This window comes from Companilactobacillus bobalius, assembly GCF_002179915.1.
Taxonomy (GTDB): Bacteria; Bacillota; Bacilli; order Lactobacillales; family Lactobacillaceae; genus Companilactobacillus; species Companilactobacillus bobalius.
This window is the reverse complement of record NZ_MYFM01000004.1, coordinates 115,343-319,203: the sequence shown is the minus strand read 5'-3', so window position 1 is coordinate 319,203 and position 203,861 is coordinate 115,343. Positions and strand designations below refer to the sequence as shown.

The following is a 203,861-nucleotide window of genomic DNA, read 5'->3' as shown; positions in this document are numbered from 1 at the left end:
ATATTAAAAGTTTGTGACTCATAAATAAAAATACTAGCGAATTGACTTCGTTGTAAATCCAACAAATAAATGTTGGCCTACACAATTTTAGTGTTAAAACTTTGTTCAGTTTTCAAAGGTCTACCAGTCAATTAAGCGCTTACGCTCATCGACAACTTAATTAGTTTATCAAGTTAATAACAATTTGTCAATAACTTTTTAAAATAATTATTTCAATTGAATTGATGAAATCATCAATCAATCTGTTGATACGTTTGTTCTCTTGCGACAACAAATAATATCTTACCGTTAATGGTAAACCAATGCAAGTATTTTTCATACTTTTTTGAAAATAACTAATTTTCTTTTATCTTTTCAATATCTAGAACCTTATTTATCCAATCACTACTATAGAAGTCTTCTTCATGGGTTACTAAGATCAATGATCCTTCATAGTTCTTCAAACCCTTACGTAGTGCAGCTTTACTCTCATCATCCAAATGGTTTGTAGGCTCATCCATGAATAGGAAGTTAGAAGTATTGAACATCAAATCACCTATCTTAACCTTAGTCTGCTCCCCACCAGAAAGAGAACGTAGCGGTGACATGATCTGTTGATTAGTCAATCCAGTTCTAGCCAGAACACGTCTAACCTCTTTACCACCTTGGTCTGGATGCTTGTCACTAATGTACTTAAATGGACTTTCGAGATTGTTCTCCCAGACAAGATCTTGTTTAAAGTAACCTATCTTAGCAACTTCAGAGAAATCATAGTTACCTTCAATAGGCTTAAGTATACCCAAAAGAGTCTTAATCAATGTAGACTTACCAATACCATTGAATCCTTTGATAACCATCTTTTCTCCACTGACGATTGAGAAATTGAGGGCCTTATCAAATAGAGGTTTACCATCATAACCTACTTTTAGATCATTAACTTCCAATAGCATTCTCGAACTTGGTACTTCTACATATGGGAATCCAAAGCTGGCAGCTGTCTTATTCCCTGGAGGTGTCAACACATCCATATGAGCTAATTGTTTCTCCCTACTCTTAGCACTCTTTGATCTAGAACCGGCTTTAAACTTTCTAATATAAGCCTTAGTCTTAGAGATTTTCTCTTGTTGCTTAACGTAAGCCTTCATATATGTTTCTTTGTTAGCAGCCTTTTGCTTTAGAGCTTGCTTGAGACTACCTGTATACTTAGTGATCTTACCGAATTCAAAATCAGCTACACAGTTTATAATGCGGTCTAAGAAGCCATAATCATGGGAAATTACGATAAATGCTCCTTGGAAATCATTCAAATAATCAGCTAACCAGTCAATATGATTAGTATCTAAGTAGTTAGTAGGCTCATCTAGCAAAATCATATCGGGTTTCTCCAATAGAATTTTAGCCAAGATAATCTTTGAACGTTGACCACCACTTAGTTTGGAAACGTCATGCTCATATCCAATAGCATCCAATCCTAAACCAGTTGCTACTTGTTCAATCTTAGTATCCAATTCGTAGAAATCGTTGGCATCTAAGATTTCTTGAAGTTTTCCAGCTCTTTCCAAATCTTCATCACTAGGATCATTCATGTAAATTTCGTTTAACTGGTCACTAGTTTCATATAATTTTGAAAATGCTGTTTGAAGATATTCATATATGGTCATCCCTGAGGCTAATTTGGCTTGTTGATCCAAATAACCAACGGTCATATGTTTCTTCCATGTAATCTTGCCCTCATCAGGTTCAATTTGACCAGTCAAAATCTTAATAAAGGTACTCTTACCAACACCATTTTGACCAATGATACCTAAATGATCCTCTTTATTTACTTGTAGATCTGCGGAATCGTACAATCTTTTATCCAAAAATTGTTGTGTTAATCCGTGTACTTCTAAAACACTCATATTTTTCTCCTTTATACAATAAGAAAAGACTGAAAACATTTGTCTCAGCCTTTATTCAAATGGGGTTACCCCCGCTTATTATTTAACTAATTAATTTAATAGCCGCCACCGAAGCCTCTGGAACCAGTTGACCCAGTAGAACTGTTAGAACTACTACCATAACCACCAGTAGAATGACTTGATTCTCCATAACTTGAACCATACGAACTCTCAGAACTAGTAGAACTACTTGTAGAAGTAATCTTAGTTGTGTAGTTCTGTTGTTGATTACCGGTGTAATTAAATGAAAAGCCTAACTTCTCATTATACGCGTTTAATCTGGTTTCTTTATTATTCAATTGTTCTTCAGCTAAGCCTAATTGCTTACGTAACTTATTAGATACTCGTCTTAATTCCTTAGTTGGTGCTATTTCATAAGATGAACCATCGATCATTGAACCATATCCTTGCAAATGGTCAGAGTCAATATTCTTGGCTGCTCCACTGTAATTCAAGAACATGGATTGCATATCACTGAAACTTAAGTTAGTTGTCATTGAACTAGAGATACTATCTAGAACCTTTTGATAACGTGTAAAGGTCTTTGCACTAGCTGCACTCTTGATAATAGCTGTTATAACTTGGCGTTGACGCAATTGACGTCCATAATCACCCTGTGGATCTTCATAACGCATTCTTGAGTAATCCAAGGCCTGTTTACCGTTTAAATGCATCTTACCTTTTTTGAAGTGTGACTTCTTTTCGCCTGTATCACCATACGAGAAACTGAACGGTACGTCAACATCTACACCTCCAACAGCATTAACAATTTCCTTTAAAGAATTGAAATCTACCTTAATGTAGTAGTCAATTGGAACGTTCAAAAACTTTTCAGTTGTAACCATGGCACTTTCTTCATTACCAATATTATATGCTGAGTTTATCTTTTGAATCTTCTTCGTGTTGTGATTAGCACTCTTCCAAATTTCTGTCATTGAATCACGTGGAACTGACATCATTGTTGTCTTATTAGTCTTAGGATTAACCGTTACGATAATCATCGTATCAGAATTACCACGATAATTTGTTTCTGTGTCACGAACACCGTTATCCGTTGTATCTACACCTAACAACAATATTGAAACGGGCTTCTTACTAACTATCTTAGCGGAAGCATTCTTTCCATCTATTGCTTTATATGTCTTGCCCAAAGAATTCTGAGCTTGAGCATAGATTCTAAAACCATATGCCCCCATTACAAAGAAAGTTACTAAAGCTACCAACCCGATTATCTTAAGGAGCGGATGTTTAATCTTTCCATTATTGCTGGACGCCAAGGCGCTATTACGCGTTCTTTTCCGACGTCCTCGTAAACCATTATTATTGTTGTTATTCATAATTAACTCCGTTTAATTTGCTATCTACAAATTCACTCTCATTATATAGTAGATAGAATACAATTATACAGTCTTAATTCCATGTATCAAAAAGAAATATGTAACGGCCGTATTCCTAAATTATAATTTTTTGACACCGTCTGTCAATTTTATTAAAAAAAAGTTACACAAATATAATACTAGGATATTTCGAAAAAAACATCTTATTATTCCTAGCCTTTTTACTTTAAGTTTCCTGTATAATCACTCTTGTAGGAGGATTTGATTATGTCAGATGCAAAGAATGCTAAGGCTTTCAGATGGTGGAATATCGCTCTACTTGGTTTCACTACCGTCTGGGGTCTTAATAACGTTATTAATAACTTTGCCAATCAAGGTTTAGCTGTTATAACGTCATGGATTTTAATTATGATTCTTTATTTTGTCCCATACACTTTAATGGTGGGTCAATTAGGATCAGCGTTTCAAGAAGCTGGTGGAGGAGTTAGTTCTTGGATCAGAACTCTATCTAACAACAAACTAGCTTACTTTGCCGCTTGGACTTATTGGGTTGTTCATGTTCCTTATTTAGCTCAAAAACCACAAATTATTATGGTCAGTCTAAGTTGGCTTTTCAAAGGTAATGGATCTTTTATCAAGGATTCTTCACCAATTGTTGTGCAAGGACTAAGTTTGATTATTTTCCTTGTTTTCGTCTGGATCGCCAGTAAGGGTGCTTCAACATTGAATAGTATCGGTAGCATCGCCGGGATTGCTATGTTTACTATGTCAATGTTGTTTATCATCCTTGGTGTCAGTGCACCTTTTATCACTCATGTTCAAATTGCTACACCTAACATGACTGATATTCACACTTATATACCGAAATTCGATTTACAGTACTTCACAACTATTTCGATGTTAGTCTTCGCCGTTGGTGGTGCTGAGAAGATTTCGCCTTATGTTAATAAGACTAAAAATGCTTCCAGGGAATTCCCACTAGGTATGATCATTTTAGCTGTTATGGTTGCCGTTTCAGCCGTTCTAGGTTCATTTGCAATCGGTATGATTGTTAATTCTAACCACATTCCTGCCGATCTTATGGCCAACGGTGCTTACCAAGCCTTCCAATTCTTAGGCAATAGTTTCCACGTTGGTAATTTGTTCGTTTGGGCATTTGCGATTACCAACACATTAGCCAGTGCAGCAGCTTTAGCCATTTCAATTGATGCTCCATTACGTATGCTTCTAGGAGATGCCGATAAGAAGTACATTCCAAAGGCTCTTTTGAAGAAAAATAAACGTGGTATTGCTATCAATGGTTACAAAATGACTGCTATTCTAGTTTCTATTCTTATCATCGTGCCTGCACTAGGTATCAATGGTATGAATGATCTATATAACTGGTTGTTGAACCTTAACTCAATTGTTATGCCTATGCGTTATCTATGGGTATTCTTAGCTTATATGATGCTAACTAAACAATTGGACAAATATAAATCTGATTATATGTTCGTTAAAAATAGATACGTCGGCTTCGGAGTTGGACTTTGGGCCTTCTTCCTAACAGCCTTCGCATGTATCATGGGTATGGTTCCTAAAATGAACATGGCCCAAGATCCATCATCATGGTGGTTCCAATTAGCATTGAACATCATCACTCCATTAGCATTAATTCTATTAGGATTGATCTTGCCAGCCATCGCTAAAAGAACAAATGTTGATTAGAGAGTGGAGCAGGCCCGCATAGATTCTGAGCATTTGCAGGACTTTGCGAATTGACTGCGACGCAGGCAGTTCGTGAAGTCCTGCAAAGCACAGGAATCTGGCCCGCGAAACTCGTTTCCACTATTCAGCATAGAACCATGGTTATAAAAAATAGAATTATAGCTATAAAAAAAGGGCGACTCCCAATTTAATATGGGGTCGCCCTTTTGATTTGAGTCCAATCATATTCTAATCAGAAGAACTAGAACTACTATTCGAAGAAGAATCACTATTAACATTAATTTTGACATCAGGAACATTACCACCGTAACTTCTGATTTCATTCATAATATCAATCAATTTTTGTTTTTGATCTTCCTTATCAGAATCATTGTTCTTATAAGCATCCTTAACTTTTTGCAACTGAGAATTGTATTGTGGCATCAACTTATCTACCATCGACTGACGCTTTTGTTCACGTTGTGTTTCGATGGCTTCCTTTTCAGATTGATACTTAGCAATCTTCCTATTATCCTTAGCAGCCTGGAACATTGCTTGACTCAAATTCAATTCCTTTTGCATCTGTAGAATCTGCTGATTAAAGTCATTCTTTGCTGATTGACGTTTAACATTAGCGTTCAGATAACGAATCTTTTGCAATTCACTCAACTTACTATCGTATTGAGATTCTTTAGTAATTGGATTGTCAGTATATTTATCGATAGCTGATTGAACCTTGTCTTCTCGCTTATACTCCTCTTTCTTAGATAGATGATAAATGATTCGATAATCGAGATTATAGAGTCGATCAGTATTCTTTTGTTCTTGAGCTGAAGTATATTTAGAAAAATCAGTATCAATAACATCTTGAATGGTTGGTTTCTCATTACTCTGATTGACTGACAAATTACTACCACTGACGGTAATTGTATTTGGTTTCTTAAAATTCTCTTCTTTTTCCTTCATTTGATCAACCAAATATTCACCTTCAGCTTTGAAAGCTTGCATCGACAATGTCTGTTCGTTGCTAGTCAATGAAGTAGATGGCACATCATTTCCGGTCCAATTAGCAATCGTAAAATCAGGTGTCATACCAACAAAATATGAATCCTTATTATTATCACTTGTACCAGTTTTACCTGCCGTGTACTTGTAATTATCTAGTGCAGCCGATTTACCTAGACCATCACTAATTACTGACTGCATGGTATTGATCATCATGTAACTGGCATTTTTAGTATAAATATCCTTCTTCATATGAGTATTTTGATAAATATAACGATTATTGTCATTATCATAAATACTTGTTAGATTACTTGGATGAATAAATTGACCGCCACGAGAAAATGAACTGTATGCTGAAGCCATTTCGGTTGTCGTCGTACTAAAAGTACCTAGTGCATCAATAGCATTCTTATCTTCTACTGGGCGCAAACGGGCAAATTCCATCTTCGTTAAGTCATCATAGAAAGAATAACTTGTATCCTGAAGTGCCAATTTATAAGCAACCGTATTAATAGAGTTCTCTAGCGCGTGCCGAACGGTGGTTTTACCAGTATAGCCACTGTACCAGTTATGTACATTAGCAACAGCTGAATCGACGACTGTACTTTGTGGCAAATATCCTCGTTCAAAAGCAGGTGCATAAGCTACTAATGGTTTAGCAGTTGATCCAGGTTGACTATAGCCATTTATCGCTCGATTCATCTGATCATCTTGAGTCGTTCTTCCACCAACTACCGCTATAACGTCACCCGTTTTATTATCTATAACGGTGCTTGAAACTTGTGGTGTTAGTTTACCGTTAGCGGATCTACCTGTATAGGATTGATACGTCTTATTAACTAAACTTTCAATCTTATTCTGGACATCCATATCAATAGTAGTATTGATTGTATAACCACCATCAAGTAACTTACCACGTGCACGTTCAAACTCTTGTCTATAACGAGCAAAGTAATCATTTCTAACCTGATTGTCTTTAAAAGCATATTCCATCGTGAAGCCAGAGGATTTCATCAATTCTTCAGTTGCGTTATAAACGGCATAATTCAAAGCATAATTATTTGAAACATCATTATCATACTTACGTTTATTGACCTTCAAACCGAGTGGTCGTTTACTTGCTGTCTCGTAGGTGTGTTTTGAAATCAACCCACGTTGATAGAAGACGTAAAGAATCGTATTACGGCGATTCAATGAACGTTTTGGTGCACTGACGGGATCATAATAAAGTGGACTATTCGGTATTCCTACTAGCAAGGCTAATTTATCAATTGATAAATCTTTTTGATTCTCAGAAAAATAATAATCTGCCGCAGCACTAAATCCGTATGAGCCATGTCCCATATAAACATTATTGATATAGAACTCTAGTATCTGTTGCTTACTAAATTTCTTTTCAAGTTGTTGGGCAATAACCATTTCTTTGAGCTTACGGTTTAAATTCTGCGATTGATCTTGCAGAATAACGTTCTTGACCAACTGTTGTGTTAGAGTCGATCCACCTTCTGTCCGTCGATGTAACAAAGTCGAGACAACAGATCTCATAATGGCATACATATCGACACCGTGATGAATGTAGAATCTTTGGTCTTCAACTGCGACTAGCCCCTTTTTGATATCAGGATTAATATCCTTGATTGGCGTGTAATTTGAGCTAGAACGAGATAGTTTCTTAATTTCTTTACCGTTACGATCATATATAACGGTAGAATTACTAGGATGAAAATCTGATACTTTCAATCCTTGACTATAAGAGTATCCATCCGCAATTGTATTTCTTATTTCATAACCATATTTCAGCCAAAAAGCCCCAACACTTAAAACTAGTAACAATAAAATTGTTAGTAAGACCCATGGCCATTTTCGTCTTTTTCTAGTTACTCTTTCTCGTAACCCAGTTTCTCTTTTACGCATAATTAGCCCCTAATTAACATAGAATGTTATTCCAGTTGAGATTTGTGACATCAAATTAGACAAGTCTGACGAACTAATTTGCATACCTTCGTTATAACTTGAACTGCCTGCATAAATAAAGCCTAATGTAGAACTATTGGTGAAGTAAATCGACTTATTCAAATCAGAATTATTCTTCAACCAGAAAACTGGTGTCGCTGAATTGAAATCAGCCGTCGTATTATCAGGATTAGTTATTCCCAAATCTTCCAAGTCACTGTCACTAGCATTGGTTACATACTGTCCATAATTACTATTTGTATTATCTGTAATTATTGCATCCGAGTTACCACTACTAATAAGCTTCTTGATCGTATACTTACCAGAACCAACTTGTGAACTTGTAACATTAATATAGCCATTTTCAGCCACATACTTACCATTAACTTTAGTCATCAAAGCTAACTTATTGGTACTAGTGTTATAGTACAAAGCCGTCTTTCCAGTTATTCCTGCTTGCGTTAAACTATCTGAGGCTCCGCTTGAGAAGTTCAAACTAGAAACGATATCAACATTAGCTGGTGTATACTTCTCTGTCAGAGGAGCACTTCTCAAAGCTTCTAGCTCTTGTTTAACTGCTTCAACACGGGAACTCTCACCTTGATGGTTAGAGAAATACTGATCCATCTTGTTGACAGCCTCATTCCAACGATTTTCAATTGTCTTATTCTTGATCAACTTGAAATACGTATTGACCATTGAGATTTTTTTAAAACTCAAACTAGAGTTATCATTGTTAAATTCCTGCCAAGTCTTATCCAGATACTTATCAGCATCTTCAGTTTGCTCAAACCAGATCTGAATCGTATCTAGTTTATTACGCTGTTTTTGATAAACATCCTGATTCTTTTCTTTTAAAAGTGCAGCGTCTAAATCATTAATTTTTTGACTAGTCACATCATCACGATAATCATTTTTACCATCATAAAGTGCAGCCACATCTTTAGTACGATTCTTTCTAGCTTGAATATAATCTTCAAGTTGTTGATACTTTTTAATATTGCTAGGTGTAATCACATGCCCATCACTAACCTTAATCACCCTGCCAATAAAGTTTAATGTAGAATAATCCAAGTTAGTTTTTAATACTTCCAATTCCTTATCCTGATATTGGCTAGATATCTTGGAAGTTACTACCGCATTGACTACTCCACGTGAAAGCATAATGAAAAAGATGGCAGCCGTAATCGCACCGACAATCCCAGCACTCACTAATAAATAATGTTCTGATTTCGTCTTACTTTTTAAATCTTTCTTATCTTTCATCATTTTCCCCAAATATCTAGTTCATCTTGTTATTATTATAGTAAATTATCATGCAAATAAAGGGTGTATATTTTGAAAAAATTAAACAAAAAATATATTAAATGGATAATTATTCTAGTGTTGATAGTAATGATTGTCGTAAGTTATGCCCTCAACCTTGGAAAAATCAAAGACAAGACAGTCGATGGCATCGCACAGATCACCATCCCATTTTCATTGATCGTTAATCCTAAAAATATTGATGAGGATATCGCTCCTAAGGCTATATCTTTAAATGACGGCGATATGACTAAGAATAAACAACAAGCTCTAAATATTCTCAGTACTATCAATGATGACTATCATAGTACAGATGAGTTATCGTTTTTGTCCAATGATCAAGAAAAAGCTTTGCTAAAAAGAATCAATAAGAAACCTCATCGCTATATAACTAATATGACTATTCTGAATTTTGGTAAAGATACCCATGGAAAATATGTAACCATCAGTTGTAATCGTTACGATGATACTAAAACCATTGTTAGTTATCGTTATCGAATTTATCACAAAGGCGATTCAATTACCTCTGCCAAATATCTAAATACCCAATCTAATAAATATCCACCACAATATCTTCTTGAAGACATTGATATGGGCAAAGCTGGTGTTGATCAGGCCAAAAGTTTCACACAACGTCTCAAAACAGCCATTATCAATTCCAATCTTACGGCCACTAACGCTAATGATCCTGGTAACTTCAATCAGATTTCTATCAACTTAGGCTTGAATCCTGATAAGAGCAATGCTGGACTATTCAAGCTAGCTCGTAATGCCAATTCTCGAGTTAGCAATTTTGCTATCGTCGGTTATCAAATTTCTGATATACCTCGATACACCCGTGTTTACTTAAAACAGTTAAGCAAAGATAACACCTATTATTATACGTTAACTTACAGTCGTAACAGCAGTCGCTTCATCAATTTTCAGAAAGGCATCATCTCAACTGATACACAGAACAAATAGTTTTCATGAAAAATATTTCAGACTAATCAAAAACGGCAACCATTTAGAAACGTAATTACATACGTTCATTCTAAATGGTTGCCGTTATTTATTATCTATATTTTATAATGATTATTTAGTTTGAATTAGACAGTTTCTTTTTTTCATTATTTTCTAAAATCCCGTCGATAATCTGTTGCAAACTTATTTGTGACATACTCTCTTCAGCATCAGCTTGTATACGATCATAGATTCCAGTTAAGGTCTCTTGAATATTCCCGCCAACAATACACTGAGGATTAGTTTTTTCATCAATGTGTAATAGTTTTTGATTATCTTCAATAGCTCGATAAACGTCTAGTAGACTAATTTCCGTAGCTGGACGGCCCAGCTTTGGTGCTACCTTCCCTGGCTGACTCATCAACAAGCCAGCTTTCTTTAAACGTGACATCATTCTTCTAACCAGGCTGGGATTAGATTCAATACTACTGGCAATAGCATTACTAGATAAATCACCATCTTGTAAAATGTCCACATAGGCTAGGATATGAACACCATCACTTAACTTACTTGAAAATTTCATAATATTCTCCTCCTAGTAAATACTCATTAGTATAGTATGACATTTCAAGAAGAGATGACAATTATTTTTGACTAACTATTTCCAATGCTTTTGCCAAAGGTGTCAATTCTCGACCTAGAACTTCTGGTAAATCATCACTATTTTCATCCAAATTACCCTGACGAATCAAATCTTGAATTGAAGTTACAACTTCAGCTGTTCCTTCATCCATCCCTGAATCTTGTAATGCCTTTTGGAAATCAGAAATACTTAAGGACTTTACATCGAAATCACCCTTGATAGCATCTGCTAAATCTTGATATGTCCGACTAGTTCCAGCAAATTCATAAACATCCTTTGTAGTACTTGAAGCTAAAACTTTAGCGGCAGCTTCAGAATATTCAGATTCTAAAGCCCAACCAGTTTTACCATCCCCAGCTGCGTAAACAAATGGTTGACCACTAACAGCTGCCTTAATAGTTGCTGCTTCATTCTCCAAATACCAATTGTTACGTAAGAATGAATGATCAATTCCGGCTTCCAAAATCAATTTCTCTGTAGCTTTATGATCACTAGCAAGTGGTGCTTCTGAAACGTCAGCGTGTGGGAAACTAGTATAAGCAACGTAACCCACACCAGCATTCTTAGCTGCTTTTACGATATTTTCATGTTGAGTCAATCTTGCCACTGGTCCACCTGGTTGTGATGAAATAAATAGTAGACGATCGATTTCCTTCAATGATTCTTCCAATTGTTTTTCATCTGTATAGTCGCCTGAGCGAACTTCTACACCTTCAGGAACAATTTGTTCTGCCTTTTGAGTATTTCTAGCTAAGGCGATGATATTGCCTGCTGGCACTAATTTTGCCAACTCCTTGATTGCGTTTTGTCCAAAATGTCCTGTTGATCCAGTTACTCCGTATGTTGTCATAAATATATCCTTCTTTCATATTTGTTACTTTATCATTAACTTGTTATATTTATAATAACACCTTTTAAGATGATTGCAAAAAATAAGCTCAAAAAAAACACTAAGGCTTTCACCTCAGTGTTTTTACGTTGAATTTAGTTAGTTTATATATTTTTAGTCTTTCCAAACATCATTTACTTCAATTGTTTGTTCTCTATCAGGACCAACTGAAACGGTGGCATATTCAACACCTAATTGGTCTTTGATAAAGTCAAGATAATCCAATGCTGCTTGAGGTAATTCCTTCAAGCTCTTAGCTTGAGTCATGTCCTCTGTCCAGCCTGGGAATGTCTTGTAAACTGGTTTGCACTTAGCTAGGACGTTCAAGTTAGCAGGATATTCATCAATGATCTTGCCATTCAAATCATAACCTGTACAAATCTTAATTTCTTTAAGTCCTGTTAAAACATCCAAACAGTTCAATGACAAATGAGTTACACCTGATACATTACATGAATGTTTTAGAACAACTAAGTCTAACCAACCGATACGTCTTGGACGATGTGTAACTGTTCCATATTCATGACCAGCTTCACGTAGGAAGTCGCCTTCTTCATTCAATTGTTCTGTTGGGAATGGACCAGCACCAACACGGGATGTGTAAGCTTTAACTACACCGATAACATTATCGATCAAAGGAGCACCGATACCGGCACCAGTAGTTACACCACCAGCTGGGTTTGATGAAGTTACATAAGGGTAAGTACCATGATCAATATCAAGCATGATTCCTTGTGCACCTTCGAATAGAACATTTTGACCGTTCTTTAATTCTTTATTTAAATAGGCAGATGTATCAATAACACGATTTTTAAGTTGTTGACCAATTTGATAATATTTTTCAAAAATATCGTCAAAATTCATTGGTTCAACACCATAAATTTTTGTGAATAGTTCATTCTTTTGCTTAAGATTTTCTGTCAATAATTCCTTAAACAAGTCTTTATCAAGAATATCAGCCATTCTAATACCAACACGTGAAGCTTTATCAGTATAAGCAGGTCCGATTCCACGGTTAGTTGTACCAACTTTAGAATCACCTTTAGCTTTTTCTTGTAACTTATCTAATTCAATATGATAAGGAAGAATCAACTGTGCACGGTTAGAAATCTTTAAATTAGTTGTATCTACACCTTGATCATGAAGACGACCTAACTCTTCTTGTAGTGATTCAAGATTCAAAACAACACCGTTTCCAATAACACTAGTCTTATCTGGATACAAAATTCCTGATGGGACAGATCTTAACTTGTAAACGTGATTATCGATATTCAAGGTATGTCCAGCATTATCTCCACCTTGGTAACGTGCAATAATGTTAGCTTCGCCACTAAAATAATCAGTAATCTTACCTTTACCTTCGTCGCCCCATTGGGTACCTACTACAACAACTGTCGTCATTTCTTCTACACCTACACTATTTAATTTTCTGGAATATTCGCTATTGATGAAAACTTATTATAAGACTTTACAAACAACAGCTTAGCGGTTCCTCGAGGACCTGAACGGTTCTTGCTGACAATTACTTCAACTTCACCTACATCTTGATCCTCAGGATCCTCTTGATTATCATTGTCATCCCCATCTTCATCACGATAATAATCATCACGATAAAGAAAGGCAACGATATCAGCATCCTGTTCAATTGAACCAGATTCACGGATATCTGACAACATTGGTCTTTTATCTTGACGCGCTTCCACACCACGGGAAAGCTGTGATAACGCGATTATTGGTACATGAAGTTCTTTTGCTAATTTTTTCATACCACGAGAAATAACAGAAACTTCTTGTTGTCTATTTTCTTGACCAGTACCTTCGATCAATTGCAAATAATCGACGATCACAAGATCCAATTTGCCGCTTTCTTTTAACAAACGACGACATTTAGATCTAATTTCGGCCATCTTAACACCAGGAGTGTCATCAATATAGACATTAGTCCGAGAAAGACTTCCCATGGCCACAACCAAACTGTTCCATTGATTCTCATCCAATTTACCAGTTCTTAGTGAATTAGCATCAATACTACCTTCAGAACAGAGCATACGGTTAACTAACTGTTCAGCACCCATTTCCAAAGAAAAGATGGCTACAGTAGCATTCGATTTAGTCGCTGCGTTTTGAGCTAGGTTCAAAGCAAAAGCTGTTTTACCAACACCCGGACGAGCAGCTAAGATGATCAATTCATCTTTATGTAGACCAGTCGTCATCGCATCAAGATCTTTATAGCCTGTTGAAAGTCCTGTAACATCACTATCTTGATCATATAACTTGTCAATTTCTTCGAAAGAAGACTTTACAACATCTGAAATTCTTCTGAATCCCTTATGATTTCTATTCTCAGAAACATCCATGATGTCTTTTTCAGACTGATCGATGATACTGTCAACATCTTCATCCCCCTCAAAACTACGGGAAACGATATTAGTCGCTGCATTGATCAAACGTCTCAAGACGGACTTGTTCTTAACGATCTTGGCGTAATAAGCCGTATTGGCAGCAGTAGGAACTGCATTAGCTAATTCAGCTAAGTAGCTCACCCCACCAATGTCCTCAATTTGATTTTGACGATCTAGTTCATTTTGAACCGTCACAACATCGACTGGTTCTTCTTCATCATTTAAATTCATCATGGCTTGAAATACTAATTGATTGGCATGTTGATAGAAATCATCTGCCTCAACGTATTCCATAGCTTCAATCAAAGCATCTTGGCTCAGAAAAACCGCTCCTAATACGGCTTGCTCAGCATCCTTATCATTGGGCGGTATTCTTGAAGTTATATCATTATTCATTTATATCCTACTTCTTTTCAGCAACATGAACTCTAATTGTGGCTTCGACACCTTCGAATAATTTAACAGGTACATTAATATATCCGAGTGACTTGATACCATCAGTTAGTTCCATCTTGTGTTTATCAACTTTAATATCATATTGTTTGTTAAGTTCGTCAGCAATCTTCTTAGTTGTTACTGAACCAAATAGTCGACCATCGGCACCTGATTTAGCAAGAACTTCAACAACAGTTTTGTCGTTTTCGATTTCACCTTTAAGAACTTTAGCTTCAGCTTTTTCAGCTTCGTAATCTTTGGCTTCACGATTTTGTTCAGCCTTCAATTTAGCTACGTTAGCCTTAGTAGCTTCGATAGCTTCATTATTTTTAATCAAAAAGTTTTGGGCGTAGCCTGTAGCAACGTTCTTTACTTCACCCTTCTTACCTTTACCTCTAACATCCTTTAGGAAAATAACTTTCATAATGACCCTCCTTATTTCTTGTCGGAACCTGTCAAAACATCAATCAATTGACGTTTAACATCATCTACTGTTGAATCCGGAATCTGAGTTGCGGCATCAGACAAGTGTCCACCACCGCCGAGTTTTTCCATAATGACTTGTACATTGACATTACCCAAACTACGAGCTGAGATACCAACCCGACCATCTGGACGTTTGCTAATTACAAATGAAGCCTCAACATTATCTAATGATAACAATGTATCAGCTGCCTGGGCAACAATAACTGGATCGTAAGGCTTATCCTCTTCGCCAAAACAAACCGCCATGTTCCCATTAACCATTGTTACCGTTTCGATTAGATGATTTCTCTGAATAAATGAATCAATATTTTCTTTTAGAACATTTTGAATAACTGTCTCGTCAGCACCAACTGAACGTAAGTAACTGGCCGCATCAAATGTTCTAGTACCAGTTCTAAGTGAGAATGACTTCGTATCAACGGTAATTCCAGCTAACAAGGCCGTTGCTTCGATTTTTTCGATTGCCTTCTTATTCTTTGGTTGATACTCAAGCATCTCAGTAATTAATTCACTGGTTGAAGAAGCGTAAGGTTCAATGTAAATCAACATTGGATTCTCAGGGAACTCTTCACTTCTTCTGTGGTGATCAATGACAACGATCTTTTCATTCTCACCTTTATACAAATCAGGATTGATAGAAATACTTTGTTTAGAATGATCCACCATTACGATCAAAGTCTTCGACGTTCTAATAGCAATTGATTCATCTGGTGTAATAATATCCTTCTTGATTTCAGGATCTTTATCGATCATTCCTAAAAGACGACTAACATCAGAATGCAAAGTATTTGGATTAATAACAACTTTACATGGTGTATTGTTCATCATAGCAATTCTTCTAATACCCAATGAAGACCCCAAAACATCCATATCAGGGTGTGAATGCCCCATAACAATAACTTGGTCGCTGTCTTTCAATAACTCCTGTAAGGCTTCGCTGATCATTCTGGCACGGACACGAGTTCTCTTCTCCATTGGATCGGTATTTCCACCATAGAAACGAGCTTTCTCACCGATTTCCTTAACTACGACCTGATCTCCACCTCGGCCAAGCGCCAAGTTAAGATTCTTTTGTGCTTCATCGTTAAGTTTGTGCAAATCATCTACACCGTAAGAGAAGCCCATACTTAAAGTAAGTGGAACGTTCTGTTGAGATGTAAACTCACGAATAGTATCGAGAATCTTAAAGCCATTTTTCTCCATATCAAAGATACGTCCTGTATAGGCCATGATGAAGAAATGATCGTCATCAATTCGCTTCAAAAACATTTGTTCCTTAGATGCCCAATTAGATAATTCATTAGTAATGTAATTATCCAAATTAGATACATCTCGATCACTCATCGATTGCGTTATTTCTGCATAATTATCCAAGTAAACTTGACCGATTACTGAACGATTATCCTCATAACGTTTTTCAATTTTAGAATAATGTGTGATTTCAAACAAATATATTACTTTCAATTCACTTTGGACTTGTACTAAGAAGTACTTATCGTCAATTTGAATTGTCTTACTATCGGCATGATTATCTTCATCGATCAATTTCGACAATTCCGCTGATATATCTTTAACACTCATACTATTTGACGGATTAAAGCCCGTCTTCTCTACAAAGTAGGGATTAACCCATTGAATCTGTTTATCAGTATCATACAAAAGTATTCCTAGTGGATACTCAACGAAACTGTTATCCGTTCCCCGATCAATTCGATACTGCAAGTTATTTGTGTACTTACCAGCTTTCTCGCCTAGTAATAAGAACAAGTAAACAAACAATACTAATGAGATGATGACCAAGATAGCTTGAATGTAGCCACTAATAGAACCGTGGAACAATCCAACCACCAAAATCGATAGCAACATCACGATCAAAGAGACTGCCGTAAGTTGAGTTGAATGGTCAACTCGCGAAAGGAAGAATTTCAGATTAGATTTTAGCTTTTTCATATTAGTCCCCTCTTAGATATACCCCTTAATTTTATCACAGCCGACCTTTTCTTTCTTCATATATAACACCCATCTTGTGGACAAAAACACCCACACTCCTTAGATAAATAAGGAAATGCCGGTGTTTTTCAATTATTTGTCATCTTTAACGACATGAATACTTCTTCGTTCTTTGAGATACATAAATATACTAAAAATCACAGTGAATATCAATGCGTCTGTAATTCGACGTGGATCAAACAAATTATTAAAAAAACTATTCCTATTTGTATTTAACGCTACACTTACTAACCAATAAATCAAAAACTCCATTGGTGCCATTTTGATCCAATAATTCTTGATGGTCTTCATTGTTTTCTTTTTCTTACCAGGACTGATTTCTTTATTACCCAATTTTTTCTTTGCTAGTGGGATAGAAATGAATCCAATGAGAATAGCGAAGGTCATAATTATTTGGATAAGCATAGTTACATATAACGTATTTTCATAATTTTTCACATCTGCATTTATTAAATAAATAGTCGACCCTAAAGCAAACAACATTTCAAATACAAAGAAAGCAAACGCTGCACGTATTGCGGCCATTCCTAATTCATTTTTAGTTCTTTCATCAATCACTGTTGTTGAACCTAAAAACCATTTAATTACGAATCTATCGAACTTATTCATATCTTCCCCCTCTGAGCTTGTAGAAACTTAGGTATAGTTTAACTTTCATCTTTTAGCAATCTAATCTTAGATATATCAATAATTATAAAGATAATCGTTAAGACTATTGATGGTTGCAAAGCCTGACGGATAGATGACCAACTCAATAAAGTATCCATAAAGTTTTGACCATTAAAATCAAGGGATGTTACTAACAACCAGATAAGAAGAAACATCATTGGCAGCTTTGTCAGGTATTTATTAAGAATCGATTTGATTGCATTTCTTTTCCCTGCCTTAGTTGTGACCTCTTGATTAAGAACTCCTCTGCGCTGCAATCTAAAACTGGTAAAGAATGTGATAATACCTATTACTAAAAATAAATGTAATGTCATTATGAATAAGAAGAATGATTCAAGATCTTTTATTGTACCGAAATATATGTAAGTACCAATCCCAATATTGAAAAGTACTTCAAAAATGAACACTGCTATCAATGCTTCTACGGAAAGCTTGCCAATTTCTGATTTCACTTGTTCATCTATTACACCTGATATTCCAAAGAACCATCTTAATACTCGGTCATTAACTTTTTTCATCTTCATCCCTCCAAAACAATGTATTCAAATCAGTATCCAAAACCCAAGCCAATTTTAAGCACAAATCTAAAGATGGATTATATTTACCATTCTCAATTAAATTAATCGTTTGACGCGCAACTCCAATTTCTTCCGCTAAGGCCATTTGCGATAATTTTTTAGCACGTCGATATTCACGAACCCGATTCATTGATTCACCCATTTTCCTAAAAGTCATATATATTTGACACTTTTAATATAAAGCACATTAATCTTTATGTCAACTATATATGACGTTTTTAGTAACCGCTATCATTTTATTCATAAAAAATAAAGAGAATTAGGCCCCTCTTTAGGCCTAATTCTCTTTATCATCTTTACCCCATATATCCATTTAATAACTTCTTTTAATAGAGGTACTGTATGAACGTATGTATTCTTTCGAATATATGCATAATATTCTCTTAGCGACATAGTCGCTAAGAGAGCATAAAAAAAAGACCACCTGAATGTGATCTTTAATTAATTGTGAAGAATTAGTCTTCAGCAACGAATGGTAATAGAGCCATGATTCTTGCTCTCTTGATAGCTACAGTAAGTTTACGTTGGTTCTTAGCACTTGTACCTGTAACACGTCTTGGCAAAATCTTACCACGTTCTGAGATAAATCTCTTAAGTAAGTCTGTATCTTTGTAATCGATGTATTCGATATGGTTAGCAGCGATGAAGTCAACTTTACGTCTTCTACGTCCGCCTCTTCTTTGTTGGGCCATTATAATTGCTCCCTTCTATATTAAAATGGTAAATCGTCATCTGATATGTCGATTGGTTTACTATTGTCAGCAAACGGATCGCTCATATTATTGTTTGAATTGTTAGATTGATTATTGTTGTTATTACTATTGTTGTTACTTTGGTTATTATTGTTTCCATATGGAGACTGATTTGATTGACTTGGTTGATTATAGCTAGGTGCTTGATTTGGATTAGCATTGTTAGAAGAACCATTGCCAGAGTTTCTCTTTTCAGATTCTGAACGAGATTCAAGTAATGAGAAATTATCAACGACAACTTCTGTTACATAAACTCTTTGACCTTGTTGGTTTTCATAGTTACGTGTTTGAAGACGTCCATCAATTCCAACAAGAGAACCTTTGTTAGTGAAATTAGCAAAATTCTCGGCAGCTTTTCTCCAAATAACACAATTAATAAAATCGGCTTCACGTTCACCTTGAGAATTAGTAAATTGTCTGTTTACAGCAACTGTAAAACTGGCAACCGCTGCCCCATTGGCAGTGTATCTTAATTCAGGATCACGTGTCAGGCGTCCAACTAGAACTACTCGATTAATCATTTATCTGCCTCCTTAAAATGTTTCACGTGAAACAAAACTAGTCTTCACGTCTAACGATCATGTGACGAAGAATGTTATCGTCGATCTTTGAAAGACGGTCGAATTCGTTAATTGCTTCATCATTTTCAGCATCTACATTAATAATATGATAGATACCTTCTTTGTAGTTAGCAATTTCATATGCTAAACGTTTCTTTTCCCAGTCTTTTGAGTCGATTACTTTTGAGCCGTTGTCAGCAATAATCTTATCGTAACGATCGATTAATGTTTTCTTTGCGTCTTCTTCAATATCAGGTTTAATGATATATGTAATTTCGTAATGTGCTTCAGCCATGGACTGTACACCTCCTTATGGTCTAATGGTTCTAATTAAAGAACAAGGAGCATAAATTAACTGCAATTTTATACTCACAAGTTATGAGTTTATCATAAATCCCTACCAATTACTAGAAAAATTTCTAATAAAAAAATCGTTTCTGCCTGACACGCATCCCGATTAGGATACATATCTAAATTACGCAGAAACGATTGAGTTTTAATTATTATCTGTTTCAGATGTTTCATCATTAGTTGGTGTCTCATTATCAGAAGATGAATCATCGTCTTCTTCATCTGAGTCATCAGCAATCTTAGCCATAGTTGAAACGATTGAATCGTCATCAACCTTGATTAATCTAACACCTAAAGTTGCACGTCCAGTTTGTGAGACACTATGAACGCCAAAGCGAATCATAACACCTTTGTCAGTAATCAACATGATATCTTCATCACCGTCAACTACTGTCAATCCAGCGATTGGACCATTCTTTTCAGTAACGTTGGCGGTCTTGATACCTTTACCGCCACGTCCCTTAATAGGATATTCACTGACGGAAGTTCTCTTACCATAACCTTTTTCGGAAATAGTTAGAATTTCTTGTCCTTCTTCAGCAATTGAAGAGCCGACAACATAATCTTCCTCACGAAGTTTAATACCACGAACACCAGCAGCAGTTCTTCCCATTGGACGAACATCGCTTTCTTTAAATGTTACGGCATAACCTTTATGAGTTCCGATGATAATGACCTTATCACCATCTGTTAAGAAGACATTAGTCAATTCATCTTCATCCCTAAGAGTGATTGCACGTAAACCAGAATGTCTGATATTAGCGAAATCAGTTACTGGAGTACGCTTAACTGTCCCATATTTAGTTACGAAGAACAAATATGAATTATCGACATCAACATCACGGTCAACATTGATAACAGTTTGAATCTTTTCACCCTTTTCGATATTCAATAGGTTAATTACTGGAATTCCCTTAGCCGTACGGCCATATTCGGGAACTTCATAACCCTTGATTCGATAAACTTTACCGGCATTAGTAAAGAACAAGAGACGGTCATGTGTTGATGTATAAATCATTTGTTCAATGAAATCATCATCATGAATTCCCATACCTTGAACTCCACGGCCACCACGATTTTGAACACGGAATTCATCCGCAGACAAACGTTTGATATAGCCATTGTGTGTCAATACAACTAGAATATTTTCTTCTTCGATTAGATCTTCATCTTCGATATTAGCAACTTCGCTAGCACGAATTTCAGTTCTTCTATCGTCACCGAATTTTTCTTGAATTTCCAACAATTCGTCATAAATAATTTTATCAACACGTTCTGGTTTAGCCAAAATATCTTCAAAGTCAGCAATCTTAACTAACAAATCTTGATACTCTGATTCAACTTTGTCACGTTCCAAACCTGTCAAACGAACCAAACGCATATCCAAGATAGCTTGTGATTGTTTGTCAGATAACTTGTACTTATCCATTAACGTTTGCTTAGCAATCGCTGAAGTTTGTGAACCACGGATGATACTGATGATTTCATCAATATGATCCAAAGCAATTCTCAATCCTTCAAGAATGTGAGCACGAGCTTTAGCACGTTTCAATTCAAATTCAGTTCTACGTCTGATAACAATTTCTTGATGCTTCAAGTATTCAACTAAGATGCCCTTCAATGAGAAGACTCTAGGAGTTTTACCCACGATAGCAACCATGTTGATACCATATGAAATTTGAAGTTGTGTTAATTTGTAAAGATTATTAAGTACTACGGAAGCACTCATATCACGACGAATATCAATAACAATACGCATACCTTCACGGTCTGACTCATCGTTTAAATCAGTAATTCCTTCTAGCTTCTTTTCACGAGCTAATTCAGCAATTCTTTCAACAAGACGAGCTTTATTAACCATATAAGGAAGTTCAGTAACAATAATCTGTTCTGCGCCACTCTTTTTAGTAACTACATCAACTTTAGCACGTAGAATAATTGTTCCTTTACCATTTTCATAGGCTTTTCTGATACCAGAACGACCCATGATAATTCCACCTGTTGGGAAATCAGGTCCAGGAATAACTTTCATCAAATCAGCGACAGTAGCATCCTTATTTCTCATCAAAATATGGAGTGCGTCAATAACTTCTTTTAAGTTATGTGATGGAATATTAGTTGTCATACCAACAGCGATACCAGTTGCACCATTAACCAAAAGGTTAGGGAATCGGGCTGGCAATACCATTGGTTCTTTTTCTTCACCATCGTAGTTAGGAACAAGGTCAACAGTATCTTTGTTGATATCACGCAACATTTCAACTGCCATCTTACTCATTCTTGCCTCGGTATAACGCATAGCAGCAGGTGGATCACCATCAATAGATCCAAAGTTTCCGTGTCCATCAACTAATGGATAACGATAACTAAAATCCTGCGCCATTCTAACCATTGATTCATAAATAGCCGAATCCCCATGAGGATGATATTTACCCATAATATCACCAACGAAACGGGCACTCTTCTTATATGGTTTGTCAGGTGTAACACCTAACTCATTCATACCATAAAGAATACGGCGATGAACTGGTTTTAGACCATCACGCACGTCAGGTAAAGCACGTGACACGATAACACTGGCAGCGTAGTCAACGAAGGAATTCTTCATGACTTCTGTCAAGTTAACATTTTCTATTCTATGATCTGCCATTAAATTGCCATCCTCCCTAATAATCTACTTCAGCATATCGTGCATTTTCTTCAATGAATTCTCTTCTAGGTTCAACTTTATCACCCATCAACATTGAGAAAATTTCATTAGCTTCGATAGCGTCATCGAGGTTAACACGGTCCAATCTTCTCTTCTCAGGGTCCATAGTTGTTTCCCAAAGTTGATCAGCATCCATTTCACCAAGACCCTTGTAACGTTGAATCTTTGGTTCTGGCTTTGGTGGTAATTGTTCAACGAAATCATCTTTTTCTTTATCAGTATCAAAGTACTGCATCATCTTACCTTGGCGTACTTGATACAAAGGTGGCTTGGCAATATAAACATATCCTGCATCAACAACCGGACGCATATATCTGTAAAGTAATGTCAAAAGCAAAGTTCTGATATGAGCACCATCGACATCGGCATCGGTCATGATAATGATCTTATGATATCTTGCTTTAGAAATATCGAAATCTTCTCCAAAACCTGTACCCATAGCTGTGAACAATGTTCTAATTTCTTCATTAGCCAAAATCTTGTCCATTGAAGCTTTTTCAACGTTCAAGATCTTACCTCTAATAGGTAGAATGGCTTGTGTTAAACGTGAACGACCAGTTTTTGCGGAACCACCAGCAGAATCACCCTCGACAATGAATAATTCAGAAATTGCAGGATCTTTACTAGCATTATCAGCTAACTTACCAGGTAAATTACTGATTTCCAATCCATTTTGCTTTCTAGTTACTTCACGAGCACGTTTAGCAGCTAGACGTGCCTTTGTTGCTAGAGAACCCTTTTCAACAATCTTTTTAGCGACGTCAGGGTTTTCCATCAAGAACTTGGAGAAGTGTTCACTAAATAAACGATCAGTGATTGTTCTGGCATCACTATTTCCAAGCTTAGTCTTAGTTTGACCTTCAAATTGTGGATCCGGATGCTTGATTGAAACAACCGCAGTCATTCCTTCACGAACATCTTCACCAGATAATTTTTCAGTATCTTTTAACATTTTATTTTTGTGAGCGTAATCGTTAATAACACGTGTCAAAGCTGTCTTGAATCCAACTTCGTGAGTTCCACCTTCATAGGTATGAATGTTATTAGCGAAAGTCATCAAATTAGTGTGATATTCATCAGTATATTGCAATGAAACTTCAACTGTAATACCGTCTTGAACACCTTCAAGATAAATTGGTTCATCAAAGAGAACTTCTTTATCCTTATCCATAAATTCAACGTAACTTCTAATTCCGCCTTCATAATGGAATACTAATTTTTCAGCTGTATCAGCTCTTTTATCTGTAAATGTAAGTTTGAGTCCTTTATTTAAGAAAGCTAGTTCACGAATTCTAGTCGTTAAAACTTTATCATCGTAAATTGTTGTTTCTGTAAAGATATCAGGATCTGGCACAAAGTGAACTCTCGTACCATGTTCAAATTCTTTAGCATCACCAATAATGTGCATGGCATTATTGACCTTGCCACGTTTAAAGTCGATACCGTAGCGTTTTCCACCACGAACAACTTCAACATCTAGCTCACTACTCAAGGCGTTAACAACTGAGGCACCAACACCGTGAAGTCCACCAGATACCTTGTATCCGCCACCGCCGAATTTTCCTCCGGCATGCAAAATTGTATAAACCGTTTCAAGAGCTGGTTTACCAGTTTTCTTTTGAATATCAACTGGAATACCACGTCCATCATCAGTAACAGTAATGGAGTTATCAGGTTCAACAGTAACTTCAATCTTTGTTGCGAAGCCAGCTAAAGCTTCATCAATACCATTATCAATAATTTCCCAAACAAGGTGGTGTAAACCTTGCTTACTAGTAGAGCCAATATACATACCGGGACGTTTACGAACAGCCTCTAGTCCTTCAAGAACTTGAATTTGACTAGCATCATATTCTTCGACTTGTTCTTCTCTTTTTTCTAGCTCAGCTTTTCTGTCTTCAGCCATTAAATCTCCTCCTGTTGAACTTTGCCATTATTAATATTTAAGATATTCGGATTCTTCACCAAATCAGGATCCACATCATCTATTGATGTTGTCGTGATAAACGTTTGAATTCCTTGTTTGATCGACGACAGTAAATGGGTTTGGCGTTTGTGATCAAGTTCCGATAACACGTCATCTAATAAAAGAATCGGATAATCACCAACTTGATCTTTCATCAATTCAACTTCAGCTAATTTCAAACTTAGTGCAACCGAACGCTGTTGACCTTGCGAACCAAAATCTTGAGCATTTTTTCCATTAACTAAAAACTTGATATCATCACGATGCGGTCCAGCTAAGGTCACACCACGTTGAATTTCACGTTGATAATTCTTTTTGAAAGTATCTTTGAAAATATCATAAATATTTTCAAGAGTTTTACCATCAGTATTGAAAAATGTGCTGTAAGTAATTTCTAATTTTTCATGATCTTCAGTTATGTTTGCATGAATCTTTTCAATATAGCCTTGAAGCTTTTGCAAAAATTGTAAGCGTGAAAAAACTACTTCAGCACAATAAGCCGCAAATTGATCGGATAAAACATCCAAATAGATCAAATCCTTTGCTTGATGATGCTGAAGTTTCTTCAAATACGCATTACGTTGTTTTAAAACCGAACGGAATTGACTCATTGTCTTCAAATACTGCGTCGACATTTGACCAAATTCCATATCAATGAATTTCCGCCTGATTCCTGGATTACCTTTAACGATTGAAAGATCTTCCGGTGAAAAAAGAACTACATTCAAATTACCAATGTACGTTGACAACTTACGTTGCTCTAAATTATTCAATTTAGCCTTTTTACCAGATTTACTAATCACCAAATCTAACTTCAAGCGACTAGAATTATCTTTTATCACGGTTCCAGAAATTCGAGCAAAATCACTGCCCCACTTAATTAAATCCTTGTCATTTGATGTTCGATGGCTTCTTGTTAAAGCTAAAAAGTACATAGCCTCTAATAAATTGGTCTTGCCTTGGGCATTCTCACCTAAAAACACATTAATGTTTGGTGAAAATTCGACCTGCAAGGATTCATAGTTACGGTAATTTTGAAGTTTTAGTTCTTTAACAAACATTTATTCAATTTCAAAAGTTTGATCACCGACAACTATTACATCGCCAGAACGTAACTTCTTACCGCGACGATCCTCAGGACTGCCATTAAGTAAGACTGAATTTTCTTTCAAAAACCATTTGGCTTGGCCACCAGTCCCGATGACACCTTCATCTTTTAAAAGTTGACCTAAAGTAATAAATTCAGTTTCAAGCTTAATTTTTTCAGACATAGTTAACACCCTATTTATTAGATTTATCCATTAATGACATACTAATATTATAGTTGTTTTCACAATAAAAAACAACTCAGAACGAAATATCAGCCGTTTTGAGCAATTTTTCCGATAATGAGTATCCACCCACTAAAATTGTTCAAAAAAAGTTCTTACGCAAAACTACGGCGTTTAAATATATAATGCAAAAAAAAATAGGCCGAACCGAAAAGTTCAGCCTATTTGGCTAATTTCACATTAAAATGTACGAACTGGAGTGATAAGTTGTACGAAATTATCACGATCTTCAACAGGTCTTAGTGTAAATGGATGCAATGGAGATGTGAAACTCATTTCGATTGTAGTATTGCTACCAAATGATCTCAAAGCATCTTTCAAATAATCAGGGTTGAATGAAATCTCTAAATCTTCCCCTTCAAGGTTGTCAAAATCCAAGACTTCCTCCACAGTACCAACTTCTGGAGAATTACCATAAAGAGTAGCTTTTTTATCCACAGCCTTGATTTCCAATTTAATAACGTTATTTCTACTTTCGTGTGAAAGCAAAGATGCACGTTCAACTGAGGCTAATAGTTTTGAAGAGTCGAATGTCAACTTAGTACTTGATTCTTCAGGAATCAAACGATCAGTTTCAGGATATCTACCATCCAATAGTCTTGAGTAGAACATGATGTTGTCAAAACTGAACAAAACTTGATTTTCTGAGATTGACATTGAAATTTCTTTAACACTGTCACTGATAGTTCTAACTAATTCAGTCAAACTCTTACCAGGAATGATCAAATTGTAGTCTTCATCACTAGTAATGTTGATTCTTCTTTGAGAAAGACGATGACTATCTGTAGCAACTGCTGTTAATCCTTCATTACTGATTAGGAAATTAACACCAGTTAGAACTGGACGGCTTTCTTGAGTCGAAACAGCAATAACAGTTTGATTAACAACTTCTTTAAAGACATCTGTTGGTAGAACTAACTGATTGTCAGTTTCTACTTCTGGAAGGTGTGGATAATTAACGGCATCTAATCCGTTGATAGTAAATTCAGAAACACCTGATTTAATTAAAGTTTGATTATTTTCCAAAACTTCAAGTTCAAAGTTGTCACCAGGAAGTTTCTTAATGATTTCATTGAAAAATCTAGCTGGTAAAACAATTGAGCCAGTATTTTCAATTTTTAAATCATTTTCAGAATTTTCTTTAGAAATGAATGAAGTAATTGAAATATCTGAATTACTTCCGGTAATAGTCAAACCACTTTCAGAAAGATCTAATTTCATTCCAGTCAAAATTGGAATAGTTGTCTTTGTTGAAATTGCTCTTTGAACGTTACTTGTTTGGTTGATGAATTTTGATCGGTCAATAGAAAATTTCATAGGTAACTCCCTTTTTTAATTAATTAATATAAATATAGAAGTAGTAGTAGGGCCTGTTAAAACTGTGGATAAGTCACTAAAACTTAATATTCATAAGATTTTCGAATGTTATTAACAGGTGTGGATAACTCTGGGAAAACTCAAAAGTTATGAACATGTTAATTTCTAAGGTCATCTTTTAATTCGTTGATGGAACGTTTTAAATCGTCATCTTTTAGAGCCAATTCGGATATTTTATCACAAGAATGCATAACAGTTGTATGATCTTTTCCGCCAAATTCCATACCAATTTGTGGAAGTGATCGATCTGTCAGCTCTCGAGCCAAGTACATCGCGATTTGTCGAGGCACAACAATTGATTTCACACGTTTCTTACCTTTTAAATCTTGTACGGAGACATGATAAAATTTCGCAACTTTGCTTTGAATTTTTGCGATGGATAAACCTTTTTTATCATTAGATAGTTTAAAGGCCTTCAAAGCATCAGCAGCAACAGATTTGGTTATATCAGTGTTTTTGGTCGTTGAATAAGCTTGAACACGTATCAAAGCACCTTCAAGTTCACGGACATTTGTGTCAATCTGCGCAGCAATGTAAGACAAAGTATCATTAGGAATCTCTAGATGTTCCGCTTTGGCTTTGTTTCTTAGAATAGCAATTCGAGTTTCGAGATCAGGAGCAGTGATATCAGCTGATAAACCACTAGTGAAACGGGAAACCAATCTGGCTTGTAATTTAGGGATTTCATTTGGCAAGCGGTCAGAAGTCATGACAATTTGCTTACCATTTTCGTACAATTCGTTAAAAGTATGGAAAAATTCCTCCTGAGTACCCTCTTTTTCGGCAAAAAATTGAATGTCATCTATTAATAGTAGATCGACGTTGCGATATTCTTGACGAAAATCATCCTGTGTCCTCATTTGGATGGAATTAATAAAGTCATTTGCGAAAGTTTCACTGGTAACGTATTTCACTTTGGCGGTTGGATCGAGTTTGATCATTTGATGTCCAATAGCTTGCATTAAATGAGTTTTTCCTAAACCAACGCCTCCATAAATAAATAATGGATTGTAGACACCACCTGGATCTTCAGCTGCAGCAAGAGCTGCGGCGTGAGCCATTTGGTTTCCACTACCGACAATAAATGATGAAAAAGTATATTTCGGATTCAAATGTGAATTATGAAATATATGTTTTGGTTGAGCAGTTTCAGTGGCTGGCTCAACTTGGGGAGCAATTTCTTGTTCCTCTTTTTTTGTGACTTCATCATCATTTTCAATAATTGGGTTAAGTTCAATTCCGTTTAATTCATATGAGTAAATAGCAATTTTTTCGGTGTAATTTCGTTCCCAATAGTCCTTATGCAGTTTTGTTGGGACTGAAATATAAATGTTATTTCCATCTATGTATAAGGGATTTGCACTTTCAACCCAAGTTGAATAACTGACAGATGTTAATTGAGATCTAAGTTTGTTTGTAAAATAATCCCAAAATTCTGTTAGTTTTGGATCAGTTGAGTTATTTATATTTTGCAATTATTTCCCCCCAATCTTAAGTTGTGGATAATTTTTTCCCTAAAATGACAGTCTATAGTTTATCATTCTATTAAGAAGTTTTCCACAGAACACTTGTTTAAATTATGAAGAAATAACAACAGGTAATTTATTAATCCACAGCTTTGTGGAAAATGGAAACTGATTTCAGTTGTTAACATAGTTATCCACAATTATAAGACTGGGAAAGTCTTGATTTGCAGGTGTTACAAACAAAAAACAAGAATTCCACAAATTCTGTGGAAAACTAAAACACAACAAAGTTAACAGTTGGAAAACCCTGTTTAAGGAGCTGTGGAAAAAATAAGTTATCAAATCTTTAAATAAATTATCCACAGTCAAAAATGCGAAAAACTTTTTGATAAAGAATTACATTAATAGGAAATTAGCTGTTTAAATTCAAGCTAGAACATGATATTATAGTTAAGCAATTGTCTGAAGAAGTGTTATTTAAAAAATTTTTAATATAAGAGTCAGGAGGTTTACTGATGACTACAAAGAGAACATATCAACCAAAGAAGCGTCACCGTGAACGCGTCCATGGTTTCATGAAGAGAATGAGTACAAGTAATGGTCGCAAAGTTCTAGCAAGACGCCGTAAAAAGGGTCGCAAAGTATTATCAGCTTAGTTTTGAAGGATCACTAAACAATTTGGTGGTCTTTTTTTATTACAAAACGAGAGTAGTCTGGTGACATATGAGAAAAAGCTATCGAATAAAAAAAGAAAATGAGTTTCAATATGTCTATTCAAATGGATATTCAGTCGCTAATCGCAACTTTGTACTATATAAGATTGCGAAAAAGGACCAAAAACATTTTCGTGTTGGATTATCTGTAGGAAAAAAGGTTTCACATACTGCGGTTGGTCGTAATCGTATTAAAAGATACGTTCGTCAATCACTTTTGGAATTGAAACCAGAACTTCCTGCAGAATTAGATTTCTTGATTATTGCAAGAAAACCAGCTATAGATTTGGACATGTTTGAAACAAAAAAGAATATTGTGCATTTATTAAAATTGGGTAAAATATTACAGTAGGATATTAAATTTTAATAAATAAAAAATAATGGGTGTAAAAGTGAATAAAAAAAGCTTAAAGAAGTACATAGGTATTGCACTATTACTTAGTGTTGTATTGGTTTTGGCTGGTTGTTCTAACCTAAATGAACCAATCACAAGCCATAGTACTGGATTCTGGGATCACTATATCTTGTATAGTTTCTCGCAATTCATTCTTTGGTTAGCATCAATCGTTGGTAATAGTTATGGTTGGGCTATCGTTCTTTTCACAGTTATTGTGCGTGTTATTCTATTGCCACTTAACTGGCTTCAAATCAGAAGTATGAATAAGCAAATGAAGATTCAGCCTCAAATGAAGGCTCTTCAGGATAAATATTCATCAAAAGACGTTGAGACTCAACAAAAATTGAGGGAAGAAACACAAAAGCTATATAGTGAAGCAGGAGTTAATCCTGTGGCTGGTTGTTTGCCATTGGTAATTCAATTGCCAGTTATGTTCGCCTTGTATCAAGCTATTTACAAGACAACACAATTACGTGATGGTACTTTCTTATGGATGCAACTTGGAAAAGCTGATCCATATTACATCATGGCTATCTTAGCTGGTGTATTTACTTTCTTAAGTACATACATTTCCAGCTATTCACAACCACAACAAAATGCGACAACGAAGATTATGACTTACGTCATGCCAATCTTTATCTTCGTTCCCGCATTAACATTCCCATCAGCTATTACAATTTATTGGGTTGTAACTAATGCGTTCCAAGTTCTTCAGACATTGGCTTTCCAAAATCCGTTCAAGTATCGTCGTGAACAAAAACAGGCTGAGGAAGCAGAACGTGATAAACAACGTCGTCTTAGAAAAGCTAAGAAACGTGTATATAAGAATCGTAAATAATTGACAATCTCTGAAAATGTCGTTAAGATGTTTTAGAAATTTCAATATCGAATATAGAAAAGTAGTCAAGGTGCTTTTCCGTCAGAACAGGCGGATTATGCACTTTTTTTATGCTCAAAAATAGAGAAGGGAGCTATTTTATGCCAAGTGCAGTAACTGAATACGACACAATCGCAGCCATTTCAACACCTCCTGGGGAAGGTGCCATCTCCATCGTTCGTTTGTCAGGAGATCAGGCTATTTCAGTCGCTAAGAAATTATTTAAGGGACGTGATCTTGCTAAAGTTGCAAGTCATACCATTAATTATGGTCATATTATTGATCCAGCCGATGGTTCATTGGTTGACGAAGTAATGGTCTCTGTTATGCGTGCCCCTAAGACTTTTACATGTGAAGATGTAGTAGAAATAAATACCCATGGGGGTATAGTTGCTACAAATAAAGTACTTCAACTTTTAATTGGTTCCGGTGCCAGAATGGCCGAACCTGGTGAATTTACAAAACGAGCCTTTTTAAATGGCCGAATTGATTTGACACAAGCCGAATCCGTGATGGATTTAATTCGTGCGAAAACTGACAAAGCTATGCAAGTAGCTGTCAATCAGTTGGATGGAAATTTACATCACTTGATCGCTAACTTACGTCAAGAAATTTTGGATTCTTTAGCTCAAGTTGAAGTTAATATCGATTATCCAGAGTACGATACGGATCAAATGACAACTAAATTGTTGTTGGAAAAAGCTCGTACTGTAAGTTCAAGTATTGATCAACTGTTAAAGACAGCTGATAGTGGTGAAATTTTACAACATGGTTTAGCTACCGCTATTGTCGGAAAACCTAATGTTGGTAAATCTAGTCTTTTGAATCGTCTTTTGGACGAAGATAAGGCTATCGTAACTGATGTTGCTGGAACGACACGTGATGTGGTTGAACAATATGTCAATATTGACGGCGTACCGCTTAAATTGATCGATACAGCCGGAATTCGTGATACTGAAGACAAAGTTGAGAAGATCGGTGTTGAACGTTCTAAGAGTGCTTTAAAGAGTGCTGACTTGGTAATCTTAGTTTTGGATTCTAGTCGAGAACTAGAAGAAGACGATATTGAACTGTTAAATGCTACAACGGACAAGAAACGAATCGTTATTTTTAACAAGAATGATTTGATGCCCGTTATAACGCCTAATTCAGTAGTTCAGTTGAAGGATGATGATATTATTCTACAAACTTCAGCTATTAAAAATGATGGTATTGAAACAATTAAACAAACCATCGGTAAAATCTTTAATTCAGGAATTGAAGATAATAGTAGTAATGTCATTATTACTAGTGCTAGACAAGCAGGATTGCTTCGTAAGGCTAAAAACAGTCTTAATGACGTTATTTCAGGGATTGAGGCTGGAATGCCTATTGACCTTGTACAAATCGATATGACGGCTTGCTGGAACACTCTCGGCGAAATTACCGGTGAAAGTTATCCAGATGAGTTAATTACACAATTGTTCTCACAATTCTGTTTAGGAAAATAGTTAATTTAAGTTAATAGGTGGAAAAATGGAAGTTAAAGAATTTGATTCAGAAACTTATGACGTTATCGTTGTAGGTGCCGGCCATGCGGGTTCAGAAGCTGCTTTGGCTGCCGCTCGAATGGGCGAAAAGACATTATTAATTACAATCAATTTGGATATGGTAGCCTTCATGCCATGTAACCCCTCAGTTGGTGGACCAGCTAAGGGAATCGTTGTCCGTGAAATTGATGCTTTAGGTGGCGAAATGGGCCGCAACATCGATAAGACTTATATCCAAATGAGAATGCTTAACACTGGTAAGGGACCCGCTGTTAGAGCACTCCGTGCCCAAGCCGATAAGAATATGTATCATCGTGAAATGAAGAATACTTTGGAAAAGGAACCTAATTTAACACTCCGCCAAGGTATTGCTGAAAAATTGATCGTTGAAGATGGTGTCTGCAAAGGTATCGTTACAGCTACTGGAGCTAAATATCACGCTAAATCTGTTGTCTTAACAGCAGGTACATCATCCAGAGGTAAGATCATCATTGGTGAATTGACATATTCATCTGGTCCTAATAACAGTATTCCTTCAATCAAGTTATCTGAAGATCTTGAGAAGCATGGCTTCAAGCTAACAAGATTTAAGACAGGTACACCTCCTCGTGTTAATAAGGACACAATTGATTTTGACCAAACCATCGAACAACCAGGTGATAAAGAACCTAATCACTTCTCATTTGAAACACCTGATTCAAGTTATCTTCAACACCAAATTTCATGTTGGATGACTTATACTAACGCTGATACACATAAGATTATTCGTGAGAACCTTAACCGTGCACCAATGTTCTCTGGTGTTATCAAGGGTGTTGGTCCTAGATATTGCCCATCAATCGAAGATAAGATTGTTCGTTTCGCTGATAAGCCAAGACACCAGATCTTCCTAGAGCCAGAAGGTAAGGATACTCAAGAGTATTATGTTGGAGATTTCTCAACTTCTATGCCTGAGGAAATTCAATTGAAGATGCTTCATTCAGTCGCTGGACTTCAAAATGCTAAGTTGATGCGTCCTGGATATGCCATTGAATACGATGTTATCGAACCATGGCAATTGAAGTTAAATCTTGAAACAAAAGTTGTAAAGAACCTCTTTACTGCCGGACAGATGAATGGAACATCAGGTTATGAAGAGGCTGCTGGACAAGGAATTATGGCTGGTATCAATGCTGCTCTACGTGCCCAAGGTAAAGATCCATTTATCTTACATCGTAACGAAGCTTATATCGGTGTTTTGATTGATGACCTTGTAACTAAGGGAACTAATGAACCATATCGTCTATTAACTAGCCGTGCAGAATATCGTTTGATTTTACGTCACGATAATGCTGATCTTCGTTTAACTGACAAAGGCTATGCCCTTGGATTGATTAACGATGACCGTTATAACGCCTTCAAAGAGAAACGTCAGACCATTAAGATGGAGTTAGATCGTCTTTCACGTAAGATGATTACCCCTAAGCAAGCTTTACCATTCTTAAAAGCACATGACTTAAAGCCTTTGAAAGATGGTGTGTTAGCTGATCATTTCTTGAGAAGACCAGAAGTTCACTATCAAGATATTATTGATATGGTCGGTGCAGCTGATTTTCCAGTTGATAATCGGGTTGCTGAACAAGTTGAAATTGCTACGAAGTATGCTGGTTATATTAAGAAGGAACAACTTCAAATTGATCGTTTGAAAAAGATGGAATCAAAGAAAATTCCTGCTCGTATTGATTATACAAAGGTTGATAGTTTAGCTACTGAAGCCGTTCAAAAATTAAGTAAGATCAATCCTGAAACAATTGCTCAAGCAAGTCGTATCAGTGGTGTAAATCCGGCTGATATTGGTATTTTGAGTGTCTATATTGAACAGGGTAAAATTGCTAAGTTGCCCGAGGTAAACTAGCCAATCGTTATAACGCTACTTTTTTAAAATATAATGTATGAAAAATCGGAAGGACCATGTCGCAAGCGACATGGTCCTTCTTTGTTTAGAATAGAAAGAAAATACGACATTCCGCCGCCGTTTATCATTTGATAAACAGGTGTCAGAATTTAACTTCATCGTTATGTTAAGAAATAACAAACGGCAATGTTATAATCTACCTGTTAATTAGAGGGAGAAAGTTATGACAATTAGACATAAAAATTATATTCCAGATAATATTGAGGTCATTGGTGCCAACGCCAATAATCTTAAGAATATCGATGTAGATATTCCCTTGAATTCTTTTGTGGCGATTACCGGAGTCTCGGGTTCAGGAAAATCTTCTTTAGCTATGGATACGATTTATGCAGAAGGAGCTAGAAAGTATCTAAATGCTTTGTCGACTTACACAAGAAGAAGAATCACACAAATGGGCCGTTCTGACGTTAAGAACATCAAGAATTTACCTTCAACGATTGCTTTAAGACAACGTCCTGTTGTACCTAGTGTTCGTTCAACCGTTGGAACAATGACTGAGAGTTTGAATATTTTAAGATTGATGTTCTCAAGACTAGCTTCAGTAGTTTGCCCTAATGGTCATCGGTTAGATCCAACTTTGAAAATTTCAGAAGCTATGGATCTACCAACTAGTGATGAAGCTATGGGGATGATGACTTGCCCTGTTTGTCAGGCTAAATTTATGGCTTTTAGTGCTGAGGACTTTGCCTTCAATTCTGATGGTGCTTGTCCTACTTGCCAGGGTACAGGTTTCTTAAAGGAAATTGAATTAGACAAGATTATTCCGGATCAATCCCTAAGTATTGATGAAGGTGCTGTAAGGTCTTGGAATTTGCCTGGAAGAACTTTACAAAAAGATATTATTAAAGAATTAGGCGTTAGAACCGATGTCCCATTCAAAGACTTATCAGCAAAGGAAAAGGATATCGTTATTAATGGTAAGGAACAAAAGAAAGAGATTTTGGTTCCTACTAAGACAGGACGTTCATTTAGACTGAATGCCCTCTATGAGAATGCGATAACTGCCGTTAAGAATAGTTTGAAGAGTACTAAGAACGAGAATACTTTGACACGTTTGGAAAGATTTTATACTGAAAAAACTTGCCCAGATTGTCATGGTAGTCGTTTTAATCCTAAGTTATTCACCAATGAATTAGTCGACAAGAATATCGCTGAAGTTTCCCAATTTACGATTTCCCAACTTCAAGATTTTTGTCAAAAAATTATGGACTGGTTGCCTGATGATATGAAATCCTTAGGCAAAAATTTGACTAATGAATTATTAGATTTGCTATCACCCATCGTCGATTTGGGCCTTAACTATTTATCCATTTCTCGTGCTGGTAATACTTTGTCAACTGGTGAACTTCAGAGAATTCAATTAGCTCGGACAATCAGAAATCAGATGACTGGAGTTTTGTATGTTTTAGATGAACCTAGTGTCGGATTACATGCTGCTAACGTGGATGGTTTGATTAAAATCTTACGTGAATTAGTCAGATTAGGGAATTCTTTGATTGTCGTAGATCATGACACGAGTATTATTGCGGCTGCCGATTATGTAATTGAAATTGGTCCTGATTCTGGTGCAGATGGTGGTCGTGTCATTACACAAGGGACAGTCGAGGAAATTGAGCATCATCCTGATTCTGTGATCCAACCTTATTTAACAGGTAAAGCCGATATTATCAAACATCAACCAACAGAGGCCTTTAAAAAGGGAACTATCAGTATTCAAATTGGAGACCGTTATAACATTCACGATATGACAGCTAAATTTAGCAAAGAATCACTTAATATCGTTTCAGGGATGTCAGGTTCTGGTAAAACGACCTTAATTTTTGAAAGTCTATTACCAGCATTACAAGCCAAGATTGATAGTGAAAAACTACCTAAATTTGTCAAATCAGTTGATAACGCTGATATTAAAAATATTGTTAAAGTCGATTCAGTTCCAATTGGTAAAAATGTTCGTTCGACGGTTGGAACTTACACTAAAATTTTGGATCATTTAAGAAAAATCTTTGCACAAACACCAGAGGCTAAAGCCAAGAAATTTACGCCAACTTATTTCTCATACAACAATAAGCAAGGTGCTTGTCCAAATTGTGGTGGTACTGGTGTAATTACTTTGGATATTCAGTACTTACCTGATATGGTCCAAACTTGTCCTGTCTGCCACGGAAATCGTTATAAAAAAGAGATTCTTGATATTATGTGGCACGGTAAGAATATTGCTGAGATCTTAGATATGTCAGTTAAACAGGCTGATGAATTTTTTCAAGATGTTCCTCAAATCAAAAATACACTAGATGTTTTGATCAATATTGGATTAAGCTATCTTAAATTAGGTGAGAGTACACCAACTTTGTCCGGTGGGGAAGCTCAAAGAATGAAGTTAGTTACTTATATGAAGCGTAGTCAAAAGAATCAACTCTTTATCTTCGATGAACCTAGTGTTGGCTTGCATCCTAAGGATGTTGGAGTATTGTTAGATGTCTTTAATAAACTGTTGAAACGTCACGCCACAATCATCGTAATTGAACACGATTTGGATATTATATCCAATGCTGATTACATCAATGATTTAGGTCCCGAAGGTGGAGTCAATGGTGGTAAGATTGTAGCAACAGGTACACCGAAAACGGTTGCAAATAATTCGGCTAGTTTAACTGGAAAGTACCTCAAAGAACATTTGAAATTGTTCAATCAAAATTAAGAGGTTAGATATATGGAAAAAATTGGTGTTATTGGACTGGGTAATATTGCGCAAAAAGCTTATTTACCAGTTATGGCGACTTTGCAAAATAAATACGAATGGCATTTAACAACTAGAAATGAAGCTAAAGGAGAGATGTTGGAACAGAAGTATGGTTTCAAACACTTTCATCAAACTTTGGATCAATTGATAGCTGAGAAACCATTAGCAGTCTTTGTTCATACGCCCACACAAACTCATTATCAGATCATTAAACAACTATTGACGGCTGGTATTAACGTTTATGTCGATAAACCAGTTTCAGAGAATTTAGCAGAAGTAGAAGAACTTTATCAACTAGCCGTAGAGAAGAAACTATTGTTAACTTGTGGTTTTAATCGTCGATTTGCACCATTTGATCAGCAGTTAAAACAAATCGCTGATAAACGAACAATCGTCTCAGAAAAGATTCGTGAGAATGCGTTACAACCAACAGCATTTGCTATTTTTGATCTGATGATTCATTCAGTCGATACAGCAGTTTATTTAATGGATGAGCCTATTCAAAAAGTAGATAACTTTTTAGTTACGGATGATGATAATTTGGAGCAAGGTTATATCACTTTGACTGGGGCAAAGAGTCACGTTCAAGTTATTACGAATATGGTTGGCGGCAGTAATTTAGAAATGACCACCGTTCAAGGTTCAAAAACACGTCAGGTGGTTACTAACTTAAATCTCTTACAAACATATCAAACTGGAGCAGTGACACAAACCTCACGCCCTGATTGGGAGAATACTTTGGTGACAAGAGGATTTGATCCAATTACTAGAGCATTTCTCAATGCAGTTACTAATGATGGAGAAAATCCAGTTAGTCCAGAGTCAGCTATTCTTAGTCATAAACTCTGTTATGATTTGGTCAAGACTATTGAAAAATAATGAATTAAATTGACCACAATATATAGTGGCGAACATATGTCTTTATACAATATGTTCCATGTGAAACAATAAATGAAAAACGGCTGAAATCATTGTGATTTCAGCCGTTTTTTTGAGAACAAAATATATTTGTAGATAATATTCTTATCATTTGGAAGACCAATTTATGGGAGAATAAATATTACCGGAATTCTTAAGTATTTGGTTTATATCAAATCCCAAACAAGCAAAAATTATTATACAAAGTACTATTCCTAAAAATGTAATAGCTAAACCCAATAACATAAGTTTTTTATTGAAGTTAAATATATTCATGATCAAGTCTCTCTTTCGTAAAACTATGAAACATTATCTTAACTAGGCTATAAGTTTTTTGAAAACTGAATAAAAATAATTGCCAGAATACTATACCTAATCCCCCAAAAATAAAAGCGGTTCCTAATTGAAATAGAAAATTTAAAATACCAGTTTTGAATAGAACCACTAGACTTCCTAATAACAGCCAGATTCCAGAAAGAGAAAGGGCTATACCACAAATCATTACTGCGAATGCTAGTGCTAATAGAATAATATATCCTGCAACTATAATAGGTCCCCATACGGGAATTCCCAATAATAATAGTGCACTTTTAACTTTACTTTTGGCTTGGGGAATTTGAACGTTTTCGTCTGAAAGAATTGATAGAATAACCTTATTTGGGGAGCCGATTTTGTTGATTGCTTCTTTTTCACTGTAACCATCTTCCATTAGATCATCTAAAAATTCAGAGTAGTAACTAATATACTGGTCACTATTAGCGATTCCATACTTCTTCAATCGGATTTTTAGTTCAATTAAAAACTCTTCTTTAGTCATTGATATTTCCTCCCCGAATGTAATCGACAATTATTTCTACATTCTGCCAGTCATTAAGAAATTTAGTTATTTCATCTTCACCGATGGCTGTTATTTTATAATATTTTCTAATTCGATTATTATGTATTCGTTTTGTTACGGTAATAGCGTCTTTTGCTAATAAACGTTTAAGTATTGGGTACAAGGTAGATTCGGATATTTCAATCATTGGCTCTAGATCACGGATAATAGCATAACCATAAGATTCGGAATTACGGAGTTTAGCAAGAACGCAGACATCTAATAATCCCTTTTTTAGTTGTGGGTTCATGTAATACCTCCTTTAACATCATATTATGTATAGCGAGGTATTAATTGTCAAGTATACTTTAAAATAACTTTCGTTACGATTTAGATTGACGGGGATGTTTGAACGTGCGATACTACATCTTGGTGCCAAACCGAGGTAAGGGTACGTGGTTGGCGCGCAAGCGTTTGGAAAATCACCGCACCTTACCACATAAAGGGTCCTGCAGACATGCAGGACTCTTTTTTTTTATCCAAATTTCAATGCTATAATTTTCTTAATTTACGAGAGTAGGTGGTGGCTATCAAAAAAGTTTTATTCGTCAGTTATGGATTATTATTGAGTGCTATTATTGGCCTTATTGCAGCAGCCTTTTTAGTTATTGAAGGCTTTTTAACTAAAGTTGTTTGGCTTAGTAATAGTCATATTTTTCAAACAGTTTTAATCGTTGCCGGCAGTTTTATACTGTACTTTTTGTTAAAACGTTGGCCAAATCTTCCCAAGACTTCGAAGGATTCGTTGAAGGAGTTGAAACAAAATCAGACGATTGATTATCAAGATGTTTTTTTGAATTTGTTGGTAACTCTAGTCATTTTAAGTTTTGGAAGTGGCGTCGGCCCTGAAGCAGCATTGTTGAGTGCTATTATTTCACTGTCAATTTGGCAAGCCGATAATTTACGTTATTTTTATTTTCAATATGATGAGCTAAAACGATTATCTTTGGGAACATCAATAAAACGTCTCTTAAATCCTTTCAAATATCGTCAGAAATATGATGAGAAGATTGCTCCCAAGACGCCAAAACTTCTGAAATGGAAAAAATTACTCTATATAGTTTTCTCCATTAACGGTTTGTTGGCATTCGTTCTATTGATTAAACAAACTGATCAGCCTTCTTTTATTATGAAATTAGGTCGTTCACATTGGCAGTTAAGCGAATTGTGGATTGTGCCGCTTCTGATGATAGTAGGAATCATTGTCGGAATGATTTTGAAGAAATTAAATCATTTATTTGAAAAGACTATTCAACAGTTAAACTTGAATTTAGCCGTGAGGATTGCTTTAGGAGCGTTAGGAATCATCGCTATTTCATATTTAGAGCCCAACCTATTATTCTCTGGTCAACATAGTTTGCATTTGTTGATTGGAGCTTGGAGTAATCAATCGGCGACCTATCTATTTTTGATGGCACTATTAAAATTAATTTTCTTAGTTTGGTGTTTAACATTTAATTGGCGTGGAGGAGATATTTTTCCAATCACCTTTGCCACGATGACAGCTGGTTTTGCAGCTGCAACACTCTTGTCAAACTTTGATACTTTACTAGTAGTAGCTGTTTTAGCAACGACTCTTATGAGTGAATTGTTGTCACCAATTGTTGCGGGAATTTTTATCATGCTATTTTTCCCAATTACACTTACCCCTATTATTATTTTGGTAGCAGGAGTATTATTCTTGAAAAATAAGTATTTGTTAAAAGTCAGGGGGAACGTTTAATGATTAAACCACAAGCATTGAAAAAGGGAGATCACGTCGCAGTCGTTAGTCTTTCTGCAGGCGTATTAGGTGAGAAATTTGCCAAACATGAATTGAATCAGGGCAAGAAACGGATTGAAGAATTAGGCTTGATTCCAGAATTCATGCCTAACAGTTTGAAGGGAATAGAATTTATAAAAAATCATCCCGAAAAGCGTGCCGAAGACTTGAAACAGGCCTTTGCTGCTGATCAAATTAAGGGTATTTTCTGTGCTATTGGTGGAGAAGATACCTATCGTTTAGCACCTTATTTACTGGATGATCCAGAGTTCGTTAAAAACGTACAACAACATCCTAAATTATTTACCGGTTTTTCAGATACGACGGTGGATCATTTGATGTTGTATCAATTAGGATTAACAACTTTTTACGGTCCCAATGTTATCAATGATTTAGCTGAGTTAGATACTGAATTACTTCCATATACGAAAAAGACTTTGGAGCATTATTTTCAAAATCCAACTACTACAGAAATTTCAAGTAGTCCTGTCTGGTATGAAGAACGAACTGACTTTTCAGAAGCAGCCTTAAATACACCTCGTGTTAGTCATTCTGAAACTAAAGGATATCAAGTTCAACGTGGATCAGGAATTGTCGAAGGAAAGTTACTAGGTGGCTGTATAGATAGTCTCAATAGCCTACTTACTGATAAACGTTATAACGATGAACCGAAAATTAATGAAAAATATCATTTGATTCCTGATGCCAAAGAGTTTGAGGGTAAAATTTTATTCTTGGAAACTAGTGAAGAAAAACCGACACCAGAAGAATATCGTAAGATGTTGAAGAATTTGAAGGCCAAGGGAATCTTGCAAGTAGTTGCCGCTATTATCACTGGTAAACCTCAGAATGAAGTTCACTATGAAGAATACTGCCAAGTTCTAAAAGAGGAGACAGCGGATACTAAGACACCGTTGATGACGAATTTTAACTTTGGACATGCTTATCCCAGAACAGCTTTGCCATATGGGTTAAAAGCTAAATTAGATTTGGATAATAAGAAACTAGAAATTATTGAACCTTACTTTGCTGAATAAAAAATGCTATAAAACACATCAACGTGTTTTATAGCATTTTTTAGTCGTTCTTTTTATAACCGTAAGCGAAGTAAATTCCTACACCGATTAAGATCCAGAAGATGAAAGTGATCCAAGAATTGATACTAACTTGAGTCATTAAGATAACACATGAGATAGCAGAAATTATTGGTAACCAAGGATATAGAGGAACTTTGAATTCACTCTTTGGTACATCACTGCGGTGTCTCAATTTAATAATTCCTAAGGCTACGAAGACAAAGGAAATCAGTGTTCCAATATTTACCAAGCTAGTTAGCTCTTTTAAGGAAACGAAACCACCGAGAAGAATGGCTAGGAGTGAAATGGCATTGAGTGAAAGCATTGGCATCTTAGCTTTGGGATGAATTTTTCCAAATGCTTCAGGGATCATACCATCACGTCCGAGGGCGTAAATTAGACGCGAACCACCGTAAACGGTGTTGAGCATCATAGTAAACATTCCGGCTAAGGCACCGATACTGATCAAAAAGGTTACTTTGTTCAAGCCTACTTTTTGTAGAGCAAAGACAACGGGATCAGAAACATTTAAATCTTTATAACTGACCATTCCAGTTAAAACGGCGGATAAAATAACGTAAAGAATTGCACAGACAGCTAACGAACTCATGATACTTATAGGAATATTTTTTTGAGGATTTTTAACTTCTGGTGCCGAGGACGGAATAACGTCAAAACCTAGATAAGCAAAGAAGACTAAAGCCGCCCCTTTGACGACACCCATACCACCCATTGGGAAGTAGGGATGATAATTAGCTGGTTTGATATAGAATAGGCCGATAATAATGAAAGCTAGGACAACTGAAATTTTTACAAAAACCATTACGGTATTCATTCTAGCTGAGGCCAAAACGCCACGACGAAGTAATAAGTAAATTAAGACCAAAACGATAACAGCAGGTAGATTAATGAAAGTTCCGTTAGAAGGTTCAAATGGACCTGTAACTGCTTTTGGTAGAGCCATGCCTAATCCTTTGAAGAGACTGACGAAGTAAGCTGAAAAGCCTGAAGATACGGCTGACACACCTAAAACGTATTCCAAGCATAGAGCCCAGCCAATTAACCAACCGGGAAACTGTCCAAAAATGATACTTCCGTATGAATATGTACTACCAGCAACCGGAAAAGTTGAAGATAATTCCGCAAAACACATTGCCGTCATAACACAGACAATAGCTGACAGAATAAAGGAAATTGTGATACCAGGGCCAGCTGTTTCAGAAGCGACGATTCCTGGTAGGATGAAAATACCTGTACCGATGATAGCGCCAATTCCCATTGAGATAAGATTGCCACGAGTTAGAACCTTTTCAAAATGGGCATCACCAGCCACAAATTTTTTATAATCTGCTTTTTTAAATAATTTTTCTTTCATATTAACCACCTATTAAAAATACAACCTCATTAGGTTACTGGTTTTTTTAATCCTTTGTCAACAAAAATTCGTGATGGGGATTAATCATTTTAAAAATAAATAAATTTTTTTGACAAATGTTCTTGACCTAAAGGTTACTTTAAGTCGTAGTATGAAAACATCGATAAAAAAATTGAGGAAAGTAGGAAACAAATATATGGAAACATCAATTTTAAATACAATTGATCAACCAGCTGATTTGAAGAAATTGGATTTGGCTCAATTAACACAATTAGCAACTGAAATCCGCCAAGTATTGCTTAATAAAGTTAGTCAAACTGGAGGTCACGTTGGTCCAAACTTGGGTGCCGTTGAATTGACGATTGCTTTTCACACAATATTTAACTCACCAACTGATAAAGTTGTTTGGGATGTTTCGCACCAATCTTACACCCATAAGATTTTAACAGGGCGTAAACAAGCTTGGCTTGATCCAAAACATTTTGAAGATGTTAGTGGTTATACTGCTCCAGAAGAAAGTCCTCATGACTACTTCAATATTGGACACACTTCAACTTCAATTGCTTTGGCAACTGGTATGGCTTCGGCTCGTGATTTGCAAGGTAAGTCTGGTAATGTGATGGCTGTTATTGGGGATGGTTCACTTTCAGGTGGTCTAGCTTTAGAAGGTTTGAACATTGCCGCTACTTTGAAGTCTAACTTGATTATTCTAGTTAATGACAATGGTATGGCCATCGCTGAAGATCACGGTGGTATGTACGAAGGTCTTAAAGAACTACGTGAAACTAACGGTCAAAGTTCTCATAACTTATTTAAGGCTATGGGCTTAGATTACCGTTACGTAGCTGATGGAAATGATATGCAATCAATGTTGGATGCTTTCAAAGCTGTTAAAGATATTGATCATCCAATCGTGTTACATGTCCAAACAGAAAAGGGTCATGGTTATCAACCAGCAATTGACCACAAAGAGGCTTTCCACTGGCATGTACCTTTTGATTTAAAGACTGGTAAGACTTTGCACCCTGTTACAGGTGAAACTTATAACGACGTTATACATGCTGAATTAGAAAAAGAAATCACTGAAGATAAGACACCAATCACAGCAATTACGGCTGCTATTCCAGGTTCTTATGATTTGAAGAGATTTGGACGTAAACATCCTGACCGTTACTTTGATGTCGGTATTGCTGAACAAGAGTCAATTACTTTTGCGGCTGGACAAGCTCAACAAGGCATGAAACCAATCGTTTTCCATTCAGGAACATTTTTGCAAAGAGCATATGATCAATTATCTCATGATTTGGGTATTAACAAACTACCTGTAACAATCATGGTTTCTGGTGGTAGTATCAGTGCGGGAGATCCAACTCATCAAGGAATCTTTGATATTGCAATGTTGAGTAATATTCCTGGATTAACTTACTTAGCTCCAACTACTAAGGAAGAATTAACCGCTATGATGCACTGGGCTCTTCATCAAAATGTAGGTCCAGTTGCTATCAGAGTACCAAGCAATGGTGTTCATTCTGCTGCTTTGAATAATTTCGATGCACACAAGATGAATGTTTTGAATTCTGGTAAGAAGGTTGCGGTTCTAGGACTTGGTAGTTTGTTACCATTAGCTGAAGAAGTGCAACAACAATTGAGTAAAGAAGATCTTGATGTAACTGTCATTGATCCTCGTGATATTTCTGAACTTGATGGTGAAACTTTGAGTAATTTGGAAAAGGATCATCAATTGGTTGTTACGTTGGAAGAAGCTAGTTTAAGTGGTGGCTTTGGTGAAAAGGTCAGTCGTTTCTATGGTGATACGGACATGCATGTTCTTAGCTTTGGAGCTGCTAAACGTTTCAATGACCGTGAAACTACTGCCGAATTATGGCATGAGTTTAAATTAACTCCAGAACAAATTGTAGCTGAAATTAAGGCTGCTTTATAAACTTAAAAATTCCGTCTTCCACAAAAATCAAAAATGCTGGTGGAACGCTGTGGGCGCGGCTTGAAGCTAATTATTCCGCACTTCGTGCAAAATAATGGATCTTCAAGACCGGCCTCATTGTAACCGGCGGAGCCGCTAACAATGATTTCACAGCTGACCGCATTTTTAATTTTTGCTCCAGACTGGTAAACGATTCTACTTATTAATCTCTTTTAAAATAAAAATAAACGGCATCTATTTAGAACAAGCGTATTACATTACTTTTCTAAATGGATGTCGTTTTAAGTTACTGGATTAATGAGGAACCAATATTTTTCATAAAAAAATAGTCCTAAAATTAATTAGGACTATCGGTTAAATTAATCAATTATTTTAACTTTGATGCAGCAGCTTCATCAATGATAAGTGTTACATCTGGGTGGTTTTGTAGAGCACTTGCTGGGCAGTCTTCTGTAACAGGACCGTCAACGGTAGCGGCAATAGCATCAGCCTTAGCTTCGCCATAAGCTAGAAGAATGATCTTCTTAGCTTTCATGATTGAGCCAATACCCATTGAGTAGGCAAAGCGTGGAACGTCTTTTTCATCTTCGAAGAAACGTGTGTTAGCTTCGATTGTTGATTCTGTCAAACCAACTTTTCTAGTTGTACCGTCTAATGGTGAACCTGGTTCGTTAAAACCAATGTGACCATTTCTACCAATACCTAAGATTTGAAGATCGATAGGATTTTCTTCGATGATCTTGTCGTAAGCTTTTGTAGCAGCTTCGGCATCAGGATTTGAACCATCAGGAACGTATGAGTTCTTGAAAGGTTTCTTGTTAAATAGATGTTCTTTCATGAAATAGTGGTAACTTTGTTCATTATCGGGTTTCAAACCAACGTATTCATCCAAGTTAACTGAAGTCATGTTAGAAAAATCAAGGTCGCTGCTTGTCATTTCATTGTAAAGTGTAATTGGGCTACTACCAGTTGCCAAACCAAGAACCTTAGCACCGTTTTCGATATCGGCCTTCATAAGTTTAAAAGCTTCTTTGCCACCCATTTCTGTATCTTTAACTTTAATTATATTCATCTTCAAAAATCTCCCATCTCTATTTATCTGGTCTAGTCCAATCTAATGCATTTTCTGTAAATTGTCAATAAAATAAGTTAATTAAATAAAAATAAGTTAAAATCCCGATAATCAATGCAAAATCTTCACATTTTAGGTATATTTTTTACTATAGAGATAAAACTAAAGAGGCAGAATAATTTGGAAAAAATATTATCTACATCCGAAGGCAGTGTAAATACAAATTTGATTGGATCAATCCACAGTGACAAGATTATTATCTTGGTTCCTGGAATTGATGGTTCAATCGATTATTTCAATGAAATGATTCCTTACTTGAAAGACAAATATACCGTTGTTGCGTTGGATTTGCTTGGCCAAGGCAAGTCTAGCAAGGTTAAAAGTGATAACTATACAATTGATTCTGAAGCTTGGAACATGTTGGAAGCAATTGCCCGTTTAAAGATCGTTAAACAGTTGATTATATTCGGTTACGGTGTTGGTGGATTGATTGCTGTTAATATGGCAGAACTTCGTGGTTTTACTATATCAAAATTAATCCTGTTGAATACCCCTGCAACCGATAAATATTCCGATATGGACGCATCGTCTTCTGTAGCGGCTATTCCATTGCTCGGAAAATTGGCTAAGTCACCAGTTAAAGCTGGCCTTTACTTTGATAAAAATTTTGACCGTAAGAGTTTGTCCAATCCAAAGATTGTTGACGAAGCTGCCAATATGGTTGATCACAAAGTAGCTAAGAAGCTACAAAAGATGTCAGTTGATTACTTGAGTGAGAAATTCTTAAACAAGCGTCTACGTACGATCAAGATTCCAACTTTAGCTATGTATGCCGATGGCGACCAGATTTTGGGTGAAAAGGGTATTAAAGATGCCAAAGCCACAATTGGTCGAGTACCTGGTTTACAATTAGTCGATATTAAAGGTGCCGGACATTTGGCAATGTTGGAAAAGCCTAAGGAAATCGTTGATAAGATTATCGCTTTTGACGAAGAAAAAGTTGAAAGACAACAAGTTGATATTGAAGAATAAAGTACTCCTTTAAGGGGTGCTTTTTTAGTCTTTACTAGTTGACAAAAAGTGCTAAATTCTGGTTATAGGGGGCTGGAGTATGAAGTACTTACGTGCTTTTCTGTGTGCTTTAGGGATGATATTAGCAATTAGTATAACTTCTTCAAATGCCCACGCAGACGTTGAAGATGGGCCTAATACGGGTGATTACGTTTATCAGTACAAAGCAATCATTACTAAAGACCAGTATGCAAAATTAAATCAGATCAATCGACAGATCAATATTGGTGTTCATCCACAACGACTAAATCTAATAATTGTTAAAAATACAGATGAACTTGGTGACAATATAAATATAGAAGGTCCAGATGAGTTTAATTTCATGTCGAAGAATCGAGCGCTGGATTTGAATGATACTAGTGAAGTTGATAATCCAGATATTTCGAAGAATTGGGCTAAAAATAGTAGCTATCTAATTTTGAATCTTCAAACAAATTTACTTTATTTCTATCCGACTTATCGAAGTGGCGGCTACATTTCTGATATTAAATATTGGCAATATCGGATGGGGCTGAATGGGAGAATTAAATATGTGAGTCCACAAGGGAAAATTGATGCCGCCTTGGTAGTAGCGCAAAGAATGGTGCCACGAATGCAAAAAATTGCTACTAGTACCAGTAAAAAACGACTTTATTCGACAAGTTTTAATGATTTAGTCGGATTGGGTAATACATTATCGATGGTAGCTTTCGTCTTACAATTTGTAGTTTTTTTCATTTATATCAAATTCCGTAAAAAAGGCGACTATCATGGACCAAGTGAATCAATCGATAGTCCTTACGATCAAGGTTTTGATGAAGGATATTTTATGGGTCGTAGTGAAAATCAAGATGATCACTATGATGAAGATTAGGGGGAAAAATGTCAGTCATTTACTATTATTCTTTCTTTGCAATATTAATTTTTTGCATGGCAGTTTGGCACTATATAGCTGGAATCCTTTTTCCAATTAGACGAAAGCCTACCGCTGAAGATATTCGTTTTGTTAAAATTTGCATTACGTTGGAACGTTGGTTAGGATATTTTATTTTGATATATTGGTTTTATTACATTGCAGACTAAAAAAGAGATATAAGCTGTTCATTCGAACAGGTTGTATCTCTTTTTATTTGGAAACTTTAACAGGTTTGATCAAATTACGATGTTTTTGCGAACTAGCGACGGGAACATAGCTTTTGTTATCTTTGTAGACGAATTGAATAACGTCATCGTTGTTGTGTAGCTTTTTAGCCTCATCGGAAATAATTTTTTGGATTGAAGCGATATAGAGTTGTTGGTTACGAGAAGATTTATCATTCTGAACAGCCTCATAAGTTGTCTTGAGGTACTTTTGAGTTTGCTTATCCGTCAAAATTACTAGAATGACTGTATGAGGATTCTTACTGTTTTTATCGTTGATATTGTCTTCTTGCTTGATAGAAGCGATTTTACCATTACCGTTGAATTTTTGATCCAAATCTTTTTTGACCTTAGTGTATTCAACTTTAGGTTTATTGGCAGTAGTCGTGTTAGAAGTTCTGAGTGTGAAAAAGGAAAGTGCAGCAGCAAAAATCACGACACCAATAAGAGCGATAATGAGGTATTTGATCTTGATGGGTTCACGATAATTTTTATGCATATTAAGACCCCTAATTCTTAGATTAGGGAAATTATAACATATGCATCGGTTTCTGATTTTATACGTTTAAGCGAATAAATTGACTTCACAAGGAAGATTTTGAATAATCGCAATGTAAGTAAATAACAAGAAGAAAGTAGGAGAATACTATGTCTTCACACCAAGCTTTATTAGTTATTGATTATACGAACGATTTTGTCGCTGACAAAGGTGCTTTAACTTGCGGCAAGCCGGGGCAAGAAATTGAACCTAGAATCTTTGATTTGGCTGAAAAAATGTATCAAGAGGGTGATTGGATTTGGTTTCCAACTGATGTTCATAAGCCTAATGATACGTACCATCCAGAAACCAAATTATTTCCAATTCATAATGTGCGCGGAACTTGGGGTCGTGAATTGTATGGTGGAATTAAGGATTGGTACGATGAACATAACGATGGTGAGAGGGTAAAACTTTTCGATAAGACTCGTTATAGTGCCTTTGCGGGAACCGATTTGGATCTTCGTTTACGAGAGAGAAAGATTGATACTTTGCATTTAGTTGGTGTCTGTACAGATATTTGTGTCTTGCATACTGCGGTTGATGCTTATAATTTAAACTATAAAATTGTGGTACACGAACAAGGTGTAGCATCATTCAACCAAGCAGGTCACGATTGGGCTTTAAATCATTTCAAGAATTGCCTAGGTGCGGAAGTTATTAAATAAAAATAAAGACAAGTAATCATACTTTGATTACCTGTCTTTATTTGTTTTGAGGTTTAACATCATTTTTAAGTTCCTTTTCAGTTAGATATTCATCAGTTTGGCTGCCAAGGAATAGTGGAACCTTCTCTTCAACTACGTCACTGAATTCCAAACCGAACCAGAGTGATGGCGAAATGGTAATGTTTTGTAGCAATAGTCTTCCACCAATCAAAAGACGATCGAGACTGTTCATTTGCTCCTGGGCGCCTAAATCTTGGAACTGTTGATTTTGGATAATGAATTTGAAAGAACCCACATGACGGTTAGTAACCATTGAATAGTTTGGCGTTTGATCATCAATAATATGCTTTCTGATTAAAGCGTTGATGATCTGACGGATGTAAATATTAACGTGTTGAGATTTTTTGAAACCGAGATTTAATTGAACATTAACCACATTACGAGTATGCATCATGTCAACGGTATAGTTGCATTCATATGGGGCATTAGTTTGGTTAACGGTGATGAACCAGTAAACTCGAGCCCGTTTAGGCGTTTGATCCAAAATTGAGTAAATAACGGACCGTTTGATGGTGTAATCTTCACCCATTTTGATCATGTAAACCAAGTTGGTAGCGTAAGTTGGAATCGAGGAATCTTGACTTAATTTTTCTAGTTGAGGGAGATAGTCGAGTAAACTGACGTTTTCACTTTCAGCTAGATAGGCGTCACGGCGTTTATTACCAAAGTACCAGATAACCATAATTGCTAAAATGGCACAGGTAATAATGACCGTTACATAACCGCCATGAACGAATTTAATCAAGCTGGAAAGTAGGAATAGTCCCTCTAGAGCGATAAAGAAAATCATGAAGATATTGGCAAAATGACGATGCTTTTTCATGATTAAAAATTGGTGCAATAGAACAGTGGTCATTAGCATTGTCAAAGTAATTGCCAATCCATAGGCTGATTCCATGTGTTCTGAAGAACCGAATCCCCAAACAATACCTATCGTTATAGCGCATAACATCCAGTTGATAGTACCAATATAAAGCTGACTTTCGAACTTTCCAGGAAACTTTACCTTTAAACGAGGAAGAATCTTTAAACCAATGGCTTCCTGAACTAGTGTGAATGAGCCTGTGATCAGAGCTTGGGAGGCAATGATGGCAGCCATTGTAGCAATTACAATTGCGAAAACTTTAAAGTCTTCTGGTAACATTTCGTAAAATGGATTAATACCAGAAATGTGGTTATAAGCTTTGTTTTGATAGTTAGTTATAACCCAAGCGGCTTGTCCAAAGTAATTTAGCATTAACATTAAATATACGTAGGGCCAAGTAGCGTAGACGTTGTGTTTACCGACTTGTCCCATATCAGCATATAACGCTTCTGCACCGGTAGTTGCCAAGAAAACACTACCGAGAATGAAGATGCCAACCTTATTGACAGGACTGAAGAGGACTTCAATTGCATAAACTGGTAAGAGTGCTTTTAAAACCGAAGGGTCATTAGTTAAATTTAAAAAGCCGGCAACACCGATAAAACTAAACCAAATAAACATAATGGGACCGAATGAACGACCGATTCGATCCGTTCCGGATTTCTGAATAATGAAAATGGTTAATAAAATTACTGTAACAATAATCAAAACGGATGATTGCTTACTGGAGAATACGATATTACCAAACTGTTGACCTTTGATACCTTCAATCGCTGAAGTTACGGTAACAGCTGGTGTTAAGGTTCCATCTGCTAAAAGAGCGGAGCCACCAATTAGAGCTGGTATGATCAGCCATTTGCCTTTAGTACGAACTAAAGCGTAAAGAGCGAAGATGCCACCTTCTTCGTTGTTATCAGCTTTCATAGCAATTAAAACGTACTTGATAGTGGTAATGAGCATAAGTGTCCAAAAAATTAGTGAGACACTGCCTAAAATATATTCAGGTTTAGCGTCTGCCATAGTACCAGCATCGTTTATGATTGAGTTCATAACATAAAGAGGTGAGGTTCCAATATCGCCGTAGACGATACCAAGGGTAATCAACATACCTAATAAGGAAAATGATGACTTTCTCTTTTCCATGGCTATCGCTCCTTTGTTTTAAATGAATATTATTATATTTGAAAATTATTCATTCACTAATACGCCCCTATTATAATTGTTCAAATAATAATTAAAAATTTTAACGCTTATTAATAAATGTAAATTGGTATACATGAAATAAAAATCGTAATATAATACTTGAAAAATAGAGAAGAAATTACTAAATACAAAGAATGTGATAATTATGACACTTGATTTCATGGTTTTAGCCATCATGTTAGTTTGGATAATGGTTCCCGGAATCGCAGTCTTTTACAGCGGTTTTGTACCAGAAAAGGACGTCAATCGGATCCTTTTCAATAGCTTTTTGATGTTTGGTATAGCTGGATTGTTGTGGGTGGCAATTGGTTTCTCAGCCTCCTTTGAGGGCAACTTCCTAGGCATAATTGGTAACTTTAAACATCTCTTTTTGTCAGGACTAGACTTATCGTCTACTTTCGGAACTACAGGCCTACCAACTTCAGTTTATTTACTCTTTCAAATGATGTTTGCAATTCTCACACCAGCCCTTTTTCTTGGTGCTGTAGCAAGTAGGGCACGAATTAAATTCATTGCCTTATTCGTTATCTGTTGGTCGCTATTGATTTACTATCCACTAGCTCATATTGTTTGGTCACCTAATGGTTTTCTAGCTCAATTAGGGGTTTTGGATTTTGCCGGGGGAACAGTCATTCATATTGATGCCGGAATTACAGCGATGATTCTAGCCATTATGTTGCGTGAACCCTATAAATACGATAATGAGCATGCAAAAGGAAATACAATGTGGATCCTGATGGGGACAGTTCTACTATGGATCGGTTGGTACGGATTCAATGCAGGCAGTGCCTTACAATTGAATAATCAAGCTCTAAATGCCTTCTTTACAACAACAGTAGCTGCCTGTTCAGCCTTAGTAATGTGGGTTATTTTGGAAGATAAGTACAAATCTCATGTGACTGTTAATGGTATTTGTACCGGAAGTATTTGTGGACTAGTTGGTGTTACTCCAGGAACTGGCTATGTAACTATTTGGGGAGCATTTATCATTGGAATTATTTCTGCCGTTGGTAGTTTTTACTTTATGAATTATCTCAAATATAAATTACATTTAAACGATTATTTGGATATATTTGGATGTCACGGTGTTAGTGGAATTATTGGTTCTATTGCAGTAGGCTTGTTTGCTACTAAATCAGTCAACCATAACGTTATAACTAATGGACTATTTTATGGTGGTGGTATCAAGTTATTGAGTATTCAAATTCTGGGTGCTATCTTTACTATTATTTTCGTATCGGTTATGGCCACAATTATCATAGTAGTTTTGAAGAAATTGTTTAAAAATAATATTGGAATTAAAAGGACTATTAATAACTAAAAAATACGTGTTGAAGAGAACTCAAAGATTCGATTCAACACGTATTTTCACTTGTGAGAATGTCTAGTAGAGCGGTTTTCCTGTGCTTGTTTTTCGGCTTTTAGAGATTGAATTTCATTTTCAATTTCGCTTAAGACTTCAATTTGCATTTTTTGAATATCCAAGATATGAGGCCATTGGACTTCGTTAAGTTGATCCATCTTTTCGTGAAGGACTCGAATTTCCATTTCTGACTTGGTATTAGTACGATAATCATTCTCGGAATCAAAGCGATCACGATCAGCTTGTCTGTTTTGGCTCATCATGATGATAGGGGCTTGTAAGGCGGCCACACAGCTCAAAAATAAGTTCAGGAGTATAAATGGATAGGGATCAAAACTAATACCAAAGAGGTGCAATACGTTGATTGTCATCCAAAGGATAATAATGATTGAGAAGGTAATAATGAATTGCCAACTACCACCGAATTTAGCGACTGCATCAGCCATTTTTTGACCACGAGTCCTTTTTCCATAAACAGTATCGTTGATATTTTTGATAACGTAGGTATCTTTTTCGAGTTCTTTTTGTAGTTGGTCAGACATTTGATGATCAATTTTTAAATCTTGGTCGATAGTTTTTTGCATTCTATCAATGCGTAATTTTTGCAGATCTTTGAGGCAAATGAAGGAGGATTCCTTCGCATATTTATTAGTTTGTATTACTTGTTCTTTTAAAAGATCACTTAAATCTCTTAAAAATAATCCTTCTGTGATTGTGAAACGATTGCCGCAGATGACGCATATTTGATTCTTTTTAATTGTCATAATCTACACATCCCTTGGAGTTATTCAAGGCCAGTATATTATTCGCTTGTGGGTAAAGCAAAAAATAAGCTGAATTCCTCAAAAAAGGAATTCAGCTTATTTTGATAACTGTTGTTTTTATTGAGAATAGCCAAAGCTTTTGGCGATATAGTGGAAACGAGTTCTACAAGCCAGATTCCTGTGCTTTGCCTGACTTCGCAAACTGCCTACTACGCAGTCAATTTACAAAGTCCTGCAAATGCTCGGAATCTAACCAGGCTTGTTCCACTCTCTAATGAAACGAGTTACACAGGGGCACCTCATTGCGGTTTGCTATAGAACTGAAATCATCCGCAAATTCCCAGGCCTACTGCACTCTCTTTCTAAATAGTTCCTTTTCTAATTGCGGTCTTTAATCCGGCGATTTCCATGATTCCTCTATCTGCTGATAAATGTTTCAATAATGATGCGATTGAACCTTTGAATTTGAAGTTCTTGCCTGTAATTTCGGCAATACCATGGTTTTGGCCTAATGAGGCTACAGTACCCATTGACTTGTAAACGAATGGTTTCAAATCTTTGCCATTCAAAGCTGCAGCAATGTTGAAGGCTGCTCCGGCTCCTTCGGCTGTGGCTAATTGTCCTGTTGTTGGATATGGACGTTTTTCACCCTTAGGAATAATAGCTGAATCATCACCAATAAAGTATGCTTCTGGATGTGCTTCTAGGTTGAGAAATTCGGTTGTCATAACACGATTTCTTCTAGCTTCAATGCCTGAATTTGTGATAACGTCACTACCACTAACTCCGACTGTCCAAAGGATTGTACTTCCTTCAACACTCTTTTCTGTATCACCATCCATATAAACAACGGCTTGTTTTTCAATCTTCTTGATCTTTGCGCCAGTCAAGAGTTTGATGCCATTCTTGTCTAGATATTCAACGGCATAGCTAGCAAGGTTCTCATCGAACATTGGTAGAATTCTTGTTGCCATTTCTAGACAGGTTACTTTGATTTCTGGTACATCATATTTTGCTTTAAGAATCTTAACTGTATCAACTAATTCACCAAGAATTTCTACTCCAGTAAATCCGGCACCACAAACAATAATGCTGAGGTCTTTAGGATCTTGTGATTCTTTATAATTAGCGATGTTCTTATTAATTGTCTTATAGATATTTTGTGCTGATTCCAAATCTTGAAGGATCAAGGCATTTTCACTAGCACCTTCAAGTCCGAAGTCTTCTGAACGGAAGCCTAGGGAAACTACAATATAGTCATAAGTAATGTCCTCGTGGTCTGAGAACTCAACTGTCTTGTTGTCTAAATCAAGCTTAGAAACAGTTGCCTTGATGAAGTTAACATTTGAAGGTAGAACCGAACGGATATCAAAACTAATTGCATCAGCGCGATTGGTGCCGGCTGCAATAGTATGCAAAGCAGTTTTTTCTACATGCTTGTCATTTTTATCGATTAAATCAATTTGTGTTCCTGCTGGAGTGCTTTTGGCTAGATCACGTGCAGCTCTTAAGCCACCGTAGCCAGCTCCTAGTACTAAAATGTGTGCCATAATTAACCTTCTCCTTCTATTTCGAAATTAAATGTTTACGGTATCATTATATCTCGTACATTGATTTAGTGGTAACTATAAGGCTAGAGAGGATTCTTGCTGATAGAGTGCTTCAGGAAAAATGGTGAGATGATCGTAATCAAGATAACACTAATGATTACAGCGGAGTAGTATTCTTCAGATAACAAGTGGGCGCTAAATCCTATTTGACCAATGATCAAAGCCATTTCACCACGAGAAATCATTCCCGAACCAATGACATAAGAATCTTTCAAATCGAATCCTGATAATTTGGCTCCAAAACCGGCACCAAATAATTTTCCAACGACTCCTGTAATAGTGAAGAATACGATTAACCAGAAATCCTTAAGGAAACTACTAAATTCAAGGTTGAGACCAATACTAATAAAGAAAACGGGAATAAAAATACTATAACCGATAGCTTCAATATTGCTTCCAATTTTTTCCTTGTAGTACTTTGAATTAGAAACTGCAATTCCAGCAACAAAAGCACCTAAAACAGCATCCAATTCAACTTTGTCAGCAATATAAGCCATCACGAAGCAAATTACTAGAGCAAAAATAGTTGGTGCCTGGGTAGCCTCAATGTAATCCGCTAAGTGAATTATTTGAGGTATGACCCATTTGTGTAAAACAACGATCAAAACGCCAAAGAGAATCCAAAGTCCCAGCAGCATTAAGATTTTTTTCATTGAAAAAGCGCCAGTTAAAGTTCCTGACATAACACTTAAAATAGAAATAGCTAAGATATCATCGACCACCGCGGCACCTAAAATAACGGTTCCTGAAGCGCTGGATAGGTAGTTGAGACTCTTGAGTACTTCAACTGAGATTGAAACTGAAGTTGCCGCAAAGACAACGGAAATAAAGATGCTTTCTTTAAAATTAATACCGAAAATTAGTGAAGTCATTAACGTTAAAGCTACTGGCAAGATAACACCAAAAATGGCTACGGTAACACTTGGTACGAGATGCTTTCGTAGTAATTTTAGGTTGCTCTCTAAACCAGCTAAAAACATTAATAAAATGACACCAATTTCGGCAAATAAATTAACATTGTTATCAGCTTTAACAATGTTCAAAACACCCTTACCCAAAATAACGCCCAAAATTAATTGCCCAATAACAGCAGGTAAATTCAGACGATTGAAAATGTGGCTAACAACTAATGTGAGAAATAACATCAATGCGAGCAGAGTTATGAATTCCATATCGACCTCTATTCTTTTTTGATGCCATTGATAAAAATATTGATAACGGTATTCAAGTTAGCAATATTACGCTTCCTTTTGGCATCGTTATATTCAATGTAAGGCAGTAACATTGTTAGAAAAGTTCCGACTTGAACGGGAATGGCTAAATCAGAACGTAGCTCACTTTTATGTGATTGGAAAATGTTGAATAACACCTTATAATAGCCACCATCCCAGTTATTATTGATGTTTGTTCGTTCCTCAACGGTAAAGAAATTTTCAATATCATTTCGCATAACGAAATAATTAATTCTAAAATTCTCTATCATATATTTTGACATATGAAGCAGTAGTTCTTCAAATGGCAAGTCTTTTTGTTGACTATATTCCTCAAGTAAATTCTTACTAAAACTGTTGACCGAGTACTCAATAGCCTTGATATAAAGCACCTTTTTATTCTTATAGTAGTGATACATATTTGGTTGAGTAATATTTAACTCCTGAGCAATCTTACGCGTAGATGTAGCTTGATATCCTTGTGAAAGAAACATTTTGGCAGCGACTTGTAAAATAGCGTTCTTAGTATTCTCAGCTTGTTGATCCCGTACATTCATTTTTATTAACCCATCCCTTGATCTATTCGTCTAACATTATATCTTAATATTTGTCGCTTATCATGTGATAACGGTTGAACTATTTTTAGTAATAAAAAATGCCAGAACCACACAAGATTCTGACATTGAGTTATTATTTTTTATCTTTAACAATATAGATAGGGCGCTTTTTAACTTCGAGAAAAATTTTACCGATGTATTCACCAAGAATACCGATACTTAGCAGTTGTATACCACCGATAAGAAGAACGATGGAAACAATTGAGGCCCAGCCATTTACGCTGCTAAGAGGATTAACGATTTTTCGAATAATAATAGCAATGATAGCTAAAATTGAAGTAATTGAGAAGATAGTTCCCATCCAAGTAGCAAACATCAAAGGACCCTCTGAGAAGTCGACAATTCCAGTAATAGCGTACTTGAAGAGTTTCCAGAAATTCCAAGAAGTATTACCAGCCACACGTTCGCGGTTCTTGTAAGGTAAGTACTTAGTCTTGAAACCAACCCAACTAAAAATACCCTTGGAGAAACGATTATACTCGGTCATTGACTTGATGGCTTCAACCATTTGACGTGTCATCAACCGATAATCTCTAGCACCAGGAATGATTTTAGTTTGAGACATTTTATTGATGAGTTTGTAAAAGCCGTTGGAGAAGAAGGAGATAATCTTGTTTTCACCTTCACGATCCATTCTAGCAGTACCGACACAATCATATTCTTTCTCTTCAAGGAGATCGAACATCTCTGGTAACATTTCAGGTGGATCCTGTAAGTCAACATCCATAACGGCGACATAGTCACCGGTTACTTCGTTAAGACCGGCATAAAGCGCAGCTTCTTTACCAAAATTTCTAGAGAAGGAAATGAAGTGAACCTCATCGCTATGATCTTGTTGTAAGTCTTTTAAAATGGAGTAGGTCTTATCTTTGGATCCATCATCAACAAACCAATATTCGAATTTGAATTTATTGGTTTGATTTTTAATCTTTGTCATTGCGTCATAGTAAATATTGATAGATTCCTGTTCATTAAAACACGGAACAATAATAGATATAGTTTTCATAATTGTTTTTTCCACTTTCGCCAAATTGTAAAAGGTATGTGATCATAACAAAAAGATCAAATCCATTTAGTATGAATTTGGTCTTTTCACAATTAAATGGAGAGATTGTGTCTATATCACACATTCATACTGTAGTTACAGTCCCCCAAAAATATTAAACTTTTAATGATTCTGGTAGTGATAAAGTACCGTTACTTGCGGTGTTGATCACACTAACACTGATATCACGGTTTGTCTTACTTTCGATAGCATGTAAGTCATCCTCAGTCTGAACGAATAATTCGGTGATATCTTTTTGTTCATCTAGCAACTTGATTACATCGTCGATCCTCTTGGCGACATTTTGAAGAAGTAGAATAGTATTCTTACTATCAATTTCGTTAACACTAATGACTAATTGATATAAGAGATCAGAATGATTGCCGACAAAGACAGCATTTTCTGTATTTGGTTCAACACTCTTCAACCACCAAGTGATTAATTCTGACTTTTCGTTGAAGTCATGTTCTAGTAAACCATTTTTATCAAATAGTTGGTAACTAACGGGTTTGTTCTTTTCAAAGATAACGGTAAGAACGATTGAACCATCAGTGCGGTAGAAGTTTTGTTCTGATAATTCTTTGTTCTTATTGAAATTCTGCATTGAAGATAATTGACCTTGGCTATTGTAAATATTAGTTTTTACAACTTGGTCATTCTTGTAGTAGTTAATACGATCAATGATTGTCTTGTCGAAGTATTCAGCAGTCATCAATAGGTTTTGTTTTTTATCATAGATGAAAGTATCTTGTGTTTCGACGTCAGTTCTAGTTACCCAATCACTACTATCAGGAATTGCTACTCGTTTGCCATCAGGCTTATCACTCTTTTGCAATTGATCAAATAAGTTTATAACGTTTGGAATGGCAATATGTTGATCCTTAGCCTTCTTATCAATAATTTCATGAACATGATTATCATAGAAAGTTGATACGACAGTAACGGGCTTTTGCAATTTAGATTCGAGGTAATTTACCATACCGAATAAATCATTTTTTGCGGTATCGGAATCAAAATCGTTAGCTGTTACGTAATATTCTTTGTCTTTATCTAAATAGACATCACGCACTAAGTAAGCTGAATGGAAAACATCTTTGATATATTTACTCAAGTAGTCGATATTTCCATTAACATCAGCTAATTCATCATCGATCTTCTTGTGTTCTTCATCAAGGCTTTGAATGTGACGCTCTAAGCCGGCAATAGTTTCGATACGGTAATTGTGATCGTTCTTCATTTGATCATCAATGTTACGAGCCTTTTGTTGTAAGTTAACGATTTGCTTATTAACGTCACCAATTTGATTGTTCAAGTCAGCGGCCTTGCTGTTTAAATTGGCAACATCTTCTTGAGCGGAATTGATCTGTTCCTTGAGTTCCTTACGTTCAGCGTAAAGAGTATCGATTGATTCTTTTTGTTTCTCCATTAAGGCCATCATCTTTTGAAGATCTTTTTCTTCTTTGATGGAAGTAGACATGTCAGTTTCAGATTGTTCATTTTTTGCAAGATTTGTTTGAAGCGTTTCCAAACTTGCTGTCTTTGTGTTAATCTCGGTGTTAAGGTCATTTAACTGTTCTTGTAATTCACTGAGTTTTTGTTCTTGTTCTTTACGATCAGCGTTCACAACGGCTAAATGTTCTTTAGCGGCATCATCATTTTGAGCTTTAGTATCAGCCAATTTTTCGGTTGATTCTTTTTCATCACGCTTTAAAGTTTTAAGATAATTGTCTAGGGTTTCCTTCTTAGCTTCAAAATCATCTTTTTCAGAGAAAAGGTTCGTCTTTAAATCGTTTCTTAATTGAGCATATTGATGTGACAAATCATTCATTTGCTCTTCGATGTTTACGCGCTTGTCATGAACTGACATAGGAAGTTGTTCCTCTTTTTGTTCATTTTCCTTAGCAACCTCAGTTGACTGATTGTCAGTAGATGTTTGAGATTGAGCAGAATTTTGGTCGCTTTTAGGAGAATCTGGAAGCGATTTATCTGCCTCTGGTTTCTCATCAATCTTGCGTAGCATGTCTAAAAATTTCACGAATCAATTCCCCCATAAAAAGACTTATAATAGTTACTAAAGAGTAGCATTTTTTTATATCGGTGTAAAGTTTGATATAAAGCTATTTGTAGAGAATACCTAGACCAAAAAAAGGAGAGTTTTTGTATGAAGATTATGGCTATAAACGCAGGTAGTTCAACTTTGAAATGGAAACTTTTTGAAATGCCTGAGAAAAAAACAATTGCTTCAGGAATGATTGATCGTTTGGGAACACCTAAGTCAATTTTTAAATTAAAATATAATGGTCAAAAAATTCAACGTGAAGAAGCTATTAAATCCAATGATATTGCGGTTCTATCGATTCTGGACGCCTTAAAAGATATGAAAATTATTGAAAAATTTGGTGATATTGTAGCTTTTGGTCATCGTGTTGTTGCCGGTGGAGAGTACTTCAAGAAATCAGAAATTATTACCGATGCCAATTTGAAAAAGATTCAAGAGTTGGCTGAATATGCTCCATTACATAATAAAGTTGAAGCCTATTATATCGATGTCTTCAAAAAGTTGGTTCCTAAAGCTATTCAAGTGGCTGTTTTTGATACATCATTCTTCGTCGATATTCCCGAAACAAATTATTTGTACAGTGTAGATTTAGAAGATTATAAAAAATACCATGTACGCCGTTATGGCGCACATGGTACAAGTCACCGTTATATCGCTCAACGTTTGAATGAAATCGTTGATGGTGGTATCGATGATAAGAATGTTATTGTTCTACATTTAGGTAGTGGTGCTTCAATTAGTGCCATCAAACATGGTAAAGCTTTTGATATTTCAATGGGATTCACTCCATTAGCTGGTATCATGATGAGTTCTAGAAGTGGGGATATTGATTTCTCAATTATTCCGTTCTTGATGAAGAAATTAGGAATTAAAGATATTTCCGAAATGATCGATATTTTAAACCACAAGTCTGGTCTACTAGGAATTTCAGGTGTTTCACCAGATATGCGTGATATTGAAGCCGTAGAGGACACTAATACACGTGCCAAGTTAGCCTTAGAAATGTATCGTAATCGTATTCTTAAATTCATTGGTTCTTACACAGCTGAAATGGGTGGCGTTGACGTTATTGCCTTTACAGCCGGAGTTGGTGAAAACTCAACTGAAGTCCGTGAAGATATTATGAATGGGCTTGGGTATATGGGACTTAAGATCGATGAAGAAAAGAACAAGCAAAATGGTTCCGAAAATAAAATCACAACTGATGATTCTAAAGTTACAGCCTACACAATTCCAACTAACGAGGAATTGATGATTGCTCAAGATACTTATAAATTTGCTAAATTACTTGATTAGAAATTAAAGATCACACCAAAAATAAATGTAACGGTCTCTGCCAAAGTAATCAGTAACAGATTCTTAATGATTAAGGGGAAGGTTTTCTTCTTAATAGGATTCTGACTGAATGCTTTGGCATTTTTGTAAACTATGGGTGTTATTAGGAAAGTTAGTAACATTAATTTGGGCAATAATCCCAAGATAACGGAACAAACTAGAGCTAAATAACCAAGTACGTAAAGTGATTTGAGAATGAAAATCGAATTAGCTTTGCCTAGGTAATAAACTAATGTTTTACGTCCTAAATTGATATCTTCTTGTTCGTCAGCAATATTATTGGCTAACAGTAAGTTAGAGATAGCGAAAACAGTTAGTAATGATGAAAGTAAGGCATCACCGTAAAATTTGAAATTCAAAATGACGTCAGGATTGTGCACCACATTTATGTAAATGGCGATTAAATAAATAACATATCCCATGGTAAAACCAGAGAAGAATTCACCTAATGGTCCACGATTAATAGGCCAAGGACCACCGGCATAACAGAAACCAACGGCAAAGGAGAACAGACCTAGATATAATAATGGCAAACCTGTTCGATAGACGATGAAAAGTCCAATGATGGCAGCAATTGCACTGAATGAAAAGTCCAACCAACCAATTAGATGGATATTGAGATGGTTAACACCGATAACATTAGTTTTACGACGAAAACTTTCATCACCAGTGGCATTTTTATAGTCCCAATAATTATCATTGATATCGACGGCCATATTGAAAAGAAACATAGCGATAAAAAATAGAATCAAATCAAGAGCGTTAATAGAATGCCAGTGATAATATGAATACAAAGTTCCCATCAAAAAGGGGAAGACACTAGCGGTTTTGGCTTTTATTTCGACAAGCTCGAAAAATACTGAAGGTTTCATAGAAATCATTCCTTTGGATTTGATAGGTTCTATTATAGAATTATTTTGGAATACAACAAAGCGATACAGGGGTAATAAATATTTTATGGCGAACTCAATTTGGAAAAGCTATCCTCAACTAGGGGAGAAATTGGACTTAACGACAGATTACATTCATCAAATGGTGAAGATAAATAATCTCGATATCAGTTCAATGATTATAGATTTAACTTCAGGTGGCAAAATGTTGCGTCCGGCCTTTTTCTTATTATTCAGCGAGTTTGGTAATGAGAAAAAATCAACAAAGGATTTGATTCCATTAGCGGCATCGTTAGAAATTTTACATGTTGCTACTTTGATTCATGATGATGTAATTGACGATTCGCCAATGCGCAGATCACAGCCCACGATCCACACTAAATATGGTCGTAGAAATGCTATTTATGCTGGCGACTATTTATTTACGATATACTTCGAATTAGTATCTCAGAACTTAGTTAAAAATACTGATATACTGCGCAATGCATTGAGTATGAAACGCATTTTGATTGGTGAATTAGATCAAATGTGTATTAATTTCAATGTCAAGGCAACTACCGATATGTACTTAAAAGAAATTTCCGGTAAAACCGCGGAGTTATTCAGTTTAAGCGCTACTATGGGGGCTATTGTTAGTGGTGGAAGTCAGGAATTAGTTGAACGTTGTAAAGAAATCGGTCATGATATCGGAATGGCCTTTCAAATAATTGACGATATCCTTGATTTCAGTAGCTCTGCAGAGACTGGGAAGCCAGTTCACGAGGACTTACGTAATGGTGTCTATTCATTGCCATATATTTTAGGATTAGAGTCCGGTAACAAAGATTTGATTGCAATCCTATCAAAAGAAGAGTTAACTGATTCCGATGACGAGAAGGCTACTAACATAGTAATTGATGATGGTTATTTGAATCGTGCTAAAGAAATTGCTCAACAATTTACACAGCACGCATTGGAAGAAATCGAAAAATTACCTAAAAACACTAGTCGTCATGTTTTGATGGAAGTAGTTAAAAGATTAGTTAATCGAATCAAATAGTATCGGGGTAAAATATAATGAATCAAGATAAGAAGTTAGCTTTAATTGAACAAGTAAACCGATTTTTAGGGGATTTGAATAAAACAGTTGAAACCAATAATGAGGTAAAAACTCTTATTCAAACGGCTTATAACAGTATTAATAAGTCGGAAAAGACAACACAAAAGTATAATGAAATTTCTGATGCTATTAGAGAAATGAATGGTACTTTTCAAGAATTGGCTTTACAAAAGAAATATCAATTTAGTACAGAACAGAATGATATTATCAACAAATTAAGGGCTCTATCACGTGAGCCAATGTCTCAAAAAGGTATTGGAACTATTAATGGTGCTGTGTGGTAAGACCCGTCCTCCGCAACAAGAAAATTTGGCTGGAACGCCATGGGCCGACTTAGAGCTAATTATTTCACACTTCGTGCAAAATAATGGATCTCTAAGCTCGACCTTTCCCTAAGCAATAAATTGCTAAGGGAATCTCATGGCTGAGCCAATTTTCTTGTTGCTCCGGACTAAATCCTACTTTGTTAAGTTCATTGTGAAATCTAAATAATAAATAAGAACGGCCTCTATTAAGAGATTCAAGTATGCATAGCTTGAATACTTAATAGAGGCCGTTCTTTTAATTAAAAATTGTTATCAATGGATGTAACGTTATAACGACTATAATCCTTGATCCATCTGATAAAGATCACGGAAGTGTTGATTATTTTGATAGAGTTCTTTTGGTGAACCTTGCATTTCAATTTCTTTACTATTGATGAAGACAATTTGATCAACATGATTAACACCTTGTAAATGATGTGTGACCCAAATGATGGTCTTGCCATCTAGTACTTTAAAAATGGTCTTTAATAAATCATTTTCGGTAATTGGATCTAATCCAACAGTCGGCTCATCCAGTAAAACGATCGGTGCGTCTTGCAATAGAATACGTGCTAAGGCGATTCTTTCTTGTTCACCACCAGAGAAGTGAGAACCATTTTCGCCGACAATGGTGTTATATTTATCGGGTAATGATTCAACTAAATCCTTTAGTCCAACACGTTCCAAAGCTTTTTTAACTTCAGTGTCAGAACGATTTTCATTACCTAAACGAACATTATTCATCAAGGTAGTATTGAATAGGAATGGTTTCTGATTTAGTACGGAATAGATTTTTTCTCGGTTCTTTTGAATCTTATTAACGTTCATACCATTGATGGTAATTTGTCCCTTTTGAGGTGATAAATCACCGAGAATCAATTGTAAGATGGTTGTTTTACCAATACCACTAGGACCTAAGAGAGCTAATTTTTCGCCACGAGTAATCGTTTGTGAGAAGTTCTTAATTAGGATTGGTGAGTCGGCATCATATTCGAAGTTAACGTTATCCAATTTTAATTCTTGAAAGTCTTCGGGCTTCAAATCGACTTGTTCAGGTAAATGATTTTGAATTGGTTTCAAAGTGTTCAAACGAAGAATGGAATCCTTATAGAGTGGCCATTCCTCAAATCCTTGGCTGACAGGAATAATGGCGTCTGACAGTGGGAAAATGGCTAAAACAACAGCTGAAACAAAGTTAGCTTGTTCTTGATTGTGAGTCATGGTTAAGTTGGTAAAGATTAGGAAACAAACTGCTAAGGCAACGAAAAATAGTTGTAAAGCAAAGTCACGATTGCGTCGGAAAGCTTTGGATTTGTTTTTTGACTTATCCAAGTCACCGATATTTTTAGTAGTTAAATTTTGAAAATCTTTTTTACGACCAGAAATAATCCAGTCATCAACTCCCATAATGTTATCGGTCAACTGAACGTAGAGATCACTTTTAACTTGTTTTTGGTAGGCTCTTCTGGCGCTTTCAATCGTTACAGAAAATAATGGAACTAGAAAAACTTCGATAAATAGTAATAAGAAAACGAAGAAGCCAAAGGACGGATTAAAGATTCCTAAAGCAATTGAAGCGATGATTGTTACCAAGTAAGCTATTACGGCTGGAAAAATAGTTCTTAAATATAAATTTTGTAAGTGGCTGATATCTTCAGACAAAAGTCCCATGATATCACCAGTCTTGTGGTGTTCATTAAAGAAAGAAGCGTCACTTTCAAGGGTTCTATAAAGTCTAGTTCTTAAATCCGAAGTAACTCGTAAAACCCAATTGTGGCTTTTTAGTCTTTCAACGTATTTGAAGACAGGCCGTCCGATACCAAAAGCTCTTGTTAAAAGAATTGGTACGTAAATCAAGAGAATATTGACCGGGTGAGTAGCCGCTTTATCAATTGTGTAACCAGAAGTGAACATTAAAGCTGCAGCGCAGAAAGATGTCAGTAGTCCTAAAAGTAAGGCGGTAATCAAAAGTCCCTTGTACTGCTTGATGTAAGGTTTGACCCAAGTATCATGTTTGAATGTTTTAAAGAAATTCATAGTTGATCACCCCGCATGTTCTTGATTAATTGTGAATAAGCACCGTTATGGTTACTTAACTCGCTAGGAGTACCTTGTTCAGCAATCGTTCCATTATCCATAACGACGACATAATCCATTTCTTTGATCCAGTGCAGACGGTGAGTGGCAAAGATTACCAAATGATTTTGGAATAGTTTTTCCATTGGTTTTTTGAGGGCATATTCAGTTTCGATATCCAGATGGGCCGTTGGTTCATCGAAAATCAAAACGTGACGATCATTAGCCAGAAAGGCACGAGCTAACATAATACGTTGTTGTTGACCACCTGAGATACCACGTCCACCTTCACCAATGAGAGTTTGATAACCATCATTAAGGGTAGCGATGAATTCATCTAAACCGGCATCTGAAGCAGCCTGTTCGATTTCTTCTTGTAAAGCGTCAGGACGGTAAAAAGCAATGTTCTTAGCAATAGAACCGGCGAATAGATAAGGATCTTGTGGCAAAAAGGTTAACTTATTTTGCCAGTTGGCTTGCTTGAAATTAGCGACTTTTTCTTGATTGATTTTAATATCAGCTTTTTCAGGTACGATAAAACCACCAATAGTACGGATTAAAGTCGTTTTACCAGAACCAGATTTACCGATAACACCGATTTTTTGATAACCGTGAAGATTCAATTCATCAATATCTAGACTGACTTCATTTTGACCAGTTCCGTTGTATGAGAATTGTAGGTTTTGAATGTCAACTTGTGAGTCTTGATTCCAATCAAAAGCTTTAAGTTCAGTACTTTCGGATTTACTTGGACGTTCTAGAATTTCAAAAATAGAATTTAAAGCGTTCTTACCATTTAATGTGGCGTGATAGTCTCCAGAGAAATCTCGTAATGGTAAAAAGTATTCAGGAGCCAAGATCAAAGTAACTAAAGCAGGGAAGAGTGGAAAACTGTTGTTAATTAGGCCTAAACCGAGGAAGACGGCTAAAATAGCGATGCCTAATGTAGTTAACCAATCGAGCGCAAAAGTTGATAAGATGGCAATTCTGAGGGTATTCATGGTCCGACGACGATATTCATCACTAACTGTGTAAATATTCTTAGCATAGCGCTTACTTAGACCCAACATTTTTAGAGTTGGTAGACCCCTTAAAGCATCTAAGAAGTGGTTGGAAAGGATTGTATATTGTTTGTATTGAGAATCGGCTTTAGCTTGGGCGGCCAATCCTAAAATAATCATGAAGAGTATTACTAGAGGAACAATAATTGTTAAAGTAATTCCTGAAGCAATATTTTGCATGTAAATATAAATCAATAAAACAGGCGGAATGATGCACATATTCATCATTTTGGTAAAAATCAATTTGAAATAATTTTCAACTAGATCAATTCCATCAAGGGAAGAGGTAACTAAATTACCAGTACCTTCATCAGAAATCATTTCTGGCCCAGCTTCGTAAACCTTGTTTAGCAACTGAGAGCGGATATTCTCAGAAGTTTTACTAGCATAACTTTCAACGATTTTGGTATTAATTAGTGTAAAGAAGTGTCTCAAAATAAAAGCAATTGCAAACAAGATCATCGGATTAATGATGGTCTGTAACGATTTTTGTTCCCACGAATTAACTAGTGCTTCTGCTAAGTACTTACCTTGGAATAAAATAACAAATGCTTGCAAGAGAGTTAATCCTGCAAGCATCAATAGAAGTTTTTTTGTTCCTGGTAAGCGAAATAAACGCTTATCAATCATTAATATTTCACCGCATTTTCCCTTGGATTTATTCTCTTTGTAAATAGAGAGTATGACCAGATGAAGTATATAGCCACAATTGGAACTAAGATACATGCAACAATTGTCATAATTGTTAACGTGTATTGTGAGTTAGCAGCGTTTTTGATTAATATACTGTGTGCTGGATTTGTAGCAATCATGACACGTGGGAATAGTCCATTGAACAATAAGACGATGACCATGCTGAGTGATAAACCACTACCAACAAAGCTCCAGCCTTCTCTATCCTTTAGGACTCCATAGTAACCTAATAGTGAGAACAAAACAATTAGAGCTGTGATGAAAAGAGATGTTCCAAATCTCTTAGTAAAAAAGTCTGTTTGTAAGAATACAAGAACAGCAAAGACAACTTCACCTAAGAAGAGAATTGGATATAGAATTTGATTTAATTTACGAGCACGTTCGCGTAATGGTCCTTCGATTCTTAATCTGATGAAGTTGAGACCGTGAACGAGTGATAGAAGTACACCTGCGACACCACCAACAACAGATAATAGATTGACAACATCGAAGAATTTAGGAAAGGCATCGCCATTGGCATTGATAGGAACACCTTGCACCATACTCAAAAGAATCATACATAGGAAGAATGGTGGGATAATACTACCAGCAAAGAATGCCCACATCCATAGATTTTTACCAGTTCTAGTTTCGGCATGCTTGTGGAATTCAAATGAAACACCACGAAGGATTAAACCAACTAAGACTAATAAGAAGAGAATGTAATAACCTGAGAATAAGGTTGCGTACCAAAGTGGTAGTGAGGCAAACATTGCACCACCAGCAGTTACTAACCAAGTCTCGTTACCGTCCCAATGGGGACCAATAGTTGACATTAAAGCAGCTCTCTCTTGTTCATCTTTAGCTAGAAATCTAGTTGACATTCCAACACCAAAGTCAAAGCCTTCAAGAAAGAGGAAGATTGAAAACAGGAGTCCGATTATGATGAACCATAATGTACTTAGAGTCATTTTCCAAAAGCCTCCCTTGCAAATGGATCAACGTTTTGCTTGGAATCGACTTCTTCATAATATGGACCGTGATGAAGTGTTTGTCTGCAATACCAAACCATAACGCCACCCAAGAGTGTAAATAGTAAGAAGTAAACGATATTACTGAATAATAGACTAGCAACAGTTGAAGTTGGTGAAACAGCTTGAGCAATTGTAAATAGTCCGTAAACAATCCAAGGATAACGACCGAATTCGGTAATAAACCAACCGGCAGAGTTACCGATGAATGGTAGCCAGATAGCAATACCAAGAACAACTAACATCCACTTGTGATTTTCAATTGTATCTTTCTTCTTACGTGAGAAGATCAATCCAACTAGAGCAATCAGCATAATCAAAGCATCAATACCAGTCATAACTCTGAAGCTCCAGAATAAAGTCTTAGGTGGAACGAAGTAGTTCATGTCCTTACCAAATTTTTTATCATATTTAGCATGTAATTCTTTGTTAATGGAATTCATACCCTTAACTGAACCACTGAGTTTATGATAAGCCAAGATACTTAGAACACCTGGAACTTCAATCTTGCCACTTGCCTTATGATCTTTAGCATCGATCAATTCGACAATTGTCCAAGGTGCAGGATCTTTAGTATCTTCGTAAATACCTTCAGTAGCGGCAAATTTCATTGGTTGATCTTTGATGATTTGTTGTGTTTGAAGATCACCAGCGCCGGCTGAAAGAAGCGCAAAAATCAAACTAGCCCATAGGCCAAAACGTAATGAAGTCTTGAAGAAGTGATTTTCATCTTTCTTCTTACGTAAAAGACCCCAAGCACTCATACCTGCAATAACTACAGCAGCAGTCATAAAGGCAGCTAAGATAACGTGTGGGAAGACTTTCCAAAGTTGAGGATTTCTAACCACAGCACCAAAATCAGTTAATTGAATTCGGTGTGTTACGTTGTTAATTTTGAAACCTGTAGGATGTTGCATAAAACTATTGGCAGCTAAGATCCAAATAGCGGAAAGCATGGTACCAATAGATGTCATCCAAATCATAAATGCGTGAACACCTGGTTTGAAACGATCCCAAGTGAACATCCAGATTCCGATGAAGACTGATTCAATGAAGAAAGCAAGAAGAGCTTCAATAGCAAGTGGGGCACCAAATACATCACCCATAAAACGTGAGTATTCAGACCAATTCATACCAAATTGGAACTCTTGAATAATACCGGTAACTATACCAACAGCAAAACTTAGGAGAAAAATCTTTCCCCAGAACTTTGCCATATCTAAATAAACTTTGTCTTTTTTAACGGCGTAAATAGTTTCCATGATAGCGACTAAAAAGCCCATTCCGATTGAAAATGGAACAAAGAAGAAATGGAAGACAGTTGTCATCGCAAATTGAAAACGAGCCAAAGAGACAATGCTTAAACCCAAAGTAAGCATGGTAAAAACCTCCTTAGAACACATAATAAGAACCCTAATATATACAGATTTATCATATGATTAATTAATATTATAAGCAACACATTTGACTTGTGAAAAAACGGTTCCATCGTTGAAAACAGTGACATAAATAAAACAATGAATGAACGATGATTGCTTAAATAAAAATACATATATAAGATAATATCCTAATTAAAATATAGTCCTTTGAAATCGTTTTTATCATCATTATTGGCAAGATATTTTTACGAAAAGATACTTTGTTTTAACATATTACCGTTATAACGATATTGGAATGATTAAATTGCTTAATTAGTAAGACATTGGTTGGCTTTTATTGCAAAGTTCCAAAATAACTCGACAATTTTAGATGTGTTATCGTGCTGTTTCATGAATACCAGTTGACTAGTAATCTTTGGTACAAGCGGCACGACTTTAATATTATCAAAACCTGTAAGATCGAATGATTTGTCCATTACTATTGAAATACCATCGCCTTGATTAAGCATTTCAAGAATCAAATCGATTCTTTGACCGTTATAAGTGACACGTGGACGTAATTGCAGGTTTTGAAAAGCTGAATAAAGAGGATTACTCATGCTTATTGTGTTACTTAAAAGTAATAGTGATTCCCTTTTGAGCATATCGGGGGTGATGTAGTCTTGATCAGCCAAATGATTATTTTTGGGTACTAAAACAACAAGTCTGTCCATCTCACTGACAATTAAATCATAAGAAGGAAAATCATTATCAAAGATTCTCGTAAATACAATATCGACATTTTTTTGATCCAGTGAATGTTCCAATTTATCAACGTTTTCTTCGCTAAACTGTAATCTTATTTTTGGATAACGTTTGGCAAAGTCAGTTATGATATGAAATGCTTGATATTGGGATAAAGAGGGCATGCCTTGAATAACTAATGGACGTTCTTCTAACCAGGCTTCGCTTGCAATTAGTTGGTTTAATTCAGCTTCTTTTTCCAAAACGTTCTTTACTTTAGGCAAAATTAATTTTCCAACTCGAGTTAGTTTGATTTGGCGATGAGCGCGTACAAACAATTTAACGTTCCAATTTTTTTCCAAAATCATGATGTATTTTGAAATTGTTGATTGTGATAAAAACATTCTTTGAGCTGTTAAACTGTAATTTTGTGTCTTTGCCAAATCAAGGAAAACTGCCAATTTTTTAGTATCCACCGTATACTCCTAACTATTATTATTCTGAATAGTTTAACACTAAAACAGAATTGTTCTTTGTTTTGATGGTTATTAGACTTTTACTTGTGATTATATTTTATTAAATGCAAGGAGTCTTTCTATGCCAATCGGGATTATAACGAATGTTTGTGCCATCCTTTTCGGTGGAATTGCTGGAGCCTTAGGCGGTGAAATAATGTCGGATAGTTTTAAAGAAGGTCTTAATATGACTTTCAGTCTCTGTTCGATTTGTATGGGAATTTATGCAATTGCTCCTATGAAAAATTTAGCAGCCGTTGTTTTTGCTGTCATACTTGGAACTAGTTTAGGAATTATTTTTCATTTGGGAAAAGCTATCAATCGTGGTGCCCAAGGAATGCAACATTTCATTTCGAAATTTATTAATGCACCATCAGAGATGGATCAAGTAACTTTTGAGACTACGTTAGTAACTGTGATCGTTCTATTTTGTGCTAGTGGTACAGGAATTTACGGTACCCTTACTGAGGGAATTAATGGTGATGCGACAATTTTGATATCGAAGTCCATTCTTGATTTTTTTGCAGCTGTTATTTTTGGTGCTAATTTAGGTGCAGTGGTTTCACTAATAGCCGTTCCACAGATTATCATTCTAACAATAATATTTTCTCTTGCTAATTTCATTGTTCCATTAACTACGCCTGATATGATTCTTGATTTTAAAGCCACTGGGGGAGTTTTAATGTTAGCCAGTGGTTTTCGGATTACGAAAATTAAAATGTTTCCAACCGCGGATATGATTCCTATCATGATAGTTATTATGCCAATTTCATGGTTATGGACCAATGTTATTGTGCCGTTGATCCATTAATAAAAAGACACCAATTCAGATAAGTGAATTGGTGTCTTTTTATTAATTGTGACGATTACTACGACTTCTTGAGCCAACATTTCCATTATTTCCTGGATTTTGACCATAAGGATTTTGTGGTTGACCTAATTGTTGTTGCCCATTTGGAGTTTGGTTTTGATTGCCAAATCTCTGTTGTAAGTTAGGTCTTGGTTGGTTGAAGTTTTGATTATTTTGAGGTGCATAATTTTGATTATTGAATTGACGTCTGTTGCCGTTCATAGGTTGTTGATTCTGAGATTGTCCAAAATTATTTTGTGGTTGTTGATTATTGCGACCACCATTATTCATTGGTTTATTGGACATTTGATTATTATTCATCGATTGATTTGGAAACTGTTGTTGATTGTTATAACCGTTATTCATAGGTTGTTGAAAATTACCATTACCGTTGAAATTTGCATTAGGATTCTGATTCATCTGGTTTGGAGCTTGTTGATTGAATCCCGGTTGATTCATAGGTTGTTGGTTATATTGTCCCTGATATTGTTGATTAGGATTAGGTTGTTGATTGAAGTTTTGATTATTTTGAGCTTGATAAGGATTATAGCCATAATTTTGTTGATTAAAATTGTTCGGTTGTGCATTATATTGCTCTGGGTTCATTTGATTCATAGGATTTTGATCATATGGATTGTTTCCATACTGATTAGTAGGATCCTCAGGTTCATCTTCAGGAATTGGATGGAGAATCGTATCAACGATAACGATGATCAAATCGATTGCACCAATAATGATACCAACCCAAGCCCAGATTTTTAGAAAACCTGCACCAGGCATGTTGGCATTGAAGAGGCCCATTAGTCCACCAAGAATCAGGATGATAAAGCCTACGATATCAGGAACCATACTATACGTACGGTTAGTTAAGATGTAAATTGCAGCCGAGATAATATAAGTTATTGCCATCAAAATACCAGCGGCACCACCAATGGCACCTGTACCAACTAGAGCAGCAATAAAGCCTTCAAATCCGGACTTAACCATTAGGATAATAGATAGTATAAGCAATAAAATACCGGCAGAAATTTTTGTTATTCTTACCATAAAGAAACCTCCGATTTTACTAACAAATACTATTGTATATCATCCTTTATAAAATGGTTAATAGGACCATATTTATGTCCGACATCAATTTCATTTTTAATAGCATTGTAAGTAAATGTTTTAGCAATTCTGATAGCATCTTCCATACTCTTGCCCTTAGCAATTTCAGCTACGATACATGATGATAGTGTATCACCAGTACCGTTGATATGATCAGTTTTTACAAAGGGTTCAGAGATCCAGAAAGATTCGCCATCTTCTAGTAGAACGTAGTCTTCAACTTCACTGATTGAGTCGTCACTATGTTCACCCTTTATCATAATATTTTTTGGTCCTAAATTGCGTAATTTATGCGCAGCCTTAATAATTTCTTCTTTATTATTCAATTCTAATCCAGAAAGTTTTTTAGCTTCGTAAAAATTAGGAGTAATTAAATCGGCTAATGGGAACAATTCATCGATCAAAGTTTGGTAAGCTTCAGCTTCTAAAAGCATGGCTCCATGTTTTGTGATGATAACTGGATCAAGAACAAAAGCACCAAAAGGCTTATCCTTGATGGCTTCAGCGACAGTGTGAATGATTTCAGAATCAGAAAGCATACCTGTCTTGAAAGCAGAAACTTTAAAATCATCTTTAATATCATTGATTTGGCTATTAATAAACTTGGCTGGCATATTTACGCTATCGTGAATACCGTAAGAGTTACCGGCAACGGCAGCAGTTAAAACTGACATACCATAAACGCCACGAGCCATAAAAGTCTTTAGATCAGCTTGTGCACCGGCACTACCGTCAGAGTCAGAACCAGCAATAGTTAGTACTTGAATAAATTTATTCAATGTTAGTCACCCACCTAATTAATTGTTTCCTTTATATTAACAGAAAGCGTGAATTTGTGAGGGGGATTTATCATATTTCCCTTGACCTTGACGTAACGTAATCCCTTAAAATCGAAATTGTTAGGAGATTTATTTATGAAATATACAATAAAAAAATTAGCACAATTGGCTGGTGTGAGTACGCGTACATTAAGATATTATGATCAAATTGGTTTGTTGAAACCCAGTGAAGTTAATGAAAAGAATTATAGAATTTATGATAAAAAAAACGTAAATAAATTGCAACAGATTCTCTTTTACAGGGCTCTTGACTTCCCATTAGATCAAATCAAACGACTAATCAATGATCCTGATTTTTCACGACTACAAGCTTTAAAAGAGCAACAAAAACTTTTAAAAGCTAAGCGCGATGAGTTGGATGATCTCCTAACAAATATCAATATGACTATTAAGAGTTTCCAAGGAGAAATTAAAATGACTGATACTGAGAAATTCAATACTTTCAAACAGATAAAAATAAAGGAAAATGAGCAAAAATTTGGTCAAGAAATTCGTAAGGATTACGGTGAAGAAGTCATTAATACTTCTAATGATAAGTTTGCTAAGTTGAGTGAAGAAAAATATCAAGCTATGAATAACTTAGAGATAGAATTGATTCAGAATTTAGTTGAATTGAAAAAACATCCAGACTTGAATTCAGATTTGGCTAAAAAGATTTTTGAAGAACATAAGCAATGGTTAACTTATACGTGGCCTAAATATAATGAGAAAATGCATCGAGGATTAGTTGACCTGTATGTAGAAGATAAACGGTTTGCTAAATATTATGACGATAAGGCTAATACTGAGGTTGTCCAATTGTTACGGGATGTCATTTATAAGTACACCAAATAGATATAACGGCGTTATATAAAAAGAACAAATCATCAAATGATTTGCTCTTTTTTCATTAAATATTATTTGCTGCATTTTTATCAACTAAGTCACGATAGAAGTTAGCCATAGTCAATTTGTAGTATGGATAGATCCAGATGAAACCAATACCCAATGTGATACTACCTAGAATCCACCATCCTAAGAAACTAAGTTGCATTACGAAGTAACGACCTTTATTACCAACCATTAATCGACGACTACGAGTAATGTAATCAGTTAATGTAAGCCCATCAGCTTCACCACGATCATTGAGATCTTTATAGATAAAGTAAGTTTGAGAGTATGCCATCATCTTGATAATACCAGGAACAATTAATAATAAGGTCCATAAGAATGAAAAAATACCTACGAGAATATAGATTAAAATTAGTTTCCACCAATCAGGACTTCTGAAATAGGTGAAATTACTTTTGATGGGTTGAAAATCTAGTTGAGGATCTTCAATCCAATCTAATCCTCTGAAAGCACTCGATAGTGAGATTAATAAAACAACTAAACTGATAATGTAAGAAGTTAAACTGGTTGAGAGTAAACTTGAAAAAGCACCACCATTGTTATAAACAGCATCTTTCATGGCATCAGTTGAGTTAGAACGGCTGACATTAATGTTAATGATCATAACAATGACCGGAATTAAGTAAAGTTGAACTGCTCTGGACCAATTACCCTGTAAAAGTGATTTTACTTCAGTTTTTAATTCATACCTTGTTTTATACCTTTGCATATATTTATATCCTCCTAAAAAATTAATCATACATTAATTATGAAAAAATCGAAACTAATTAAGAATGGATATTGTTACTATTTCAAAATCATTTTCGTTTATAATAAAGCCAATAGACCGTATAAAGGAGAAGATTTTATGATTGGATTTATTGGAGCCGGTAGTATCGGTGGAGCCGTTATAACGGGCTTTATTAAAAATGGGTTTAATGCGGATGAAATAATTGTTAAAGGTGGTCATTCTAACCATGCCAACCTTTTAGGTGAACAGTTGGGATTCCAAGTAGTTAAAAAAGTTAAACAATTAGAAGATACTGATGTTATTTTCATTGCCGTTGGAGCTAATGCTTTGGACGGTGTTTTGAAAGAACTAAAAGAGATTGTAGCAGGCAAATTGGTTGTAGCTTTCACCGGTAGTGCTACAATTTCTCATTTGAAACAGGTATTAGGTGATGCCAAGGTTGCTCATGCCATTCCTAATACTCCGGTTAAAGTTGGAGCAGGGTTTACTGGAATCACTTACTCAAACGATTTTGAGGACGCTGATAAGAAGAAAGTTGCTTCAATCATGGGATATACAGGTCAATTAGTTGAAGTCCCTGAAAATCAACTAGGAATTCTCGGAACAGTTGCTGGTTGTTCACCAGCCTTCTTGGATGTCTTCATCGAAGCTTTGAGTGATGCAGGTGTAAAGCATGGTTTAAATCGTAAGTTGGCTTATGATGCTGCTATCGGTATGGCTATTGGTGCTAGTAAGTTAGCTAAACAATCAGAACTAAATGTTTCTGCCTTGAAAGATGAGGTTACTTCACCAGGTGGCTCAACAATTCGCGGTGTGGCTGCGCTAGAAGAATATGGTTTTAGAAATGCTGTTATTAAAGCTGTTGATGCAGCCGAAGAGTAATTGATCCAATAATCAAAAAATCCGATTAGTTCAGATATATTTTTAATATCTGGTCAAATCGGATTTTTTTTGTAGAGAAATAATTATTTCAGAATAGTTATTTTTTTGTTCTTTACAGTGTAATCAGGTAAAATTAAGAAAATCAAAATAGGACGTGAAGACATTTGCAAAAAAGAAAAGCTTATCGCACAGCAATTTTAGGAATCTTAATGGCGATTATTCTTGTGCAATCAATGGTGCCTTTTTTAGGTTTCATACCAACCGGTTTTATTAATATAACGATTATCCATATTACTGTTATCGTAGCTGCTATTGTTTTGGGACCTAAAGATGGAGCAATTGTAGGTCTAGTCTGGGGAATTGGAACGATTATCCGTGCTTTCACTAATCCAACTTCAATTATTGATACAACAGTTTTTACTAATCCAGTTGTGGCCGTTTTGCCCAGAGTAGCTGTCGGATTGGTTGCTGGGTGGATCTATTTGTGGTTCAAACATCATACAAGTAAAAAAGTTTTAGGGATGGCCATAGCTTCCGGAGTTGGTTCTTTAGTTAACACCGGCCTAGTATTAGGATTGATGCGTTTGATGTATGCAAGTACTATGGCACAAGCCTATGCTACTCAAACTGACCTTTTGAATAAGTTATTGTTAGTAATTGTTGGAACCAATGGTGTTCCAGAAATGATTGCGGCTATCATTATTGCCCCAGCTATTTCTAGTGCTATATTGAAAACTAATAAATTTTTGGATAATTAATAATATATAAAAACGGCCTCTATATAAGGGATTCAAGTAAAGAATATATCTTGAATGCTTAATTGAGGCCGTTTTTTGATTAAAATCTTTTTTATGTTTTCAAATTATTTGTTGCTTGTAGCTGCCATGCGTTCTTTATGAGCTTGAACGATTTTATCTGCAATGGCACGGGCAACATTTTCGTTCTTTAAAATTGGTCCGTGTGAGTAACTGCCAATAACATTCTTGTAACGCATACCTTCTTGTTTGTCATCAGGATTGTTACCATAGCCTTGGATCATTGTTCCGAAAGGTTTAAGCATTTTCTTATCATCGAAGTAAGTACGGCCACTATGGTTCTCAAAAGCCTTTACAGTGCCCCATTCAGTCTTATACTCAGTATCACCGATCATACGACTGTCGGCTTTGAAAACTGTGTGTAGGGGTAGGACATCGAGACATTGGATGGTTTTGCCACCACTTGTTTCATAGTACTTTCCGAGAAACTGGTAACCACCACAGATGCAAAGCATTGGCTTGTCATCTTCAATATAATCTTTGATAGTTTGACGATGTCTTTGTAAGTCAGTTGCGACAACTGATTGTTCGAAATCTTGACCACCACCAAAGAAAAGGAAGTCATAATCAAAGGCGTTAAAGTCCATATCCAAACTGATGTTATCAACTTGAGTATCATAACCTTGTTCTTTAAGAAGAAAGCTGAGAATTTTAACATCTCCACTGTCTCCGTAAGTATTCATTAAATCTTCGTATAAGTAAGCAATTTTAATAGTTTCAGACATAATTTCTCCAATTTAGATTAGAAACATTGTAATTTAGTTAAATAATTGTAATATAGTTTAGTAACGAGGTGATGGAATTGACAAAAGAAATCAATAAAGAGATTTTAGCAGATTTTAACAAGAACTTAAATCAAGATGCAAGTAATAATGTTTTGAAAAATTCTGTAGCACAGGTTGGAATTTACAAAGCTTCAGAAGATCCAGAAGTAAAAACGAAGTTGAATCCTTCATTTAATATTATGGTCAACTCAGGGAAGGTCTCTAACCAGAAGCAATCCGGACGTTGCTGGCTATTTGCTGCACTTAATACTTTGAGAACCGAATTTGCTTTACGAAACAATATGAAAGATTTTGAATTGTCTCAAAATTATTTATCATTTTGGGATCGACTAGAAAAATCTAATGCCTTTTATCAAGAGGTTCTAGAATCAGCCGATTTACCAATTGAAGATCGTCAGGTAAATGATGTTTTCAGTGGTCCTAATGGTGATGGTGGTTTTTGGAGCTCTGCTGCTAACTTGATTAGTAAGTATGGTGTAGTGCCTAACTACGTTATGCCAGAAACAGCTGTTTCAGAAAATACACGTGAATTCGACGCCGTCCTTAATAAATTATTGCGCAAAAATGGAATTGAACTACGCCAATTAGTTAAGGATGGAGCTGCTCAAGCAGATATTGATAAACGCGTCAACGAAATGTTGTCAGAAATTTACAAGATTTGTGTATACTCATTCGGCTTGCCACCAAAGAGTTTTGAACTATCATTGCAAACTGATAATGATAAGTTGATTGAAGAAGAAAATATCACACCAAAACAATTCTTTAATAACTACTTTACAACTAACTTGGATGATTTTGTGACAATTGAGAATTCTCCTCAAAAGAGTAAGAAATATCATCAAGTTTATTCAATTAAGAACCAAAATAACGTTATTGGCGGTAAAGAGCATGTCTTCTTGAACTTACCGATGGAACGTCTTGAAGAATTAACTATTCAACAATTGAAGAATAATCAATTGGTTTGGTTCGGTAATGATGTTTTGAAGCAATCAGACCGTAAGAATGGTTACTTATTGGGTGATCTTTATCAATATGACGAATTGTTCGGCATGGATAGTCAAATTGAAAAGGGACTCGCTCTTGACTATGGAGAAGCTGAAGTTTCTCACGCAATGACCATCACCGGTGTTAACATTTTGCATGGTCAACCTAACCGTTGGAAAGTTGAAAATTCTTGGGGTGAAGATAACGGAGTTCATGGTTATTATTTGATGGATGAAAAATGGTTCAAAGATAATACTTATGAAGTCGTTATTAATAAGAAATATTTAAACGATGAAGAATTAGCTGAACTTGATCAAGAACCAGTTGTTCTACCTTCATGGGATGCATTATCGTAAAAAATAAAACAAGCTAAAATAGCCTCAATAACTCAAAACCGAGTTATTGAGGCTATTATTTTTTAACATAATTAAACCATTGCTGGTTTTCCATAAAGGTATCCTTGTTGAATATCGATACCATATTTTTTAGCTAAAATTTGATCCTTATAATCTTCGACACCTTCGATTACCATATCTAAGCAATACTTTTCGGCCTGTTTAACCCAAAAATCAAGATACTTAGGGATTAGTTCGGCGTGACCACTCATGCGAAAATTTTGCATTGCAAACTTGATTCGATCAACATAGGGTAATGCCTGTTTAACATTTTCATAAGTATTAGAGCCAGTCCCGACATCGTCGATAACTAAAGAGATACTATTTTGATGTAATAGTGAACTCAATTTTTTAACTTTATCTAAGGGAACAGCTTCAGTTAGTTCAATTGTGAGTGAAACAGGAGCAATTCTTTTCTTTAAAGAAATAATCTCATCAATTGTTGTTGGATCATTAGTTTGATCATGATTTAAATTGAAGGAAATCATCCGATCATCTTTGCCAGTATTTTTCTCCAAAGATTTAACAGTTTCTTCGAGCAACTTAGTTTGTCGTTCAATCGAAAGTTCCGTAAAGTCCTCTGGTAAATGCCAAGAACCATTGTCTTCTTTACGCAAAAGAACCTCGTAACCGAAAATTGAATCATCATCTTTGTTTATCTGTGGCTGAACAAAAAAACTATATTTCGTAATCCTTTCCTCCTTTATTTAAATTTAATTGAATTTATCATCTATCGAACTATTTTATGACTTTTCAAAAATTAAGGCAATTAATCAGCTAGGTTGTTTAATTGCATAACGCCGTTATGAAATAAAAGAGAAAAAGTACTTGCTAATGACCTCAGGTAATAAGGTAAAAGTGATTATAGAAAGAGGTGAAAATCTATGTCAGAATATACAACTGGTGAATTGGCTAAAATAGCTTCAGTCTCTGTCCGGACACTACAATATTACGATAAAAAGGACTTACTAAAGCCTAGTAAAGTTGCTGAAAGTGGCCGCAGAATATATACCGATGTGGATTTGAGTAGATTAAAGTTAATTCTTTTATTGAAGAAGTTAGGTTTACCGTTAAAAGCAATTGCTGAAATTCTAAATAGTAAAAATTCAATTGTGGTTTTGAATTTACTTTTGGAGCAGCAGCAAAAAGCTATTAAAGATACTTTAAGAGATTCGCGTGAACAATTGAAAACAATCGAAGAGTTAAGAAAAAATTTACCTCAAATCGATCAGGTATCATTAAATACAATTGATGACATAGAAGATGTTATGAAAAACAAGAAAGAATTGCGTAAAGTTCATTTGAGAATGGTTCTATATGGGATTCCCTTTAATATTTTGGAATACGGTACTTTGGCTTGGGGAATCATTAAGGGTCAGTGGTGGCCATTTTTAATTGCGATTGTTCTTTTAATTATCTGTGCTACTTTGGTAACTAGATACTATTTTCAAAAGACTAATTATATTTGTCCTAACTGTGGAGCCGAATTTAAACCAAGTATAAAAGAAGCATTTTGGGCCAAACATAATATCAGAGCACGCAAATTAACTTGTCCAGTCTGCGGCAAGAAGGATTATTGTGTTGAAGTTTATGACGAAGGACAACTAAATAAATCCTGAATTCAAAAAATATTCACAAACTAGTCAACGTTATGTTATATAATTAATTTGTTAAGAGAGGAAGATTTTGATGGATACTGTGGCAGTAAAGAAAGAACAGAAAAAAGTTGAAATTTCTTCAGCGGAATGGCAAATTATGCGTATCGTGTGGACTTTGAAGCACGTGACTAGTACGGAAATTATCAATCTGATGCAACAAAAGCAGGATTGGTCTGACTCAACGATTAAAACGTTAATAACTAGATTAACTAAAAAAGAATTTCTTAGCCGTAAAAAAGAAAACGGTCGTTATATCTATTCGACAACTGTTTCCGAACAAGAGACGATGGATGAATACGCTAATAGTTTGTTCAATGATTTCTGTGCTCATAAGACGGGTTCAGTTTTAAATGAGTTGATCAACTCATTAGATATTAGTAAGAGCGATATTGAATTATTACAGAAAACGCTGGATAATAAAGTGAAAACAGCTCCAGAGAAGGTAAATTGTGATTGTTTACCTGATGGCTGTGAACATATGTGCTAAGGATGAGTTATAATTAAGTTCCTTGGCAGGGGCAAATGAAGCAGCCACTTTGGATACTTCATTGAGTCAAAAAAAGACGATACATTTCACGAATGTGATTTGTACCGTCTTTTTCTATAGATTCAATTCCATAATAAGATCTTTTTGTAATACACCATTTAATGAAAAATTACGACTAGTAGTTTTTTGAAAACCAAATTGTTTATAAAAATGAAGTACTGAATCATCATGTTCCCAAATACGACTCCAAATATGATGTTGACGAAGTTCTTTGGCCTTCTTTAATGTGAACTCTAATAATTGTTTTTCCAAACCAATATATTCAAAATCTTTGCGTAAATAGAATCTATCAATTTCTAAAGCTTCAGTCGCAAAATTGGGTTTAAGATAACCAGCTAATTTATGATTGTAGTAAATGAAATAAAACCTTGATCGAAGGTTAAGCATCTCTTTTGCTAGCTGACCATAATTATAATTTTTTAAAGTGTAATTGGAAAAATCCTTAGATGCTCTGAAATGGCGGAAACTATCATTGAAAGTTTCAACACTCAATTTTTGTAATTTAGGTAATTCTGCGTAATCAATTTCTTCAATATTTACCGGTAAAGTAACTAAGTTCATTATGAACACCTCTAATTATTTTCTAGCAACATATCTAAATGGGGGATGTTATCTTCCAAATAAACTGTGGAAATAGCTTTGAAGCCAAAGCTTTCATAAAATTTTTGCAAATAAGCTTGGGCTTGAATCTGAATTGGTTGGTTAGGGAATCTCTTTTTAATTTCATCGATTGTAGCCTGAACGATTTGACGACCAAGGCCATCTTTACGATATTCTTTGACTACAAGCACACGTCCAAAAGTTATGTGATCGCCTTTGTCGATAATTCTGGTGTAAGCCTTAAGCTTATTGTTTTCCATTAAACAAACATGCAAATCGTCAAAATCATCATCATCAACTTCCTGATAAGGACAATTTTGTTCAACGACAAAAACAGCTACTCGTTGCTTGAAGATTTCAATTAATTCATTTGGTTTCAATTCATTAGTATGTTTGACAATTATCATAAGCTCTCCCCTCAGAGGTTTAAATTAAATTTAGTATATATTTTTATTGTTGCAAATGCAACTATATTTCAACTAGACTTATTGAACTCATCATTGAATTAAGTGGCGCATTAATATACGATTAGAGAGTGTGAAACACTGTTTCACGAGTGGAGGTATTTAATGAAACCGGAAGAATTTTTTGAAGCTTTAGCCCAAAAGGGTATTGAATTGAGCAGTGTTCAAAAGGAACAATTTGCGACTTATTTTCATGAACTAGTTGAGACTAATAAGGTAATGAATTTAACTTCAATTACGGATGAAGACCAAGTCTACTTGAAACATTTTTATGATTCAATCGTACTCGGTTTTGTTGATGAAAAAATCTTAAATGAGGAATTAACATTGTGCGATGTTGGATCTGGTGCAGGGTTCCCATCATTGCCACTAAAAATTATCAATCCTAAATTAAAAATTACGATTGTTGATTCATTAAACAAACGAATTAAATTTTTGGAGGGATTAGTTAATAAACTCAATCTAACTGATGTCAGTTTGGTTCATGGTCGTGCCGAAGAGGTTGGTAAGAATCCTCAATTCCGTGAAAAATTTGATGTTGTGACAGCTCGAGCAGTGGCAGCCATGAATGTTTTGACAGAATTCTGTTTGCCATTGGTAAAAGTCGGTGGTCAATTCGTAGCTATGAAATCTGAAAAAGCCCCTGAAGAAGTTAAAAATGCACAATACGCTATTGAAACTTTGGGTGGAGCAATTAAACAACAAGAATCAGTTGAATTGCCAAATGATGCCGGTATTCGTAACTTTATCTTCGTTGAAAAAATTTCTAAGACACCTAAAAAGTATCCTCGAAAACCCGGTACTCCAACTAAAAAACCGCTCGTGAAATAATTCCAAACTATTAAATAATATTGTAAAAATGATAAGATTATATAGTTATGGCAAAAGCGCCAAAAAGTGATTACCATAGATAATATTTTGTGAAATTGTTGAGCAATTTCTAGAGATAGGGGAATAAAATGGCACGAAAAATATCTGTTGCAAATCAAAAAGGTGGTGTCGGAAAAACCACAACCACCATCAATTTGGGAGCATGTTTAACTGATCTGGGCCAAAAAGTATTAATAGTAGATACTGATCCTCAAGGAAATGCTACAAGTGGATTGGGAATCAAAAAGGCCAGTGTAGAAAAAGATGTTTATGACGTTTTAGTTAATGAATATCCACTCAAAAAGACCATTATCCATACCAAACATAAGAATCTCGATATCGTGCCAGCGACAATCCAATTAGCTGGTGCGGAAATGGAACTAACTTCGATGATGGCTCGTGAAACTCGTTTACGTGCTGGACTTGCAGAAGTGGATGCTGATTATGACATTATTTTGATTGATTGTCCGCCTTCATTGGGTCAATTATCAACCAATGCTTTTACAGCCAGTGATTCAATCATTATTCCTGTTCAAAGTGAATATTACGCTTTGGAAGGATTAAGTCAGTTATTGAATACAATTCGCTTAGTTCAAAAGCACTTTAATACAAACCTTGCTATTGAAGGTGTTCTGATCACTATGCTAGACGCTAGAACTAACTTGGGCGCTCAAGTTGTAGATGAAGTGAAATCATATTTCGGCGATTCGGTTTATAAATCAATCGTACCTAGAAATACGCGCTTAGCTGAAGCTCCAAGTTATGGACTACCAATCGTTGATTTCGACGACAAGTCAAGAGGTGCACAAGCTTATCGTGATCTTGCTAAGGAGGTGTTAAAGCGTAATGGCATCAAGCAAAAATAAAAAGGGTTTAGGAAGAGGAATTGACGCAATCTTCTCCGAATTCGAAGCAATCGATGAAAATAGTGAAACTGTAGTTGATCTATCAATCGATGACATTCGTCCTAATCCATATCAACCTAGAAAAACCTTCGATGAACATGCTTTAAATGAACTAGCTCGTTCAATCGAACAGAATGGTGTCTTTCAGCCTATCATCGTCCGTGAAAGTGTTAATGGTTTTGAAATTATCGCTGGTGAACGTCGTTTTAGAGCAAGTAAGATTGCTAAGAAAACTACTATTCCAGCAATTATTCGTCCTTTAAGCGAATCAGGTATGATGGAAATTGCAGTTTTGGAAAACTTACAGCGTGAAGATTTAACGCCATTAGAAGAAGCAGATGCGTATCAAACTTTGATAACAAAATTGAATTTGACACAAGAACAAGTTTCCCAAAGATTGGGCAAGAGTCGTCCTTATATCGCTAATTACTTACGTCTATTGAATTTACCTGATGCAACTAAGAAATTAGTACAAAACGGTAAATTATCAATGGGACAAGCTAGAACCTTGCTTAGTTTGAAAGATAAAGAACAGATTGATAAACTCGCTAAACGTGCTGTCGATGAAGATTTGACTGTTCGTCAATTGGAACAATTAGCTACCGAATCCAAACACGATAGTAAAAGAAAGAAACGAGTTGTTCAAAAATCACCATATATCAAAGCTACTGAAGAAAAATTGGTGGAAAGATTTGACACTCCTGTTGTTGTTAGAGAGAATCGGAGCGGTCATGGAAAACTGGAAATTGATTTCTCGAATACGGATGATTTGAACCGTATTTTAGACATATTAGGAATCCATTTAGATTAGAGGAATTGTATGTTTAAACTTGGAGATATTATCTTAATGAAAAAGCCCCATGCCTGTGGGGTTAACCGCTGGGAAGTAATCCGAATGGGTGCGGATATTAAAGTTAAGTGCTTAGGCTGTGGTCACATCGTTATGATTCCACGTGCTGAATTTAAAAAGAAATTCAAAAAAGTATTAACTCAAGCCGACCAGGTGAAAACGGAAAATGAGCAACATTATTTGACTAAAGATCAATTAATGCCACCTAATTTTATTAAAAGAAATGAGGAATAACTAATGGCTTTAACTGCCGGAATTGTAGGACTACCAAACGTTGGTAAGTCAACTTTATTTAACGCTATTACAAAGGCTGGTGCCGAAATGGCTAACTATCCTTTCGCAACAATCGACCCTAACGTGGGAATGGTTGAAGTACCAGATAAACGTCTATCAAGAATCGATTCTTTGATTCCTGCTAAAAAATTAATTCATACTACTTTTGAATTCACTGATATCGCTGGTATCGTTAAGGGTGCTAGTAAAGGTGAAGGACTTGGTAACAAGTTCTTGGAAAATATCAGACAAGTTGACGCTATCGTTCACGTCGTTCGTGCATTTGATGACGACGATATCACAAGTGTAACTGGTAAAGTTGATCCACTAGATGATATTGAAACAATTAATTTGGAATTAAGTATCGCTGATCTTGATAGTATCAACAAGCGTTACACAAGAGTTGAAAAAGCAGCTAAGAGTGCTAAAGATAAAGAAGCTCAAGCTGAATTCGCTGTTCTAGAAAAAATTAAGCCAGTACTTGAAAAAGGTGGAGCTGTTAGATCAATTGACTTCGATGAAGAAGAACAAAAGATTGTTAAGGGATTATTCCTATTAACATCAAAACCTGTTTTGTATGTTGCTAACATCGCTGAAGATGATATGGCTGACCCTGAAGGTTCAAAGTATTACAAGTTGATTGAAGACTATGCTAAGAAAGAAAATGCTCAAGTTATTGGTGTTTCAGCTAAGACAGAAGAAGAAATTGCTGAATTAGATGATGACGAAAGAAAAGAGTTCCTTGAAGCTGAAGGTGTTACAGAATCAGGACTTGATAAGTTGATCAGAGCTAGTTACAAGTTGTTAGGTCTTAGAACATTCTTTACTGCAGGTGGTAAGGAAACACGTGCTTGGACTTTCCATGAAGGAATGAAAGCACCACAAGTTGCCGGAATCATTCATTCTGATTTTGAACGTGGATTTATTCGTGCCGAAGTAATGGCCTTTAGTGATCTAGACGAACTAGGTAGTGAAAAGGCTGTTAAGGAAGCCGGAAAATTACGTGTTGAAGGTAAGGATTACGAAGTTCAAGATGGTGATATTATCGAATTTCGTTTCAATGTCTAATCCAGGGGGAGCAAAATGTCAGAGGATTTAAGAGAAAAGAATAAAAAGGCTGCTGAAAAGCAAAAAGTTGCTTCAGCTAAAAATGAGAAAAAAGAAGAAGTCACAAGCCAAATTTACAGTGCAGATACTGATGATTTGAGTAAAAAGTTAAGTAATAAAAATGCGGAATATGTTTTTAAACTTAACAAACGCTTGCTTGACGATGGTTTCAAAGAAGAAGAAGCCAAAGAAGTCATCGATGGAATGTTACCTGAAATGATTGATAATCAGATTAAAGGAATTCCTGCTAATCAACTTTATGGACCAGTTACTCAAAAGGCTAAAGAGATTGCTCATCCAGTTAAAAAGCCTAAGAAAACACCATTCTGGGGACTATGGATCGATACAGCTTTGTTATTCTTTGCTTTGTTTGGATTGTTATACGGAGTCGTTGCATTGACATCGAAGAAGACAGATCCTAATAATCAAACAGGTGTCTTAACATTGATCGTCTTGTCATTAATGTGGGGTGCATTGTTAACATGGTTCAACAACCAAATGAGAATGCCAAAATCAGAGAGACCTGGTTGGGGTAAAACAATTGGTTACTTGGCACTAGGTTTAGTACTGATGTTTGTCTTCTTAGGAGCAATGGCATTTGTACCAACAACAATTAATCCAACACTTAATGCAGTAGGTTACTTTGTAGCTGCAGTAGTAGCATATGGTATCCGTTTTGCTTTCCGTCGTTACATGGGAATCAAAGAAAAGACATTTTTCTAAAGAGAGTGGAACAAGGGCGTCCAGCTCCCGAGGATTAAGACTACTTTCTCAGCCGGTGGCGAAGCGCCGGCTGAGAAAGTTGACTTAACCGGAAGGAGTTGCCCTTGTGCAACTCGTTTCCACTATTCGGCAAAGAACAGTGGTTATTCTAAATAGAAGTTAAATAGAAATTCAAAATCAAAAAATCTCCCAATCCAAAAGGATTGAGAGATTTTTATTTAACTCGGAAAAACTGCACTAGACCATATAAACCATAACCACCAGCGGCAGCCTGCAGGATAGTCATCATCATACCGACTTTTTTGATGTTTAAGTTGTGATCAAAATGTAATTCATATTGAACGAATGCAATCACAGCAATTGAAAAAATGATAATCAAAATAAATTTTAAACGTTTTTTTAAATAATCCATAAAAACTCACTTTCACGGTCTAATTAGTAATCTAGTTCTATCTTATTGTATAATACTAACTAGTTGTATACTTGTAAATATATGTACGCTTGAGAGGTCTATTAAATGAAAATCTTAGTGGTTGATGATGATAAAGAGATTGTAGAACTACTTAGTATTTATATTAAAAATGAAGGTTATGAACCTGTGACAGCTAATTCTGGTCAAGAAGCTTTAGACCAATTAGCAGCTCATAGCGATATAGCGTTGATGGTTTTGGACATCATGATGCCTGGAATCGATGGTATTGAAGTCGTTAAACGAGTTCGTAAAAACTCACAAATTCCAATTATTATTGTTTCTGCCAAAACGACTGATATGGACAAAATTCAAGGTCTTATCACGGGTGCTGACGATTATGTAACGAAGCCTTTTAATCCATTAGAGATAATGGCACGAATTCGTTCGTTGTTACGTCGTAGTTCTCAACAAACAGCCAAGAATGTTCCAGATAAATTGGAAGTAGGACCAATTACTATCTATAAAGATTCACATGAAGTAGTAACTGATTCTAATCAAAAAGTGCAGTTGACGGCATTAGAATTTGGAGTGCTCTATTTACTAGCTAGCCATCCAAATCGTGTCTTTTCAGCGGATGAAATTTTTGAAAGAGTTTGGAAACAAGAGAGCGTCGTTTCGGCAAAAACCGTTATGGTTCATGTCAGTCATTTGCGCGACAAACTAGAAGAAGCAACTAATGGTGAAAAAGTTATTGAAACCGTTTGGGGCGTTGGCTACAAAGTGGAGGTTTGATTTTGAATAAAAGAATCAAACTGAATGTAAAAGAAAAAGGTGTCCTCCTTTTAGAAGGAATAGGCACCTTTCTTTTATTTCAGATTATCAATATAGTTTTAATAGGAGCTATCGGCAAAAGTGGATTTGTCGAAAATGTCAAAACTAATCTATCCAATCTTATCAGTGATAAACTTTGGATCTTAGTTTTGACCCTTTTGGTACAACTGATTTTGACCATTATGATGGCTTTGACTATGTATCATCGTCTCGAATTGCACCAAGTTCAACAGATTTTACAAAAGAGCGCTACAGCTAATTTACCGCAACCAATTGGGGTAAAAGTGAATCAGAATTTACAAGGAATCATTGATAATTATAATTTATTGATCTCGAACATGAATCGTCGTTCTAAAGAGCAGGAACAATCTGAGAAGAGTAAGGATGAGTTGATCAGTAATGTCAGTCACGATATTAGAACACCTTTGACCTCAGTTATTGGTTATTTAGGATTGATTGAGAGTAAGAATTATAACGATTTAGGACAAATCTTGAAGTATACCCACATTGCTTATAAGAAATCATTGGAGATGCAAAATTTAGTTAACTCGTTGTTTGAATTTGCCAACGTGCAACATGCAACGAGTCGTCTCAATATGACTCAATTTGATATGGCACAGATGCTAGATCAATTATCAGCTGATTTTGAATTGGAAGCTAACAAACGTGGGATGGAAATAATCGTCAATTCACATCCAGATAAGATTATGATGAAAGGCGATACCGAAAAATTGGGTCGTGTTTTCAATAATCTCATCATGAATGCCTTTAAATACGGTAAAGGAGCCACTCATATTTGGTTAACGGCCGAACAAAAGAATAATGAAGTCGTTGTAACGGTGGCTAATAATGGTCCGGCTATTCCTGAGGAATCTGTAAAACATGTCTTTGACCGATTCTATCGAGTTGAAGATTCACGATCAAAGAAGACTGGGGGAACCGGTCTAGGACTAGCGATTGCCCAGAGCATGGTGAAATTACACGGTGGAACAATAGCAGTTACATCTAACAAGGAAAAGACATCATTTATCAGTCATTTTCCAATTACTCAATAAAGATTGATTTGCGAGGTTTAATAATGAAAAAGTTCTTTAAAAAATTAGCATTGATAATGTCGTTAGTGATTTTGACATTACCTTTGTTTGCATCAACTGTTCAGGCTGATTCGCAACCCAGTCTGGATTTGAATGCGGCGGCTGGACTGGCTTTTGATGAAAATAGTGGCCAAGTTATTTACAGCAAGAATGCAAATCAAAAAGTTGCTATTGGTTCAATTACCAAAATAATTACTCTCTATTTGGTAACTAAGGCCTTAAAAGAAGGTCAAATTACTGAACAAGATACACTGCAACCAACTCAAGCACAGGCTGATATGACTAAGGATAATGAATTAACCAATGTTAAATTGGATGTTGGTCGTTCTTATACTGTTAAGCAATTGTATCAAGCAGCGTGGATCGTTTCGTCTAACTCAGCAGCGATGATGTTGGCGGATAAAGTGGCTGGCAGTCAGCAAGCCTTTGTCAAAATGATGAGAAAGACTTTGAAAAATTGGGGTATCAAGGATGCTGAAATAAATAATGTTTCAGGATTGAATAACTCTGATTTGGATTCTAGCATGTATCTCGGTAGTGCTGATGGAGAAAATAAACTGTCAACCAATGATATTGGTGTGATCGTCAAACATGTTTTGGACCAGTATCCAGAAATTTTGCAAACAACCTCAATGGCTAAATTGGATTTTCCTGCCGATAATGAAACTAAAACTTATAATTCTTTGAATCTATTATTAAAAGGACAACGTGATTATCAAGCAGGTTATGAGTTTGATGGTTTAAAGACTGGTACAACTAAGCAAGCTGGTGAGTCTTTTGTAGGAACGTTACCTATGAATGGGACTCGTATTGTCACAATCGTGATGAATGCTCAGGGTGAAAGTAATGATGTCGATAAGAGATTCCGTAGTGCACAGAAATTAGCTCGCTATGTGAAAGATAATTTTGAATACAAAGAAACCTTGAAAAAGGGCTCAGAAGTTACTATTAACAAAAAAAAGTATGAAATTAATCAATCTAGTTATATTTGGGTACCAAAGAATTTTAATGTTGAAAATTTAAGCTATAATGAAAGTAGTAACGACTTAGGTTTTACTGCGAAACGCAACAAGCAAACGGTAAAATTAATTGCTGCTAATACTGCTAGTGGTTATCTTCCGTTTAAAAAGGCAGATGTTAAAAAAATAATACACAAGAAGACTAGCCAGAAGTCTTGGTGGGATCAGATCGTTGAATTTTTTAATCATCTATGGAAACGTCTATTTTAGGAGCAGGTGAAAGAATGAGTTTGAAAGTAAGTAAAGCTATTGAGATTTTGAAAAGTCATGACTTGCTAGTTTCTGATTCAGTAAGCGATGAAAATCTCGAAGTAACAAATATTAGTTACAATTCTAGAGAAGACCAAGCCAATGGAATTTTCTTCTGCAAGGGAAATCAATTCAAAGCAGAATATTTAGACCAAGCAATTAAGAATGGTGCCAAGATCTATGTTGCTGAAAAGGAATATAGTACTGATATTGATCGTTTAATCGTTAAGGATGCATCAAAGGCTTTGGCATTATTGAGTGCCGAATTTTATGGTAATCCGCAAAATGATTTGTTTATCGTAGCCTTCACAGGTACTAAAGGTAAAACGACAACTTCATACTTCACATATGACATTTTGAACAGTGCTTATCCTAAGAAAGTTGCATTGTTCTCAACTGTTGATAGAATCGTCGGACCAAATCCAAGTGATGAATTCAAATCAGATTTAACAACTCCCGAATCAATGGAATTATTCCATGATATGAGAAGGGCTGTTGATAATGGAATGAAGTACTTGGTTATGGAAGTGTCTTCACAGGCCTACAAGAAGAACCGTGTCTATGGTTTGAAATTTGATATTGGTGGTTTCTTGAATATCACTCCAGATCATATCGGACCTAATGAACATCCAACTTATGCTGATTATTTGAATTGTAAGAAGCAATTGATGATCAACTCCAAAGTAAATATCATTAATCGTCAAACAAACGACTATGATACAGTTTTAGCCGCAGCCAAAGAGACAAGTGATGACAAAGATATTTACAAATTTGCTAAAGATGAAGTCGGTGACACTGACTTTAGTATTCGCAACAAAGAATCCAATTTAAATGATTCCGTCTTTACCTATACAGCCGAAAGTGACAAAGCTGAAGATTTACAAGACCACGGTGAATATACTTATGAATTAGGTCTTGTTGGTGACTTCAACGAGTTAAATGCTGGTGCTGCTATTACAGCGGCTAAAATTATGGGTATTGATAACGAGGTGATCGCTGAAAGTTTAAAAAAAGCGTTCGTCCCGGGGAGAATGGAACACATTAATACCAAGAACCACGGGACAATCTTTGTAGATTACGCCCACAACTATGCTAGTATGAACGCTCTATTGAGTTTCATTAAGCGTGAATATCCTGAATCAAAAGTTAAAGTTGTAGTTGGTAGCCCTGGTGACAAAGGGGTTTCTAGACGTGCAGGCTTTGCTAGAGTCCTAACGGAACTAGCTGATTCAGCGATTTTGACAACAGACGATCCTGGATTTGAAGATCCAGCTAAAATTTGTAAGGAAATCGATGATCAAATTGACCACGAAAAAGTTCAAGTTAAGACGGTAATCGATCGTCAAGAAGCTATTCGTGAAATGATTACCTCAAGTGGAGATGGAGATATTATCGTTCTTGCCGGAAAAGGTAATGATCCATATCAAAAGACTAAGGGTGTCGATGTACCTTATCCAAGTGATCCAGTTGTAGCTAAGAAAATTTTGAAGGATATCGAAGGTTAGAAACATGAAGAAATTCTTTACAGTAATTGGCGGTATGGGTAGCCTTGCCACTGAAAGCTATATACATTTGTTAAATGAGAGGACACCTAGTAATAAGGATCAAGATTATCTAGATTATATTTTGGTCAATCATTCAAGTGTGCCTGATAGAACTGCACATATTTTAGATCACAGTAAACCCAGCTTTTTACCTCCATTGACAGAAGATATTAAACAACAAAGTTTATTGAAACCTGAATTTATGGTAATTATTTGTAATACAGCTCATTATTACTATAAAGAATTACAAGCAGCAACTGATATTCCACTAATTCACATGCCACATATGGCTATTAGTGTAATGAAGAATAAATATCCTAAAGCTAAGCGAATCGGTTTGATTGCTACTAAAGGAACAATTGCTGATCACGTCTATGAAGACGAAATTAAGAATGCCGGTTTTGAATTAAGCCTTGGTGATCAAGCAGTGCAAGATGAAGTTGAAAGCTTGATTTATGATGACATCAAAATTAAGGGTAAGATGAATGCTCCAAAGTATCACAAAATCTTACAAACAATGCATGATAAATTTGATTGCGATGTTATTGTCCTGGGATGTACTGAGTTATCGTATGCTCAAGAAAAAGCCCCAGATCATCCTTATCAAGTTATTGATGGACAAGGAATTATTGTTGATAAATCAATCGAACTTGGCCAAAAAATTCGTAATGGCGAAAAAATTGATTATACGAAAATTTATGGATAAAGAGAGCGGAATAAGCCCGGTTAGAATCTGACTTATGTAGCTCGTTTCCACTATATTGCATAGAACATTGGTTATTTACCGTAAAATAATAGCCACAATAATCAAAAACAGATTATTGTGGCTATTTTTCTGTCTAATTCTTACGGTTCGGTAATGTTTCTCGTGGAACATTGCAATAAAATACGTCATTCCTATATAATAACAAGTACAAGGAGGTACTTTTATACTATGTTTAAGAGATTATCGCTTTTTACAGTGATTTTGTCAGGGGTTTTATTAGCAGGTTGCAGTAGTCAACAAGCTACAAGTACAAAGTCAAATACTAGATCTGAACAAACAGAAAAGAGTACTAAGAAGTCAACTCCAGAGAAATCTGAGAAGTCTGACCAATCAAGTTCTACTTCGTCTTCATCAAATGATGATAACCAAGCAACTAATGATGATAATAACAGTGACAGTAATAGTAACAACAATAATACTGACACAACAAATAAGAACAATGATTCTACACAAACAAATCAAAGTTCAACAAAATCTGATAATAATAGCAACAGTACTGACACAAATAATAACCAATCATCACAAAATCAGAATACAGCACAATCATCACAAACAGGGGTTAATATTACGACAGCAGATCAAGCCACTTCTTTCTTAGCTGATAAGTTAAGCACAACGTATGATAAAGCTAATACACAATATGTTGCGAATGGTAAAGTTACTTGGAATAATGTTAATGGTTATCAAATAAATATTTATAGCAAGAATTCAGACTCTCCAGTTGGCAGTTACTTAGTACCAGCTAATGGTCAATATTTCCAAATTTGGTAATCTGAAATCACTTGCCTTTATAATAAGAATTAGTTATATTTTTCAGAGGTCGGGTCAAAACTATGTTTTGTTCAGGCCTCTGTTTTAGTTTGGCAATTATTTGAATAGAGGGAAAGAATGCGAAAAAGAAATTTTATTTTACTAGCTTTGTTTTCGCTATTGATAGTATTAGGGGGCTGTAGTCGTCGTGATACGTCACAAAAAATCATAACGACAACAGTTAATACTTATAAGGAACCGATACAGAGTGTTGTCGGTGATAAGTATCAAGTTGAATCAATAATTAAATCCGTCAATGTCGACCCACACAGCTTTTCAGCTTCAAGCAACAACGCTAAACAAGTTGCTGATTCACGATTGATTGTCGCTAATGGTTTGGGGTACGATGATTGGGTTGAAAAAATTGTGGCTGCTAATAGCCAAGAAAATAATATGATCGATTTTTCTCGAGATGTCTTGAAAAAGAAAGATGGCGATAATGAGCATGTTTGGTTTGGAGTTAAGAATGTCCAAGAACTCAGTCGAGCAGTTTATAAGCATATGGCCAAAGTCGACCCGAAAAATCGTGCGTACTATCAAGCTAATTTTAAGGAATATTATTTAAAATTGAATCGTTTAATCCAAAGAGAAAAAGCATTGAAGAAATATACGGCTGGTAAAAAGGCTTATGTAACTGAACCACTACCTTACTATCTCTTGAAAGATCTAGACGTGACAATTGCTAATCAACATTTTGCTAAAGCCATCGAAGAAGACACTGATCCGTCTATTAAAGATGTGAAAAATATGGAGATTGGTTTGAATAATCATAAAGTTAGTTTCTTAGTCGTTAATAAGCAAGTAACCAGTGGAATTATTACTAAGATGACCACTTTAGCAAAGAAACATCATGTGCCAATTATTTATTTCACGGAAACATTACCAAGTGATTTGGGATATTATAGTTGGATGGATCAAAATATTAGTCAGATTGAAAGGATAGTGAAGGAATAATCGTTATTAAGGCAGTCAATTTAACCAAACGTTTTGGTAAACAATTGGTTTTTCAAAATTTAAATTTTCAAATCAATGATGGTGACTTTATCAGTTTGATTGGACCAAATGGTTCTGGTAAAACTACTTTAGTCAAAATGATTATGGGTTTGGAAAAGAAGTCTAGTGGTGACCTAATCGTTGATCACAAGCAAACTATCGGTTATGTACCACAATTTAGAAATATTGATATCGATTATCCTTTGAATATCGAACAATTCGTCCGCTTGAATCTCAAATTCACTTTGAGTCCCAAAAAGCGTCAATCAGATAATCAATTGATTGAAAGAATTCTTGAAAAAACGGGACTAACAGCTTTGAAAGATCGACCCTTAGGATTAGCTTCAGGAGGGGAAAAACAAAAAGCCTATTTGGCTCAAGCACTCTTGAATGATCCTAAAGTACTGATTCTGGATGAGTCGACTGCTAGTTTGGATGTTGAAGTTAAGATGCAACTGATGGATCTAGTGGCTGAATTGAATCAAAATGAAAAACTGACGGTCATTTTCATTACACATGATTATGAATTAACTAAAAAATATACACATCGAGCACTCTTTTTCAGAGATCATGAATTACAAGAAGTTGATGTTAAAGATGTTTCAGAAGATATGTTTGAGATGGGAGGCTAAGCATGTTTGAATATGAATTTATGAGAGAAGCTTTTATTGCTAGTACTTTCATCGCCATCACTGCTGGATTAGTTGGTGTATTCGTTGTTTCTAGAAATATGTCTTTTCTTTCTCATACATTATCCGAAATTGGCTTTGCCGGAGCTTCTTTTGGAATTTTAGTTGGGATATCGCCTTTAGCAGGGATGATTATCTTTACATTGATCAGTTCAGTGGCAGTCGGTAGTTTGAGTAGTGAATCATCTAGACGAGAAGCGTCGATCAGTGCAATATCGTCGTTGTTCATTGGTTTAGGAATTTTGTTCTTGTCGCTGTCCTCAGAGTCGAGTAGTTATGCTACTAACATCTTGTTTGGTAGTATCGTCGGCATCAGTTCTAAAGAGGTTAATCAATTAATGATTCTGGCGTTATTCGTCATATTTGTCTTCATTATTTTCTATAAACCACTATCATTTGATTCATTCGACCATATTGGCGCTCGTGCTGCCGGTTTGAAAACAAGATTACTATCAGTTGCTTTCTTAGTAACTTTGGCTCTGAGCGTCAGTATTGGAGCTCAAATCGTTGGTTCACTATTAGTCTTTGTATTATTGACCTTGCCAGGAGCGACGGCCAAGTATTTAGTACATTCGGTGCCAAAATTGATTATGGTTTCAGTTGGATTGTCGTTAGCCGGAGTTTGGCTAGGTTTATACTTAGCTTTTGTAACAAATTGGCCAGTAACTTTCTTTATTTCAGCTTTTGAAGTAATTGCTTACTTCTTAGGATTAAGCTATAAAAATTGGAAATTAAACCATTAAGGATCTGAATAAATGTTAAAAGAACTATGGAATAAATATAAAGATATGATTCCTTATGCTTTCTTTGGAGTCTTGACAACTTTAGTTAATATTATTACTTTCGATGTTTTATGGCACTTCTTGGGATGGAATTATCAGTTTGCCAATGTATTAGCATACTGGCTTTCTGTATTGTTTGCCTATGTAACAAATAAACTATGGGTCTTTAATTCTCATACGGCAACTTGGAAAGACTTTTTTAAGGAAATGTTCTCATTTTTCCTTTTCAGAGCAGCTTCGTGGGTAATTGATCAAAGTATTATGACTATTGGTGTTTCCCTATTGCATGGCAATGCGCTAATCGTCAAAATTTTAGATAATGTAGTTGTTATCATTTTAAATTACGTATTTAGCAAATTTATTATTTTCAGAAAAAGAAATGGATAACAAAAAAAGGATTGAAAACGAGTTGGTTTTCAATCCTTTTTTTACTGTCTTTTCTAGTAAAAATTATTCTTGTAATTCGCGGATAGCTAAGGCGAAATCACCTAATGTAGCTGAACCGTTGTTCTTAATTACAGGCATTGTAATGTATTTCTTCAAATCTGGTACTTCAACGTAATCGTTTAGTAAGTCTTTGAATTGAGCACGAACTTTATCTAGGAATAGTTCGCTAACAACACCACCGCCGAAGACAATCTTGTCAGGTCTAAGGATAAGTGTAGCTTGAAGAGCTGCTTGAGCAACGTAGTAAGCCATAATATCCCAAACATGATTTGTCAAAGGAACATCTTGTCCTTTGATACCTAAACGAGCTTCAAATGTAGGACCAGCAACTAATCCTTCTAGACAGTCACCATGGAATGGACAAACACCCTTGAAATCTAGATCGTCAGGATGACGTTTTACAAGTGTGTGACCCATTTCAGGATGTCCGATACCACCAACAAATTTACCCTTATCAATGGCACCGGCACCGACACCAGTACCAACAGTGTAGTAAACTAATGAATCAATTTTTTCATTAGATAGAGTAGACATGACATATTCACCATAAGCTGAACCGTTAACGTCAGTTGTCCAGAACATTGGAATGTCAAAAGCTTCTTTCATTTTACCAACGAAGTCAGTATCTTTCCAACCTGGCTTAGGTGTAGATGTGATATAGCCATATTTTGGTGAGTTCTTACGTTGTTCGATAGGACCGAATGATGCAATTCCTAAAGCTTCAATATCAAATTGTTTAAAATAATCGATTGCTTTTTGTAATGTTTCTTCCGGTGTAGTCGTTGGAAAATGAACACTATCCTTAATACGGTAATCTTCGTCACCAACAGCACAAACGAATTTTGTTCCACCTGCTTCAATACTTCCTACTAACACAATAATCTCTCCTCAATCTTAGTAATCGTTTTCAATACTAATAAGATACTATTATTTGTTTTCAACGTCAAATTGATTTATGAAAGAATGAAAAAATATTTTTAAATAATTTGAAAATTATGAATATAAAATGATTAGAAATATTTTCTAAATCAAAAAACCTCATAACATTTAAACTGATATGAGGTATTTTTGATTAGTTAATAGATTGTATGTGATGAGTCTTCTTTGAAATCATTGAAAGCCTTGATAGTCGTATCTCTGTCGTGTTGTTCAAGATTCAAAACTTTTTTATCCTTCAAACCATCGGATAGGAATTTGTAAATGAAATCGTCTCTGAAGCCAATGTCCTTAGCATCTTCAGCAGTATTTCCGTAATAACAAGTTTTGATATTAGACCAAATAATAGCACCTAAACACATTGGGCAGGGGTAGGCATTGGTATATAATTCACAGCCGGACAAATCGTGTGTTCCCAATTTTTCGCAAGCTTTTCTGATGGTTGTGATTTCGCCATGTGCTGAAGGATCGTGATTTGCTAAAACATGATTACGACCTTGTGCAATAATTTCTCCGTCTTTAACAATAACGGTACCAAAGGGTCCACCAATCTGTGTTCCCACATTCTTTTGAGCCTCTTGAGCGGCCAAATCCATAAATTTTTTGTCATATGCCATAAGTAGTATCTCCTGGTTAACAATATTTTGATACTTGATTAGTATACTTCTATTTATATTTTCATAGAAATAATGATACAAAATGGCATATTCCTAATTATCAAAAATGTAAAAATATTTTTGTCTGTCTTGAATAATATAATAAAGCGCTACCATTTATAATAAATCATAATTATTATTCTTAATTTAGATAGGTGGAGGATATGAAAACCAATAGAATACAGCAAATGATATTATGTTTACTCTTATTTCTAGTGGCTATATTTGGCGTGTCTTCAATTCAAAATGTGCAGGCTGCGGAAATAGATGACGGGATAGATAACTGGTATGCGCCGTCTAGTCAGACAACTCAAGTAGGTTTGTTACCGATGGGGGATAATTTGGATTTGGGTTATACTTTTGGATTGGCCCAGGGATATAATTCTAATTCCAGTGAATTACCGTATTTTTTGAATGGTGGCGATGACTCAATCATTAAGGATTCAATTGCGAGTGGTAATTCGGTTCAATATTCTAAGATGGATGTCTTTTTGAAAAAAGGTGATAAATACGTTAATGCCCTTTTCCAAAATCGTGCAGGGAGCAGTATTGAGACGAATCGTAGTCTGGCTTCATCGTTGTCACCAGATTTTATGATTGTACCGTCTGATTCAACGACGACTAAAGTTACAGCGATGGAATATTCGGTTTTGCCATCACAATTTTCGGGGACGGATCCAACTAATCGGATGTCGAACAAAAAGTATTATATTGGAACCGACCAGAATGGAAATGCTGCTTATAAAATTGTTGGCGATTTGAAACGTAATAGTAAGACCTATGGAGTGTTCGATTTAAAAGTTGAATTATTGATGCGCGCCGATCCTAACAATGGAGCTGTTGTTCAAAGAGAAATGTATGTTTATAATCCTAGTTCGACGACACAGAAGTTCACAACCATGTTCGCTGAAGATACCGCTTTAGGACTAATGGGAAAAACTGATCAGTCATATATTTATGATATGGGTGAAAGTCGTGGATTGATTATAACTTCTAGAGCTGATTCCTCAGATAGATATACTCTTCTAATTACTAATAAAGTTAAGGATGGATTTGACCAGTATACGGGAGTCGCTAGAGATTTATTAACTAATCCGACTAATTGGTTGGATGGTTTCAAGAACAGCAAGAATCAAAGTAGTATTGATGGTTCAGGAGCTGAGAAAGACAATAATGCTTACGGAACTTCACTTTTCAAAACTAGTGATGGTTCGCCGAGAGTCGTTGATACAGCGTATGCACTGAAATGGAATCCTACTACTTTGGAACCGGGACAGACAGCTCACTTTGTTTCAACCATGGGAGCAATGCCGCAATCTTCTGCTTCACCATCCGTTTCAAAAACTTATACTAATAAAACTAATTCTACAGGTAAAAATGAAGTTGGAGATCGTTTGAAGTTTACGTTGAAAGTAACTAATGATGGTTATGGATCAGAGTGGTCTTACGATAAATTGATTGATGAGATTCCTGAAGGTTTGCAAATAGATACTTCAACAATAAAAAAATCCAACGATGGAACCAACTTTACCGCAGTTCCAGCCAGTAGTTATGATGATACAAATCGAATTTTAACTGTTATGCCAGGTTATTCTCTAAAGGATAACGATGCTGCAACGATAACTTTTGAAGCTGTTGTTGAAAGTGGTGCTGGTACAACAATTAAAAATACAGCACAATTCTTTGGAACTGATCAAAAAGTATCTGGAGCAACACAGAAAAAATATTTAGCTTCAATCGACGTACCAATTGAGAAATTAGCTTTCAATTATAACTTTACACGCCAAGTTAAAAATGAAACTAATAAAGAAACATATTATGCGGATCAAACAACTGCTAAAGTGGGAGATGTCATCAGTTATAAGACAAAATTTGAAGTGGCAAGTGATAGTTCTCATCCACTAACTAGTGCTACCAATATGATTAGTACTTTACCAAGCAGTTTGGGTACACCTTATGATATTACCGTTACAGGAGCTGATGGAAACAGTTATCCGCAAGGTGGTACCAATACCGGAGTTGTTAGAGAAGTAAAAGCTGGCGAGTCAGTTATTGTCGAGAATAAGGCCAAAGTTACTTCGGCAGCAGTTGGTAAGATAACGACTAACGCTACTTTGAAAGGTGGAGTCGTAGCCAATAAAGATTTGGATGATCTAATTTCTAATAACGCTGAAGTTTCAATTGAAAATGTTGACGGTATTACGTCAGTTCCACAAATGATTGACTTTGGAACGCATAACTTTGCAGGTTCTAGTTTGGAAGCAAATAATGTTAAGACTGACGGTGAGCTGATCGTTAATCATCCGACAGATAATCCGTTCATGATTTCCGTATCCTACGATAATACTGATCCAGACTTACGGATGAAGAATAGTGATGGTGACACTTTAAGCAACGATTTGGGAAATATTTTATTCTTCCGTCAACGCCAAACAAGCGTCACTGATTCCGGAACGTGGCAACCAATTTTGGCAAACGGAACAAGAATTCAGTCAGAGAGCTTCTCAGGCGGACAAGATAATTTAGATTTATCAGAGTATATCGGAGCCGGTTCTTGGAAAATAAAGATGGATAGCAATACTAAGTCAGGTAACTATAACGGAACCATAACGTGGCAAATGGTAGACTCAGCTTAGAAAAATAAAAAAGGAAAACCATTAGCGGTTTTCCTTTTTTAATCTGAATTAGTAAATCTTAGTATCACGAATATCTTTAAGAATATTGAGTGAACCATCTTTGTAACTGAGGAAACCATAAACTAAGATACCGAGGATTCCACAAATAGCAATAACGATAATTGCTCCAACTTTAGTTGCGTCAGAGATTACGTGAACAATTAATAAGTTAGCAACTACTACTACTACTAACATGATTACACCGTCAATAAGGATACGAATTAATTTCTTACCTAATTCCCTATCAACGATTTCAAATTGCTTGTTGATCAGTCTAAATGCGAAGTGACTCATAATTACAAAAGCAATAGTTGTTGCAACAACTGGTCCGTAAACACCTAAAGCCAGAGTTAATGGTAATTGAAGCACAATCTTTAGTACATAAGCGATTGCTAGATAAATCATTGATTTCTTCATATGATGAGTAACTTGAAGAATGTTTTCCAAAATCATAAATAGACAGTAGAAGAAGGCTTCAAAACATGAAACTATCAGAACTTTTGAACCGAGGATACTTTGATCGTAGAAGACAAAAGCGGTCCAGAGTTGACGACTGATAGCCATGACTCCGAAAGTAGCTGGAAGAATGATGAAGACCGTGAATTGCACAATTTTACGCATGAAGTTTTGAATATATTCGTTGGAAACCTTCTTGCTGACCATAGCTGACAGAGCTGGAATAACGGAAGCAGATACGGAAATGGCAAGGGAAACAAGGACCATAATAATCTTATTAGCCTGGAATCCGAACATCGCATAGAGATTATCAATTGTTTTTTCACTAGCATGAAGAATTAATTGATAGATCCATGTGAAAGTTGTTTGGTCGAATAATTGTAAGACAGTCATGATAGTATCGACTAGCAAAAATGGAATCGCCGAACGCAACATCGAACCAAAATTGATATCAATAGTTTCATCGGTAGGTAAATCATCTTTTGTTTTGATATCATCAATTGTTACTGAACGTCTGACTTTGACACGAATCCAAAGTAAGAAGATATAAGCCAATGTGGCACCGATAAATGAAGCAAGTGTTGATTGGTTAACAGCTGAGATATAGTTACCTTTTTGTAAAATCATAATTGTGTATGTGGCATAAAGCATATAAGCAACACGGGCAATTTGTTCGATAACTTGTGAAAAGGCTGAATAGGAAATAAAGGCATAACCTTGAATATAACCTCTCAAAATACCTAGAGCTGGAATAATTAGCATTGCAACACTCAAATATTTAATCGGCGTTACAACACGCATATCGCCAGCCGCTAAAACGATGGCAACATATTTTGCACCGAAGAACATAATTGCAGCACAACCAATACCAACTAAGGTCATATAGAAACTGTACTTCTTGAAGAGTTTCTCACTTTGATCAAAGCGTCCCAAGGCATTGTGAGCAGCAACTTCTTTAGAAATAGCTGAAGGAATACCTGCTGTAGCGATAATCAAAAAGAGATTGTAAATATTATAAACTTTTCCGTACATGGCATTAGCCGCGTTAACAGCTAACGGACCGATCCAAATATTCCAGGGAATAATATAAACAACCGCTAGAATACGAGAAATAATTCCACTAATGGAAATCCACAGGGAACTTTTTAGTAATGAATCTTTTTTCATTTTTTTATCCATTCTTTATAAAATTACTTATATTATAGAAGCTTTTGGTTAACGGTAAAAGAAGAGTACGAAAATCAAAGCTATTAGAGCGGGTAATCCTTGTAGAAAAATAATTTTTCTAGTGGCTGTCATAGCACCGTAAATTGCTACGATGATGACATAAAGCATCAATAAGATCATGATAATTTTCAAAGTTGTACCAGTGAAGAAAAGAATCATTGCGAGAATTAAGATACCTAAGGCACCGTTATAAATGCCTTGATTAGCTAGAGCAGTTTTGGCATGTTCATTTTTAACGAAGTCTAGAGGCATATCGAAAGCCTTAGCTTGTTGTTCTGGTTTAGCAAACATTTCTAGACCAGCAATACCAATATGTTCTAAGGCCACTAGTGCAACTAAAAATAAAGTTAAGATTTGCATTTTAATCTTCTTTCTATATTAAAAAGTATAAGTATTATATTAGCCTGTTTTAAAAAATCATACAATGGAAACAAAAAAGAAGAATCAAAAGCTTATGATTCTTCTTTAGTATTCATCATAGCAAATTTTTCAGTAAATTTACCTTTTTGATTGATTTTAGCGTGTCTAAGACTATCCATTTCTTCATAAGTAATTGAAGCATCATCAAGAATTGCGCGAATAACTTCTTCCAGGTCCCCTAATTCTTCGACTAAGTTAGCGCGAGTGGTAGCGGCTTTCACTTCAGTAGCTTCTTCAACTACTTTCTCACGTAAAGAGAGGCGGTAATCGTCGTTTGAAAGTACTTCAAATTTAGAATCGTCATTGATAATAGTGGGTATTTTGTCCCGAACCAATTTTCTCATATTGTAAGTTCCCCCTAAAACGTTGTGTAAAAGAATCTTACCACACAAAAAGTCCAGAAGCTGAGAATTTGATAACAATAATATCATCATGATATTATTTAATTAAAATAAATATAAAAGTGTTGATTATTATGAGTATTTCAAGTGTAGAGATAACAGAAATATGTGGTGCCTTGTTGTTACTAGTAATGATAATTATAATTATTTTGCTAGTTCTAAATGACCTAATTCGTAAAAGAATGGAGTTTGCTTGTAAGGATGTCTTAGCTAATCGTCAAAAGATTGATGATATCGCTTTGGACGAGAAAACTTCTTCCTATTTGAAGAGAAATAATAATCACGAGCTACATCGACTTAATGAATATATTTCTAAACAGAACGACGTTATACAATATAAATTGTATTTAAAGAAACGTCGATTCGATTTTTATTTAAAAAAACAAAATTTATGGAATTATAAAGTTATAGCAATAAAAATGTATGAATGAGGCTGTCGTTATGACGATGGCCTCTTTTTATTGATTGACTATCACCGAAAAATCGGATAACATGTTTATAAATTTTACCTATATTTAGGTAAAACAAATAATTAGGAGGAAGATCATGTCGGCATGGGATACAAAATTTGATAAAAAAGGATTCACTTTTGATGATGTTTTATTAATACCAGCAGAGAGTCATGTTTTACCAAATGAAGTAGATTTATCAGTTCAACTAGCTAAGAATATTAAGTTAAATACACCAATTTTGAGTGCAAGTATGGATACAGTTACCGAAGCACCAATGGCTATTGCAATGGCCCGTCAAGGTGGTTTGGGTGTCATTCACAAGAATATGAGTTTTGAGCAACAAGCTGATGAAGTATCAAAAGTTAAGCGTTCTGAAAATGGTGTCATCATTGACCCTATTTATTTAACTGCAGATGACAAAGTTAGTGAAGCAGAAAAATTGATGAGTACTTACCGCATAAGTGGTGTTCCCATTGTAACTAATACAACTGATTTGAAATTAGTTGGTATTATTACTAACAGAGATTTACGTTTCATTACTGATTTCTCAGTTAAAATCGGTACGGTAATGACAAGTGAGGAATTAATTACTGCACCACTTGGAACATCTCTAAAAGAAGCAGAACAGATCCTTCAAGAACATAAGATCGAAAAATTACCTTTGATTGATAAGAATGGTCGCCTAGGTGGATTAGTTACAATCAAAGATATTGAAAAAGTAAAAGAATTTCCTAATGCCGCTAAAGATCAATATGGACGTTTGTTAGTAGCCGCTGCTGTTGGTGTTACTAGCGATACTTTCGAACGTGCAAAAGCTTTACTTGATGCCGGTGCTGATGCCATTATTATTGATACAGCTCATGGCCACTCAGCCGGAGTTTTAAGAAAGATTTCTGAAATCAGAGCTAAATTCCCAGAAGCAACTCTAATCGCAGGTAATGTCGCTACTGCTGAAGGTACAAGAGCACTTTACGATGCTGGAGTAGATGTTGTTAAAGTTGGTATTGGACCTGGTTCAATCTGTACAACTAGAATCGTTGCCGGTGTCGGTGTTCCTCAATTAACAGCCGTATATGATGCCGCAAGTGTTGCTCACGAATATGGCAAGACAATCATTGCCGATGGTGGTATCAAGTACTCAGGTGATATCGTTAAAGCTTTAGCAGGTGGTGGTAACGCCGTTATGCTTGGTTCAATGTTGGCGGGTACTGATGAAGCACCTGGCGAATTTGAAATCTATCAAGGTCGTCGTTTCAAGACTTACCGTGGAATGGGTAGTTTAGCTGCCATGTCACATGGTTCATCTGATCGCTACTTCCAAAGTGGTGTTAACGAAGCTAATAAGTTAGTTCCCGAAGGTATTGAAGGTCGTGTCGCAGCTAAAGGTGCTGTTGGCGATGTAATTTATCAATTACTTGGTGGTTTACGTTCAGGTATGGGTTATGTTGGTGCTCATAATTTGAAGGAATTACAAGACGCTCAATTTGTTCAAATCTCAAATGCTGGTTTAAGGGAATCACATCCACATGATGTAACAATTACTAAAGAAGCTCCTAATTATTCAGTTAAATAACAAATAAATTTTCAGATTTGTTTAAAGAATCTGTCTTTCGTAAAGGTAGCAGCAACTATTTAGAATAAAACGTATGTATTTATGTTTCTAAATAGTTGCTGTTTTTATTTACCGTAAAAAATGTTATCTGGTGCTCAAGAAACTGAACAAACGATTTACAATAATTACAGGATATATTTTGTATCAGGGGGAAAATATGAATAATCAGGGACAACAACCAAGTACGAGACAAGCTAGATCCCAAAATATGAAGTTTGGAAGATATTCGTATTTTGACGGGGGACTTTTTGAATTGATCTTGCTGAGTTTGGGCGGATTCATTATGACAGTTTTTACGATTGGAATTCTTTATCCTTGGGCGCTTTGTTTGGTCTATGGATGGAAAATTAATCATACCGTAATTGAAGGCCACCGAATGCACTTTAATGGAACTGGTTTAGAACTATTTGGTAATTGGATTAAGTGGTTCTTATTGTCGATCATTACAATTGGTATCTATTCATTTTGGGTTAATATCAAATTGGAAGATTGGAAAGCTAAACATACGACTTTTGTAAATTAATTTATCGTTATAACGATAAATAAGACTAGTGCAGCAGCTATTAAAAGTGGCCGTTACACTAGTCTTTTTTATTGTTTTTTAATAATGAAAGTATGTCCTTTAAGATAATAACAAGTCAGCCAATGTTGCTGGCTCAATTTTTCCTAGGTTGGCTGTTAAATCAACCTTTTCAAAAGCAGAGATTAAAGCCTCTTTAGTAAATTCGGTTCCTAAAAGGGCTTTTTCAATCAAAGTAATATCACCACCGGTAATGAAATCACCATAAATTTTGATGTTGGAAATTTTGTTATCTTTCAAAGAGAAATTGAAGGCAACAGTACCGATGTCATAATGCTTAGAAACATAATTAGTGAAACCGGGATTCTTACCATAATTCCAAGCGTCAGTGTCATATTTATTTTCTAGACGAGAATCGATAATGTCCCAATCATGGTCGTTCAAAGTATAAGTTTCAATATCGGAAAGTTTATCGACATGGTAGATTCGTTTCAACAATTCCTCTCTGAATTGATTGGCATTCATACTTCTGAAAGGTTCATCCAGATAAGGTTTGATATTGGTAATACGTTTATTAACAGACTTAACACCTTTAGATTCAAGCTTGTCTTGTTCAGGAGTTAGAACTTTACTGGCAGTATCCATGTCCAAATCGAACATCAGAGTACCACCGGCGGCGTAAGAATCACCGACTTTGAACATTGTCATACCAGAGAATTTCTTACCATCGACAACGATATCGTTACGACCTCGCATTTCGACACCAGTAGCGCCCATGTCATGCAAAGCGTCGATGATTGGTTGGGCAAAATAAGCATAGTCTCCAAAATGTTCGTCGTCACCAATAATGATATTTTCGAAAATTAGATTTCCATAATCGTGATAAACAGCACCACCACCAGAAGTTCTACGGACTAGTTGAATTTTATTTTTTTCAAGGTAAGGGAAGTTAACTTCGGCATAAGCATTTTGATGAACACCCACGATGACCGAAGGATTATTGATATAGAGGATCAAACCATGGCCTGGTAGACGAAGATCATTCACTAGGTAATTGTCCAAAGATTGATTAACTATGGCATTATAAACTGGTTTTCCATTTTTAGATGTATCGATAAAGAACATATACTTCACTCCTTCTTAATTGATTAGTTTTATTGTAAGCCCTTTCGAAGAATGAAGAAATAAAATTTCACAAAAAAAGCCTGCCAAATTAATGACAAGCTAGAAGTTATTTAATTAGAACCATAATGATAGGCACAACGATCAAACTCAATAGAGTCGTTTCAGTAACCATGATGGCAGCATAATTAGAATCGGCGTGGTAAAGCTTTGCTACAACGGGGGCATTGGTCATAACGGGCATAGCTGCTTGAACAATGAAGACCTGTCTCATCAAAGGCGTGGCAGGAATAAATAGGAAGAGAGCAGCCATTAATAATGGAGCACACAAGAATCTTCCAAAGAGAATTGCCAAATTGTCTTTGTGAAATGAAATATTCTTCAAACCGGCGTTATAGATAGAAATACCAATGAAAATCATCGATAGAGGAATAGTCAAATTACCCAGATATTCAAAGTCTGACATTAAGAACTTAGGCAATTGAATATGAAGCATGACTAAAATCAATCCGATGATGAATCCCATCAATGGTGGTGAAAAAATCTTTTTAAGAGTTGTCTTCAATTTGAATTTACCTTTGATTTCTCCATCCATTTGGATCAAATAAGTACCAAGTGTCCAGAAAAAAGTTGTGTTAGCCATGTAATAGACTAAAACGTAAGGCAAACTTTTTTCACCGAATAGCGCCATATTGACAGGTAAACCGACGAAGACGGTATTAGAATTGAAAAACATTGATGAAAATAACCCCTTATGTTTAGGATCAATTTTCAAAACTTTGATTAAAATTATAGAAACAAAGATCAAAATGGTCATCGACAAAACTGGAATGGCTAAGTCGGGTAAGAGTTTGATCAATTTTTCAGCAGTAAAGTCTTTAGTAATGGTTGAAATCATATAGGTAGGTAAAGCAACTTGTGTAACTAATTTTGCAATTAGCTGTGTTGAATTTTCTGAAAACCAGCCTAAATGGGTTAAACCATAACCAACGGCAATAAGGCCTATGATTATTAGAATTCCTTGAATACTTGAGAAGAAAACGCCCATAAAAAACACCCTTCAATAGTAAATATAACTTCTATGGTACTCTTTTTTGCAAAGAGTGGTGAAATTGAGAAATTATTGTTTATTTTTTTGTAAATGAATCGGTCCGGAGAGTAGTTCAGTCAAGTAAGTTTCGGCTTCGTCAAGGGTTACTTTATGTTGTCCTAAGTAGATCCATTTCAGAATTTCGATAATTGTTGTACTACAATGTTGAGCTACTAATTCTGATGGAGTATGAATAACTTTGGTATCAACACTATTTTTGATTGATGCGTAAATGACATCGGTAAAGTGGCGGACAAAGTGATTGACCAGCGGGCTGTCGATTGGATTATTCTCGATGATACTTAATAGTAGGGATTGATAATCTTCGAATAATTTATAAATCTGTGCGAAGGTCTCTTTAATAGTTAATTTGTTTTCTTGAGTATTGTTGACATCCAAGTGAGTGTCTTGTCCTAATTTGAACCAACAGAAATTCAAGAGATCAAATTTGTCATCAAAGTAGTTGTAGAAAGTGGCACGCGGGTAATCGGCTTTTTCGCAGAGAGCATTTACTGTAATTTTGTCAAAAGGTTTCTCGGCTAAGGAATCAAACATAGCGGTCGCAAATGCCCGTTGGGTGCGTTCAATACCACGTGATTGTTTAATATTTGGATCGTATTTCAAAATGTAAGCGCCTCAATTCTGGACAATTTTCATAAAATGTCAAAGTTTAGACAAAATGACAAGACTTGTCTCTTGCCCAAATTCGTAATTAACCTTATCATTACATTTGTATTTTTACAACTGTCCAAGTATGGATAACTGAATTTGATTAAGGGAATGTGATTTTTATGAAAGATTTTCGTCGTAAACAGTGGCCAGCACTGATCGTATGGTTGGTTGTAATCTTGATTGCAATCGTCGCTATGCCAAATGTTTCAGAGTTAGTCAGAGAAAATGGTGGGATAAAGCTACCCAACACAGTGGAGAGTGAAGTAGCTAATAAGATTCAGAAAAAAGCGAATAACAATAAATCGGTTCGTACCTACACAGCCGTTTTTAGTAATGGAAATCAAAAGCTTTCTTCCAATCAAACCGAAAAAATTAAAGATACTCTGTCTGATTTAGAGAATGAATCAGGTTTGAGTATTACAAATGTTATGGGACCAACAGATAATGCTGAAACAAAGAAGCAGTTGGTTTCTAAAGACAAAACTACTCAGTTAGCTCAGATTACGGTCAAAGCTAATGGAACTGTTAAGCATCAAGTTAGAGAGCTTAATAGTCAGTTAAAGACGTCTGGAATTAATACTTACGTCACAGGTAGTGATGCCTTGAATGATGACTTCTCAACAGTTACTGAGAAAGGTATTCAAAAGACTGAAGTTATTGCGGTTATCTTCATCTTTATCGTTTTGATCTTAGTCTTCCGTTCACCAATCGTACCAATTATTTCCTTATTGAACGTTGGTGTAGCCTTTGTTACCAGTTTGAGTGTTGTCATGAATCTAGCACAGCATGCCGGATTCCCAATCTCTAACTTTACCCAAGTCTTCTTAGTCGTTGTCTTGTTTGGTATTGGTACTGATTACAATATTTTGCTCTACGATTACTTTAAGGGAGCATTGGCAGAGGGACTGGATCCAGTTTCGGCGATGAGGTCAACTCGTAAACACGGTGGTCGTACAGTTCTCTATTCAGGAATTTCAGTTCTAATCGGATTTTCAGTTTTGTGGCTAGCTAAGTTCTCGTTCTATCAAAGTGCTTCAGCTGTCGCAATTGGTGTTCTTGTTCTATTGCCAGTTCTATTGACATTGAACATGTTCTTCATGGCCGTACTTGGTCCAAAATTATTCTGGCCAAGTAAAATTTCTAACGGTAGTAGTTCAAGTCGTTTATGGCATGGATTATCTAAGACAGCTTTGGCACAACCAGCTATTGTCTTGGGTGTAATTGTTATTTTAGCTATTCCATTTGTCATGACTATGAACGCTGATTTGAACTTTAATAATGCTGATGAATTACCAAGTAGCTATAAGTCAAAAGCTGGATATGAGATAATTCAAAAGCACTTTTCTAAAGGTATGACAGCTCCTATCACAATTTATATTCAAAGCGATAAGAAGTTGAATACTCAATCTAAACTAGCTGCTGTCGATCAATTAACACAATATCTTCAAAAAGAAGATGGTGTTAAGACAGTCGCTTCTGCAACTGAACCAGGTGGTAGTAAGATTGGTTCAATGTATTTGAAGGATCAATTGAAGACTATTACTAAAGGTTTAGCCTCATCTAAAAAAGGTTTAAATACTATTAAATCAGGTTTGGATAGTGCTAATACACAATTAAGTAATGCAAATATCAGTGGTAGCATGAGTCAAGTTCAACAATTGGCTGATGGTACTCAAGAGTTACAATCTGGTACACAACAATTGCAATCAGGTATCAGCAACTACACAGCTGGTGTTTCAAGTGCCAACTCTGGTGCTCAACAATTAGCTTCAGGTAGTAGCCAAGCAGCCAGCGGTGCTAATACTTTAGCTTCAAGTACACAGACTTTGGCTAGTGGTGCTAACCAAGTTGCTAGTGGCTCTAATCAATTAGCATCTAGTGTTGGTAGTGCGGCAGCTAGTTTGCCTACATTGACTGGTCAAGTTCAACAATTGAGTCAAGGGAGCAACACTTTAGCTACTGAAATGAATCAATTGACTGCAACAGTTAACCAATTAAAACCATTGCTTGCTCAATTACAAGGTAGTGGTGCACTTAGCCAAGCAACCGGTGGTCAATTAAGTGCTAACCAAATTTCTACATTAGTAAGTAGCATTAATCAATTAAACAGTGGTGCCGGTACTTTGAATAGCGGTATCAATCAATTTACAGGTTCACTTCCTGGTTTAACAAGCCAAGTTAGTCAATTAACTAGTGGTACACAAACTCTAGCAAGTGGTACTAACCAAGTTGCCAGTGGCGCTGGTCAATTGTCATCAGGTGCTAACAGTCTTGCCAGTGCTAACTCACAAATTGCTAGTGGGGCAAGTACTTTAGCTAGTGGTACTAATACATTGGATGCATCAAGTTCTACTTTGAATAGCGGTGCAAGTACCGTTGCCTCTGCTAGTCAACAAGTTAATACGGGTGTTCAAACATTGAATACTAAGTTACAATCAATGTCTTCACAAGTTGAACAATTACAACAAGGACTTGGTAGTGCTTCTGATGGATTAACAACCTTGGCAGATGGTAGTGATACCATGAATCAATATTTGACTGAATTACGTAAGTCATATATTGGTGATGATTTCTATCTACCTAAGGCTACAATTAAGTCAAAGGCCTTCAAGCCAGCCTTAGATACATATATGGCAGATCATCATAAGATTACAACTCTAACCGTTGTATTAAAGGGTGATCCAAATTCAACTAAAGCTAATACCCAATTCAAACGTATGCAAAAAGATTTGAAGTCCCAAGTTAAACATGGCGCATTAGCTGGAACTAAAGTTGCTATCGGTGGTCAAACATCACAAGATAACGATTTGAGAACTCTTGCTAATGGTGACTTTAAACGTACAGCTATTATCATGTTGATTGGTATTGGAATTGCTTTGATTGTTGTTATTAGATCAATTTTGCAACCAATGATGATTATTGGTACATTGTTAACTGCTTATGCTGTTTCAATGAGTTTAACAAGAATGATTTCTGCAACCTTCTTGGGTAGACCATTATTGAGTTGGAATACACCATTCTTTACTTTCATCATGTTGATGGCTTTAGGTGTTGATTACAGTATCTTCTTAATGATTCGTTACAGGGATGATCACGATGATGCTAACTTGAAGAGTCAGATGTTAAGAGCTGCTACAGCAATCGGTGCGGTTGTTATCAGTGCTGCTATTATCTTGAGTGGTACCTTTGCCGCTTTGATTCCTAGTGGTGTTACAACCTTGATTCAAGTTGCTCTAGGTGTAATTATCGGATTAGTTGTCTTAGTCTTCATCTTACCTATGACTATGTCCAGTTTGATCAGTTTAGCCGAATGGCATGAAATGAGTGAACATGGCGATCTTAAGAAAAAGAAAGCTTCAAAAGAAACTAAATAGTTAAAATAAAAGATCCAGTGACTCGATGTTGAGTTGCTGGATCTTTTTTATAACCATGGTTCTATTGGAGATAGTGGAAATTTGCCGTCCTCCACAACAAGAAAATTTGGCTGGAACGCCATGGGCCGACTTGAAGCTAATAATTTTGTACTTCGCACAAAATCATGGATCTTCAAGCTCGGCCTTTGCCTAAGCAATAAATTGCTAAGGCAAATTTCATGGCTGAGCTAATTTTCTTGTTGTTCCGGACTGGTGTGTTGTTCTTGTCTTTTATGTTTTTGAATTATTGAATAGTGGATTAATATTTATTTGGATGGAAGATAGTGTTGGATTTAAGATTGTGTTTCATTTTTTGGTTTAAAAAATAGAAGCACTCTCTAGTCCGGAGTAAAAATTGGGAATGCGTTCAACTATAAGATTATTGTTACCGGCTATGCCGGTTACAATAAGGCCGACTTTGGAAATCCATTATTTTGCACGAAGTGTAAAATAATTAGTTTCAAATCGTGCCTATAGTGTTCCAATGCATTCCCAATTTTTACGGAGGACGGGAATTTAAGTATATTTCTTACTTTATTCATACCGTTTGTGAAAGTATTTACAAGGGTCAACTAAGGCGGTAGAATTAAGTATGACAAATATTTGGAGATGAAGATTAATGGATGAAACAAAGAATTTAGTTAATAATGATTTTAAAGATATTATGTTCGATCGTCATTCATATAGAAAGTTCCAAAGTGATGTAAAGATTTCTCGTGAAGAAATTTCAGAAATGCTTGAAGAAACTATTACTGCTCCTTCAGCCTGTAACTTACAATCATGGCACTTTGTTGTCTGTGATGATGAAGAGGGTAAGAAGAAAGCTCATTCTGTTATGATGCCTTTCAATTACCCACAGACTGACAGTTGTTCAGCTATCATCTTTGTTTTAGGTGATACTCAATCACACTACAAGTACCGTGATGTTTGGAATAAGGCTTGTGAGAATGGTCAAATTAGTCCTGAGGAACGCGATAAGGTCTTCAAGACTTTCTTACCTTTGTATGAACATGCTGACAGAAGTTTCCTTGAAAAGGATGCTACAATCGACGGTAGTATGGCTGCTATGCAATTGCTACTAGTTGCTCGTGCTCATGGTTATGAGGCTAATCCAATGTCAGGTTATGATTTTGGTAAAATTGCTTCAACTTTTGGCTTGGATAGTGAAAGATATATCCCAGTTACGGCCGTTGCTATTGGTAAACCAGAAGGCGACTATACTAAGTCTGTTCGTTATGACGTTAAAAATGTTACTGATTTTATGTAAAAACGAAAAAAAGCTCGATGCACTACTAGTTGATAGTAGCTGCATTGAGCTTTTTTATTTAGTCTTCATTTTCTTCAAAGTTTGAAAATGACTCCGGTTTAGTGTCTTCAACAGGCACTTTACCGCGTTCTTTTAGGAAATAGATGATTGACATGACAACTAGGAAAACAACTCCTACAAGTAGCGATACGGTTGTCTCAGGGTTTAAGAACATGAATATCAGAATTATCACTAAAGAAATGATTGCTAGATAGTTACTGATGGGGAAGAGTGGCATTTTGAAGGGATGATCCTTCATCTTATCTTTATTGATTTTACGGAACTTCAATTCACTAAAGAGAATAACGAACCAAGGTACCATACCTGGAAGAACACTTGAACTATATACAATAACGAAGACGTCACCGGAAGTATGTAATAAAACGGGTAATGAATAGTTCAAAATTAGTCCGATTAAGATACCAATAGAAATAGCCAATACAGGAATGTAGGGAACGTTATGACGTGACAGTTTCACGAATGATTTAGGTAAGTGCTTCTCTAGTCCCAATGTATAAAGCATTCTACTAGAACTGAAAATACCAGAGTTACATCCGGACATAGCGGCTGTTAACATAACAAAGTTAATAATTTCGGCCGCAAAAGTAATTCCGACTTTAGAAAATGTTTCAACGAAAGGTGATCCAATTGTACCTAATTTGTCCCAAGGGTAAATCGCAACGATAACAAAGATAGCTCCAATATAGAAAATCAGGATACGGCCAACGATTGAACGAATTGCTTTGACAATATTTTCTTGAGGATTTTCAGCTTCACCAGCTGTAATACCAATAACTTCAATTCCTTGATAAGAAGCCACAACGATTGATAAGGCAAAGATGAATCCTTTTAATCCACCAGTGAAGAAACCGCCATGAGTCCAAAGATTACTGATACCAACGGGATGACCGTGGTTACCAACTCCAAAGACGATAACGAAGAATCCTAGAATAATCATCATAATAATTGTTAAAACTTTGATTAAGGCAAACCAAAATTCCAACTCACCATATGCTTTGACAGATGAAAGATTAGCCAGGCATAATGTAACAACAACTACTACACCAGCTATCCACTTTGGCATAGTTGGGAACCAAAATTCTAGATAGGTTCCGACCGCAATAACTTCACTGATACCTACTACTAAATATTGGAAGACATTGCTCCAAGCAGTTAAATATCCAACTACGGGATGTAGATATTCAGTTGCGTATTTGGCAAACGAACCGGTTGAAGGATCAACGTATAACATTTCTCCAAGAGCTCGCATTACCATGTAAAGGATGACGCCGGCTAATCCATAAGCTAATAGGACAGAGGGGCCGGTCCATTTGATGGTTGAAGCGGATCCCATGAATAATCCAACTCCAATTGTTCCACCTAAGGCAATCATTTGCATTTGTCTAGATGATAGACTCCGACTTAAGTTTTTCTTTGCCATATTAACTTCACTTCTTCTTTCCATACAATGTGTTCATAATATGTGAAAAGATGTTTTTTTTACATGGACTATATGATACCGCAGATTAATGAAATTGTCATTTATTTTTTCACTAAGTAAGTTACTTGTCATATATGAATAGGATAGGTGAAATATGAGTTGTGTTATTCATAATTTAAAATAAAAATTAATTAAATGTGATTCAATATAAATATAATGATATGTATTTACAATTTAAGGTATAAATTAGATAATGATAGTGTATAAGTAAAGGAAGTTTTTAAATCTCAAAATGTGCGGAATATAAGGTGGTCAAAAACCTTGATATCCCGCACAAAATATTTTTAGGATTTAAAAATAATAGGATGAGATTATGGATATTAATATATTTATTGAGCGGAGAAAATCGCTGAAAATATCCCAAGTAAAACTGTGTAAAGGCATTTGCACGCAATCAACTCTTAGTAAATTTGAAAATAATGGTCGAATACCTTCGTTGACCATTTTAAGTAAATTATGTGAGAGATTGGGACTTTCCGTAGATGATCTGTATAAGAATTCAATAGCTTCTACAACTCATATGAAATCAATTTTGGATAAAGCCGAAAGTGAATTGATGATGGAAGATTATTCGAATGTTTCAGAAAGTTTATCTGGAATTAACGCAGATGAAATTCATAATAATGCGCTAAAAATGCAATATTATTATCAACGGGGATTATTTAACGCGTTAACAAATGATAAGCTTGAAGACGCCTTCTATTGTTTTGCGCGAATTTTAGAAGATTTGGACGAAAGACATCAAACTATCTATACTCATTTAGCGTATGTAGGATTAGGTATCTTTTATTCTAAAATGGGTTTGATTAAAGAGGCTAGTTTCTTCTTTGAAAAGGTTTGGAATTACATTGATGTTCACAAAGATGAAACTTTTCAGAAAAATGGCATCAATATTTATTTAAGAATTTTGACAATTGTGTTTTATACGGCAGAGTTTTATATAAAGGTTAATGATTACGAGAAGAGTAATGAATTGATCTCACGGGGAATAAGACTTTGTTCGGAACAACATATTACTTACTATCTACCAAGGTTAAAGTTCCTTTCAGCTGTGATTGCTATTAATGAAAAGAAGCCACACACAGAAATTGAAGGATTATTGAGCGAGTCTTTGGCATTTGCTAAAATCAATCATAATGAAGTTGTCGAAGCTAGAATTAAGGCTTTACGTGAAAAGTACAATAAAGAAGTAGATTTAAAAAATGAATAGATTTTATCATACTAAAAAAGCTGACCGTTTTCGGTCAGCTTTTTGTTTAAGCTAATTTTCTAATCAATTCATAAAATCCTAAACCAATCAAAACAATTAGACCAAGCAAACTAAGTATCCAAGTGGTTTGATTGCCGGTTTGTGGTAATAAACCTTTCGTGACATCTTCGTTTGAAGTATTAGGATCACTAGCTTTTGCCGGTGTGAGAGGATTGTCAGGAAGTAATGGAGTTGAATCTGTTGATGTAGATTCATTGTTATTAGATTCTGATGGAATCAAATCAGTATCGGTAGAAGTATTAGGATTGCTTGGTTCTGTAGGTTGCTCAGGTTCTGTTGGAGTAGTTGGAATTGTAGGATTTGTTGGTGTCGTTGGTTTGTCAGGGTTGCCTGGCTTACCAGGATTTACTGGTGTGTTAGTCGAATGAGTGTTAATAATGGAAATATTGTTGTCATCGACTTGTTTGACTTCGGTAGTATAACCTGTAACTGGAGTTTCCTTAACAGAATATTTAGCGTTCTTATCAAGGTTATTCCAGGTGTATGACCAATCATTATCTGCATTCAAAATAACGGGATCACCAGTGTTTTTACCATCAGCTAATAATTGAACTTTAACTTGATCGGGACGAATCTTATCTTGGTTATTTTTATCGTTCCAAGTCTTTGTAACGGTCAAATTAGTTTTGTTATCAACGGGTGGTGTTACATGATTCAAAGTGTTAGTAATTGTAGCAAGACCATCTTTTGTAACAGTCTTTGTTGTGTAGCCAGGAACTTTAATTTCTTTGACTGAATATGTAATATCTTTGCCGTTTTCTTGTTTATCAAGATCTGACCAAGTTTTGGTCCATCCGCCTTTGGCATTTAAAGTGACAGGATCGCCGACGTTTTTACCATTAGCAGTTAATTGAACTTTGATTTCACTTGGACGAGTACTATCGGCATTGTTGTCGTCAGCCCATTTCTTAATAACAGTGAAGGTACGTTTGTTATCAGAAGGAGTTACTGATTTAGGTGTGTGCTTATTAATGATTGTTATATGTGTTGCATCGGTTGAAGTAGAAGTTGCTTCATAACCAGAAACATCATTTTCTTTAACACTGTAAGTTACATCCTTATCGTTAACTTTTTTGTCTAAATTTTTAAATGTATCGGTCCAATTATTGCCCTTATCTAAGGTAATAGATTTACCGGTATCTTTACCATCAGCTAGTAGACTAACTTTCACGCTATCGGGACGAATTCCATCTTTGTTATTTTCATCGTTCCAAGATTTTGTAACGGTCAATTCAGTTTTACTATCAACTGGTGGTGTTACAGGAATTAAAGTATTAGTGATTGTAGAACCATCATTAGTATCGGTAACATTAGTTGTATAACCCTTAACGTTAACTTCATTAACTGAATATTTAATATCTTTGCCGTTTTCTTGTTTATCAAGATCTGACCAAGTATTAGTCCAACCGCCTTTGGCATTTAAAGTGACAGGATCGCCAACATTTTCACCATTAGCAGTTAATTGAACTTTGATTTCACTTGGACGAGTACTACCAGAATTGTTGTTATCAGCTCATTTCTTAACAACAGTGAAGGTACGTTTGTTATCAGAAGGAGTTACTGACTTAGGTGTGTGTGTGTTAATAATAGTTACATGATTTGAATCAGTGAATTTGTAAGATGCTTCATAACCAGAAACATCATTTTCTTTAACACTATAAGTTACATCTTTATCGTTATCTTTTTTATCTAGATTTTTAAATGTATCGGTCCAATTATTACCCTTATTTAAGGTAATAGATTTACCGGTATCTTTATCGTTAGCTAGAAGTTTAACGGTGACACTAGAAGGTTGAAGTTTATCCTTATTATCTTCATCGTTCCAGCTCTTTGTAACGGTTAAACTAGTTTTTTCATCAGTAGTTGGTTTAGCAGTATTTGTAATTTGAACACCATCGTTAGTTGTATCAATGTTAGCGACATAACCATCGGGAACAGGATCTTCAATGGCTGAATATTCAATGGCTTTATCATCATTGTTGATTGCTAAATCATTCCAAGTGTAACTCCAATTATTATCTTTATTAAGTGGTACGGGTTCACCAGTTTTAGTACCGTTTTTAGTTAGATAAACTTCAACAGCGTCATGGTTAGTCTTGCCGTCAGCCCAAACTTTTTTAACTGTAAATGAGCGTGTAGTTGGAGTTGTCTGAGTCGGTGTGTTAGTGATCGTGAAATCATTTGTACCATCTGCTTTGCTAATTGCGGAATCATATCCGGTCGGTGTATCTTCCTTAACGGTATATGTAATATCTTTACCATTAGCTTGTTTGTCTAGATTAGTAAAACTATCACTCCATGTATTGCTATCACTCAATTTAACGGTCTTACCAGTATCTTTATCGTCTGCTAGTAAATGAACAGTGATAGGATCATGAGTTGGCTTAGTATTAGTATCCTTCCATACTTTATTAACCTTTACTTGAGTTGTTTCTGGTGTGGTTGATTTATAAGTATTGGTGATAGTTTCAGTTTGATGTGTTGTATCACTATCTTTAATTGAACTCGTAGATGAATATCCTTCTGGAACACTGGTTTCTTTGGCAGTATAAGTAATTTCCTTATCATTGTCATCGAATTTAGGGAGTCTAGAGAAGCTGTGCGTCCAGCCATTGGTAGAGTCTAATGTAACTGGATCACCAGAAGTCTTGTCGTTGGCATAAAGTTGAATCTTAATACTGTCAGGGCGAGCCTTTTTGGTATTGTTATTGTCGTCCCAAACTTTTTTAACAGTAAAGTTAGTGGCTAAGGTATTGGTTATAGTTTTTTCGTACTTATTACCAAGGGCATCTTGTGTTTTGCTGATGATATAAGGAGTATTTGTACTAGATTGATCTGGATCTAGTTCAGAAATGTACCAAATATCAGTGGGATTAGTGAAGCCAGTCCAAGTATGAGACCAGTTATTATCAGTAGCTGTTAAAGTAGCTTCATTACTCTGATTGTTAGCAAGTTTTGTTTGTTTATTATTGCTATCTCCATAGAGTCCGACCTTAATGCTATTTGGACGCATATTATATTTATTATTACCATCATGCCAAATTTTTGTAATTTTAATTGTTGAAGTATCTGGTGTCAAAATATTAGTAATATCGTGGTTACCAGTTGGAAGACCAGTAAAGCCTTTCACAGCATCTTCAGAAACTGTGTATTTAATTTCCGTTCCATTGCTATCGTACTTAGGCAAGTTATTGAATTCATAGAACCAGTCATTATCTTTAGAAACATTTTGGTGTCTAACAACTGTACCATTATTATCTAAAAGATTAATTGTAACTTGGCTAGGAATTACTGTCCCAGCAGGAACACTCCAAATCTTGTGACCTGTAATTGAAGTAATTGCAGAACCGGCTCCAGCATCACTACCAAGTTTATTGGTAGATATGTTAACTGGAACATTTTGGATTTCAGTTTTGTTTGAATACAAATCACCGGTATTACCGTAGTAATTTGAAAGGTTATCGTAATTGTCGACACTTGTGTAATAAACAATCATAACGGTGTGTGTGATAGTACCAAGATCAACTGTAAATCCGTCGTTTGTTTTAGTTATTTCTTTTCCAGCCATTAAATTATTCGAGTCCGCAGTTATTTCACCAGTATCATGATTAGCCGTGGCCGAATAAATTTTAACTGGATGTTCGGCATCATCTAAAAGTGTTTGATTTGGTCCGATAAAATCCTTATAGACAGCATTATCAATTGTATCGCCAGCATAGTTTATTCTGACGGTCCACTGGATTGTCTTATCTATGAAACCACCGTACTTATATAACTCTTCAGTAGCGTCAGGAACGGATGGCTTGATGTTAGCCGTGCCAGTTGAACCAGGATTATTTTGTGCAGATCCTTGATTAGTCCAATCTAAATCGATATCTTTGCCCACAGTCGTGTTGTTGACATCCCAGTTGACATTTACCCAGAATGAACCAGTGACCTCACTATTTTTAGATAAACTAGCGGCAGTATCATTGAAAGTTACAGTAATAGTACGATTATCCTTAGATAGATTAGCTGTTCCTAAGATAGTGGAAGTACCTTTTTGATAGACATTTGCTGAATCATTATTACTTAGAGCAATTTCTTTAGGAACAGAAACTTCCATTGTGTCACCTTTGTTAATAACATTGTTCTTACCATTTTTTGCGGTAGAAAATTCCCAGTAAGCTCGCATATTATCGTTTTGGTGAAATTCAGTCAATGGGTTACCAGTTGAATCTTGTAATTGAACTTCAGTAATCAATTGATTGCCCCAATCAGTTGTGCTGGACTGTTTGGTTGAATCATCGATTTTAGAAGTACTTGAATCTGTATCTGTAGTACTTTCAGTACTAGTAGGTGCAGTATTTGTAATACCTTCAGCATCTGTAGTGCCATTAGTATTTTCAGTGCCTGTAGTACCTGAATCTTTACTTGTAGTAGCAGTAGTCTGTGGAGTTGAAGCCCCAAGAGACGTACTGTCGGCGTTAACAACATTAGATGTACTAGTCATAAAAATGGATAAGATTATGACTAATAAACTAAATATGTTATTTCCCTTTTTAAACATATTTAATTCACCCTCAAAAATAAATTTATTGATATATAGTCATAATACTACTTTTAAAGGTGATTATTCGAACATAGAATAATTTTTTGGTTAAAATTCATATATGAATATAATCTTTTTTGACATTTGATATGCATTAAAGAGTTAAAAGTGATAATCAAAAGAAGTACTTGATTGATTCTTCAATCAAGTACTTCTTTTTTATGAATCACAATAATTGGAATAAATCATAAAAATTGGATGATAATTGATGTTTATGAGTTAAATAATGAGCATGATTCATATAATAAACATAAAAATCATAAAACTATACATAATGAACATAAAGCATCGTTGAAAGCGTATACATATGAACTTATCATAAAAAGTGTAAAGAGAAACAATTAAATTTATCGGAGGCAACAATAAAATGGCAAAAGCTACAAATATTAACGAAGTAACAAAAGAAAGTTGGATTTTAAATACATTCCCAGAATGGGGAACATGGTTGAATGAAGAAATTGAAAATAAGAAAGTTAAACCTAATACATTTTCAATGTGGTGGTTAGGCTGTACAGGAATTTGGTTGAAGACGGCCGAAGATACCAATATCCTAGTGGATATGTGGTGTGGAACGGGTAAGAGAACTCATGGTAATGGAATGATGCGTAAAGGACACCAAATGCAAAGAATGAGTGGTGTTCAAAAGATGCAACCTAATTTGAGAAATCAACCATTCGTTATTGATCCATTCGAAGTTAAAAATGTTGATGCATTGTTTGTAAGTCATATTCATTCAGATCATTTGGATATTAATACAGCTGCAGCAGTTAATAAGAATTGTCCAGATGCTAAATTCTATGGTCCGGAACAAGTAGTTAAAATTTGGCAAGGTTGGGGCGTTCCTGCAGAAAAGACAGTTGTTGTAAAACCAGGAGATACTGTGAAGATTGGTAAAACAACTGTGAAGGTTCTTGAAGGATTTGATAGAACGGCCTTAGTAACAGAAGATAACCCTGATGTAACTCTTAAAGGTAAGATGCCTCAAGATATGAATAAAATTGCTGTAAATTATCTGTTCGAAACAACAGGTGGAAATCTTTATCATGCAGCTGATTCACACTATTCAAATATGTTTGCTAAACACGGTAATGAAAATAAAGTTGACGTTGCCTTGGGTGCATATGGTGAAAATCCAAGAGGTATCACAGATAAATTGACATCTTCAGATATTTTGAGAATGGCCGAATCATTAAAGACAAAAGTTATTATTCCTGTTCACTATGATATTTGGACAAACTTTATGACAGATCCTAAGGAAATTGAAAATTTATGGAAGTTTAGAAAAGATCGTTTGCAATATAAATTCAAACCATTTATTTGGCAAGTAGGTGGGGAATTCACATATCCAGATGACAAAGACAGAATGGAATTTAATTACGATCGTGGCTTCTCAGATGCATTCTCAATTGATAATGACACACCATTCCCTTCATTCCTATAAAACAAAGAAACGCGGTGCAAATAATATGATGTTAAACGAAATGCTAGATAAAGATTTAGTTGAGATTACTGATAAAGAACCCCAAGACTGGAAAGAAGCATTAAAAGTTGCTGCTGGGAAATTAGTTGAACATGGTTACATCAAGGAAGCTTATACCGATGAAATAATAAAGAATGTAGAAGACAACGGTCCATACATTGTTATTGTTCCTGGTGTTGCTATGCCTCATGCTAACGCAAAAAGTGACAATGTTTTGGGTACGGCAATTGGATTCACAAAGTTTAATAAATCAGTAAGTTTCGGTCCAGACTCAAGTGCTAAATTATTCTTTACCCTAGCTGCCCGAGATCCAAATGAACACTTAAAAAATATTGGCGAACTATCTGACATGTTAATGACGGATGGTCTTATAGATAAATTGATGAACGTTGAAAGTATTGATGGTTTGAAAGAATTAATTGGATCTGACAAATAAAGGCAGGTGAGTATAAGAATGGATAATTTTTTTAGCATTCTTATGAAGATTTGGGATTACTTTGCTACAAATATTTTGACCCAACCAGCATATATGATCGGTTTTATCGTTTTATTGGGTTACATTTTGGAAAAGAAACCAATCTATGAATCAATTGCTGGTTTTATGAAAGCTGTTATTGGATACATGATCTTGATGGTAGGTTCTGGAGGATTGGTTAACAGTTTTAGACCAATTCTTACAGGATTAAAGACAAGATTTCATCTGACTGCAACGGTTATTGATCCGTATTTTGGACAAAATGCTGTTACAGACGGTGTTGTAAAGACTTTCGGGAGAACCTTTGGGGATGTAATGCTACTTCTATTGTTTGCCTTTGTCTTTAACATCATATTAGTAAGATTCCAAAAATTTACTAAATTACGTTCAGTATTTACTACTGGTAATGTACAAGTTCAACAAGCAGCTACAGCTTTTTGGCTATTGTTATTCTGTTTCCCTAAAATGGGTAGAATGGAAGTTTTGTTAGTAATGGGAGTTATCTTAGGATTATATTGGGCTGTTGGTTCAAATATGACTATTAGATATACTCAGGATTTAACCGATGGTGGTGGCTTTGCCGTTGCCCATCAACAAATGTTCGGTATTGCTTTGGTTTCTTGGCTGGCCGATAAAATAAAGAAACATGACGAAAAGACACAAAAGAAAGCCAAGAGACTTGAAGATATTGAGTTACCTGGATTTTTGAAGATCTTTAATGAAAATATGGTCGCTACCGGTATTTTAATGTTGTTCTTCTTTGGAATTATTATGTTGGTTTTGGGTCGTCCATATTTCAATGAAATTTATGTAACAAGCAAAGGTGCTTCAGGATTAGCACCTGGTGGTAGTTTCTTATTCTATATTTTGACTACATCATTAGGATTTGCTGTTAATTTGGCAATCTTACAATTAGGTGTTCGTACATTCGTTGGTGAACTAACAGAAAGCTTCAGTGGTATTTCAGATAAGTTATTACCTGGTTCAGTACCTGGTATTGATGTTGCCGCTACATTTGCTTTTGGTGAACCTAACGCCGTAACAATTGGATTTCTATTTGGTGCCTTAGGACAATTTTTGACAATTGGTGCTTTAATTGTTTTACATTCACCAACAATTATTATTGCCGGATTTATTCCATTATTCTTTGATAATGCAGCCTTTGGTGTATATGCTAATAAACGTGCTGGTGCTAAAGCAGCTATGATTCTTCCATTTATTAGTGGAGTGATTCAAGTTCTTGGTGCTGCATTTATCGCTAGTTGGGTTGGTTTAGCCAAATTTGGTGGTTACCTTGGAATGTTTGATTGGGATACATTATGGCCTGTATTCACAGCAATCATGAAGTACTTAGGTATAGCAGGTATCATAATAGTTATTATTATTTTGGTTGTTATTCCACAACTAGAATATAGAAAAGATCCTAAGAACTATTTCTTAATGGTTACTGATTATGATAAATATAAAGAAAGCGTTAGCAAAAAATAATTTATAATATAGTGGAGGCAAATTATGAAGGTTTTAGTATCGTGTGCAAATGGATCAGGAACAAGTTTAATGATGATGAGAAGCGTTAAGAAAGCTTTTGAAAGGTTAAATATCCCTATTACTAATATCGAGCATACAAGTATTGCCGAAGGTACAAGCACGGCTAAGCAATATGATGTTGTATTTACACCTATGAACTTTGTAAGTATGTTTGATGATGCAAAATCAAAAGGCGTTGTAGTCGTTGGCGTAAAAAATGTTTTGAGCGATAAAGAAATTGAACAGAGAGTTAGAGAAGAAACTGATTTTGTTAAATAGGGAGAAAAAACATGAAACCAAATTTACAAGTAGCTTTAGATAATAACACTTTAGAGAGTGCTTTAGCCGATGTTAGAGAAGTTGGAAGTATCGTTGATATTGTTGAGGCAGGAACAATTTTAATCCTTCAGGAAGGAACAAAAGCCGTTAAGTCATTGAAGGCTCTATTCCCTAACAAGATCGTTATTGCTGATACGAAATGTGCTGATGCTGGTGGAACAGTAGCTAAAAACATGGCCGACGCCGGAGCTGATTGGATGACTTGTATCTGTTCAGCAACAATTCCAACTATGAAAGCAGCTAACAAGGAAATTGATGAGATTCAAGTTGAACTATATGGTAACTGGACTAAGGAAGATGCTCAAAAATGGTTAGATGCCGGAATTTCACAAGCAATCTACCATCAAAGCAGAGATGCGCTCCTTTCAGGTGAAACTTGGGGCGAAAAGGATTTAAATAAAGTTAAGATGCTTGTTGATATGGGCTTTAGAGTTTCAGTGACTGGTGGATTAAACGTTGATACACTTAAATTGTTTAAAGGAGTAGACGTCTACACATTTATTGCTGGTAGGGCAATAACCAAGGCAGCCAACCCAGCAAAGGCAGCAACTGATCTCCAAAACGAAATCAAACGCATTTGGAACTAATAAAAAAAACGTTTTGAGGATGATCATATGAAAAATTCAATATCAAATGTACAGGAGAGAAGAAGCAAACTTCTAGAAATAGTTAACAAAAAGGGATCTATGTCAGTAGAAAATTTGGCAGAAAAACTTAATGTTTCTGAGATAACAATTAGAAGAGATTTGAAAGTATTATCAGAAATGGGGGTAATTGGTTGGAGAAGCGGTGTTGCTACATCCACATATGGGAAATCACTTTCTTCAACTTCACTAGATGTGAATGCAGGCAGTAGAGTTGATCAGATTAAAATGAAAATTGCTGCCGCCGTTCCTAGTTTTATATCCGAGTCTAGTACGATATTTGTCAATTCTAGTACCCTTTGTTGGATGGCGATTAATCAATTAGCGTCTAAAAGATTAACTATTATTACCAATAATGCACATGCGACTGAATCAGTACATCATCCTCAAACCATAATTATTTTAACTGGCGGGGAAATTAGGTATCCCAAAGAATCATTGGTCGGTGGAGTAGCAATCCAATTGCTATCTAGTATGCAGTCGGATTATACAATCATAGGGCTTGATGGTGTAAGTATAGATGGCGGGTTAACAACTCAGAATTTGTATGAATCTCAAGTCAATACAACGATGATAAAACGAACTAAAAAGAAGGTAATCTGTTTAGCAGATTATCGGAAAATAGGTGTTACTAGTAATTATCATGTGGCCGACATTGATGATATAGATATTTTAATAACCGATAGTTTTGCAAATGAAAAAGTAATTAAATCATTTCGTAAGCGAGGCATTGAAGTGATTCAAATACAATTGGGTCAATAGGGAGACATAATTATGAATTCATTAGGTATATACGAAAAAGCACTACCAAAAAATTTAAATTGGCATGATAGATTGGAATTAGTTCATGAACTAGGATTCAACTTTTTGGAACTTTCGATTGATGAAAGTGATGAAAGATTAGCTAGATTAGATTGGACTAAAGAACAACGTACAGAAGTTAGAGATGCAATTTGGAGTACTGGAACACGTATACATACTATTATGTTAAGTGGACACCGTAGATTCCCTTTGGGTTCATATGATGAGAAGACAAGAAAGTTATCTGTTGAAATGTTGTATAAGGCCGTTGATTTAGCTGTCGATTTAGGTGTAAGAAATATTCAAATGGCGGGATACGATGTTTATTATGACAAGAAGAGCGTTACTTCAAGAGAATACTTTGTAGAAGATTTAAAGAAATGTGTAGCTTATGCGGCCAGTCATGAAGTGATGCTTGATATAGAAATAATGGATGATCCTTTCTTGAATTCTATTGAAAAAGTTGTACATATGAAAAAAGAGATTCATAGTCCTTGGTTACAAGCTTATCCAGATTTGGGTAATATAAATGCTTGGCCTGAAAATGATATAGGATCAGATTTAGAAAATAATATTGATTCTATTGCGGCAATTCATTTGAAAGATACTTTGCCAGTTACTAATGATTTTGCAGGACAATTTAAGAATGTTTCATTTGGTAAAGGGACAGTCGATTTCAATGGTTGTTTAAAAGAATTAAAGCGATTGAATTATAATGGCGCCTATACGATTGAAATGTGGAGTGAAACCTCTGATGATCCAATTGAACAAGTTAAAGAAGCAAAGAAATTCTTTGATGACATTTTTACGGATGTTGGCATAGAACAGGAGGCTATTTAATGCTTGAATCTTTAAAAAAAGAAGTATATGAAGCAAATATGCAATTGTCCAAATTAGGATTAGTAACATTCACGTGGGGCAATGTATCAGGTATTGATCGGGATAAAGGATTATTCGTTATAAAGCCGTCGGGTGTGGAATATGATAAATTGACTCCTGAAGATATGGTTGTAGTTAATTTAAAAGGTGAAGTCGTTGAAGGAAAATTGAATCCTTCCAGTGATACGCCAACACATACAGTTTTGTATAATAAATTTCCAAATATTGGCGGTATAGTTCATACCCATTCACCATGGGCGGTATCGTTTGCTGAGGCGGGAATTGATTTACCTGCTTTGGGAACGACACATGCTGATACATTTTATGGTAAAGTTCCAGTTTCTGATGCTTTAACTGAAGAAGAAATAAAGACAGCTTATGAAAAAAATACTGGGGATGTTATTGTAAGAACTTTTAAGGAACGTAATATTGACCCAGAAGCTGTTCCTGGAGTTTTAGTAAGACAACATGGACCATTCACTTGGGGTGTTACACCTGATAAAGCTGTTTATAATGCTAAGGTTCTAGAAGTAGTAGCTGAAATGGATTATCATGCTTTGCAATTAACACGTGATAATATTGAAGTTCCACAATACCTATTGGATAAGCATTATTATCGTAAACATGGTGAGAACGCATATTACGGGCAAAAGAATTAATCTTAAATAAGACACAAAAAGAGCGGATGTTATATATATCCGCTCTTTTTGTGTCTTATTTAACTTATTAACTTCTTACCTAATGCTCCACCCGGATGAAAAATTGCAAAATCATCTCTGGTAAATTGTTTAGTTTCGGAAAGCGTACAAGCAATGGCATCCCCAACAACTAAGACCGCCGTTGAGCTATTTGTTGGAGCCAGATTTAATTTATCCGCTTCATTATCAACGTGAATTATAACTTTATAATCACAGGCCTTGGCCAAACTAGAAGACTCGTTACCAGTGAAGGCAATAGTAGTAACTCCGATAATATTTAAAGATTTCAGAGGAGCAAGTATTTCCTTAGTTTCTCCGCTATTAGAAATAAGAATGACGACATCATTTCTTTCGATCATCCCTAAATCACCGTGCACACTTTCAGTAGCATGGACAAAAAATGATGGTGTACCAGTGCTTGAAAATGTGGCTGCCAATTTTCTACCAATTAGTCCTGACTTTCCTACACCCATAAAGATCAGTTTACCTTTGTTATGTAAAAGAACTTCAATTACTGGATCAATTTGTTCAGAAAGATTGTCTCTAACATCTTTTAAAGAATCAATTTCATTTTCCATAAAACCGTAAATCATATTTGAATACGAATTAAGCATAGATAATCGTCCTCCTTAGGAATAATATCTAATGCTATTTTTACTTTGAGACCATATCTTAAGCAATGATAATTGGTTACAGATTATGTTCAAATCCTTATAAATTAGATTAGTAAGCGATTACAAAAATATCTAAAAATATTGATGTATAGGGCATTGGAACCAGTTTTAAGAAGAGCAAATCGTAAATATTGTGCGACTTGTAACAAAAGATGGAATCAATCACTATTGTAGCGCTTACAAACACGAATATATAATAACTCGTGTAAAAGAGATTAGGCGGTGTTGTCATTGATCGAAAAAATTATAAAAGAGAATTTAATAAAATTACATGTTAAATCACACGATTGGAAAGAAGCCATTAAATTGTCAGCTCAACCATTAGTGGACGATGAAATTGTTACCTCCAATTATGTTAATGAAATTATTAATTCTGTAAATGAATATGGACCATATTTTGTGATAGCACCACACGTTGCATTGGCACATGCGCCTGGTAAAGCTGGGGCAAAAGAATTAGCAATGGGAATATCTGTATTGGAGCCGGCTATTGAATTCAACAATGCGGATAATGATCCAGTGTCATACGTATTTACGTTAAGTGCACCTGATAGCAATTCTCATCTTAAGGCAATGCAGGAATTGGTCTATCTATTAACAGATGATAATTTTTATCAAGTATTATCGAATTCTCAAAAACCTAGTGAGATTTTACAGTATATAAAAGATTCAGTAGTAAAACAAAAAATCGGTAAATAATGGAAGGAAGTATTTATTATGGTTAAAGCTTTAGTAGCATGTCGTGCAGGTGTTGGTTCAAGTTTGATGTTAAAGATTAAATTAAATGAGGTCATTAGTGAACATGATCTACCAGTTCAAGTTGAGCACTCATCATTAGATGGTTTACCAAGTTTTGATGGACCAATTGTTATTGCATTAAGTGATGTCGCCGAAGAACTCCAAGAACAGGGAATCGATAAGGTAGTAGTCGGTATAAAGAATATTCTCGATAAAGATGAGATTTATACAAAACTTTCAGATGCATTGAAGCAACTGCAAGCTTAGTGATTTCTATCTATAAAAAAATCCGAGGGGGATAAATTGATGCATTTTACAGTTAGTTTATTATCTAATCCGGCTATCTTATTGGCAATTGTTTCTTTAATAGGTTTAATAGCACAACATAAGAAAACTACGGATGTTTTAAAAGGTACTTTTAGAACTGCGATTGGATTTTTAATCTTTGGCGTTGGTGCCAGTACAATGACTGCCTCACTTCAGAATTTTAACGCAATGTTTCAAAAAGGATTTCATTTAACGGGTGTTATTGCTTCTCCTGAAGCCGCTACAGCCTTGGCTCAAGGTAGATATGGATTTGTAGTATCAGTAACACTAATTGCTGGGTTCATTATGAACCTTGTCTTTGCTCGAATAACTCCATTTAAAAATGTTTTCTTCACAGGTGGTCACAGTTTGTTCTTTGCCTGTGTTCTAGCCCTTGTTTTGAAGGCTCATGGAATTGGTAATACTATGGCTATCATTGTTGGCGGAACAATTTTAGGATTTGTTTCAGCAGCACTTCCACAATTGTGTCAGCCATTCATGAGAAAGATTACAGGTGGAGATTTTCAAGCCATCGCTCATTTTAATATGATTGGATACGCTCTATCCGGTTTCATTGGCAATGTTTTCAAAAGCCATAAAGATGAAACAACAGAAAATATCAAGTTCCCAGAGTGGTTATCTTTCTTTAAGGATTTCCTAATGGGTGTTGCAGTTGTTATGATCATTATTTTTTATGTTGCTGCAATCGCTGCAGGTAAAATTGCCGTTACAAAGTTATCAGGAACAACTGATTGGCTAGTCTTCCCAATGATTCAAGCTTTAACATTTACAGCCGGTATTTCTATTTTGATGACAGGTGTTCGTATGTTCCTTGCTGAAATTACAGCAGCATTCGTTGCCATCTCAGAAAAATTCATTCCAGGTTCACGTCCAGCTTTGGATGTTCCAACAATTTTCCCATTTGCACCTACAGCTGTTTTAGTAGGTTTTCTAAGTTCTTATACAGCCGGTTTATTAGCAATTGTTGTAATGGTCATGTTGAAGTTCCCGATTGTTATCATTCCTGCCGCACATATTTGTTTCTTCTCCGGTGGTACTGCAGGTATCTTTGGTAATTCAACTGGTGGCTGGAGAGGCGCCATTCTAGGTTCATTTATAGTTGGATTATTATTAGCATTTTTACCTTTATTACTTTATCCAACATTTTCATCACTTGGCATTACTGGATCAACATTCCCAAATGTCGATTACAACATTGTAGGATCACTATTAAATTGGTTCTTAGGAATTTTTCATTAAGGAGGATATATTTTGACAGACGTCTCAGGGATTATTGTCGCAATGGTTACGCCATTAGCTGATGATCAAAAAATTAGTTATTCAAGAACAGATAAGTTGTTAGATAAACTTTTAACTTATAACATTAATGGAATCTTTATTTTAGGAACAAACGGTGAGGCGTATTCGTTAACTGAAGATGAAAAGTTTTCATTCGCTAAGCATGTTATTGAATATGTAAATCATAGAACTCAAATTTTTGTTGGAACGGGATTGAATAGTACGTCTGAAACAATTGCTTTTAGTCAGAGAATTGCAACTTTGAATCCGGATGCATTGTCAGTGGTAACGCCTTACTTTGTACCACCTACACAAGAAGAACTAATCAATCACTTTGAAAAATTGGCTAATTCAGTGAATGTTCCAATCATTCTTTATAACATGCCCGGGAAAACCGGCGTGAATATTGATCCTGAAACAGTTGCTGAACTATCAAAGAATCCTAATATTGTCGGAGTAAAAGATAGCTCTGGAAATATTGAGAATATGCGGGGTTATTTGAAACTTCGAGCTAATAAGGAATTTGGTGTATTGTCAGGCTCTGATTCGAAGATTTTGGCCTTATTAGAAGCCGGAGGTGATGGAGCAATTGCTGCAACGGCTAATTTATTAACTCAAAATGATGTGGATATCTACAAATATTATCAAGATGACAATTTGAAGATGGCTGAAAAATGTCAGAGCAGAATTGAACCGTTGAGAAAAATTTTACATACAAGAACGACCCCATCTGCGTTGAAAGCTACGGTAACTGCTAGTGGAATTAACGTTGGACCAGCTAAAGATCCTGTTATGATGCCAAACAGCGATGAACTTGAAGATATCGACAGGATGATCAGTTATTACAGAACTAATAATATTATTTAGAGGTGTCGTATGAAAAAACTTGATTATATGAATCGTATTTATGACAGTGGTGCATTAGCAGTTGTACGTGCAACGACTGATCGTGTTCTTGAAATTGCTGAAGGTATTGTTAAAGGCGGAATTGATGTAATGGAGGTCAGTTACACCATTGATAGTGCGGCTGATTCAATTAAAGCTTTAAAGGAGAAATTTGGGGATAAATTGTTAGTTGGTGCCGGAACTGTATTGGATGGAGAAACCGCAAAGGATGCTATTAAAGCAGGTGCGCAATTTATCTATTCACCAATATTTGATCAAGAGGTTGCCAAATTGTGTAATCAATACCAGATTCCATATGCTCCTGGATGTACTTCCGTCACGGAAGCTGTCAATGCCTTACGAGCAGGAGCTACTTTTGTCAAAATCTTTCCATACGGAGGAATCGTTGGCCCTGACTTAATTAAAACAATGAAGACTCCAATTCCTTATTTACCACTGATCGAATCAGGTGGTGTGACAGTAGATAACATTACAGATTGGTTAGAAGCTGGAACTGATATTGTCGGTATTGGTGGTGCCTTATCTAAAGGAACTGTGGATGATATTGCTCAGAGTGCCCAACAATTTAGAAATAAAATTGATGAATATCGTAAATAAAATCAACAAAACCAAAAGAGTGGAAGTAACGGCTCTTTTGGTTTTATTGCTAGATAATGGAAGGTGATTATACGTGCTAGATAAAAAACAATTGTTGATCATTGATAAGTTGATTCAAAATCCCGTGTTAACAAAGGATGAATTAACAAAAAAATTTTCATTATCAGATAGGCAGATAGAGTATTCCATTGATAAATTGAACCAATACTTAGATGAAAAAGGAAAAAAAGAAATTGATGCCGACGGAGTATATATCACTATTCCTAGTGAGACTTATGATTATTTATTGAATATTCGTGTGTCCGAGAATTTAATGTCTTTAAAAAGGTATGTATTAAGCAATGATGAGAGAAGACTATTCTTAACATTGTTACTTTCAACGAGCAATAAGTATTTATCATTAGTACATTTACAAGAATTGTTACGAGTTAGTCAGTCAACGGTTTCAAAAGACTTAAAACAATTGGAACTGGATTTGTTCTCTCAGCAATTAAAAATAAGTTATGATCGAAAAACAGGTTATAAAATAAATGGACGCGAAGATGCAATTAGAATGTGTTTAATTAAGAACGTTTCTAGTGAATTAATGGAGAACCGCGCTGAACTCTTAAATAACTTTATAGACTCTAACTGCCGTTATGGTCTAAATGAAATTTTTGAATTAGTATCAAACTTAAAAGAACATTATCAAATTAAATTTGTGGAGAACAGATTAAGGGAATTTTGCTACATACTGACAATTATTATTGATCGATTGTATATAAAGCCTAACTATGTTCCAACTAATGTAAAAAAATTCAATATCTGTGAAACTAATGAATATAGATTCTCTGAAGAGTTACTAGATTCTTTAGGAATTGAAAATAAAAATGCGGCTGAGTACATAGCTACAACCGTACTTTGTTTGAGTATTGGTGGAGAGAAAAATTTTGATATTGATAATTATATTTATAATATTACTGAAAAAATTGTTGATAAATTTTCTGATATATCAGGAATAGATTTTACGGATAATAAAAAAGTTATCGGACAAATTTTTACACATTTTAGATCAATGTACTTTAGACTCCAATTTAAATTTCCCATTACTAACCCTTTAACAAGGCAAGTTATGAAGGAATATAGTGAAATTTTTGAATTGTTGTCGCAAACCATAGCTAAATTTGAAAATGAACTAGGTAAGGTTCCTAATGAAGAAATTGCTTATTTAACAATCCATTTGATTGGTTTTATATATGATTCCAATCAGAATAAAAGAAATTATCTATCAGCAGCTATTGTTTGTCCGAATGGTATCGGAAGTTCTGCGTTAGCCTATTTGCAATTGACTAATATCTTTCCGAATATTAAATTTATGATGCCATTTCCTTATTCGGAGCTAAAGAATCATTTGGATGAAATTGATATGATATTCTCTACATTTTATAGAAGCGATTTGTTTACATTGGGTAAGCCGTGTTTTGTAATCAATCCAATTTTGACTGATGATGATAAGTATGCAATTGTGCAAAAGGTTAATAGTAATTTCTCTTCCAATAATTTTGTTGCTCCTACGTTGGATACAGTAATGAAAGTTATAAACAATAATGTTCGTAATACAGATATGTTGAAAAAGATTAGAAAAGATTTATCTGAAGATATATTTAGATCCAAGCCGATATTTAATGTTCATAAACTTTCAATAAAAGATGTAATTAAGCCAGATTATATCCAGTTGCACACTAGTTATCTTGATTATAGGGATGCTGTAGAAGCTAGTTTAATGCCATTTCTTAGGAATAACATTATTACAAAATCATATATTTCTAAAATTTTAAATCAAATCAATAATGGAATTGATTTTGTAATAGCTCCTAATATTGCATTGCCACATACGAATCCACATTTTGGAGCTAATAAAATAGGAATAGGAATTCTATCAGTAAAAGAACCCATTGTATTAACTGAAAATAAACGAGTTAAATATATATTTTCATTAAGTGCTATTAATTCAACTGATCATTTAAATGCATTGAATGATTTAATGAATTTAATCAGTGATGAAAAATTTATGAAGATATTAGATGATGAAAAATGCAGTTCACTAGATGTCATAAATTATATATACAAATATTGAAGCGTCTAAGAAAGTATCCACTTTCTAGACGTTTTTATTTCTTAAGTCATTGTTTGAATAATATGATAGCAGTTAAATAATTGAAGAAAATATTGTAAACGTTTTGATAAAATTACGTAATATAGCTTGAAACATATGTTTGACTAATCTAAGATTTAAAGTGTTTAGTATTAGACAATACGGAGGGGTTATTTTGAAGAAGAGTACATCATTACTACTTAGTGGAATTTTAGTTTCTGGCATGGTTCTAGGAACAATCGTTACTCCTGTAACAGTTAACGCTGCTACTCAAGCAACAACACAAGCAGATCAAACAGTTACAAATTACGTGACATTCGTTGACGCTGATGGTAATACCATTAGTCCAGCAAAAGCATATCAAGGAACAAAGGGTCAAAAGATCACTGTTGCTCCAGATGGCTACACAAGTTCTGACAGCAGTAAGGCTACTTTTGGTAACGATGGAGACAGCAAGTCAGTCGTAGTTACTAAAATGATCTCAGTTAAGGTTAATTACGTTGATCAAAACGGTAAATTGGTTAACTCAGAAACAGTTAACGGTGGTAACGGCAATGATTATAAGTTGACTAACTTACCTGCAGGCTGTACATGGGATAACGATACAGAGCAAACTATCAATTTAGTTGAAGGAAAAGAATATAACGTTCCCGTAACGAAGAAGGTTTCTAATACAGTTATCTTCAAGACAGCCGATGAAACTGAAGTTGGTAGAACCGAAATCTTTGGTGACAAAGCTGGAGTCAAAGTTTCATTAACAGACGCTCAATTGCCAGAAGGTTACACAACAACAAGTAAGGATTTAACTCTACAAAACGAGGGTAATACTCAATTTGTTACTGTAACAAAGAGTGCTGCCGATGGAATTATTCCTATTAAAGGTGTTGTAAAAGTTACTGTTCCTTTAGCTCATTTATATGACAAAGATGGTAAAGTATTGAGCCGTTCATTGAGCAAGGATTCAAGATGGCAAACAAATAATAAGATGGTTCTTAATGGAGTAACTTATTATCAAGTTTCTACAACTGAATGGTTGAAGTTATCAGACATCCTTGTTGAAGGTTCAACTACAACAAACGATAAAGATAACAACAGTTCATCAGCTGATACAACAGCTCAAAAATCTGATGTTAGAGCCGTAACAACTAAGAATACTGGTTTTGCTCAAATCTATGACGATAACGGTAAAGCTATTGTAAATCTTAAATTAGGACCTAACACACCATGGGCAACTGATTTGATGAAGACTCAAAACGGTGTAAAGATGTATCGTGTTGCTACTAACCAATGGATCAAAGTTAGTGAAATTATCTAATTAAATAGTACTCAAAAAGGACAATCCGTAATGGATTGCCCTTTTTCTTTAGAAATATTGAAGTAAATCTTTCTCTTTAATTTTATCCTTTTCAGTTTGATTCAAGTCGAGGATTATTTCACCCTTTTTCAAAACAATCAAGCGATTACCGTATTTCATAGCGTCAGATAAATCGTGAGTGATCATCATACAAGTTAGTTCTTTTTCAAGGATGATTTTATTAGTTAATTCCATCAAATCCTTGCTAGTTTGAGGATCTAAGGCAGCTGTGTGTTCATCTAAGAGCAGTAATTCAGGTCTTTGAATGATTGCCATCAAGAAACTCAAAGTCTGTCTTTGACCACCAGATAGCTTTTCAGTGAAAGTATTGAGACGATTATCCAAAGTAGGTAAGTTGGAAATCAATTTTTGAAATTCATTCATATTTTCTTTTAGATGGCGTAAATGTAATCTTCTAGGTAAACCACGACGTTTGGCTAACAATAAGTTTTCAGCTACGGTCATTCTGGGAGCAGTACCGGATTTAGGATCTTGATAAACACGGCTAATATTACGACTGCGTTTAGCTAAATTTTCGTCGGTAATATCCTTACCATTCAATAAAATTTTTCCAGAGCTTAATTCGTTGGTACCAGTGATGGCATCAAGTAAGGTTGATTTACCAGCACCATTTGTTCCTAAAACGACTAAGAAATCTTTAGGGTTGATTGTTAAATTGATGTGGTTAAGAATGTTTAGATTCTCGTCGTCGTTATAAATAGTTTTGACGGCATCTTTTATTTCTAGTAATGGTTTCATTTTGTTTTAACCCCGTTTCTCATAGTCTTTAGGAACTGTTCGCGAATTGTTGGTAGAGCAAGGCATAATGCCAAAATAATAGCTGAGATTAACTTCAAATCGTTGGTATTGAAACCTAACTGAAGAACAATCATCAAAATCAGGCGGTAGACGATACTACCAATAACGATGGTAATAAGACGGATACTTAATGGAACATCTGGATAAATGACTTCACCAATAATAATGGCTGAAAGTCCGATAACGATAACGCCAATACCCATGTTAACGTCAGCAAATCCGTTTTGTTGTGCGATCAAGCCACCAGTTAAAGCAACGATTCCGTTAGAAACCATCAAACCGATGAATTTCATGACAGTAGTGTTGATACCAAGTGAAGCGGCCATGGTCTCATTGTCACCTGTGGCGATAACGGCTTGACCTTTTTCAGTATTGAGAAAAATGATTAGTAAGAAAATAATCAGTGCAATAATAATAATTCCCAAGATAATACCATTGAAGTTAGTTGGTAGTTTATTTAATCCAAATTCAGTGAAAATATTTCTTGATTTAGTTAAAGACATATTAGCTTTTCCCAATATTCTCAAATTAATGGAATAGAGGGCGGTCATTGTCAAAATACCAGCTAAAAGAATAGGAACATTCAATTTGGCATAAAGAAAGGCAGTGGCAAATCCAGCTAAACATCCGAAGATAAATGCCATTAGTAAGGCAAAGAGTGTTGAGTGACCTTCTTGGATTAAACTGATAGCTGTAACGGCTCCGAGTGGAAAACTTCCCTCAACGGTCATATCAGGAAAATCGAGAATTCGGAATGTGATGAAAAGACCAATGGCCATTATTGACCAGATGAAACCCTGACTTATAGTAGATACGATTAGATTCATTTGATTATTTGTCCTTTCTTTTGAGCTTCTTTAACTAATGAGTCAGGAAATTGGATATTCAATTTCTTGGCCATTTTTTCGTTTAACATTAGATGACCCTTTTGCATAAAAGTAACTGGAGTTGTAGCAGTTTTTTCTTTACCTTGTAAAATTCTAACGACATGCTCACCAGTTTTTTGTCCTAATTCATATTGGCTTAAACCAACTGTAGCTAATCCACCATCTTTAACCATTGTGGTTGCGGCTGGGAAAACAGCGATGTTCTGCTTAGCGGCGATTGATGACAATAATTTCATACCGCTGGCAACAGTGTTATCAGTAGGAACGTAAATAGTTTGAACCTTTTGTGTTAAGGCAGTTGCGACTTGTTGTAAATCATTAACTGAGTTGATACTGGAAACTTCAACTTTCATACCATTTTGTTTAGCCAACTTTTTCATTTTTTTCATTTGACTAGTGGCCGAAGCGTCACTGGAAGTATAGATAATACCGATAGTGTTCAAATCTGGAACTACTTTTTTCATCAATTGTAATTGAGCTTTTAGTGGTGCTTGATCGGATACACCAGTAATATTGCCACCTGGTTTTTTATTATTAGAAATAATACCTGCACCTTCTGGATCAGTAACAGCCCCCATAACGATCGGAATCTTGTTGGTAGCATTCTTCAAGGATTGAACTGAAGGGGTCGCAATACCAACGGCTACGTCAACGTTATCCTGTACAAATTGTTTACTAATGGTTCTTAAATTACTCTGATCACCTTGAGCGTTTTGAAATTCGATTTTGACGTTCTTGCCGTCAATATAACCGTGCTTTTTCAAGGTGTCATCGATTCCTTTATTGATTTGGTCCAAAGCTGGATGTGACATTAATTGTAGAACCCCAACCTTTGGAATAGCATTCTGCTTACGGGCATCAGCGTGTCCGGTATAAAAGAATGCAAAGATTAAAAATGCTGCCAAGGCAACTAGTGTTGCGTAAAGTCTTCTCGTATGTTTCATCGTTAAATTCCCCCAAATTAAAAAGGCAACCCCAGAGTTTGTGGGATTGCCTAAAAAAACAAAATACCCACATGGTTTTTTTTACAAAATTCCATGTGGGCTCTAAAATTATCATAGTTTAATAAGCCGACATGGATACAATCCTTTCAGACTGAATCCATATCGGACCAATCTGAGTTATCGGCTTTGCCAACGAATATTCGCGATGTTGAGAGAGTATGTTTTGTTCATAATGAAATCTCCTAACGAATTTGATGTTTCAAATATATTTCATAACCTTAAAATTGTCAACCACAAATTATTCATAGAAAAGTCACAATTTTTTTTCTGAAAAAAACATATAATGTAGGCATAAGCAGAAATGCGAGGAGATTCCGATGAAAAAAAATATACGTTTACTCGTTATTGTGGGTTTGATTGTCTTATTGGCAACCGGATTAACTTATTTTGATAGTTTCTTATATCATGATCCGGTTGTAAAGGTTGAGAATGTTGCAATAACTAGTAAGCAGACTTCAACAGATGAATACAAGAATACCGATACTGAATATACCCAAAGGGTCAGGGCAAAACTATTGAATACTGATAAAAAAGGGCAGACGATATCGTTTAGAAATACTTATTACAATTCACAATTGACTGATACCAAGTATCGTGTTGGTCAACAGGTAATCTTAACTAAGAGTGGTAAAGGCTATACGGCTAAGAATGTAAAACGTGATACTCCGTTAGTATTTACTTTTGGATTAGTAACGTTCTTGCTGTACTGTATGAAATTTGATCGTCGAAAATTATTTATTAGTGTTTTGATCAATGTAGTAATTTACTTTGGTTATCTTCAAATAATTATTGGAACACACAACAGTATCTTACTTCCACTAACCGTTGTAACGGCGTTACTAATATCTGCAACGGCTCTATTAGTTATTTTAGGACCAACCTATTCAGCGTTAATGGCTTATTCAAGTACGGTCATATCAACAACAGCGGCAATTCTTTTGAGTGTCTTTGTTTTGAGTATGACTGGGTACAGTGGAATGCATTTGGAATTAGATGATTTTGAATTACAACCTTACTTGGGTGTTTTTCTATCACAAGTTTTGTTTGGTGTTTTAGGCGTTATTTTGGATGAAACAATGGATATTTCCTCATCATTAATTGAAATGAAAAAGGAAGTAGTTGATGTTTCAGCTAAAACACTATTTAAATCCGGTATCAATATTGGCCGCGAATTAATTGGTCCATTAATCAATATTTTGCTTTTTATCGTTATAGCGGAGAATTTAAATGTCGTTTTACTCTATTTGAGTAATGGCAATTCAGTTAGTTACACCTTAAATATGACTCTGAGTTTGGGGATAGCCCAATTGTTAATTAGTGCCATTGGTATTGTTCTAACTGTTCCGGTAACTAGTTTTATTTCAAGTAAAGTGATCACAAGGAGGTAGTCATGTTATATTTATTTGCAACTTTCGTTGTTCTATTACTGATGGTGACTGGTACTCGTGGTCTGACTTTGCTGTTTGGATTGGGAATCAACGTCATATCGGTAATAGCATTATTAGTTTTGATAGCCGATGGATTTAATATTTTAGTTACAACGGGTATTATTGCGATTGTGATATTGGTTGTTGCAATTTACATGAATGTCGAAAACGGCAATACCGCCAATACAGCTTTTCAAACCTCATTATTGATTATGGTTTTCATCTTATTGATTACGATACCTTTGGAGTACTGGGCTAGTGCCCAAGGAATGGGTCCTGAAAATCAAGATGAACTCGAATCGTTCTCTTTGGCGGCTGGAATCTCATTTCCACAATTAGCAATTGCCATCATCGTGATTAATAGTTTAGGTGTCATTTCGGAAACTAGTGTTGCTATCACTAGTGGTTTGAATGAAATTGTTTCAAATAAGCCTACGTTAACACCAACAGAAATTTTTAATGATGGTTTTTCAGTTGGAAATAAAATTCTTAACACGCAGACGAATACGTTATTGTTCAATTTCTTTTCAGCAACATTTCCTTTATTTTTTCTAATTCATTCGTTAGGGTATAAATTTACTGATATTTTGAATGATAAATTGGTCGTGGCCGAGATTTTGACTACGTTAATTTGTACAATTGGTGTGATTTTAACGGTTCCTATTACATCTTTTTTGGTCTATCACAAGGCTAATAAGGTTAAATTAAAGAAAACCGATAATTAAATTTTACACATATATGATAAAACGTTGCTATAGCTGGAAAATCATACCTTTGTTGGTATGATTTTTTTGTTTGTAATTGATTGCTGAAAAGCTAATTGTTTTAGTAAAATTCATCCATAATCTAAATGAATAGATAATTGAGGAGTATTTTTCATGGCTTACAGTGATTGGTGGAAAAAGACAGTAGTTTATCAAGTTTATCCGAAGAGCTTTCAGGATAGTAATAATGATGGGATTGGTGATTTGCCTGGTATCACTAGTCGCTTGCCATATATTAAAAAATTGGGCGCTGATGTTATTTGGTTGAATCCAGTTTATAAGTCTCCAGATAAAGATAATGGTTACGATATTAGTGATTATTGTGCAATTCAGCCTAATTATGGAACTATGGCCGATTTTGATGAAATGCTTGAGACAGCGCACTCATTAGGATTAAAGATAATGATGGATTTAGTTGTTAATCATACTTCTGATCAACATAAATGGTTTCAAGAAAGTAGAAAATCTATTGATAATCCTTACCGTGATTATTATATTTGGCGCGATCCAGTTGATGGTCGTGAACCAAATAATTGGGGTTCACGTTTTGATGGATCAGCTTGGGAATTTGATGAGAAAACAGGTCAATACTATTTACACCTTTATACTAAGGAACAGCCTGATTTAAACTGGGAGAATCCGAAAGTCCGCGAAGAAGTTTGGAATTTGATGCGTTTTTGGTTAGACAAAGGTATTGATGGTTTCAGAATGGATGTTATCAATTTGATTTCCAAACCCGAAGGTCTACCTGATGGTAATAAGAAAGCAGGAGCCAAGTATGGTGGAACAGGTTTAGTAGCTAATGGTCATCGACTAAATGAATTTTTAGAGGAAATGAACGATAAAGTTTTGTCTAAATATGATGTGATGACAGTAGGTGAGATGCCAGGTTCGACACCGAAAGAAGCAATTAAATATGCAGGATTAAACGAAAATAAGTTGAATATGGTTTTCCAATTTAACCATATGAATGTTTCTGGTAATCCTGACAAACGTTTAGGGCACTGGAATGATGAACCGATTGACTTAGTTGATTTAAAAAAGGTTTTGAGTAAGTGGGAAATTGCTTTAGATGGGAAAGGTTGGAATAGTCTTTATTGGAGTAATCATGATCAGTCTCGGGCAGTTTCTCGATTTGCAACAGATGATTCAAGGTACCGTGTCTTAGCAGCCAAAATGTTAGGGACAACTCTGCATATGTTGCAGGGAACGCCTTACGTTTATGAAGGTGAAGAAATCGGTATGACGAATGCACACTTCACTGAATTGTCACAGTATGAGGATATACAGTCTTTAAATGCGTATAAAGAACTTGTTGAAGTTGAAAAAATTGTCGATAAGGAAACAATGTTGAAATATTTAGCTTATCGAACACGTGACAATGCTAGAACTCCAATGCAATGGGATAGAGGAACTAATGCTGGATTTACAGAGGGACAACCATGGCTAGCAGTGAATCCAAATTATTCTCAAATCAATGTTGAAGAAAATTTAGAAGATAGCAATTCCGTTTTTTATTATTATCAAAAATTAATTGAGCTGCGTCATAATAGTGATCTAGTGGTTTATGGTGACTATGCGGTTATAGATATGGAAGATGAAGAAGTCTTTACATATCGTCGCCGTTATAACGATGAAACATTGCTAGTTATTAATAATTTCACGTCCCATGATGTAATTAGAGATTATGGACAAGAGAATGGAGCACTCCTAATTGGCAATTATGTGGATGATAAGAATACAAGATTACGACCATATGAAAGTAAAGTTTACCTGTTGAAATAAAAAAATCCGATATCTATGCGATATCGAACTCCTTATTTTGAATTCTTTTCAGATAGTTTTTGAGCTAATTCTTTATCAGGATCAACTGTTAAAGTGTCGGCTTTACCGTTAAACATAACTAATCCTGATTTGGCACCTTCAGGTTTGAATAATTGTCCAACTTTTAAAGCGTCAACAGGTACTTGTTTTAGTCCACGGCCTTTACTGTAATAAGCAGTCAAATTGGCAGCCTCCAATAATGTTTGTTTGCTGGGGTGGGCACTGTGAACGACCACGTGAGAACCAGCCAGTTCACTGACGTGCATCCAATAGTAATCTTTATTGGCGGTCAATGTTAAGTGGTCATTTTGATCGCTATTTTTACCAACTTCAACTAAAACGTGGTCGGTTGTGTAGAAACGACGTGGATGAGCGGGTTCTGGAGCTTTAGATGAATGCAAAATTTTAGTTTTTATAGCATCTTCAGCAATTAATTGTTCTCTGACCAGTTCGATTTGGTGAGGATCTGTTAGGTCGAAATCAGATTGACGTGTCATTTGTTTTTGAAGATTTTTCTCAGCATTATTCAAGTTATCTTGAATAGTTTTCAATCCACGTTGATCACGATGATATTGATGAAAGTAGTTTTCAGCGTTATCAATAATTGATTTCTTAGTATCTAAGTAGATGGTTATTTCCTTTTGGTCTCGGTAATCAGGTAAAATAACATAACCTTTTTTGGTATCAATTTGTGAGGCATAGGTTTTAAGCAGGGTACCTTTTACTTTTAGTTGTTCAACGTCACCGATACGTGTAATAGCTTTATGTAATGATTCAATTTGCTTCTTTGTGTGATGTATTTGCCATTTCATAGCTTCAATAACTTCATTGGCGTCTGATTCAGTTTCCATGGATAAACCTCGATTTGATTATTAATCGTCATAACGACATGCATCAATAATAACACTAACTAAATGTTAACAAAAAGGCTTCTATTTCCCAATTATTGGGCGATAGGAGTCTTTTTTGTCTAGAAGTTTTTACCAGCTTCTTCAGCTTTTTCGAAAGCCTGATTTAGAATCTTTTCAGCGTTTTGTGGATCGTGATCCATACCTTCAGCAAAGACACCTTGATAATCATCAACACCCATAATGTGAAGAATTGTACCAATGTATTGATGACCAAGATCTAAGGAACTTGCATCAGGAGCACCATTTGAACCATGGTAGTTACCACCGTTAGCTTGAATATGAATAGCTTTTTTATTGTGTAAGTTACCTTCAGGGATACCTGCACTAGTGTAATGGAATGTATCAGGAACTTGCATCACAATATCGATGTAACTTTTCATTTCTGCAGGAATAAAGAGATTGTACATTGGATTTACAAAGACATATTTATCAGCTTGAACGAATTCGTCGATCCATTTTTGTCTAGCCTCTTTAAATCTTTCTTCATCGGCATTGAAAGATTGGCGAGCCATCGATTTGTTATAAATGGAGATAGCAATTTTATTCAGAGGGAAAGGCATGTATTCTGAAACGTTGTGTTCAATAATTTTATCGTTAGGATGACTGGTTTTATAGGCATTAATGAAGTGATTGTATAGAGCTTTAGTAGATGATTCTTTGTCTGATTGGGGATGTGCGTAGATAACTAATACTGTTGACATAGAGAGGAACCTCTTTTCTTTCTTGATTATTACCATTATATAATTAAGCGGTTACAAAAGATGAAATCACACAAAGATATATAGAAAAATTTAGTAAATAAAACAAAAGATCGTCAATTCCCATAAGAGAGTCGGCGATCTTTTGTTTTATCTTAAAGTTATTTTATTTTAAGGCAAATCATTACCAGCGGCGAAGTAGATGTCATACCACTCTTGTTTAGTAAGATCGATATCTCCACCTTTAGCACTGTCAGCGATATGTTCGGGATTCATTGTTCCGATAATAACTTGAATATCAGCGGGATGTCTAAGAATCCAGGCTGCAGCAATAGCATTCTTACTTACACCGTATTTATCTGCTAATTCTTGTAGTTTCTTATTTAATTTAGGGAACTTGTCATTGTTAATGAATGTTCCGGCAAATGTGCCATATTGGAATGGTGACCAAGCTTGGAGAGTTACTCCCATACGTCTGGAGAATTCTAGAAGTCCACCATCATGATTGATTGAACGTGTATCTGTCATATTAGTATGTAAACCAAAATCAATCATTCCAGAATGCATGATACTGAATTGTAATTGACTGATAAGAAGTCTTTGATCAAGATTCTCTTGTAAGAACATAAATTGTTCAGGATTAAAGTTAGAAACACCGAAATGACGGACTTTACCTGATGTCTGTAATTCGTCAAATGCTTCAGCAACTTCATCTGGTTCCATTAATGGATCAGGTCTGTGAAGTAGGAATGAATCTAAATAATCGACACCTAAACGTTCCAAACAGCCATCAACGGCATCAATTAAATGTTTTTTAGAGAAGTCATATCTTTTTCCAGGTACGATTCCACCTTTGGATTGAATAAATAAATCTTCTCTTTTAACACTACTTTGTTTCAATGCTTGACCAAAAACCTTTTCAGAATCGCCACCGCCGTAGATGTCAGCGGAGTCAATGTAGTTAATTCCACTATCATAAGCGGTGTCGATAGCCTTAGCAGCTTGTTCAGGACTTAAACTATTCATACGCATAATACCTAGAGCAACTGCAGATGTTTGCCAGTTGGTTTCACCAATATAACGTTGTTTCATATGATTGCCTCCAATATTAAGTATCACTTCAATTATTGTTGGGACTTAGGTAGAAGTCAATAAAAAAAGATAACGTTTACAAAAAATATACTTTTTGTATTATGAAATATTATTTTATAATTTTAAAAATATTGATGAATATCTTGAAATTTTATTTTAACGAGGTATTATTTATCTGTAAGCGGTAACAAAATATTTGGGGGTAATTATTATGAAATCATGTGTTAAAAGATTTTTAGTTATTTTATCCGGCGTAATTGCAATGCTGGGAATAGCTACTTTTACCGGTTCTACTGCTCAAGCTGCTACTAAAGTTTCACCAATTAGTACAGTAACTACAACAACGATGTATTCCAAGAAATTGCATCTTGATTGGAATTACGACGTTTATCTACCAGGTGGATATAACCCTAGTAGTAATAAGAAATATCCAGTCGTTTATATGATGCATGGATTATATGGAAATCATAGAAATTTATTAGAAAGATTTAATTCTCAACAAATGCTCGATGGAGCTATGAAGAGAAATAATCAAAAGGCAATTGTGGTCTTTATCGATGGTTTTAACAGTTTCTATGTTAACCAAAAAGGTGGCATGCAAATGGAAAGTGCCATCATGAAAGATTTAGTACCAAAAATTGATTCAACATATAAAGTATCTTCATCAAGAAATGATCACGCTATTGGTGGTATTTCGATGGGTGGTTATGCTGCTGCAAGATTATCATTGAAATATTCTAAGTACTTCTCTAAAGCATTATTGATTTCACCATCTGTTTGGTACAGTTTACCAAAAGATAATCCTATCAGAATGAACATGCATGCATTTACTAATGGTAAGACTAATTGGTCTGACAAAGTTTATGACGGTTTGTTCCCAACAAAGTATATCAATAAAGATACAAAACCAGTTAAATTCTATGTTGAAACAACATCAGATGATACAACTGTTCCAATTAAGAATGTTAATAGATTCGTTAAGACTTTGAAGAAAGATAAATATTCAGTTAAATATGTTAAGGATACTGGGGATAACCACAATTGGACATATTGGACTAAAGCTACTCCAAAATCATATAACTGGTTGATGAAAGAATTCAAATAGGGGGTAAAAAAACATGGACGCAAAGAATACAGCTAAAGAAATTCTTAAAAATGTCGGTGGTAAAGAAAACGTCAGTGCTAACGTTGCATGTATGACTAGATTAAGACTAGGCATTAAAGACAACGATAAAGTTGATGTTGATGCTTTGAAACGTATTGATGGTGTCTTGGCCGTTGTTCAAGCTGATACGCTCCAAGTTGTCTTGGGACCAGGTAAAGTCAACAAGGTTGCAGAACCATTTGCTGAACTTACTGGAGTTGCTCTAGGTAGTGACAGTGACGATGGGGATACTTCATCTGATTCACAACTAGATCAAGTAAAGGATATCGCTAAAGAAAACAAAAAAGAGAATAAGGCTAAGCACGATAAACCTTTGCAACGTGGGTTGCAACATATCGCTAACGTCTTTATTCCATTGCTACCAGGTATTATTGCTGCTGGATTAATTAATGGCCTTGCTAATGTTATCGACTATCAAACTGGACAAGCTTTTGTTACTGATTGGTGGTACATGACTATTAAGACAATTGGTTGGGGATTATTTACCTTTCTACCAATCTTCGTTGGTATGAATGCTGCTCGTGAATTTAAAGGCAGTGCCATCCTTGGTGGTATCGGTGGTACTCTTTGCTTAGGCGTTACAATTACAGGTTCACCATTAAGTACACAAGCTATTTCAATGCCATTTACACATGCACCATATACAGTTGGTGTCGGTGGTTTGATTACTGCTTTACTAATGGGTATTTTCTTCGCATTCTTGGAAAAGAATCTTCGTAAGATTATGCCTAGTGTTCTGGATACATTCTTTACACCTTTACTAACAGTTATTATTGGTTCATTACTTGCCGTTGTCTTCCTACAACCAGTCGGTGCATGGCTAACAACAGCTATCTATCTTGTTATGGACTTCATCTACACAAAGTTGAGTGTCTTTGGTGGATTCCTTCTATCATCAACATTTTTAGCTTTAGTATCTGTTGGTTTGCATCAAGCTTTAACACCAATTCATGTTCTATTGAATGATCCTACAGGTCCAACAAAAGGTATTAACTACTTACTACCAATTTTGATGATGGCCGGTGGTGGTCAAGTTGGTGCTGGATTTGCACTTTACTTCAAGTCAAAGAATAAGAGATTCAAGAAAATGGTTATGAGTTCAATTCCTGTTGCTATCTTAGGTGTCGGTGAACCATTAATGTACGCTGTTACATTACCGCTTGGTAGAGCCTTCATTACAGCAAGTATCGGAGCTGGTTTTGGTGGAGTTGTTGCTTCACTATTCCATTTAGGTGCTGTATCGCAAGGTGTTTCAGGTTTGTTTGGACTATTGATCATGCAACCTGGACAACAATGGGTATATTTGTTAGCACTATTAGTAGCTTACGCTGGAGGCTTTATCGTAACTTGGTTCTTCGGTGTTGACGAAGATAGAATTAACGAAATCTATCCAGAATAAAGGAGAATAATATGCTAGGATTTTCAGCTTACTTACACAGTTCATTGACTAAAAAAGATATAGATATGTTCAATCGATTTGTCGAAGCCGGATTTAAAGGTGTCTTTACTTCTATTAACTTACCGGAAGATGATCCTAAAGTTTTATTGAAGAACTTAAAGACTTTGGGTGAGTTGTGCGATGAGAATGATTTGGAACTGACTCTTGATATTGCATCAAGTTCATTAAAAAGGCTTGATTTAAATTTAGATAGAGATTTATCAGTTTTTAAAGGGTTGCATGTTACCATGCTAAGAATCGATGATGGGATTGACAATGCAGGTATTGCAAGACTTTCCAATGGTATGAAGATTGCTTTGAATGCAAGCACTATTGAACAATCTGATATTGATGAATTGAAAATGGCTAACGCAAATTTTGCTAATTTGGAAGCTTGGCATAATTATTATCCTCGTGAAAATACAGGGTTAGATAAACAATGGTTTTATGAAAAGAACAAGTGGTTAAAGGATAACGGATTCACAGTAATGGCCTTTATTCCAGGGGATGCTAATTTGAGAGCTCCCGTTTATAAAGGACTACCAACTCTAGAAGAGCATAGATCCCAAAATCCTTTGTATGCTGCTTTAGATTTTAACAAGATGAATGTTGACCGAATTTATGTCGGCGATCCTGCTTTAAAGGATTTAACATTCGAACAATTTAGAAATTATTTTGTAAATAATATTTTGCAATTGAGAGTTCAACTAGATAATAATGCTCCAGCATATATCACCAATATTTTTCATCAAAGGGCTGATGTGGCTAGAGATGTTGTTAGACTTAGAGAAGGTAGACCGCTCAATAAGTCAGAGGTAGTACCTGATAATAATACTTTGAGAAAAGTTGGTTCTATTACTTTGGATAATAGTTTATCAGGACGTTATCAAGGTGAACTGCAATTAATTAAGTACCAACTTCCAGCTGATGCATCCGTGAACGTAATAGGAAGAATAATTGATTCTGACATTAAATTATTAAATTATTGTGAGGCTAATCAAGCAATTCAACTGGTTGATATTAGAAATAAGGAATGAGTTTAATATGGACATAAAAAAATTATCAACAGAGGGTCGTAATCCAGCAACAATGAATTTGGACGAAATGAGTGCCGATAAGATTGTTGCTGTTATGAATAGTGAAGATAAAAAAGTAGCTGTGGCCGTTGAAAAACAATTACCTCAAATATCGACAGCCGCAAATAAAATTGCAGAAGCATTTAAGGTTGGAGGACGCTTGTTTTATACAGGTGCAGGAACTAGTGGCCGTTTAGGTGTGCTAGATGCTGCTGAATGTGTACCAACTTTTGGTATCGAACCTGAAATGGTTCAAGGATTAATTGCTGGTGGTGCTAAAGCTATGACAATTGCTGTTGAAGGTGCTGAGGATAGTGTTCAAGAGGGTGCTGATGATTTAAAGAATCATAATTTGAGTAATAAAGATGTAGTAGTTGGCATTGCTGCTAGTGGTAGAACACCTTATGTTGTGGGGGCATTGGATTATGCTACCAAAGTAGGTGCTAGTACGATTGCTTTATCATGTAATGCCGATGCTATTATTAGTCAGCATGCGAAGACAGCAATTGAAGTCGTAGTAGGGCCAGAAGTGTTGTCAGGATCAACTAGATTGAAATCAGGAACAGCTCAAAAGATGGTTCTGAATATGCTATCAACAGCTTCAATGGTTAGAATTGGTAAAACTTATGGTAATTTAATGGTGGATGTCAAACCAACTAATAAGAAGTTAGTTCAACGTTCATTGAATATCATCACAGAAGTTACAGGAGTTGATGAAGATCTTGCTTTGACAACTCTCAAAAAGGCTGATTATTCAGTTAAAGATGCAATTGTCATGATAGCGACAAAGACTGGTAAAGAAGCTGCTCAACAAAAATTATCCGAAGCAGGTGGGTTTGTACGTCAAGCAATTAAGTGAGGGAGCAACATGACGAATAATACGATTTTACTAACAATTCGAACAAATATAGAAAATGCGAGTAAAGCAGAAAAAACTTTAGGTGAGTATATTTTAAAAAATGCTCAACAAGTTCCCAATCTCAGTGTGGCCGATTTATCTAAAAAAAGTGGTGTTAGCCAAGCTACTATTGTTAGATTTTCTAAAAATTTAGGATTGGATGGATTCAAAGGTCTAAAAGTTGAATTGGCACGTTCATCGAATGATGTTGATACTGGATTATATGATGAAATATCTCCAGATGATGGTGTCGATGAATTGAAGGACAAATTGGTTCTTCGGATTCAACACACTTTGGACACTACTAGTAGAGGTTTGAACCCCAAATATTTAAATCAAACCGTTGATTCATTTGAAAAAGCAAATGTCATCTTGATTTATGGTTTGGGGGCATCTCATTTAGTAGCTGAAGATTTTACTCAAAAATTCTCACGAATTGGTAAAAACGTAATTAATACGGAAGATACTCACTTATTAGTGTCAAATCTACTAACACAACAGAATAAACAAGTGTTATTTCTAATTTCTGATTCTGGTGAAACACAAGAAACTTTGACAATAGCCAAACTAGCCAAAAAGAATAATGTCGAAGTAGTTGGATTAACATCTAATAGTCACAGTCGATTAGCCAAAATTTCGGATATTAGTATTTTAACAAGTAACACAGTACCAAGAGATCAAGTAAGATCCGCTGCAACGACTTCTTTGATAAGTCAATTATATGCAGTTGATTTGATATACTATCTCTATTTGCAACGAGATTATGAAAGCAATATTCAAAAACTAAAAGAATCCCATCTTTTAGTAGAAAAGTATTTCTCCCCGAAAAAATAAAAATCCTATATAAGCAGACAAAATTAGGAAAACCTCTTAAAGATTCTAAGTGAAGATATAATTTTTTACTTAGGATCTTTTTCTGTCTAGACCTTTGAATATTATCCCCAATTAGTCTATAGTAAACATAACTAAACACTAAATGGTGATATGAGGTAAACAAATGGCAAGTATAAGAGATATTGCAAAAATGGCTGGGGTTTCGGCAGCTAGTGTATCGCGAATTCTTAATAATGATGAAAGTTTCAGTATTAACGAAAATACTCGTAAACGTGTAATTGATATTGCCAATCGTTTGCATTATTCAAAGGAAAAGAATATTCGTAGTCCCAGAAATGCCAATGCGGATATGTCGATAGGGCTGATTTTACGTCACAATAGTGATTCAGAATTGAGAGATCCATATTTCTTAGCCATCCATCGTGGAATTGAAGAAGAGGCGGCCGAAAGGCGATTACAGGTTACAAAGGTATTTGGGATGCGTGATGAAGGGAAAGATTGGGATCAACTGTCCAAATATGGCGCCATCATTATGGTGGGACAGATGACTGATACTGCAATGGATATCATCATGGGGAAGAATCCTAATTTAATATTGGTAGATAATTACATTAGTGATGAGAAATATGATCGGATTCAAACTGATTTTATTGCGAAGACCTACAAGGTTTTGGATCTACTTTACGAAAAGGGTCATCGTAATATTGCTTTTGTTGGTGGCCGCAGTAGTATTGTTGATGTCGATGGCAGTCGTATCAATAGTAGACATGAAGTTAGAGCTGATGCTTATAGTAGGTGGATGCAGCTTCATGATTTGACCAAATATACAGACGTTAATATTGGTCAATGGTCAGCTGAAGATGCTTTACAAATGACTAGTGAAATTTTACGGGGAGACGATTTACCAACTGCGATTCTAGTGGCTAGTGATCCGATGGCTATGGGTGTTTACAAGGCTATTAGTAATGCTGGTTTAAAAATTCCCGATGATATTTCAGTAGTTAGTTTTGATGATGTAGAGCTGAATCGCTATCTAACGCCAACTCTTTCAAGTATTAAAATGGATTCCGAAGAGATGGGACGTATTGCCGTCAAAGTTGCACGTGAGAAGATGATCGGTACCCGTAAGATGCCTATACAAATAGTTTGTTCTAGTGAGTTGAAGGTAAGAGATTCGATACGTGATTTAACAAAAAAGAATAAATAAATTAGAGATATCTGTTATTTGTAAAAAAAAATAATGGATATTTTTTATTTAGGGTTGTGTAAACGTTAACTAAACAGTTATAGTAATTCTTGTAAACGTTTACATAATAGTAAAGAGGGGAATCATGAAATGAAAAACTTTTTAAATGCATTTCAGAAGAAAATGGGACCAATTTCAGAACTAATTGGTGCCAATAAATATCTTCTAAGTTTACGTGATGGCTTTATGTTAGCCTTCCCAGCCACGATGTTTGGTTCTATCATGGTTATTTTGCAAAACTTACCTACAACGTTTGGTTTCGGAGGACTTTTACCAAAATGGTTTAATACTTTTTTGACTGACTTCTTTGGACCTGTTGGTAATGCAACAATGTCAGTTTCAGCACTATTTATCGTCTTTGGTATTGGATATCAATTGGCCGGACATTATGGTCAACAAAAGATTTTTGCTGGTGCTATTTCACTTTCCAGTTTTTTGATGTTACTTCCTATCGGTACTGATAAAAAGATGGGCGCATTCATTGCTATCAATGATTTAGGTGCTCAAGGTATGTTCGTTGGTATCATCGTAGCTATTATCGCTACAAAGATTTATTGTGCTATCAGTGCAGCGCATATCACTATCAAGATGCCTGATTCTGTTCCTCCTATGATTGCTGAATCATTTGTTGCCATCATTCCTGGTGCAGCTCCATTACTACTATTTAATATTATTCGTTATATCTTCACTTTCACACAGTGGGGAAACGCAGTTGACTTTGTTTATGAAATTTTACAACAACCACTTATGGGATTAGGTGGAACACTTCCAGCCGTCCTAGTAGCCGTATTCTTTACACAACTATTCTGGTGGTTCGGTGTTCATGGTACTTTGCTTGTTAACTCAATTATTGATCCTATTATGGGAGCTTTAGCTATTCAAAACTACAATGCTTATAAAGCAGGTGCAGCTCATCTTCCACATATTATTAATACAACATTTATGGGTGTCTTCGTTAACCAAGGTATGCAATTAGGTTGTGCACTTGTCTTTGCTTTCTTCTTGGCTAAATCAGTTCGTATGAAGACAACTATGAGAACCGTCTTTGCTCCAGCTATTTTCAATGTTTCAGAACCTATGACTTATGGTCTACCTATTGTTTTGAACCCTGTTTTATTAGTTCCATGGATCTTAGCACCACTTGTTTCAACTACAATTTCTTACTTTGCTATTGCTGCAGGATTAGTTCCAAGACCAATTGGTGCAACAGTTGTTTGGACGACACCTATCTTCTTAGCTGGTTGGTTAGGTACAGGATCAATTGCGGGTGCCATTTTACAAATTGTTGATGTTGTCGTTATGACATTAATTTGGATTCCATTCTTGAAAGCAATGGATAATGAATTCTTGAAAGAAGAACAAGCAGCAGCCAATCAACAAGAAGCTGCAACTTCAGATAAATAAGGAGTAATAATTATGAGAACTGATACGTTGAAATATAAATATTCATATAATGCTGATCAAGCGGATTTGTACCAAACCTTAGTCAATGAACAATTGAAGTATTTTCAACGTACAGATCCCAGAATTAGACACTTAGAAAAGGGCACAAGGATTCAGGCCCAATTAACTACAAAAATGAAGAAATTTACCACGACAAATACGATGACTGTCAAAGACATCGTGAAGAATAAGTTGTTTCAGTTTGAAACGAAACAACCTGATGGTGAAATTTTACAAACTTATGAATTTGAAACTAATAAACGTGGTAAAAAATTTTTAATTTATTCAGAACAAAATACTTTTAACAATGCACGTAATCAAACTAATTTTATCTTTATCGGAATGCTCTACAAATTCTTTTATAACCGCGGAGTTAAGAAAAGAATGCAATATTTAGACGATTTAGCTATTGGTTAAAGGAAGTACGCGAGTAGAAGGGGACGTTTCTCACATGATTGATGTAATCTCAAATAAAATATTTCATTTGCACAACGACAAAGTTAGTTACTTATTTAATGTTATGGAAAACAAGCAATTAGGACATCTTTATTATGGAAAAAGCCTAGGTAACCTTGAAGAAGATGATCTCAATTACTTATTGAAACATGACAGTAAATCGGCTGGAACAGTTAAATATTCTCCTGAAATTAAGAATTTTACCTTAGCTGATCATGAATCCGAGTATCCAGTTTATGGTTCTTCAGATTATCGTGAGGGTGCTATCGATGTTTATCGTGCAGATGAACCTTGGTATTTAGATTTTCATTTTGAAAATTACACAATTGAAAAAACGAAGACACGTGACTTAAAGTTTCCCACTAGTTATGCGCAAGGTGAGAATGACGCTGAAACTTTAGTGATTACTCTAAAAGATCAAGAGCATGAATTGCGTTTGATTGAGAAATTTACAATTTTTGCTGGCTATAGTGCAATTGTTCGTAGTCAGAAATTGATTAATTTGGGTGATACGACTGTCCAAATTCACAATATGATGAGTGGAGTTTTAAGTTTACCAACAGCTGGTTATGATTTTCTCAGTTTATCGGGTGCTTGGTTAAAAGAACGTCACATTAAACGCCGTCCGATTGAACAAGGTCTCACTTCAGTTGAGTCACTCAAAGGAGCATCTAGTCATCAACAAAATCCTTTTGTGGCACTTGTTGATAAGAATGCCGATGTCAATCAGGGCAATATTTATGCAGCTAATCTGATTTATTCCGGTAACTTTCTCAGTCAAGTTGAGGTTAATGAATGGGATAAAGCTAGATTGTCGATAGGTATCAATCCGAAGTACTTTGAATGGCAATTGGCTAAGAATGAAGAATTTACGACTCCAGAATCAGTCTTTTACTACAGTGATCAAGGATTCAACGGTCTGATTAAAGAGACAAATGGCTTCGCGGAAGATCATGTTATTGCTAGAAAATGGAAAGAAAATTCTCGTCCAATCGTCTTTAATAATTGGGAAGCTACTTACTTTGACTTTAATGAAGATAAATTATTGTCTCTAGCTCAAGAGGGGCAAAAATTAGGTATGGAATGCTTTGTGCTAGATGATGGTTGGTTTGGTCATCGTGATGATGATCGATCCTCTTTGGGAAATTGGGCGGTTGATCGTCGTAAATTCCCTAATGGTATGAGGAGCTTTGCCAAGAAAATACATGATATGGGTCTGGAATTTGGACTTTGGTTCGAACCTGAAATGGTTTCACCTGACACGGATATGTATAAAGAACACCCCGATTGGGTAGTACGTCACCCTTATAAACGTGTAGGAATTGGTCGTGGTCAATATGTACTCGACTTTGCTAATCCCAAAGTAGTTGATGCAGTTTATCAACAGATGAAACCTACGATTGCGGAAACAAATTTGGACTACATTAAATGGGATATGAATCGTAATATTACTGAGGCTTATTCACCATATTTAGCTGAAATTAATCGTCCACAAGGTGAATTTTTCCACCGTTACATCTTGGGAGTTTATGCACTCTATCAAAAAATACTCACTGATTTCCCTAACATTCTAATTGAAGGCTGCTCTGGCGGTGGTGGAAGGTTTGATCTAGGTATTCTATTCTATAGTCCACAGATCTGGCCTAGTGACGATAGTGATGCTATTGAAAAATTGGATATTTTAACGGGGACAACATTAGCTTATCCACTGTCTTCCTTTAGTAATCACGTTTCGGCTGTTCCAAATGATCAAGTTAAACGTAATACGCCATTAGCTTTGAGACAAGACGTTAGTGATTTTGGACCATTAGGTTATGAGCTGGATATTACTAAACTGGACGATGAAGAGAAACAAAAGATTAAGAGTAATATCGAATTTTACAAACAAAATCGACAATTGCTTTTGCACGGAAGATTGCAACAATTAGTTTCAGTTAATCCTGCCAGCAATGTGGTGTCATGGGGCGTAACAAATGATCAAAAGAGTGAATCTTTTATTGGTTTCTATCGTAAAGTTGCTCAACCTAATTCAGCAGTGGTAAGACATATTAAAGCTCCATTCCTGGACGAAATCAAACACTATGTAGTTGATGATAAATTTAGGGTTTCTGGTCGAATTTTAAAAAATATTGGACTCTTGGAACCATTCGAATTTAATGGAGCTAATTTAGAAACAGCTCAAATTAGTGGTGATTATCAATCCTGGATGTATCACTTAGTAGCTAAAGATTAACGAGAGGGTGAGTTGGTGAAAACCACAGATAAATTCTTATATGGTGGCGATTATAATCCTGAACAGTGGCTGGATCGGCCTGAAGTTTTAAAACAGGACTTAGAATTAATGAAAAAAGCCAAGATAAATACTGTAACGTTGGATACTTTCTCTTGGGCAACGATAGAACCACGTGAAGGTGAATATAACTTTGAATGGTTGGATAAAATTTTTGATGATATTTATCGAATTGGCGGTCACGTTATTTTAGCAACACCTAGTGGGGGACGTCCTCAGTGGATGAGTCAAAAATATCCAGAAGTTAATCAAGTAGATGAATATGGGCGAAGACATACGCACGGATTCAGACAGAATCACTGTTACTCGTCCCCAATATATCGTCAAAAAACGCGTCAGATCAATACAATATTGGCTAAGCGTTATGGTAAACATCCTGCCTTAATTATGTGGCACGTTTCTAATGAACTAGGTGGTCAGTGCTTCTGTAAATTGTGTCAGGATAATTGGCATCAGTGGTTACAAAAGAAATATCATACTCTCGATAATTTAAATCAGGCTTGGTACTTAAAGGTTTGGAGTGGCTTGTATAGCGATTGGAGTCAGGTACTACCACCTAATCCGCTTGGAGAAACGAAGGTTCATGGGATGGATTTGGATTGGAAACGTTTTGTTACCGATATGACGATGGATTTCTATGAAAATGAAGCTCAACCTTTAAAAGAAATTACGCCAAATATTCCGATTACAACTAATTTTATGGCCGAAGGTTTGGACAAAGGGGATTACTATCCAATTACTGGTTTAGATTACAGTCGTTTTGCTAAAAAGGTTGATGTAGTGAGTTGGGATAGTTACCCCGCTTGGCATAACGATTACGAAACGCTGGCTGATACAGCGATGAAATCAGCCTATACGCATGATTGTTTCTATTCATTGAAACATCAACCATTTTTAATTATGGAATCGACGCCAAGCTGTATTAATTCACAACAATACAATAAAGCTAAAAAACCAGGGATGAACATTCTCAGCTCGTTGCAACAAATTGCCCATGGATCGGATAGTACATTGTATTTTCAGATTCGACAGGCGCAAGGTAATTCAGAGAAATTCCATGGTGGCGTGATAGGACATGATGGTTCTAGCAAGAATCGTGTTTATCAAGAAGTCGCACAGTATGGTCAGAAGTTGGATAGTATTGCTGAAATCAAAGGTGCTATTAAACATCCTAAGGTTGGTATTTTCTATGATTGGGAAAGTAACTGGGCCTTCAACCGCGGTGGGGCTTTTGGACGTCCAACTAGATTGGGTATCCAAACTTTGCAGAAGCACTATTCAATCTTTTGGGGACAAGATATTGCCTGTGAAATAATCAGTGGAGACGATGACTTCTCTAAATATGACTTGATTGTGGCACCTATTCTGTACATGGCTAAGGATAAAGCTGTAGATAAGTTAACCGAGTTTGTAAAAGCTGGTGGCACTTTGATTTCTAGCTACTTCACAGGTATGGTGGATGAATATGATCGTGTGGTTTTAGGTGGCTTCCCAACTAAATTACGTACATTGTTTGGTATTAATACTAAAGAAATTGATACACTTTATCCCAAACAACATGGACATGTTGAGTTCAATCAGAGGTCTTATGAAACAAAAGATTACAATCAGGTAATTGAAGTTACGACTGCAAAAGCTTTGGCCAAGTATCAAGATGATTTCTACCAAGGCACGCCGGCAGTAGTAAGTAATGATTTAGGATCAGGAAAGACTTATTATTTAGCAACTAGGTTAGGGGACGACTTTTTAAAAGAGTTTTATCGACCAATTATTAATAAGTTACATTTGGTTAATGATTTCATCACTAAACCAATTTATGAGGTTTCCTGCCAGACTAGAGAGAAAAATGGTGTGAAATACCATTTCTTGATGAACTTTTCTGAAGAGGAACAGGAGGTTTTGACTAGTCGTGAATCGATCAATGTTGAGGATGGATCGACTGTGGGTAAGAGAATTGTTTTAGGTAAGTATGGAACTTTAGTTGTTAAAGAGAACTGAAATTTTGTTAGAGTTGATATTAACTGACTATATCCTTATTGTTAAGATTGCTGAGTAGAATTACAAAGTTGCAAACTTCTTAGTTCTGTATAATCAGATGATTTGTAATTAACAATTAAAAGAAAAATAAATTTTAAAATCAAAAAACGTTCATATCCTTTGTAGGTTGATATGAACGTTTTTTTGTTGAGATACTATTATTCTTAAAGATTTAAAAGGGTAAATATTTAATGGAACTACTATCTAAGCCCAAGACGATAATAATTACTTTGGAGGACAACATATTTAACTCCTTCAAAACGCTACTTAATAAAGTAAATTCCGTAAGTTCTAATTTCTCCTGGTTTGAAATCATTGAGTTCAAATTCAGTAGTTGATGTTTCCAAAGTATTTAGGACTTCTGAATTAAGATTTAAATTATCAACGGCTGCTTTCTTGGCAAGTTCAACAGTTCCAGCGTGTTCAATTGTTTCATTCGTTGGATTGTAAACTCTTAAAGCATATCCGGACGAATCTTTTGTCAGAGCTAAACTACTTAAAACTAATTTATCAGTATTTAAATTGATCAGTTGTTCGGCTTCATCCATGAAGTTAACGGCTTTATTCACCATGAAGTATCTTAAAGGATTAGTAAATCTGTTGAGTGACTGTTTTTGGTAAAAGAGGGGAGTCGTTGTTAACAGTAAGTGTTGTCTTTGTAGGTCGGCAACGTTGAATTCATTTCCAACGATGATACCACCTTTAAATGTATATTTACCTTGTAATTGACTGTGAGGAGTTTCAACATATTTTGACTCTAATCCAGAAGCATCTGAAGGGCGACGTAATAGGTCTGGTCTGCCTAAGTAACCAACGCCTCTGAACATTGTAATAGCTAGTTTATTGAAATCTTTGCCAACCACTTGGAAATCTTTGCTGCCTAATCCAATAAATGACCAACTAGAATCATCTGAGTGAATATTAGCAAAGTGAATCAAGGGTCTCATAGCAGTTGGTTCTTCATGATAACCAATGTTTTTCCAATCATTTAGATGTGGATCGACGACTGGACGACTAATGAAACCAAATGGTGTATCCGCAAAGGATGCTTTAGCATTTACATTAGTGTTGAGAATTAATCTTAAACGATGATCAAGAGTTTGATTGTCAGTATCTAATTGATACTTGATAGTCTCTGAACCTTTTTCCAAAGTTAGAGTTAGTTTGTACTCTAAAGTTGAATCAAGCATCTTTTCTTTTCTGGAATCCAAGTTGTGTGGAAGTTTCCACGAGCCCTTGAGAGTAATCTTATTTGTATATTTCCCAGAAACAACTTTTACATCAGCATCTGAGAAATCTAAATTGATAATCCAGTCTTGGAATGCAGGTGAATAATCATAAGTATCACCAGCATCTGCACCATCTTCGAAGGAAAGGAAGTTCTTGTAGACTTTGTGGTTTTGTTTATTGGTTAAGTCTAATTGATGATCTTTAAAACTGATTTGGTAAAAGTCATTTTCAATTAAATCTGAAGAAGATTTCATATCTGAATGATTGGTATTGTCAGTTTCTTCAATGTCAAAACCGACACAGCTAGTAGCCTTAATTGTAGTTTTGATTGAAATAGTTGAGATGTAATAAAGTTCTTGTTTTCTCTCTTCAGTGTTTCGACGAAGTGGAGCTGAATTTTGAATTTCTTGATTCAATAAATCATAGTCAATAGTTTGACCATTGTTATTAAGAATGTTGAAGTTCTTTGATTTAGTGGAAACTTGAATCGTTTGGACTTTATCCATTTCGATGGGAAGTGGATTCCAAAGATAAATATCGTATGGTGAATTTTTGGAGATACTTAATTTTCTAACTAAGTAATCGATAATTGAGTACGATAATTGATCAGCCACTTTTGCACGATGAAGGATATCGTCATTGGTCTTATCACTGTTGCAGCCCCCAGAGCTGTCATGGGCTTGTCCACGAAAAATGGTTTTCCAGATGTCATCGACAAGTCCTTGTTTTGGTTCAATACCGTATGACTTAGCTAAAGCCATTAATGGCTCTACTTGATAAGTCATACGACGTTCTAATCGGTCATAAATTTGTTTGAGATCAGCTCTTGAAGAGTAAATCCCACGATGAATTTTTGAAGCTGAAGGATCAATGAATTCGCCAGAGTAGTCAGGCAGATTTTTGACCTTTTTCAAGTTTTCGAAATATTGAGGATAGTTACTTTCACGAATAATGTATTCATCAGATAGTTTTTCATTGGCTAAATTTATTCTATCTTTAAGATTGTAATCGACGGAACGTTGATCGCCACCGATAGGTAGAACTAATTCGTCTGATTCAGTATCGGTACTAACACGGTCGAGTAAATCCTTAAAGTCATCATTCTCAACTAGTTGAACACCAGCGTAATAACCGTTCTTTATATTGGCAGTAAGAACTTTGGAACCATCGTTACTATTCCAATAGAAATAGCGAGCGTTTTTCTCTTTAGGCATTCCTCGCCAGAAGACAGCACTGTAAATATTGAATCCGTTGTAGATTTTAGGCATATCTTGACCTTGTCCAAAGGAGTCGGGAAGATATGCGACCTTCATCACGCCACCTAAATCATTGGCAATTTGTGAACCAATGGCTAAGTTATGGACAATTGATTCTCCAGAAGTAACCATTTCATCAATTTGTGTATACCAAGGTCCAATAAATAATCTTTTCTCGGTGACAAATTTTTTGATGGCTGTCTTTTTTTCAGGAAAACTACTCAAATAGTCGTCCACGATAGACATTTGGCCATCTAGTAAATAATAATTTAAAACATTGTTTTCTAAAGCATCTAAGACTTCGTCCATATGGTATGCGAACTGAACTCGGGCTTCTTGTCTAGTAAAATACCATTCGAAATCCCAATGTGTATGTGCAATTGCATAAACTTTTTTCATTTGAAATTAACTCCCTTAGGCTGCTGCAGGTTCAGCATTTTTTAGTGCTTGTTCACGTTCATTTCTTTGGTTGATAATTACAAATGGTGAGTAAATAATAACATCCAATACTACAAGAACAAACGTTAGAACAACTGGACTTAGATGGAAGGCACCTAAGATCCATGTACTAATGAAGATTGGTTCATTACCAGAATTTAGAACAACAAGTGGAACTACCCAACCAATTTTTGTTACTACATAAGCGATTACAGCATTGGTAACTGGAACAAGAATCCATGGAATGAACATAATTGGATTTAGAACGATTGGTAAACCGAAAATAATTGGTTCATTGATACCAAATAGTCCTGGGATAAGACCAAGTTTAGCAACTTCACGTTCTTTCTCACCTTTTTTGGCAAAAATCAACATAGCGATAATTAAACCAAAGGTTGCACCAGAACCACCGATCATGGCATAAACGTTAGTCATAGTATTAGGAGCAATAGAAATACCGGCGAAACTTTGTGTTTTAGCAAATTTAGCAACGTCTTGTAAGAATAGAGGTAGCCAGAATGCTGAAACAACACCCCAAACGATATTAAAACCGTGAAGACCAAGGAACCAAAGGATTTGTTCTAGTAAGATAACAACGATAATAGCAGGTAATCCAGTACCAACACTTAACATTGGTTTGATAATTACGACGGAAATCAATTCAATTAATGATGTGAAACCAAGGGATTGAATAGCAATTCTAACAACACCGAAAATCAAAAGTACTTCAGAAATTGGAATTAGTGAGAAGAAAGAATCAAAGACGTTCTGTGGTACGTTTCCAGGCATTTTGATAGTGAATTTACTATGTGAAAATTTGTTATACATGAATACAGCAAGCATACCGACGATTAGAGCTGTAAACATACCTTCATAACTGAAAAATGAAGTAGCGAATCCTTCGACAATTTTTGCTTTAGGATCGGCAAAGTTAATATTATTTGGAACCATGATGAAGTAAGCAGCTAAAGCTAATAATGTCGCTAAAATAGGGTTAAGGTTTTTGTTTGCGGGTTTGCGTTTCAATTCATTAGCATATGAGTAAGCTGATGATAGAACAACGATCAGTGCAACAATGCCTAACGTAGCAGTACCAAGATAACCAAATAGGTTACTTGTATTTGTTAACCAGATGTTGTCGATTTTCTGAGCCTTGATCAAAGCGTCAATTTGCATTTTGATCAAATTTGAGAATGAACCAACAACGGTAAATGGAATAGTTCTAATAAAAGCATTCTTTACGGCTTGAAGAATGGTATTTTTTTCTACCCAAGAAGACATTTTTAGCAATGGCCCTTGGAATTTATCAAGATCAAATTTCATGGTAGTAGTTCCTCCAATTTTTTTAAGTAAGCGCTAACTTTCAAAACCAATTATATATGCTAATTAAAATTTGTAAAGAGAATTTTATTAATTTGTATAATCAAATTATTGAATATGATATAATTTGGTTAAGCAAATTAGTGCAAGAGGTAGTTATATGTATAGATATAAAGAAATATATTCAGATATAAAAAATAATATTTTAACGAATCATTACAGAGCTGGTAAGCCTCTTCCTACTCAGGAAATTCTATCTGAGAAATATGACGTCAGCAGGTTAACTTTGAAAAAGGCTCTTAATCTACTTTTGGATGAAGGACTAATTGTCAGTAGACAAGGTTCAGGAACCTATGTAAGGAATCGACCCTTAAAAAAGAGTGATGAATTATTGCCCTTGGATATGCCTATCGGAGTTACATATTCCCATCGAGATCAAAAAGTAACTAGTAAGGTCATTGATTTTGGAGCACGGTTACCAACCGAAGAGGAAAGCAAAAATTTATCCATAAAAAGGAACGAACCGGTTTACGAAATAAAGCGAGAACGATTTGTAAATGAAAAGACATATAGTTATGAACATACGATAATGCCTACTAGTATCGTTCCACTGGATGAAAAGATCGTAGCAGGGTCTATCTACGATTTTCTGGGAGAACATAAAGTAGCAATGACGGATGCCCGAAGAATTGTGTATGCTCAGGGTGCTGACGAAGAAATAGCTCAGGGATTAAATATTAAAGTCAATGATCCAGTGTTAACGATTGAACAGATTGTCTTTGATCAAGATGGTAGAGCTTTTGAATATTCGCATTCCAGTTTCTTAAGTGAGAAGAGTAAATTTGTTTTTGATGTACACCGTACAGATCAATGGTGATTTTATTGTTTGGAGGATAAAATTTTGGAACAGAAAACTATTTCACCGGCTGTAAAAAATTTTATGGACGAAATCACAAAAAAAGCCAGTCAAAGTCATGCTGACTGGGCAAAGGTTTTTAATGTGACTTATGCAAATACTTTGGAAACAACGGTTAAAAAAATTTCTGACAATGACATATTTATTTTGACAGGGGATATTCCTGCTATGTGGCAAAGAGATTCAACTTGTCAGATACGTCCGTATCTGGTAATGGCACAAGCAATTCCAGAAATTTCTGATTTTATTAGAGGTGTAGTTAAGCGTCAGTTCTTCAATATGAATCATGATCCATATGCAAATGCTTTTAACAGTGAACCTAATAATGCTGGTCATCACAAAGATCATACTAAGATGACACCTTGGATCTGGGAGAGAAAGTTTGAAATAGACTCTCTCTGTTTTCCAGTTCAATTAGCCTATTTACTTTACAAAAATACTGGTAGAACGGATCAATTTGATGAAAATTTTGTAAGTGGAATTCGAAAATTATTGAATGTGTTTGAAACGGAACAACATCATACTAAAAAATCGGAGTATCGATTTGAACGTGATGAAGATAGATTAGAAGATACTTTAATTAACGATGGAATGGGTTCGCCTGTTGCAGAAACAGGGATGATTTGGTCTGGATTTAGACCTAGCGACGACGCATGTGTATATGGATATTTGGTACCTGCTAATATGTTTGCCGTCCTTATTTTGGACTATATTCAGGACATTTTCAGTACGATTCTTGATGATAAAAAGATTGTAAATCAAGCTAAGAAGATTCAAGTAGAAGTTAAGAATGGTATTGAAAAGTATGGTACAACGACAAATAAAGCTGGAGAGAGAATCTATGCTTATGAAACTGACGGCCTAGGTCATTATTTAATTATGGATGATGGTAATGTCCCTAACTTGTTGAGTACACCTTATTTACACTACACAGCCATGGATGATCCAACCTATTTGAATACAAGAAAAACAATTTTGAGTTCAGAAAATCCGTATTATTATGCTGGAAAGTTTGGCAAAGGCTTGGGTAGTCCTCATACACCCAAAAATTATATTTGGCATATTGCACTTGCCATTCAAGGATTGACGCAATCAGATAAAGATGAAAAAGAGCGTCTTCTAAACAATATGGTAGCCACAACTGCAGGTACTAACATGATGCATGAAGGTTTCGATGTTGATGACCCTAATAAATTTACTCGTGAGTGGTTCTCGTGGGCTAATATGATGTATTGCGAACTATTTTTGAATTATTTCGACTATAAAATTAAAGAATGATGAGGGATGATAATGCTTAAATTTCCTAATAATTTTCTCTGGGGTGCAGCAGCGTCCGCACCACAAACAGAAGGACATAGTCTTTTGAACGGTAAATCAGCGACAATTTGGGATAAATGGTTTGAAATGAATCCTGAAAAATTCAATAACAATCAAGGTCCAAGTGATACTTCTAATACCTATGAAATGTATCATGAAGATGTTCTCGATATGAAGAAAATCGGTATGAACTCATATCGAACATCGATTTCATGGGCCAGATTGTTACCAGATGGAAAAACATTGAATTCTGAAGCAATCAAATTTTACCGTTCGTACTTCCAAGATATGTTGGACAATGATATTAAACCAATAATTAACCTTTTTCATTTTGATATGCCTTGGTGGCTAATGGAAAAAGGTGGTTGGGAGAATCGTGAGTCGGTAGATGATTTTGCATTCTACGCTAAGACGGCCTTTGAACAATTTGGAGATTTAGTTCACGATTGGACGACTTTCAATGAACCTATGGTCCATGTCGAATGTGGATATTTGTATGGATTTCACTATCCAGCAATCGTTGATATGAAAAAAGCTGTTCAAGTTGGTTACCATACTTTGATGGCTCATGTTATGGCTACAAAAGCCTTCAGAGATAGTAAGGTTAAAGGTAAAATCGGAATAATTTTGAATGTGTTGCCAGCCTATTCAAGAAGTGAAAGCAGTGAAGATCTAAAAGCTAAGGCAGCCTCAGATTTGTTGAATACACGTAGCTTTTTGGACCCAGCCGTTTTAGGAAAGATTCCTGAGGAACTGGTTGATCTATTAAGTGAAAACGAGTTGTTGCCAGAAGTAGAACCTAGCGATCAACAAAATATTAAAGAAAATACCGTTGATTTTATTGGAATTAATTATTATCAACCTAGAAGGGTCCAAGCACCAACTAATCCTAAAGTTCCAGCCAAAATGCCCGAAGATTTATATGAACCATATGACTGGCCAGATAAGAAAATCAATCCATATAGAGGTTGGGAGATTTATCCTAAGGCACTTTACGATATTTCAATTATGATGCGAGACGATTACAAGAACATTCCTTGGTATGTCAGTGAAAATGGAATGGGAGTCGCCGATGAAGAAAGATTTATGAATGATGACGGTATGATCAATGATCAATATCGAATAGACTTTATCAAAGAGCACCTAGAGCAGTTACATAAAGGAATTGAAGCTGGAAGTAACTGCTTTGGTTATCATATGTGGACCTTCAACGATTGTTGGTCTTGGTTAAATGGTTATCGAAATCGTTACGGTTTTTATCGAGTTGATTTGAATAATCATTTTAAGAGAACTGTAAAGAAGAGTGGGTTGTGGTTTAGAGAATTAGTTGAAAATAATGGATTTTAAGTAAAAAAGATGTCAAACATATACGAAATGTTTGGCATCTTTTACTATCTTGAAGATTATTTAAGAATAATGATGGTCCCAATACCAGCAATAGCAAGGAAGATTGCAATTATGGTACTGGTCCACAAAGTAGGGAGCATAAAAGGTGAAGGATCTGTATAATTACCCTTTTTCAAACTCTTAAAGGATCGAGATGTTGCATAAAACTGATAAATTGAGAGCATGATTAACAATAGTCCAACGATAATACCAAGCACTCTAATCAGCCCCTTTTTAAAAATTTATTGATTTGATTTTAACTCCGATGTATCAAAAATACGAGTTGCTAGTTTTGAAAATGACCAAATGTAAACATTGACTTATGTAATTTAGATTGTTATTTTTAGAAAATACGTTGAATTATTTTAGAACACGCTTTCATAAATGGATGTAACTAGCATTATAATAAATACTATAATGAAGGTAGAAATATTAAAGATGGAGAAAAATTTATATGGCAATACAAATTTTGTATCAAAAAGTTGCCGACGACATTAAAAAAAATATCTTGTCAGGGAACTATGCAGTTGGATCTTTAATACCGACTGAGAATGAATTAGAGACTAAATATGAAGTTAGTAAAATCACCGTCAGAAAGGCTGTTGAACAGTTGGTATCTGAGGGTTATTTAATCAAAAAAAGTGGTATTGGAACTCGAGTTATCAGTAATAATCTTTTTAACAAGTTATCTAAAGCTAGATCATACAGTTCTATTGTCAATGAGCAAGGGATTCTGTCCAAGAAAATTCTTCAGGTTGAATTAATCAATGCAAGCGAAACTCCGTTAAGTGAATCTTTTAAGAATCAAAATATTTTATATATTAAACGTTTGTATTCATTGAATGACAAACCCTTTATCGTTGTTAATCATTACTTACCTATGCTGAAGGCACCGGATGAAATTGAAGAACTTGAAAATCAATCACTTTATACATTTTTAAAAAATAGTGGCCGCGAAATCAGTAGTTTTAAAGATGCTTTTAGTGCGGTTAATTTAAATTTAGAAGATCAGAGATTGTTGGGTAAAACTGAATCACTTGCTTTGAAGCGAATAAGACGTGGTTATGATAATAAAGGAAACTTAATTGAATATACAATTTCTATATATGATAGTAATAAAATGCCATACGAGATTGAATATGAAATTTAATTCTCTTTATTTAAGCGTTTACATCATAACATTATAATGTTATGATGTTTTTGAAAAAAGGAGGGTACGAAATGGATAACCTAGTAAGTTTTTTAAATGCTAAAATTTTACCGTTTGCCAATAAAATGGGTAACCAACGCCATATGACGGCTATCAGAAAGGGAATTATTTCCACACTACCACTAACTATCGTGGGTTCGTTCTTCACATTAATAAATAATATCCCGGTCGAATCAGTTGCTAATATGTTATCGCCTTATAAAGAAATATTAGATATACCTTTTCGATATACGGTCGGAATTTTAGCTCTTTATGCCACATTTGGAATTGCTTCATCACTAGCTGAAAGTTATAAATTGGATAAATTAACTAATGGTGTTTTAGCAGTTTTAGCATTTCTTGTTTCAACAGCAGCACCAATTCACGTTATAGACAATGTAAAAGGTGTAATTGATGCTGGTAGATATATCAATATCGCGAATCTCAGTGCTTCATCACTATTTGCTTCAATCGTTACAGGATTACTGACAGTCGAGATTTATCGTTTCTTTAAAGTAAAGAACATAACTATCAAAATGCCAGATGGAGTTCCACCTGAAGTTTCCAATTCATTTGTAGCATTAATTCCAGCTGCGTTTATCTTACTTTTCTTCTGGATCGTACGTTACTTGTTAGGTTTCAATATTGCAGAGTTCTTAAGCATGATTCTAATGCCACTAAAAGGGGTCTTAGTTGGTAACAGTCTTTTCGGTGGGTTACTAACAATCTTCCTAATCACAGGTTTTTGGACATTAGGTATTCACGGTGCCGCTATTATGGATCCAATTGTTAGACCATTCTGGGAAATGTCAATTGCTCAAAATATGACAGAATTTGCTTCAGGTACTAGTGCACATCACCTTTCAACAATCTTCACTGAACAATTTCTACAATGGTTCATCTGGATCGGTGGTGCCGGTGGTACTTTAGCTCTAGTAACATTGTTCTTATTCTCAAAATCAGCTTATCTAAAAGATTTGGGTAAATTAGCTTTCTTACCTGGACTATTCAATATTAATGAACCAATCGTTTTCGGTGCTCCAATCGTTATGAACCCAATCTTGGGTATTCCATTTATCGTAGGACCATTGGTAACCGGAACATTATCTTACATCTTAACTATTACCGGAGTTGTACCAATGATGATGATGAGATTACCGTTCACAGTTCCTGGACCATTAGGTGCTTTGATGAGTACAAACTGGAGTATTCCGGCGTTCATCTTAACTTGTGTCAACTTCTTGATTGATCTAGCAATTTACTATCCATTCTTCAAAGTCTTCGAAAAACAACAATTAGAAAAAGAATAAATTCAGAGGTGATTATATGATTATTTTTCTATTCCTTTTAATATTTTTTATTGCGAGTGAAGTATCAGTTCAAAAGGGCATCATGCCTAAATTTATAAAAAAATTATCAGCTGGAAAATTAATTTTATTTTCACTACTGACGATTCTGGGATTTGCGGTGATCAGTTTCTTCATTAAACAGACCGTTATCCTAGTACTTCTAAGTACGATTTACTTATCAATTGTGATTTCAAATTACTATATGAACGGATTTACCAAGATGGAAAGAGGGAAAAAGATATGACCAAACGAACTTTAGGCGTTTCGCTTTATCCAGATCATAGTGATTTGAATGAAGATAAGAAATATTTGGAATTAGCTAGTAAATATGGTTTCAGCAGAATTTTCATGAGTATGTTGGAAGTTTCTGAAGGTAAAGAAAAAGTGGCCGCCAAATTCAGTGACCTGATCAATTTTGCCAAGGGTTTAGGCTTCTCGACAACACTTGATATTGCTCCTAATATTTTCGATCAGTTAGGAATTTCTTATGATGATCTGTCATTCTTCCATGAATTAGGTGCGGAATCATTGCGTCTTGATCAAGGATTTGATGGGCAAAAAGAAGCATTGTTATCATTCAATCCTCAAAAAATGAATATTGAGTTAAATATGAGTAATGATGTTGCTTATCTAAATAATATTTTGAGTTATTCCGCTAACAAACCTTTTATCCAAGGATGTCATAACTTCTATCCTCAACGGGGCACAGGTTTGCCGCTAGATTTCTTCATCAGTGCTTCACAACGTTTCAAGAATCAGGGTATTGATACAGCTGCTTTTGTGACTTCACAAGCAGGTAAGATTGGACCTTGGGATATTAATGATGGCTTACCAACATTGGAAATGCATCGTGATCTTCCAATTGAAATTCAAGCTAAACATCTATTCGCAACCAACTTGATTGACTGCGTGATCATCGGAAACGCCTATGCATCAGAAGCTGAATTACAAAAATTAGGTGCTTTGAATCGTTATCAAATAACTTTCGACGTTGAATTGGCAGAAGATATCAATGAAGTTGAACAAGAGATCCTTTTGAACAATCAACACGTTAGACGAGGCGATATTACTGATTTAGTGATTCGTTCAACTGAAGTTCGTAAGAAATATAAAGATTATGACAATCCAGTCGTGGCGACTCATAAATTTGAACGTGGTGACGTTGTGATTGGTAATGATGATTTTGGTAAATACAAAAATGAGTTGCAAGTTGTATTGCAAGCTCACAAAGATATTCGTAAAAATAAAGTTGCTGAAATTTCCAAAGACGAACTATTCTTATTGGATTACATCGGACCTTGGGACAAGTTCCAGTTTGAGGGGTAGAAAAATTGACTAGTATATATATCAAAAATGGGAAAGACGTTGATAATAAACCACTAGAAGTGTATATCGTGGATGACAAAATTAAAGAGATTGGAACTCACTTGGATGTAGAGGCTGACTCAATCGTTGATCTAAAAGGTGAATCTTATATTAGTGCTGGCTGGATCGATGATCACACACATTGTTATGAAAAATTATCGTTGTACTACGATGATCCTGACAAAGATGGCTACACCACTGGTGTAACAACCGTTATTGATGCGGGATCAACTGGTGCTGACAATATCGGTGATTTTTATCAAATAACTAGAAGTAAAAAAACTAATGTTTACGCCATGATCAATATCTCAAAGACCGGTATCTTGGCTCAAGATGAACTAGGCGATATGAATCGGATTCAATTCGAACCCTTCCAAAAAGCAGTCAATGACTATCCTGATTTCATCATTGGCATGAAAGCCAGAATCAGTAAATCCGTCGTTGTTGGTAATGGGGTTAAACCTTTAGTTGAAGCCAAAAAATTTCAAAAACAATTGAATAAAGATTTGCCACTGATGGTCCATGTAGGAACTAATCCACCAGATTTATCTGAAGTCATGGAAATAATGGATAAAGGCGATATCATGACTCATTGTTTCAATGGTAAAGAGAATGGAATCGTAAGTTCTGACGATGCTATTAAGCCATTCGTCAAAGAAGGCTTAGCTAAGGGAATCATTTTCGACATCGGTCACGGAACTGACAGTTTTAACTTCCGTACTGCAGGAATCGCTACTGAAGATGGCATAATTCCACAAAGTTTGAGTACCGATATTTACCATACTAATCGTGAAAATGGTCCGGTTTATAACATGGCTACTTGTATCGAGAAGATGCTTTATGTTGGTTATCAATTAAAACAAGTTTTACCTATGATCACAACTGCCCCAGCCAAGAATTACAAGTTAACTTCTAAAGGCGAACTGGCTGTTGGTAAAGACGCTGATATCACAATCTTCAATGTGAAAAAAGGTAAGAAAGAGTTAACTGATTCTAATGGAAATAAACGTACGACTGATACTTTAGTAGAGCCAATTTACAGTGTTGTCGGCGGTCAATTATATTCAATAGGAGATTAAGATGGATATTTATGAGAAATACAATCTAAAACACGTAATTAATGCCGATGGGAAAATGACTATTCTAGGAGTCTCGAAAGTTTCAGATGACGTAGTTGCGGCTCAAAAATTGGGAGCCCAAAATTTCTTTGAAATGGCTGATTTGTCAGTCCAAACGGGTAAATATTTAGCTAAATTAATCGGCAGTGAAGATGCATTGGTAGTGAATTCAGCTTCAGCCGGAATTGCGGAAACTATTGCCGGTATCATCGGTCAAGGAAGTAAATATCACTTATATCATCCCTACACTGAAAAAATTACTAAACGTGAGGTAATCCTTCCTATGGGACACGATGTCGATTATGGAACGCCAGTAGATGTCATGCTTGGTGTGGCTGGAGCTAAGATGGTTCAAGCCGGTTATGCCAATATGTGTAAACCTGAACACATTGAGATGCAGATAAATGATCAAACTGCGGCTGTGTTGTACATCAAGAGTCATCACACGGTTCAAAAGAGTATGTTGTCGATTCCCGAAGCTATCGAAGTGGCACATCGTCACAACTTACCTTTGGTTCTGGACGCTGCAGCTGAAGAGGACATGTTGAAATATATCAAGATGGGAGCTGATGTGGTGATTTACAGTGGTGCCAAAGCTATTGAAGGTCCAGCATCAGGAGCCATCTTTGGAAAAGAGAAGTATATCAGATGGGCTCGCATGCAAGGTGCCGGAATTGGTCGTTGTATGAAGATCGGTAAGGAAAATATTATCGGATTAACTGCCGCAATCACCAAGTATCTTGAAGAAGGCACGGAAACAGGCAAACAGATGATTCAACGATTAGAACCATTTGTTAAAGATTTATCTGAGTTACCCGATGTTGAAGTTGAGATTGTTCAAGATGGAGCTGGCCGAGACATTTATCGTGCTGACGTCAAACCAGTTGGTAAATTAACTGCTAAAGAGATCTGCGACCAATTACGTAACGGTGAAATTGCTATTTATGCACGTGAATATCGCGTTAATGAAGGTATTATCGAATTTGATATCAGATCTGTTAATTCAGAAGAAATGAAACAAATTATTTCAAGACTAAAAGAAATCCTCGGAGGAAAATAAAATGACTTTACTACCAAATTATTTAGAAAACGGAATTTGTTTAAATGTTTTAGCTAATTCAGTTCAAAATGCCAAAGACTGTTATGAAGCTGCGCAAGGACACGTCGTTTTAGGAGTATTGACTAAAAATTATCCTAGTGATGAAGCCGCAATTGAAGATATGAAGTTGTATAAAGCTGAAATCAACAACGCTGTTTCTGTTGGTCTTGGTGCCGGTGATCCTAAACAAAGTGGCATGGTAACTCGTGTTTCTAAAGTTATTCAACCTCAACACGTCAACCAAGTTTTCACAGGTGTAGGTTCAACTAGAGAAGCACTTGGACAACACGAAACCATTATCAATGGTTTGGTTTCACCTACTGGAAAAGTTGGCGTAGTCAATATTGCTACTGGTCCTTTAAGTAGTCAAACAACGCCAACAGAAGTACCGATCGAAACTGCCATTGCTTTGCTAAAAGACATGGGTGGATCATCTATTAAATTCTTCCCAATGAAAGGTTTGGCCCACGAAGAAGAATTTAAAGCAGTAGCTAAAGCTTGTGCCGAAAACGACTTTGATCTTGAACCAACTGGTGGTATCACTTTAGACAACTTTGAAGAAATCGTTAAAATTGCAGTTGATGCTGGTGTAAAGAGAATTATTCCGCACGTATACAGTTCAATTATCGATAAGGAAACAGGCAATACTAGACCAGAGGACGTTGCTAAGCTCTATGAAATAATTAAGAAATTCTAAGAGGTTGAAAAATGCATATATTAGCTTTTGGTGAAGTCATGTTGCGCTTTACTGTAGCTGACAAAATGATGTTGGAGCAGTGTGATAATTTACATATAACCACTGTGGGAACGGGTGTTAATTTACTAAGCAGCCTGGCCCATTTCGGATATGATACTTCAATTTTGACGGTTCTTCCGGATAATCCGATTGGTAAAAAGGCCGCCGCAGATTTAAGAAAATTGGGTATTTGCGATAATAAAATAATCTATCAAGGTAAAAGTATGGGAAGCTTTTTCGTTGAATTAGGACAGGGAGCACGGCCAGAACGTGTCACGTATCAAGATCGATTGTCGAGTTCTTTCAGTCAAATGTCAGTTGAAGACTACAGTTTTGAAAAATCTTTAGCCGGAGTAGATATTGTTCATATTTGTGGGATAGCTCTTAGTTTGACAAAACAAACTCGGTTAGCAGCACTGAAACTTGCCAAAATGGCTCATGAAATGAAAAAAATCGTTTGTTTTGATTTCAACTATAGAATGAGTCTAAATGAGAATAATACACACGAAGCAATGAAAGCACGTTATCAAGAGATACTGCCTTATGTTGATACCATTTTTGGCAGTAAAAGAGACCTAACAGATCTGTTGGATTATCAAGAGACAGATGAGAAGAAACTCTATCAACAATTTTGCCAAGATTACCAAATTAGTTTTTTTGCAGGAAGTAGACGAACTTTTGTAGATGATAAGAAGTATTTTGAGGGCTTCCTATTTCATCACGATAAGATTTATGAATCATCTCCCAAGGAATTGAATATTCTGGATCGAATTGGCAGCGGGGATGCATTTGCCAGTGGAGTGATTACTGGTCTGTTGGAAAAATGGGATTTTGTGGATACTCTAGAATTTGCGATAGCCAACTCAGTATTGGCACAGGCTTCCATGAATGATTCACCAATCTTTGAAAAACAAGATATATTTAATTATCTCGATAATAAAGGAACTAATGATTTAATTCGCTAAAAAAGGCCGATGGATTCTAATGATTTAGAATTCGTCGGCCTTTTTTGGTACATTATTTAAAAATTGTTAGTAACAATAATGTAATACTTGCAATTATATCTGTGCTATTGAATAAAATATGAGCTACTATTGGAACCCAAATATTATTACTTAACAAATAACTGAGTCCTAGTATGGCACCAGCTACTACATATGGACCACTAGCTAAGAAACTGCCATTGAAATTGTAATAATGGGAAAATCCAAAAAGTATACTTGATACGATTAACATCAATATTAACAATAATTTATTAGATTTGAAAACGTACATACCTTCATGTCTGTAAGTTACCTCTTCAACGAAAGCAACCATAATATTGTTGGCACCTGCCAAAACTGAAAAAAGTAATCCAATAATTGATTTTGTTGAAAAAGCGTAATTAGTAATTGGTTTCGATGGAATGAATTGATTAAATATAGGATGTGTTGCCATAATGACTAAATATACTAATATTAGTGTCAATATAGATAGAAGAATGTTCTTTATCTTATTACTTTTAAATAATTTCCAATCCCTAAGTAATAAATCCCCCTTTGTTTTAATAATTATGAAAAATAGTAACAAAAACCAAATAATTGGAAAAACAATATATACATATGGATTTCCTTTGGATATAAATCGAGCAAAACTAAGTACTATTAGGGATAGTAAAAAAATAGAACAAGTTGAAAAAAATGATTTTATCTGACTGTTCATTGATTATTCCTCCTAATTTAAATTTAGTAAGATTATAGCAGGATTAAATAAGTTTTCTAGATTAATTTTTATAAAAATAATTCATTTCATTTACTAATTTTTTTCTATAATGTTGATTAATAAAAGTTTATCAATCATATAGACCTTGTTCTTTTATAGATGTAAATCATTGTTAATATGTTAACATCTAGTTTTAAAAACTAGATGATAAATTAATTAGATGCTATAATGAAGTTCATAAAATTGTTTAAGAGGATTTATGATGAAAATTTCAAGAAGATATAGTATTAGGAATGAAGTTTTTAGTGCATTAACGCATGGTATAGGCATTGTACTGAGCTTATTAGGATTTATTTTCCTTATCAGAAAGGCGAATGTAGACGGATCATTAATTGAGTATGTGTCCTTTATAATATATGGAATATCTTTGTGTACTTTGTACACTTTCTCAACCCTTTTCCACAGTTTATATTTTACGAAAGCTCGTGAGGTATTTAGGGTATTCGATCATAGCAGTATATACATTTTGATTGCAGGAAGCTATACACCCTTTAGCTTATTAGTTATTAAAGGTTGGTTAGGAATATCAATGATAATTGTCATTTGGATTCTAGCAATTATGGGTATTGTAATTAATTCGGTTTATCCAGGAAAATTAAAAAAAGTAGAAACAATAATTTACATATTCATGGGATGGTTGTGTATTTTAGGTGGAAAACAAATATGGAATAATCTTGGTAGTCAAGGTTTCTTCCTATTACTCTTTGGTGGTATATCATTTACATTAGGCGCAATTTTGTATAGTTTGAATGGCATAAAGTATGCACATGTAATTTGGCATATTTTTGTACTTATCGGAACAATGTTGATGTTTTTCTCAATTTATTTATATATTTAAATGAAGCAATTTGAAGGGCATGATTACAGAAATTTATATGTAATCATGCCCTTCAATATTTATGCATTAATTCAATTTCTATTTATTGTAATTTTTTTCATGAACAAACAATAAAGTGGTAAATAGAATCTAAAGGTTGAGAAAGCGTTTACGCTGATTAATTAATCCCTTATCATCGAAGTATAGAAAATGAAAAGGGGATAAGAGAATGGCTAAAAGAATTGTCGCTGTCACCGCTTGTGCTGCCGGGATAGCTCACACTTATATGGCTGCTGAAGCAATTGAAAAAGCAGCTAAAGCGATGGGTTATGAAGTTAAGGTAGAAACTGATGGTGCTATGGGTGCCGAAAATAAATTGACGTCTGAAGATATTGAGAATGCTGATTTAGCAATTATTGCCGCAGATATCAAAATAGATCCAATTCGTTTTACCGGTAAAAAGTTATTAATTGCTAGTTCTAATGATGCAATCAATGATGGAGAAGCCTTGATTAAGAAGGCCGAAAAAGAAGCTACTGTTTTTGGTAAGAAGGGTAGCAAAGTAGGTAAGATTCAAATCGGTAACAATAAAGAAAAAACAACTTTCTTTACACATGTTATGAGTGGTATTTCTTATATGATTCCTATGGTTATTGCTGCCGGACTTATTTTAACTATTGCGAACTTATATGCTTTCCAAAAAGATGATTTGGGAAGAATTGTTAAATGGGGATTTGATACAAAAACTTCAATGGGAATGTTAATGTCTAACCTATTCCAAGTTGGTCAGGTTGGTTTCAAATTAATGATTCCATTATTTGCAGGATTTGTTGCTATGTCAATTGCTGATAAACCTGCTATGGCCCCCGCAATGATTGGAGCCTACATTGCTAATGATGCTGAGTTATTACATGCAAAAGCTGGTGGTGGATTTATTGCTGCTTTACTAATTGCATTTATTGTTGGTTATTTTGTTAAATTATTAAAGAAAATCAAATGGCCTAAGATTATTCAGCCAATTGTTCCTATTATGATTATTCCAGTTATAGCGACATTATTTATTTCGTTAGTAGTATTTTATGTAATTGGTAAGCCAATCGCCGCGGGTATGGATGGCCTGTATTCATGGCTAAATTGGATTAATAAGAATTCAAGTAGTGCACCAATTATTTTGGGTGCTGTTATTGGTGCCATGATGGGATTTGATTTAGGTGGTCCTGTTAACAAAACTGCTTTGATTTTCGGGACGGCCGTATTTACAGATACAATGGCAAAGTATGGCCCCATGCATGCGAACTTCGTTCCACAAACAGCCTCACAAGCTGCTATTTCAGTTGCTCCATTGGGTGTTTGGTTAGCCTCAATTATTTGGAAGAATAAATTCTCTAAAGATGAAAAAACAGCTGCTAGTGCTGCTTTAGGTATGGGCCTAGTTGGAGTTACAGAAGGTGCTATTCCATTTGTTGCTGCAGATCCTATCAGAATGATTATTGCTAACGTTGCTGGATCAGCTGTAGCTGGTGGATTAGTTGCTGCAACAGGGTGTAAGTTCTATGGAGGAATTGGTTCTCCATTGGGAACATTTATTGGATATATTGAACAACCGATTCCGTTTATCACATGGATATTATGTGTATCTGCCGGAATTGCCGTAACAGCGTTAATAATTGGTCTTACTAGAAGTGATGCCGTTATTGAAGCTGCAAAGAATGCTGAATAGTGTAGGTGTAAGTATGGATAAAGAAATTTTTAATAAAGAAAATATATTTTATGATCAAAGTAGTACAACACAAGATGATGCCTTTAAAAATATTGGTAAATTTGTGGCTGAAAAAGGTTATAGCAATTCAGCAAATGCCTTCTATGAAGGTCTAAAGACACGTGAAGCGGAATCAACAACTGGTTTTAAAGATGGGATTGCTATTCCACATAGTAATGATGATAGTGTAGAAAAGCCAGGACTATTTTTGATCAAGTTTACTAATGGTATCGAATGGAATGCCTTAGATAATAAACCAATTAAGGTGGCCTTTGTCTTGAGTATTCCTAAAAACGGATCAACAGAACATTTAAAATTATTAAGCAAAATTGCTAGAAAATTAATGGATGATGAATTTAGACAAAATATTCTTGATAGTAATGATCAAGATGTTCTATCTGAAGCAATTAATCAAATTTAATTTCAAAAAGGGAGATTATTTGATTCTCCCTTTTTTACTAGGAAGGTAAATTATGAAAAGAGTACATGTAATTCAGCATACACATTGGGATTTCGAATGGTATTTCACTCGCAATGAAGCCATGGTTCAGTTTGTTTATCATATGGATGAGGTGTTTGAAGCCTTAAAAAATCAAGTCGTTGACTATTATTTACTAGACGGTCAAATGAGTATTTTAGATGATTATTTGGACGCATATCCAGAAAAAAAATCAGAACTAAAAAAATGGGTCAAAGCCAAAAGACTATTTATTGGTCCTTGGTACACACAAACTGATGAGCTTATAGTTACTGGTGAATCGATTATAAGAAACTTAAGTTTAGGTATGAAACTAGCCGATGATTTGGGTGGCAGTCAACGAATAGGATACTTGCCAGATTCATTTGGACAAGGCGCCGATATGCCTAAAATTTACAATGGTATGGATATTTATAATGCTCTATTCTGGAGAGGACTTCCTAAAGAGGAAACTAGTAATCGTGAATTTAATTGGCAGTCGGAAGACGGATCTGAAGTCACAACGATCAATATAAAAGATGGTTATTTTGTTGGAGTTGGATTAATTGATGATGATAATACCGAGAATGTGATGAAGACGGTTATCGCCGATGCGTCTCTGGATGATATTGCTTTGCCAGTTGGAGGAGATCAGAGATATGTTGACTATAATTTGAAAGATCGAATTGCGTTATATAACGATGAATTAAAGAACAAAAATGTAAAATTATTTGAAAGTAATTATCCTAAATTATTTGAAGCTGTGAATAAAAGTAAAGCTAAATTGGATAACGTTTCAGGTGAATTTATTACTAGTTCTGTTTCTAAAATACACCGATCAATTTATTCTTCACGTTACGACCAGAAATATTTGAACGATAAAGTAGAACGTCGCATGATCTATCAGTTAGAACCTTTAATGGCAATGGCAGACAGAATAGGAATACCATATAAAAAGTCATTATTGGACAAAATTTGGAAACTAGTTGTTCGAAATCACGCTCACGATAGCGCGGGTGGATGTAATAGCGATAAAACCAACCAAATTATTTTGGAGAGACTTAGAGAAGTAGACCAACTATCTTACTCCACAGTGGATTATTTAGTTCGTAAAATATCAGAATCAGAAGAAAATAAACAAGCTAATGATTTAACATTTTTCAATACCTTACCTTTTGCAGTAAAGAAAAATATTCATTTTAAAGTATCGCTAAAAGAGAAGAATTTTAGAATTATTAACGGCGATAAACCAGTTGATTGTGATGTAGTAAGGATTACAAGAAAGTATTGCGGTCAAATAAAACGTGATGAGAGTCAGTATGAAGATAAGGATTATTACCATGTTTTTGATTGTGTAGCAAATATTGAGATACCTGCTTTACAGTGGACTAAATTATCCATTGAGTCCTTAGATGATGAGCATGATTTAGTAACTGAAACTACAAAAAAGAAGATTGAGAATGACGCTTTTCAAATAGAATTCAGTAACGGAACTTTGAATCTAATGAATAAAAAAACACATGAGAAAATAGTGAACTTCTTAGAGGTTGTTGACGATGGTGATGAAGGTGATACTTATGACTACTCGCCAGCTTATAATGATATGACGCTTGAATTAGATTTCAAAGATGCACAAGTGACATGTAATAAAGGGAAACAATTTCAATCAATGCAATTAACTGGTGCTTGGAATTTACCAGTTGATCTAAAAGAGCGTGCTACAAAAGAGTTAAACGGTAAAGTAGCGTACAAATTAACTTTGACCTTAGATAGGAATGATAACCTGATTAAGAACCATCTGTTAATCGACAATAAGGTTAAAGATCACCGCATGCGCGTGATTTTTAATTCTAATATGAAAACACAGAAGTACTCATATGCAGATACAGCCTTTGGTTATATTCAAAGACCAGTAGTAGATAGGCATCTCTCCAATTGGAAAGATGCTGGATTACATGAAGAACCAACTTCGATATATCCAATGTTGCATTGGACTAATCTGCATGACGACCAACAGAGTTTTACCGTTATGTCTAAAGGTATCAAAGAATACCAAATGATTGGCACAGGGTTTAATAAAGTGGCATTGACTCTGTTTAGATCAGTAGGATTCTTGGGACGTCCTGATTTAATTAGACGCCCAGGTGTGGCTTCAGGAAATCAATTCACATATATCCCAACACCCAACAGTCAGTTACAGGAAGAATTACATTTTAAATTTGCCGTTTCTTGGGATGAGATATTTGAACCTGCTCAAATAATGAAACAATTTCAAATTTATGCTATTACTAATCCTTATTATCAAGTACAAGGCATCAATCAGTTTACTAATACATTAAAATATTTTGTTATGCATCCTTTGAATAAACAACTTCAAAGTAAACCTTTCTTAGAAATTAAAAACGATCAGTTAATATTTAGTAGTTTAACGGAATCTAAAGACAATGCTGGTTGGTTATTACGTGTTTACAATCCTAATAAATTTAAAATTCAGGGTGATAGTATAATTAAATTAGATAGTGAAAGCACTATCAGTTTAACTAACTTTACCGGTGTATTAATCGAAGATTTAGGACTACAAAGGGACGTTTCTGTGGGTAAGTTTGCACCAGGTGAAGTTAAGACTATAAGGATAGAGAAAGGATTTTAATGTCAGATAAAGTAGATGATTTATTTCTTTTAATTGAATCAAAACGCAATACGTTAACAGCAGTGGAGCAAATTATTGCGGATTACTTTATTAGTAAAAGAAAAATTCTAAGTATAAGTGAACTGGCACGAAAAATATCGGTATCACCACCATCGATTACTAGGTTTAGTAAAAAGTTGGGTTTGAATAATTATAAGGAATTAGTTTTCTTATATAAGATGTCTTTGAGTGATCAAACCCAAGATGCTAGCTTAATTTCTACTCCCGTAACGGCCAGTTACCACGCATTGGCTACCCGTAGTGATGCTTCATACAGGAGTGAAGCAGTTAAAAATTTTTGTGATATGATTTACTCCACTAGAATTATATTATTCTGGGGATTAGGATTTAATTCCTTTGCAGGACAAGATTTTGAGTTTAAATTTACACGTTTAGGAAAATTTATTCAGGTGTATAGTGATCAACACTCAATTTCGCTTTCAGCAAGTTCACTAAGAAAAAATGATGTTGTATTGATATCTTCTTTAAGTGGTGAAGATCCTGATATTTTGGAGGCTATTAAACAGGGAAAAGAGAAAGGTGCTCATTTTTTACTGATTACAACAAATGAAGATTCACCATTTATAGATTATTGTGATGAAACAATTTATGCGGCCAGTTTTTCTTCGAATGAAGCCCTAGGAAATATTTCTCCACAAATTCCAGTATTAATCCAATTGGATATTATTTATTCAAAGTACGTTAGTATGCATCGAAAGAGTGTTAATAAATGGCTAGTATCTGAGAACATCTTAAAAGGGTAAAAAACATCAAAGTCAATCGGCTTTGATGTTTTTTATTCTGTTCTGAAATATTTGAGAATATTCGTATAATTTTTTTCGATGTCGGCTTGATAGACTTGCTTCTTGTTGAGAATCTTATATAAGTAGTTGAAAAGTTGTTTGTAATCATCGTTTTTGTCGTTAACTATGACTATTAAAATAAGGTAAATATCCGTTTTATTTAATTTTAAGGGAGTTTTTAGGTCAACAGCAAACATTCTACTAAAATCAGTTTCGTTAACTGCGTGAGGTAGAGCAACGTGATTGATCATAAGTTGATTGCCTTCTTCTTCACGATTCAATAGTTTTACAGACATCTTTTGATCTAGTTGTCCTTCGTCAATAAAGTACTTAAGAACATTCTTTAGTACTTTGAAGTAATTGTCGGATCTATTCTCATAGAATAGATAATTTTCTTTAGGCAACATTTGGGTAAGATTATTGTGAAAATAGTTATCACTAACTAGTTTTTTAAGTCGGAAAATAGTTGCTTCATCAATTAAACCATTGATAACAACATCTGGGGTATGTTTAAGACCATCATTAAAGCCATTGGTAACTAGAATATCATACGATTCACTTGTAACTTGTTTATTGAATTCATCAATATTGAATACACTAGTCATAGATATATTACCGACGGAATCGGTAATTAAATTTTCATTGATATATGCAATTGATCGTTGTGCCGTATACATTAAAATTCTTACGGGTTTAATGGATGTCCTAATTTCCATGCAGTTAATAATGTAAAGAGCTAGAAAATCACTATTTATTAAAATTGATGGATCATCCTTTTTTATCTCAGCTTGTAAATTTTGAGCCATTTCGAAGGCAAAAGGTTCTTTTTGTTTTAAATCGCTCATTTGTTTCAATAAAAGATTGGAAATAAACGTTGGAAAAAGATTGTATCTTTTTAAATGTGTCGCAATATTTTGAGCCAAACGTTTTTTGGAAAGTTTGATAGAGAAATTCTTTGAAACTAATTCAATTTGATTTTCGATAGTTGATTCTTTAATATTTCTGAGTAAATCCCGTTTATGATTGTAGAAATCGTCAAAATTAGCTGAAGAAATTAATGATATTGCCTGTAATTGTGCAGCTGATTGATTATCGGTTAGATACTCTCTCAAATCTTTTGGAAAAGTATTCTTTAAAATGTTCGAGTCGGTGTCTTTAGGGATTACTGATATTAAATAGGCTAATAAATCAACTTTAGTAGCAAAATACAAATCGACAGAATAACCTAAGCCTACTTTGGATTTTATCTCAAGAATGTCTTTATTGCGTTGATTAATTCTATCAATACTATTGGTAATATCAGTTTTTGATAGAAACGACTTGTCCATTAATTCATCAATACTTAGAAAGTCATTTGTCAGCAAATAATACAGAATGTTGCGTTCTTGATTTTCAAATTGAGTAATTAGTTCCTGAAATTGAGAATAATTATGAATTTCTAAGCTGTATTTTCCCTCAGAATTGATAACAGCTGTATTTTTAACAGATAATTCCTGATTTAATGCGCTTATATCTCTAATTATTGTCCGTCGAGAACTATTGACCTCTTTGGACAGATATTCTCCACTATGATCTTGATTCCAGAGCAGTAGCAATATTTGTACTTGTCTAGCATTAAGCATAATTTTTAGTTGAAACTATTCTTCAACCGTTTTAATCCCTCCTCTAGTTTTGATTTAGGGCATGCGATGTTCATTCTAAGGTAGTTGGAGTCACCATAAGTAGAACCGGGCATAATTCCAACTTTTCCGACATTAATCATTTTATCTTGTATTTCTTTCATACTCATATCCACTTTGGAAATATCGATCCAAGCTAAGTAAGTTGCTTCAGGTTTAGTAAATTTAAAGTCGGGTAAATTCTCAACCAAAAAGTTTTTTACTAAATCCATATTTTTATCTGTATAAGCAACTAATTGATTTACATAATTGAGTCCATCTTCACTGTATGAGGCCATTTGAGCATACATACCTAAAATACTAACTGACGATAGGGCGTTTTTAGATTTTAATTCAACAAGAAATTGTTCTCTTAATGTTTTATCGGGAACTAAAATATAAGAACCAATTAATCCAGGGGTATTAAAAGTTTTTGAACCTGAACAACATAAAACGGTATTTTCTGTTGTGATGCTGGTAATTGGTGTGTATTGAGCTTGAGAATAAACAATATCTTTGTGAATATCATCAGATATTAAGAATACATTGTTTCTTTTACATATGTCATTAATTCTGTTCAATTCAGTTTGAGAGAAAACTTTACCAGTTGGATTATGTGGATTAGTTAGTAAAAAAATCTTAGTTTGTTCTTGTGATAAAACTGTTTCTAAACTATCCCAATCAATTTGATAATCTTGCTGTACACTACCTAATCTGACGGGAGCCAAATTACGTTGATTTGATTCAATTACCTTGTAAAAAGCATCATACATTGGCGTAAATGTAGCTACGGTTTCGTTAGGCTTTGAGAGCATTCTGATAAAGGTACTAATACTGAAAACGACACTAGGACTATAAACAATCCATTCTGGATTGATGTCTACATTATTCATTGTTTTGAACCAGTAGACAATACTGTCTTTATAGTCGTCATGGTTCCAACGGGAATAACCATAGATGGGATGTTCAATACGTTTTTTGAGAGCCTCTTGTACGGAATCGGGAACGGCAAAATCAGTGTCGGAAATTGAGAAGGGAAGTATATCATTTCTGCCAAAACGGTCGGCAATATAATCCCATTGGGTACTGTAAGTGTTCTTTCTATCGATTACTTGATCAAAATCGTACTTTTTCATAATTTGTTCCTTTCAAAAACCTAATTAATAATAAAAATCCCATCAATTCAAACTGCGAATTGATGGGATTTTTTTCATTTTCAAAATGATATTATCCCTTTGAAACTAATACTATGCAGCTTGTTTTTCTTTTTCTTCTTTACGTTTTAACCAAATACCTTTAAAGATAATTATGAAGGAAACGTTTAAAACTAAGCCAATAGCTACACATAGATAGAACCAATACCATGGTGATTCAAGACCTAGTAATGGATCAAAGATACCAATACCAGGAGCAGTACGTTCCACGTTTAAAAGAATTGTTATAGCACCAGTTATACCACCAGCTAATGTATTTGCTGTGATCATTGGAAGCGGGGCAGCTAGAGCATACGGAATTGCTGGTTCGGTGGCAACAGTACTACCAACAATAAAGGCACTCCAACTAGCAGCACGTTCTTGTTTAGTAAATAGATTTGGTTTGATCCAAGTGGCAATGGCAGCAGCCATAGGTGGTAGCAAAGTTACAACACCAACAATACCGTACCAGTTGAAAACATGTGAACTTAGAAGTGAAAAACTAAAGAACCAAGCAGTTTTGTTGATAGGACCGCCCATATCGAAAGCCAACATGGCACCTACGATAAATCCACCGACAATCTTCATTGAAGTAGGAATATTTTGAAGGAATGATAGTAGAACAGACATCAACCAAGCCATTGCTGGACCTAATAGGTAGTAGGTTAATAGTCCGAATATTAATAGCGTAACGAATGGAATAATCATAAATGGTAAGATGGATTGGAAATTCTTACCCAATTTAATTTTCTTAAAGTATTTAACAAAATAACCAATAGATAAACCGATAACGATAGCACCTAAGAAACCAGCACCTGATTTTGTACCAAGCAAATCGGAATCATTTGCTAAGAAAGTTACAAGGAAAGCCGGAGCAAATGCTGGCTTATCTGAAATAGCGTAAGCAATATAAGCACCCATGATTGGAATCATGAATTGGAAACCTAAATTACCAATGCTAGTGATGACCCAAGCAATTGATGGAGATGTACCCTTTGCTAGTGGTGTATTTGGCATTCCGAATTGAACCATCAAACTACCAATAGCGATAAGAAGACCACCACCGATAACAAATGGCAATGCTGCAGATACACCGGCCATAAGATAACTCATAATACCTTCGGTAACTACTTCTTGATCTGCTCCTAATTTAACTTTGGAAGATGTCATTACATGAGAATTACCTTCCAAATCATCAAATAGTGTATCGATATGTTTTAGAGCTTCAGAAACGGGAAGTTCTACTACTTTCTTTTGATCGAATCTAGCTTTATCTGAATCAGTAAGTCCTTTTCCAATTGCTAAAATTACATAATCGGCTTCAGCAATTTGTTTAGATGTTAGTTCATTTTCAACACCACTTGCACCTTGGGTTTCAACGTGTACTTCATATCCAAGTGACTTAGCTTTTTCTTCAATTGCTTCTGCAACCATGTATGTGTGAGCAATACCGGCTGGACAATTAGTTACGGCAACAATTTTGGTCATAATTTAATCCCCCTTACAATTTTAATTTTCTAGGACATTGTTAATAGCTGCGAAAACTTCTTCTTTAGTACCGTTCTTTAAAATTGATACGAAATCTTTATGTACTAGTTGACGACTTAGCTTTGCTAATAATTTTAGATGTGTATCGCCTTGGTCGTTAGGGACTAATAAACTAATGAAGGTATTAACAGGTTTCCCATCTAATGAATCCCATTCGATATCTGAACTACTTCTACCAAATAGAATAGCGGTAGCCTTTACGTTATTCGTACGTGCATGAGGAATTGCAACACCATTACCAAATCCAGTTGTGGATTCTTTTTCTCTTTCTAAGTAATCTTGAACTAGAGTATCTTCATCTGAAACGATATCTTGACTCTTTGCAAGAGAAGCAAGTGAAGAAAGTATTTCCTTTTGTGTATTACCATTTAAGTTCATATTTATGTGATCGATGTTAAACATAGTCATTTTTTGACTCCTCTCATCTTTTATTTCAAATAGAGTATATGTGAAAACGATTACAGTATTAATGATCAATTTGTCACATAAGAGTGACAAAAGCCCACATTCCTAATTTTAAGAATGTGGGCTTTTTTAAAATGTGATTAGAAAAATATGTTAATTAAAAGGATCCTGCATTTGAGTAACGTAAATAGTCATACGTTCTGAGTAACTGGATTTATTGAATAAACGGTGAATTTCTCCATTCAAAAGGCTTAAATTATCCGTTATGACGCCGTCAGAACCTATGAAAATCATATGATCCATTGATTCCTCATCGTTTGCTGTCCAAGCGTAGACCTTTTTGTTTTGCAAATGAGCGCCTTCAATGAATCTGGAATTTAAAGTCGTATATTCCATAGTGAAAGCATTAGCTTTTGTGATTGGAATTCCGGCTAGATTGAATGACAAGATGTAACTGGCCTTAACTTTAGGCATGTATTCTTTACTTTGTTCAATATATTTGTAACTAAGTGAGTGAACCATGTCTTTGTCTTGATACAAGCGTGCGCCATATTTTTGAAAAAAACGTTTAACGAAATCTTTACTGTTACCAGAAACTGACTTGAATTCGACTAGTAATTTTTGATTCAACTTTTCTGAAGTAGCAAGGTAATCATCAAAACTGGCAATATAAGCTGTTTTACCATTCTCATGAATCTTAGTTGATGTTAATTCGTCCAAGGTCATCTGACTAGGTTTCTTATTAATTCCAGCTAGATTACTCAAGGTATTATCGTGGTAAACGACGAATTGGTGATCTTTAGTTTCTTGAACATCCATTTCAATGTAATCAGGCTTCTCTTTCGAGGTAGCTTGCATGGCAGAAACAGTGTTTTGAATGCCGTTACCATCATCAACACCACGGTGTGAAATTGTAACAGGTGGTTCCAATAACCAATCGTTAAAGTAAGTAACATTGTAGGTCACAAAACTGGTAACAACGACCACAGCCGTGATACCCCAGAACCATTTATGACCACGATGTTCCCTTTTTGGATAAAAGTAATGAGTATGCGTGTGACTCAACATAATTAAAACGGCGACACCAGAAGCATAAATACTGATAACGATGTTAATGAATTGAATTAACGTCATGTTGATGACAGCCATAGTGAAATCAAGTTTTCCAAGGAAAGCTGCCTGGTCAATTAACCATTGGAACATAATTACGATACCAATCAAAACGGTTGCCATAATTGATACGACAGCGATTAAGATAAGAAAAATTCCTAAGTAGTGTAAGGCTTTTCCACGTGTCATTTCCCAACTGCGGTTAAGAGCCAACTTAATAGGTTTATTTTCAAAAATCATAAGTGGTAAGACGAAGAGCCAGCGAAGGCCGATATAAAGAACTACCAGATAGAGAACTCCCAATAGAATAGCTAAAGGAAGATGTTCTTGTAGTAGCCAATCCAAAATGAATTGTGGGATTTTTACCTTGTTCAGTAAGGTAGAAGAAATACCTAAACTTCCAAAAGGTGTGATGATTAAAAAGTAAAGTAAGAAGAAACCGAAGGCTTTAAAAGGCAAACCTAAAACATTTTTAGAAACACGTTTCAAGTAGTCCCACCAGCTCAAACTGGCCTTAGACTTGATAGCTTGAAAACTGATTAAGAGCAAAGTAAATTGCGTGAAGACTAACAATAGTATTAGTAGAAGAATAACGATTAAGCCAATGACAACCAGTGGTTTCTTGGTAATAAGGTAAGGTACATTGGTGTAAGAAAGGTATTTAACATTTCCTAAAAAAGTTATCCCGTTAGCTAAGTAGTTGAGAATTGGCACTAAAACGTAGGTAATCATCAATTGAATCAAGATGATGATTTGACTGTACTTCCAGAAATAACGCCAAAAGTTGCTATTTTGTTTCCGAAATTCGGAAAATATCCCCATATTATTTTTCCCCCAAAGATTTGTTGTATACCTCGTTATTATATAATTATTAATATTAATTGAAAGAAGGAATTGTGATATGCAAATGGGATTATACGATCAACCGTTTGAAGCTATCAAATCAGGTGAAAAAACGATTGAGGTTAGATTAAATGATGAGAAACGTTCACAATTGCGAGTTAATGATTTCATAGAATTCACAAATCTGACAACAGGTGAAACTTTAAAGGTTAAGGTATTAGGTTTGGAGAAGTTTTCAACTTTTAAAGATCTCTTTGCTAAGTATTCTGGGCCAATCATTGGTGCACCTAAGAATGAATCAATTGAAGAGTTGGATCAAGAAAATCAGGAAATATATTCACGCGAGCGAGAACAAAAGTACGGTGCATTAGCTATTAAAATCGAAAAAATCACGAATCCATAGGAAAATGAATTCGTGATTTTTTATTTGTCTAGCATAAAGGAAACTGGGTTAGTCTGATTTTGATCATAAAAAATGAATTTGTCAGGACGATGATGAGAAATGGTGTATTCAAACATAGTTCCGTCATTTGTAAATGAATAGTTTGTTACAATCGGAACGGCGTTATAACCATTCAAATCTAAATATTTTTTATCCTGATCAGTTGCTATACCAAAGGTTAAGATACGCTTGGTGGTAGCAATTGGTTCGTTTAGAACATCGTTCAGATATTTATAAATCGAATCTTGAGCGATACCGATGGTCAAATCTTTAACGACTTTGCGCATGAAGTAGTTTTCTTCAATGATGTAATTGTCATCACCGATAGAACGAAGTCTTTTAATATAATAAACTGGCGTACCAACAGGAAAGGTACTTTCCAGAGCTAGTTTCTTGTTGATTTCAATTTCATCGAATAACAAAACACTAGTTTTAAATTTAATTTTGTTACGGTCAGCCATTTGACTAAATGAATGACTGCCTTTTTTGATTAAAGTATTTTCTAAATTGGCGTTATAAAGAACTATAACGCCTTTGCCACGGATACTTTGGACATAACCATCGGCACCTAGTTTCTTAATTGCCCGACGAAGGGTATTGCGGGAACAGTCATATTCTAGAATCAAATTGGTTTCTGAAGGTATTTTTTCTTGGTACTTGTATTCTTCATTCTTAATTCGCTTTTTTAAATCTTCGTAAATCACATCGTATTTATTATTTGCGATAATATCACCCCTCCAGAAATCATCTATATCTATAATTATTACTGTTTTGATTTAATTTTACAAATGCAATTCGTTAGCAAAATAGAGAAAAGCACTGGCCGTCCACGAAAATGATTTATCACGTAAACCAACGCCAGTTTTGGCATTGAAATTTTCAGCGAAACCATAGGTTTTTACAGTTTTACAGAAACTATGGGCAATTTGCTGAGCTAATTTCACCTCACCAGCATCTTTTAGTGCTTCATACATGATTACAGATGAAGGTCCCCAAATGGGACCACGCCAATAAGCATCGTCTTGATAAAGCGGGCTATCAAGAGCTTCAGTTGCGATACCAAATTTGGTAATGAAGTGTTGTTTGATGTTTTTGGTAATAGCTTCAATTTCTTGTTGATTCAAATCTTTACTAGCAACTAATGAAATAAGGGGCAAGAGTCCCTGAGACTCTATTTTTTTGCCAGTGAACATTTCTCTAGCGGAGGGAAGATTATTTTCATCAAAGAAATAACTTTTAAACTTGGCAACTAGAATGGTTTTTTTCTTAGCCCAATATTCCATCTGTTCTGGTAGGTTGAGTTGTTTGGATAGTTTAATTAAATAATCCATAGCAAAAATCAAATAGGCCGAAAGATCAGGTGAGTCGACGACGGTATTCTGAGCAAAGACGGTACTGTTATCTTGACCGCTATCGTTACCATGATCGTATTCGCAAATACCGTCTTCATTGGAGTCTTTATAATTCAAATAGAAATCAACTTGTTTGCTGATCCAGTAGTGAATTTCAAATAATTGTGTGTCTGTGAATGTCATTTTCTGTGCCATTTTGGCAAAAATATAAGCATGAATTGGCGGTTTGGAAAAGTTCCATCTGATAGTCGAGTCGCTAACTGATCCTGGTAATTGCCCAGCTTTATCTTGGTGGTGGAAAACTACTTTCATCTGATCCCAAGCTAATTGATTATCTACTCCCGCCAAAGCTAAAGCCATGAAACAATGATCCCAACTCCAAACGCCGGGGAACTTGTTATTAGACGCATAGATAGAAGCAAATTCTAGATTACCTTCAGGAAAAACAGTAGCGGACCAGAGGGTATAAATTGCATCTAGTTGAATATTTTTATAACTTGGTTGAACAAGTTGAAATTGCTGAGCAAAACGATCGAAGTTTTGTTTAGCAATTTTTTCGATTAAAGAGAAGTCTAGTTTCTCATTGTCGGGCTTTTGCATATTAGTTGGTATGTCTTGAACAACAGCAATAGTAGACGAATTGTCTCCCTTGGGGAATATATCAATAAACGAACTATTATTAGCTGTCTTATTGCTTCCAGTGGTATCCACGGTTAGTGATTGGGATAGATGGGAAGAACAGTTAGTAGTGTAAACCAAATATTTGGTGAGATTCTTGTAGCTGTTGACTATGTAATAGGGAGCTTCCTTTTTACCTAAATGAAAATTGTATTCAAAATTGAATTTAGGGTGTGATGTAAAGCGGACTCCTAAGCCATCAGTACTATAAAAGACAATTTTTTGAGCAGTATTAAAACATATTCTGACTTTACCAAAATCGGAAACTAGCTCTAATAAAGTGTAGTTTTCTACTACCTTGAAAGGAACGGGACTACCATTGTGGGTAACTAGGATCTCAATACTATCCATATTTCCTTTAGATTTACCATGCAGAGATTGAATCCATAATTTACCATCATGCTTAAAGATGGACATGTATGAACCGTAATAGCTAAAAGGTACCGAATTAATATTCATCATATTTCTCACCAACTAATTTAAACATATTTTTATATTTATACCTAAATAAAGGCATTTATTGGAACACATATAGTATAACTTGATAAACTAGTTTAAACAAGATATACTAGCTTTGTTCTTTGGAAGTATATAAATAATTTTAGGGGAGATGATCTTATGGCTGATATGAAAGGTGATGTTACCAAAATCATCGATTTGATCGGTGGTAAAGATAATATCGAATCAGCAACTCACTGTATTACCAGATTAAGACTCATTCTTAAAGATCAATCAAAAGTTAAAGATAAAGAATTAGAGAATGTTGATATTGTTCAAGGAACTTTTTTGGCAGGTGGACAATATCAGATCGTTATTGGACCAAGCGTTCCTAAAGTTTACGATGAATTTATTAAACAAACAGGCGCTCAAGAAGCATCTGTCGAGTCGATTAAACAGGAAGGCCGTAATAAACAAGGTGCGTTACAACGATTAGTAAGATTACTAGGTGATATCTTCATTCCTATCATTCCAGCTATCGTTGCCGCAGGTCTATTGATGGGTATCAATAATGTTTTGAGTAATAAAGGAATCTTTTATCCCAATGCATCATTCATTCAAATGCATACAGAATGGAAAGGTGTTAATGATATTATTCAATTGATTGCACAAACTTCATTTTCATTCTTGCCTGCATTGATTGGATGGTCAGCTGTCAAAAAATTTGGTGGGAATCCATTATTGGGTATTGTTTTAGGACTAATTTTGGTCAATCCTGCTTTAACAAGTGCTTACGATTATGCTTCACATCCAGCCGCAACTCCAACTTGGAATTTGTTTGGTTGGCACGTTTCCCAAGTCGGTTATCAAGGACAAGTTATTCCAGTGTTGGTGGCCGCGTGGGTATTGGTCAAACTGGAAAAATACTTTGAGAAACATCTTCCCGATACACTGCAATTAATTTTAGTAGCTCCCTTAACACTTTTAATTACTGGATTTGCTTCATTCTTAGTTATTGGACCTGTTACTATGACTGGTGCTAACTGGATTACTAAAGGTGTTGTTTCAATCTTTAATGCAGTTCCTGTTCTTGGTGGTGCGTTGTATGGATTTATCTGTGCACCATTGGTTATTACTGGGATGCACCATTTATTCTTGGGTGTTAATTTGCAAATGGCCGGAACTCTTGGCTATGTAACACTTTGGCCAGTCGGAGAACCAGTTACAATGGCTCAAGGTGCTGCCTGTCTGGCAATGGCTTATATCTTTAGAAAAGATGCCAAGAAGAAGAATGTTGCCTGGTCTAGTGGTTTATCTTCATTCTTAGGTATTACAGAACCAGCTATTTATGGTGTTAATTTAAAAAATAGATATCCCTTCGTTGCTGTTATGTTAGCCGGTGCCTTTGGTGGTGCTTGGATGGGATTTTGGCAAGTACGTTCATCAAGTGTTGGTGTCGGTGGTGTATTGAGCTTTTTGAGTGTCTTTCCTAAACAATGGGGGTTCTACCTTGCCGGTGAAGTCATGACATTTGTTTTAACTATTGTTTTAACATTTGTTCTTTCTAGAACTAAATTGAATGCGGATAGAAATATTGGTAACAATGAAGTGGCACATGATTTAACAGCTTTTGCTACTGGTAAAACTGAAGCCATTGAAAATGTTCCTGATGAAATGTTCTCTAAGAAACAATTGGGTGATGGTATCGCCATTAATCCTACAAGTGATAAATTAGTTGCTCCAGCTAATGGTCAAGTTACAGTTGTTATGCAAGGAAGTAACCATGCCGTTGGTTTAACTTTAAATGATGGAACTGAAGTTTTACTTCATATCGGAGTTGATACTGTTGATATGAAGGGTGATGGCTTCAAACCATTAGTTGAAGTTAACGATCATGTTAAAGCAGGACAGACTTTGATCAAATTTGATAGTAAAAAGATCAAGGCTGCCGGGCACAGCAATATTGTAATTATGGCGATTACTAAACAAGGTGACGATATTAAATCAATTACTTATATGAGACCAAATCAAGAAGTAGTAGCTGGTAAGAGTGTTGTGGGTGACATTGATTATCTAGCTGATGTAGCGAAAACTGTTACTGCTTAAAAAAAATAAGTCCAAACTCGAGTGTGAGTTTGGACTTATTTTTATCTATTTTGCATTATCAAGAAAATCAATGAAGAGTTTCTCATAAATATCAATAAAATTGAGATACATCTGTTTATCGACATGCTCGTTGATTTGATGAGGCGTATCGTTACCTGGTCCAGCAATCAAAAATGGTAAATCATTAGGTTTCTTTTGAACTAGATTGGAAGCATCGGTGACAGCTGAAATTGGTGTAACATGAACTTCTTCATCGGTGTATTGTTCCATTAGTTTTTTCATAGGAGCAACAAGTGCATTTTTAGGGTCCATCAAAACAGGTGATTCGTTCATGTAGGCGTCAAAACTAATTTGAGCACCTTGATCGTTATATTTCTTGATCAAATCATTTAAAACTTCGATAACTTTTTGATTATCATATTCGGGAATTGTTCGAGCATTAATTTCAGCCTCAGCATGATCAGGGATGGAATTAACTTGTGTACCACCATTGATCAAAGTTGTATTGAAAATTAATGGACCAATTGAATCATGTTTGATATTTTCATCACGGAATGTATTATTGGCATCAATTAAAAGATTCATCAAAGGATCAATTGCATTGAAGCCCTTTTCGGGCATGGAGCTGTGACTAGCTTTACCTTTGGAAATGAATTTGATATCCATTGAACCTTTTTCGGCGTAACCAATATTATAACCAGAAGGTTCACCAATAACTAGACCGTCGACATCATCCATTGAACCATCTTCCAAGAAGTAGCTTGATCCTTCCTCGCCAACTTCTTCACCCATAGTAGCCATCAAACGAATAGTACCTTGCTTAGGGAGACCTTGATGATGTAATTCAATCATGGTAATAACTAGAGCTGCCAAACCAGACTTCATATCGGTAGCACCACGACCATAAAGTTGACCATCTTTTTCGGTTAATTGATAAGGATTACTGTCCCAGTCGTCAAGATTACCAGCGGCAACAACATCCATATGTCCTGAGATGCCTAAAACAGGCTTACCATGACCGATTTCAGCAACTAAGTTAGCACGGTTGCCACGAATAATTTTGATTTCTGATTCGATATCGTATTTAGCCAATAAGTCCTTAAGATAAGAAGCAACTTTTAATTCATTGTCGTTATCCGATTTAATTGCGACCAAATCTTTTAAAACATCTAAACTTTGTTCCTCAGTAAAGAATTTCATGCCATTTCCCTCCAAATTATAATTTGCTCAATAATATCGATATATTTTTCAATATCTTAATCATTTATTGTAACTATAAATTCATAGTAACAGATAATTGTGTCAAAAGTTTGAAGGAAGCCTTTGATAGTGGGATTCTAAAACTAAATAATTAATTTTAAATTAGATTATTTAATTTATATTGTTGAGGAGACGGATTCTAAGTTTAAATTACGAGAAATTAATGATATTGGGTCCGAAAAGATTCGAATAGGACGCTTTTCTCTCTAATTTTTTCAGAAGAGATATCTGGTAAGATGCTAGTTGAAAGAGGTGTAGTCGATGATTCAGCCCAAGATTGTAGAAGATTATTTAGAAAAAGGATCTTTCTTCGATATTTATGAAGAGGAAGATTTTTATTTGACCAATCGATTGTTAAAAGGTGAGTTCTTAGAAGATCAAGAAATCAGACATCCAATGATTGAAAAAACTGTTTTTGACCATATGACTTTTAGCAATTGCCAGTTTGAAAAAATTGAATTAACCGATGTGATTTTTAAGGGATGTGACTTATCCAATTGCACACTAGATGAGGCTAGTTTGTATCGAGTCGAGTTTAGTAATTGTAAGTTAATTGGAACTAATCTCAATCTGTCGTATTTGAACAATGTCGAATTCAATAATTGTTTAATGGATATGTCAGTTCTTAATCGAATGAATCTGAAAAGTACCAGCTTCATTGATACTAGTTTAAAAGATGTTAGTTTCAATGAGAATAAATTGAAGAAGATTGTTTTTGATAATTGTGAGCTGAATAAAATGAATCTTTTAGGGACCGAACTTAAAGGAATTGATTTTAGCAGTTGTCGTTTTGAATCAATCGATATTGATGAATTTTCGGCCAAAGGACTCAAGGTTAATAGTGATCAAGCTAGTTTCTTTGCCCGCTACTTTTTAGGATTAGTGATCAAATATTGAAAAAAATTTATTAACCACTATGAGGCTAATAAAAGTAACCACTACAACGCTATATATCTAATATAGGAATATTTTATTGAACAAATACAAACGTTTGAGCTAACAATCATTTTGATTAACGTAACGACGATTTGTGAATGGATTAAAATGACGATTTTTTTAAAATAGAAATAAGACTACCAGATGTTGTAATGATATGCTATATATCACAACATCTAGTATTTGGTAGTCTTATTTTTTTTATTATAATTTTGTAGAATGATATCAGTATTTAATAACTAGGGGGAAGAATATGACTACCGAATTAAAAAAATTAGTTTCCATACCTGTAGAAAAAAGAAGTGGAGCAGTAACTAGTTTTTATCCCTATAAAATAGAATTTGTGTTGGATCAACTCCGACTAAATTCTCAACAAAAAGAGATAGTAGTTTCTGAATTAGTCTCTCACTTTGCTGGTTCAGAACGTCTGACGACTACTAAAATCCATGGGCTTATTTTTGATGTTTTGAATGATAATGAGATGGAAGAGCAAGCCGAAGAGTACGAACGTTATTTTCAAGCAGATCAAGATAAGTTTTCACGTGCAACTAATGTTCAATTAAATATTGAACGTTTATTTAACCGTAATGAGGATGTTGTGCATGAAAATGCTAATAAGGATAGTAATATTTTCAATACACAACGTGATTTGGAGGCCGGTGTTGCCAGTCGTGCTATGGGATTAAAAATGTTACCAGAATTGGTCGCTAAAGCACATTTACGTGGCGATATTCATTGGCATGATTTGGATTACTCACCGGTCACTCCTGAGACTAACTGCTGTTTGATAGATTTTGATGAAATGTTGAGTAATGGTTTTAAAATTGGAAATGCTTGGGTATCATCACCACGTTCTATTCAGACGGCGACGGCCCAGATGTCTCAAATTATTGCGAATGTAGCCTCACTACAATATGGGGGATGTTCGGCTAATCGAATTGACCAATTGTTGGCGCCATATGCGGAAATAAATTATCAAAAACATCTTAAAGATGCGCGTAAATGGATTGCTGAAGATAAGCAAGTTGAATTTGCCCAAGAAAAGACACGTAAGGATATCTATGATGCCATGCAAGCCTTGGAATACGAAATCAATACTCTTTACTCATCTCAAGGACAAACTCCTTTTACAACGATTAATTTCGGTTTAGGAACGAGTTGGATCGAACGTGCTATTCAAAAATCAATTTTGGAGATTAGAATTAAAGGTTTGGGTAAGGAACACCGAACAGCCATTTTTCCTAAGTTAACTTTTACGATTAAACGTGGTTTGAATTTGAATCCTGGTGATCCTAATTACGATATCAAGACCTTAGCATTAGAATGCTCAACTAAGCGTATGTATCCGGACTTGTTGATGTATGACAAGATCAAAGAGATCACTGGCAGTTTTAAAACTCCAATGGGTTGCCGTTCGTTTCTACAAGGCTGGAAGGATGAAAATGGCAAAGAGGTTAATTCAGGTAGAATGAATCTCGGCGTTGTAACGGTTAATTTACCTAGAATTGCTTTGGAATCTCATGGCGATTCTGATTTGTTCTGGGAAATCTTTGAAGAGAAGATGCAGATTTGTCATACTGCTTTGGCCTATAGAATTGAACGTACTAAACAGGCTAAACCAGAGAATGCACCGTTATTGTATATGTACGGAGCTTTCGGTAAACGATTAAAGAAGACTGACAGTATTGATGAACTGTTTAAGAACGAACGTGCAACGGTATCTTTAGGCTATATCGGTTTGTATGAAGTATGTACGGCCTTTTTCGGTGATAAATGGGAAAGCAATCCAGCAGCACATGACTTTGCGGAAAAAATTGTTAAAGCGTTACACGATAAATGCGCTCAGTGGGCTAAAGAGAGTGGCTACCATTACAGCCTTTACTCCACGCCGGCAGAATCTTTGACTGATACATTTTGCCGTGATGATTTGGAGAAATTTGGTTCCATTCCTAATATTACAGAGAAAGAATACTATACTAACAGTTTTCACTATGACGTGCGTAAGCATCCTAATCCATTTGAGAAATTAACTTTTGAAGAAGTCTTTCCTAAATATGCTTCAGGTGGATTCATTCATTACTGTGAATATCCTAACTTGCGCCAAAATCCTAAAGCACTCGAAGCAGTCTGGGATTGGGCTTATGATCATGTTGGTTATTTGGGAACCAATACTTCAATTGATCAGTGTTTTAAATGTGGATTTAAAGGCGAATTCAATGCGACCGCCCGTGGCTTTGTTTGTCCAGAGTGTGGTAATCACGATCCTCAATTTTGTGATGTTGTTAAGAGAACTTGCGGTTATCTAGGAAATCCTCAACAACGTCCAATGATTCACGGACGTCACATTGAAATAGCTTCACGTAGAAAGAATATGACTTCGGAGATGATAAAACATGCAGCAAAATATGAGAGAGCCAAACAATCCGACTCCCAAAGAATGGTTAAGCAAGGACCACAGTCTTAAGAGAATTGCTGACTACAAACCATTTAATTTTGTTGACGGTGAAGGTGTTAGATGTAGTTTATACGTATCAGGATGCATGTTCAGATGCCCTGGTTGTTATAATGTAGCCGCACAAGATTTCCGATATGGAAAACCGTACACAAAAGAATTGGAAGATAAGATCATCGCTGATCTTGGACAAAGTTATGTACAAGGACTGACCCTATTAGGTGGAGAACCATTCTTGAATACAGAAGTTTGCCTGTCATTGTGCAAACGAATCCGAAAAGAGTACGGACATACCAAAGATATTTGGTCCTGGACCGGCTATTCTTGGGATGAAATGATGAAAGAATCAGATGATAAGTTGGAACTATTGTCGTTACTTGATATTTTAGTTGATGGTAGATTCTTGTTAAGGAAGAAAGATTTAACCTTACAATTCCGAGGATCATCTAATCAGAGAATTATAGATGTACCCAAATCATTAGCCAGTGGAGAAGTAGTCATTTGGGATAAGTTAGTGAAATAAAGAACGGAGCAAGAGTTGTCCTTGTGAGGTTCGTTTTCACTATAAGATATAAAACCACGATTATTTAACAATAAGGAAACACAGCAATCTAACAAGGTTGTTGTGTTTTTTAAATCTTCTAGTTGACAAATGTAAACTTAGAGAATAACATAGTATTTGTAGTTTACAAGTGTAAACATAAATTGAGGAATTTGAGGAGAGATATTTATGACAAAGGTGATCGTATTAATCGTTGGTTTAGCAATTATAGGGTTTATTCTTTGGTGGTTCTTCGGCAATCATCAGGTAGCTCAAACAACGGCCAATGTAAAAGATAACAATCAAAGTGTCGATGTTGAGGTTAATGGTGGATATTCACCTGAAGTTATTACTTTGAAAAAAGGTGTTCCCGCCACAATCAATTTTACGAGAAAAGATGCTTCTAGTTGTTTAGATCGCGTCGTCTTCTCAGATTTTGGTATTAATCAAGAATTACCACAAAATAAACAACGAACAGTTGAAATTGATACTAGCAAGTCAGGTGAATTTAATTGGGCTTGTGGTATGGACATGTTTCACGGCAAAGTAATCATTAAATAAAGAGGAGAAATTATTATGGTTGAGAAGGTACAGAAGGTTAACGTTACAGTTGCAGGTGGATATGATCCCGCAGTTGTTAAATTGGAAAAAGGTATTCCCGCAGAACTTACTTTTACCAGAACTAATGCACAGGGATGTTTGGATGTTGTTCATTCTAAGACAATGAATTTTGAAAAACAGCTACCACTAAATGTTGCTCAAACTGTTTCAGTTTCAACTGATAAAATAGGAGAGTTCGAATTCAGTTGCGGTATGGATATGTTCTCTGGAAAGGTAGTGATTCAATAATGACAATTACAAAACGTTTTTGGATTGCTTTAATCTTTTCATTACCAATGTTAGTAGGAATGATTCTGATGCCCTTTGGTATTATGATTCCCGGTGGCGAATGGACTCAATTTATTTTAACAACTATCGTTATGGCCGTGGCCGCACGTCCATTTCTACAGAGTGCTTGGGCTTCATTTAAAAAACATCATTCCAACATGGATACTTTAGTAGCTATTGGTACTGCCACAGCCTATATCTACAGTATTTATGCTATGATTACTCATCAAAGTGTTTTCTTTGAAAGTGCCGCTTTCGTTGTTACTTTCGTTTTACTAGGACAAGTTTTTGAAGAAAGAATGCGTAATAACGCTTCAAATGCGATTGAAAAATTGGTTGATTTGCAAGCTAAAGAAGCCGAAGTTATGCGTGATGGCAAATTGGTCAAAATACCACTAGCCGAAGTCGTTCAAGGCGATTTAATTAAAGTTAAACCTGGTCAAAAAATTGCAGTCGATGGTGTCATTACTGAAGGTAGTTCAACAGTTGATGAATCAATGGTTACTGGTGAAAGTATGCCCGTAACTAAGAAGATTGGCGATAAAGTTATTGGTTCAACTATCAACAGCAATGGAACTTTTATGTTCAAAGCTGAAAAAGTTGGTAGTGACACAATGTTGTCACAAATTGTTGAACTAGTTAAGAAGGCTCAAAATAGTCATGCTCCTATTCAAAATTTAACTGATAAAGTTTCTGAGGTTTTTGTACCAGTTGTCTTGATCCTTTCAATTCTAACGTTCTTAGTTTGGTACGTTTTCTTGGGTGCTACAATTGCTCAAGCTCTGATTTTTGCAGTTTCCGTAGTCGTTATCGCTTGTCCATGTGCTTTGGGATTAGCAACACCAACTGCCCTAATGGTTGGAACTGGTCGTGGAGCTAAAATGGGTATTTTGATCAAGAATGGTGAAGTTCTTGAAGAAGTTAACGATGTTAAAACAGTTGTAATGGATAAGACTGGTACTATCACAAATGGTAAACCAGAAGTTACTGATATTGTTGGTGATTCACAACAAGTTTTGAAACTCGCCGCCGCTTTGGAAGAATCATCTGAACATCCTTTAGCTACAGCCATTCTGGATAAAGCTAAGGCGGATAATGTTCAAGCAGACAAGGCCGATTCTTTCCAAGCCATTGAAGGTAAGGGTGTTGAAGCTATCGTTAATGGTCAAAAAGCCTTTGTTGGAAATGACAAATTATTGAACGATGTTAAGATTTCCGCTGATTTAGAAAACAAAATGGTGCAATTACAAAACGAAGCCAAAACGGTAGTCTTTGTTGGTTTGAATCAAGAAGTTATCGGTATGATTGCTATTCAGGATGCTCCTAAGGCTACATCTAAAGAAGCTATCGCTACTTTGAAAGCTCGTGGATTAAGAACTGTTATGTTAACAGGTGATAATGAACGAGTTGCTCAAGCTATTGCTCAAGAAGTCGGAATTGACGAAGTTATCGCTGATGTTCTACCTGGTGATAAGGCTGATCATGTCGAAGAACTACAAAAGAACGGAAAAGTAGCGTTTGTTGGTGATGGTATTAATGATGCACCAGCTTTAACAATGGCTGACGTTGGTATCGCCATGGGTTCTGGAACTGATATAGCAATTGAATCCGGTGGAATTGTTCTAATGAAGAATGATTTGAGGGATGTTGCTAAAGCTCTTGAATTGAGTAAGAAGACCTTTAATCGTATCAAACTCAATTTGTTCTGGGCCTTTGTCTATAATGTTTTAGGAATCCCCGTTGCAGCTGGGTTATTCTTTGCTGTCGGATTGACATTGAGTCCTGAATTAGCCGGATTAGCTATGGCTTTTAGTTCCTTGTCAGTTGTAACTAGCTCTGTCTTGTTAAATAAGGCTAAGATTGATACTAAAGTTAAAACAGCATAAGATTTAAAATAAAAAAACGACGTCTATTAGATACGGTATACACTGTGCCGAATCCTGAATAGATGTCGCTTTTTAATTATATTTTTATTCTAGTTGCCTTCAACGCCGCCAAGTTTTTTATCGAAATCATCTTTAGGTTGCTCTTGATCAACCCAATGTAGATCGGCATGTAGGTCATATAAGAAATCTAAGAAGGCGGAATTAATACCAAGTGAATCTAATTCAGTCGCAGATAGTGTGTAACTGATGGAATCTTCTTGATTCAATTCAATTTTTTGAACCCAATTAGGTTCCCTGATTGATTCACGTCCGATAGCAGCAAAGTCAATGCCTGCATCCATAATTTTTTCTGCATCGTCAGGTTTTTCAATTGAGCCAACGGAAATTAGAGGCAGACGATTATTTACCGTTTGTTTGATTTTTAGAATAATTGGTTCTTTATCAGATTTGTCGTTCAGTGAAGTTCTCCAAGCGTATCCCATTGAAACATGAAGATAGTCTATTGGTTGATCGGCTAAAAGGTCAATGAATTTCAAAGTATCGTCTAAACGAATACCTGGTTCTTCAATTTCCTCAGGAGAAATCCGATATCCAATGATAAATTTGTCATCAGCGTATTTTGAAACAGCTTCATTGACACTCTTGATGATTTCTAAAGCAAAGCGAGTTCTGTTTTCAAAGTTGCCACCCCATTTGTCTGTGCGACGGTTAGAATGGGGTGAGAAGAATTGTTGCATCAAATAAGTATTTGCACCATGTAATTCAATTCCATCAAAACCAGCTTGAATGGCACGACGAGTAGCTTCGCCAAAATCTTTAATGATTTGTTCGATTTCTGATTCTTTTAGTTCACGAGGCGTTTCAGCGTTAGGGCGTAAAGCAGCCACAGCACTAGCTGAAACAGGTTGAACCCCACGTAAAATCTTAGAGTTAGACATTCTACCAGCATGAAAAATTTGAAGAATTGCCTTAGTTCCATTTTGCTTCATAGTATGAGCCAATTTGGTTAGACCGGGCATGAATTTATCACTGGCAACAGAAGGTTCACCCTCAAAACCTTTACCATCGTCTGAAACGTTCATGGTTGGAGCGATAAACATGCCGGCACCACCAGTATGAATATCGAAGTAATGTAACTCGTCACGAGAAATAGCACCATTTTCTAAAGCAGCAGCTTCAGTCATTGGTGGAATCACGATACGATTTTTCACTGTAACGCCGTTTTTAAATGTATAAGGCTTCAAAAATTTATATTTTGTTGTCATAAGTAGGACCTCACTTTTATAAGTTTTAACAAAATCATTTTAAAGTCTTATGTGCTAGAATCATAGTACGCACTTTTTAGTAACTACAAATAAATTCGAATGAGGAGTTTGGAAATGGCGGAGAAAAATTATCATATGAGTCTTGACCTTACAATGTCAATTATCAATGGAAAATGGAAATCCTTAATTCTCTGCAAATTAGGTATGAAATCGCGTCGTAATGGAGAATTATTGCGAAAAATTCCTGATATTAGTCAGAAAGTTTTAACACAACAGTTAAATGAGTTGATAGATGATGGGGTAGTGAGACGCGTTAGATTTCCAGGCTTGCCTTTACATGTTGAATATTCTTTAACGGATGAGGGTAAATCTTTGCGAAAGGTTTTGATTGATATGTCAATTTGGGGAGAAAAGCATGCCGCCAAATTACAGGAGAGTGGTCAAACGGTATCTTTTGTGTCTGATAACTTCAATGGGTACATTAAAATGAATCAAAATAAGAAGGATGTTAATCAACAATTAGTTGAATAACATCCTTTTTTTAACTCTTAAATATTATTGATTGAAAGTTGTTTACTCTGTGATTTGACAAAATTAACAAAACTAGCGATGGCTGGTTGGTTCTCAGTTCTTTTTAGGGTTGCCATATAAAGGATTCGTTGTTTATTAGGAAATGAAATTGGAATTATCTTAACCGGCATAGTTTGCATGATCGACATATTAGGGACGATGGCGATACCGAATCCATTGGCAACTAAACCAGCAATTGCCTGATCCTCTTCAACAGAGTAGGCAACAATCGGATGCCCCCCGACTTCATTGAACAACTTATTCATAATGGAATACAAACCACTGCTTTCTGAAAAGGTGACCTGAGGATAGTTTAAGGTCTCTGACAGATTTACGCTGGAATGATTGGCTAAAGCATGATCAATTGGTGTGATACAAACCATCGTTTGTTCAGCCACAGGGAAGAAATTCAGATCAGGATAGTTGTCCAATCGAGAGCAAAAAGCTACATCGTACTTTCTGGAACGTAAACCATTGAGAATATCTGGCGAGAGTCCTGTGTCAGTATTGAATTGAAAATCAACCGTTGGATTTTCAGTAGATTTCAGAAAACGTTGAGCCATGTCAGGTAACCATTTAATGCTCAAAGTACGCAAGGATGCTAAATGGAT

General features: G+C 35.4%; 183 protein-coding genes and 1 pseudogene (1 of these 184 cut by a window edge). 103 read left to right on the top strand and 81 right to left on the bottom strand.

Annotated elements, in window-relative coordinates; all coding sequences use genetic code 11:
• Nucleotides 1-335 precede the first annotated feature (335 nt).
• Together LKACC16343_RS08120 and LKACC16343_RS08115 are read right to left on the bottom strand one after the other, a co-directional pair.
• A complete protein-coding gene (locus tag LKACC16343_RS08120; RefSeq protein ID WP_056955183.1) occupies nucleotides 336-1,880 on the bottom strand; it encodes an ABC-F family ATP-binding cassette domain-containing protein in 1,545 nt (514 codons plus the stop codon).
• Nucleotides 1,881-1,975: 95 nt separating this feature from the next.
• Nucleotides 1,976-3,259, bottom strand: coding sequence for an LCP family glycopolymer transferase (locus LKACC16343_RS08115; protein ID WP_087721283.1), 1,284 nt, complete (start codon nucleotides 3,257-3,259; stop codon nucleotides 1,976-1,978).
• Between the two features lie 264 nt (nucleotides 3,260-3,523).
• On the opposite strand from LKACC16343_RS08115, the gene LKACC16343_RS08110 reads away from it, so the two are divergent.
• Nucleotides 3,524-4,963 (top strand): amino acid permease, encoded by a 1,440-nt coding sequence (locus LKACC16343_RS08110; RefSeq protein ID WP_056955181.1) that lies wholly within the window; start codon nucleotides 3,524-3,526, stop codon nucleotides 4,961-4,963.
• Nucleotides 4,964-5,191: 228 nt separating this feature from the next.
• On the opposite strand, the gene LKACC16343_RS08105 is transcribed toward LKACC16343_RS08110, so the two are convergent.
• Both LKACC16343_RS08105 and LKACC16343_RS08100 read right to left on the bottom strand, forming a co-directional pair.
• Entirely contained in the window at nucleotides 5,192-7,861 is a 2,670-nt protein-coding gene (locus tag LKACC16343_RS08105) for a transglycosylase domain-containing protein (RefSeq protein WP_056955179.1), read from the bottom strand.
• 9 nt (nucleotides 7,862-7,870) lie between these two features.
• On the bottom strand, nucleotides 7,871-9,166 hold the full coding sequence (locus LKACC16343_RS08100; RefSeq protein ID WP_056955177.1) for a hypothetical protein: 1,296 nt from the start codon (nucleotides 9,164-9,166) through the stop codon (nucleotides 7,871-7,873).
• A 72-nt stretch (nucleotides 9,167-9,238) separates the two neighbouring features.
• Here LKACC16343_RS08100 and LKACC16343_RS08095 point away from each other — a divergent pair, with 72 nt between their 5' ends.
• The gene (locus tag LKACC16343_RS08095; RefSeq protein ID WP_087721282.1) at nucleotides 9,239-10,168 is read left to right on the top strand and encodes a hypothetical protein; all 930 of its coding nucleotides are present in this window, start codon (nucleotides 9,239-9,241) and stop codon (nucleotides 10,166-10,168) included.
• Between the two features lie 115 nt (nucleotides 10,169-10,283).
• Here LKACC16343_RS08095 and LKACC16343_RS08090 read toward each other — a convergent pair whose 3' ends face one another.
• The 18 genes from LKACC16343_RS08090 to dnaA form a co-directional block, all read right to left on the bottom strand.
• Nucleotides 10,284-10,730: an Rrf2 family transcriptional regulator gene (locus LKACC16343_RS08090; protein ID WP_056955173.1), complete on the bottom strand. Its 447-nt coding sequence runs from the start codon at nucleotides 10,728-10,730 to the stop codon at nucleotides 10,284-10,286.
• A gap of 61 nt (nucleotides 10,731-10,791) precedes the next feature.
• Nucleotides 10,792-11,640: an NAD(P)H-binding protein gene (locus LKACC16343_RS08085; RefSeq protein WP_056955171.1), complete on the bottom strand. Its 849-nt coding sequence runs from the start codon at nucleotides 11,638-11,640 to the stop codon at nucleotides 10,792-10,794.
• Nucleotides 11,641-11,793: 153 nt separating this feature from the next.
• Nucleotides 11,794-13,080, bottom strand: a complete 1,287-nt coding sequence (locus LKACC16343_RS08080; RefSeq protein WP_056955169.1) for an adenylosuccinate synthase — start codon at nucleotides 13,078-13,080, stop codon at nucleotides 11,794-11,796.
• 20 nt (nucleotides 13,081-13,100) lie between these two features.
• Nucleotides 13,101-14,477: a replicative DNA helicase gene (dnaB, locus tag LKACC16343_RS08075; RefSeq protein ID WP_056955167.1), complete on the bottom strand. Its 1,377-nt coding sequence runs from the start codon at nucleotides 14,475-14,477 to the stop codon at nucleotides 13,101-13,103.
• Nucleotides 14,478-14,484: 7 nt separating this feature from the next.
• Nucleotides 14,485-14,940 (bottom strand): 50S ribosomal protein L9, encoded by a 456-nt coding sequence (gene rplI / locus LKACC16343_RS08070; protein WP_056955165.1) that lies wholly within the window; start codon nucleotides 14,938-14,940, stop codon nucleotides 14,485-14,487.
• Nucleotides 14,941-14,951: 11 nt separating this feature from the next.
• Nucleotides 14,952-16,952 carry a DHH family phosphoesterase gene (locus LKACC16343_RS08065; protein ID WP_056955163.1) on the bottom strand — a complete coding sequence of 667 codons (2,001 nt, stop codon included), beginning with the start codon at nucleotides 16,950-16,952 and terminating at the stop codon, nucleotides 14,952-14,954.
• A gap of 132 nt (nucleotides 16,953-17,084) precedes the next feature.
• Nucleotides 17,085-17,621 (bottom strand): DUF3278 domain-containing protein, encoded by a 537-nt coding sequence (locus tag LKACC16343_RS08060; RefSeq protein WP_056955162.1) that lies wholly within the window; start codon nucleotides 17,619-17,621, stop codon nucleotides 17,085-17,087.
• 38 nt (nucleotides 17,622-17,659) lie between these two features.
• The gene (locus LKACC16343_RS08055; protein ID WP_056955160.1) at nucleotides 17,660-18,199 is read right to left on the bottom strand and encodes a DUF3278 domain-containing protein; all 540 of its coding nucleotides are present in this window, start codon (nucleotides 18,197-18,199) and stop codon (nucleotides 17,660-17,662) included.
• Nucleotides 18,186-18,389 carry a helix-turn-helix transcriptional regulator gene (locus LKACC16343_RS08050; RefSeq protein WP_056955210.1) on the bottom strand — a complete coding sequence of 68 codons (204 nt, stop codon included), beginning with the start codon at nucleotides 18,387-18,389 and terminating at the stop codon, nucleotides 18,186-18,188. Before LKACC16343_RS08050 ends, LKACC16343_RS08055 begins: the two co-directional genes overlap by 14 nt.
• A 325-nt stretch (nucleotides 18,390-18,714) precedes the next feature.
• A complete protein-coding gene (rpsR, locus tag LKACC16343_RS08045) occupies nucleotides 18,715-18,951 on the bottom strand; it encodes a 30S ribosomal protein S18 (RefSeq protein ID WP_025085410.1) in 237 nt (78 codons plus the stop codon).
• A 20-nt stretch (nucleotides 18,952-18,971) separates the two neighbouring features.
• Nucleotides 18,972-19,532 carry a single-stranded DNA-binding protein gene (gene ssb / locus LKACC16343_RS08040; protein WP_056955158.1) on the bottom strand — a complete coding sequence of 187 codons (561 nt, stop codon included), beginning with the start codon at nucleotides 19,530-19,532 and terminating at the stop codon, nucleotides 18,972-18,974.
• A gap of 37 nt (nucleotides 19,533-19,569) precedes the next feature.
• Entirely contained in the window at nucleotides 19,570-19,866 is a 297-nt protein-coding gene (rpsF, locus tag LKACC16343_RS08035; RefSeq protein WP_025085412.1) for a 30S ribosomal protein S6, read from the bottom strand.
• 201 nt (nucleotides 19,867-20,067) lie between these two features.
• A complete protein-coding gene (gene gyrA, locus LKACC16343_RS08030) occupies nucleotides 20,068-22,572 on the bottom strand; it encodes a DNA gyrase subunit A (RefSeq protein ID WP_056955156.1) in 2,505 nt (834 codons plus the stop codon).
• Between the two features lie 16 nt (nucleotides 22,573-22,588).
• Nucleotides 22,589-24,538, bottom strand: coding sequence for a DNA topoisomerase (ATP-hydrolyzing) subunit B (gene gyrB / locus LKACC16343_RS08025; protein ID WP_056955154.1), 1,950 nt, complete (start codon nucleotides 24,536-24,538; stop codon nucleotides 22,589-22,591).
• Nucleotides 24,538-25,659, bottom strand: coding sequence for a DNA replication/repair protein RecF (recF, locus tag LKACC16343_RS08020; protein ID WP_056955152.1), 1,122 nt, complete (start codon nucleotides 25,657-25,659; stop codon nucleotides 24,538-24,540). Before recF ends, gyrB begins: the two co-directional genes overlap by 1 nt.
• A complete protein-coding gene (yaaA, locus tag LKACC16343_RS08015) occupies nucleotides 25,660-25,869 on the bottom strand; it encodes a S4 domain-containing protein YaaA (protein WP_056955149.1) in 210 nt (69 codons plus the stop codon). It abuts the gene before it with no gap.
• A gap of 240 nt (nucleotides 25,870-26,109) precedes the next feature.
• On the bottom strand, nucleotides 26,110-27,246 hold the full coding sequence (gene dnaN / locus LKACC16343_RS08010) for a DNA polymerase III subunit beta (protein WP_056955147.1): 1,137 nt from the start codon (nucleotides 27,244-27,246) through the stop codon (nucleotides 26,110-26,112).
• A gap of 158 nt (nucleotides 27,247-27,404) precedes the next feature.
• On the bottom strand, nucleotides 27,405-28,781 hold the full coding sequence (dnaA, locus tag LKACC16343_RS08005; RefSeq protein ID WP_082604616.1) for a chromosomal replication initiator protein DnaA: 1,377 nt from the start codon (nucleotides 28,779-28,781) through the stop codon (nucleotides 27,405-27,407).
• A gap of 506 nt (nucleotides 28,782-29,287) precedes the next feature.
• Between dnaA and rpmH the strand changes: the two genes are divergently transcribed.
• The 7 genes from rpmH to LKACC16343_RS07970 all read left to right on the top strand — a co-directional run bounded on the left by rpmH (nucleotide 29,288) and on the right by LKACC16343_RS07970 (nucleotide 37,861).
• The gene (rpmH, locus tag LKACC16343_RS08000) at nucleotides 29,288-29,428 is read left to right on the top strand and encodes a 50S ribosomal protein L34 (protein WP_025085419.1); all 141 of its coding nucleotides are present in this window, start codon (nucleotides 29,288-29,290) and stop codon (nucleotides 29,426-29,428) included.
• Between the two features lie 67 nt (nucleotides 29,429-29,495).
• A complete protein-coding gene (gene rnpA, locus LKACC16343_RS07995; RefSeq protein WP_025085420.1) occupies nucleotides 29,496-29,837 on the top strand; it encodes a ribonuclease P protein component in 342 nt (113 codons plus the stop codon).
• 28 nt (nucleotides 29,838-29,865) lie between these two features.
• Nucleotides 29,866-30,720, top strand: a complete 855-nt coding sequence (gene yidC, locus LKACC16343_RS07990; protein ID WP_056955146.1) for a membrane protein insertase YidC — start codon at nucleotides 29,866-29,868, stop codon at nucleotides 30,718-30,720.
• A 140-nt stretch (nucleotides 30,721-30,860) separates the two neighbouring features.
• Nucleotides 30,861-32,249 carry a tRNA uridine-5-carboxymethylaminomethyl(34) synthesis GTPase MnmE gene (mnmE, locus tag LKACC16343_RS07985; protein WP_056955144.1) on the top strand — a complete coding sequence of 463 codons (1,389 nt, stop codon included), beginning with the start codon at nucleotides 30,861-30,863 and terminating at the stop codon, nucleotides 32,247-32,249.
• Between the two features lie 25 nt (nucleotides 32,250-32,274).
• The gene (gene mnmG / locus LKACC16343_RS07980; protein ID WP_056955141.1) at nucleotides 32,275-34,182 is read left to right on the top strand and encodes a tRNA uridine-5-carboxymethylaminomethyl(34) synthesis enzyme MnmG; all 1,908 of its coding nucleotides are present in this window, start codon (nucleotides 32,275-32,277) and stop codon (nucleotides 34,180-34,182) included.
• Nucleotides 34,183-34,405: 223 nt separating this feature from the next.
• Nucleotides 34,406-36,940: an excinuclease ABC subunit UvrA gene (locus LKACC16343_RS07975; RefSeq protein ID WP_056955139.1), complete on the top strand. Its 2,535-nt coding sequence runs from the start codon at nucleotides 34,406-34,408 to the stop codon at nucleotides 36,938-36,940.
• Between the two features lie 12 nt (nucleotides 36,941-36,952).
• Nucleotides 36,953-37,861 (top strand): Gfo/Idh/MocA family protein, encoded by a 909-nt coding sequence (locus LKACC16343_RS07970; protein ID WP_056955138.1) that lies wholly within the window; start codon nucleotides 36,953-36,955, stop codon nucleotides 37,859-37,861.
• 301 nt (nucleotides 37,862-38,162) lie between these two features.
• Here LKACC16343_RS07970 and LKACC16343_RS07965 read toward each other — a convergent pair whose 3' ends face one another.
• Entirely contained in the window at nucleotides 38,163-38,717 is a 555-nt protein-coding gene (locus LKACC16343_RS07965; protein WP_056955136.1) for a DUF1700 domain-containing protein, read from the bottom strand.
• Nucleotides 38,710-39,027 (bottom strand): PadR family transcriptional regulator, encoded by a 318-nt coding sequence (locus LKACC16343_RS07960; protein WP_056955134.1) that lies wholly within the window; start codon nucleotides 39,025-39,027, stop codon nucleotides 38,710-38,712. The genes LKACC16343_RS07965 and LKACC16343_RS07960 overlap by 8 nt, the downstream gene beginning before the upstream one ends.
• 273 nt (nucleotides 39,028-39,300) lie before the next feature.
• Here LKACC16343_RS07960 and LKACC16343_RS07955 point away from each other — a divergent pair, with 273 nt between their 5' ends.
• Together LKACC16343_RS07955 and LKACC16343_RS07950 are read left to right on the top strand one after the other, a co-directional pair.
• Entirely contained in the window at nucleotides 39,301-40,500 is a 1,200-nt protein-coding gene (locus LKACC16343_RS07955) for a chloride channel protein (RefSeq protein ID WP_056955133.1), read from the top strand.
• Entirely contained in the window at nucleotides 40,500-41,576 is a 1,077-nt protein-coding gene (locus tag LKACC16343_RS07950) for a S66 family peptidase (RefSeq protein ID WP_056955131.1), read from the top strand. The genes LKACC16343_RS07955 and LKACC16343_RS07950 overlap by 1 nt, the downstream gene beginning before the upstream one ends.
• 40 nt (nucleotides 41,577-41,616) lie before the next feature.
• Here LKACC16343_RS07950 and LKACC16343_RS07945 read toward each other — a convergent pair whose 3' ends face one another.
• A complete protein-coding gene (locus tag LKACC16343_RS07945; RefSeq protein WP_056955129.1) occupies nucleotides 41,617-42,990 on the bottom strand; it encodes an amino acid permease in 1,374 nt (457 codons plus the stop codon).
• A gap of 196 nt (nucleotides 42,991-43,186) precedes the next feature.
• Between LKACC16343_RS07945 and LKACC16343_RS07940 the strand changes: the two genes are divergently transcribed.
• Nucleotides 43,187-44,932: a 1-deoxy-D-xylulose-5-phosphate synthase gene (locus tag LKACC16343_RS07940; protein WP_056955126.1), complete on the top strand. Its 1,746-nt coding sequence runs from the start codon at nucleotides 43,187-43,189 to the stop codon at nucleotides 44,930-44,932.
• A gap of 367 nt (nucleotides 44,933-45,299) precedes the next feature.
• Here the strand turns inward: LKACC16343_RS07940 and LKACC16343_RS07935 are convergent, their stop codons facing one another.
• A complete protein-coding gene (locus tag LKACC16343_RS07935) occupies nucleotides 45,300-46,004 on the bottom strand; it encodes a glucosamine-6-phosphate deaminase (RefSeq protein ID WP_056955124.1) in 705 nt (234 codons plus the stop codon).
• A 180-nt stretch (nucleotides 46,005-46,184) separates the two neighbouring features.
• Here LKACC16343_RS07935 and LKACC16343_RS07930 point away from each other — a divergent pair, with 180 nt between their 5' ends.
• Entirely contained in the window at nucleotides 46,185-47,036 is an 852-nt protein-coding gene (locus LKACC16343_RS07930; RefSeq protein ID WP_056955122.1) for an alpha/beta fold hydrolase, read from the top strand.
• A 79-nt stretch (nucleotides 47,037-47,115) separates the two neighbouring features.
• Nucleotides 47,116-47,928 carry a hypothetical protein gene (locus LKACC16343_RS07925; protein WP_056955120.1) on the top strand — a complete coding sequence of 271 codons (813 nt, stop codon included), beginning with the start codon at nucleotides 47,116-47,118 and terminating at the stop codon, nucleotides 47,926-47,928.
• Between the two features lie 252 nt (nucleotides 47,929-48,180).
• On the opposite strand, the gene LKACC16343_RS07915 is transcribed toward LKACC16343_RS07925, so the two are convergent.
• Nucleotides 48,181-48,693 carry a hypothetical protein gene (locus tag LKACC16343_RS07915; RefSeq protein ID WP_056955116.1) on the bottom strand — a complete coding sequence of 171 codons (513 nt, stop codon included), beginning with the start codon at nucleotides 48,691-48,693 and terminating at the stop codon, nucleotides 48,181-48,183.
• Nucleotides 48,694-48,842: 149 nt separating this feature from the next.
• On the opposite strand from LKACC16343_RS07915, the gene LKACC16343_RS07910 reads away from it, so the two are divergent.
• On the top strand, nucleotides 48,843-49,400 hold the full coding sequence (locus LKACC16343_RS07910; RefSeq protein WP_056955114.1) for a cysteine hydrolase family protein: 558 nt from the start codon (nucleotides 48,843-48,845) through the stop codon (nucleotides 49,398-49,400).
• Nucleotides 49,401-49,437: 37 nt separating this feature from the next.
• On the opposite strand, the gene LKACC16343_RS07905 is transcribed toward LKACC16343_RS07910, so the two are convergent.
• Nucleotides 49,438-51,468, bottom strand: a complete 2,031-nt coding sequence (locus tag LKACC16343_RS07905) for a KUP/HAK/KT family potassium transporter (RefSeq protein ID WP_056955112.1) — start codon at nucleotides 51,466-51,468, stop codon at nucleotides 49,438-49,440.
• Nucleotides 51,469-51,673: 205 nt separating this feature from the next.
• Here LKACC16343_RS07905 and LKACC16343_RS07900 point away from each other — a divergent pair, with 205 nt between their 5' ends.
• Complete coding sequence (locus tag LKACC16343_RS07900) at nucleotides 51,674-52,849, top strand: ammonium transporter (protein ID WP_056955111.1); 1,176 nt, start codon at nucleotides 51,674-51,676, stop codon at nucleotides 52,847-52,849.
• A 47-nt stretch (nucleotides 52,850-52,896) separates the two neighbouring features.
• On the opposite strand, the gene LKACC16343_RS07895 is transcribed toward LKACC16343_RS07900, so the two are convergent.
• The 6 genes from LKACC16343_RS07895 to LKACC16343_RS07870 all read right to left on the bottom strand — a co-directional run bounded on the left by LKACC16343_RS07895 (nucleotide 52,897) and on the right by LKACC16343_RS07870 (nucleotide 60,173).
• The gene (locus LKACC16343_RS07895; protein WP_056955109.1) at nucleotides 52,897-53,655 is read right to left on the bottom strand and encodes a DUF1003 domain-containing protein; all 759 of its coding nucleotides are present in this window, start codon (nucleotides 53,653-53,655) and stop codon (nucleotides 52,897-52,899) included.
• A gap of 362 nt (nucleotides 53,656-54,017) precedes the next feature.
• Nucleotides 54,018-55,205 (bottom strand): NAD(P)/FAD-dependent oxidoreductase, encoded by a 1,188-nt coding sequence (locus LKACC16343_RS07890; protein WP_056955106.1) that lies wholly within the window; start codon nucleotides 55,203-55,205, stop codon nucleotides 54,018-54,020.
• Between the two features lie 83 nt (nucleotides 55,206-55,288).
• Nucleotides 55,289-56,437, bottom strand: a complete 1,149-nt coding sequence (locus tag LKACC16343_RS07885; RefSeq protein ID WP_056955105.1) for a cation:proton antiporter — start codon at nucleotides 56,435-56,437, stop codon at nucleotides 55,289-55,291.
• 8 nt (nucleotides 56,438-56,445) lie between these two features.
• The gene (locus LKACC16343_RS07880) at nucleotides 56,446-57,033 is read right to left on the bottom strand and encodes a TetR/AcrR family transcriptional regulator (protein ID WP_054642725.1); all 588 of its coding nucleotides are present in this window, start codon (nucleotides 57,031-57,033) and stop codon (nucleotides 56,446-56,448) included.
• Between the two features lie 133 nt (nucleotides 57,034-57,166).
• The gene (locus LKACC16343_RS07875; RefSeq protein ID WP_056955103.1) at nucleotides 57,167-58,099 is read right to left on the bottom strand and encodes a glycosyltransferase family 2 protein; all 933 of its coding nucleotides are present in this window, start codon (nucleotides 58,097-58,099) and stop codon (nucleotides 57,167-57,169) included.
• Nucleotides 58,100-58,253: 154 nt separating this feature from the next.
• The gene (locus LKACC16343_RS07870; RefSeq protein ID WP_056955101.1) at nucleotides 58,254-60,173 is read right to left on the bottom strand and encodes a coiled-coil domain-containing protein; all 1,920 of its coding nucleotides are present in this window, start codon (nucleotides 60,171-60,173) and stop codon (nucleotides 58,254-58,256) included.
• 126 nt (nucleotides 60,174-60,299) lie between these two features.
• Between LKACC16343_RS07870 and LKACC16343_RS07865 the strand changes: the two genes are divergently transcribed.
• Nucleotides 60,300-61,493, top strand: a complete 1,194-nt coding sequence (locus LKACC16343_RS07865; RefSeq protein ID WP_056955099.1) for an acetate/propionate family kinase — start codon at nucleotides 60,300-60,302, stop codon at nucleotides 61,491-61,493.
• On the opposite strand, the gene LKACC16343_RS07860 is transcribed toward LKACC16343_RS07865, so the two are convergent.
• The gene (locus tag LKACC16343_RS07860) at nucleotides 61,490-62,404 is read right to left on the bottom strand and encodes a 1,4-dihydroxy-2-naphthoate polyprenyltransferase (RefSeq protein WP_056955097.1); all 915 of its coding nucleotides are present in this window, start codon (nucleotides 62,402-62,404) and stop codon (nucleotides 61,490-61,492) included. The two genes, LKACC16343_RS07865 and LKACC16343_RS07860, sit on opposite strands and share 4 nt — an antisense overlap.
• A gap of 130 nt (nucleotides 62,405-62,534) precedes the next feature.
• Between LKACC16343_RS07860 and LKACC16343_RS07855 the strand changes: the two genes are divergently transcribed.
• Both LKACC16343_RS07855 and LKACC16343_RS07850 read left to right on the top strand, forming a co-directional pair.
• Nucleotides 62,535-63,461, top strand: coding sequence for a polyprenyl synthetase family protein (locus LKACC16343_RS07855; RefSeq protein ID WP_234032512.1), 927 nt, complete (start codon nucleotides 62,535-62,537; stop codon nucleotides 63,459-63,461).
• Nucleotides 63,462-63,478: 17 nt separating this feature from the next.
• The gene (locus LKACC16343_RS07850; protein ID WP_056955093.1) at nucleotides 63,479-63,805 is read left to right on the top strand and encodes a bacteriocin immunity family protein; all 327 of its coding nucleotides are present in this window, start codon (nucleotides 63,479-63,481) and stop codon (nucleotides 63,803-63,805) included.
• A gap of 318 nt (nucleotides 63,806-64,123) precedes the next feature.
• Here the strand turns inward: LKACC16343_RS07850 and cydC are convergent, their stop codons facing one another.
• The 5 genes from cydC to LKACC16343_RS07825 all read right to left on the bottom strand — a co-directional run bounded on the left by cydC (nucleotide 64,124) and on the right by LKACC16343_RS07825 (nucleotide 71,244).
• Nucleotides 64,124-65,863, bottom strand: coding sequence for a thiol reductant ABC exporter subunit CydC (cydC, locus tag LKACC16343_RS07845; protein WP_056955091.1), 1,740 nt, complete (start codon nucleotides 65,861-65,863; stop codon nucleotides 64,124-64,126).
• Nucleotides 65,860-67,593 (bottom strand): thiol reductant ABC exporter subunit CydD, encoded by a 1,734-nt coding sequence (gene cydD, locus LKACC16343_RS07840; RefSeq protein WP_056955089.1) that lies wholly within the window; start codon nucleotides 67,591-67,593, stop codon nucleotides 65,860-65,862. The genes cydC and cydD overlap by 4 nt, the downstream gene beginning before the upstream one ends.
• Nucleotides 67,593-68,606 (bottom strand): cytochrome d ubiquinol oxidase subunit II, encoded by a 1,014-nt coding sequence (gene cydB / locus LKACC16343_RS07835; RefSeq protein WP_054642718.1) that lies wholly within the window; start codon nucleotides 68,604-68,606, stop codon nucleotides 67,593-67,595. Before cydB ends, cydD begins: the two co-directional genes overlap by 1 nt.
• Nucleotides 68,603-70,045, bottom strand: a complete 1,443-nt coding sequence (locus LKACC16343_RS07830) for a cytochrome ubiquinol oxidase subunit I (RefSeq protein WP_056955087.1) — start codon at nucleotides 70,043-70,045, stop codon at nucleotides 68,603-68,605. Before LKACC16343_RS07830 ends, cydB begins: the two co-directional genes overlap by 4 nt.
• A gap of 308 nt (nucleotides 70,046-70,353) precedes the next feature.
• Nucleotides 70,354-71,244, bottom strand: coding sequence for a LysR family transcriptional regulator (locus tag LKACC16343_RS07825; protein ID WP_056955085.1), 891 nt, complete (start codon nucleotides 71,242-71,244; stop codon nucleotides 70,354-70,356).
• A gap of 121 nt (nucleotides 71,245-71,365) precedes the next feature.
• Between LKACC16343_RS07825 and LKACC16343_RS07820 the strand changes: the two genes are divergently transcribed.
• Entirely contained in the window at nucleotides 71,366-72,094 is a 729-nt protein-coding gene (locus LKACC16343_RS07820) for a DUF554 domain-containing protein (protein WP_056955083.1), read from the top strand.
• 42 nt (nucleotides 72,095-72,136) lie between these two features.
• Here LKACC16343_RS07820 and LKACC16343_RS07815 read toward each other — a convergent pair whose 3' ends face one another.
• Nucleotides 72,137-73,180, bottom strand: coding sequence for a hypothetical protein (locus tag LKACC16343_RS07815; protein WP_056955081.1), 1,044 nt, complete (start codon nucleotides 73,178-73,180; stop codon nucleotides 72,137-72,139).
• A gap of 29 nt (nucleotides 73,181-73,209) precedes the next feature.
• Nucleotides 73,210-74,019: a bifunctional hydroxymethylpyrimidine kinase/phosphomethylpyrimidine kinase gene (gene thiD, locus LKACC16343_RS07810; protein WP_056955079.1), complete on the bottom strand. Its 810-nt coding sequence runs from the start codon at nucleotides 74,017-74,019 to the stop codon at nucleotides 73,210-73,212.
• A gap of 135 nt (nucleotides 74,020-74,154) precedes the next feature.
• Here thiD and LKACC16343_RS07805 point away from each other — a divergent pair, with 135 nt between their 5' ends.
• The gene (locus tag LKACC16343_RS07805; protein ID WP_056955076.1) at nucleotides 74,155-74,913 is read left to right on the top strand and encodes a MerR family transcriptional regulator; all 759 of its coding nucleotides are present in this window, start codon (nucleotides 74,155-74,157) and stop codon (nucleotides 74,911-74,913) included.
• 55 nt (nucleotides 74,914-74,968) lie between these two features.
• On the opposite strand, the gene LKACC16343_RS07800 is transcribed toward LKACC16343_RS07805, so the two are convergent.
• Entirely contained in the window at nucleotides 74,969-75,679 is a 711-nt protein-coding gene (locus tag LKACC16343_RS07800; protein WP_056955074.1) for a DUF975 family protein, read from the bottom strand.
• Between the two features lie 138 nt (nucleotides 75,680-75,817).
• Between LKACC16343_RS07800 and proC the strand changes: the two genes are divergently transcribed.
• Together proC and LKACC16343_RS07790 are read left to right on the top strand one after the other, a co-directional pair.
• On the top strand, nucleotides 75,818-76,582 hold the full coding sequence (gene proC, locus LKACC16343_RS07795; RefSeq protein WP_056955073.1) for a pyrroline-5-carboxylate reductase: 765 nt from the start codon (nucleotides 75,818-75,820) through the stop codon (nucleotides 76,580-76,582).
• 164 nt (nucleotides 76,583-76,746) lie between these two features.
• Entirely contained in the window at nucleotides 76,747-77,340 is a 594-nt protein-coding gene (locus LKACC16343_RS07790; protein WP_082604615.1) for an ECF transporter S component, read from the top strand.
• A 104-nt stretch (nucleotides 77,341-77,444) separates the two neighbouring features.
• Here LKACC16343_RS07790 and LKACC16343_RS07785 read toward each other — a convergent pair whose 3' ends face one another.
• Entirely contained in the window at nucleotides 77,445-78,122 is a 678-nt protein-coding gene (locus tag LKACC16343_RS07785; protein ID WP_056955071.1) for a type 1 glutamine amidotransferase, read from the bottom strand.
• Nucleotides 78,123-78,199: 77 nt separating this feature from the next.
• Here LKACC16343_RS07785 and LKACC16343_RS07780 point away from each other — a divergent pair, with 77 nt between their 5' ends.
• Complete coding sequence (locus LKACC16343_RS07780) at nucleotides 78,200-79,522, top strand: C1 family peptidase (protein ID WP_056955204.1); 1,323 nt, start codon at nucleotides 78,200-78,202, stop codon at nucleotides 79,520-79,522.
• Nucleotides 79,523-79,593: 71 nt separating this feature from the next.
• On the opposite strand, the gene LKACC16343_RS07775 is transcribed toward LKACC16343_RS07780, so the two are convergent.
• Complete coding sequence (locus LKACC16343_RS07775; protein ID WP_056955069.1) at nucleotides 79,594-80,253, bottom strand: EAL domain-containing protein; 660 nt, start codon at nucleotides 80,251-80,253, stop codon at nucleotides 79,594-79,596.
• 192 nt (nucleotides 80,254-80,445) lie between these two features.
• Between LKACC16343_RS07775 and LKACC16343_RS07770 the strand changes: the two genes are divergently transcribed.
• Both LKACC16343_RS07770 and LKACC16343_RS07765 read left to right on the top strand, forming a co-directional pair.
• The gene (locus LKACC16343_RS07770; RefSeq protein WP_056955068.1) at nucleotides 80,446-81,180 is read left to right on the top strand and encodes a MerR family transcriptional regulator; all 735 of its coding nucleotides are present in this window, start codon (nucleotides 80,446-80,448) and stop codon (nucleotides 81,178-81,180) included.
• A gap of 70 nt (nucleotides 81,181-81,250) precedes the next feature.
• Nucleotides 81,251-81,706 (top strand): CopY/TcrY family copper transport repressor, encoded by a 456-nt coding sequence (locus LKACC16343_RS07765; RefSeq protein ID WP_056955066.1) that lies wholly within the window; start codon nucleotides 81,251-81,253, stop codon nucleotides 81,704-81,706.
• Nucleotides 81,707-81,820: 114 nt separating this feature from the next.
• On the opposite strand, the gene LKACC16343_RS07760 is transcribed toward LKACC16343_RS07765, so the two are convergent.
• Together LKACC16343_RS07760 and LKACC16343_RS07755 are read right to left on the bottom strand one after the other, a co-directional pair.
• Nucleotides 81,821-82,327 carry a GNAT family N-acetyltransferase gene (locus LKACC16343_RS07760; RefSeq protein ID WP_056955064.1) on the bottom strand — a complete coding sequence of 169 codons (507 nt, stop codon included), beginning with the start codon at nucleotides 82,325-82,327 and terminating at the stop codon, nucleotides 81,821-81,823.
• An 11-nt stretch (nucleotides 82,328-82,338) separates the two neighbouring features.
• Nucleotides 82,339-82,773, bottom strand: a complete 435-nt coding sequence (locus LKACC16343_RS07755) for a GNAT family N-acetyltransferase (RefSeq protein ID WP_056955062.1) — start codon at nucleotides 82,771-82,773, stop codon at nucleotides 82,339-82,341.
• 162 nt (nucleotides 82,774-82,935) lie between these two features.
• On the opposite strand from LKACC16343_RS07755, the gene rsmG reads away from it, so the two are divergent.
• The 6 genes from rsmG to LKACC16343_RS07725 all read left to right on the top strand — a co-directional run bounded on the left by rsmG (nucleotide 82,936) and on the right by LKACC16343_RS07725 (nucleotide 87,558).
• The gene (rsmG, locus tag LKACC16343_RS07750; protein WP_056955060.1) at nucleotides 82,936-83,661 is read left to right on the top strand and encodes a 16S rRNA (guanine(527)-N(7))-methyltransferase RsmG; all 726 of its coding nucleotides are present in this window, start codon (nucleotides 82,936-82,938) and stop codon (nucleotides 83,659-83,661) included.
• Between the two features lie 128 nt (nucleotides 83,662-83,789).
• Nucleotides 83,790-84,566 carry a ParA family protein gene (locus tag LKACC16343_RS07745; protein WP_056955058.1) on the top strand — a complete coding sequence of 259 codons (777 nt, stop codon included), beginning with the start codon at nucleotides 83,790-83,792 and terminating at the stop codon, nucleotides 84,564-84,566.
• Nucleotides 84,547-85,416, top strand: a complete 870-nt coding sequence (locus tag LKACC16343_RS07740; protein ID WP_054642704.1) for a ParB/RepB/Spo0J family partition protein — start codon at nucleotides 84,547-84,549, stop codon at nucleotides 85,414-85,416. Before LKACC16343_RS07745 ends, LKACC16343_RS07740 begins: the two co-directional genes overlap by 20 nt.
• A gap of 9 nt (nucleotides 85,417-85,425) precedes the next feature.
• On the top strand, nucleotides 85,426-85,689 hold the full coding sequence (locus tag LKACC16343_RS07735) for a DUF951 domain-containing protein (protein WP_056955057.1): 264 nt from the start codon (nucleotides 85,426-85,428) through the stop codon (nucleotides 85,687-85,689).
• Nucleotides 85,690-85,692: 3 nt separating this feature from the next.
• Entirely contained in the window at nucleotides 85,693-86,796 is a 1,104-nt protein-coding gene (ychF, locus tag LKACC16343_RS07730; RefSeq protein ID WP_054642703.1) for a redox-regulated ATPase YchF, read from the top strand.
• 15 nt (nucleotides 86,797-86,811) lie between these two features.
• The gene (locus LKACC16343_RS07725; RefSeq protein WP_056955055.1) at nucleotides 86,812-87,558 is read left to right on the top strand and encodes a DUF1129 family protein; all 747 of its coding nucleotides are present in this window, start codon (nucleotides 86,812-86,814) and stop codon (nucleotides 87,556-87,558) included.
• A gap of 214 nt (nucleotides 87,559-87,772) precedes the next feature.
• Here LKACC16343_RS07725 and LKACC16343_RS07720 read toward each other — a convergent pair whose 3' ends face one another.
• Complete coding sequence (locus LKACC16343_RS07720; protein ID WP_056955053.1) at nucleotides 87,773-87,970, bottom strand: hypothetical protein; 198 nt, start codon at nucleotides 87,968-87,970, stop codon at nucleotides 87,773-87,775.
• Between the two features lie 105 nt (nucleotides 87,971-88,075).
• Between LKACC16343_RS07720 and LKACC16343_RS07715 the strand changes: the two genes are divergently transcribed.
• The 10 genes from LKACC16343_RS07715 to LKACC16343_RS07670 all read left to right on the top strand — a co-directional run bounded on the left by LKACC16343_RS07715 (nucleotide 88,076) and on the right by LKACC16343_RS07670 (nucleotide 97,134).
• Nucleotides 88,076-88,762: a response regulator transcription factor gene (locus tag LKACC16343_RS07715; RefSeq protein ID WP_056955051.1), complete on the top strand. Its 687-nt coding sequence runs from the start codon at nucleotides 88,076-88,078 to the stop codon at nucleotides 88,760-88,762.
• A gap of 2 nt (nucleotides 88,763-88,764) precedes the next feature.
• Nucleotides 88,765-89,856 (top strand): sensor histidine kinase, encoded by a 1,092-nt coding sequence (locus LKACC16343_RS07710; protein WP_082604614.1) that lies wholly within the window; start codon nucleotides 88,765-88,767, stop codon nucleotides 89,854-89,856.
• 23 nt (nucleotides 89,857-89,879) lie between these two features.
• Complete coding sequence (locus LKACC16343_RS07705) at nucleotides 89,880-91,124, top strand: D-alanyl-D-alanine carboxypeptidase family protein (RefSeq protein ID WP_056955047.1); 1,245 nt, start codon at nucleotides 89,880-89,882, stop codon at nucleotides 91,122-91,124.
• 14 nt (nucleotides 91,125-91,138) lie between these two features.
• Complete coding sequence (locus LKACC16343_RS07700; RefSeq protein ID WP_056955202.1) at nucleotides 91,139-92,668, top strand: UDP-N-acetylmuramoyl-L-alanyl-D-glutamate--2,6-diaminopimelate ligase; 1,530 nt, start codon at nucleotides 91,139-91,141, stop codon at nucleotides 92,666-92,668.
• Between the two features lie 4 nt (nucleotides 92,669-92,672).
• Nucleotides 92,673-93,413 carry an aspartate/glutamate racemase family protein gene (locus tag LKACC16343_RS07695; RefSeq protein WP_056955045.1) on the top strand — a complete coding sequence of 247 codons (741 nt, stop codon included), beginning with the start codon at nucleotides 92,673-92,675 and terminating at the stop codon, nucleotides 93,411-93,413.
• Nucleotides 93,414-93,641: 228 nt separating this feature from the next.
• Entirely contained in the window at nucleotides 93,642-94,244 is a 603-nt protein-coding gene (locus LKACC16343_RS07690) for a hypothetical protein (protein WP_056955043.1), read from the top strand.
• A 117-nt stretch (nucleotides 94,245-94,361) separates the two neighbouring features.
• Nucleotides 94,362-95,237 (top strand): metal ABC transporter solute-binding protein, Zn/Mn family, encoded by an 876-nt coding sequence (locus tag LKACC16343_RS07685; RefSeq protein ID WP_056955041.1) that lies wholly within the window; start codon nucleotides 94,362-94,364, stop codon nucleotides 95,235-95,237.
• 44 nt (nucleotides 95,238-95,281) lie between these two features.
• On the top strand, nucleotides 95,282-95,908 hold the full coding sequence (locus LKACC16343_RS07680; protein ID WP_234032601.1) for an ATP-binding cassette domain-containing protein: 627 nt from the start codon (nucleotides 95,282-95,284) through the stop codon (nucleotides 95,906-95,908).
• A 2-nt stretch (nucleotides 95,909-95,910) separates the two neighbouring features.
• Nucleotides 95,911-96,708: a metal ABC transporter permease gene (locus tag LKACC16343_RS07675; RefSeq protein ID WP_054642695.1), complete on the top strand. Its 798-nt coding sequence runs from the start codon at nucleotides 95,911-95,913 to the stop codon at nucleotides 96,706-96,708.
• 12 nt (nucleotides 96,709-96,720) lie between these two features.
• Nucleotides 96,721-97,134, top strand: coding sequence for a GtrA family protein (locus LKACC16343_RS07670; protein ID WP_056955037.1), 414 nt, complete (start codon nucleotides 96,721-96,723; stop codon nucleotides 97,132-97,134).
• Nucleotides 97,135-97,197: 63 nt separating this feature from the next.
• On the opposite strand, the gene scrK is transcribed toward LKACC16343_RS07670, so the two are convergent.
• Together scrK and LKACC16343_RS07660 are read right to left on the bottom strand one after the other, a co-directional pair.
• On the bottom strand, nucleotides 97,198-98,070 hold the full coding sequence (gene scrK / locus LKACC16343_RS07665; protein WP_056955035.1) for a fructokinase ScrK: 873 nt from the start codon (nucleotides 98,068-98,070) through the stop codon (nucleotides 97,198-97,200).
• 200 nt (nucleotides 98,071-98,270) lie between these two features.
• Nucleotides 98,271-98,747, bottom strand: a complete 477-nt coding sequence (locus tag LKACC16343_RS07660) for a nucleoside deaminase (protein WP_056955033.1) — start codon at nucleotides 98,745-98,747, stop codon at nucleotides 98,271-98,273.
• Nucleotides 98,748-98,950: 203 nt separating this feature from the next.
• Between LKACC16343_RS07660 and LKACC16343_RS07655 the strand changes: the two genes are divergently transcribed.
• Nucleotides 98,951-101,422, top strand: a complete 2,472-nt coding sequence (locus tag LKACC16343_RS07655; RefSeq protein ID WP_082604613.1) for an isopeptide-forming domain-containing fimbrial protein — start codon at nucleotides 98,951-98,953, stop codon at nucleotides 101,420-101,422.
• Nucleotides 101,423-101,470: 48 nt separating this feature from the next.
• Here LKACC16343_RS07655 and LKACC16343_RS07650 read toward each other — a convergent pair whose 3' ends face one another.
• From LKACC16343_RS07650 to LKACC16343_RS07640, 3 genes are all read right to left on the bottom strand, one after another.
• Complete coding sequence (locus LKACC16343_RS07650) at nucleotides 101,471-103,084, bottom strand: polysaccharide biosynthesis protein (RefSeq protein WP_056955030.1); 1,614 nt, start codon at nucleotides 103,082-103,084, stop codon at nucleotides 101,471-101,473.
• A 48-nt stretch (nucleotides 103,085-103,132) separates the two neighbouring features.
• A complete protein-coding gene (locus LKACC16343_RS07645; RefSeq protein WP_056955028.1) occupies nucleotides 103,133-103,504 on the bottom strand; it encodes a DUF1304 domain-containing protein in 372 nt (123 codons plus the stop codon).
• 92 nt (nucleotides 103,505-103,596) lie between these two features.
• On the bottom strand, nucleotides 103,597-103,908 hold the full coding sequence (locus LKACC16343_RS07640; RefSeq protein ID WP_056955026.1) for a nucleoside triphosphate pyrophosphohydrolase: 312 nt from the start codon (nucleotides 103,906-103,908) through the stop codon (nucleotides 103,597-103,599).
• Nucleotides 103,909-104,511: 603 nt separating this feature from the next.
• Here LKACC16343_RS07640 and guaB point away from each other — a divergent pair.
• Nucleotides 104,512-105,990, top strand: coding sequence for an IMP dehydrogenase (gene guaB, locus LKACC16343_RS07630; protein WP_056955023.1), 1,479 nt, complete (start codon nucleotides 104,512-104,514; stop codon nucleotides 105,988-105,990).
• Nucleotides 105,991-106,237: 247 nt separating this feature from the next.
• Nucleotides 106,238-106,552: a DUF898 family protein gene (locus LKACC16343_RS07625; RefSeq protein ID WP_056955200.1), complete on the top strand. Its 315-nt coding sequence runs from the start codon at nucleotides 106,238-106,240 to the stop codon at nucleotides 106,550-106,552.
• 99 nt (nucleotides 106,553-106,651) lie between these two features.
• Here the strand turns inward: LKACC16343_RS07625 and LKACC16343_RS07620 are convergent, their stop codons facing one another.
• From LKACC16343_RS07620 to LKACC16343_RS07610, 3 genes are all read right to left on the bottom strand, one after another.
• Nucleotides 106,652-107,674 carry a lipoate--protein ligase gene (locus tag LKACC16343_RS07620; RefSeq protein WP_056955021.1) on the bottom strand — a complete coding sequence of 341 codons (1,023 nt, stop codon included), beginning with the start codon at nucleotides 107,672-107,674 and terminating at the stop codon, nucleotides 106,652-106,654.
• A 106-nt stretch (nucleotides 107,675-107,780) separates the two neighbouring features.
• Entirely contained in the window at nucleotides 107,781-108,719 is a 939-nt protein-coding gene (locus LKACC16343_RS07615; RefSeq protein ID WP_054642681.1) for an AEC family transporter, read from the bottom strand.
• 72 nt (nucleotides 108,720-108,791) lie between these two features.
• Nucleotides 108,792-109,385, bottom strand: a complete 594-nt coding sequence (locus LKACC16343_RS07610; RefSeq protein ID WP_056955019.1) for a TetR/AcrR family transcriptional regulator — start codon at nucleotides 109,383-109,385, stop codon at nucleotides 108,792-108,794.
• A 167-nt stretch (nucleotides 109,386-109,552) separates the two neighbouring features.
• Between LKACC16343_RS07610 and LKACC16343_RS07605 the strand changes: the two genes are divergently transcribed.
• Together LKACC16343_RS07605 and LKACC16343_RS07600 are read left to right on the top strand one after the other, a co-directional pair.
• A complete protein-coding gene (locus LKACC16343_RS07605; protein WP_222592806.1) occupies nucleotides 109,553-112,807 on the top strand; it encodes an MMPL/RND family transporter in 3,255 nt (1,084 codons plus the stop codon).
• Between the two features lie 658 nt (nucleotides 112,808-113,465).
• Entirely contained in the window at nucleotides 113,466-114,113 is a 648-nt protein-coding gene (locus LKACC16343_RS07600) for a nitroreductase family protein (RefSeq protein WP_056955017.1), read from the top strand.
• Between the two features lie 58 nt (nucleotides 114,114-114,171).
• On the opposite strand, the gene LKACC16343_RS07595 is transcribed toward LKACC16343_RS07600, so the two are convergent.
• The gene (locus LKACC16343_RS07595) at nucleotides 114,172-115,593 is read right to left on the bottom strand and encodes an amino acid permease (protein WP_056955015.1); all 1,422 of its coding nucleotides are present in this window, start codon (nucleotides 115,591-115,593) and stop codon (nucleotides 114,172-114,174) included.
• 373 nt (nucleotides 115,594-115,966) lie between these two features.
• Between LKACC16343_RS07595 and LKACC16343_RS07590 the strand changes: the two genes are divergently transcribed.
• Nucleotides 115,967-116,863, top strand: a complete 897-nt coding sequence (locus LKACC16343_RS07590; RefSeq protein WP_056955013.1) for a helix-turn-helix domain-containing protein — start codon at nucleotides 115,967-115,969, stop codon at nucleotides 116,861-116,863.
• A gap of 46 nt (nucleotides 116,864-116,909) precedes the next feature.
• Here LKACC16343_RS07590 and LKACC16343_RS07585 read toward each other — a convergent pair whose 3' ends face one another.
• The gene (locus LKACC16343_RS07585) at nucleotides 116,910-118,094 is read right to left on the bottom strand and encodes a Cna B-type domain-containing protein (protein WP_143444196.1); all 1,185 of its coding nucleotides are present in this window, start codon (nucleotides 118,092-118,094) and stop codon (nucleotides 116,910-116,912) included.
• Nucleotides 118,095-118,116: 22 nt separating this feature from the next.
• On the opposite strand from LKACC16343_RS07585, the gene LKACC16343_RS14560 reads away from it, so the two are divergent.
• On the top strand, nucleotides 118,117-118,245 hold the full coding sequence (locus LKACC16343_RS14560) for a hypothetical protein (RefSeq protein WP_256970559.1): 129 nt from the start codon (nucleotides 118,117-118,119) through the stop codon (nucleotides 118,243-118,245).
• 8 nt (nucleotides 118,246-118,253) lie between these two features.
• On the opposite strand, the pseudogene LKACC16343_RS14710 reads toward LKACC16343_RS14560, so the two are convergent.
• Both LKACC16343_RS14710 and LKACC16343_RS07575 read right to left on the bottom strand, forming a co-directional pair.
• Nucleotides 118,254-118,397: pseudogene (locus tag LKACC16343_RS14710) on the bottom strand (Cna B-type domain-containing protein); the annotation flags it as partial.
• Nucleotides 118,398-118,436: 39 nt separating this feature from the next.
• Entirely contained in the window at nucleotides 118,437-121,472 is a 3,036-nt protein-coding gene (locus LKACC16343_RS07575; protein ID WP_056955009.1) for a Cna B-type domain-containing protein, read from the bottom strand.
• 409 nt (nucleotides 121,473-121,881) lie between these two features.
• On the opposite strand from LKACC16343_RS07575, the gene ulaG reads away from it, so the two are divergent.
• The 8 genes from ulaG to LKACC16343_RS07535 are packed head-to-tail and all read left to right on the top strand — an operon-like array spanning nucleotide 121,882 to nucleotide 128,318.
• Nucleotides 121,882-122,955, top strand: coding sequence for an L-ascorbate 6-phosphate lactonase (gene ulaG, locus LKACC16343_RS07570; RefSeq protein ID WP_056955007.1), 1,074 nt, complete (start codon nucleotides 121,882-121,884; stop codon nucleotides 122,953-122,955).
• 25 nt (nucleotides 122,956-122,980) lie between these two features.
• Nucleotides 122,981-123,430 carry a PTS sugar transporter subunit IIA gene (locus tag LKACC16343_RS07565; protein ID WP_056955005.1) on the top strand — a complete coding sequence of 150 codons (450 nt, stop codon included), beginning with the start codon at nucleotides 122,981-122,983 and terminating at the stop codon, nucleotides 123,428-123,430.
• 18 nt (nucleotides 123,431-123,448) lie between these two features.
• Nucleotides 123,449-124,957 (top strand): PTS ascorbate transporter subunit IIC, encoded by a 1,509-nt coding sequence (locus tag LKACC16343_RS07560; protein WP_056955003.1) that lies wholly within the window; start codon nucleotides 123,449-123,451, stop codon nucleotides 124,955-124,957.
• A gap of 24 nt (nucleotides 124,958-124,981) precedes the next feature.
• On the top strand, nucleotides 124,982-125,275 hold the full coding sequence (locus LKACC16343_RS07555) for a PTS sugar transporter subunit IIB (protein ID WP_056955001.1): 294 nt from the start codon (nucleotides 124,982-124,984) through the stop codon (nucleotides 125,273-125,275).
• 11 nt (nucleotides 125,276-125,286) lie between these two features.
• Nucleotides 125,287-125,922, top strand: coding sequence for a 3-keto-L-gulonate-6-phosphate decarboxylase UlaD (locus LKACC16343_RS07550; RefSeq protein WP_056954999.1), 636 nt, complete (start codon nucleotides 125,287-125,289; stop codon nucleotides 125,920-125,922).
• 27 nt (nucleotides 125,923-125,949) lie between these two features.
• Nucleotides 125,950-126,741: a DeoR/GlpR family DNA-binding transcription regulator gene (locus tag LKACC16343_RS07545; RefSeq protein WP_056954997.1), complete on the top strand. Its 792-nt coding sequence runs from the start codon at nucleotides 125,950-125,952 to the stop codon at nucleotides 126,739-126,741.
• Nucleotides 126,742-126,753: 12 nt separating this feature from the next.
• Nucleotides 126,754-127,620, top strand: a complete 867-nt coding sequence (locus tag LKACC16343_RS07540; protein ID WP_056954995.1) for an L-ribulose-5-phosphate 3-epimerase — start codon at nucleotides 126,754-126,756, stop codon at nucleotides 127,618-127,620.
• Nucleotides 127,620-128,318: an L-ribulose-5-phosphate 4-epimerase gene (locus LKACC16343_RS07535; RefSeq protein WP_056954993.1), complete on the top strand. Its 699-nt coding sequence runs from the start codon at nucleotides 127,620-127,622 to the stop codon at nucleotides 128,316-128,318. The genes LKACC16343_RS07540 and LKACC16343_RS07535 overlap by 1 nt, the downstream gene beginning before the upstream one ends.
• Nucleotides 128,319-128,377: 59 nt before the next feature.
• Here the strand turns inward: LKACC16343_RS07535 and LKACC16343_RS07530 are convergent, their stop codons facing one another.
• The gene (locus tag LKACC16343_RS07530; RefSeq protein ID WP_056954991.1) at nucleotides 128,378-128,971 is read right to left on the bottom strand and encodes a KpsF/GutQ family sugar-phosphate isomerase; all 594 of its coding nucleotides are present in this window, start codon (nucleotides 128,969-128,971) and stop codon (nucleotides 128,378-128,380) included.
• Nucleotides 128,972-129,262: 291 nt separating this feature from the next.
• Between LKACC16343_RS07530 and LKACC16343_RS07525 the strand changes: the two genes are divergently transcribed.
• The 7 genes from LKACC16343_RS07525 (at nucleotide 129,263) to LKACC16343_RS07495 (ending at nucleotide 136,326) form a co-directional block, all read left to right on the top strand.
• A complete protein-coding gene (locus LKACC16343_RS07525; RefSeq protein ID WP_056954989.1) occupies nucleotides 129,263-129,730 on the top strand; it encodes a PTS sugar transporter subunit IIA in 468 nt (155 codons plus the stop codon).
• Nucleotides 129,731-129,748: 18 nt separating this feature from the next.
• Nucleotides 129,749-130,036, top strand: coding sequence for a PTS sugar transporter subunit IIB (locus tag LKACC16343_RS07520; RefSeq protein ID WP_056954987.1), 288 nt, complete (start codon nucleotides 129,749-129,751; stop codon nucleotides 130,034-130,036).
• Nucleotides 130,037-130,075: 39 nt separating this feature from the next.
• Complete coding sequence (locus LKACC16343_RS07515) at nucleotides 130,076-131,335, top strand: PTS ascorbate transporter subunit IIC (protein WP_056954984.1); 1,260 nt, start codon at nucleotides 130,076-130,078, stop codon at nucleotides 131,333-131,335.
• Nucleotides 131,336-131,347: 12 nt separating this feature from the next.
• Entirely contained in the window at nucleotides 131,348-132,241 is an 894-nt protein-coding gene (dapA, locus tag LKACC16343_RS07510; protein WP_082604612.1) for a 4-hydroxy-tetrahydrodipicolinate synthase, read from the top strand.
• Nucleotides 132,242-132,250: 9 nt separating this feature from the next.
• Complete coding sequence (locus LKACC16343_RS07505; RefSeq protein ID WP_056954982.1) at nucleotides 132,251-132,877, top strand: beta/alpha barrel domain-containing protein; 627 nt, start codon at nucleotides 132,251-132,253, stop codon at nucleotides 132,875-132,877.
• A 73-nt stretch (nucleotides 132,878-132,950) separates the two neighbouring features.
• A complete protein-coding gene (locus LKACC16343_RS07500) occupies nucleotides 132,951-134,993 on the top strand; it encodes a BglG family transcription antiterminator (RefSeq protein WP_056954981.1) in 2,043 nt (680 codons plus the stop codon).
• A gap of 193 nt (nucleotides 134,994-135,186) precedes the next feature.
• Nucleotides 135,187-136,326: an SLAP domain-containing protein gene (locus LKACC16343_RS07495; protein ID WP_056954979.1), complete on the top strand. Its 1,140-nt coding sequence runs from the start codon at nucleotides 135,187-135,189 to the stop codon at nucleotides 136,324-136,326.
• A gap of 48 nt (nucleotides 136,327-136,374) precedes the next feature.
• Here the strand turns inward: LKACC16343_RS07495 and LKACC16343_RS07490 are convergent, their stop codons facing one another.
• Genes LKACC16343_RS07490 through trpX form a run of 3 tightly spaced genes read right to left on the bottom strand, consistent with a single transcriptional unit; the run spans nucleotide 136,375 to nucleotide 139,015 of the window.
• Complete coding sequence (locus LKACC16343_RS07490; RefSeq protein ID WP_056954977.1) at nucleotides 136,375-137,124, bottom strand: ABC transporter ATP-binding protein; 750 nt, start codon at nucleotides 137,122-137,124, stop codon at nucleotides 136,375-136,377.
• Complete coding sequence (locus LKACC16343_RS07485) at nucleotides 137,121-138,011, bottom strand: ABC transporter permease (RefSeq protein WP_056954975.1); 891 nt, start codon at nucleotides 138,009-138,011, stop codon at nucleotides 137,121-137,123. Before LKACC16343_RS07485 ends, LKACC16343_RS07490 begins: the two co-directional genes overlap by 4 nt.
• Entirely contained in the window at nucleotides 138,008-139,015 is a 1,008-nt protein-coding gene (gene trpX / locus LKACC16343_RS07480) for a tryptophan ABC transporter substrate-binding protein (protein WP_056954974.1), read from the bottom strand. The genes LKACC16343_RS07485 and trpX overlap by 4 nt, the downstream gene beginning before the upstream one ends.
• Before the next feature lie 377 nt (nucleotides 139,016-139,392).
• Between trpX and LKACC16343_RS07475 the strand changes: the two genes are divergently transcribed.
• From LKACC16343_RS07475 to LKACC16343_RS07465, 3 genes are all read left to right on the top strand, one after another.
• On the top strand, nucleotides 139,393-140,463 hold the full coding sequence (locus LKACC16343_RS07475; protein ID WP_056954972.1) for a YibE/F family protein: 1,071 nt from the start codon (nucleotides 139,393-139,395) through the stop codon (nucleotides 140,461-140,463).
• A gap of 2 nt (nucleotides 140,464-140,465) precedes the next feature.
• Complete coding sequence (locus LKACC16343_RS07470; RefSeq protein WP_056954970.1) at nucleotides 140,466-141,227, top strand: YibE/F family protein; 762 nt, start codon at nucleotides 140,466-140,468, stop codon at nucleotides 141,225-141,227.
• A gap of 153 nt (nucleotides 141,228-141,380) precedes the next feature.
• Entirely contained in the window at nucleotides 141,381-143,051 is a 1,671-nt protein-coding gene (locus LKACC16343_RS07465) for a glycoside hydrolase family 13 protein (RefSeq protein ID WP_056954968.1), read from the top strand.
• 32 nt (nucleotides 143,052-143,083) lie between these two features.
• On the opposite strand, the gene LKACC16343_RS07460 is transcribed toward LKACC16343_RS07465, so the two are convergent.
• The 3 genes from LKACC16343_RS07460 to LKACC16343_RS07450 form a co-directional block, all read right to left on the bottom strand.
• Nucleotides 143,084-143,941 carry an NFACT RNA binding domain-containing protein gene (locus LKACC16343_RS07460; RefSeq protein WP_056954966.1) on the bottom strand — a complete coding sequence of 286 codons (858 nt, stop codon included), beginning with the start codon at nucleotides 143,939-143,941 and terminating at the stop codon, nucleotides 143,084-143,086.
• A 119-nt stretch (nucleotides 143,942-144,060) separates the two neighbouring features.
• Nucleotides 144,061-144,702 carry an FMN-dependent NADH-azoreductase gene (locus LKACC16343_RS07455; protein ID WP_056954964.1) on the bottom strand — a complete coding sequence of 214 codons (642 nt, stop codon included), beginning with the start codon at nucleotides 144,700-144,702 and terminating at the stop codon, nucleotides 144,061-144,063.
• A 168-nt stretch (nucleotides 144,703-144,870) separates the two neighbouring features.
• Complete coding sequence (locus tag LKACC16343_RS07450; RefSeq protein ID WP_056954962.1) at nucleotides 144,871-145,791, bottom strand: aldo/keto reductase; 921 nt, start codon at nucleotides 145,789-145,791, stop codon at nucleotides 144,871-144,873.
• Nucleotides 145,792-146,002: 211 nt separating this feature from the next.
• Here LKACC16343_RS07450 and LKACC16343_RS07445 point away from each other — a divergent pair, with 211 nt between their 5' ends.
• The 10 genes from LKACC16343_RS07445 to LKACC16343_RS07400 all read left to right on the top strand — a co-directional run bounded on the left by LKACC16343_RS07445 (nucleotide 146,003) and on the right by LKACC16343_RS07400 (nucleotide 158,635).
• Nucleotides 146,003-146,896 carry an alpha/beta hydrolase gene (locus LKACC16343_RS07445; RefSeq protein WP_056954960.1) on the top strand — a complete coding sequence of 298 codons (894 nt, stop codon included), beginning with the start codon at nucleotides 146,003-146,005 and terminating at the stop codon, nucleotides 146,894-146,896.
• A 13-nt stretch (nucleotides 146,897-146,909) separates the two neighbouring features.
• A complete protein-coding gene (locus LKACC16343_RS07440) occupies nucleotides 146,910-148,355 on the top strand; it encodes a PTS transporter subunit EIIC (protein ID WP_056954958.1) in 1,446 nt (481 codons plus the stop codon).
• An 11-nt stretch (nucleotides 148,356-148,366) separates the two neighbouring features.
• Nucleotides 148,367-149,431 (top strand): MupG family TIM beta-alpha barrel fold protein, encoded by a 1,065-nt coding sequence (locus LKACC16343_RS07435; RefSeq protein WP_056954956.1) that lies wholly within the window; start codon nucleotides 148,367-148,369, stop codon nucleotides 149,429-149,431.
• A gap of 7 nt (nucleotides 149,432-149,438) precedes the next feature.
• Nucleotides 149,439-150,329, top strand: coding sequence for an N-acetylmuramic acid 6-phosphate etherase (murQ, locus tag LKACC16343_RS07430; protein WP_056954954.1), 891 nt, complete (start codon nucleotides 149,439-149,441; stop codon nucleotides 150,327-150,329).
• A gap of 9 nt (nucleotides 150,330-150,338) precedes the next feature.
• Nucleotides 150,339-151,202, top strand: a complete 864-nt coding sequence (locus tag LKACC16343_RS07425; RefSeq protein WP_056954951.1) for a MurR/RpiR family transcriptional regulator — start codon at nucleotides 150,339-150,341, stop codon at nucleotides 151,200-151,202.
• A 163-nt stretch (nucleotides 151,203-151,365) separates the two neighbouring features.
• Entirely contained in the window at nucleotides 151,366-152,409 is a 1,044-nt protein-coding gene (locus tag LKACC16343_RS07420; protein WP_056954949.1) for a LacI family DNA-binding transcriptional regulator, read from the top strand.
• A gap of 129 nt (nucleotides 152,410-152,538) precedes the next feature.
• On the top strand, nucleotides 152,539-153,852 hold the full coding sequence (locus LKACC16343_RS07415; protein ID WP_056954948.1) for a PTS sugar transporter subunit IIC: 1,314 nt from the start codon (nucleotides 152,539-152,541) through the stop codon (nucleotides 153,850-153,852).
• Nucleotides 153,853-153,864: 12 nt separating this feature from the next.
• Entirely contained in the window at nucleotides 153,865-154,308 is a 444-nt protein-coding gene (locus LKACC16343_RS07410) for a DUF3284 domain-containing protein (RefSeq protein WP_056954946.1), read from the top strand.
• A gap of 34 nt (nucleotides 154,309-154,342) precedes the next feature.
• Nucleotides 154,343-156,580 (top strand): alpha-galactosidase, encoded by a 2,238-nt coding sequence (locus tag LKACC16343_RS07405; RefSeq protein WP_056954944.1) that lies wholly within the window; start codon nucleotides 154,343-154,345, stop codon nucleotides 156,578-156,580.
• Nucleotides 156,581-156,595: 15 nt separating this feature from the next.
• Nucleotides 156,596-158,635, top strand: coding sequence for a beta-galactosidase (locus tag LKACC16343_RS07400; protein WP_234032530.1), 2,040 nt, complete (start codon nucleotides 156,596-156,598; stop codon nucleotides 158,633-158,635).
• Between the two features lie 302 nt (nucleotides 158,636-158,937).
• On the opposite strand, the gene LKACC16343_RS07395 is transcribed toward LKACC16343_RS07400, so the two are convergent.
• Together LKACC16343_RS07395 and LKACC16343_RS07390 are read right to left on the bottom strand one after the other, a co-directional pair.
• A complete protein-coding gene (locus LKACC16343_RS07395; RefSeq protein ID WP_056954941.1) occupies nucleotides 158,938-161,559 on the bottom strand; it encodes a glycoside hydrolase family 38 N-terminal domain-containing protein in 2,622 nt (873 codons plus the stop codon).
• Between the two features lie 15 nt (nucleotides 161,560-161,574).
• Nucleotides 161,575-162,921, bottom strand: coding sequence for a PTS sugar transporter subunit IIC (locus LKACC16343_RS07390; RefSeq protein ID WP_056954939.1), 1,347 nt, complete (start codon nucleotides 162,919-162,921; stop codon nucleotides 161,575-161,577).
• A 157-nt stretch (nucleotides 162,922-163,078) separates the two neighbouring features.
• Between LKACC16343_RS07390 and LKACC16343_RS07385 the strand changes: the two genes are divergently transcribed.
• From LKACC16343_RS07385 to LKACC16343_RS07375, 3 genes are read left to right on the top strand one after another with little or no spacing between them, the layout of a single operon-like run.
• A complete protein-coding gene (locus LKACC16343_RS07385) occupies nucleotides 163,079-163,795 on the top strand; it encodes a GntR family transcriptional regulator (RefSeq protein ID WP_056954938.1) in 717 nt (238 codons plus the stop codon).
• Nucleotides 163,796-163,819: 24 nt separating this feature from the next.
• Nucleotides 163,820-165,112, top strand: coding sequence for a glycoside hydrolase family 125 protein (locus LKACC16343_RS07380; RefSeq protein ID WP_411762957.1), 1,293 nt, complete (start codon nucleotides 163,820-163,822; stop codon nucleotides 165,110-165,112).
• A 12-nt stretch (nucleotides 165,113-165,124) separates the two neighbouring features.
• Nucleotides 165,125-166,498 carry a glycoside hydrolase family 1 protein gene (locus LKACC16343_RS07375; protein ID WP_082604611.1) on the top strand — a complete coding sequence of 458 codons (1,374 nt, stop codon included), beginning with the start codon at nucleotides 165,125-165,127 and terminating at the stop codon, nucleotides 166,496-166,498.
• A 56-nt stretch (nucleotides 166,499-166,554) separates the two neighbouring features.
• On the opposite strand, the gene LKACC16343_RS07370 is transcribed toward LKACC16343_RS07375, so the two are convergent.
• Entirely contained in the window at nucleotides 166,555-166,755 is a 201-nt protein-coding gene (locus tag LKACC16343_RS07370; RefSeq protein ID WP_056954934.1) for a hypothetical protein, read from the bottom strand.
• A gap of 236 nt (nucleotides 166,756-166,991) precedes the next feature.
• On the opposite strand from LKACC16343_RS07370, the gene LKACC16343_RS07365 reads away from it, so the two are divergent.
• From LKACC16343_RS07365 to LKACC16343_RS07330, 8 genes are all read left to right on the top strand, one after another.
• Complete coding sequence (locus tag LKACC16343_RS07365) at nucleotides 166,992-167,687, top strand: GntR family transcriptional regulator (protein ID WP_056954931.1); 696 nt, start codon at nucleotides 166,992-166,994, stop codon at nucleotides 167,685-167,687.
• A 71-nt stretch (nucleotides 167,688-167,758) separates the two neighbouring features.
• Entirely contained in the window at nucleotides 167,759-169,036 is a 1,278-nt protein-coding gene (locus LKACC16343_RS07360) for a PTS sugar transporter subunit IIC (RefSeq protein ID WP_056954929.1), read from the top strand.
• A gap of 16 nt (nucleotides 169,037-169,052) precedes the next feature.
• A complete protein-coding gene (locus tag LKACC16343_RS07355) occupies nucleotides 169,053-169,319 on the top strand; it encodes a hypothetical protein (protein ID WP_056954927.1) in 267 nt (88 codons plus the stop codon).
• The gene (locus LKACC16343_RS07350; RefSeq protein ID WP_056954925.1) at nucleotides 169,316-170,401 is read left to right on the top strand and encodes a DUF871 domain-containing protein; all 1,086 of its coding nucleotides are present in this window, start codon (nucleotides 169,316-169,318) and stop codon (nucleotides 170,399-170,401) included. The genes LKACC16343_RS07355 and LKACC16343_RS07350 overlap by 4 nt, the downstream gene beginning before the upstream one ends.
• Before the next feature lie 5 nt (nucleotides 170,402-170,406).
• Complete coding sequence (locus LKACC16343_RS07345; RefSeq protein WP_056954924.1) at nucleotides 170,407-171,519, top strand: amidohydrolase/deacetylase family metallohydrolase; 1,113 nt, start codon at nucleotides 170,407-170,409, stop codon at nucleotides 171,517-171,519.
• 1 nt (nucleotide 171,520) lies between these two features.
• On the top strand, nucleotides 171,521-172,618 hold the full coding sequence (locus LKACC16343_RS07340; protein ID WP_056954922.1) for a DgaE family pyridoxal phosphate-dependent ammonia lyase: 1,098 nt from the start codon (nucleotides 171,521-171,523) through the stop codon (nucleotides 172,616-172,618).
• A 1-nt stretch (nucleotide 172,619) separates the two neighbouring features.
• A complete protein-coding gene (gene dagF / locus LKACC16343_RS07335; RefSeq protein ID WP_056954920.1) occupies nucleotides 172,620-173,354 on the top strand; it encodes a 2-dehydro-3-deoxy-phosphogluconate aldolase in 735 nt (244 codons plus the stop codon).
• An 11-nt stretch (nucleotides 173,355-173,365) separates the two neighbouring features.
• Entirely contained in the window at nucleotides 173,366-174,358 is a 993-nt protein-coding gene (locus LKACC16343_RS07330; RefSeq protein ID WP_056954918.1) for a sugar kinase, read from the top strand.
• Nucleotides 174,359-174,410: 52 nt separating this feature from the next.
• Here the strand turns inward: LKACC16343_RS07330 and LKACC16343_RS14325 are convergent, their stop codons facing one another.
• Nucleotides 174,411-174,830 (bottom strand): CPBP family intramembrane glutamic endopeptidase, encoded by a 420-nt coding sequence (locus tag LKACC16343_RS14325; protein ID WP_158106624.1) that lies wholly within the window; start codon nucleotides 174,828-174,830, stop codon nucleotides 174,411-174,413.
• Between the two features lies 1 nt (nucleotide 174,831).
• Here LKACC16343_RS14325 and LKACC16343_RS14320 point away from each other — a divergent pair, with 1 nt between their 5' ends.
• The 6 genes from LKACC16343_RS14320 (at nucleotide 174,832) to LKACC16343_RS07300 (ending at nucleotide 181,640) form a co-directional block, all read left to right on the top strand.
• Nucleotides 174,832-175,086 carry a hypothetical protein gene (locus LKACC16343_RS14320; RefSeq protein WP_158106623.1) on the top strand — a complete coding sequence of 85 codons (255 nt, stop codon included), beginning with the start codon at nucleotides 174,832-174,834 and terminating at the stop codon, nucleotides 175,084-175,086.
• A 267-nt stretch (nucleotides 175,087-175,353) separates the two neighbouring features.
• Complete coding sequence (trhA, locus tag LKACC16343_RS07320; protein WP_056954914.1) at nucleotides 175,354-175,992, top strand: PAQR family membrane homeostasis protein TrhA; 639 nt, start codon at nucleotides 175,354-175,356, stop codon at nucleotides 175,990-175,992.
• A 208-nt stretch (nucleotides 175,993-176,200) separates the two neighbouring features.
• Entirely contained in the window at nucleotides 176,201-177,691 is a 1,491-nt protein-coding gene (locus LKACC16343_RS07315; protein ID WP_056954912.1) for a PTS fructose transporter subunit IIC, read from the top strand.
• A gap of 13 nt (nucleotides 177,692-177,704) precedes the next feature.
• Nucleotides 177,705-178,151 carry a PTS sugar transporter subunit IIA gene (locus tag LKACC16343_RS07310; protein WP_056955192.1) on the top strand — a complete coding sequence of 149 codons (447 nt, stop codon included), beginning with the start codon at nucleotides 177,705-177,707 and terminating at the stop codon, nucleotides 178,149-178,151.
• Between the two features lie 52 nt (nucleotides 178,152-178,203).
• Nucleotides 178,204-180,837: a glycoside hydrolase family 38 N-terminal domain-containing protein gene (locus tag LKACC16343_RS07305; protein ID WP_056954910.1), complete on the top strand. Its 2,634-nt coding sequence runs from the start codon at nucleotides 178,204-178,206 to the stop codon at nucleotides 180,835-180,837.
• Complete coding sequence (locus LKACC16343_RS07300) at nucleotides 180,837-181,640, top strand: MurR/RpiR family transcriptional regulator (protein ID WP_056954908.1); 804 nt, start codon at nucleotides 180,837-180,839, stop codon at nucleotides 181,638-181,640. The genes LKACC16343_RS07305 and LKACC16343_RS07300 overlap by 1 nt, the downstream gene beginning before the upstream one ends.
• Nucleotides 181,641-181,672: 32 nt before the next feature.
• Here LKACC16343_RS07300 and LKACC16343_RS07295 read toward each other — a convergent pair whose 3' ends face one another.
• The 5 genes from LKACC16343_RS07295 to LKACC16343_RS07275 form a co-directional block, all read right to left on the bottom strand.
• Nucleotides 181,673-183,301, bottom strand: coding sequence for an HTH domain-containing protein (locus tag LKACC16343_RS07295; RefSeq protein ID WP_056954906.1), 1,629 nt, complete (start codon nucleotides 183,299-183,301; stop codon nucleotides 181,673-181,675).
• Between the two features lie 5 nt (nucleotides 183,302-183,306).
• Entirely contained in the window at nucleotides 183,307-184,473 is a 1,167-nt protein-coding gene (locus LKACC16343_RS07290; RefSeq protein ID WP_056954904.1) for a MalY/PatB family protein, read from the bottom strand.
• A gap of 111 nt (nucleotides 184,474-184,584) precedes the next feature.
• A complete protein-coding gene (locus LKACC16343_RS07285; protein WP_056954902.1) occupies nucleotides 184,585-186,018 on the bottom strand; it encodes a PTS fructose-like transporter subunit IIBC in 1,434 nt (477 codons plus the stop codon).
• 21 nt (nucleotides 186,019-186,039) lie between these two features.
• On the bottom strand, nucleotides 186,040-186,486 hold the full coding sequence (locus LKACC16343_RS07280; RefSeq protein ID WP_056954901.1) for a PTS fructose transporter subunit IIA: 447 nt from the start codon (nucleotides 186,484-186,486) through the stop codon (nucleotides 186,040-186,042).
• 150 nt (nucleotides 186,487-186,636) lie between these two features.
• Nucleotides 186,637-188,415, bottom strand: coding sequence for a glycerophosphoryl diester phosphodiesterase membrane domain-containing protein (locus tag LKACC16343_RS07275; protein ID WP_056954899.1), 1,779 nt, complete (start codon nucleotides 188,413-188,415; stop codon nucleotides 186,637-186,639).
• A 79-nt stretch (nucleotides 188,416-188,494) separates the two neighbouring features.
• On the opposite strand from LKACC16343_RS07275, the gene LKACC16343_RS07270 reads away from it, so the two are divergent.
• Nucleotides 188,495-188,839, top strand: a complete 345-nt coding sequence (locus tag LKACC16343_RS07270; RefSeq protein WP_056954898.1) for an ASCH domain-containing protein — start codon at nucleotides 188,495-188,497, stop codon at nucleotides 188,837-188,839.
• Between the two features lie 20 nt (nucleotides 188,840-188,859).
• Here the strand turns inward: LKACC16343_RS07270 and LKACC16343_RS07265 are convergent, their stop codons facing one another.
• Together LKACC16343_RS07265 and LKACC16343_RS07260 are read right to left on the bottom strand one after the other, a co-directional pair.
• A complete protein-coding gene (locus LKACC16343_RS07265; protein WP_199250836.1) occupies nucleotides 188,860-189,582 on the bottom strand; it encodes a GntR family transcriptional regulator in 723 nt (240 codons plus the stop codon).
• A gap of 78 nt (nucleotides 189,583-189,660) precedes the next feature.
• Entirely contained in the window at nucleotides 189,661-191,370 is a 1,710-nt protein-coding gene (locus LKACC16343_RS07260; protein WP_143444191.1) for an amylo-alpha-1,6-glucosidase, read from the bottom strand.
• Between the two features lie 156 nt (nucleotides 191,371-191,526).
• On the opposite strand from LKACC16343_RS07260, the gene LKACC16343_RS07255 reads away from it, so the two are divergent.
• A complete protein-coding gene (locus tag LKACC16343_RS07255) occupies nucleotides 191,527-193,452 on the top strand; it encodes a PTS sugar transporter subunit IIABC family protein (RefSeq protein WP_082604610.1) in 1,926 nt (641 codons plus the stop codon).
• A gap of 45 nt (nucleotides 193,453-193,497) precedes the next feature.
• Here LKACC16343_RS07255 and LKACC16343_RS07250 read toward each other — a convergent pair whose 3' ends face one another.
• Nucleotides 193,498-194,652 carry an ArgE/DapE family deacylase gene (locus LKACC16343_RS07250; RefSeq protein WP_056954892.1) on the bottom strand — a complete coding sequence of 385 codons (1,155 nt, stop codon included), beginning with the start codon at nucleotides 194,650-194,652 and terminating at the stop codon, nucleotides 193,498-193,500.
• Between the two features lie 321 nt (nucleotides 194,653-194,973).
• On the opposite strand from LKACC16343_RS07250, the gene LKACC16343_RS07245 reads away from it, so the two are divergent.
• The 6 genes from LKACC16343_RS07245 to LKACC16343_RS07220 all read left to right on the top strand — a co-directional run bounded on the left by LKACC16343_RS07245 (nucleotide 194,974) and on the right by LKACC16343_RS07220 (nucleotide 201,415).
• Nucleotides 194,974-195,609 (top strand): pentapeptide repeat-containing protein, encoded by a 636-nt coding sequence (locus LKACC16343_RS07245; protein WP_056954890.1) that lies wholly within the window; start codon nucleotides 194,974-194,976, stop codon nucleotides 195,607-195,609.
• Nucleotides 195,610-195,901: 292 nt separating this feature from the next.
• Nucleotides 195,902-198,112, top strand: coding sequence for an anaerobic ribonucleoside-triphosphate reductase (nrdD, locus tag LKACC16343_RS07240; RefSeq protein WP_056954888.1), 2,211 nt, complete (start codon nucleotides 195,902-195,904; stop codon nucleotides 198,110-198,112).
• Nucleotides 198,042-198,623, top strand: a complete 582-nt coding sequence (gene nrdG / locus LKACC16343_RS07235; protein WP_056954886.1) for an anaerobic ribonucleoside-triphosphate reductase activating protein — start codon at nucleotides 198,042-198,044, stop codon at nucleotides 198,621-198,623. The genes nrdD and nrdG overlap by 71 nt, the downstream gene beginning before the upstream one ends.
• A gap of 207 nt (nucleotides 198,624-198,830) precedes the next feature.
• The gene (locus LKACC16343_RS07230) at nucleotides 198,831-199,202 is read left to right on the top strand and encodes a cupredoxin domain-containing protein (protein ID WP_056954884.1); all 372 of its coding nucleotides are present in this window, start codon (nucleotides 198,831-198,833) and stop codon (nucleotides 199,200-199,202) included.
• 15 nt (nucleotides 199,203-199,217) lie between these two features.
• Complete coding sequence (locus LKACC16343_RS07225) at nucleotides 199,218-199,490, top strand: cupredoxin domain-containing protein (protein ID WP_056954882.1); 273 nt, start codon at nucleotides 199,218-199,220, stop codon at nucleotides 199,488-199,490.
• On the top strand, nucleotides 199,490-201,415 hold the full coding sequence (locus LKACC16343_RS07220) for a copper-translocating P-type ATPase (protein ID WP_056954880.1): 1,926 nt from the start codon (nucleotides 199,490-199,492) through the stop codon (nucleotides 201,413-201,415). Before LKACC16343_RS07225 ends, LKACC16343_RS07220 begins: the two co-directional genes overlap by 1 nt.
• An 89-nt stretch (nucleotides 201,416-201,504) precedes the next feature.
• On the opposite strand, the gene LKACC16343_RS07215 is transcribed toward LKACC16343_RS07220, so the two are convergent.
• Nucleotides 201,505-202,680, bottom strand: coding sequence for an NADH-dependent flavin oxidoreductase (locus LKACC16343_RS07215; protein WP_056954878.1), 1,176 nt, complete (start codon nucleotides 202,678-202,680; stop codon nucleotides 201,505-201,507).
• 114 nt (nucleotides 202,681-202,794) lie between these two features.
• Between LKACC16343_RS07215 and LKACC16343_RS07210 the strand changes: the two genes are divergently transcribed.
• Entirely contained in the window at nucleotides 202,795-203,211 is a 417-nt protein-coding gene (locus tag LKACC16343_RS07210) for a winged helix-turn-helix transcriptional regulator (RefSeq protein WP_056954876.1), read from the top strand.
• 17 nt (nucleotides 203,212-203,228) lie between these two features.
• On the opposite strand, the gene LKACC16343_RS07205 is transcribed toward LKACC16343_RS07210, so the two are convergent.
• On the bottom strand, nucleotides 203,229-203,861 hold the 3' portion of the coding sequence (locus tag LKACC16343_RS07205) for a LysR family transcriptional regulator (RefSeq protein WP_056954874.1). 273 nt of this gene lie beyond the right edge of the window; 633 of the gene's 906 nt are visible here — the last part of the coding sequence; the start codon falls outside the window, past its right edge; its stop codon occupies nucleotides 203,229-203,231.

What these genes read in the sequence shown, in the direction of transcription:
- LKACC16343_RS08120 (WP_056955183.1), bottom strand. Translation starts at nt 1,880, where the DNA reads ATGAGTGTTTTAGAAGTACACGGATTAACACAACAATTTTTGGATAAA.
- LKACC16343_RS08110 (WP_056955181.1), top strand. Translation starts at nt 3,524, where the DNA reads ATGTCAGATGCAAAGAATGCTAAGGCTTTCAGATGGTGGAATATCGCT.
- LKACC16343_RS08105 (WP_056955179.1), bottom strand. Translation starts at nt 7,861, where the DNA reads ATGCGTAAAAGAGAAACTGGGTTACGAGAAAGAGTAACTAGAAAAAGA.
- LKACC16343_RS08100 (WP_056955177.1), bottom strand. Translation starts at nt 9,166, where the DNA reads ATGAAAGATAAGAAAGATTTAAAAAGTAAGACGAAATCAGAACATTAT.
- LKACC16343_RS08090 (WP_056955173.1), bottom strand. Translation starts at nt 10,730, where the DNA reads ATGAAATTTTCAAGTAAGTTAAGTGATGGTGTTCATATCCTAGCCTAT.
- LKACC16343_RS08085 (WP_056955171.1), bottom strand. Translation starts at nt 11,640, where the DNA reads ATGACAACATACGGAGTAACTGGATCAACAGGACATTTTGGACAAAAC.
- LKACC16343_RS08080 (WP_056955169.1), bottom strand. Translation starts at nt 13,080, where the DNA reads ATGACGACAGTTGTTGTAGTAGGTACCCAATGGGGCGACGAAGGTAAA.
- dnaB (WP_056955167.1), bottom strand. Translation starts at nt 14,477, where the DNA reads ATGAATAATGATATAACTTCAAGAATACCGCCCAATGATAAGGATGCT.
- rplI (WP_056955165.1), bottom strand. Translation starts at nt 14,940, where the DNA reads ATGAAAGTTATTTTCCTAAAGGATGTTAGAGGTAAAGGTAAGAAGGGT.
- LKACC16343_RS08065 (WP_056955163.1), bottom strand. Translation starts at nt 16,952, where the DNA reads ATGAAAAAGCTAAAATCTAATCTGAAATTCTTCCTTTCGCGAGTTGAC.
- LKACC16343_RS08060 (WP_056955162.1), bottom strand. Translation starts at nt 17,621, where the DNA reads ATGAATAAGTTCGATAGATTCGTAATTAAATGGTTTTTAGGTTCAACA.
- LKACC16343_RS08055 (WP_056955160.1), bottom strand. Translation starts at nt 18,199, where the DNA reads ATGAAAAAAGTTAATGACCGAGTATTAAGATGGTTCTTTGGAATATCA.
- LKACC16343_RS08050 (WP_056955210.1), bottom strand. Translation starts at nt 18,389, where the DNA reads ATGAATCGGGTTCGTGAATATCGACGTGCTAAAAAATTATCGCAAATG.
- rpsR (WP_025085410.1), bottom strand. Translation starts at nt 18,951, where the DNA reads ATGGCCCAACAAAGAAGAGGCGGACGTAGAAGACGTAAAGTTGACTTC.
- ssb (WP_056955158.1), bottom strand. Translation starts at nt 19,532, where the DNA reads ATGATTAATCGAGTAGTTCTAGTTGGACGCCTGACACGTGATCCTGAA.
- rpsF (WP_025085412.1), bottom strand. Translation starts at nt 19,866, where the DNA reads ATGGCTGAAGCACATTACGAAATTACATATATCATTAAACCTGATATT.
- gyrA (WP_056955156.1), bottom strand. Translation starts at nt 22,572, where the DNA reads ATGGCAGATCATAGAATAGAAAATGTTAACTTGACAGAAGTCATGAAG.
- gyrB (WP_056955154.1), bottom strand. Translation starts at nt 24,538, where the DNA reads ATGGCTGAAGACAGAAAAGCTGAGCTAGAAAAAAGAGAAGAACAAGTC.
- recF (WP_056955152.1), bottom strand. Translation starts at nt 25,659, where the DNA reads ATGTTTGTTAAAGAACTAAAACTTCAAAATTACCGTAACTATGAATCC.
- yaaA (WP_056955149.1), bottom strand. Translation starts at nt 25,869, where the DNA reads ATGTCTGAAAAAATTAAGCTTGAAACTGAATTTATTACTTTAGGTCAA.
- dnaN (WP_056955147.1), bottom strand. Translation starts at nt 27,246, where the DNA reads ATGAAATTTTCTATTGACCGATCAAAATTCATCAACCAAACAAGTAAC.
- rpmH (WP_025085419.1), top strand. Translation starts at nt 29,288, where the DNA reads ATGACTACAAAGAGAACATATCAACCAAAGAAGCGTCACCGTGAACGC.
- rnpA (WP_025085420.1), top strand. Translation starts at nt 29,496, where the DNA reads ATGAGAAAAAGCTATCGAATAAAAAAAGAAAATGAGTTTCAATATGTC.
- yidC (WP_056955146.1), top strand. Translation starts at nt 29,866, where the DNA reads ATGGGTGTAAAAGTGAATAAAAAAAGCTTAAAGAAGTACATAGGTATT.
- mnmE (WP_056955144.1), top strand. Translation starts at nt 30,861, where the DNA reads ATGCCAAGTGCAGTAACTGAATACGACACAATCGCAGCCATTTCAACA.
- mnmG (WP_056955141.1), top strand. Translation starts at nt 32,275, where the DNA reads ATGGAAGTTAAAGAATTTGATTCAGAAACTTATGACGTTATCGTTGTA.
- LKACC16343_RS07975 (WP_056955139.1), top strand. Translation starts at nt 34,406, where the DNA reads ATGACAATTAGACATAAAAATTATATTCCAGATAATATTGAGGTCATT.
- LKACC16343_RS07970 (WP_056955138.1), top strand. Translation starts at nt 36,953, where the DNA reads ATGGAAAAAATTGGTGTTATTGGACTGGGTAATATTGCGCAAAAAGCT.
- LKACC16343_RS07965 (WP_056955136.1), bottom strand. Translation starts at nt 38,717, where the DNA reads ATGACTAAAGAAGAGTTTTTAATTGAACTAAAAATCCGATTGAAGAAG.
- LKACC16343_RS07960 (WP_056955134.1), bottom strand. Translation starts at nt 39,027, where the DNA reads ATGAACCCACAACTAAAAAAGGGATTATTAGATGTCTGCGTTCTTGCT.
- LKACC16343_RS07950 (WP_056955131.1), top strand. Translation starts at nt 40,500, where the DNA reads ATGATTAAACCACAAGCATTGAAAAAGGGAGATCACGTCGCAGTCGTT.
- LKACC16343_RS07945 (WP_056955129.1), bottom strand. Translation starts at nt 42,990, where the DNA reads ATGAAAGAAAAATTATTTAAAAAAGCAGATTATAAAAAATTTGTGGCT.
- LKACC16343_RS07940 (WP_056955126.1), top strand. Translation starts at nt 43,187, where the DNA reads ATGGAAACATCAATTTTAAATACAATTGATCAACCAGCTGATTTGAAG.
- LKACC16343_RS07935 (WP_056955124.1), bottom strand. Translation starts at nt 46,004, where the DNA reads ATGAATATAATTAAAGTTAAAGATACAGAAATGGGTGGCAAAGAAGCT.
- LKACC16343_RS07925 (WP_056955120.1), top strand. Translation starts at nt 47,116, where the DNA reads ATGAAGTACTTACGTGCTTTTCTGTGTGCTTTAGGGATGATATTAGCA.
- LKACC16343_RS07915 (WP_056955116.1), bottom strand. Translation starts at nt 48,693, where the DNA reads ATGCATAAAAATTATCGTGAACCCATCAAGATCAAATACCTCATTATC.
- LKACC16343_RS07910 (WP_056955114.1), top strand. Translation starts at nt 48,843, where the DNA reads ATGTCTTCACACCAAGCTTTATTAGTTATTGATTATACGAACGATTTT.
- LKACC16343_RS07905 (WP_056955112.1), bottom strand. Translation starts at nt 51,468, where the DNA reads ATGGAAAAGAGAAAGTCATCATTTTCCTTATTAGGTATGTTGATTACC.
- LKACC16343_RS07900 (WP_056955111.1), top strand. Translation starts at nt 51,674, where the DNA reads ATGACACTTGATTTCATGGTTTTAGCCATCATGTTAGTTTGGATAATG.
- LKACC16343_RS07895 (WP_056955109.1), bottom strand. Translation starts at nt 53,655, where the DNA reads ATGACAATTAAAAAGAATCAAATATGCGTCATCTGCGGCAATCGTTTC.
- LKACC16343_RS07890 (WP_056955106.1), bottom strand. Translation starts at nt 55,205, where the DNA reads ATGGCACACATTTTAGTACTAGGAGCTGGCTACGGTGGCTTAAGAGCT.
- LKACC16343_RS07885 (WP_056955105.1), bottom strand. Translation starts at nt 56,437, where the DNA reads ATGGAATTCATAACTCTGCTCGCATTGATGTTATTTCTCACATTAGTT.
- LKACC16343_RS07880 (WP_054642725.1), bottom strand. Translation starts at nt 57,033, where the DNA reads ATGAATGTACGGGATCAACAAGCTGAGAATACTAAGAACGCTATTTTA.
- LKACC16343_RS07875 (WP_056955103.1), bottom strand. Translation starts at nt 58,099, where the DNA reads ATGAAAACTATATCTATTATTGTTCCGTGTTTTAATGAACAGGAATCT.
- LKACC16343_RS07865 (WP_056955099.1), top strand. Translation starts at nt 60,300, where the DNA reads ATGAAGATTATGGCTATAAACGCAGGTAGTTCAACTTTGAAATGGAAA.
- LKACC16343_RS07860 (WP_056955097.1), bottom strand. Translation starts at nt 62,404, where the DNA reads ATGAAACCTTCAGTATTTTTCGAGCTTGTCGAAATAAAAGCCAAAACC.
- LKACC16343_RS07850 (WP_056955093.1), top strand. Translation starts at nt 63,479, where the DNA reads ATGAATCAAGATAAGAAGTTAGCTTTAATTGAACAAGTAAACCGATTT.
- cydC (WP_056955091.1), bottom strand. Translation starts at nt 65,863, where the DNA reads ATGAATTTCTTTAAAACATTCAAACATGATACTTGGGTCAAACCTTAC.
- cydD (WP_056955089.1), bottom strand. Translation starts at nt 67,593, where the DNA reads ATGATTGATAAGCGTTTATTTCGCTTACCAGGAACAAAAAAACTTCTA.
- cydB (WP_054642718.1), bottom strand. Translation starts at nt 68,606, where the DNA reads ATGACTCTAAGTACATTATGGTTCATCATAATCGGACTCCTGTTTTCA.
- LKACC16343_RS07830 (WP_056955087.1), bottom strand. Translation starts at nt 70,045, where the DNA reads ATGCTTACTTTGGGTTTAAGCATTGTCTCTTTGGCTCGTTTTCAATTT.
- LKACC16343_RS07820 (WP_056955083.1), top strand. Translation starts at nt 71,366, where the DNA reads ATGCCAATCGGGATTATAACGAATGTTTGTGCCATCCTTTTCGGTGGA.
- LKACC16343_RS07815 (WP_056955081.1), bottom strand. Translation starts at nt 73,180, where the DNA reads ATGGTAAGAATAACAAAAATTTCTGCCGGTATTTTATTGCTTATACTA.
- LKACC16343_RS07805 (WP_056955076.1), top strand. Translation starts at nt 74,155, where the DNA reads ATGAAATATACAATAAAAAAATTAGCACAATTGGCTGGTGTGAGTACG.
- LKACC16343_RS07800 (WP_056955074.1), bottom strand. Translation starts at nt 75,679, where the DNA reads ATGCAAAGGTATAAAACAAGGTATGAATTAAAAACTGAAGTAAAATCA.
- proC (WP_056955073.1), top strand. Translation starts at nt 75,818, where the DNA reads ATGATTGGATTTATTGGAGCCGGTAGTATCGGTGGAGCCGTTATAACG.
- LKACC16343_RS07785 (WP_056955071.1), bottom strand. Translation starts at nt 78,122, where the DNA reads ATGTCTGAAACTATTAAAATTGCTTACTTATACGAAGATTTAATGAAT.
- LKACC16343_RS07770 (WP_056955068.1), top strand. Translation starts at nt 80,446, where the DNA reads ATGTCAGAATATACAACTGGTGAATTGGCTAAAATAGCTTCAGTCTCT.
- LKACC16343_RS07765 (WP_056955066.1), top strand. Translation starts at nt 81,251, where the DNA reads ATGGATACTGTGGCAGTAAAGAAAGAACAGAAAAAAGTTGAAATTTCT.
- LKACC16343_RS07760 (WP_056955064.1), bottom strand. Translation starts at nt 82,327, where the DNA reads ATGAACTTAGTTACTTTACCGGTAAATATTGAAGAAATTGATTACGCA.
- LKACC16343_RS07755 (WP_056955062.1), bottom strand. Translation starts at nt 82,773, where the DNA reads ATGATAATTGTCAAACATACTAATGAATTGAAACCAAATGAATTAATT.
- rsmG (WP_056955060.1), top strand. Translation starts at nt 82,936, where the DNA reads ATGAAACCGGAAGAATTTTTTGAAGCTTTAGCCCAAAAGGGTATTGAA.
- LKACC16343_RS07745 (WP_056955058.1), top strand. Translation starts at nt 83,790, where the DNA reads ATGGCACGAAAAATATCTGTTGCAAATCAAAAAGGTGGTGTCGGAAAA.
- LKACC16343_RS07740 (WP_054642704.1), top strand. Translation starts at nt 84,547, where the DNA reads ATGGCATCAAGCAAAAATAAAAAGGGTTTAGGAAGAGGAATTGACGCA.
- LKACC16343_RS07735 (WP_056955057.1), top strand. Translation starts at nt 85,426, where the DNA reads ATGTTTAAACTTGGAGATATTATCTTAATGAAAAAGCCCCATGCCTGT.
- ychF (WP_054642703.1), top strand. Translation starts at nt 85,693, where the DNA reads ATGGCTTTAACTGCCGGAATTGTAGGACTACCAAACGTTGGTAAGTCA.
- LKACC16343_RS07725 (WP_056955055.1), top strand. Translation starts at nt 86,812, where the DNA reads ATGTCAGAGGATTTAAGAGAAAAGAATAAAAAGGCTGCTGAAAAGCAA.
- LKACC16343_RS07720 (WP_056955053.1), bottom strand. Translation starts at nt 87,970, where the DNA reads ATGGATTATTTAAAAAAACGTTTAAAATTTATTTTGATTATCATTTTT.
- LKACC16343_RS07715 (WP_056955051.1), top strand. Translation starts at nt 88,076, where the DNA reads ATGAAAATCTTAGTGGTTGATGATGATAAAGAGATTGTAGAACTACTT.
- LKACC16343_RS07705 (WP_056955047.1), top strand. Translation starts at nt 89,880, where the DNA reads ATGAAAAAGTTCTTTAAAAAATTAGCATTGATAATGTCGTTAGTGATT.
- LKACC16343_RS07700 (WP_056955202.1), top strand. Translation starts at nt 91,139, where the DNA reads ATGAGTTTGAAAGTAAGTAAAGCTATTGAGATTTTGAAAAGTCATGAC.
- LKACC16343_RS07695 (WP_056955045.1), top strand. Translation starts at nt 92,673, where the DNA reads ATGAAGAAATTCTTTACAGTAATTGGCGGTATGGGTAGCCTTGCCACT.
- LKACC16343_RS07690 (WP_056955043.1), top strand. Translation starts at nt 93,642, where the DNA reads ATGTTTAAGAGATTATCGCTTTTTACAGTGATTTTGTCAGGGGTTTTA.
- LKACC16343_RS07685 (WP_056955041.1), top strand. Translation starts at nt 94,362, where the DNA reads ATGCGAAAAAGAAATTTTATTTTACTAGCTTTGTTTTCGCTATTGATA.
- LKACC16343_RS07675 (WP_054642695.1), top strand. Translation starts at nt 95,911, where the DNA reads ATGTTTGAATATGAATTTATGAGAGAAGCTTTTATTGCTAGTACTTTC.
- LKACC16343_RS07670 (WP_056955037.1), top strand. Translation starts at nt 96,721, where the DNA reads ATGTTAAAAGAACTATGGAATAAATATAAAGATATGATTCCTTATGCT.
- LKACC16343_RS07660 (WP_056955033.1), bottom strand. Translation starts at nt 98,747, where the DNA reads ATGGCATATGACAAAAAATTTATGGATTTGGCCGCTCAAGAGGCTCAA.
- LKACC16343_RS07655 (WP_082604613.1), top strand. Translation starts at nt 98,951, where the DNA reads ATGAAAACCAATAGAATACAGCAAATGATATTATGTTTACTCTTATTT.
- LKACC16343_RS07650 (WP_056955030.1), bottom strand. Translation starts at nt 103,084, where the DNA reads ATGAAAAAAGATTCATTACTAAAAAGTTCCCTGTGGATTTCCATTAGT.
- LKACC16343_RS07645 (WP_056955028.1), bottom strand. Translation starts at nt 103,504, where the DNA reads ATGCAAATCTTAACTTTATTTTTAGTTGCACTAGTGGCCTTAGAACAT.
- LKACC16343_RS07640 (WP_056955026.1), bottom strand. Translation starts at nt 103,908, where the DNA reads ATGAGAAAATTGGTTCGGGACAAAATACCCACTATTATCAATGACGAT.
- guaB (WP_056955023.1), top strand. Translation starts at nt 104,512, where the DNA reads ATGTCGGCATGGGATACAAAATTTGATAAAAAAGGATTCACTTTTGAT.
- LKACC16343_RS07625 (WP_056955200.1), top strand. Translation starts at nt 106,238, where the DNA reads ATGAAGTTTGGAAGATATTCGTATTTTGACGGGGGACTTTTTGAATTG.
- LKACC16343_RS07620 (WP_056955021.1), bottom strand. Translation starts at nt 107,674, where the DNA reads ATGTTCTTTATCGATACATCTAAAAATGGAAAACCAGTTTATAATGCC.
- LKACC16343_RS07615 (WP_054642681.1), bottom strand. Translation starts at nt 108,719, where the DNA reads ATGGGCGTTTTCTTCTCAAGTATTCAAGGAATTCTAATAATCATAGGC.
- LKACC16343_RS07605 (WP_222592806.1), top strand. Translation starts at nt 109,553, where the DNA reads ATGAAAGATTTTCGTCGTAAACAGTGGCCAGCACTGATCGTATGGTTG.
- LKACC16343_RS07600 (WP_056955017.1), top strand. Translation starts at nt 113,466, where the DNA reads ATGGATGAAACAAAGAATTTAGTTAATAATGATTTTAAAGATATTATG.
- LKACC16343_RS07595 (WP_056955015.1), bottom strand. Translation starts at nt 115,593, where the DNA reads ATGGCAAAGAAAAACTTAAGTCGGAGTCTATCATCTAGACAAATGCAA.
- LKACC16343_RS07590 (WP_056955013.1), top strand. Translation starts at nt 115,967, where the DNA reads ATGGATATTAATATATTTATTGAGCGGAGAAAATCGCTGAAAATATCC.
- LKACC16343_RS07575 (WP_056955009.1), bottom strand. Translation starts at nt 121,472, where the DNA reads ATGTTTAAAAAGGGAAATAACATATTTAGTTTATTAGTCATAATCTTA.
- ulaG (WP_056955007.1), top strand. Translation starts at nt 121,882, where the DNA reads ATGGCAAAAGCTACAAATATTAACGAAGTAACAAAAGAAAGTTGGATT.
- LKACC16343_RS07565 (WP_056955005.1), top strand. Translation starts at nt 122,981, where the DNA reads ATGATGTTAAACGAAATGCTAGATAAAGATTTAGTTGAGATTACTGAT.
- LKACC16343_RS07560 (WP_056955003.1), top strand. Translation starts at nt 123,449, where the DNA reads ATGGATAATTTTTTTAGCATTCTTATGAAGATTTGGGATTACTTTGCT.
- LKACC16343_RS07555 (WP_056955001.1), top strand. Translation starts at nt 124,982, where the DNA reads ATGAAGGTTTTAGTATCGTGTGCAAATGGATCAGGAACAAGTTTAATG.
- LKACC16343_RS07550 (WP_056954999.1), top strand. Translation starts at nt 125,287, where the DNA reads ATGAAACCAAATTTACAAGTAGCTTTAGATAATAACACTTTAGAGAGT.
- LKACC16343_RS07545 (WP_056954997.1), top strand. Translation starts at nt 125,950, where the DNA reads ATGAAAAATTCAATATCAAATGTACAGGAGAGAAGAAGCAAACTTCTA.
- LKACC16343_RS07540 (WP_056954995.1), top strand. Translation starts at nt 126,754, where the DNA reads ATGAATTCATTAGGTATATACGAAAAAGCACTACCAAAAAATTTAAAT.
- LKACC16343_RS07535 (WP_056954993.1), top strand. Translation starts at nt 127,620, where the DNA reads ATGCTTGAATCTTTAAAAAAAGAAGTATATGAAGCAAATATGCAATTG.
- LKACC16343_RS07530 (WP_056954991.1), bottom strand. Translation starts at nt 128,971, where the DNA reads ATGCTTAATTCGTATTCAAATATGATTTACGGTTTTATGGAAAATGAA.
- LKACC16343_RS07520 (WP_056954987.1), top strand. Translation starts at nt 129,749, where the DNA reads ATGGTTAAAGCTTTAGTAGCATGTCGTGCAGGTGTTGGTTCAAGTTTG.
- LKACC16343_RS07515 (WP_056954984.1), top strand. Translation starts at nt 130,076, where the DNA reads ATGCATTTTACAGTTAGTTTATTATCTAATCCGGCTATCTTATTGGCA.
- LKACC16343_RS07505 (WP_056954982.1), top strand. Translation starts at nt 132,251, where the DNA reads ATGAAAAAACTTGATTATATGAATCGTATTTATGACAGTGGTGCATTA.
- LKACC16343_RS07490 (WP_056954977.1), bottom strand. Translation starts at nt 137,124, where the DNA reads ATGAAACCATTACTAGAAATAAAAGATGCCGTCAAAACTATTTATAAC.
- LKACC16343_RS07485 (WP_056954975.1), bottom strand. Translation starts at nt 138,011, where the DNA reads ATGAATCTAATCGTATCTACTATAAGTCAGGGTTTCATCTGGTCAATA.
- trpX (WP_056954974.1), bottom strand. Translation starts at nt 139,015, where the DNA reads ATGAAACATACGAGAAGACTTTACGCAACACTAGTTGCCTTGGCAGCA.
- LKACC16343_RS07475 (WP_056954972.1), top strand. Translation starts at nt 139,393, where the DNA reads ATGAAAAAAAATATACGTTTACTCGTTATTGTGGGTTTGATTGTCTTA.
- LKACC16343_RS07470 (WP_056954970.1), top strand. Translation starts at nt 140,466, where the DNA reads ATGTTATATTTATTTGCAACTTTCGTTGTTCTATTACTGATGGTGACT.
- LKACC16343_RS07465 (WP_056954968.1), top strand. Translation starts at nt 141,381, where the DNA reads ATGGCTTACAGTGATTGGTGGAAAAAGACAGTAGTTTATCAAGTTTAT.
- LKACC16343_RS07460 (WP_056954966.1), bottom strand. Translation starts at nt 143,941, where the DNA reads ATGGAAACTGAATCAGACGCCAATGAAGTTATTGAAGCTATGAAATGG.
- LKACC16343_RS07455 (WP_056954964.1), bottom strand. Translation starts at nt 144,702, where the DNA reads ATGTCAACAGTATTAGTTATCTACGCACATCCCCAATCAGACAAAGAA.
- LKACC16343_RS07450 (WP_056954962.1), bottom strand. Translation starts at nt 145,791, where the DNA reads ATGAAACAACGTTATATTGGTGAAACCAACTGGCAAACATCTGCAGTT.
- LKACC16343_RS07445 (WP_056954960.1), top strand. Translation starts at nt 146,003, where the DNA reads ATGAAATCATGTGTTAAAAGATTTTTAGTTATTTTATCCGGCGTAATT.
- LKACC16343_RS07440 (WP_056954958.1), top strand. Translation starts at nt 146,910, where the DNA reads ATGGACGCAAAGAATACAGCTAAAGAAATTCTTAAAAATGTCGGTGGT.
- LKACC16343_RS07435 (WP_056954956.1), top strand. Translation starts at nt 148,367, where the DNA reads ATGCTAGGATTTTCAGCTTACTTACACAGTTCATTGACTAAAAAAGAT.
- murQ (WP_056954954.1), top strand. Translation starts at nt 149,439, where the DNA reads ATGGACATAAAAAAATTATCAACAGAGGGTCGTAATCCAGCAACAATG.
- LKACC16343_RS07425 (WP_056954951.1), top strand. Translation starts at nt 150,339, where the DNA reads ATGACGAATAATACGATTTTACTAACAATTCGAACAAATATAGAAAAT.
- LKACC16343_RS07420 (WP_056954949.1), top strand. Translation starts at nt 151,366, where the DNA reads ATGGCAAGTATAAGAGATATTGCAAAAATGGCTGGGGTTTCGGCAGCT.
- LKACC16343_RS07415 (WP_056954948.1), top strand. Translation starts at nt 152,539, where the DNA reads ATGAAAAACTTTTTAAATGCATTTCAGAAGAAAATGGGACCAATTTCA.
- LKACC16343_RS07410 (WP_056954946.1), top strand. Translation starts at nt 153,865, where the DNA reads ATGAGAACTGATACGTTGAAATATAAATATTCATATAATGCTGATCAA.
- LKACC16343_RS07405 (WP_056954944.1), top strand. Translation starts at nt 154,343, where the DNA reads ATGATTGATGTAATCTCAAATAAAATATTTCATTTGCACAACGACAAA.
- LKACC16343_RS07395 (WP_056954941.1), bottom strand. Translation starts at nt 161,559, where the DNA reads ATGAAAAAAGTTTATGCAATTGCACATACACATTGGGATTTCGAATGG.
- LKACC16343_RS07390 (WP_056954939.1), bottom strand. Translation starts at nt 162,921, where the DNA reads ATGAAATTTGATCTTGATAAATTCCAAGGGCCATTGCTAAAAATGTCT.
- LKACC16343_RS07385 (WP_056954938.1), top strand. Translation starts at nt 163,079, where the DNA reads ATGTATAGATATAAAGAAATATATTCAGATATAAAAAATAATATTTTA.
- LKACC16343_RS07375 (WP_082604611.1), top strand. Translation starts at nt 165,125, where the DNA reads ATGCTTAAATTTCCTAATAATTTTCTCTGGGGTGCAGCAGCGTCCGCA.
- LKACC16343_RS07365 (WP_056954931.1), top strand. Translation starts at nt 166,992, where the DNA reads ATGGCAATACAAATTTTGTATCAAAAAGTTGCCGACGACATTAAAAAA.
- LKACC16343_RS07360 (WP_056954929.1), top strand. Translation starts at nt 167,759, where the DNA reads ATGGATAACCTAGTAAGTTTTTTAAATGCTAAAATTTTACCGTTTGCC.
- LKACC16343_RS07355 (WP_056954927.1), top strand. Translation starts at nt 169,053, where the DNA reads ATGATTATTTTTCTATTCCTTTTAATATTTTTTATTGCGAGTGAAGTA.
- LKACC16343_RS07350 (WP_056954925.1), top strand. Translation starts at nt 169,316, where the DNA reads ATGACCAAACGAACTTTAGGCGTTTCGCTTTATCCAGATCATAGTGAT.
- LKACC16343_RS07340 (WP_056954922.1), top strand. Translation starts at nt 171,521, where the DNA reads ATGGATATTTATGAGAAATACAATCTAAAACACGTAATTAATGCCGAT.
- dagF (WP_056954920.1), top strand. Translation starts at nt 172,620, where the DNA reads ATGACTTTACTACCAAATTATTTAGAAAACGGAATTTGTTTAAATGTT.
- LKACC16343_RS07330 (WP_056954918.1), top strand. Translation starts at nt 173,366, where the DNA reads ATGCATATATTAGCTTTTGGTGAAGTCATGTTGCGCTTTACTGTAGCT.
- LKACC16343_RS14325 (WP_158106624.1), bottom strand. Translation starts at nt 174,830, where the DNA reads ATGGCAACACATCCTATATTTAATCAATTCATTCCATCGAAACCAATT.
- LKACC16343_RS14320 (WP_158106623.1), top strand. Translation starts at nt 174,832, where the DNA reads ATGACTAAATATACTAATATTAGTGTCAATATAGATAGAAGAATGTTC.
- trhA (WP_056954914.1), top strand. Translation starts at nt 175,354, where the DNA reads ATGATGAAAATTTCAAGAAGATATAGTATTAGGAATGAAGTTTTTAGT.
- LKACC16343_RS07315 (WP_056954912.1), top strand. Translation starts at nt 176,201, where the DNA reads ATGGCTAAAAGAATTGTCGCTGTCACCGCTTGTGCTGCCGGGATAGCT.
- LKACC16343_RS07310 (WP_056955192.1), top strand. Translation starts at nt 177,705, where the DNA reads ATGGATAAAGAAATTTTTAATAAAGAAAATATATTTTATGATCAAAGT.
- LKACC16343_RS07305 (WP_056954910.1), top strand. Translation starts at nt 178,204, where the DNA reads ATGAAAAGAGTACATGTAATTCAGCATACACATTGGGATTTCGAATGG.
- LKACC16343_RS07300 (WP_056954908.1), top strand. Translation starts at nt 180,837, where the DNA reads ATGTCAGATAAAGTAGATGATTTATTTCTTTTAATTGAATCAAAACGC.
- LKACC16343_RS07295 (WP_056954906.1), bottom strand. Translation starts at nt 183,301, where the DNA reads ATGCTTAATGCTAGACAAGTACAAATATTGCTACTGCTCTGGAATCAA.
- LKACC16343_RS07290 (WP_056954904.1), bottom strand. Translation starts at nt 184,473, where the DNA reads ATGAAAAAGTACGATTTTGATCAAGTAATCGATAGAAAGAACACTTAC.
- LKACC16343_RS07285 (WP_056954902.1), bottom strand. Translation starts at nt 186,018, where the DNA reads ATGACCAAAATTGTTGCCGTAACTAATTGTCCAGCCGGTATTGCTCAC.
- LKACC16343_RS07280 (WP_056954901.1), bottom strand. Translation starts at nt 186,486, where the DNA reads ATGACTATGTTTAACATCGATCACATAAATATGAACTTAAATGGTAAT.
- LKACC16343_RS07275 (WP_056954899.1), bottom strand. Translation starts at nt 188,415, where the DNA reads ATGGGGATATTTTCCGAATTTCGGAAACAAAATAGCAACTTTTGGCGT.
- LKACC16343_RS07270 (WP_056954898.1), top strand. Translation starts at nt 188,495, where the DNA reads ATGCAAATGGGATTATACGATCAACCGTTTGAAGCTATCAAATCAGGT.
- LKACC16343_RS07260 (WP_143444191.1), bottom strand. Translation starts at nt 191,370, where the DNA reads ATGATGAATATTAATTCGGTACCTTTTAGCTATTACGGTTCATACATG.
- LKACC16343_RS07255 (WP_082604610.1), top strand. Translation starts at nt 191,527, where the DNA reads ATGGCTGATATGAAAGGTGATGTTACCAAAATCATCGATTTGATCGGT.
- LKACC16343_RS07250 (WP_056954892.1), bottom strand. Translation starts at nt 194,652, where the DNA reads ATGAAATTCTTTACTGAGGAACAAAGTTTAGATGTTTTAAAAGATTTG.
- LKACC16343_RS07245 (WP_056954890.1), top strand. Translation starts at nt 194,974, where the DNA reads ATGATTCAGCCCAAGATTGTAGAAGATTATTTAGAAAAAGGATCTTTC.
- nrdD (WP_056954888.1), top strand. Translation starts at nt 195,902, where the DNA reads ATGACTACCGAATTAAAAAAATTAGTTTCCATACCTGTAGAAAAAAGA.
- nrdG (WP_056954886.1), top strand. Translation starts at nt 198,042, where the DNA reads ATGCAGCAAAATATGAGAGAGCCAAACAATCCGACTCCCAAAGAATGG.
- LKACC16343_RS07230 (WP_056954884.1), top strand. Translation starts at nt 198,831, where the DNA reads ATGACAAAGGTGATCGTATTAATCGTTGGTTTAGCAATTATAGGGTTT.
- LKACC16343_RS07225 (WP_056954882.1), top strand. Translation starts at nt 199,218, where the DNA reads ATGGTTGAGAAGGTACAGAAGGTTAACGTTACAGTTGCAGGTGGATAT.
- LKACC16343_RS07220 (WP_056954880.1), top strand. Translation starts at nt 199,490, where the DNA reads ATGACAATTACAAAACGTTTTTGGATTGCTTTAATCTTTTCATTACCA.
- LKACC16343_RS07215 (WP_056954878.1), bottom strand. Translation starts at nt 202,680, where the DNA reads ATGACAACAAAATATAAATTTTTGAAGCCTTATACATTTAAAAACGGC.
- LKACC16343_RS07210 (WP_056954876.1), top strand. Translation starts at nt 202,795, where the DNA reads ATGGCGGAGAAAAATTATCATATGAGTCTTGACCTTACAATGTCAATT.